General features: G+C 67.2%; 225 protein-coding genes and 1 pseudogene (2 of these 226 cut by a window edge). 120 read left to right on the top strand and 106 right to left on the bottom strand.

What is annotated here, in order from left to right; translation table 11 throughout:
- Positions 1-319, top strand: partial view of an amidohydrolase family protein gene (locus tag LPH33_RS22415; protein ID WP_229566147.1) — the final stretch only. The gene continues 560 nt to the left of window position 1, outside the view; the window shows 319 of its 879 coding nt (coding positions 561-879); its start codon lies off the left edge, out of view; it ends in the stop codon at positions 317-319.
- 16 nt (positions 320-335) lie between these two features.
- On the opposite strand, the gene LPH33_RS22410 is transcribed toward LPH33_RS22415, so the two are convergent.
- The gene (locus tag LPH33_RS22410; RefSeq protein ID WP_229566145.1) at positions 336-2,000 is read right to left on the bottom strand and encodes a class I adenylate-forming enzyme family protein; all 1,665 of its coding nucleotides are present in this window, start codon (positions 1,998-2,000) and stop codon (positions 336-338) included.
- A gap of 275 nt (positions 2,001-2,275) precedes the next feature.
- Here LPH33_RS22410 and LPH33_RS22405 point away from each other — a divergent pair, with 275 nt between their 5' ends.
- From LPH33_RS22405 to LPH33_RS22385, 5 genes are all read left to right on the top strand, one after another.
- On the top strand, positions 2,276-3,673 hold the full coding sequence (locus tag LPH33_RS22405) for an ABC transporter substrate-binding protein (RefSeq protein WP_172414989.1): 1,398 nt from the start codon (positions 2,276-2,278) through the stop codon (positions 3,671-3,673).
- Positions 3,674-3,738: 65 nt separating this feature from the next.
- Positions 3,739-6,009: an ABC transporter permease gene (locus tag LPH33_RS22400; RefSeq protein WP_229566144.1), complete on the top strand. Its 2,271-nt coding sequence runs from the start codon at positions 3,739-3,741 to the stop codon at positions 6,007-6,009.
- A complete protein-coding gene (locus tag LPH33_RS22395; protein ID WP_106201124.1) occupies positions 6,002-6,745 on the top strand; it encodes an ABC transporter ATP-binding protein in 744 nt (247 codons plus the stop codon). Before LPH33_RS22400 ends, LPH33_RS22395 begins: the two co-directional genes overlap by 8 nt.
- Positions 6,742-7,446: an ABC transporter ATP-binding protein gene (locus LPH33_RS22390; RefSeq protein ID WP_088898685.1), complete on the top strand. Its 705-nt coding sequence runs from the start codon at positions 6,742-6,744 to the stop codon at positions 7,444-7,446. Before LPH33_RS22395 ends, LPH33_RS22390 begins: the two co-directional genes overlap by 4 nt.
- Positions 7,443-7,808 carry a hypothetical protein gene (locus tag LPH33_RS22385; protein ID WP_081314308.1) on the top strand — a complete coding sequence of 122 codons (366 nt, stop codon included), beginning with the start codon at positions 7,443-7,445 and terminating at the stop codon, positions 7,806-7,808. Before LPH33_RS22390 ends, LPH33_RS22385 begins: the two co-directional genes overlap by 4 nt.
- Before the next feature lie 75 nt (positions 7,809-7,883).
- Here LPH33_RS22385 and LPH33_RS22380 read toward each other — a convergent pair whose 3' ends face one another.
- Positions 7,884-9,194 carry a bifunctional o-acetylhomoserine/o-acetylserine sulfhydrylase gene (locus LPH33_RS22380; RefSeq protein ID WP_229566143.1) on the bottom strand — a complete coding sequence of 437 codons (1,311 nt, stop codon included), beginning with the start codon at positions 9,192-9,194 and terminating at the stop codon, positions 7,884-7,886.
- Positions 9,195-9,571: 377 nt separating this feature from the next.
- On the opposite strand from LPH33_RS22380, the gene LPH33_RS22375 reads away from it, so the two are divergent.
- On the top strand, positions 9,572-10,411 hold the full coding sequence (locus LPH33_RS22375) for an IclR family transcriptional regulator (RefSeq protein ID WP_229566142.1): 840 nt from the start codon (positions 9,572-9,574) through the stop codon (positions 10,409-10,411).
- 107 nt (positions 10,412-10,518) lie between these two features.
- On the opposite strand, the gene LPH33_RS22370 is transcribed toward LPH33_RS22375, so the two are convergent.
- Both LPH33_RS22370 and LPH33_RS22365 read right to left on the bottom strand, forming a co-directional pair.
- Positions 10,519-11,451 (bottom strand): AurF N-oxygenase family protein, encoded by a 933-nt coding sequence (locus LPH33_RS22370; RefSeq protein WP_060650114.1) that lies wholly within the window; start codon positions 11,449-11,451, stop codon positions 10,519-10,521.
- Between the two features lie 119 nt (positions 11,452-11,570).
- Complete coding sequence (locus LPH33_RS22365; RefSeq protein WP_420714502.1) at positions 11,571-13,049, bottom strand: MFS transporter; 1,479 nt, start codon at positions 13,047-13,049, stop codon at positions 11,571-11,573.
- Positions 13,050-13,281: 232 nt separating this feature from the next.
- Between LPH33_RS22365 and LPH33_RS22360 the strand changes: the two genes are divergently transcribed.
- Complete coding sequence (locus LPH33_RS22360) at positions 13,282-13,875, top strand: TetR/AcrR family transcriptional regulator (protein ID WP_229568465.1); 594 nt, start codon at positions 13,282-13,284, stop codon at positions 13,873-13,875.
- Here LPH33_RS22360 and LPH33_RS22355 read toward each other — a convergent pair.
- Positions 13,872-14,963, bottom strand: coding sequence for an adenylate/guanylate cyclase domain-containing protein (locus LPH33_RS22355; protein ID WP_060650780.1), 1,092 nt, complete (start codon positions 14,961-14,963; stop codon positions 13,872-13,874). The two genes, LPH33_RS22360 and LPH33_RS22355, sit on opposite strands and share 4 nt — an antisense overlap.
- A 140-nt stretch (positions 14,964-15,103) precedes the next feature.
- On the opposite strand from LPH33_RS22355, the gene LPH33_RS22350 reads away from it, so the two are divergent.
- Complete coding sequence (locus LPH33_RS22350; RefSeq protein ID WP_229566140.1) at positions 15,104-15,955, top strand: DUF6319 family protein; 852 nt, start codon at positions 15,104-15,106, stop codon at positions 15,953-15,955.
- A gap of 48 nt (positions 15,956-16,003) precedes the next feature.
- On the top strand, positions 16,004-16,666 hold the full coding sequence (locus LPH33_RS22345; protein WP_060650115.1) for a hypothetical protein: 663 nt from the start codon (positions 16,004-16,006) through the stop codon (positions 16,664-16,666).
- Between the two features lie 34 nt (positions 16,667-16,700).
- Here the strand turns inward: LPH33_RS22345 and ilvD are convergent, their stop codons facing one another.
- A complete protein-coding gene (gene ilvD / locus LPH33_RS22340) occupies positions 16,701-18,398 on the bottom strand; it encodes a dihydroxy-acid dehydratase (RefSeq protein WP_060650116.1) in 1,698 nt (565 codons plus the stop codon).
- A complete protein-coding gene (locus LPH33_RS22335; protein ID WP_229566139.1) occupies positions 18,395-18,961 on the bottom strand; it encodes a TIGR03086 family metal-binding protein in 567 nt (188 codons plus the stop codon). Before LPH33_RS22335 ends, ilvD begins: the two co-directional genes overlap by 4 nt.
- 114 nt (positions 18,962-19,075) lie before the next feature.
- On the opposite strand from LPH33_RS22335, the gene LPH33_RS22330 reads away from it, so the two are divergent.
- From LPH33_RS22330 to LPH33_RS22315, 4 genes are all read left to right on the top strand, one after another.
- A complete protein-coding gene (locus tag LPH33_RS22330; RefSeq protein ID WP_229568462.1) occupies positions 19,076-20,080 on the top strand; it encodes an aldo/keto reductase in 1,005 nt (334 codons plus the stop codon).
- Positions 20,081-20,120: 40 nt separating this feature from the next.
- A complete protein-coding gene (locus tag LPH33_RS22325; RefSeq protein ID WP_229566138.1) occupies positions 20,121-21,404 on the top strand; it encodes an MFS transporter in 1,284 nt (427 codons plus the stop codon).
- A 79-nt stretch (positions 21,405-21,483) separates the two neighbouring features.
- Positions 21,484-22,326 carry an enoyl-CoA hydratase-related protein gene (locus LPH33_RS22320; protein ID WP_229566137.1) on the top strand — a complete coding sequence of 281 codons (843 nt, stop codon included), beginning with the start codon at positions 21,484-21,486 and terminating at the stop codon, positions 22,324-22,326.
- Positions 22,327-22,436: 110 nt separating this feature from the next.
- On the top strand, positions 22,437-23,129 hold the full coding sequence (locus LPH33_RS22315) for a GTP pyrophosphokinase (protein ID WP_271038582.1): 693 nt from the start codon (positions 22,437-22,439) through the stop codon (positions 23,127-23,129).
- 85 nt (positions 23,130-23,214) lie between these two features.
- On the opposite strand, the gene LPH33_RS22310 is transcribed toward LPH33_RS22315, so the two are convergent.
- From LPH33_RS22310 to LPH33_RS22260, 11 genes are all read right to left on the bottom strand, one after another.
- Positions 23,215-24,144: a hypothetical protein gene (locus LPH33_RS22310; protein ID WP_229566136.1), complete on the bottom strand. Its 930-nt coding sequence runs from the start codon at positions 24,142-24,144 to the stop codon at positions 23,215-23,217.
- Entirely contained in the window at positions 24,141-24,668 is a 528-nt protein-coding gene (locus LPH33_RS22305) for an LpqN/LpqT family lipoprotein (protein WP_138844671.1), read from the bottom strand. The genes LPH33_RS22310 and LPH33_RS22305 overlap by 4 nt, the downstream gene beginning before the upstream one ends.
- Positions 24,665-25,636 carry a hypothetical protein gene (locus tag LPH33_RS22300; protein ID WP_138844669.1) on the bottom strand — a complete coding sequence of 324 codons (972 nt, stop codon included), beginning with the start codon at positions 25,634-25,636 and terminating at the stop codon, positions 24,665-24,667. The genes LPH33_RS22305 and LPH33_RS22300 overlap by 4 nt, the downstream gene beginning before the upstream one ends.
- A 3-nt stretch (positions 25,637-25,639) precedes the next feature.
- Positions 25,640-26,530: a hypothetical protein gene (locus LPH33_RS22295; protein WP_229566134.1), complete on the bottom strand. Its 891-nt coding sequence runs from the start codon at positions 26,528-26,530 to the stop codon at positions 25,640-25,642.
- Positions 26,531-26,592: 62 nt separating this feature from the next.
- Positions 26,593-27,414, bottom strand: a complete 822-nt coding sequence (istB, locus tag LPH33_RS22290) for an IS21-like element helper ATPase IstB (RefSeq protein ID WP_068158116.1) — start codon at positions 27,412-27,414, stop codon at positions 26,593-26,595.
- Positions 27,411-28,766, bottom strand: coding sequence for a Mu transposase domain-containing protein (locus LPH33_RS22285; RefSeq protein WP_068158111.1), 1,356 nt, complete (start codon positions 28,764-28,766; stop codon positions 27,411-27,413). Before LPH33_RS22285 ends, istB begins: the two co-directional genes overlap by 4 nt.
- Before the next feature lie 235 nt (positions 28,767-29,001).
- The gene (locus tag LPH33_RS22280; protein WP_229566133.1) at positions 29,002-29,301 is read right to left on the bottom strand and encodes a hypothetical protein; all 300 of its coding nucleotides are present in this window, start codon (positions 29,299-29,301) and stop codon (positions 29,002-29,004) included.
- 267 nt (positions 29,302-29,568) lie between these two features.
- Positions 29,569-30,417: a 3-hydroxybutyryl-CoA dehydrogenase gene (locus tag LPH33_RS22275; RefSeq protein WP_229568458.1), complete on the bottom strand. Its 849-nt coding sequence runs from the start codon at positions 30,415-30,417 to the stop codon at positions 29,569-29,571.
- A gap of 59 nt (positions 30,418-30,476) precedes the next feature.
- The gene (locus LPH33_RS22270) at positions 30,477-31,634 is read right to left on the bottom strand and encodes an acyl-CoA dehydrogenase (RefSeq protein ID WP_006553691.1); all 1,158 of its coding nucleotides are present in this window, start codon (positions 31,632-31,634) and stop codon (positions 30,477-30,479) included.
- A 123-nt stretch (positions 31,635-31,757) separates the two neighbouring features.
- On the bottom strand, positions 31,758-32,504 hold the full coding sequence (locus LPH33_RS22265) for a TetR family transcriptional regulator (RefSeq protein WP_229566131.1): 747 nt from the start codon (positions 32,502-32,504) through the stop codon (positions 31,758-31,760).
- Positions 32,505-32,540: 36 nt separating this feature from the next.
- Entirely contained in the window at positions 32,541-34,121 is a 1,581-nt protein-coding gene (locus LPH33_RS22260; protein ID WP_229568456.1) for an acyl--CoA ligase family protein, read from the bottom strand.
- A 196-nt stretch (positions 34,122-34,317) separates the two neighbouring features.
- On the opposite strand from LPH33_RS22260, the gene LPH33_RS22255 reads away from it, so the two are divergent.
- On the top strand, positions 34,318-35,178 hold the full coding sequence (locus LPH33_RS22255; RefSeq protein WP_059384693.1) for a LuxR C-terminal-related transcriptional regulator: 861 nt from the start codon (positions 34,318-34,320) through the stop codon (positions 35,176-35,178).
- Here LPH33_RS22255 and LPH33_RS22250 read toward each other — a convergent pair whose 3' ends face one another.
- Both LPH33_RS22250 and lppU read right to left on the bottom strand, forming a co-directional pair.
- Positions 35,179-35,958 carry a 3'-5' exonuclease gene (locus LPH33_RS22250; protein WP_229566130.1) on the bottom strand — a complete coding sequence of 260 codons (780 nt, stop codon included), beginning with the start codon at positions 35,956-35,958 and terminating at the stop codon, positions 35,179-35,181. It abuts the gene before it with no gap.
- Positions 35,959-36,065: 107 nt separating this feature from the next.
- Positions 36,066-36,650, bottom strand: a complete 585-nt coding sequence (gene lppU / locus LPH33_RS22245; protein ID WP_041803464.1) for an LppU family putative lipoprotein — start codon at positions 36,648-36,650, stop codon at positions 36,066-36,068.
- A gap of 58 nt (positions 36,651-36,708) precedes the next feature.
- Here lppU and LPH33_RS22240 point away from each other — a divergent pair, with 58 nt between their 5' ends.
- From LPH33_RS22240 to LPH33_RS22205, 8 genes are all read left to right on the top strand, one after another.
- Positions 36,709-37,773 (top strand): ATP-dependent DNA ligase, encoded by a 1,065-nt coding sequence (locus LPH33_RS22240; protein ID WP_229566128.1) that lies wholly within the window; start codon positions 36,709-36,711, stop codon positions 37,771-37,773.
- Between the two features lies 1 nt (position 37,774).
- Positions 37,775-38,827 (top strand): DNA polymerase domain-containing protein, encoded by a 1,053-nt coding sequence (locus tag LPH33_RS22235; protein ID WP_039585290.1) that lies wholly within the window; start codon positions 37,775-37,777, stop codon positions 38,825-38,827.
- Between the two features lie 117 nt (positions 38,828-38,944).
- On the top strand, positions 38,945-39,496 hold the full coding sequence (locus LPH33_RS22230) for a DUF6764 family protein (RefSeq protein WP_006553684.1): 552 nt from the start codon (positions 38,945-38,947) through the stop codon (positions 39,494-39,496).
- 106 nt (positions 39,497-39,602) lie between these two features.
- Positions 39,603-40,862, top strand: coding sequence for a serine hydrolase domain-containing protein (locus LPH33_RS22225; protein WP_229566127.1), 1,260 nt, complete (start codon positions 39,603-39,605; stop codon positions 40,860-40,862).
- 92 nt (positions 40,863-40,954) lie between these two features.
- Positions 40,955-41,179 carry a dodecin gene (locus LPH33_RS22220; RefSeq protein ID WP_006553682.1) on the top strand — a complete coding sequence of 75 codons (225 nt, stop codon included), beginning with the start codon at positions 40,955-40,957 and terminating at the stop codon, positions 41,177-41,179.
- A gap of 125 nt (positions 41,180-41,304) precedes the next feature.
- Positions 41,305-42,981: an FAD-dependent oxidoreductase gene (locus LPH33_RS22215; protein WP_071935822.1), complete on the top strand. Its 1,677-nt coding sequence runs from the start codon at positions 41,305-41,307 to the stop codon at positions 42,979-42,981.
- A gap of 347 nt (positions 42,982-43,328) precedes the next feature.
- On the top strand, positions 43,329-43,628 hold the full coding sequence (locus LPH33_RS22210; protein WP_229566125.1) for a hypothetical protein: 300 nt from the start codon (positions 43,329-43,331) through the stop codon (positions 43,626-43,628).
- Positions 43,629-43,676: 48 nt separating this feature from the next.
- Positions 43,677-44,645 (top strand): MsnO8 family LLM class oxidoreductase, encoded by a 969-nt coding sequence (locus LPH33_RS22205; RefSeq protein WP_229566124.1) that lies wholly within the window; start codon positions 43,677-43,679, stop codon positions 44,643-44,645.
- A 26-nt stretch (positions 44,646-44,671) separates the two neighbouring features.
- On the opposite strand, the gene LPH33_RS22200 is transcribed toward LPH33_RS22205, so the two are convergent.
- Together LPH33_RS22200 and LPH33_RS22195 are read right to left on the bottom strand one after the other, a co-directional pair.
- Positions 44,672-45,109 carry a PaaI family thioesterase gene (locus tag LPH33_RS22200; RefSeq protein ID WP_094979989.1) on the bottom strand — a complete coding sequence of 146 codons (438 nt, stop codon included), beginning with the start codon at positions 45,107-45,109 and terminating at the stop codon, positions 44,672-44,674.
- A gap of 57 nt (positions 45,110-45,166) precedes the next feature.
- Positions 45,167-46,504, bottom strand: coding sequence for a wax ester/triacylglycerol synthase domain-containing protein (locus tag LPH33_RS22195; protein ID WP_229566122.1), 1,338 nt, complete (start codon positions 46,502-46,504; stop codon positions 45,167-45,169).
- A gap of 140 nt (positions 46,505-46,644) precedes the next feature.
- On the opposite strand from LPH33_RS22195, the gene LPH33_RS22190 reads away from it, so the two are divergent.
- The 6 genes from LPH33_RS22190 to LPH33_RS22165 all read left to right on the top strand — a co-directional run bounded on the left by LPH33_RS22190 (position 46,645) and on the right by LPH33_RS22165 (position 52,836).
- On the top strand, positions 46,645-47,274 hold the full coding sequence (locus LPH33_RS22190; RefSeq protein WP_019290804.1) for a hypothetical protein: 630 nt from the start codon (positions 46,645-46,647) through the stop codon (positions 47,272-47,274).
- Positions 47,275-47,485: 211 nt separating this feature from the next.
- Positions 47,486-48,427 carry a L,D-transpeptidase gene (locus LPH33_RS22185; protein ID WP_229566121.1) on the top strand — a complete coding sequence of 314 codons (942 nt, stop codon included), beginning with the start codon at positions 47,486-47,488 and terminating at the stop codon, positions 48,425-48,427.
- A gap of 115 nt (positions 48,428-48,542) precedes the next feature.
- Positions 48,543-49,469 (top strand): carbohydrate ABC transporter permease, encoded by a 927-nt coding sequence (locus LPH33_RS22180; protein WP_193902679.1) that lies wholly within the window; start codon positions 48,543-48,545, stop codon positions 49,467-49,469.
- Complete coding sequence (locus LPH33_RS22175) at positions 49,466-50,359, top strand: carbohydrate ABC transporter permease (protein WP_006553672.1); 894 nt, start codon at positions 49,466-49,468, stop codon at positions 50,357-50,359. Before LPH33_RS22180 ends, LPH33_RS22175 begins: the two co-directional genes overlap by 4 nt.
- An 18-nt stretch (positions 50,360-50,377) precedes the next feature.
- On the top strand, positions 50,378-51,712 hold the full coding sequence (locus tag LPH33_RS22170) for an ABC transporter substrate-binding protein (RefSeq protein ID WP_269065936.1): 1,335 nt from the start codon (positions 50,378-50,380) through the stop codon (positions 51,710-51,712).
- Between the two features lie 11 nt (positions 51,713-51,723).
- A complete protein-coding gene (locus LPH33_RS22165; protein ID WP_024102124.1) occupies positions 51,724-52,836 on the top strand; it encodes an ABC transporter ATP-binding protein in 1,113 nt (370 codons plus the stop codon).
- Here the strand turns inward: LPH33_RS22165 and LPH33_RS22160 are convergent.
- Genes LPH33_RS22160 through LPH33_RS22150 form a run of 3 tightly spaced genes read right to left on the bottom strand, consistent with a single transcriptional unit; the run spans position 52,802 to position 54,427 of the window.
- Entirely contained in the window at positions 52,802-53,290 is a 489-nt protein-coding gene (locus LPH33_RS22160) for an SRPBCC family protein (protein ID WP_024102123.1), read from the bottom strand. The two genes, LPH33_RS22165 and LPH33_RS22160, sit on opposite strands and share 35 nt — an antisense overlap.
- Before the next feature lie 3 nt (positions 53,291-53,293).
- Positions 53,294-53,635 carry an ArsR/SmtB family transcription factor gene (locus tag LPH33_RS22155; RefSeq protein WP_229566120.1) on the bottom strand — a complete coding sequence of 114 codons (342 nt, stop codon included), beginning with the start codon at positions 53,633-53,635 and terminating at the stop codon, positions 53,294-53,296.
- Positions 53,636-53,665: 30 nt separating this feature from the next.
- Complete coding sequence (locus LPH33_RS22150; protein ID WP_064060819.1) at positions 53,666-54,427, bottom strand: DeoR/GlpR family DNA-binding transcription regulator; 762 nt, start codon at positions 54,425-54,427, stop codon at positions 53,666-53,668.
- 206 nt (positions 54,428-54,633) lie between these two features.
- Between LPH33_RS22150 and fgd the strand changes: the two genes are divergently transcribed.
- Genes fgd through LPH33_RS22135 form a run of 3 tightly spaced genes read left to right on the top strand, consistent with a single transcriptional unit; the run spans position 54,634 to position 57,614 of the window.
- The gene (gene fgd, locus LPH33_RS22145) at positions 54,634-55,638 is read left to right on the top strand and encodes a glucose-6-phosphate dehydrogenase (coenzyme-F420) (protein WP_065995763.1); all 1,005 of its coding nucleotides are present in this window, start codon (positions 54,634-54,636) and stop codon (positions 55,636-55,638) included.
- 20 nt (positions 55,639-55,658) lie between these two features.
- Positions 55,659-57,311 (top strand): glucose-6-phosphate isomerase, encoded by a 1,653-nt coding sequence (pgi, locus tag LPH33_RS22140; protein WP_229566119.1) that lies wholly within the window; start codon positions 55,659-55,661, stop codon positions 57,309-57,311.
- Between the two features lie 3 nt (positions 57,312-57,314).
- A complete protein-coding gene (locus tag LPH33_RS22135; protein WP_229566118.1) occupies positions 57,315-57,614 on the top strand; it encodes a WhiB family transcriptional regulator in 300 nt (99 codons plus the stop codon).
- A gap of 13 nt (positions 57,615-57,627) precedes the next feature.
- Here LPH33_RS22135 and LPH33_RS22130 read toward each other — a convergent pair whose 3' ends face one another.
- The gene (locus LPH33_RS22130) at positions 57,628-59,031 is read right to left on the bottom strand and encodes a PLP-dependent aminotransferase family protein (RefSeq protein WP_229566117.1); all 1,404 of its coding nucleotides are present in this window, start codon (positions 59,029-59,031) and stop codon (positions 57,628-57,630) included.
- A gap of 37 nt (positions 59,032-59,068) precedes the next feature.
- Here LPH33_RS22130 and LPH33_RS22125 point away from each other — a divergent pair, with 37 nt between their 5' ends.
- Positions 59,069-59,950, top strand: coding sequence for a DMT family transporter (locus LPH33_RS22125; protein ID WP_229566116.1), 882 nt, complete (start codon positions 59,069-59,071; stop codon positions 59,948-59,950).
- Positions 59,951-59,953: 3 nt separating this feature from the next.
- On the opposite strand, the gene LPH33_RS22120 is transcribed toward LPH33_RS22125, so the two are convergent.
- Positions 59,954-60,787: an SDR family oxidoreductase gene (locus tag LPH33_RS22120; protein ID WP_229566115.1), complete on the bottom strand. Its 834-nt coding sequence runs from the start codon at positions 60,785-60,787 to the stop codon at positions 59,954-59,956.
- Between the two features lie 86 nt (positions 60,788-60,873).
- On the opposite strand from LPH33_RS22120, the gene LPH33_RS22115 reads away from it, so the two are divergent.
- From LPH33_RS22115 to LPH33_RS22095, 5 genes are all read left to right on the top strand, one after another.
- Positions 60,874-62,451, top strand: a complete 1,578-nt coding sequence (locus LPH33_RS22115; protein WP_229566114.1) for a methylmalonyl-CoA mutase family protein — start codon at positions 60,874-60,876, stop codon at positions 62,449-62,451.
- On the top strand, positions 62,451-62,852 hold the full coding sequence (locus LPH33_RS22110; protein ID WP_213933437.1) for a cobalamin B12-binding domain-containing protein: 402 nt from the start codon (positions 62,451-62,453) through the stop codon (positions 62,850-62,852). The genes LPH33_RS22115 and LPH33_RS22110 overlap by 1 nt, the downstream gene beginning before the upstream one ends.
- A gap of 41 nt (positions 62,853-62,893) precedes the next feature.
- Complete coding sequence (locus tag LPH33_RS22105) at positions 62,894-63,850, top strand: LLM class F420-dependent oxidoreductase (RefSeq protein ID WP_229566113.1); 957 nt, start codon at positions 62,894-62,896, stop codon at positions 63,848-63,850.
- Positions 63,847-64,908, top strand: coding sequence for a CaiB/BaiF CoA transferase family protein (locus tag LPH33_RS22100; protein WP_229566111.1), 1,062 nt, complete (start codon positions 63,847-63,849; stop codon positions 64,906-64,908). Before LPH33_RS22105 ends, LPH33_RS22100 begins: the two co-directional genes overlap by 4 nt.
- A gap of 83 nt (positions 64,909-64,991) precedes the next feature.
- Entirely contained in the window at positions 64,992-66,410 is a 1,419-nt protein-coding gene (locus tag LPH33_RS22095; protein WP_229566110.1) for a DUF4038 domain-containing protein, read from the top strand.
- Positions 66,411-66,558: 148 nt separating this feature from the next.
- Here the strand turns inward: LPH33_RS22095 and LPH33_RS22090 are convergent, their stop codons facing one another.
- A complete protein-coding gene (locus tag LPH33_RS22090; protein ID WP_060650189.1) occupies positions 66,559-67,578 on the bottom strand; it encodes a ferredoxin--NADP reductase in 1,020 nt (339 codons plus the stop codon).
- A gap of 105 nt (positions 67,579-67,683) precedes the next feature.
- Here LPH33_RS22090 and LPH33_RS22085 point away from each other — a divergent pair, with 105 nt between their 5' ends.
- The 5 genes from LPH33_RS22085 to LPH33_RS22065 are packed head-to-tail and all read left to right on the top strand — an operon-like array spanning position 67,684 to position 72,753.
- Positions 67,684-69,093, top strand: coding sequence for a class I adenylate-forming enzyme family protein (locus tag LPH33_RS22085; RefSeq protein ID WP_229566107.1), 1,410 nt, complete (start codon positions 67,684-67,686; stop codon positions 69,091-69,093).
- Positions 69,071-69,976 carry an acyl-CoA dehydrogenase family protein gene (locus LPH33_RS22080; protein WP_229566104.1) on the top strand — a complete coding sequence of 302 codons (906 nt, stop codon included), beginning with the start codon at positions 69,071-69,073 and terminating at the stop codon, positions 69,974-69,976. The genes LPH33_RS22085 and LPH33_RS22080 overlap by 23 nt, the downstream gene beginning before the upstream one ends.
- Entirely contained in the window at positions 69,963-71,051 is a 1,089-nt protein-coding gene (locus tag LPH33_RS22075; protein WP_229566102.1) for an acyl-CoA dehydrogenase family protein, read from the top strand. Before LPH33_RS22080 ends, LPH33_RS22075 begins: the two co-directional genes overlap by 14 nt.
- Before the next feature lies 1 nt (position 71,052).
- Positions 71,053-71,820 (top strand): enoyl-CoA hydratase/isomerase family protein, encoded by a 768-nt coding sequence (locus LPH33_RS22070; protein WP_229566100.1) that lies wholly within the window; start codon positions 71,053-71,055, stop codon positions 71,818-71,820.
- 42 nt (positions 71,821-71,862) lie between these two features.
- Positions 71,863-72,753 (top strand): alpha/beta hydrolase, encoded by an 891-nt coding sequence (locus tag LPH33_RS22065; protein WP_420714461.1) that lies wholly within the window; start codon positions 71,863-71,865, stop codon positions 72,751-72,753.
- 47 nt (positions 72,754-72,800) lie between these two features.
- Here LPH33_RS22065 and LPH33_RS22060 read toward each other — a convergent pair whose 3' ends face one another.
- Complete coding sequence (locus tag LPH33_RS22060) at positions 72,801-73,127, bottom strand: DUF4286 family protein (RefSeq protein WP_229566098.1); 327 nt, start codon at positions 73,125-73,127, stop codon at positions 72,801-72,803.
- A 62-nt stretch (positions 73,128-73,189) separates the two neighbouring features.
- Here LPH33_RS22060 and LPH33_RS22055 point away from each other — a divergent pair, with 62 nt between their 5' ends.
- Positions 73,190-73,363: a hypothetical protein gene (locus LPH33_RS22055; protein ID WP_229566096.1), complete on the top strand. Its 174-nt coding sequence runs from the start codon at positions 73,190-73,192 to the stop codon at positions 73,361-73,363.
- Between the two features lie 73 nt (positions 73,364-73,436).
- Here LPH33_RS22055 and LPH33_RS22050 read toward each other — a convergent pair whose 3' ends face one another.
- Positions 73,437-74,189 carry an SDR family NAD(P)-dependent oxidoreductase gene (locus LPH33_RS22050; protein ID WP_229566095.1) on the bottom strand — a complete coding sequence of 251 codons (753 nt, stop codon included), beginning with the start codon at positions 74,187-74,189 and terminating at the stop codon, positions 73,437-73,439.
- Positions 74,186-74,953, bottom strand: a complete 768-nt coding sequence (locus LPH33_RS22045) for an SDR family oxidoreductase (protein WP_229566093.1) — start codon at positions 74,951-74,953, stop codon at positions 74,186-74,188. The genes LPH33_RS22050 and LPH33_RS22045 overlap by 4 nt, the downstream gene beginning before the upstream one ends.
- A 64-nt stretch (positions 74,954-75,017) precedes the next feature.
- On the opposite strand from LPH33_RS22045, the gene LPH33_RS22040 reads away from it, so the two are divergent.
- The 3 genes from LPH33_RS22040 to meaB are packed head-to-tail and all read left to right on the top strand — an operon-like array spanning position 75,018 to position 78,484.
- Entirely contained in the window at positions 75,018-76,457 is a 1,440-nt protein-coding gene (locus tag LPH33_RS22040) for a class I adenylate-forming enzyme family protein (RefSeq protein ID WP_229566091.1), read from the top strand.
- On the top strand, positions 76,450-77,589 hold the full coding sequence (locus LPH33_RS22035; RefSeq protein ID WP_229566088.1) for a thiolase family protein: 1,140 nt from the start codon (positions 76,450-76,452) through the stop codon (positions 77,587-77,589). Before LPH33_RS22040 ends, LPH33_RS22035 begins: the two co-directional genes overlap by 8 nt.
- Before the next feature lie 13 nt (positions 77,590-77,602).
- Positions 77,603-78,484 (top strand): methylmalonyl Co-A mutase-associated GTPase MeaB, encoded by an 882-nt coding sequence (meaB, locus tag LPH33_RS22030; RefSeq protein WP_229566085.1) that lies wholly within the window; start codon positions 77,603-77,605, stop codon positions 78,482-78,484.
- A 77-nt stretch (positions 78,485-78,561) separates the two neighbouring features.
- On the opposite strand, the gene LPH33_RS22025 is transcribed toward meaB, so the two are convergent.
- Genes LPH33_RS22025 through LPH33_RS22015 form a run of 3 tightly spaced genes read right to left on the bottom strand, consistent with a single transcriptional unit; the run spans position 78,562 to position 81,193 of the window.
- Positions 78,562-79,641, bottom strand: a complete 1,080-nt coding sequence (locus LPH33_RS22025) for a dihydrodipicolinate reductase (protein ID WP_229566083.1) — start codon at positions 79,639-79,641, stop codon at positions 78,562-78,564.
- Positions 79,642-79,680: 39 nt separating this feature from the next.
- On the bottom strand, positions 79,681-80,496 hold the full coding sequence (locus tag LPH33_RS22020) for an acyl-CoA thioesterase (protein ID WP_229566080.1): 816 nt from the start codon (positions 80,494-80,496) through the stop codon (positions 79,681-79,683).
- A 46-nt stretch (positions 80,497-80,542) separates the two neighbouring features.
- Positions 80,543-81,193, bottom strand: a complete 651-nt coding sequence (locus LPH33_RS22015; protein WP_213933459.1) for a TetR/AcrR family transcriptional regulator — start codon at positions 81,191-81,193, stop codon at positions 80,543-80,545.
- A 180-nt stretch (positions 81,194-81,373) separates the two neighbouring features.
- Between LPH33_RS22015 and LPH33_RS22010 the strand changes: the two genes are divergently transcribed.
- The 3 genes from LPH33_RS22010 to LPH33_RS22000 are packed head-to-tail and all read left to right on the top strand — an operon-like array spanning position 81,374 to position 84,315.
- The gene (locus LPH33_RS22010) at positions 81,374-82,372 is read left to right on the top strand and encodes an acyl-CoA dehydrogenase family protein (protein ID WP_229566078.1); all 999 of its coding nucleotides are present in this window, start codon (positions 81,374-81,376) and stop codon (positions 82,370-82,372) included.
- A complete protein-coding gene (locus LPH33_RS22005) occupies positions 82,356-83,531 on the top strand; it encodes an acyl-CoA dehydrogenase family protein (protein ID WP_229566075.1) in 1,176 nt (391 codons plus the stop codon). The genes LPH33_RS22010 and LPH33_RS22005 overlap by 17 nt, the downstream gene beginning before the upstream one ends.
- Positions 83,524-84,315 (top strand): enoyl-CoA hydratase, encoded by a 792-nt coding sequence (locus tag LPH33_RS22000; protein WP_229566073.1) that lies wholly within the window; start codon positions 83,524-83,526, stop codon positions 84,313-84,315. The genes LPH33_RS22005 and LPH33_RS22000 overlap by 8 nt, the downstream gene beginning before the upstream one ends.
- A 35-nt stretch (positions 84,316-84,350) precedes the next feature.
- Here LPH33_RS22000 and LPH33_RS21995 read toward each other — a convergent pair whose 3' ends face one another.
- The 3 genes from LPH33_RS21995 to LPH33_RS21985 all read right to left on the bottom strand — a co-directional run bounded on the left by LPH33_RS21995 (position 84,351) and on the right by LPH33_RS21985 (position 86,770).
- A complete protein-coding gene (locus tag LPH33_RS21995; protein WP_071936289.1) occupies positions 84,351-85,397 on the bottom strand; it encodes a DDE-type integrase/transposase/recombinase in 1,047 nt (348 codons plus the stop codon).
- Complete coding sequence (locus tag LPH33_RS21990) at positions 85,370-85,825, bottom strand: hypothetical protein (RefSeq protein ID WP_071936290.1); 456 nt, start codon at positions 85,823-85,825, stop codon at positions 85,370-85,372. The genes LPH33_RS21995 and LPH33_RS21990 overlap by 28 nt, the downstream gene beginning before the upstream one ends.
- Before the next feature lie 177 nt (positions 85,826-86,002).
- Positions 86,003-86,770, bottom strand: a complete 768-nt coding sequence (locus LPH33_RS21985) for an SDR family NAD(P)-dependent oxidoreductase (RefSeq protein ID WP_229566070.1) — start codon at positions 86,768-86,770, stop codon at positions 86,003-86,005.
- Positions 86,771-86,856: 86 nt separating this feature from the next.
- On the opposite strand from LPH33_RS21985, the gene LPH33_RS21980 reads away from it, so the two are divergent.
- Both LPH33_RS21980 and LPH33_RS21975 read left to right on the top strand, forming a co-directional pair.
- A complete protein-coding gene (locus LPH33_RS21980; protein ID WP_060650207.1) occupies positions 86,857-87,297 on the top strand; it encodes a nuclear transport factor 2 family protein in 441 nt (146 codons plus the stop codon).
- Positions 87,298-87,329: 32 nt separating this feature from the next.
- Complete coding sequence (locus LPH33_RS21975) at positions 87,330-88,796, top strand: aminotransferase class I/II-fold pyridoxal phosphate-dependent enzyme (RefSeq protein WP_229566069.1); 1,467 nt, start codon at positions 87,330-87,332, stop codon at positions 88,794-88,796.
- A gap of 19 nt (positions 88,797-88,815) precedes the next feature.
- Here LPH33_RS21975 and LPH33_RS21970 read toward each other — a convergent pair whose 3' ends face one another.
- From LPH33_RS21970 to LPH33_RS21930, 9 genes are all read right to left on the bottom strand, one after another.
- Complete coding sequence (locus LPH33_RS21970; RefSeq protein ID WP_420714460.1) at positions 88,816-89,622, bottom strand: acyl-CoA dehydrogenase family protein; 807 nt, start codon at positions 89,620-89,622, stop codon at positions 88,816-88,818.
- Entirely contained in the window at positions 89,619-90,707 is a 1,089-nt protein-coding gene (locus LPH33_RS21965; RefSeq protein ID WP_229566067.1) for an acyl-CoA dehydrogenase family protein, read from the bottom strand. The genes LPH33_RS21970 and LPH33_RS21965 overlap by 4 nt, the downstream gene beginning before the upstream one ends.
- Positions 90,704-91,129, bottom strand: a complete 426-nt coding sequence (locus LPH33_RS21960; protein WP_145690836.1) for a nuclear transport factor 2 family protein — start codon at positions 91,127-91,129, stop codon at positions 90,704-90,706. Before LPH33_RS21960 ends, LPH33_RS21965 begins: the two co-directional genes overlap by 4 nt.
- On the bottom strand, positions 91,116-92,327 hold the full coding sequence (locus tag LPH33_RS21955) for a metal-dependent hydrolase family protein (RefSeq protein WP_060650212.1): 1,212 nt from the start codon (positions 92,325-92,327) through the stop codon (positions 91,116-91,118). The genes LPH33_RS21960 and LPH33_RS21955 overlap by 14 nt, the downstream gene beginning before the upstream one ends.
- Before the next feature lie 177 nt (positions 92,328-92,504).
- Entirely contained in the window at positions 92,505-92,693 is a 189-nt protein-coding gene (locus LPH33_RS21950; protein ID WP_229566066.1) for a ferredoxin, read from the bottom strand.
- A complete protein-coding gene (locus LPH33_RS21945) occupies positions 92,690-93,982 on the bottom strand; it encodes a cytochrome P450 (RefSeq protein WP_229566064.1) in 1,293 nt (430 codons plus the stop codon). The genes LPH33_RS21950 and LPH33_RS21945 overlap by 4 nt, the downstream gene beginning before the upstream one ends.
- Before the next feature lie 292 nt (positions 93,983-94,274).
- Positions 94,275-94,601, bottom strand: a complete 327-nt coding sequence (locus LPH33_RS21940; RefSeq protein ID WP_229566063.1) for a hypothetical protein — start codon at positions 94,599-94,601, stop codon at positions 94,275-94,277.
- Entirely contained in the window at positions 94,598-95,866 is a 1,269-nt protein-coding gene (locus LPH33_RS21935) for an aromatic ring-hydroxylating oxygenase subunit alpha (protein WP_229566061.1), read from the bottom strand. The genes LPH33_RS21940 and LPH33_RS21935 overlap by 4 nt, the downstream gene beginning before the upstream one ends.
- A 4-nt stretch (positions 95,867-95,870) precedes the next feature.
- The gene (locus tag LPH33_RS21930; protein WP_060650215.1) at positions 95,871-96,407 is read right to left on the bottom strand and encodes a carboxymuconolactone decarboxylase family protein; all 537 of its coding nucleotides are present in this window, start codon (positions 96,405-96,407) and stop codon (positions 95,871-95,873) included.
- Positions 96,408-96,703: 296 nt separating this feature from the next.
- Between LPH33_RS21930 and LPH33_RS21925 the strand changes: the two genes are divergently transcribed.
- The 8 genes from LPH33_RS21925 (at position 96,704) to LPH33_RS21890 (ending at position 103,470) form a co-directional block, all read left to right on the top strand.
- The gene (locus tag LPH33_RS21925) at positions 96,704-97,015 is read left to right on the top strand and encodes a hypothetical protein (RefSeq protein ID WP_059384038.1); all 312 of its coding nucleotides are present in this window, start codon (positions 96,704-96,706) and stop codon (positions 97,013-97,015) included.
- Between the two features lie 79 nt (positions 97,016-97,094).
- Entirely contained in the window at positions 97,095-98,261 is a 1,167-nt protein-coding gene (locus LPH33_RS21920) for an acyl-CoA dehydrogenase family protein (protein ID WP_060650802.1), read from the top strand.
- Complete coding sequence (locus LPH33_RS21915) at positions 98,261-99,028, top strand: SDR family NAD(P)-dependent oxidoreductase (RefSeq protein WP_229566060.1); 768 nt, start codon at positions 98,261-98,263, stop codon at positions 99,026-99,028. Before LPH33_RS21920 ends, LPH33_RS21915 begins: the two co-directional genes overlap by 1 nt.
- Positions 99,028-100,293 carry a CaiB/BaiF CoA transferase family protein gene (locus tag LPH33_RS21910; protein WP_229566057.1) on the top strand — a complete coding sequence of 422 codons (1,266 nt, stop codon included), beginning with the start codon at positions 99,028-99,030 and terminating at the stop codon, positions 100,291-100,293. Before LPH33_RS21915 ends, LPH33_RS21910 begins: the two co-directional genes overlap by 1 nt.
- Complete coding sequence (locus LPH33_RS21905; protein WP_229566056.1) at positions 100,290-101,126, top strand: enoyl-CoA hydratase/isomerase family protein; 837 nt, start codon at positions 100,290-100,292, stop codon at positions 101,124-101,126. The genes LPH33_RS21910 and LPH33_RS21905 overlap by 4 nt, the downstream gene beginning before the upstream one ends.
- Complete coding sequence (locus tag LPH33_RS21900) at positions 101,119-102,261, top strand: thiolase family protein (RefSeq protein WP_229566053.1); 1,143 nt, start codon at positions 101,119-101,121, stop codon at positions 102,259-102,261. The genes LPH33_RS21905 and LPH33_RS21900 overlap by 8 nt, the downstream gene beginning before the upstream one ends.
- Before the next feature lie 100 nt (positions 102,262-102,361).
- Entirely contained in the window at positions 102,362-102,964 is a 603-nt protein-coding gene (locus LPH33_RS21895; protein WP_229566051.1) for a TetR/AcrR family transcriptional regulator, read from the top strand.
- 92 nt (positions 102,965-103,056) lie between these two features.
- The gene (locus LPH33_RS21890; protein ID WP_324256222.1) at positions 103,057-103,470 is read left to right on the top strand and encodes a hypothetical protein; all 414 of its coding nucleotides are present in this window, start codon (positions 103,057-103,059) and stop codon (positions 103,468-103,470) included.
- Positions 103,471-103,626: 156 nt separating this feature from the next.
- Here LPH33_RS21890 and LPH33_RS21885 read toward each other — a convergent pair whose 3' ends face one another.
- The 4 genes from LPH33_RS21885 to LPH33_RS21870 all read right to left on the bottom strand — a co-directional run bounded on the left by LPH33_RS21885 (position 103,627) and on the right by LPH33_RS21870 (position 107,733).
- On the bottom strand, positions 103,627-104,547 hold the full coding sequence (locus LPH33_RS21885) for an NADPH:quinone oxidoreductase family protein (RefSeq protein WP_229566049.1): 921 nt from the start codon (positions 104,545-104,547) through the stop codon (positions 103,627-103,629).
- Between the two features lie 74 nt (positions 104,548-104,621).
- The gene (locus LPH33_RS21880) at positions 104,622-105,401 is read right to left on the bottom strand and encodes an enoyl-CoA hydratase-related protein (protein ID WP_229566047.1); all 780 of its coding nucleotides are present in this window, start codon (positions 105,399-105,401) and stop codon (positions 104,622-104,624) included.
- 11 nt (positions 105,402-105,412) lie between these two features.
- Positions 105,413-106,405, bottom strand: a complete 993-nt coding sequence (locus LPH33_RS21875) for a phosphotransferase family protein (RefSeq protein WP_229568448.1) — start codon at positions 106,403-106,405, stop codon at positions 105,413-105,415.
- A 26-nt stretch (positions 106,406-106,431) separates the two neighbouring features.
- On the bottom strand, positions 106,432-107,733 hold the full coding sequence (locus LPH33_RS21870) for an acyl-CoA dehydrogenase family protein (protein ID WP_229566045.1): 1,302 nt from the start codon (positions 107,731-107,733) through the stop codon (positions 106,432-106,434).
- A 103-nt stretch (positions 107,734-107,836) separates the two neighbouring features.
- Here LPH33_RS21870 and LPH33_RS21865 point away from each other — a divergent pair, with 103 nt between their 5' ends.
- Together LPH33_RS21865 and LPH33_RS21860 are read left to right on the top strand one after the other, a co-directional pair.
- Positions 107,837-108,280, top strand: a complete 444-nt coding sequence (locus LPH33_RS21865; protein ID WP_060650224.1) for a VOC family protein — start codon at positions 107,837-107,839, stop codon at positions 108,278-108,280.
- Positions 108,281-108,302: 22 nt separating this feature from the next.
- Positions 108,303-109,145 carry an SDR family oxidoreductase gene (locus LPH33_RS21860; RefSeq protein ID WP_229566042.1) on the top strand — a complete coding sequence of 281 codons (843 nt, stop codon included), beginning with the start codon at positions 108,303-108,305 and terminating at the stop codon, positions 109,143-109,145.
- Here LPH33_RS21860 and LPH33_RS21855 read toward each other — a convergent pair.
- Complete coding sequence (locus LPH33_RS21855; RefSeq protein WP_229566040.1) at positions 109,131-109,784, bottom strand: TetR/AcrR family transcriptional regulator; 654 nt, start codon at positions 109,782-109,784, stop codon at positions 109,131-109,133. The genes LPH33_RS21860 and LPH33_RS21855 overlap by 15 nt on opposite strands.
- A gap of 132 nt (positions 109,785-109,916) precedes the next feature.
- Between LPH33_RS21855 and LPH33_RS21850 the strand changes: the two genes are divergently transcribed.
- Genes LPH33_RS21850 through LPH33_RS21825 form a run of 6 tightly spaced genes read left to right on the top strand, consistent with a single transcriptional unit; the run spans position 109,917 to position 116,516 of the window.
- Complete coding sequence (locus tag LPH33_RS21850; RefSeq protein WP_229566038.1) at positions 109,917-111,215, top strand: hypothetical protein; 1,299 nt, start codon at positions 109,917-109,919, stop codon at positions 111,213-111,215.
- Between the two features lie 3 nt (positions 111,216-111,218).
- Complete coding sequence (locus tag LPH33_RS21845; RefSeq protein WP_229566037.1) at positions 111,219-112,622, top strand: acyl-CoA reductase; 1,404 nt, start codon at positions 111,219-111,221, stop codon at positions 112,620-112,622.
- Positions 112,615-113,664, top strand: coding sequence for an aldo/keto reductase (locus LPH33_RS21840; RefSeq protein ID WP_229566035.1), 1,050 nt, complete (start codon positions 112,615-112,617; stop codon positions 113,662-113,664). Before LPH33_RS21845 ends, LPH33_RS21840 begins: the two co-directional genes overlap by 8 nt.
- Before the next feature lie 32 nt (positions 113,665-113,696).
- Positions 113,697-115,130: an aldehyde dehydrogenase family protein gene (locus LPH33_RS21835; protein ID WP_229566033.1), complete on the top strand. Its 1,434-nt coding sequence runs from the start codon at positions 113,697-113,699 to the stop codon at positions 115,128-115,130.
- A gap of 10 nt (positions 115,131-115,140) precedes the next feature.
- The gene (locus LPH33_RS21830) at positions 115,141-115,596 is read left to right on the top strand and encodes a carboxymuconolactone decarboxylase family protein (protein WP_060650806.1); all 456 of its coding nucleotides are present in this window, start codon (positions 115,141-115,143) and stop codon (positions 115,594-115,596) included.
- On the top strand, positions 115,593-116,516 hold the full coding sequence (locus LPH33_RS21825; protein ID WP_229566031.1) for an NAD(P)-dependent oxidoreductase: 924 nt from the start codon (positions 115,593-115,595) through the stop codon (positions 116,514-116,516). The genes LPH33_RS21830 and LPH33_RS21825 overlap by 4 nt, the downstream gene beginning before the upstream one ends.
- A gap of 80 nt (positions 116,517-116,596) precedes the next feature.
- Here the strand turns inward: LPH33_RS21825 and LPH33_RS21820 are convergent, their stop codons facing one another.
- The 10 genes from LPH33_RS21820 to LPH33_RS21775 form a co-directional block, all read right to left on the bottom strand.
- Positions 116,597-117,358, bottom strand: a complete 762-nt coding sequence (locus tag LPH33_RS21820; RefSeq protein ID WP_229566030.1) for an SDR family NAD(P)-dependent oxidoreductase — start codon at positions 117,356-117,358, stop codon at positions 116,597-116,599.
- A gap of 181 nt (positions 117,359-117,539) precedes the next feature.
- Positions 117,540-118,337, bottom strand: coding sequence for an NAD(P)-dependent oxidoreductase (locus LPH33_RS21815; RefSeq protein WP_229566029.1), 798 nt, complete (start codon positions 118,335-118,337; stop codon positions 117,540-117,542).
- Positions 118,334-119,152: an NAD(P)-dependent oxidoreductase gene (locus LPH33_RS21810; protein WP_229568446.1), complete on the bottom strand. Its 819-nt coding sequence runs from the start codon at positions 119,150-119,152 to the stop codon at positions 118,334-118,336. The genes LPH33_RS21815 and LPH33_RS21810 overlap by 4 nt, the downstream gene beginning before the upstream one ends.
- Positions 119,153-119,180: 28 nt before the next feature.
- Positions 119,181-120,110, bottom strand: coding sequence for an alpha/beta hydrolase (locus LPH33_RS21805; RefSeq protein ID WP_229566027.1), 930 nt, complete (start codon positions 120,108-120,110; stop codon positions 119,181-119,183).
- Positions 120,107-121,792, bottom strand: a complete 1,686-nt coding sequence (locus tag LPH33_RS21800; RefSeq protein ID WP_229568443.1) for a thiolase C-terminal domain-containing protein — start codon at positions 121,790-121,792, stop codon at positions 120,107-120,109. The genes LPH33_RS21805 and LPH33_RS21800 overlap by 4 nt, the downstream gene beginning before the upstream one ends.
- A 57-nt stretch (positions 121,793-121,849) precedes the next feature.
- Complete coding sequence (locus LPH33_RS21795; RefSeq protein ID WP_229566026.1) at positions 121,850-123,196, bottom strand: cytochrome P450; 1,347 nt, start codon at positions 123,194-123,196, stop codon at positions 121,850-121,852.
- Between the two features lie 47 nt (positions 123,197-123,243).
- Positions 123,244-123,435, bottom strand: coding sequence for a ferredoxin (locus LPH33_RS21790; protein WP_229566024.1), 192 nt, complete (start codon positions 123,433-123,435; stop codon positions 123,244-123,246).
- Positions 123,436-123,520: 85 nt separating this feature from the next.
- Positions 123,521-124,381, bottom strand: coding sequence for a mycofactocin-coupled SDR family oxidoreductase (locus LPH33_RS21785; protein ID WP_060650238.1), 861 nt, complete (start codon positions 124,379-124,381; stop codon positions 123,521-123,523).
- A 40-nt stretch (positions 124,382-124,421) separates the two neighbouring features.
- On the bottom strand, positions 124,422-125,126 hold the full coding sequence (locus tag LPH33_RS21780; RefSeq protein ID WP_060650239.1) for an SDR family NAD(P)-dependent oxidoreductase: 705 nt from the start codon (positions 125,124-125,126) through the stop codon (positions 124,422-124,424).
- A complete protein-coding gene (locus LPH33_RS21775; RefSeq protein WP_229566021.1) occupies positions 125,123-125,932 on the bottom strand; it encodes a TauD/TfdA dioxygenase family protein in 810 nt (269 codons plus the stop codon). Before LPH33_RS21775 ends, LPH33_RS21780 begins: the two co-directional genes overlap by 4 nt.
- A gap of 181 nt (positions 125,933-126,113) precedes the next feature.
- Here LPH33_RS21775 and LPH33_RS21770 point away from each other — a divergent pair, with 181 nt between their 5' ends.
- The 12 genes from LPH33_RS21770 (at position 126,114) to LPH33_RS21715 (ending at position 141,129) form a co-directional block, all read left to right on the top strand.
- Complete coding sequence (locus tag LPH33_RS21770) at positions 126,114-127,640, top strand: aldehyde dehydrogenase family protein (RefSeq protein WP_420714459.1); 1,527 nt, start codon at positions 126,114-126,116, stop codon at positions 127,638-127,640.
- Positions 127,637-128,842: a CaiB/BaiF CoA transferase family protein gene (locus LPH33_RS21765; RefSeq protein ID WP_229566016.1), complete on the top strand. Its 1,206-nt coding sequence runs from the start codon at positions 127,637-127,639 to the stop codon at positions 128,840-128,842. Before LPH33_RS21770 ends, LPH33_RS21765 begins: the two co-directional genes overlap by 4 nt.
- A 31-nt stretch (positions 128,843-128,873) precedes the next feature.
- Positions 128,874-130,067: an OB-fold domain-containing protein gene (locus tag LPH33_RS21760; RefSeq protein ID WP_060650243.1), complete on the top strand. Its 1,194-nt coding sequence runs from the start codon at positions 128,874-128,876 to the stop codon at positions 130,065-130,067.
- The gene (locus tag LPH33_RS21755; protein WP_229566014.1) at positions 130,064-131,221 is read left to right on the top strand and encodes a thiolase family protein; all 1,158 of its coding nucleotides are present in this window, start codon (positions 130,064-130,066) and stop codon (positions 131,219-131,221) included. The genes LPH33_RS21760 and LPH33_RS21755 overlap by 4 nt, the downstream gene beginning before the upstream one ends.
- 300 nt (positions 131,222-131,521) lie before the next feature.
- Positions 131,522-132,475, top strand: a complete 954-nt coding sequence (locus LPH33_RS21750; RefSeq protein WP_060650245.1) for an ABC transporter permease — start codon at positions 131,522-131,524, stop codon at positions 132,473-132,475.
- A complete protein-coding gene (locus tag LPH33_RS21745) occupies positions 132,472-133,374 on the top strand; it encodes an ABC transporter permease (RefSeq protein ID WP_060650246.1) in 903 nt (300 codons plus the stop codon). The genes LPH33_RS21750 and LPH33_RS21745 overlap by 4 nt, the downstream gene beginning before the upstream one ends.
- Before the next feature lie 48 nt (positions 133,375-133,422).
- Positions 133,423-135,003 carry an ABC transporter substrate-binding protein gene (locus LPH33_RS21740; protein WP_229566012.1) on the top strand — a complete coding sequence of 527 codons (1,581 nt, stop codon included), beginning with the start codon at positions 133,423-133,425 and terminating at the stop codon, positions 135,001-135,003.
- 112 nt (positions 135,004-135,115) lie between these two features.
- On the top strand, positions 135,116-136,054 hold the full coding sequence (locus LPH33_RS21735) for an ABC transporter ATP-binding protein (protein ID WP_229566009.1): 939 nt from the start codon (positions 135,116-135,118) through the stop codon (positions 136,052-136,054).
- Entirely contained in the window at positions 136,044-137,081 is a 1,038-nt protein-coding gene (locus LPH33_RS21730) for an ABC transporter ATP-binding protein (RefSeq protein WP_229566008.1), read from the top strand. Before LPH33_RS21735 ends, LPH33_RS21730 begins: the two co-directional genes overlap by 11 nt.
- 19 nt (positions 137,082-137,100) lie before the next feature.
- Positions 137,101-137,937, top strand: coding sequence for an SDR family NAD(P)-dependent oxidoreductase (locus tag LPH33_RS21725; RefSeq protein ID WP_229566005.1), 837 nt, complete (start codon positions 137,101-137,103; stop codon positions 137,935-137,937).
- A 78-nt stretch (positions 137,938-138,015) separates the two neighbouring features.
- On the top strand, positions 138,016-139,587 hold the full coding sequence (locus LPH33_RS21720) for an ABC transporter substrate-binding protein (RefSeq protein ID WP_229566002.1): 1,572 nt from the start codon (positions 138,016-138,018) through the stop codon (positions 139,585-139,587).
- A 102-nt stretch (positions 139,588-139,689) separates the two neighbouring features.
- Positions 139,690-141,129: an MFS transporter gene (locus LPH33_RS21715; protein ID WP_267499176.1), complete on the top strand. Its 1,440-nt coding sequence runs from the start codon at positions 139,690-139,692 to the stop codon at positions 141,127-141,129.
- Positions 141,130-141,158: 29 nt separating this feature from the next.
- Here LPH33_RS21715 and LPH33_RS21710 read toward each other — a convergent pair whose 3' ends face one another.
- From LPH33_RS21710 to LPH33_RS21690, 5 genes are all read right to left on the bottom strand, one after another.
- A complete protein-coding gene (locus tag LPH33_RS21710) occupies positions 141,159-142,445 on the bottom strand; it encodes an MFS transporter (protein ID WP_229568437.1) in 1,287 nt (428 codons plus the stop codon).
- 176 nt (positions 142,446-142,621) lie between these two features.
- Complete coding sequence (locus tag LPH33_RS21705) at positions 142,622-142,915, bottom strand: DUF3263 domain-containing protein (RefSeq protein WP_229566000.1); 294 nt, start codon at positions 142,913-142,915, stop codon at positions 142,622-142,624.
- Positions 142,916-142,944: 29 nt separating this feature from the next.
- Positions 142,945-144,378: a FadD3 family acyl-CoA ligase gene (locus LPH33_RS21700; RefSeq protein ID WP_229565997.1), complete on the bottom strand. Its 1,434-nt coding sequence runs from the start codon at positions 144,376-144,378 to the stop codon at positions 142,945-142,947.
- Positions 144,375-145,556 (bottom strand): amidohydrolase family protein, encoded by a 1,182-nt coding sequence (locus LPH33_RS21695; protein ID WP_229565994.1) that lies wholly within the window; start codon positions 145,554-145,556, stop codon positions 144,375-144,377. The genes LPH33_RS21700 and LPH33_RS21695 overlap by 4 nt, the downstream gene beginning before the upstream one ends.
- Before the next feature lie 35 nt (positions 145,557-145,591).
- Positions 145,592-147,133: an AMP-binding protein gene (locus LPH33_RS21690; RefSeq protein WP_229565992.1), complete on the bottom strand. Its 1,542-nt coding sequence runs from the start codon at positions 147,131-147,133 to the stop codon at positions 145,592-145,594.
- A gap of 135 nt (positions 147,134-147,268) precedes the next feature.
- Here LPH33_RS21690 and LPH33_RS21685 point away from each other — a divergent pair, with 135 nt between their 5' ends.
- The 3 genes from LPH33_RS21685 to LPH33_RS21675 all read left to right on the top strand — a co-directional run bounded on the left by LPH33_RS21685 (position 147,269) and on the right by LPH33_RS21675 (position 150,648).
- Entirely contained in the window at positions 147,269-148,006 is a 738-nt protein-coding gene (locus tag LPH33_RS21685; RefSeq protein ID WP_229565989.1) for an enoyl-CoA hydratase/isomerase family protein, read from the top strand.
- A 224-nt stretch (positions 148,007-148,230) separates the two neighbouring features.
- The gene (locus LPH33_RS21680) at positions 148,231-149,565 is read left to right on the top strand and encodes a cytochrome P450 (RefSeq protein ID WP_229565986.1); all 1,335 of its coding nucleotides are present in this window, start codon (positions 148,231-148,233) and stop codon (positions 149,563-149,565) included.
- 360 nt (positions 149,566-149,925) lie between these two features.
- Positions 149,926-150,648, top strand: coding sequence for a M23 family metallopeptidase (locus tag LPH33_RS21675; protein ID WP_229568435.1), 723 nt, complete (start codon positions 149,926-149,928; stop codon positions 150,646-150,648).
- Positions 150,649-150,747: 99 nt separating this feature from the next.
- Here the strand turns inward: LPH33_RS21675 and LPH33_RS21670 are convergent, their stop codons facing one another.
- Positions 150,748-152,718 carry a M13 family metallopeptidase gene (locus tag LPH33_RS21670; RefSeq protein WP_229565984.1) on the bottom strand — a complete coding sequence of 657 codons (1,971 nt, stop codon included), beginning with the start codon at positions 152,716-152,718 and terminating at the stop codon, positions 150,748-150,750.
- 113 nt (positions 152,719-152,831) lie between these two features.
- Here LPH33_RS21670 and LPH33_RS21665 point away from each other — a divergent pair, with 113 nt between their 5' ends.
- Positions 152,832-154,037: a serine hydrolase domain-containing protein gene (locus LPH33_RS21665; RefSeq protein WP_019290817.1), complete on the top strand. Its 1,206-nt coding sequence runs from the start codon at positions 152,832-152,834 to the stop codon at positions 154,035-154,037.
- On the opposite strand, the gene LPH33_RS21660 is transcribed toward LPH33_RS21665, so the two are convergent.
- The 5 genes from LPH33_RS21660 to LPH33_RS21640 form a co-directional block, all read right to left on the bottom strand.
- Positions 154,038-154,187, bottom strand: a complete 150-nt coding sequence (locus LPH33_RS21660; RefSeq protein WP_229565982.1) for a hypothetical protein — start codon at positions 154,185-154,187, stop codon at positions 154,038-154,040. It abuts the gene before it with no gap.
- Positions 154,188-154,278: 91 nt separating this feature from the next.
- Positions 154,279-155,202 (bottom strand): PaaI family thioesterase, encoded by a 924-nt coding sequence (locus LPH33_RS21655; RefSeq protein WP_064852267.1) that lies wholly within the window; start codon positions 155,200-155,202, stop codon positions 154,279-154,281.
- Positions 155,203-155,327: 125 nt separating this feature from the next.
- Positions 155,328-155,939 (bottom strand): DUF1707 SHOCT-like domain-containing protein, encoded by a 612-nt coding sequence (locus tag LPH33_RS21650; protein WP_006553741.1) that lies wholly within the window; start codon positions 155,937-155,939, stop codon positions 155,328-155,330.
- Positions 155,940-156,017: 78 nt separating this feature from the next.
- Positions 156,018-156,674: a response regulator gene (locus LPH33_RS21645; RefSeq protein ID WP_138844635.1), complete on the bottom strand. Its 657-nt coding sequence runs from the start codon at positions 156,672-156,674 to the stop codon at positions 156,018-156,020.
- Positions 156,671-157,837, bottom strand: a complete 1,167-nt coding sequence (locus LPH33_RS21640) for a sensor histidine kinase (RefSeq protein WP_229565980.1) — start codon at positions 157,835-157,837, stop codon at positions 156,671-156,673. Before LPH33_RS21640 ends, LPH33_RS21645 begins: the two co-directional genes overlap by 4 nt.
- Before the next feature lie 151 nt (positions 157,838-157,988).
- Here LPH33_RS21640 and LPH33_RS21635 point away from each other — a divergent pair, with 151 nt between their 5' ends.
- Both LPH33_RS21635 and LPH33_RS21630 read left to right on the top strand, forming a co-directional pair.
- Entirely contained in the window at positions 157,989-158,522 is a 534-nt protein-coding gene (locus tag LPH33_RS21635; RefSeq protein ID WP_071935801.1) for a hypothetical protein, read from the top strand.
- 117 nt (positions 158,523-158,639) lie between these two features.
- A complete protein-coding gene (locus tag LPH33_RS21630; RefSeq protein ID WP_229565978.1) occupies positions 158,640-159,110 on the top strand; it encodes a VOC family protein in 471 nt (156 codons plus the stop codon).
- A gap of 9 nt (positions 159,111-159,119) precedes the next feature.
- Here LPH33_RS21630 and LPH33_RS21625 read toward each other — a convergent pair whose 3' ends face one another.
- Positions 159,120-160,139 carry a sigma-70 family RNA polymerase sigma factor gene (locus LPH33_RS21625; protein WP_138844629.1) on the bottom strand — a complete coding sequence of 340 codons (1,020 nt, stop codon included), beginning with the start codon at positions 160,137-160,139 and terminating at the stop codon, positions 159,120-159,122.
- Positions 160,140-160,326: 187 nt separating this feature from the next.
- On the opposite strand from LPH33_RS21625, the gene LPH33_RS21620 reads away from it, so the two are divergent.
- From LPH33_RS21620 to LPH33_RS21590, 7 genes are all read left to right on the top strand, one after another.
- The gene (locus LPH33_RS21620; protein WP_229568431.1) at positions 160,327-161,763 is read left to right on the top strand and encodes an ABC1 kinase family protein; all 1,437 of its coding nucleotides are present in this window, start codon (positions 160,327-160,329) and stop codon (positions 161,761-161,763) included.
- A 113-nt stretch (positions 161,764-161,876) separates the two neighbouring features.
- Positions 161,877-162,686, top strand: a complete 810-nt coding sequence (locus tag LPH33_RS21615; protein ID WP_229565976.1) for a crotonase/enoyl-CoA hydratase family protein — start codon at positions 161,877-161,879, stop codon at positions 162,684-162,686.
- 33 nt (positions 162,687-162,719) lie between these two features.
- Positions 162,720-163,877 (top strand): acyl-CoA dehydrogenase family protein, encoded by a 1,158-nt coding sequence (locus tag LPH33_RS21610; RefSeq protein ID WP_229565974.1) that lies wholly within the window; start codon positions 162,720-162,722, stop codon positions 163,875-163,877.
- Between the two features lie 2 nt (positions 163,878-163,879).
- Complete coding sequence (locus tag LPH33_RS21605; protein ID WP_229565972.1) at positions 163,880-165,448, top strand: acyl-CoA synthetase; 1,569 nt, start codon at positions 163,880-163,882, stop codon at positions 165,446-165,448.
- Complete coding sequence (locus LPH33_RS21600; protein ID WP_229565970.1) at positions 165,445-166,053, top strand: TetR/AcrR family transcriptional regulator; 609 nt, start codon at positions 165,445-165,447, stop codon at positions 166,051-166,053. Before LPH33_RS21605 ends, LPH33_RS21600 begins: the two co-directional genes overlap by 4 nt.
- On the top strand, positions 166,050-167,195 hold the full coding sequence (locus LPH33_RS21595) for an acyl-CoA dehydrogenase family protein (RefSeq protein WP_229565968.1): 1,146 nt from the start codon (positions 166,050-166,052) through the stop codon (positions 167,193-167,195). Before LPH33_RS21600 ends, LPH33_RS21595 begins: the two co-directional genes overlap by 4 nt.
- Positions 167,192-168,232: an acyl-CoA dehydrogenase family protein gene (locus LPH33_RS21590; protein WP_229565966.1), complete on the top strand. Its 1,041-nt coding sequence runs from the start codon at positions 167,192-167,194 to the stop codon at positions 168,230-168,232. Before LPH33_RS21595 ends, LPH33_RS21590 begins: the two co-directional genes overlap by 4 nt.
- 113 nt (positions 168,233-168,345) lie before the next feature.
- Here the strand turns inward: LPH33_RS21590 and LPH33_RS21585 are convergent, their stop codons facing one another.
- On the bottom strand, positions 168,346-170,958 hold the full coding sequence (locus LPH33_RS21585) for an AMP-binding protein (RefSeq protein WP_420714458.1): 2,613 nt from the start codon (positions 170,956-170,958) through the stop codon (positions 168,346-168,348).
- A gap of 222 nt (positions 170,959-171,180) precedes the next feature.
- The gene (locus LPH33_RS21580) at positions 171,181-171,603 is read right to left on the bottom strand and encodes an STAS domain-containing protein (protein WP_064256113.1); all 423 of its coding nucleotides are present in this window, start codon (positions 171,601-171,603) and stop codon (positions 171,181-171,183) included.
- A 293-nt stretch (positions 171,604-171,896) separates the two neighbouring features.
- Between LPH33_RS21580 and LPH33_RS21575 the strand changes: the two genes are divergently transcribed.
- Positions 171,897-173,123 (top strand): EAL domain-containing protein, encoded by a 1,227-nt coding sequence (locus tag LPH33_RS21575; RefSeq protein ID WP_229565964.1) that lies wholly within the window; start codon positions 171,897-171,899, stop codon positions 173,121-173,123.
- A 16-nt stretch (positions 173,124-173,139) separates the two neighbouring features.
- Here the strand turns inward: LPH33_RS21575 and LPH33_RS21570 are convergent, their stop codons facing one another.
- The 3 genes from LPH33_RS21570 to LPH33_RS21560 all read right to left on the bottom strand — a co-directional run bounded on the left by LPH33_RS21570 (position 173,140) and on the right by LPH33_RS21560 (position 175,975).
- Positions 173,140-174,150 carry a DICT sensory domain-containing protein gene (locus LPH33_RS21570; RefSeq protein WP_229565962.1) on the bottom strand — a complete coding sequence of 337 codons (1,011 nt, stop codon included), beginning with the start codon at positions 174,148-174,150 and terminating at the stop codon, positions 173,140-173,142.
- 134 nt (positions 174,151-174,284) lie between these two features.
- Positions 174,285-175,061: a CoA-transferase subunit beta gene (locus LPH33_RS21565; RefSeq protein WP_229565960.1), complete on the bottom strand. Its 777-nt coding sequence runs from the start codon at positions 175,059-175,061 to the stop codon at positions 174,285-174,287.
- On the bottom strand, positions 175,058-175,975 hold the full coding sequence (locus tag LPH33_RS21560; RefSeq protein WP_006553722.1) for a CoA transferase subunit A: 918 nt from the start codon (positions 175,973-175,975) through the stop codon (positions 175,058-175,060). Before LPH33_RS21560 ends, LPH33_RS21565 begins: the two co-directional genes overlap by 4 nt.
- Before the next feature lie 72 nt (positions 175,976-176,047).
- On the opposite strand from LPH33_RS21560, the gene LPH33_RS21555 reads away from it, so the two are divergent.
- The gene (locus tag LPH33_RS21555) at positions 176,048-176,944 is read left to right on the top strand and encodes a LysR family transcriptional regulator (protein WP_229565958.1); all 897 of its coding nucleotides are present in this window, start codon (positions 176,048-176,050) and stop codon (positions 176,942-176,944) included.
- 52 nt (positions 176,945-176,996) lie between these two features.
- Here the strand turns inward: LPH33_RS21555 and LPH33_RS21550 are convergent, their stop codons facing one another.
- On the bottom strand, positions 176,997-178,412 hold the full coding sequence (locus LPH33_RS21550) for an MFS transporter (RefSeq protein ID WP_229565955.1): 1,416 nt from the start codon (positions 178,410-178,412) through the stop codon (positions 176,997-176,999).
- A gap of 205 nt (positions 178,413-178,617) precedes the next feature.
- Between LPH33_RS21550 and LPH33_RS21545 the strand changes: the two genes are divergently transcribed.
- Together LPH33_RS21545 and LPH33_RS21540 are read left to right on the top strand one after the other, a co-directional pair.
- Positions 178,618-179,838 carry a CaiB/BaiF CoA transferase family protein gene (locus tag LPH33_RS21545; protein WP_019290835.1) on the top strand — a complete coding sequence of 407 codons (1,221 nt, stop codon included), beginning with the start codon at positions 178,618-178,620 and terminating at the stop codon, positions 179,836-179,838.
- 176 nt (positions 179,839-180,014) lie between these two features.
- Complete coding sequence (locus tag LPH33_RS21540; protein WP_420714457.1) at positions 180,015-180,329, top strand: WhiB family transcriptional regulator; 315 nt, start codon at positions 180,015-180,017, stop codon at positions 180,327-180,329.
- A 2-nt stretch (positions 180,330-180,331) separates the two neighbouring features.
- Here LPH33_RS21540 and LPH33_RS21535 read toward each other — a convergent pair whose 3' ends face one another.
- Positions 180,332-181,024: an SDR family NAD(P)-dependent oxidoreductase gene (locus tag LPH33_RS21535; protein ID WP_016692368.1), complete on the bottom strand. Its 693-nt coding sequence runs from the start codon at positions 181,022-181,024 to the stop codon at positions 180,332-180,334.
- A 216-nt stretch (positions 181,025-181,240) separates the two neighbouring features.
- Here LPH33_RS21535 and LPH33_RS21530 point away from each other — a divergent pair, with 216 nt between their 5' ends.
- The 5 genes from LPH33_RS21530 to LPH33_RS21510 all read left to right on the top strand — a co-directional run bounded on the left by LPH33_RS21530 (position 181,241) and on the right by LPH33_RS21510 (position 186,588).
- The gene (locus LPH33_RS21530) at positions 181,241-181,954 is read left to right on the top strand and encodes a dienelactone hydrolase family protein (RefSeq protein ID WP_229565952.1); all 714 of its coding nucleotides are present in this window, start codon (positions 181,241-181,243) and stop codon (positions 181,952-181,954) included.
- A 53-nt stretch (positions 181,955-182,007) separates the two neighbouring features.
- Positions 182,008-183,942 (top strand): 2-oxoacid:acceptor oxidoreductase subunit alpha, encoded by a 1,935-nt coding sequence (locus LPH33_RS21525; RefSeq protein WP_229568428.1) that lies wholly within the window; start codon positions 182,008-182,010, stop codon positions 183,940-183,942.
- A complete protein-coding gene (locus LPH33_RS21520) occupies positions 183,939-185,009 on the top strand; it encodes a 2-oxoacid:ferredoxin oxidoreductase subunit beta (RefSeq protein ID WP_229565949.1) in 1,071 nt (356 codons plus the stop codon). The genes LPH33_RS21525 and LPH33_RS21520 overlap by 4 nt, the downstream gene beginning before the upstream one ends.
- 104 nt (positions 185,010-185,113) lie before the next feature.
- The gene (locus LPH33_RS21515; protein WP_071936290.1) at positions 185,114-185,569 is read left to right on the top strand and encodes a hypothetical protein; all 456 of its coding nucleotides are present in this window, start codon (positions 185,114-185,116) and stop codon (positions 185,567-185,569) included.
- The gene (locus LPH33_RS21510; RefSeq protein ID WP_071936289.1) at positions 185,542-186,588 is read left to right on the top strand and encodes a DDE-type integrase/transposase/recombinase; all 1,047 of its coding nucleotides are present in this window, start codon (positions 185,542-185,544) and stop codon (positions 186,586-186,588) included. Before LPH33_RS21515 ends, LPH33_RS21510 begins: the two co-directional genes overlap by 28 nt.
- Here the strand turns inward: LPH33_RS21510 and LPH33_RS21505 are convergent.
- The 6 genes from LPH33_RS21505 to LPH33_RS21480 form a co-directional block, all read right to left on the bottom strand.
- Positions 186,576-187,019 (bottom strand): hotdog fold domain-containing protein, encoded by a 444-nt coding sequence (locus LPH33_RS21505; protein ID WP_229565947.1) that lies wholly within the window; start codon positions 187,017-187,019, stop codon positions 186,576-186,578. The two genes, LPH33_RS21510 and LPH33_RS21505, sit on opposite strands and share 13 nt — an antisense overlap.
- A 26-nt stretch (positions 187,020-187,045) precedes the next feature.
- On the bottom strand, positions 187,046-187,675 hold the full coding sequence (locus LPH33_RS21500; RefSeq protein WP_229565944.1) for a helix-turn-helix domain-containing protein: 630 nt from the start codon (positions 187,673-187,675) through the stop codon (positions 187,046-187,048).
- A gap of 92 nt (positions 187,676-187,767) precedes the next feature.
- Positions 187,768-188,814 carry a DDE-type integrase/transposase/recombinase gene (locus tag LPH33_RS21495; protein ID WP_071936289.1) on the bottom strand — a complete coding sequence of 349 codons (1,047 nt, stop codon included), beginning with the start codon at positions 188,812-188,814 and terminating at the stop codon, positions 187,768-187,770.
- Positions 188,787-189,242, bottom strand: a complete 456-nt coding sequence (locus LPH33_RS21490) for a hypothetical protein (protein ID WP_071936290.1) — start codon at positions 189,240-189,242, stop codon at positions 188,787-188,789. The genes LPH33_RS21495 and LPH33_RS21490 overlap by 28 nt, the downstream gene beginning before the upstream one ends.
- Positions 189,243-189,338: 96 nt before the next feature.
- Positions 189,339-190,733 carry an amidohydrolase family protein gene (locus LPH33_RS21485; protein WP_229565942.1) on the bottom strand — a complete coding sequence of 465 codons (1,395 nt, stop codon included), beginning with the start codon at positions 190,731-190,733 and terminating at the stop codon, positions 189,339-189,341.
- Positions 190,730-191,953 carry a CoA transferase gene (locus LPH33_RS21480; protein ID WP_229565939.1) on the bottom strand — a complete coding sequence of 408 codons (1,224 nt, stop codon included), beginning with the start codon at positions 191,951-191,953 and terminating at the stop codon, positions 190,730-190,732. The genes LPH33_RS21485 and LPH33_RS21480 overlap by 4 nt, the downstream gene beginning before the upstream one ends.
- 58 nt (positions 191,954-192,011) lie before the next feature.
- Between LPH33_RS21480 and LPH33_RS21475 the strand changes: the two genes are divergently transcribed.
- Both LPH33_RS21475 and LPH33_RS21470 read left to right on the top strand, forming a co-directional pair.
- Positions 192,012-193,061, top strand: coding sequence for an enoyl-CoA hydratase/isomerase family protein (locus tag LPH33_RS21475; RefSeq protein ID WP_229565936.1), 1,050 nt, complete (start codon positions 192,012-192,014; stop codon positions 193,059-193,061).
- Between the two features lie 43 nt (positions 193,062-193,104).
- A complete protein-coding gene (locus LPH33_RS21470; RefSeq protein ID WP_060650299.1) occupies positions 193,105-193,518 on the top strand; it encodes a hypothetical protein in 414 nt (137 codons plus the stop codon).
- A 69-nt stretch (positions 193,519-193,587) separates the two neighbouring features.
- Here the strand turns inward: LPH33_RS21470 and LPH33_RS21465 are convergent, their stop codons facing one another.
- Positions 193,588-194,631 (bottom strand): MaoC family dehydratase, encoded by a 1,044-nt coding sequence (locus tag LPH33_RS21465; RefSeq protein ID WP_229565933.1) that lies wholly within the window; start codon positions 194,629-194,631, stop codon positions 193,588-193,590.
- A 5-nt stretch (positions 194,632-194,636) separates the two neighbouring features.
- Complete coding sequence (locus tag LPH33_RS21460) at positions 194,637-195,512, bottom strand: HpcH/HpaI aldolase/citrate lyase family protein (RefSeq protein ID WP_229565931.1); 876 nt, start codon at positions 195,510-195,512, stop codon at positions 194,637-194,639.
- Positions 195,513-195,724: 212 nt separating this feature from the next.
- Here LPH33_RS21460 and LPH33_RS21455 point away from each other — a divergent pair, with 212 nt between their 5' ends.
- From LPH33_RS21455 to LPH33_RS21445, 3 genes are read left to right on the top strand one after another with little or no spacing between them, the layout of a single operon-like run.
- Complete coding sequence (locus LPH33_RS21455; RefSeq protein WP_071935787.1) at positions 195,725-196,876, top strand: acyl-CoA dehydrogenase family protein; 1,152 nt, start codon at positions 195,725-195,727, stop codon at positions 196,874-196,876.
- A gap of 26 nt (positions 196,877-196,902) precedes the next feature.
- Positions 196,903-197,649: a GntR family transcriptional regulator gene (locus tag LPH33_RS21450; RefSeq protein ID WP_229565929.1), complete on the top strand. Its 747-nt coding sequence runs from the start codon at positions 196,903-196,905 to the stop codon at positions 197,647-197,649.
- A 28-nt stretch (positions 197,650-197,677) separates the two neighbouring features.
- Positions 197,678-198,130 (top strand): MaoC family dehydratase, encoded by a 453-nt coding sequence (locus tag LPH33_RS21445; protein ID WP_006553710.1) that lies wholly within the window; start codon positions 197,678-197,680, stop codon positions 198,128-198,130.
- Between the two features lie 3 nt (positions 198,131-198,133).
- Here the strand turns inward: LPH33_RS21445 and LPH33_RS21440 are convergent, their stop codons facing one another.
- The 4 genes from LPH33_RS21440 to LPH33_RS21425 form a co-directional block, all read right to left on the bottom strand.
- Positions 198,134-199,255, bottom strand: a complete 1,122-nt coding sequence (locus LPH33_RS21440; protein ID WP_228044697.1) for a PQQ-dependent sugar dehydrogenase — start codon at positions 199,253-199,255, stop codon at positions 198,134-198,136.
- 56 nt (positions 199,256-199,311) lie between these two features.
- Positions 199,312-199,749 (bottom strand): MaoC/PaaZ C-terminal domain-containing protein, encoded by a 438-nt coding sequence (locus LPH33_RS21435; RefSeq protein WP_229565927.1) that lies wholly within the window; start codon positions 199,747-199,749, stop codon positions 199,312-199,314.
- Positions 199,746-200,192, bottom strand: coding sequence for an FAS1-like dehydratase domain-containing protein (locus LPH33_RS21430; protein ID WP_019290845.1), 447 nt, complete (start codon positions 200,190-200,192; stop codon positions 199,746-199,748). The genes LPH33_RS21435 and LPH33_RS21430 overlap by 4 nt, the downstream gene beginning before the upstream one ends.
- Positions 200,193-200,285: 93 nt before the next feature.
- Positions 200,286-201,347, bottom strand: coding sequence for an alanine racemase (locus LPH33_RS21425; protein ID WP_229565925.1), 1,062 nt, complete (start codon positions 201,345-201,347; stop codon positions 200,286-200,288).
- 14 nt (positions 201,348-201,361) lie between these two features.
- On the opposite strand from LPH33_RS21425, the pseudogene LPH33_RS21420 reads away from it, so the two are divergent.
- The 4 genes and pseudogenes from LPH33_RS21420 to LPH33_RS21405 form a co-directional block, all read left to right on the top strand.
- A pseudogene (locus LPH33_RS21420) lies at positions 201,362-201,616 on the top strand (hypothetical protein); the annotation flags it as partial.
- Positions 201,613-202,254, top strand: coding sequence for a TetR/AcrR family transcriptional regulator (locus LPH33_RS21415; protein ID WP_229565923.1), 642 nt, complete (start codon positions 201,613-201,615; stop codon positions 202,252-202,254). The pseudogene LPH33_RS21420 and the gene LPH33_RS21415, both read left to right, overlap by 4 nt.
- Positions 202,244-203,116, top strand: a complete 873-nt coding sequence (locus LPH33_RS21410) for an alpha/beta fold hydrolase (protein WP_019290848.1) — start codon at positions 202,244-202,246, stop codon at positions 203,114-203,116. Before LPH33_RS21415 ends, LPH33_RS21410 begins: the two co-directional genes overlap by 11 nt.
- Before the next feature lie 4 nt (positions 203,117-203,120).
- Positions 203,121-203,594: a nitroreductase family deazaflavin-dependent oxidoreductase gene (locus tag LPH33_RS21405; protein WP_229565921.1), complete on the top strand. Its 474-nt coding sequence runs from the start codon at positions 203,121-203,123 to the stop codon at positions 203,592-203,594.
- A 7-nt stretch (positions 203,595-203,601) separates the two neighbouring features.
- On the opposite strand, the gene LPH33_RS21400 is transcribed toward LPH33_RS21405, so the two are convergent.
- The 6 genes from LPH33_RS21400 to LPH33_RS27010 all read right to left on the bottom strand — a co-directional run bounded on the left by LPH33_RS21400 (position 203,602) and on the right by LPH33_RS27010 (position 208,042).
- Positions 203,602-204,372: an ABC transporter permease gene (locus LPH33_RS21400; protein WP_420714501.1), complete on the bottom strand. Its 771-nt coding sequence runs from the start codon at positions 204,370-204,372 to the stop codon at positions 203,602-203,604.
- Between the two features lie 47 nt (positions 204,373-204,419).
- Complete coding sequence (locus LPH33_RS21395; protein WP_071935783.1) at positions 204,420-205,592, bottom strand: ABC transporter substrate-binding protein; 1,173 nt, start codon at positions 205,590-205,592, stop codon at positions 204,420-204,422.
- Positions 205,589-206,329, bottom strand: coding sequence for an ABC transporter ATP-binding protein (locus LPH33_RS21390; RefSeq protein ID WP_229565917.1), 741 nt, complete (start codon positions 206,327-206,329; stop codon positions 205,589-205,591). Before LPH33_RS21390 ends, LPH33_RS21395 begins: the two co-directional genes overlap by 4 nt.
- Positions 206,305-207,354 carry an acyl-CoA dehydrogenase family protein gene (locus LPH33_RS21385; RefSeq protein WP_229565915.1) on the bottom strand — a complete coding sequence of 350 codons (1,050 nt, stop codon included), beginning with the start codon at positions 207,352-207,354 and terminating at the stop codon, positions 206,305-206,307. The genes LPH33_RS21390 and LPH33_RS21385 overlap by 25 nt, the downstream gene beginning before the upstream one ends.
- 7 nt (positions 207,355-207,361) lie before the next feature.
- Positions 207,362-207,877 carry a DUF4242 domain-containing protein gene (locus LPH33_RS21380; RefSeq protein ID WP_016694511.1) on the bottom strand — a complete coding sequence of 172 codons (516 nt, stop codon included), beginning with the start codon at positions 207,875-207,877 and terminating at the stop codon, positions 207,362-207,364.
- Positions 207,878-207,991: 114 nt separating this feature from the next.
- Positions 207,992-208,042 carry a hypothetical protein gene (locus LPH33_RS27010; RefSeq protein ID WP_367880875.1) on the bottom strand — a complete coding sequence of 17 codons (51 nt, stop codon included), beginning with the start codon at positions 208,040-208,042 and terminating at the stop codon, positions 207,992-207,994.
- A 96-nt stretch (positions 208,043-208,138) separates the two neighbouring features.
- Between LPH33_RS27010 and LPH33_RS21375 the strand changes: the two genes are divergently transcribed.
- Positions 208,139-208,771, top strand: coding sequence for a TetR/AcrR family transcriptional regulator (locus tag LPH33_RS21375; RefSeq protein ID WP_229565913.1), 633 nt, complete (start codon positions 208,139-208,141; stop codon positions 208,769-208,771).
- Between the two features lie 26 nt (positions 208,772-208,797).
- Here the strand turns inward: LPH33_RS21375 and LPH33_RS21370 are convergent, their stop codons facing one another.
- Positions 208,798-209,916, bottom strand: coding sequence for an energy-coupling factor ABC transporter permease (locus LPH33_RS21370; protein WP_229565911.1), 1,119 nt, complete (start codon positions 209,914-209,916; stop codon positions 208,798-208,800).
- Between the two features lie 134 nt (positions 209,917-210,050).
- Between LPH33_RS21370 and LPH33_RS21365 the strand changes: the two genes are divergently transcribed.
- From LPH33_RS21365 to LPH33_RS21355, 3 genes are all read left to right on the top strand, one after another.
- Positions 210,051-211,277 (top strand): acyl-CoA dehydrogenase family protein, encoded by a 1,227-nt coding sequence (locus tag LPH33_RS21365; protein WP_229565909.1) that lies wholly within the window; start codon positions 210,051-210,053, stop codon positions 211,275-211,277.
- 199 nt (positions 211,278-211,476) lie between these two features.
- On the top strand, positions 211,477-212,280 hold the full coding sequence (locus LPH33_RS21360) for an IS5 family transposase (RefSeq protein ID WP_145690968.1): 804 nt from the start codon (positions 211,477-211,479) through the stop codon (positions 212,278-212,280).
- 270 nt (positions 212,281-212,550) lie between these two features.
- Entirely contained in the window at positions 212,551-213,141 is a 591-nt protein-coding gene (locus LPH33_RS21355) for a TetR family transcriptional regulator (RefSeq protein ID WP_372462406.1), read from the top strand.
- A 16-nt stretch (positions 213,142-213,157) separates the two neighbouring features.
- Here the strand turns inward: LPH33_RS21355 and LPH33_RS21350 are convergent, their stop codons facing one another.
- Positions 213,158-213,970, bottom strand: a complete 813-nt coding sequence (locus LPH33_RS21350; protein WP_229565905.1) for an alpha/beta fold hydrolase — start codon at positions 213,968-213,970, stop codon at positions 213,158-213,160.
- Positions 213,971-213,992: 22 nt separating this feature from the next.
- Positions 213,993-215,528 carry an ABC-F family ATP-binding cassette domain-containing protein gene (locus tag LPH33_RS21345; RefSeq protein ID WP_229565903.1) on the bottom strand — a complete coding sequence of 512 codons (1,536 nt, stop codon included), beginning with the start codon at positions 215,526-215,528 and terminating at the stop codon, positions 213,993-213,995.
- Positions 215,529-215,721: 193 nt separating this feature from the next.
- Here LPH33_RS21345 and LPH33_RS21340 point away from each other — a divergent pair, with 193 nt between their 5' ends.
- The 3 genes from LPH33_RS21340 (at position 215,722) to LPH33_RS21330 (ending at position 220,121) form a co-directional block, all read left to right on the top strand.
- On the top strand, positions 215,722-217,491 hold the full coding sequence (locus tag LPH33_RS21340; RefSeq protein ID WP_229565901.1) for a penicillin-binding transpeptidase domain-containing protein: 1,770 nt from the start codon (positions 215,722-215,724) through the stop codon (positions 217,489-217,491).
- 78 nt (positions 217,492-217,569) lie between these two features.
- Positions 217,570-219,249 (top strand): NTF2-like N-terminal transpeptidase domain-containing protein, encoded by a 1,680-nt coding sequence (locus LPH33_RS21335; RefSeq protein WP_229565899.1) that lies wholly within the window; start codon positions 217,570-217,572, stop codon positions 219,247-219,249.
- A gap of 134 nt (positions 219,250-219,383) precedes the next feature.
- A complete protein-coding gene (locus tag LPH33_RS21330) occupies positions 219,384-220,121 on the top strand; it encodes a sulfite exporter TauE/SafE family protein (RefSeq protein WP_229565897.1) in 738 nt (245 codons plus the stop codon).
- Between the two features lie 21 nt (positions 220,122-220,142).
- Here LPH33_RS21330 and LPH33_RS21325 read toward each other — a convergent pair whose 3' ends face one another.
- The 5 genes from LPH33_RS21325 to LPH33_RS21305 form a co-directional block, all read right to left on the bottom strand.
- A complete protein-coding gene (locus LPH33_RS21325) occupies positions 220,143-221,615 on the bottom strand; it encodes a peptide MFS transporter (RefSeq protein WP_229565895.1) in 1,473 nt (490 codons plus the stop codon).
- A gap of 129 nt (positions 221,616-221,744) precedes the next feature.
- The gene (locus LPH33_RS21320) at positions 221,745-222,125 is read right to left on the bottom strand and encodes a DUF3054 domain-containing protein (protein WP_006552707.1); all 381 of its coding nucleotides are present in this window, start codon (positions 222,123-222,125) and stop codon (positions 221,745-221,747) included.
- Between the two features lie 134 nt (positions 222,126-222,259).
- The gene (locus LPH33_RS21315; RefSeq protein WP_229565893.1) at positions 222,260-222,814 is read right to left on the bottom strand and encodes a YceI family protein; all 555 of its coding nucleotides are present in this window, start codon (positions 222,812-222,814) and stop codon (positions 222,260-222,262) included.
- An 89-nt stretch (positions 222,815-222,903) separates the two neighbouring features.
- Positions 222,904-224,025, bottom strand: coding sequence for a lysylphosphatidylglycerol synthase transmembrane domain-containing protein (locus tag LPH33_RS21310; RefSeq protein WP_229565891.1), 1,122 nt, complete (start codon positions 224,023-224,025; stop codon positions 222,904-222,906).
- Positions 224,026-224,109: 84 nt separating this feature from the next.
- Positions 224,110-225,609, bottom strand: coding sequence for an adenylate/guanylate cyclase domain-containing protein (locus tag LPH33_RS21305; RefSeq protein ID WP_039585012.1), 1,500 nt, complete (start codon positions 225,607-225,609; stop codon positions 224,110-224,112).
- 174 nt (positions 225,610-225,783) lie between these two features.
- On the opposite strand from LPH33_RS21305, the gene macS reads away from it, so the two are divergent.
- Both macS and LPH33_RS21295 read left to right on the top strand, forming a co-directional pair.
- The gene (macS, locus tag LPH33_RS21300) at positions 225,784-226,986 is read left to right on the top strand and encodes a MacS family sensor histidine kinase (protein ID WP_229565889.1); all 1,203 of its coding nucleotides are present in this window, start codon (positions 225,784-225,786) and stop codon (positions 226,984-226,986) included.
- On the top strand, positions 226,986-227,167 hold the 5' end (the start) of the coding sequence (locus LPH33_RS21295) for a response regulator (protein ID WP_006552702.1). It continues 445 nt past the right edge of the window; only the first 182 of its 627 coding nucleotides appear in the window; the start codon lies at positions 226,986-226,988; the stop codon falls past the right edge of the window. Before macS ends, LPH33_RS21295 begins: the two co-directional genes overlap by 1 nt.

Genomic DNA, 227,167 nt, shown 5'->3' with positions numbered 1-227,167 from the left:
GCTGACGGTGATCGTCGCGCACATGGGTCTGCCCGAGTACCGCGAGTTCCTCGACCTCGCGGAACAGTACGAGCGGGTGTATCTCGACACGACGATGGCGTTCACCGATTTCGTCGAGGAGGACACACCCTTCCCGAGGGATCAGCTGCCGCGTCTCGACGCGCTGCGTCGGAAGATCCTGCTCGGCACGGATTTTCCGAACATTCCGTACGACTATCTGCACCAGCTCGAGGTGCTCGAACGCGTCGCGCCCGACAGCGAGTGGATCCGCGCGGTGTGCCGCGAGAATGCCACGTCGCTGTTCGGGCTGGACGGGTGACCGGTGTGCTCGCCGATCAGACGGTGATCGAGCGTCGGATGATCTTGCCGGTCGCGTTGCGGGGGAGTAGATCCCGCGTGATCCGCCAAACTGTGGGCACCTTGTAGTAGGCCAGTCGCTCGGCGCAGAAGGCTCGCAACTCGTCCTCGGTGATCGCGCTGCCGGGTCGCAGCACGACGACGGCCGCGACCTCCTGCCCCAGATCCTCGTGGTCCACGCCGATCACGGCGCTCTCGACGACGTCGGGGTGCTCGTCGAGGCGCTGTTCGATCTCCGTGGGATAGACGTTCTCGCCGCCGCGCAGGATGAGATCGGATCGCCGGCCCGCGAGCCGCAGGCGGCCGTTCTCGAGCGTTCCGTAGTCGCCGGTACGTAGCCATCCGTCCGAGGTGACAGCCGCGTCCGTCGCAGCCGGGTCCTCCCAGTACCCGAGCATCACATAGGGACTGCGGACGCAGATCTCGCCCTCGGTGCCGTCGGGAACCCGCTCACCGAACGGGTCGCGGATCTCCATGCTCACCGTGATGATGGGGGAGCCGAGCGTGCCCGGGAACGCCTCGATCTCCGGGGCCGTCGCCATGGCGATCGCAGTGCTGCACTCGGTCAGTCCGTAGCTGTCCACCAGGGCCTGCTGCGCAAAGGGGAACTTCGCCTGCAGACGCTTCTTGAACTCAAGGGAGGACGGTGCCGAGGCCAGCGCGAACGCGGTGAGCGAGCTGAGGTCGTACTTGTCGGTGTTCTCGTGCTCGAGCATGCGCGACGCCATCGTCGGCACCGCGCCCCAGTTGGTGACCCTCTCACGCTCGATGAGCGCGAAGACCTTGTCGACGTCGAACCCGCCTTCCGTCAGAACGGCGGCGCTTCCCGTCGCGAGGCGTGGCACCGCCAGGTTGTGCAGGCTTGCGATGTGGAACAACGGCGAGGACAGGAGGTACCGGTTGTCGTTGGGCACCGAGTCGTCGTAGGAGCGCCGCTGCATCGCGGCCACCAGAGCATCGGAGTACCGGTGGTAGTCGACGACGGCGAGCACGTTGCGGTGGGAGTGCAACGCCCCCTTGGGACGTCCACTGGTGCCGCTCGTGAACAGGATGACCGCGGGATCGTCCTCCTCCACGTCGGCCGACGGCAGTTCGGTGCCGGACGCGGCGGCCACGATCCGAGGCACGTCGTGTTCGGTGGTGAGCAGTTCGAAGCCGGAGACCTCTGCTCCGGCCAGCAGATCGGCGCGCTTGGCGTCGGCGACGATCACCTTGGGTCGCACCATGTTCACGCCGTAGGCGATTTCGGACGGCGTCCACCAGGAGTTCAGCCCCACGGCGATTGCGCCCAGGCATTGGGCGGCCCAGAAGGTGATGATCCATTCGGGTGAGTTGGCCGCAAGGATCGCGACCCGGTCGCCCTTCTCCACGCCGTGCTCGTCGCGCAGGGCGGTCGCCAGGGCAGCTACAGCGTCGGCGTGCTCGGTGAACGACAGGCGGCGATCGGCCGTCACGAGGTAGTCGCGGTCGCCCCATTTCCGGGACGCGGCGACGAGGTCGCCGATGCGCCGGTCGCGGTTGCGCATGACCTGCATCCGGTTTCCGCGCACGTCCTCTTCGACGATTTCGAAGCGGCCACCGGGGCCGGTGAGCTGGGAAACGACCTGCTGAAGCATCTGCTGCAGATCGGCTTGTGCTGTCAAGGATTCGCCTTTCTCGGCCCGCACGTTCGTCATCGCGCAGCGCGTACACGGAAGGATCGGAGAACTGTTGCTGGTGACGTGGAGCATCCCACCCTAAACCCTGTGTCGACTGTCACAAATCGGTCCCGGTGAGTGGGAGTGGCGCAGGTCTCACTCGGCCGGGTGGCTACCTTCGCGACACCCGGCCCACCGTCCGGCGCCCCCCGGATCGCGCTTCGGCCCGGACCGAGACCAAGGAGTCCATCGTCGTGAAACTCAGTGCTGCCTCGAAATCGATGGCGGGTCTGTTCGCCATCGTAGTGGCGACGTCCGCTTGTGCGTCGGATCGCGGCGCCGACTCGTCGGCGGGCGCCCTCGCTCCGGCGGCAGCCGCCGGAACTGGAGCGTCCCTGTCGGTCGAGGAGTCGTTCGGAACCCTTTCGTCTCCATGCGGGCCGGGCGAAGCGGCAGGAAGTACCGACCAAGGAGTGTCCGATTCCGAGATCCGGATCGGTTACGGCGACGACCGGGGCTATTCGAAGAGCCCCGGACTCAACAAGGAGATCGGTGACGCCGTCTCCGCCATGATCGATTGGTGCAACGCCCAGGGTGGCATCAACGGCCGCACGATCGTCGGTACCCACTACGACGCTGCGATGACGCAGGCCAACGCCGTCATGCAGAATGCATGTGCGAGCGAGTTCATGATGGTCGGTCACGGCTTCGCCATGGACCAGACCTCGGAGCAGACCCGGGTCGCGTGCAACCTCGCCGCTGTCCCCGCCTTCACCGTGTCCCCCGACGCGGCCAACGGCCCGATGACCTACCAGGGCGTCCCGTTCCCGGTCGACTATGCGAACGGTTCGCAGTGGTTCCAGATCGCCGAGATGTACCCGGACCTGCTCGGCGAGTTCGACGTCATCGACAGCACGATGCCCACGATCATCTCGGCCAGCACCAAGATCCGGTCCGTCGCCGAGGCAGCCGGTTTCACGCTGAAGAACTGCGGTGTCACGCTCAACTACGAGGGCGAGTCGAGTTACGCGCCCTTCGCCGAGAAGTTCAAGCAGTGCGGCGTCAAGGGCCTGTGGACCTCCCGTTCTCCGGTGCCGGCCGAATTCAACTTCGTGAAGGCGCTCGACCAGGCCGGCATCGACCCGATCCTGCTCGGTGAGGCCACCTGGTACGGCAATGCCGCTCAGGCATGGAACGGTGAGAACGGTCTGCTCGACAACCTCCACGCCGGCATGACCTTCCAGATGATCGAGAACGCCGATGCTGTGCCGGCCGTGAAGAAGTACGTCGAGCTCGTCACCGAGCAGGACGGCAAGACCGCGCTGCTCGGCATGCAGGCCACTTCTTCGTTCCTGTTGTGGGCTACCGCTGCGGACGCCTGCGGATCGGACCTGTCCCGGCAGTGCGTCATCGACGAATTGTCCAGGATCCACGAGTGGGACGGCGGTGGTCTGCACGCGGTCACCGACCCCGGGAACAACATGCCCGCGACCTGCGGGCTCGTCGTGAAACTCGAAGGCGCCGAATACACCCAGGCGTTCCCCGCGGAGGCGGGCACCTTCGAGTGCGACGACCGCTATCGCGTCGCGACCGATCCGAGTACGTGGGGCACCGAACTCGGACCCGACCGCATCGCGACGAAATATCTGAACCCCAACGTCATCAGACCGACCGTCTGATCCGAGCGCCCGGTGCCGGCGAGGCGTGACACGCGCTCGCCGGCACCCCGACCAGAGGTACTCGTATGGACACCTTTCTGACCTTCACGATCGTGGGGTTGGTGCTCGGATCGGTTTACGCGATCGCTGCATCGGGCCTCGTTCTCACCTACAACACGTCCGGCATCTTCAACTTCGCGCACGGCGCGCAGGCGATGCTCGGTGCGTTCGCCTACTGGCAACTGCGTTACGGCTGGGGCCTGCCCACGCCCATCGCGCTGCTTCTCGTGCTGGGCGTCCTCGGCCCGATGATGGGCCTGCTGCTCTACGTCGTGATCATGCGCGGGATGCGTGACACCGCCGAGGTCACCAAGATCGTCGTCACGGTGTCGATCCTGCTCGGCATGGTCTCGGTGTCGCACTGGTTCTGGCATCCCGAGACTGCACGCACCATGACGATGTTCTTCGGCGACCAGGCGAGGATCGAGCTCTTCGGTGTCACCATCCGCTACCACGAACTGATCTGCCTCGCCGCCGCGGTACTCATCGCCGTCGGACTACGAATCATGTTCGTGCGCACCCGCGTCGGAGTGGCGATGCGAGGTGTGGTCGACGATCCCGATCTGCTGCGCCTGAACGGGCACGACCCCGACCGGCTCGCCGCACTGTCCTGGATGATGGGCTCGACTCTCGCGGTCCTGGCGGGTGTTCTCGTGACACCGATCAACGGTGGCACCCTCGAAGCGAACATGCTGACCTTGCTCGTCATCGACGCGTTCGCGGCGGCGATGTTCGGCCGGCTGCGCAGCATTCCGCGTACCTTCGCCGGTGCGCTGTTCCTCGGCCTGGCAGCCACATACGTGCTCGCCTACTTCCCGACCGCGTGGACGTGGACGTCGAATCTGCGGGTGTCCCTGCCGATGATCGCGCTGTTCGTGGTTCTCGTCGTACTGCCGCAGGATCGGTTGCGCGGTGCCGTCACCCGTACCCGGGAGCGCTACCACGTGCCGTCGGTGCGCAAGGCGATCGCCTGGGCGGTCGCGCTCGTCGTCATCGTCTATGCCATCCGCCTGCTCATGGTGACGTCGGCGGTCACGACCCTCACGATCGGCATGACCTTCGCGATCATCGCGTTGTCGCTGACCCTGCTGACCGGATACGCGGGCGAGATGAACCTCGCGCCGGTATCCTTCGGTGCCATCGCGACGATCGTGGCGTTCCACTTCGGTATCTCCGGGAGCGGACTGGCCGCCCACCTGAACCTGTGGGGCGTGGCGCTCGGCGTCGCCGTCACGGCCGTGATCGGCGGGCTCATCGCGCTGCCGGCCCTGCGGTTGCGCGGCCTCTATCTCGCCCTGGCCACGATGGCGTTCGGTGTGTTCCTGTCGAACATGGTGCTGCGCGACACCACCCAGCACGAGCTGTTCGGCATCAGGTTCTCGCTGTTCACCGACGGCAACATCGCGATCCCGCCCTTGAAAGTCGGCCCACTCGACCTGCGGAACGAGACGACCTTCCTCATGACGGTGACCGTGATCTTCGCCGTTCTCGGCGTGGGCATCATCGCCCTGCGCAACAGCGGCTACGGCCGCCGGCTCGCCGCGATGAAGGACAGCCCCGCCGCGGCGGCGATGCTCGGCCAGAGCCTGGTGCGTCTCAAGCTCGGCGTCTTCACCCTGTCGGCGGGCATCGCCGGCCTGGGCGGACTGTTCATGTCGAGCGCGATGGGCTCGGTGTCGAACGAAAGCTTCTCGATCATGGTGAGCCTGTCGCTGCTGATGCTCACCGTCGTGGCCGGTATCGGTTACGTCTCGGGTGCACTGTTCGGTGGCCTGCTGTCAGGTGTCGGTTTCGCCGTCATCATGGTGTCGTTCTCGAACCTCGCAGCGGGACAACCGGAACTGGCCGGCATGTGGACATTCCTCGGGCACGTCGCCGCGGTGAGTCCGGCCTTGATCGGTATCGGGGTTGCGGCCAACCCGAGCGGCAGCGTCCATCAGATGGTCGAGGGCTACCGACGGCTGAAGAACGCGAAACCGGTGCTCGCCGGGGGAGCCGTGGTGGTCCTCGTGTCGTACCTGCTCGCGCTCGTCGGCGTGCTCGACAATTGGTGGTTCGCATCGATCACCATCGCCACGGTGTTCATGCTCCCGGTCATGGGGCAGTGGCTGATGCCCGAAGCGGTGCTCGGAGCGGAGGAAGCACAACGTCGCGCGCCGCTGGTTCCCGAGCGGGTCGGAATCGACGAGCCCTACACCGAGCAGGCGCGGGACGAGATCGATCGCGAGCTCGGCATCGACGAACTTCTGGCCGCACGTGCCACCGGATCGGAGAAGGAACTGATTCCTCATGGTTGAGGCACCCATTCTGGAAACGCGCGGTATCACAGTCCGATTCGGCGGTCACGTCGCGGTCAAGGACGTGAGCATCGGAATCGAACCGGGAACGGTGACGGGCCTGATCGGACCCAACGGGGCCGGGAAGACGACGCTGTTCAACACGATCACCGGCCTGCAACGGCCGACGGCCGGCACGGTCTTCCTCGACGGTCGTGACATCACCTCACTGCCGCCCTACAAACGGGCCCGCAGGGGCATGGCCCGCACGTTCCAGCGTCTCGAATTGTTCGTGTCGCTGTCCGTGCGCGACAACCTCCGAGTGGCGGGAGACATCCACAACGCCAACGAGCACAACAAGATCGACGTGGACGAGGAGGTCGACAGGCTCCTCGAACTGACCGGACTGGCCGACATCGCGAGCACCGACGTCTCCGACGTACCCACCGGACGTGCCCGCGTCGTGGAGGTCGCCCGCGCGTTGATGACCTCTCCGCGCGTGCTGCTGCTCGACGAGCCCGCGTCCGGGCAGACCGAGCAGGAAACCGAGGCCTTCGCCGCGCTGCTCGGCGACCTGGCGAAGGACGGCCTCGCGATCTGCCTCGTCGAACACGACATTCCGCTCGTGATGAAGATCTGCTCGCGGATCCACGTGCTCGACTACGGTGCGGTGCTGGCAAGCGGTGTTCCGGACGAGATCAAGAACGATCCGGCAGTGATCAACGCCTACATCGGCACCGAGGAGGAAGCGGTATGAGCGTCGAACCGTTGCTCGAACTGTCGGGTGTCCGGGCCGGATACGGCGCGATCGAGGTGCTGCGCAGCGTGGACCTCGTACTCGAACCGGGCGCGGTGGTCGCCCTGCTCGGGCCGAACGGCGGAGGTAAGACGACGACCCTGCGCGTGTGCTCGGGGATCCACCCGATCTCGTCGGGTGAGTTCCGGTTGGCCGGCCGGGTCGTCAACGGTGTGTCCGCAGCGGAACTCGCGCGTCTGGGGGTGTGCTCGATTCCCGAGGGGCGCGGCATCTTCCCCAACCTCACCGTGCGAGAGAACCTGTGGATCGGAACCGGCACCGGTGTTTCGCTCGCAGACCTCGAAGAGGTGGCGTACACGCGATTCCCGGTTCTCGGTGAGCGCCGGTCGCAGCTGGCCGGTTCGATGTCCGGCGGCGAACAGCAGATGCTTGCGCTGTCGCGGGCACTCGGTACCCATCCCACGGTGCTCCTGCTCGACGAACTGTCGATGGGCCTGGCACCGCGCATCGTCTCCCAGATCTACGAGATCGTCGGCGAGCTCGCCGCCGAGGGTGTGTCGATCCTCGTAGCCGAACAGTTCGCGCGAGCGGTGCTCCCGATCGCCACCAGCGCCGCGCTGATGTTGCAGGGCCGGGTGGTGCGCACCGGCGATCCGGCGGAGATCGAAGAAGAACTTTCCACCACCTATCTAGGAGGATGACCATGACCGCACTCGCCGACGAGCGACGTGAACAGTTCAAGAAGGACGTGGCAGCGCTGGGTCTCGACGCCCCCCGTCCGGATTCGGGAGGAAAGACCCGCATCGTCGGCCTGGCCCTGATGGTGATCGGCGCCGTCGCGGTCTTCGTCGTCTACATTGCATCGCTGACCCTCTCCGATACCCGTGACCTGCTGTCCTACCAGTTGCTCGCTCTCGGCTTCGTGGCTGTCACTCTGATCGGTGTGGCGGTCTATCTCGCCGCCGCGGTCACTCGTGTCCTGCGTCTGTGGCTGGTCAGGCAGTTGCTCGAGAGCAGCACGCAGGCCGAGCGGATCGAGCAGGCGCTCGCACGCAACGACTGATCGCACATACGCCGAACGCGGCGACGGCCCATCCCGAAAGGGGGTGGGCCGTCGCGTCTTTCGAATCCTTCGGGGTCAGCTACCCGCAGCCTCGAGTCCTGTGGTGATGTCGGCGAGGATGTCGTCGATGTTCTCGATGCCCACGGCGAGCCGCACGAGACCCGGGGTGACACCCGCGGCGATCTGCTCCTCACCGGTGAGCTGCGAGTGGGTCGTCGACGCGGGGTGGATGACCAGCGAGCGGACGTCGCCGATGTTCGCGACGTGGCTGTGCAGGGTCAGCGCGTTGACGAAGCGCTTGCCGGCGTCGATGCCGCCGGAGAGCTCGAACACCACGATCGCACCGGCGCCGCGCGGGGTGAGCTGCTGGGCGCGGTCGTACCACGGTGAGGACTTCAGGCCGGCGTAGGCGACGGAGGTGACCTCCGGGCGTCCCTCGAGGAACTCGGCGACCTTCTGGGCGTTCTCCACGTGCCGCTCGATGCGCAAGCTCAGAGTCTCGAGACCCTGCGAGATGAGGAAGGCGTTGAACGGGGAGACCGCTGCGCCCATGTCGCGCAGCAGCTGCACGCGTGCCTTGAGTGCGTAGGCCGGAGCGCCGAGGTCGGCGAAGACGACACCGTGGTAGCTCGGGTCGGGGGTCGTGAAACCGGCGTGGCGGCCCTGCGTCCAGTCGAACGTGCCGCCGTCGACGATGACACCGGCGATGGCCGTGCCGTGGCCGCCGAGGTACTTGGTGGCCGAGTGCACGACGATGTCGGCACCGTGCTCGAGCGGGCGGAGCAGGTAGGGGGTGGCGACCGTGTTGTCGACGATCAGCGGCAGCCCGTTCTCGTGGGCCACACCCGAGATGCCGGGCAGGTCGAGGATGTGGTTCTTCGGGTTGGCGATCGTCTCGCCGAAGAACGCGCGGGTGTTGTCGCGGACGGCCTCGCGCCACTGGTCGAGGTTGTCGGGATCCTCGACGAAGGTGACCTCGATGCCGAGCTTGGGCAGCGTGTAGTGGAACAGGTTGTAGGTGCCGCCGTAGAGATACGGACTCGACACGATGTGGTCGCCGGCCTGCGCCAGGTTGAGGATCGAGAAGGTCTCGGCGGCCTGGCCGGACGCGAGCAGGAGGGCGGCGACGCCGCCTTCGAGGGCGGCGATGCGCTGCTCGACCGCGTCCTGCGTCGGGTTCATGATGCGGGTGTAGATGTTGCCCGGCTCGGCGAGACCGAACAGCGCTGCGGCGTGATCGGTGCTGTCGAAGGTGTAGCTGGTGGTCTGGTAGATGGGCAGTGCCCGGGCCTTCGTGTCGCCGCCGGCGGGCTGGCCCACGTGGATCTGCTTGGTCTCGAAGCTCCAGTTCGCGCTGGGATCGGTGGCTTCAGGGGTGTCGCTCATGGCTCTGCTCCGGATTCGGGATGTGTTCTGATCGTCGACGTGCTGACCTTCGGGCCCCACACACGACATCACCGTACGACGGTGTGGAGGGGGCAGGAACGGGTGCGGCGGTCAGCGGGCCCGGCACCCGCGGATACACGAAATTTGGGCACGACGGTGCGGCGACCGGCTCGCGCGCTCGTACGTCTTGCTCACGGTCCCGACAATAACCTGTCCGCACGATTCCGACCAGACTCATAGGAATTTACTCTCGCCGGGAAACTGACTCCGGAGTACCTACAGTCTGTGTGTACCCCTTCCGGTGTGACCGCTGTTACTGCTAACGTTCTGGAACAGATTCCAGTTTCGTGAGGCGCGCAGGGTCGTGGCCAGGACTTATGGAGGTGCAGTTGACCGCCGTCGACTCCGCGCTCGAGCCCGTGGGAACCTCGTCGAAACGAGAACTTCCACCATCGATGGTCGATCGGATGACCCTCATCTTGGAGGCCTTCGACAGCCGCGGCGCACTCACTCTCGAAGAGGTCACCTGTCGCTCCGGGTTGCCCCGCTCGACCGTCCACCGCATCCTCGACCACCTCGTGCGTCGCGACTGGATCGAGCACGCATCCTTCGGCTACTGCCTCGGCCCGCGTGCCCTCGGCCTCGGTGGCAGCGACACGGGCCACCGCCGCATCCGGGAGGCCGCAGCACCGCATCTCCACGACCTGGCGATGCAGACCGGCGCCGTCGTCCACTTGACGGTCCTCGAGGGCAACGAGGTGCTCTACCTCGACAAGGTCGGTGGGCAGCTCGCGTCGAGCGTGCCGTCGCGGGTCGGCGGGCGGTTCCCCGCCTACGCCACCGCGGCCGGCAAGTCGATCCTCGCGTGGCTCGAGCCCGAACGCATCGACGCGCTGTACGGCAAGCAGCTCGTGCCGTGCACCGAGCGCACCATCCGCGATCACGTCGCACTGCACCAGGAGCTCAACCGCATCCGCAAGCGTCGTGGCGTCGCGTTCGAACGTGAGGAGGCCGCGCGGGGCATCGGATGCGTGGGTGTCGCGCTCCGTGGCGTCGATGGTCCGGTTGCCGCCTTGTCGCTGGCGGCGGACGCGCGTTCGACCCGCCTGGAGTGGGTGGCGCCGATCGTCGCCGATACCGCTCGGAAGATCACGCGCACGATGTTCCCGGAGCAGGAGCGCGACGACAGCCTGCAGGCCACCGAGAAGGTGGGCTGACGCCCTTCGGCTTTCGCCACGAACGGCTGTGCGCAGTTCTCGTTCGAAATCCTTCGAGGAGATCGACGAGAACTGCGCACAGTTCGTTATGGGCCCCTGAGGCCGTGTCAGAGCAGGTGGACCTTCTTGTAGAGGATCTTCGACGGTCCGCCGATGAGGCCGACGTTGTCGAGGAAGGTCATCAGCTTCGCGCCGGACTTGCGCACACGATCGTGATAGTGCTTGTTGCCCTTCGCCTCTCGCAGAGCGCGCTCGCGGTCGAGGCCCGCGTTGGCGTAGACGTCGGGGTGGATCATGCTCTTGACGACGAAGAACACCACGAGCGCGGTGTTGAAGCGCTCGATCGCCAGGCGTGCGCGGCTCGCACCGGCGAGTCGGCGTGCGACCTCCTCGCGGGCGAAGCGGATGTGTCGGGCCTCCTCGAGGACGTGGATCTTCGACACCGCGCGCGTGACGGGCTGGACCCGCTCGTCGCGCATGAAGTCGCGCTGCATCATGTCGAGGATCTCCTCGGCCGCCATCACTGCCGCATAGGCGTTGGCGCCCTTGAAGAACCGGCCCCACAGGCGGCCGAGCTGATGGATGTAGCGGGGCGGCCCGTAGCCCGGCATGTTCAGTCGCTCGCCGGCGCGCGCGAACATTACCGAGTGGCGGCACTCGTCGGCGACCTCGGTGAGGGCGAACTGGACGTGCCGAGAATGCTTGTCGCGGTCGTAGACGTCGCGCAGGAGCATCTGCATGAGCAGGATCTCGAACCACAGGCCGACGCTCGAGACGCTCGCGGCCTCGTGCTTGGTGAGCTCGATGCGCTGTTCGTCGGTGAGTTCGTCCCACAGCGCGGTGCCGTAGAGCGTGCTCCATTCGGGGGTCATACCGAACTTGTCGTCGGGGACGGGGGCCTCCCAGTCCACTTCGACGACCGGGTCGTACGACTTGCGTGCGGACGAGGCGAGCAGTCGTCCGGCGGTTTCCTCGCGATCGGACAGTGCGACGCCGGGGATGAAGCCCTTGCTGGTCTCGCGGGTGAGCGATGCGGTCATGTCTCCACCTTTTTAGTGTGACGACTGGTAACTGTTATCCAGGTTAGCGTGATCACGCGCACAGCACAATGCCCGCGACCTGCGTCGCGGGCATCGGGAAGGGGAGAGGGCGGGAGTGGCTACGAGCGCCGGGGTGCCCAGAAGGCGGAGATCGCCGCTCCGACCAGCAGGATCGCGGCGACCGCCCATGATGCCTGTTGTAAGCCGTCGAGGAAGGCGTTCTGTGCGAGTTCGGCGAGTTGCTCGCCCTGCGGACCCGCCTGCTCGGCGACCTGTATCGCGGCGGCGAGCGAATCCTGCACGGCAGACCGGGCCGGCTCGGGGATCATCGGCGCCACAGGGTCGATGCCGTGCCCGTAGGCCGCGGCGAGGACGCTGCCCGTGATCGCGACACCGATCGCCGCACCGATCTCGCGGGTCGCGTCGTTGACCGCGGACGCCACGCCCAACTGGTCTTCGGGAGTGTTGGTGACGATCGCGTGGGTCGCGGGAGCCGTACAGATACCGACGCCGACACCCGCGATGCTCAGCGCGAATGCAACCTCGACGTAGGTGGAATCGGCGTCGAGCAGTCCCATGAGGATCAGTGCGACACCGATGAGCGCCAGGCCGGCGCTGAGCAGGATGCGGATGCCCACCCGCGTCAACAGTGCGGGCACGGCGAGCGACAGACCCATGACGACGAGGAAGATCGGCGTCAGTGCCAGGGAGGCCCGCAGCGGCGAGTAGCCCAGCACGAGTTGCAGGTACTGCACGATGAGGAAGAACAGACCGAAGCCGGCGAGATATTGGAACGACAACCCGGCCGCGCCCACGCCGAACGCGCGTTGGCGGAACAACCGCACGTCCAGCAGCGGCGCCTTCGACCGGAGTTCGACGAGCACGAATCCGGCTGCCGCTGCCAGGCCCGCGATCATCGATCCGAGCGTCACCACGTCCGCCCATCCGCGATGTGGACCCTCCATCACGCCGAGCACGAACAGGCCCACGGCGAGGACGACGAGGATGCCGCCCCCGAAGTCGAACGGCAACGGCTGCGTCGAACGCGACGACGCGATGGTGAACGAAAGGACGGCCAGCAGGATCGCGATGGCGGCGGAACCGCCGAAGATCACCCGCCACGACGCGTATTCGAGCACCAATCCCGACAGGATCATGCCGAGCACGGCACCCGATCCGGCCACACCCGCCCAGATGCCGATGACACGTGCCCGATGAGCCTCGGCGAAACCCGCGGTGATCAGCGACAACGTCGAGGGCATGACCAGCGCCGCGCCGACACCCGCGACTGCGCGCGCCCCGATGATCCACCACGGTGCATCGGCGACCAGCGGCAACAGCGACCCGGCGGCGAAGGCGATCAGGCCGACGATCATGACGCCGCGGCGACCGAGCCGATCACCCAGAGCACCGGCCGGGAGGAGCAACGCTGCCAGTGTCAGCGTGTAACCGTCGACGATCCACGTCAGCTGGGACTGCGTCGCGCCGGTGTCGACCGCGATGTCGGGCAGGGCCGTGTTGAGTGAGGCCATCGCGGCGATGACCACGGCGACGGCCGAGCACGCGACGGCGAGCAGCCGGATCTGGGCTCGCGTCATGCGAGGAGGTGCGGTGGTGGTCGCGATGCTGTCGGACACGGGAGCCTTCCGGACGGAGGGTAATGCCGGGACCAGAAACGAGACTGCCGGTATCGTAGCTGAACCGTCGGTCTCACAACATGCTTCTCTCACAGCGACTACAACTGGAAGCGTGAGCGTCGAACCCGAAGCAGAACCCCGCCGCGACGTCGAGACCCGGCCCGCCTCACCGCGCGACGAGGATCCGCGCCGCGTGCGCTCGCGCGCCCGACTGCTCGACGCGGCCACCACCCTCCTCGCGACCGGTGGTGCCGACGCTGTGACGATCGATGCGGTCACCGCCTCGGCGGGCGTCGCGCGGGCCACCCTCTACCGGCACTTCGCGAACGGAACCGAACTGGTCGCCGCGGCCTTCGCGCGGCTTCTCCCGTCGGCACCCCCGGTCCCGGAGGACGGCGATCTCCGCAGCCGCCTCGTCGAACTGCTCGCCGCACAGGCACGCATCATCGAGGAGGCGCCCATCCCGTTGACGGCGATGTGCTGGATGGGACTCGGGCCGGGCCTCGGCGAACTCCCGAAGGAACCGGGGCGCAGCGAGCGGCCCGAACTGCAGTCGCTGCGCGAGATCCTCGTCGACCGCTACCGGTCGTCGTTCGATCGTGTGCTCGCCACCTCGGAGGCCCGCCGCGAACTCGGCGACTTCGACTACGACCTGGCGCTGGTCCAGCTGCTCGGGCCGATCGTCTTCAACCGCCTCGCGACGCTCGCACCGATCGACCGACGCGCGTGCGAGCACATCGTCGACGATTTCATCGCTGCGCGCAGGGCGCGCCGGCCGGATCGTTAGAGACCCATGTCCTCGTCGCCCAGACCGTCCGCGCCCACGACGGTCTTCTCCTCCCGCGGGCGACGCAGGACGTACAGGCGCGAATGCTGGAAGTCCCGCAGCCGCAGCGTGCGCACGGTCTGGAAGCGGAACTCCTCGCAGTCGGCCAGCGCGTCGGCGAGGTTCTCGTCGACGAGGATCGTGCCCGGCCGCGCCGCGCCCGTGAGGCGGGCCGCGATGTTGACGACCGAACCGAACAGATCGCCGAAACGCGGCAACGCCTGACCCCACGCCAATCCGATCCGCAGGTCCGGATAGTCCTTCTGGGACCCGAACGAATCCTGCAGTTCGAGGGCGATGCGCGCGGCGTCGATCGGACGTTCGGCCGCGAACATCACCTCGTCGCCGACGGTCTTGATCACCCAGCCGTTGTGCCGGGCAATGACGTCGGAGACCTCCGATTCGAAGTAGTCGAGCAGTTCGCTCAACGCCGCCGCGTCGATCTGCCGGGTCAGCCGTGTGTAGCCGACCATGTCGGCGAAGCCGACGACCAGTTCGTGGAGCTCCCCGGAATCCTGCGGGCGCGCGGCGGCCCGGGCGGTCGTGGCCACCAGGTGCCGACGCCACATGTGGCTCTGCAGGCTCACCGCGAGCTCGGTCGTGCGATCGACGATGTGGTCGATCAGCGCGCGGATCTCCTCTTCCTGCGGAGGAGTTTCCGCTTCCTCGTAGGCGGAGGCCAGTTGCGTGAAGACGTGGGTGTTGAGCAGATTCAGCTGCCACTCGGTCAGCCGCGACATCGACTGTCCGATCGACCGGGCCGCGGGCACCTCGAGACGTTCGTCGATCGCGCCGCTCGCGATGATGGCCGCTGTCGCGCGCAGGGCTTCGACGTCGCCGTCCGTGAACATCACGACGTCCGGATCGGGATCGACGGTCAGACCGAGGGCCTGCCAGAGTCGACGCACACGCGCAGGTTCGAGTCCGCACAATCCGGCCACCTCGTTCAGGGTGTAGCGAAGAGGACCGCCGAGCAGCGCGCTCTCCAGCTGTGACTGGATCACGGACAGCACGTCGGTTCCTGATGGTGCCGGATCGGACGGGGTCACGCCTCCATCCTTACCGTGCCCGCGGTTCATGCGCGCGGCAGGTCGTGTCGAACACGTGTGCAGGCGTGTCGTACGGATGTGCGACAGTGACCGTCATCGAAGCACTGCCGACCCTTCGGCGAACCGAGAAAGGACGTCGCATGCCGCCCCGCAGACGCGCGGATCACCTGACGGAGGAACAACTCGGAGAGCTCGATGCCGCTCTCGCCGAGGGGCGCCGCGCGACCGTCTACCTCGTCGAGGGCATTCCGAGTCTCGGCATCGACCCCGGGACGTCGGCGCGGGTGGTGTCGATCAGCGGCAGCACCGTGATGGTGCGGCCGAAAGGCGTAGACGACGAGTTGCCGTTCGAGACCGACGAACTGCGCGCCACCCGCGAGCCGGCCGGAACCAAGCGCGCACCGGCGAAGGCCGCGCGCAGCTCCGGCGGTGCGAAGCCTGCTCCGGCGAAGGCGACCCCCGCGAAGGCTGCACCTGTGCAACCCGCGACCCCGCGGGCTGCCGTCTCCAAGCCCGCTACCTCGAAGCCCGCTACCCCGAAGCCTGCTACCCAGAACTCCGAGAGCCCAGCGGCCGCTGCGGTTCCCCGCGCCCAGGAGAAGAAGCCCGTGACCCAGACGACCTCCGCCTCGTCCGACGCTCCCGCCTCCCGGCCGCCGGCACCGGCCAAGCCGAAGGCTCCGGCCCGCAAGGCGAAGAAGGCGCCGTCGATCACCATCACCGTCACGATCGACCCGGAGAACGAGTGGACGGTGGGGGTCGCGCACGGCACCCGCAAGGTCGGCAAGCCTGCGCCGGTCGCCCCTGACGCCGTCGAACGCGCGGTCAAGGAACTCGGCGATCCCACGGCCACCGAGGCCGTCCAGTCGGTGATCGAGGAGGCCCGTCGCGCGGCCGAAGAGCGGGTCGCGCAGCTCAGCCGCGAACTCGAGGAGGCCCGTCAAGCTCTGGAAAGCTTGGGCGCAACCCGGAAATCCGGCGGAAACCTCTAGTACGCTCAGCCCGACGGCTGCCGGACGGCGCAGCGCAGGAGGGCCCCCATGTTCAGAAAACTGGTTGTTGCAATCGCGAGCGCTGTCGCGCTGGTCGGAGCAGGTTCCGGGGTGGCCGTCGCGGCGCCTCCGGTCACCCTCGGTGGCGGTTCGGGAATCACGCTCGGAGACAACGGGCAGGACATCTTCGACTGCACACTCACCACGATCGGCAACGACGCCGCCGGTCGCCTGGTGGGTCTCACCGCCGCGCACTGCGGCTCTCCCGGCATGACGGTGAAGGCCGAATACGACCTCGCCGCCGGCTCGGTGGGTCGCATCGTGTCGACCAACGAGCGGCTCGACTACGCCGTCATCGAGTTCGACCGGAGCAAGGTGGTTCCGGTCAACCGTGTCGGCGACGTGACGATCACGGGACTCGGCGCTCCCGCGGGCTTCCCGAACATCGCCTGCAAGGAAGGCCGCACCACGGGCAACACCTGCGGAATCGTCTGGGGCGACGTGTTCGGCTCGCAGGAGACGTGGACCCAGGTCTGCGTCGTCGAAGGCGACTCGGGTGCGCCGCTCGTAGTGGGCACGACGCTCGTCGCAATGGTCAATGCCTATCTGCTCGCGGCATGTATCGGTCCCGAGGTCGGAACGAACATCGACGTGATCATGGCCGACATCAACGGTCGGGGCGGGCCGGGCGCAGGTTTCCGTCCGATCTAGCAGCACCCCCGGAGCGCGAGGGTTCACCCGACCCTCATCCGCACACCGCACCGTTCGATGCGGAACCGACGAGCTTCGTGTACTTCGCCAGTACACCCCGGGTGTAGCGCGGCGGCAGTGGCTCCCAGCCCTGCCGCCGCGTTTCCATGTCCTTCTCGTCGACCAGCACGTCGAGCAGGCCGTTCGAGACGTCGAGACGGATGCGGTCGCCGTCGCGGACGAACGCGATGGGACCGCCGTCGACGGCCTCCGGGGCGACGTGCCCGACACACAACCCGGTGGTGCCACCGGAGAACCGTCCGTCGGTGAGCAGCAGGACGTCCTTGCCGAGACCGGCGCCCTTGATCGCGCCCGTGATCGCGAGCATCTCGCGCATGCCCGGACCACCCTTGGGACCCTCGTAGCGGATGACCACCACGTCGCCGGCGGTGATGGTGCCGTCCTCGAGCGCATCCATCGCGGCCCGTTCGCGTTCGAAGACCCTCGCGGTTCCCTCGAAGACCGACTCGTCGAAGCCCGCGGACTTCACCACCGCTCCGCCGGGCGCGAGACTGCCGCGGAGGATCGTGATGCCGCCGGTGGGATGGATGGGGTCGCTCAGGGCGCGCAGCACCTTGCCGTCGGGGTCCGGGGGAGCGATGCCGGAGAGGTTCTCCGCGACGGTCCTGCCGGTGACGGTGAGGCAGTCGCCGTGCAGCAGACCTGCGTCGAGCAGCGCCTTCATGATGACCGGGACGCCGCCGATGTGGTCGACGTCCTTCATCACGTGCCGGCCGAACGGTTTGACGTCGGCGAGATGCGGCACCCGCGCGCCCACCCGGACGAAGTCGTCGAGGCTCAGATCCACCTGCGCCTCGTGCGCGATCGCGAGCAGGTGGAGCACGGCGTTCGTGGACCCGCCGAACGCCATGACCACCGCGATGGCGTTCTCGAATGCTTCCTTGGTGAGGATGTCGGACGCGGTGATGCCGCGCTTCAGCATCTCGACCACCGCCTGCCCGCTGCGCCGCGCGAAACCGTCGCGGCGACGATCCGTCGCGGGCGGCGACGCGCTCCCCGGCAGCGACATGCCGAGCGCTTCGGCCGAGGCGGCCATCGTGTTGGCGGTGTACATGCCGCCGCAGGCACCCTCGCCGGGGCAGATGGCGCGTTCGATCGCGTCGAGGTCGGTCTCGGACATCAGGCCCCGCGCGCACGCCCCGACCGCTTCGAAGGCGTCGATGATCGTCACGTCGCGTTCGGTGCCATCGGACAGTTTCGCGATGCCCGGCAGGATCGACCCGGCATACAGGAAGACGGCGGCGAGATCGAGGCGGGCCGCGGCCATGAGCATCCCGGGCAGGGACTTGTCGCATCCCGCGAGCAGCACCGACCCGTCGAGCCGCTCGGCCTGCATCACCGTCTCGACGCTGTCGGCGATGACCTCCCGGGACACCAGGGAGAAGTGCATGCCCTCGTGTCCCATCGAGATCCCGTCGGACACGGAGATGGTGCCGAACTCGAGCGGATAACCGCCGGCGGCGTGCACGCCCTCCTTCACCGAGCGCGCGAGTCGTTCGAGCGGGAGGTTGCAGGGCGTGATCTCGTTCCACGACGACGCCACGCCGATCTGCGGCTTGCCCCAGTCGTCGTCACCCATGCCCACCGCGCGGAGCATGCCGCGCGAAGCGGCCTTCTCCATGCCGTCGGTGACGTCGCGGCTGCGGGGCTTGATGTCGGGTCGGTCCGTCATGACGCCTTCCTGGGGTCGCGGCCGGTGAGCGCGATGAGTCGGTCCTGTGGGGACGCGTCGTCGGGGACCGTGACGGGATCGGCGAACAGACCGCTCGAGGCGAGCATGTCCTTCTGCGGTTCGATGTCGGCGAGCACGGCGTCGACGAGTTCGGCATCGAGGGTCTCGTCGGCACCGATGGCCCGGGCGAGATCCCAGGTGTGCACGGTGATGTCCGCGATCTGCTGCTTCATGTAGTCGAGGCACGGGACGGTGCCGTAGGACAGGTGGACCTCCTGAGCCGGTGACGCCATCGCCCACGCAGCGGTCGCCTGCGCGGCGAAGCGGGCCCATTCGGCGGCGAGGTCGTCCCCGATCGGTTCGAGTGCGGCCTTCGCGTCGTCGAGGGAACGGCCGGAGAGCAGCGGCTGGATCCAGCGCTGCTCGTCGACCATGTGCCACACCAGGTCGGTGACGTCCCACTCCGTGTCCGGGGTGGGAGCGTGCCAGTCGCGGATCTGCGCGACACGGTCGTCGAACTCGCGACGTGCGGTTCGTTGCAGGGAGAGCCAGTCGGTCGCCATGGATCTCAGCCTAGGGCGCGGGCTGCTCGGATCACGGCGATTTCAACTCCTGCGATCATGCGCGGGATGCGGGACGATCGGGAGTCGCACCATGTCGTCGTCGAGGAGAAGTACATGCCTGTCCCCACCGTCCAGCTCGCGCCCGGTCTCGTCGTCAGCGCCCAGGGTTATGGCGCGATGTCCGTCGCCCCCGCTTACGGCGAGGTGAATCTCGACGAGGCGCTCGCAACCCTGCACCACGCCGTGGATCTGGGCATCACCTTCATCGACACCGCCGACGTCTACGGCGACGGCACGAGCGAGAAGGTGGTCGGCAAGCTGCTCGCCGAACGGCGGGACGAGGTGCAGCTGGCGACGAAGTTCGGTCTCGTCGGCGCGGTCGGCGGCAAGGGCACCGCCAACCGACGCATCAACGGCCGCCCCGAATATGCGAAGCAGGCCCTCGACGAGTCGCTCGCGCGTCTCGGCGTCGACCACGTCGACCTGTACTACCTGCACCGCGTCGATCCGGAGGTGCCGGTCGAAGAGACGGTCGGTGCCCTCGCCGAACTCGTGCAGGCCGGCAAGGTGCGGCACATCGGACTGTCGGAGGCCACGGGCGACGAATTGCGTCGCGCGCACGCCGTCCACCCGATCGCGGCGATCCAGTCGGAGTGGAGCATCGTCTCGCGCGACGTCGAACGGCATGTGGTGCCTGCCGCTGCCGAACTCGGTATCGGCTTCGTGCCCTACTCGCCGGTGAGCCGTGGGCTGCTCACCGACGCCTTCGATCCCGACCAGGTGGCCGAGAACGATCTGCGCACGCGCTTCCCGCGCTTCGGCGCCGACGCCCTGCCGACCAACCTCGCGGTGCGCGAGGAGGTGCGGGCGGTCGCGAAGGAAGCGGACGCGACGATCGCGCAGGTCGCCCTGGCATGGCTGGACGCGAAGGGTCGCGAGTTCGGCTTGCCGTCGGTGTCGATCCCCGGCACCCGCTACGCGAGTCGCGTCACCGAGAACGCCGGAGCGCTCGACGTGACGCTCACCGGCGAGCAGGTCGCGCGGCTGGATCGTCTCGCCGGCAAGGTCGCCGGTCCGCGTGCGGCCGACCCGACGTGGGTGTCGCTCGGTCGTGAATAATTAGCACCGTTAACAGACCGACGCGTATCGTCCTTGTGACATGAGGGCATGGCTGGTCTGGGGTATCGGAGTCTTCGCCTACATCGTCGCCGTCCTCCATCGGACGGCGTTCGGTGTCTCCGGACTCGCTGCCACCGAACGCTTCGAGATCTCACCGTCGGTGCTGTCCGGCTTCGTCGTCCTCCAGCTCATCGTCTACGCGGGGATGCAGATCCCGGCCGGTGTGCTGCTCGACCGGTTCGGCTCGCGCCGGATGATCGCGACCGGCGCCGTGATCCTCGCCGTCGGTCAGGCGATCCTCGCCGTCACCGAGTCGCTGCCGGTCGCGTATCTGGCGCGTGTGCTGGTCGGTGTCGGTGACGCCCTGACGTTCATCTCGGTGCTGCGGCTCGTGCCGGTGTGGTTCGCGCCGCGCCGCGTGCCCGTCGTCTCACAGCTGACGGGCATCTTCGGTCAGCTCGGTCAGGTGCTGTCGGCGGTGCCGTTCGTCCTGCTACTCACCGGCACGGGCTGGACGGCCGCCTACGGCAGCGCCGCGGCGCTCGGTCTGTTCGCGTGTGTGCTGGTGTTCGCGATCGTGCGCGATACCCCGCCCGGTGAGGTGCGGGAGGCCACCGCGTCGGGGCTGCGGGATGTGATCGGCGGCCTCGGCACGGTGTGGCGGCGTCCCGGCACCAAACTCGGCTTCTTCACCCACATGGGCACGCAGTTCTCGGTGACCACCTTCGCGCTGATGTGGGGTGTGCCGTATCTGGTCTCCGCGCAGGGACTGTCGCCCGCCGCGGCCGGATCGATGCTGACCGTCTCGGTGGTCACGGCCATCTCCGCCGGGCCGATCCTGGGCGTGCTGTCGGGACGTTTCCCGACCAGGCGTTCATGGCTCGTGCTCATGATCATCCTGGCCAGCGCCCTGGCGTGGTCCGTGGTGCTCGCCCTACCCGGGCCCGCACCGGTGTGGCTGCTCGTGGTGCTCGTCGTCGCCATCTCGGTGGGTGGTCCGGGGTCGATGATCGGCTTCGACTACGCCCGCACCTTCAATCCCGGGAGTGCCCTCGGCACGGCCAACGGTATCGTCAACATCGGTGGCTTCCTCGCGACGCTGCTGGTCGTGCAGACGATGGGCATCGTGCTCGACCGGCTCGGCGGCTATACCTTCGACGCCTTCCGCGTCGCGTGGTTGGCGCAGTACCCGATCTGGGTGATCGCGCTCATCGGGGTGCTCGTGACCCGAGGGCGCGCCCGCCGCGAGGCCGGCATCGAAGCGCGCTCGCTCCGGGCCGTCGTGGTCGACCGGCTCGGTCGCGGCAAGCGTGAGTCCCGCTGAGACCCGAAGTGCTATTTAACGATCGCTAGAAGTTCTATCATCGGGCGCTGAACGACCGACAGCGAACCGAGGAGACGACGTGACAGAGACCGGTACCGAAAACGATGTGTTGCTCGAGCGCCACGGCGCGGTCGCGGTCATCCGGCTGAACCGTCCCGATCGCCTCAACGCGTTCACCGACGACATGGGCGAACGGCTCATCTCCCTGTTCGACGAGACCGATGCCGACGACGACGTGCGGGCGGTCGTGCTCACCGGCACGGGCCGCGGGTTCTGCGCCGGCGCCGACCTCGCAGCCGGCGGCGACACCTTCGTCCTCGACGAGGACCCCGAAACCGGCGGAACACCGCCCGACCTCGGTGGTCGCGTCACGCTCCGCATCTTCCGGTCGCTCAAGCCGGTGATCGCCGCGATCAACGGCCCGGCCGCGGGTGTCGGCGTCACAATGACCCTCCCCGCGGACATCCGCATCGCCGCCGACACCGCCAAGTTCGGGTTCGTCTTCACCCGCCGCGGCCTGGTCCCGGAAGCCTGCTCCACCTGGTTCCTGCCCCGCGCCGTCGGCATCTCGACCGCTGTCGAATGGACCGTCGGCGGTCGCATGGTGCCGGTCGCGGAAGCACACGAACGCGGTCTCCTCCGCGAGGTCGTGCCCGCCGACCGCGTGCTGGAACGTGCCCTCGAGATCGCGGAGGAACTCGTCGCCGGCACCGCGCCCGTCTCCGTCGCTCTGACCCGGCAGTTGATGTGGCGGATGCTCGGTGCACCCGACCCGGAGGTCGCGCATCGGGCCGAGTCGATCGGCATCCACGTCCGGGGAACCTCCGGCGACGTCCGCGAGGGCGTGGAGTCGTTCCTCGAGAAGCGCGACCCGAAGTTCCCCGATCGGATCTCGGACGGTCTGCCCGACCTGTTCGAGTGAGCCGGGCGGTGTAACCGCAGTTCGGTATAACTGCAGGTCGAGGAGGTGGGAACCGCCCGTCGTCGTCGAACTGGCAGACTCGATCCCGGAAGTTATCGAGGAGGAATCGAGTGAAGACGACGGTGGGCGAACCCGAACCGGGACTACCGACACCGGACGACGTGCAGGCACCGCTGGTCGCAGTGGAGCATCTCGCGCAGGATCTGCGACGCGCACTCATGGTGTACAAGTTCGGCATCGACGAGATGATGACGAAGATCAACATCCTGCGCGAGGAGTTCACCTACGCCCGCGAGTACAACCCGATCGAGCACGTGAAGTCGCGGTTGAAGAGCCCCGAGTCGATCCTCGCCAAGGCGGAACGGAAGGGTGCGCCCGCCTCGCTCGACGGCATCCGCGAGGCTGTGCGCGACATCGCCGGCATCCGCATCACGTGCAGCTTCACGTCGGACGTCTACCGGATCATCGACATGATCACGAGCCAGCTCGACGTGACGGTCGTCGAAATCGAGGACTACATCGCGCGCCCGAAGCCCAACGGGTACAGCAGCGTGCACGTCATCATTCAGATTCCGGTGTACATGTCCGACCGGGTCGAGCGCGTCTACGTCGAACTGCAGATCCGCACCGTCGCGATGGACTTCTGGGCGAGCCTGGAGCACAAGATCTACTACAAGCACGACCGCGAGGTTCCGGACGAACTGCGCGAGGAACTCCGCCTCGCCGCGGAGACGGCACGCGATCTGGACCTGCGGATGGAAGCGCTGCACCGCCGCGTGCACGGCCCGACCAACGGAAACTGACCGAGGTACGCAACGTGGGGTGAAGGCTCGCAACACGACCAGTCGCCAGCGGTGTTGCGAACCCACCATCTACGTTGCGTACCCATCACCATTCCCACTGTTGACGCGGAATCTTCCGCGCGATGCGTAAGCGTTCCCGCACCGGGAGAGGACGAAGAAGTTCTGGGGCCTCGGGTGTCGTGACGAGATGGCGATCGTCGGGGCACCGATGGAGACGGTCGACGAGCCCGAGCAGCGTGTTGGGTTCGCTCACGAGAACGTACGGCGGCACGGTAAACGAATCCGGCTTGTCGTGCGCCACGCGAGGCGGAGTCGGTTCGTAGCCGGGTACGTGGAGACGGATGAGTGGATTGTGCGTAGACGCCCCGCGGCCCGAGACGGTGTAGACATCGGCAGCCACTTCCTGGATCTCGTCCCATCGAACGAACACGTCCGAAACGCCACGCCGCACGAGCCATGTCGTGCGGCGGCGAATACCGTCGGCATGGAGACGGGTGGATCCTCGGGGGTGGATCAAGAAGGGGAGGGCGCCCATCACCACGGTTGCACATGTCGTCCATGCGATGAACGAGCCGGAGTAGGGGAGCTCGTGTCTCCCAAGAAGCATCGCTCCGTCCGGTCGGTTCGACGCACGAATCATGAAAGCACCCGACACTGTGATGCAGGAGAGCACAACGGACAGCTGAACGGGAAGTATCCTCACGTAAGGAATCTCGATGCCGGGGCCGTGAACGTCGTCTCGGCACTGCCGGATCCTCGGATGCAAACCGAATCGGTGGAAGCCGGCCCGCTCGAACATTCCCGCCGCAACGATTGTCATCATTACGGTCAGGGAAAGCGCCAGGGCAGTCGCTCCGAGATCGTCCGCTCGCCAGTCGTCCACTGTCCAGAACAGTGCGACGAGGCCGAATCCAGTGCAGAACACACCGGCACAGAACGAAGCCGGACGGAAACGTTGTGGCCAAGCAGGTGCTGAATCTTTCCCGAAAGAGGGAATTTCGATGAACTCGCTCACCGGATTCTCAGTCCCTCATGGATCGCATGCAGATGAGCGATAAGGGACTCGGCGCTGTCGGAGCGTGCGGTTGCCGTCAATTGCGTCAGGTAGCGGTCGTACTCGTGGTCGATCACGAGATATCGCGTCACGGCGGTGTACTCGACGTCGTCCACTCGGTAGCAACCTCGGACGATCACGGATCGATGTCCGTGGAAGTCGAATGTGTCGCGGAATGTTTCCTTCCATTCGGGCAGTCCATGAGCTTCACGTCCCGCGACCTCCAACAGTTCGTCCGTCGGCCGCCACTTCGCCAGTGCTCCATGGAGAAGAACGGCGTTGGGTGCCCAATCATCCACGGCGTGCTCGGGAACTACGAGAACCGTATGTGCGTGCGGAAAGACATCGCGGGGGAGTGTGATCCAGCCTTCCGGCGCCTGGAGTTCCGGTTGCGGGTGCCGCAGATCGTCCGGGTCGCAGGGGCTCAGTCCGACTTCGTGTGTTGCGAGGTAGCCGGAGAGCGTCGCCTGAATCGAAGCGTTCACCGAGACGCCTTCCGGCGGCGTGCTGCGCGGAACCGTTCACGCAGCGGTGGGGGACGAAGAAGATCTTCGGAATCGGGCCTTTCAACTTCGGGGCGCTTCTCTGGATTCTCTTTCATGCCCTGTAGTAGTCGTACGAGAGTGTTGGGCTCCGCGGCCAAGGCATGCGCCAGCACCGCAATCCTGTCGTCCGAGTCGTGAGGGGTTCGTTGGCCTTCAGGGATCGGACGTGCGGTCCGTAAACCAATCGAGGGGTGCCGACCCAGGTCGGCATTCATCTCGGCATCGACACTTGTGATGTCCACCCACGGAAGGAAGATCCGAAACTCTTTGTCGCTGAAGAATATTCTCCTACGCGTATGCCGTTCGATTCCTTCCCGGAAGATCCTCACCGCAAACTCGATCCGGATGGCAAGCAGTATCGATGACAGGAGGAGCGCAACGGCGGCGAGAACTGCGACCAGGAGCGCGTTTCGAGGAGTGTCCCGTCCCTCGGGAAGGAGCGATGTATTTCCGGCAATGAACCAGAGAGTCGAGGCGGCAACTCCGTATACAGCTCCCCCCAGCAGAACGATCATCACCGGAGCGGTGAGACCACGGCGCATCGGAACGATGATTCCGTCCCCGTGTCGTGGATCGTGTATCCGATGAATTCGCGAGGACCGTCGAACGTGGCGGAAACCTGATTCACGCAGTGCCGTAACCGACAACAGTGCCATCATCGACAGGCCACCTACGTAGCCTGTGACTTCCAGTGCGTGATGGGCTTTTCCGGCTCGGAGGGCGAGAGGAATCATGACCATTGCCGACAATGCGAGTGCGACCGCCATCAGAAAGATCACCGGTCGGAAAGCTTGTGGCCAGTAGGGGCGCTGGTCGTTGCGAGGGTACGTCCCGAAGCTTGGGGGCTCGATTTTCGAACTCATCTCATGTGTCTCCGCACTGGTTGCGCTGATGGAGGGTTTCGTCATGTGTCAGTCCCAGAGCGCTTGGAAGCCCTTCGACGAAATGTAAGTGGTCAATCCACCCGCCAGTGCGCCTACGGCGAGTCCCACTGCCGTGCCTATACCCGGAGCGATCATCGTTCCGAGGGCGGCGCCCCCTTTTGCTCCTGCCCAAGCTGCTACGCCTCCCAAGGCCGAAGCTGTGGATTCCGTGACGATCGCCTTGGTGGGATCCATGCCCGACTCGATGTCGTTGACGATGGCGGGCACCGTACCGAGAGCGATAGCGGCAGGGTTCATTCCTCGGCTGATGTTCCGGGCCAGATCGTCACCGGATGAGATGGCGGCTTCTTTCAGACCTTCCTTGGTGGTGTCGGCCACGATTCCGATGGTCGAAGCGGCAGTCGTCGCCGCCCAGTCAGGCCACCAGGAGAACTCACCGTCCTCCGTCTGCACGACCTTCCCCGGCACCGCGGCATCCCTGGCTGCTTCGAGCACCGCAACGGCAGCGGTGATTCGATCGGCAGTTTCCGTCGCGGCTCGCGACGCCTGTTCGAGAGCGCCGGTGACCGCGTGGGTCAGTTCCGCTGCTTCGTGTTCGAGACGTGCACGGGCCTCGGCAACGGCTTCGGCCGGCAGCATCGCCGAGAGGATGCGGATCTGGTCGGAAGGGTCGACGGTGCCGTCGTCGTGCACGGTGAACCCGGACTGTTCGGCACCGGCCACCACCGACAGGAGGTGCAGGCGGGCGTCTTCGACGAGCCACGCGCCGGTGCGGTACGCCTCCGCGACCTGCAGTAGCGCTTCGGCGATGGCGCTGCCCAGCGAGCGTTCGCGGACCACTCGCGTGGCGGCGGCACGTGCGGCGTCGCCGGACCATCGCTCGGCGAGGACATCCTGCTCGGTGAGCAGACCTTTCATGTGATGAGGCTCAGCGAAGGTGCTCGCTCGTGCTCGTCGAAAGTGCCCACTCGTGGGCGGGTTCACTGTAGCGGTTGCCGGGTGCCGGTGGTGGCTTGACGGAGCTTTTCCGACCGGGCGTGGTGATCACGCAGCCGGTAGGAATCCCCGTCGAGGTTGAGTACCACCGATCGGTGCAGAAGCCGGTCGAGCATCGCGGCGGCGACGGTCGTATCGCCGAGGACCTCACCCCACTCTCCGACACCCCGGTTGGTGGTGATGATGATCGAGGTCTTCAGATAGCGTTGCGCGACAACCTGAAACAGTGCGGAGGCGGCCTCGCCGGGCAGGGGTAGGTAGCCGAGTTCGTCGATCACCAGCAGCGTCGGGCCGGCGTAGAACCGCATCGTCGTCGCCCACCGGCCTTCGATCGCAGCGCGATGGCAGCGGGCGGCCAGATCGGCGGCGGTGGTGAAGTAGGTGCGATAACCGGCATGCGCGGCCGCCCGCGCCAAGCCCACCGACAGGTGGGTCTTTCCGACCCCCGGCGGCCCGATGAGCAGGACGTTCGTCGCGGTTTCGAGGAACCGGCAGGTGCCCAACTCGGCGATCAATGCCCGATCGAGGCCGGGGGCGGCGTCGAAGTCGAAGTCCTCGAGACAGGCCGGGGTGGGCAGGCACGCGAACCGCAACCGCCCGGCGAGGCGGCGGGCTTCGGTGGCGTCGACCTCGATCGACAGCAGCTGTTCGAGCGCTGCGGTCATCGACAGACCGTCCTTCTGGGCTCGGTCGAGCACCGACGGCAGCGCTTCGGCAGCGTCGTGCAACTTGAGCGTCGCCAAGTGTCCTCGCAGACGCTGATAAAGACTTGCCGAGGTCGCGGTGGTGTCGGGGGTGGTGGTCATACGAGGGTGTTCCTTCCGCGGGCTGCGCGCTCGTAGGCGGCCAGGTCGACCACCGTCGATCGCGGTGTCGTCGACGGTGGGTGGCGGTCCGTGGTGTTGGTGCGCAATGCTGCTGCCGCAGTGAGCGCCTCGGGTCCGGGTGGGATGCGTTCTTTGCGGCGGTGCGGTCGGCCTCCGGCCGCGGCACCGGCCATCGCGGCCTGTTCAAGGGCGTGAACGTGGCCGTGATCGCGCACCACGGCGCCGGCCCCGTCCGGCGCCAACCGGTGGCGGGCGACGGTGATCTGCGAGGCGGTGACGATGTCGATCACCTCGTCGCCGAGCTGCCGGGTGACGGTGACCTGCGCTGCGGCCAGTTCCGGGGGCACCGAGTAGCGGTTGCCGCGGTAGGCCACCAACGCCTGCCTCGAGACGGTGCGCGGTTCGCTGAGCACCACCGGATACGGACTGCTCGGCATCGACGTCAACGGTTCCCGGTCGGCGACGGTGCGCACCGGGGCCTTGCCGTCGGCGGTGGCCCGCATCCGGGCATCGGCGCGTCGACTACAGAATTTGTCCACGCTCGCCTGGGCCTGCTCGACGGTGAGCTCGTCCGCCACGGTGCGCCACCATCGCTGGGCCGCAGTGTGATTGGACTTCTCGACGACACCCTTGCGATTGCCGGACCGCGGTGGGCAGATCGCCACCAACACGCCGTAATACTTGGCGACCCCGGCGAAGGAGGCAGTGACTTTTCCGCTGTCGGGGTAACAGACCGTCGACATTCGATCGAATCGCCAGGTGTGGGTCAGGCCGCCGAGTTTTCGGCAGATCCGGTCGAGGCCGTCGATCAGATGCGGCTGGGTCATGGCCGGGGCGAGCACCCCGCGCCACCGACCCGAATGCGCGAGCGATCCGACCAGCAGATATGCGGTCTTGCCCCAGCCCCACGAGGCGGGTGGGTTCGGCAGCTCGACCCAGTCCCACTGGGTTTCCGCCCCCGCCGGATGGTCGATGACCGCGTTGGGGCGGTCGGTCGCGCACGCGCAGGCTTGGCAGACGGGCCGGAGCTTGCGTTGCCGGATCTGGCGGGTCAGCGTCTGATACGAGGCGGTGTAGCCGAGGTCTTCGAGTTCGTCGCACAAGGTCCGTGCCCACAGATGCGGATCCTCGGTCAGACGAGCGGTGACGTAGTCGACGAACGGTTCGAACGGATCCTCACCAGCGGGTTTACGGATGCCGGGGGTGGTGGTGCCGTTCAGATAGTTGCGGATCGTGCGCCGGTTTCGGCCGGTGTGCCGGGCGATCGCCGAGATCGTCCAGCCTCGTTTGTGCAGTGCGTGGATCTCCACGTCTTCCTCCCATGTCAACATGAGAAAGCGGTCTCCTTCGGGGTGCTGGTGCGTGGTCAGAGACCACCAGCATCGAAGGAGACCCGCCCTCATCGGCGGAGCCACACGGGTGAGCACTTTCGGTGAGCAGGTCTGAGCAGGATCAAAGAGCGCCATCACATGCGGTCGTCGAGTTTGTCGACGAGCACGTCGAGGTGGTCGGCAGTGACTCGCAGAGCGTCGGGATTCCAGGACCGGACCGCAGCGACTCCCGGTCTCATTCGTGCGGATCCATTGCCGAGAGTGCAGCCACGAAGTCCGTCTCGGCGACGACGTAGTCGTTCTTGGCGCCGTCGGTGATGTCGACGACCTCGCGCAGGCGACTGCACACGTTGTTCAGTGCCTGATCGGTGGCGGTGAATGCTCGTGCACAGACGGCCGCGAATTCTGTTCCGGGAAGCGCTGGTTGCGACACGGCATACGGTTCGCCGACGTCCCAGTCGTCGATCGCGTCGGCGGTGTCCGCCACGAAGGCTGCGAATGTGCGCAGCGCTTCAGGATCTACGTGCAACGTCACGACTGCCCCCCGACAGAATCCCCCGATACGTCCGGGTCGGGACGATAGCAGAAGGCGCCCTCACGGAGCCGGAGCGGACCGTCGGGCGACTTCGAGCCGAGCATCGGTCGTACACGAGGTATGCAACACGTGATGAAGGTTCGCAACGCCGGCAGTTACCGGCCGTGTTGCGAACCCGGAACTGTTGTTGCGTACCTCCCGGCTGTTCCGGATACGCAGACGCCCCCGCCGTTCCGAGAAGGAACGGCAGGGGCGTCCGAGTGAGGCCTACTTGTAGCTGTAAAAACCCTCGCCGGTCTTGCGACCCAGGCGACCCGCGTCGACCATGCGACGCAGCAGCGCCGGGGGAGCGTAATGCGGCTCGGCGAACTCGTCGTACAACGACTGCGCGGCGTTGAGGGTGATGTCGAGGCCGACGGTGTCGATGAGGGTCAGCGGACCCATCGGGTAGCCGCAGCCACCCTTCATCGCGGCGTCGATGTCTTCCTTCGTCGCGTATCCCGACTCGAGCATGCGCACTGCCGAGCACAGGTACGGGATGAGCAGGGCGTTGACGATGAAGCCTGCACGGTCGCCCGCGCGCACGGCCGTCTTGCCGAGGGTGTTCTTCGCGTAGTCGAACACCGTGTCGGCGGTGGCCTCGTCGGTGGTGAGCGCCGAGATGATCTCGACGAGGGGCATCACCGGCACCGGGTTGAAGAAGTGCACGCCCACGACCTTGCCCGGCCGCTGCGTCGCCTGCGCCATCTTGATGACGGGGATCGACGACGTGTTGGTGGCGAGGATGCCTTCGGGCTTCACGATCTTGTCGAGCTCGGAGAAGATCTCCACCTTGAGCGACTCGATCTCGGGTGCGGCCTCGACGACGAGGTCGCGGTCGGCGAACTCGTTCAGATCGAGGGTGACGCGGATCCGTCCGAGGATCTCGTCGGCGTCCTCCTGCGTGATCTTGCCGGACTTGACGCCGCGTCCGATCGACTTCTCGAGACGCTCGCGCGCCGCGGCGGCGAACTCCTCGGTGGTCTCCTTGACGAGGACGTCGCTACCGGCCTTGGCGCACACCTCGGCGATACCGGCACCCATGGTGCCGCCGCCGATCACGCCTACCTTTTCCACTGCCACTGCGGTAACTCCTGATCGCTGTGATGTTCCGGGGGTAACCTACGCGACCGGTGTCAGCGCAGCAGAGCGCGCGACATGACGACGCGCTGGATCTGGTTGGTGCCCTCGTAGATCTGCGTGATCTTGGCGTCGCGCATCATGCGCTCGACCGGGAAGTCGGTGGTGTAGCCGGCGCCACCGAACAGCTGCACGGCGTCGGTGGTGACCTCCATGGCGACGTCCGACGCGAAGCACTTCGCGGCGGCCGAGATGAAGCCGAGGTTGGGCTCGCCGCGCTCGGCGCGAGCAGCGGAGGTGTAGACCATCAGGCGTGCGGCTTCGACCTTCATTGCCATGTCGGCGAGCATGAACTGCACACCCTGGTTGTCGGAGATCGGGCGGCCGAACTGCTTGCGATCCTTGACGTAGGCGGTCGCCGCGTCGAGGGCGCCCTGGGCGAGGCCGACGGCCTGCGCGCCGATGGTGGGGCGGGTGTGGTCGAGGGTCGCGAGAGCGGTCTTGAAGCCGGTGCCCGGCTCGCCGACGATGCGGTCGCCGGGGATGCGGCAGTTCTCGAAGTACAGCTCGGCGGTGGGGGAGCCCTTGATGCCGAGCTTCTTCTCCTTCGGTCCGACGACGAAGCCCTCGTCGTCCTTGTGGACCATGAAGGAGGAGATGCCGTTGGCGCCCTTCTCGGGGTCGGTGACGGCCATGACGGTGTACCAGGTGGACTTACCACCGTTGGTGATCCAGCACTTGGAGCCGTTGAGGATCCAGTCGTCGCCGTCGGCCTTGGCGCGGGTGCGCATGGAGGCGGCGTCGGAGCCGGCCTCGCGCTCGGACAGCGCGTAGGAGGCCATCGCACCGTTGACGATGTCGGGGAGGACCTTGGCCTTGAGTTCGTCGGAGCCGCGGAGGATCAGGCCCATGGTGCCGAGCTTGTTGACGGCGGGGATCAGCGAGGAGGAGCCACATACTCGGGCGACCTCTTCGATGACGATGCAGGCGGCGATCGAGTCGGCGCCCTGGCCTTCGAACTGCTCGGGCACGTGGATGGCGTTGAAGCCCGACTTGTTGAGGGCGTCGAGGGCCTCCTGCGGGAAGCGGGAGTTCTCGTCGACGTCCTTGGCGTAGGGCGCGATCTCCTTCTCGGCGAGCGCGCGGATGGCCTCGCGCAGAGCGTCGTGCTCTTCGGAGAGCTTGAACAGGTCGAAGTCGGGATTGAGGGCCATGACGGCGGACTCCTAACGGCACGCGGTGCCAGATTTGCGAGCGTAGCTCCCTCGAGCATAGCGAGGCGAGGGTTCGCGACGTGACGGAATGAGTCGATTGTAACCACGGCACTCAGTGCCAGGTCAACGGTGCTGACGTGCACCTTCGAGCTGGAGCCGAACCTGCTCGGCGATCTCGGCCGGTGTCAGATGAGCCGGGTAGGTCACGACCGCGACCGCCGGCGGGGCCGGTGCGGCCTTCCCGTTCGTCGCGCCTTCGGGCGCCGGAACCACCCCGTACGTGCGGCGGAGCTCGAGCAGCTCCTGTTCGAGGCGTTCGGCGGTGGCGGTCTCGTCGCCGCGGATCATCGCGCGCAGCACGAAGTTGTGCGTGGCGGTCATCGCCGCCGCGAAGCTGACGGTGCGCACCGGCTTCTCCGTCGGGACGGCGGCGCGCAGGAAGTCGGTGAACAACCGCTCGTAGCGGTAGGTGGTGACGAGTTCGCGCTCCCGCAGCGCCGGCACCCGCTGCACCACCCGATACCGCCACACCGCCAGCTCGCGCCGGTCACGGAAGTGACCGAACACGAGCTTGGCCCCGTCGCAGGCCGCCGCCCACGGATCGTCGAAATCCTGTGAGAGGTACTCGGCGACCTGCTCGAGCAGGGACTCGTGATCGGCGAAGATCACGTCCTCCTTCGACCGGAACTGCCGGAAGAAGGTCCGCCGCGACACCCCGGCGGCCGCGGCGATCTGCTCGACGGTGGTCGACTCGTAGCCGAACTCCGAGAACAGGCGGATCGCCTGCGTGACGACATGCACCCGGAACTGGGCGGGATCGGGTCCCGTCGAGTCGAGGCGACGGGTGCTGTTACCGGTACCGGATGTCATGGCGTCGAGTATCCAATGCAGTCGTGAGGGGTCGGCTCACCCCTCGGCGGCTTCGGCCGATCGCAGCTCGAACTTCAGGATCTTGCCCGTGGAGGTGCGGGGCAGCTCCAGCGGGAAGACGATGTCGCGTGGCACCTTGTATCCGGCGAGCAGTGTGCGGGTGTAGTCGATGATCTCCTCGGCCGTGACCGATTCGTCCTTCTTCAGGATCACGAACGCCTTGGGACGCTCACCCCACTTCTCGTCCGGAACGCCGACGACCGCGACGTCGAGCACCGCGGGGTGGCTGACGATCGCCTGCTCGACCTCCACGGTCGAGATGTTCTCGCCGCCGGAGATGATGATGTCCTTCGCGCGGTCCTTGAGCTGGATGTATCCGTCCGGGTACATCACGCCGAGGTCGCCGGTGTGGAACCAGCCGCCGCGGAACGCCTCCTCGGTCGCGTCCGGGTCCTTGTAGTAGCCGAGCATGACGTTGTTGCCGCGCAGCACGATCTCGCCCATGGTCTCGCCGTCGGCGGGCACGTCGTTCATGTCCTCGTCGACGACCCGCGCGGTCTCGGCCTGCAACATGCCGACGCCCTGACGGGAGAGCAGCGCGGCACGTTCGTCGGCGGGCTTGTCGTCCCAGCTGTCCTGGTACTCGCAGATCGTGTACGGGCCGTACACCTCGGTGAGTCCGTAGACGTGCACGACCGTGATGCCGATCTGCTCGAGCTGGGCGATCACCGTCGGCGACGGCGGCGCACCGGCCGTGGTGATCCGCAACGGACGGTCGAGGGGATGGGCCTGCTCGGCGTTCGCGATGGTCGAGCACACCGCGGGCGCACCGCACAGATTGGTGACGCCGAGGTTGTCGATGGCATCCCAGATCGCGTCGGCCCGCACCGCCCGCAGGCAGATGTGGGTGCCCGCCGCAGCGGTCACCGCCCACGGCGTGCACCAGCCGTTGCAGTGGAACATCGGCAGCGTCCACAGATACTTGCTCTGCCCGTCGAAGCTGTTGTGGAAGGTCTCGCCCAGCGAGTTCAGGTACGCGCCCCGGTGGGTGTACATCACGCCCTTGGGCTTGCCGGTCGTGCCCGAGGTGTAGTTGAGGGTGATGACGCCGAGCTCGTCGTCGACGCTCCACGGCAGCGGTGTCGCATCGAGCGAGTCGGCCTGCGCGAGGAACTCGTCGTACCGGGCGGTGGCCACCCCGGCGGGTACCTCGGGAGCCGGCGCGGTGGAGTCGGGGACCTCGATGATCTCGGTGACGCCGGGAACGTTGTCGCGGACGTTCGCGACCGATCCGAGCAATTCGGAGTCGACGAACAGCAGCTTCGTCTCGGAGTGGTCGAGGATGTACTCGAGTTCCGGCCCGGCCAGTCGCGAGTTCAGCGCGACGAGCACACCGCCCGCGAGCGGAACCGCGAAATGCGCAATGAGCATCTCGGGCACGTTCGGGGTCAGGTACGCGATCTTGTCGCCCGGCTCGATACGGCTGCGCAGCACGCGCGCGAGCCGCTGCGTCTCGTCGGCGAACTCGGCGTAGGTGTACGTGCGGTCGCCGTGGATGATCGCGGTGCGATCCGGGAACACCGCCGCGGACCGTTCGAGGAAGCGCAGCGGGCTCATCTGGCTGTAGTTCGCGGCTCCGGTCGAGCCGGGACGGACGGGGGCGATGGACACGGATACCTCCGGGGGTGGCCTACTCGGATTCCGGCGTCTTCTGTGATCGTCGCAACACCGGACGATGTGCAGGTTACGAATCGTGGAACTGGCCCCTCTACCCTCGAAAGTGGGTGTTCGGAGGGAAGAGCAGGAGCAATCGATGGATGTCGCTGTGCCGGGTGTGCTGCGTCCCGACGATCTCGACACCCTCCGCGCCACGCTGCGCGACCTCAAGGCGACGACGGAACTGCCAGTGCTCTTCGGTGGCGCGGTGCAGGGCTCGGACGTCGTCCTGTCCGGATTCGTCGGAACGCGCGGTCGTGTCCTGCGCAATCTGGTGATCGCCGCCGAACGCGGACTCGGCGGGCGGGTGGTCGTCGAACAACGTCCCGGCGCGGTCGCCGACTACTTCACCTCCCCGCACATCACCCACCACTACGACCGGCAGGTCGCCGGTGAGGGAATCGAGTCGTTGCTCGCCGTGCCGGTCGTGGTGCGCGGACGCACCCGGGCGGCGATCTACGGCGGGCTGAGGGTCAATCGGCCCATCGGCGACGTCGTGGCGGAGAAGGTCGTGCGGTCGGCCGCGGAGCTCGCGCGGGAGATCGAGATCCGCGACGAGGTGGACCGTCGCGTGTCGCTGATCGGGAACACGCGGGCCGCGCACGGCACCACCGTGCCTGCCGCCGTTTCCGAAGCGCTGACGGAAAGCCTCGTTGCGCTGCGGGCGATCGCGGCGCGGACCGATGATCCGTCGATCAGGGAACAGGTACGGACGGTCGAGGAGACCTTGGCCCGGGCGCGCGACGGCGCATCGCAACCGCGGACGCATCTGACCGCGCGCGAGCACGACGTGCTGAGCCATGTGGCGCTGGGTTGCCGCAACGCGGAGATCGCCGACCGGTTGTCGCTGAGCGTAGAGACGGTGAAGACCTATCTGCGCAACGCCATGGACAAGCTCGACGCGCGCAGCCGGCACGAAGCCGTGGTCGAAGCGCGCCGGCAGGGTCTGCTTCCCTGATCAACCCCGGCGCAGTCGCCGGAAGAACTCGCGGATCGCGCGCAGCGCGCGTCGGAACCTCGTCTCGATCACGGGACGTTCGAGGACGTCGGTGCCCACCGGCGTGGGGAGCCGGACGGGCCAGCTGTCGTCGACGTCGACGACCTCGCGACCCAGCCCGCGCAGGTACTCGGCGAAGCTGCGTTGCCGCTCGGCGTGCCAGGCGGCCTGATCGGCCATGATGTCGAGTTCGGCGAGCTCGGGGAATCTCGCCACGAGGGCGCGGGTCAGGTGGCCGGCGGCGAGTGCGTCGGCCTCGGCCTCGTGCGGATTCGGCAGCGACACCCCGTACGCCTCGCACACCGCCTGCAGTGTGCGCCTGCCGGGACGGCTGCGGTCCATCTCCCGGTCGATGACGTACGGGTCGACGACCGTGCCGATGTCGAGCCCCGTAAGGCCGAGCCGGCGTCCTTCGGCGTCGAGAACCGTCAGGTCGTAGCTGGCGTTGAACGCGACGACGATGTGGCCGCGCGCCCACGCGTCGCTCACGGCCTGCCGGATCTGCTTGTATCCCTCGAGATAGTCGAGTCCTTCGGCGCGGGCGTGGGCGGTGGTGATGCCGTGGATCGCGGTGGTCTCCTCGGGTATCGCGATACCCGGGTCGAGCAGCCACGAGCGTGTGCCGATGCGGTCGCCGTCGAAGGTCGCGACGCATGCCGTGACGATGCGGGCGTTGCGGGGATCCCGGTCGGTGGTCTCGAGATCGAACGCGCAGATCGGTCTGTCCGGCCAGTGCGTCATGTTCCGTCCTCGCGTCCGTCGGATGATGATCTGTCGAACGCATTGTTGCGGGAGGCACCGACATGCTCCGTCGCGGCCGCGACGGGCATCCGCAGAAGGAGAGAACCTCAGATGGTGTCGGTGCAGACCACGAAGTTGCGTTCCCGGTACACGAACCCACCCTCGGACGTCGAGCAGGCGTTCACGTCGGAGGTGTCGAGCAGGATCTCGGTGACCTCCTCGCCCTGGACCGCGGGCTCACCGCAGTCGATGCGCTGCGGATCCTCGCCGCCGAGGTCGATGCAGTCGCCCACCACCCAGTCGATGTCGAGACACAACGCGCCGACCTCGATGCCGCCGAAGGACTCGTAGTAGGTCTGGTCGATGTCGCCGGGGCACATGGCACTGGCATCGACGACGTCGACGACCTTGTAATTCGAGCTCGGGCTGCCGCACACCGCGTAGTCGATGGTCGCGTCGTCGACCGTGCCACCGAGCGCGACGCATTCGCCGGCTGCGACGTCGACGCTCAATTCGGTCGACGACGACGCCGACGGGGTCGTGGTGGGTAGGGAGAAGGACGGCGCCGTGGACGTGTCCAGGGCGTTCGCGGCGGGCACGGCCTGCCCTTCGACCTGGGTCGCGCATCCTCCAAGCACCCCTGCTGCCGCCAACGCCACCGCGGCACCGGCCGCCCCTCGGAGAATGTTCATGGTCGAAGAGCCTACGGAAGTGCTGCCGGTACCCGTACAGGGTGGAACGATGTGCCGCATGGACCTGCCTGTGGTGCCGCCGATCGCCCCGATGCTCGCCAAGGTCTCCTCCACCGTCCCCTCCCAGCCCGAAGACGGTCCCGACGAGTGGTCCTACGAACCCAAATGGGACGGTTTCCGGGCGATCGTCTTCCGCGACGGTGACGAGGTGGTTCTCGGCTCGCGCGGAGGCAAGGACCTCGTGCGCTACTTCCCGGAACTCGCCGACGCCGCGCGCGCCGAACTGCCCCGCAGGTGCGTGGTCGACGGGGAGATCGTCGTCCCGCGCGAACACGACGGCCGCACCCGACTCGACTGGCAGGCGCTGTCCGAGCGGATCCATCCGGCCGCCAGCCGGGTCACGATGCTCGCCGAGCAGACACCGGCCGTGTTCGTCGGTTTCGATCTGCTCGCTCTCGGCGACGAGAATCTCATGGAGACCCCGTTCGCGGAGCGGCGCGCGCGGCTGCGGTCCGAGATCGGCGGGGGTAAGAGCTGTCATGTCACGGTGGCCACGACCGACACCGATACCGCCCGCCGCTGGTTCGAGGAGTTCGAAGGGGCCGGCCTCGACGGCGTGATCGCCAAGCGACTCGACGGGCTCTATGTGCCCGACAAGCGGGAGATGCTCAAGCTCAAACATGCCCGCACCGCCGACTGCGTCCTCATGGGCTACCGCATGCACAAGAGCGTCGAGGGCATCGGGTCGTTGCTGCTCGGGCTCTATCACGACGGCGAACTTGCGATGGTCGGCGGAGCCTCGGCGTTCACGCGGGAGCGGCGCGAGGAACTGCTCGCCGAACTGCAACCGCTGCGACTCGGGGACGACGTCGTCGAGCAGGGCGAACCGACGCGGTGGCGTTCGGCGGTGGACCGCAGCTGGGTGCCGTTGCGTCCCGAACGTGTCGTGGAGGTCGCGTACGACCAGATGCAAGGTGTGTCGGGAGCGGGGATGCGGTTCCGGCACGCAGCGAAGTTCCTGCGGTGGCGTCCCGACCGTGACCCCGAGAGCTGCACGTTCGACCAGCTCGAGGTGCCGGTGCGCTACGACCTGTCGGATGTGCTCGACCGGACGGAGGACTGACATGGCCACGAAGCGTTCGCCCGCGGAGGAGTTGGACGTCGACGGCACGCCCGTGCGGTTGTCGAACCCCGACAAGATCTACTTCCCGCAGCTCGGCGCCGCAGGTGGCACGAAGCGGCACCTCGTGGAGTACTACCGCAGGGTCGCCACCGAGTTCGACGCACCGATCCTGACGGCTCTGCGCGATCGGCCGACGCATCTGCAGCGCTTTCCCGACGGCATCGAGGGGGAGGAGATCTATCAGAAGCGGGCACCGGTCAAGCGACCCGACCACGTGGCGACCTGCGAGATCACGTTCCCGTCGGGGCGTACCGCCGATGCGCTGCGTGTGTGTTCGGCCGCCGACGTGGTGTGGGCGGCCAATCTCGGGTGCGTGACCTTCCATCCGTGGCCGGTGCGCTGCGGCGACACCGACCGTCCCGACGAATTGCGCATCGACCTCGACCCGCAACCGGGAACCGATTTCGGCGACGCGCGGGCCGTGGCGCTGGAGGTCGTGCGCCCGCTTCTCGACGAACTGGGACTCGCCGGATATCCCAAGACGTCCGGTGGGCGGGGACTCCACATTTATCTGCGGATCGTGCCCGAATGGGATTTCGTCGGAGTCCGTCGTGCGGGGATCGCGCTCATGCGTGAGATCGAGCGGCGCAGCGACGGGCGGGCGACGACGGCGTGGTGGAAGGAGGAGCGCGGAGAGCGGCTCTTCCTCGACTACAACCAGAACGCGCGCGACAAGACGATCGCCTCGGCCTACTCGGTCCGTCGCACCCCGATCGCGACCGTCTCGACTCCGCTGACCTGGGACGAGCTGGTCGACGCCGAACCTGACGACTTCACGATCGCCACGGTGCCGGATCTGCTGGCGAAGCGCGGCGATCCGATGGCGGATCTCGATGCGCATGCGCACTCGCTGGACGTTCTGCTCGAGATGGCCGAACGGGACGAGGCGAACGGTATCGGCGACCTGCCGTATCCGCCGAATCACCCGAAGATGCCGGGGGAGCCGAAGCGCGTCCAACCGTCCCGCGACACCGACCGGGCAAAGGACACGTGAACCGGAACGTTCGGGGAATCGCGTCCCTGTCGTGACCTCGAGTATGAGTCCTCCCGAGGTGCGAGTCCATAAACTGTCCGAGAGAACAGTCACTCGAGGTTCGGAAGGGTCGATGTCGTGATTCGTTCGTGGGCGTCCGGTCGGGTTCTCGGCGTCGGGGCAGTATTCGCTGCCGCCATCGGGGTCGGTTTCCTCATTCCTCAGACCGCGTCCGCGGCCACGACGTGCACGGCACCGCCGGGTGCCCCGGCCGAGATCGTGCAGATCGACGGGGGCGAAGCGTGTGGTGCGTCCACCGACGGCACCGCCGAGGCGTGGAGCTATGCCGAGCGGGGCGTGGGATTCGCCGATGCCCGCAGTGCCGCACAGGTGGTGGCCGCCGGATTCGACGGCGGTGTCGGCGCCGGGGAAAGCACGTCGGGACGGCTGTTCGCGATCGGCGTGGGGGAGGAGGCCCTGGCGCTCGGTGTGCTCGAAAGTCCGGGCACGGCGGTCGTCGCCGCGGGTCCGCAGTCGCAGGCCTATGTGGGCGACGCCGACGATCCGGTGTTGTGCGAGGGCACGGCGGCGGCCGCGTTCGAACTCGAGGCCGCACGCGGGTGTGTCGTGCTGGGCGACTTCCGGTACTTCACTCCTGGCGCGCAGACGCCGCCGTCGCCCCTGCCGTAGATTCGGCGCGTCTCGCCGGGATCCTCGACAGACAGACTGTACGTAAACCCTTCCTTTACGTTCCGTGTCGTCGTAGCCTGTCGCACATGCCGATGGAGGTGTCGCGATGACGACCGGAGCAGTCTTCGAACCTGCCGGGGCGACAGCGTCGTTCGCACCGGTGCACGTCCCGGGGCGGATCGACGCCCGGCCGGGCCCGGCGGCGCCGACCGAGATGGTCGTCGATCCGCGATTCCTGCGGCTGGCCGACGCGTTCTTCTCGCTGTACAAGCGGCCCCGGGACGGCGGCGGCGCACTCACCGCCTATCTCCACGGTGAGAAGGTCCTCGACATCTGGTCCGGCTGGTCGGCCCCCGACAAGCGGTGGAGCCGCGACACCATGGCGTTGTCGTTCTCGACCGGCAAGGGCGTGGCGTCGACCGTCGTGCACCGTCTGGCCGAGCGCGGAGTGATCGACTACTTCGCGCCCGTTGCGCAGTACTGGCCGGAGTTCGCCGCGAACGGCAAAGATGACATCACCGTCGCGGACGTCATGACCCACCGATCCGGCCTGCACCGGGTGCGCGGTCTGGTTCCGGGGACGCGCGGGATCCTCGACTACGAGACGACCGTCGCGGCGCTCGAGCAGGCGGCACCGGATCGACGGCGGCGACGCGGCTCGGGCTACCACGCCGTCACCTACGGATGGCTCGTCGCCGAACTCGTGCAGCGAGTGACCGGTCTGCCCTTCGTGGAGGTCGTGGAGCAGGAGATCGCCCGGCCCCTCGGCGATCCCGATTTCTGGTACCGCGTGCCTCACGACGAACGGGGCCGTATCGCGAAGCTCTTCCCGCGGCTCGCCCCGGTCGGCCTGCACTGGGGTGCGAGCGCCGCGGTCCTGTCGCGACTCGAACCGACCCGCGGTCTCGCCGAGGCCGCGATGCCCGACGGCTTCGACAGGCTCGTCGGCGACCCGGCCGTGCACGACTCGGTGATGCCGGGCTGGAACGGTGTGTTCACCGCCCGCTCGCTCGCGCGTATGTACGGGGCGATAGCCGCCGGCGGGACGATCGACGGCGTGAAGTTCCTCGACGCCACCACGATCGACGAGATGTCGCGCGTGCGGGTGCGCAGCCGGGACTACGTGCTCGGTGTGCCGATGGCGTGGCGGCTCGGCTACCACCAGCCCATCTTCGCGAGCATCCAGCGTCCGCGCGGTGCGCTCGGGCACTACGGAGTGGGTGGCTCGGGGGCGTACGCCGATCTCGACACCGGTCTGTCGCTCGCCTTCGTCACCAACCGGCTCGGTGCCGGCGCGATCCCGCTCGGGGACCTGCGTCTGGCGCGGCTGGGCGAACTCGCCCGGTCGCTCGCGCGTCGTGACTGAATCTTTCTGTCATTTTCGTGGTTCCGGGGACGGGGGTCCCTCGAGGGCGGGACGATCCGAATCGGAGCATCGTCGATTCGAGGAGTTCAGCCATGAGCCATGTCTACCGGGTGATCGAGGTCGTCGGATCGTCGACGACGGGAGTCGACGACGCGATCGCGAAAGCGGTGGCGCGAGCAGCGGAGACCACGCGGCATCTCGAGTGGTTCGAGACGGTCAACATCCGGGGCCACATCGACGACGGCCGGGTGGCCCACACGCAGGTCACTCTCAAGATCGGTTTCCGCATCGAATCGAGCGCCGAAACGGACATCTGAGGCACCTCGACAGCCGGAAATTCGATGATATGGTTATGAGAACGTGGTTCTCGACCGAAACTGGAACGTGTACTAGTCTGAGGCCCGTTCGTTGTCCGGAATCGGCACTGTAGGCAGGTACAACTGTGGCTTATGTAATCACCCAGGCGTGCTGCAACGACGCCTCGTGTGTCGAGGTCTGCCCGGTCAACTGCATCCACCCGACACCCGACGAAGCACCCTTCGCGACCACGGAGATGCTCTACATCGATCCCGACACGTGCATCGACTGCGGGGCCTGTGTCGACGAGTGCCCGGTGGATGCGATCGCCGCCGACAACGAACTCACGCCGGCGCAGGAGCCGTATCTCGAGATCAACGCCGAGTACTACCGTCGCTACCCGATCGGACCGGACTGGCCCGAGCTGCGCACGCGCCGCAAGCTGCCCGCCGAGCTGGGCACGCTGCGGGTGGCGATCGTCGGCTCGGGTCCTGCGGCGTGCTATGCCGCGATGGATCTGGTGACGCACTCGGCGGTGCAGGTCGACATCTTCGACCGCCTGCCCACCCCCTACGGGCTCGTGCGTGCCGGTGTGGCCCCCGATCATCAGAGCACCAAGGGAGTCGGCGACCTCTTCCGCAGCGCCATCGGCCACAAGAACACCCAGTGCTATTTCAACGTCGAGGTCGGCACCCACATCACCCACGAGGAACTGCTCGCGCACCATCACGCCGTGATCTACGCCGTCGGTGCCGCAGGCGACCGCACGCTGGGCATCCCGGGAGAGGACCTCGTGGGCAGCCGCGCCGCGACCGAGTTCGTCGCCTGGTACAACGGACACCCTGATTTCGCCGACCACACCTTCGATCTGTCGGCCGAACGCGCGGTGATCATCGGCAACGGCAACGTCGCCCTGGACGTCGCGCGAGCCCTGGTGATGGACCCCGACGAGCTCGCGCGCACCGACATCGCCGAGCACGCGCTCGAGGCGCTGCGGAAGTCGAACATCCGCGAGGTCGTGGTCGTGGGCCGGCGCGGCCCGGCGCAGGCCGCCTACACCAACCCGGAGCTGCTCGCGCTCGGCTCGCTGCCCGGTGTCGATGTGGTCGTCGACCCGGTCGAGGTCGAACTCGACCCGGTCAGCCGCGCGCTGATCGACGATCCGGAGGTCGAACCCCGCCTGACGCTCAAGGTGCGGCAGGTCGAGGGCTTCGCGCAGCGCACTCCCACCGAGGGCAACAAGCGGATCGTGCTGCGCTATCTCGCCTCGCCGGTGGAGATCTCCGGCGACGGTGTTGTCGAATCGATCACCCTCGAGCGCAACGAACTGGTCGAGGTCGACGGCCGTCTCGAGGCCCGCCCGACCGGACAGACCGAAATCCTCGAGGCGGGATTGGTGCTGCGTTCGATCGGTTACCGCGGCACCGCGCCGGCCGGTCTGCCCTTCGACGAGCGGCGCGGGGTCATCCCGAACGAGGGCGGCCGGGTGATCGACGCCGAGGCCGGAGCACCGGTGCCCGGTGTCTACACCGCCGGTTGGATCAAGCGTGGTCCCAGCGGCGTGATCGGCACCAACAAGCAGTGCTCTGCCGAAACGGTCGAGAAGATCCTCGACGATTTCGTCGAGGGCAAGCTGCCCGAGCCGGTCGCCGATCGGGAGAAGTTGGCGGCGCTCGTCGCCGAGCGGCGTCCGGAGCACATCGATTACCGGGGCTGGCTGCAGATCGACAAGCAGGAGAAGGCCCGCGGATCGGCGGCGGGACGCTCGCGCCTGAAGTTCGTCTCGATCGAGGAGATGCTCGCAGCGTCGCGGATCGAGTAATCCCGTCCGGTGGCGCGAACCCGGACCCATGGCTCAGCACTCCCACCCGGCGGTCGCTGCGTCGGGCCGATGGATCGATACCGACGGGATCCGCTACCCGTCCGGCGACACCCACGCATGGACTTGGCGGAGCTGGGTGAACACGGAGTCGTCCCGTGTCGTCGCTGCACGGCGGCCACCCGCAACGACCGGCCGCGGTGGACCCGGAAGAACCCGCGGCCGTGAGCAGTTCGACCCTGCCGCGTGGGGTGGCATTGTCCAGTACGTCGGCACCTCCCATTCGGCACCGAAACGAAATCGGACATAATTGGCTTTATGTTTCGGCAGGAAATGACATGAGGACTCCGATGGGTGATCACGTATCGGATCTGTGTCTGTCCTGCGGTCGTGCCGGTTGCACCCAGCTCCACCACCGGTCCCTGACAGGGGCGATCGGCACCGGGCGCGTACTCGCCGAGATGGCGATCCGAGCGGGTGATGCCCGCGACCAGGTCGTCGCGGTCGGAGACGCGATCGCCGATCTCCTACTGTACCTCGCCGATGCACACGGTGTCGCCGCGGCGCAGAAGGCCTCGGAGCACGGGCAACTCCACTTCCACGGGGACTGGATCGCAGCCGGACGCGTTTGGGGTCCCGAAGATCCCTGACCTGCAGGGAAGATCCGGGACGGTCGCGGTGTTGAGACGACCGTGCAGGTGGCGTTGTCGTTGCTGGACCGCTCCCGGACCCGGGAGGGGCAGCCGGACGCTGCCGCATTGCAGCAGACCCTGCGTCGCGCCGAACTCGCCGAGGCGGCCGGCTACCACCGCTTCTGGGTGGCCGAGCACCACGCCGTCCCAGGCATCGCGTCGGGAGCTCCACCGCTGCTCATCGGCATGATCGCGGAGCGGACGAGCCGGATCCGGGTGGGATCCGGCGGCGTCATGCTGCCCAACCATCAACCGATCGTCGTCGCCGAACAGTTCGCGATGCTCGAAGCGATGCACCCGGGACGGATCGATCTGGGTGTCGGTCGTTCCCTCGGATTCACTGCGCCTGTGCGCGATGCGCTGCGGACCCACAAGGCCGACGCGGACGACTTCGCCGCCGACATCGAGGAACTGCGCGGTTATCTGCACGGCACCGCCGAAGTGACGGTGCGTCCTCGACTGTCCGAGCCGCCTCCGATCTTCGTCCTCGGCACCGGGCAGGGTATGCGGCTGGCGGCGCGTCTGGGCCTGCCCGTCGTCGTCGCCGGACCGCTTCTGCGGCAGGGATCGGAACCGTTCGACCGTTATCGCGCCGACTTCCGCCCGGCCACACCCGGCGCTGAGCCCTATGTTGTCGTCGGCCTGGACATCCTCATCGCCGACACCGAAGCCGAGGCTCGGGAGCTGCAGCTTCCGGAGGCCTGGGCGATGGCCGTCTCACGCGAAGAGGGGGCGTTCCCGCCGCTGTCCCCGATCGAGGAGATCCGCCGGCAGCCGATGACCGAGCGGCGCCGCCGCATCGTCGACGAGACCGCGAAGGGTTCGCTGGCCGGCACCGAGGATCAGGTGGCCGAAGGGCTCGAGAAACTGCTCGCCTCCACCGGGGCGAACGAGGTGCTCAGCTCCGCATCCACTTTCGACACCGACGCCCTGTACGACTCCGATGCGCGACTGGCGAGGATCTTCGGTCTCTGAACGGAGGGTGGAACAGATTGTCCCGCTCAACGATTCAGATCGATCAGGCGAGCACTGCCCTGCGCCGCCGCACACATCTTCTCCGTCCCGTCCTCGGTGACGGCGTAGATCTCGCAACGACACAGTGCCTGCCTGCGACTGGTGCTGACGATCGTGGCGACCGCGCGTAGGAGTGCGCCCCCGGCGGGCCGCAGGTAGTCGAGGCTCATGCCGGTCGTCACGATCGACGGCCCGAGGGCCGTGCCTGCGGCGAACGTGAGCGCATTGTCGGCCGCGTAGGCCAGAACACCTCCGTGCGCGAAGCCGAACTGCTGGAGCAGTTCCTCCCTGAGCGGTATTTCCAGGACTGCCCGGCCGCGCTCGTACTCGGTCAGACGGGCTCCGATCAGGACGCTGAACGGTTGCGATGCCAACACCTTCCGGGCATCGGCGAGGGTACGGATCTCGGCGATCTCCTCCGACATGCACATCAAGGTACTCCGCTCCTCGGTTCCCGACCGCCACATCGGAGCGGCCGGCAGTCACTGTGCGGAGGCGACGATCGAGCGGAACTGTTCGCGCAGGGCCTCCGTGAGGTCACGGTGTTCGGGGACGAGATCGGGGTCGACGACGACCGCCACGGTCAGCGTGCCGGCATAGGACAGGGCCGCGAAAGCGACCGCGACGTTGCCCGTGGTGACGATCATCGGCACCATCGACGCGACAGGCACTCCGGCAACGGTGAGCGTCGACGACGGTCCCGACAGGTCGGACAGGAACGAGTTGACCCGGCGCTGCCGGTCCACGAACCGGCGGAACGCCCTGACGGCCGCAAGGGCGCGGAAGACCGGACCCAGTAGTTCGGCAGACAGGCCCCGCACGTTCGCCTTCTGCAGTCGGGTCGTGCGGGAGACGGATACCGACCGGTGCTCCGGGGTCCCGTCCAGCGGTACCCGGACGGGCATGACGCCGACGCGATTGCCCAGTTGCCCACCCGTGGCAGCGGTGCGGGCGGAGACCGGCACCGAGATCATCAGCTCGGACGGGAACTCGCCGCGCTTGTGCAGGATGGTGGCGAGGGCGCCCCCGACGGCGACCAGCAGCACATCGTTGATCGTTGCGTCCCACTGCCGTCCCGCCCGACGGAGCGTGTCCAGATCCACCTCGACGGTCCTGAGCGCCAGACGAGACCCGATGGGCGCGTTCAACGAACACCGCGGGGCACGTCCGCCGGCGCCCCTCCCGAGTTCTGTCCATGCTGCAGGAAGACGTGCGACGGCTCGCGGTGCCCGGCGGAGCGCCCGCAAGTGACCGATTACATTGTCGTAGAACAACTCTCGTCTGGTTGGTTGCGTTGAAGCGCGCTGTTCGGGCATGGGCGGTGTGCTGTCCGTGCCGTCGACGAGATGCGCCAGGATCGACAGACCACCGATCCCGTCGGCCAGGACGTGGTGCAGCACCATCACCAACGCCGTGTGCCCGTTCGGGTCCGCGATGTCGGTGACGAGCAGCGCGCGCCACAACGGCTGCGATCGGGGCAGCGGCCGGGTAAGGGCGTCCGCGGCGAGCGTCAGTGCGGCGTCCCTGTCGCGGGGACCGGGGCACCGCACCTGGGAGAAGTGGGCATCGATGTCGAAGTGGGCGTCGTCGAGCCAGTAGGGACGCCCGAGTCCGAAGGCCGGCTCGATCAGGCATTGCCGCAGGCGTCGAATCCGGACGAGGCGTTCGGCGAGCACGGTCATCAGTGTCGTGGGGTGCGTCAGGTTCTCACCGGCGAAGAAGATCGCAGCACCGACATTCATGGGTACCCGTCCCACGTCCGAGACGAGTTCGATCAGGTCTCCGGGACCGATGCGGTCGATGCCGTTCGAGGCCGCCACCCTTCGAGGATGACAGACGCACGCTGTCCGTCTATTGCCTACGGCCGAGTAGGGGAGCAGTGTGAACACGGGTGGTTTCGGGTGGGGGGTCGCGCCGAAACGACCGGCGACGCCGCGTCGGCGCCGCCCTGAGGAGAGGGGTGCCGATCGTGTTTGCACGCTCCACCACAATTCATGCGCATCCGTCGTACATCGACGCCGGGATCAAGCACGTACGCGACATCGTGATGCCTGCCCTGGCGGACATGAACGGTTGCCTGGGGCTGTCCCTGCTGATCGACCGCGGCTCGGGCCGATGCATCGCCACCAGCTCCTGGCGGGACGAGGACGTGTTGCGCTCCAGCGAAGGCATGGCCCGCATGCTCCGGGACGAGGCGGCCCGGATGTTCCATGCCACCACGGACGTGGCCAACTGGGAGATCGCCGTCATGCACCGCGATCACCACTCGACCCGTGGGTCCTGCTGCAGTGTCACCTGGGTCGACATCGATCCCGCGCAGGTGGATCGCGGTGTGGACATGTGGAAGATGGCCGCGCTGCCGCGGATGGAGGAACTCGAGGGTTTCTGCAGCGCCAGCCTGATGCTCGACCGTGCCGGTGGTCGCGGGGTGACCTCGTTGACGTTCGACAGTGCCGAGGCGATGGACCGCACCAGAGCACATGTCGACGACATCCGCTCCGAGGTGACTCGGGCAGCAGGCGCCAGGGTGCTCGATACCGGTGAGTTCGAGCTCGTCATCGCCCACCTCGACGTCCCGGAAACGGTGTGACCGCGGGTCTGCGGCGCGGGTGATATCCGTTCACCCGCGCCGTGGCCGTCCGCATTCGTAATAGACCACTCGGTCCTTTGACCTGGGAAAACGCCGAGACCGTGCGCATTCGAATTGCCCGTCCGTAACCGTCCTGTGTCTAATGAACGGGTACGAGCACGCCGCGCAGGGGAAGTAAGGCGCGGCGCACCGCTGAACGATGGGTTGTGGAATGTTCGAAAAGCGAGCTTTGTCGAACGGTCGCCGCACGGGCCGCCGATCTGCGCGGATCGGTGCTGCACTCGTGGGCGCAGCCGCCGTGGCACTGGCCACCGCCGGTCCTGCGGGCGCGGCACCGCTGTGGCCCGGTGGGCCCGAGGTGCCGAGTGTCCAAGAGCTGATCGAAGGGCTCACGCCGCCCGGGGTGACGCCGCCGCAGCTTCCGCCCCAGCTCGCTCCCGAGCCGGCCGCCCCGTTCTCCGCTCCGTCCGTCAACCCGTCGAACGGGGAGACGGTGGGTGTCGCGCAGCCGATCATCGTCCGCTTCAACGAGGCCGTCGGAGATCGTGCAGCCGCCGAACGCGCCATCCGCATCACCACGCAGCCGCCCGTCGACGGGCACTTCTACTGGGCGTCGAACACGCAGGTCCGCTGGAAGCCGTTCGAGTTCTGGCCTGCGAACACCGCGGTGACCGTGAAGGCCGGCGACACTCAGTCGTCGTTCACCATCGGTGACGCTCTGGTGACGGTCGCCGACAACAACACCAAGACCATCACCGTCACCCGTAACGGCGAGGTCGTCCGCACCATGCCGACGTCCTTCGGCAAGCCCGGCCACGACACCCCGAACGGCACGTACATCGTCGGTGAGAAGTACCGCGACATGTACATGGACTCGTCGACCTACGGGGTTCCCGTCGACAGCCCCGAGGGATATCGCACCTACGTCGAGTACGCGACGCGGATGTCAAACAGCGGCATCTTCCTCCACGCCGCACCGTGGTCGGTCGGCGCGCAGGGCAACACCAACGTCAGCCACGGTTGCCTCAACGTGAGCACCGAGGACGGCAAGTGGTTCTACGAGAACGCCAAGAAGGGCGATCCGGTGATCGTGCAGAACACGGCCGGTGGAACCCTCAACGGCTGGGACGGTCTCGGCGACTGGAATCTCTGACACCGACGCACATCTCCGACGCCCCCTGCTTCCGGTTCGTAACGTTCGTCCGGAATAGCAGGGGGCGTCGCCCTTTCGTAACCCATGGTTCGTTCTGTCGGCACACACTGCTCCGGTGTCACCGAGTCCGGAACGAACCCTGCCGCAACACGAACGCGGCCTCCGCCACCGCCCGTGGCGCGATTACGCGCTCTTCGCGGCATTGGTCGGGCCCAATCTCGCGCTGTTGATCCTGTTCACCTACCGGCCTCTCGCCGACAACATCCGGCTCTCCTTCTTCGAGTGGAACATCGCGAGCCCGAACTCGACCTTCGTCGGACTCGCCAACTACCGAGAATGGTTCACGCGTCCCGACAGTTGGGAGATCGTCGGCAACACCATCGTGTTCACCGTGGCGACCGTTGCCGGTTCGATGGCACTGGGACTCGGGCTCGCACTGCTTCTGGACCGTAGGCTCCACGGACGCAATCTCGTCCGGTCGGCGCTGTTCGCACCGTTCGTCATCTCCGGTGCAGCCGTCGGAATCGCCTTCCAGTTCGTCTTCGATCCGAACTTCGGTCTGGTGCAGGACGTCCTGACCCGGGTGGGACTTCCGACGCCGGACTTCTACCAGGACCCCAACTGGGCGTTGGTGATGGTGACCCTGACGTACATGTGGAAGAACCTCGGCTACACCTTCGTCATCTATCTCGCTGCACTGCAGGGACTCCGGCCCGAGTTGAGCGAAGCCGCCGCCATCGATGGTGCCTCCCGGGGGACGACCTTCCGGCGCGTCGTCCTTCCGCAATTGCGGCCCACCACCTACTTCCTGTCGATCACCGTGCTGCTCAATTCGTTCCAGGTCTTCGACATCATCAACGTCATGACTCGTGGGGGTCCGTTGGGGACCGGCACGACCACGATGGTCTACCAGATCTACGACGAGTCGTTCCGCAACTTCCGTGCCGGCTACGGCGCCACCGTTGCCACCATCATGTTCCTGGTACTGCTCGCGGTGACCGTTTACCAGGTGCGCATCATGGACCGAGGAGGTCACTCGTGACCGCTGTCGCGGAGAAGTCTGTCGTGCACCTGGTCGCACCCGCGGACGAAACGCGTTCGCACCGAAGACGAGAGCGCGCCGTCACGGCTTTGGCCTATGTCGCCATGGTGCTCGTGCTGCTGGTGGTGGCTCTGCCCTTGTACTGGATTGTCGTGACATCGTTCAAGGAGCGGCCCGACATCTACACGCTGCCGGTGACCTGGTGGCCGAGCGTCTTCCATCCGCAGAACTACACGGAGGCAACCGAATCTGTGCCGTTCGGGTTGTTCCTGCGCAACTCGATCGTCATCACGACGATACTGGCGACGGTGAAGTTCGTCCTCGGAGTGTTCAGTGCGTTCGGTCTCGTGTTCCTGCGGTTCCCCGGCAAGAACATCGTCTTCCTCGGCATCATCGCCGCGCTGATGGTGCCGAACCAGATCACCGTCATCTCCAATTATGCGCTCGTCGCGGACTGGGGTTGGCGCAACACCTTCCAGGGCATCATCGTGCCGTTGGCAGGCGTGGCCTTCGGAACGTTCCTCATGCGCAACCATTTCCTGTCCATTCCGGCCGAGATCATCGAAGCCGCACGGATGGACGGAGCGGGCCCGTTCCGGCTGCTGTGGCGCGTGGTCCTCCCCGTATCCGGCCCGACCATGGTCGCGTTCGCGCTCATCACCGTCGTGAACGAGTGGAACGAGTATCTATGGCCGTTCCTGATGGCCGACGACGCATCCGTTGCGCCGTTACCGATCGGGCTGACACAACTCCAGAACAACGACGGTGTCACGAACTGGGGTCCGGTCATGGCCGGCACCGTGCTCGCGATGCTGCCGATTCTCGTGATTTTCCTTGTGCTGCAAAAGCACATGATCAAGGGCCTCACCTCCGGTGCGGTCAAGGGCTGAATCCTCAGGGAGCTGGGAATGGACATCAGGAACATCGACAGGCGTCGTTTCCTCGGGCTGACCGGTCTCGTGGCTGCGAGCGCTGCGCTGACCGCATGTGCAGGGACGGGCGGTGGCTCGTCCCAGACTTCGGGAACGGGATCGGCATCCGGCGATGCATCGCGGATCAGCTTCTGGTCCAACCACCCCGGCAAATCCCAGGACGTGGAGAAGGAGCTGATCCGGCGGTTCCAGGACGCGAACCCGGGCATCACGGTCGATCTCATCGACGGTGGCAAGAACTACGAGGAGGTCTCACAGAAGTTCAACGCCGCGCTCTCCGGCGGCGACCTGCCCGACGTGGTCGTGCTGTCGGACGTGTGGTGGTTCAACTATGCGATCACCGGTGCGATCACCCCGCTCGACGATCTGTTCCGCGAGGTGGGAGTGGACACCGGCGACTACGTCGATTCCCTGCTCGCGGACTATCTCTACGAGGGGAGTCACTTCGCTCTTCCGTACGCGCGGTCGACTCCGCTGTTCTACTACAACAAGCAGGTGTGGCAGCAGGCCGGACTTCCCGATCGCGGACCCGACACCTGGGAGGAGTTCGACGAGTGGGGTCCCCGCATCCAGGGGGTGGTCGGCGACGGCAGGCTCGCGCACGGCTGGGGCAACGCCAAGGATTACCTCGGATGGACCTTCGAGGGCCCGATCTGGACCTTCGGTGGTGCCTATTCCGACGGATGGGACCTGAAGTTCACCGACGAGAAGACGATTGCGGCAGGTGAATTCCTGAAGCGCATGATCCACGACAAGAAGTACGCCGCGGTGACGACCGATATCGCGAACGACTTCTCCGCCGGTCTCATCGCCTCCACGATCGCGTCCACGGGAGACCTGTCGGGTATCACGCAGAACGCGTCCTTCGAATTCGGGACGGCCTTCCTGCCGGCTCCCGAAGGCGTCGCGGGATGCCCCACCGGTGGTGCGGGTCTGGCGATTCCGTCCGGCATCTCCGACGAACGCAAGCGCAATGCCCTGAAGTTCGTCGAGTTCGTCACCAACGGCGACAACACCGCGTACTTCTCACAGAACATCGGTTACATGCCGGTCCGGAAGTCCGCGGTGGACAACCCCGCCATGAAGGAGTACCTCGAGGACAACCCCAACGCACGGACCGCGGTCGACCAGCTGGCCGTCACGCGCTCCCAGGACTACGCCCGGGTGTTCGTCCCCGGTGGCGATCAGATCATCGGGACCGGCCTGGAACGGATCGCACTGCAGAACGCCGACGTCGCAACGACCTTCGCCGACGTGCAGCAGCAGCTGCAGGCGGTCGTCGACAGGCAGATCACCCCCAACCTGAAGTAGAAGGAACACCATTGGCTGCCATCGCCTTCCGCAACGTCACCCATCGGTATCCCGGTGCCGATCGTCCTGCCGTGGACCGACTGGACCTCGACATCGAGGACGGGGAATTCCTCGTCCTCGTCGGGCCCTCGGGATGCGGCAAGTCGACGAGCCTGCGCATGCTCGCCGGTCTCGAGGCGGTCGACTCCGGGCGCGTGGAGATCGGTGGTCGTGACGTCACAGGACTGCCACCGAAGGCCCGTGACGTCGCGATGGTTTTCCAGAACTATGCGCTCTACCCGAACATGACCGTGGCGGAGAACATGGCCTTCGCTCTGCAGAACGCGGGGATGAAGAAGGACGAGCGCACGGCCCGAGTGCTCGAAGCCGCCCGGATGCTCGAACTGGAATCACTGCTGGACCGCAAGCCCGGAAAGCTGTCGGGTGGTCAGCGTCAGCGTGTCGCGATGGGGCGCGCGATCGTCCGTCACCCGGCAGTGTTCTGCATGGACGAGCCGCTTTCGAATCTCGATGCGAAACTGCGGGTCAGCACCCGCGCGCAGATCGCCGAGTTGCAGCGTTCGCTCGGCACCACCACCGTGTACGTGACCCACGACCAGATCGAGGCGATGACGATGGGAGATCGTGTCGCCGTCCTGGAGAACGGCCGCCTTCAGCAGGTCGCGTCGCCTCGGAAGTTGTACGACGAGCCGGTGAACACCTTCGTCGCCGGGTTCGTGGGGTCGCCGGGGATGAACCTCGTCGAGGCAGCTGTACACGACGGGTACGCCGAACTCGGAGCGCTGCGAATCCGCGTTCCGCGTTCGGTGGATTCCGATCGCGTGGTGATCGGGGTCCGTCCGGAATCGTGGACGACCGTGGGGGCGTGGCGATCCGACTCCTGGTCGCTACGGACGGTCCTGGTCGAGGAACTCGGTGCCGAGTCGTTCGTGTACGCGGTGCCGAAGGACACCGTGGACGGAGATGCCGACAGGATCGTCGTCCGGTGGGATCGGCATGTGCCCGTCTCGTCGGGTTCCGAGATCCACGTGATCCCGAAACCCGACGAGGTGTACTTCTTCTCCGCACGGACCGGGGTTCGGCTCGGTGCTACTGCTCCGCTACCAATGCGTCGATCTGGTTGATGGCGGACGAGGCGCCCTCGACCACGCCCATGTCCAGAACCTGCTGGAGCGCTTCGGCGCTCTCGTAGGTGCTGACATAGGTTGCGCGCGTGCCGCCCTCGAACTCCTCGAAACTGTAGACGCACCGTGAGACGGGTAGTTCCGGCTTCGGGGTGAAGTCCGGCTCCGCGAAGCCGTCCAGGAACGAGAAGCCCGTCGGTTCGTCGACGGTCGTGATATCCCAGTAGCCGGCGTACTTCTCACCATCGGGGCCGGTCATGAAGTAGGTGGTACGGGTGCCGGGCTTCAGATTGTGGTCGACCACCGTCGCGGGGAAGGTCGGGGGTCCCCAGATCTTCTCCAGCTGACGGGGATCGGCGTAGACCTGCCAGATGCGGGACACCGGGGCGGCGAACTCCGCGGTGATGGTCAGGGTCGGCTGGTCGGAGTCGTGCCGGACGTCGGTTACAGGCATTTCTCAGCCTTCCTCGGAGGATTCGGATGCGATGAGTTCGTCGATGCGCGCGATGCGACCGCGCCAGAGCTGCTCCATCTCGGTGAGCATGGACGCCACCGACCGCACTGCCGCCACGTCACCACTGGCCAACTGCTTGCGACCGCTGCGTCGCTTCACGAGCAGACCGGCCTTCTCCAGCACGGCGACGTGTTTCTGTACTGCGGCGAAGGACATGTCGTAGTTCGCTGCGAGAGCGGACACCGAGTGCTCCCCGGCCAGGACGCGTCGCATGATGTCTCGTCGGGTCCGGTCGGAGAGCGCGTGGAACAGGGCATCGGCCCGGTCCTCGTCGCCTCCGCTCACATTCCAAATGTACAACCGAATGATTGTATGTCAAGAGTTCGAAGCGATCACGAGTCGGTCGCCGTAGGCTGCCCGCTTCTCCTCGTCGAGGCCGCCGTCGGTGACGATGCACGAGACCTCGTCGAGGCTCGCGACCCGGGCGAGCGCGCGCTCTCCGAACTTCGAACGATCCGCCACGACGATCGTCTTCTCGGCCGACCGGATCATCGCCCGCTTGATCGGGATCTCCAGCGTGTTGGTGTTGGTGATGCCGGCAGTGGGGTGCACGGCGTCGGCACCGAGGAACGCCCAGTCGGCCGAGTAGTCCGAGAGGAACTGCACGGCATGGTCGCCGACCAGGGTGTAGACCGAGCCGAGGAGCTCGCCTCCGGACACGAGAAGCCGGACATCGGGAAATGCCGCAACGTATTTCGCGATACGCAGGTCATTGGTGAGGACCGTCAGTGACGCCTTGTGTCGCAGTGCGACCGCTACCTCGTAGGTTGTGGATCCACTGTCGAGCACCACGCTGTCGCCGTCGGACACCATGGCGGCCGCTACCGCCGCGATCGCCACCTTCTCCTCACGGCGTACGTCCTTCTTGAGGGCGTACGGCACCTCGAGGCCCGCGCCCTCGACCGCTCGGGCGCCCCCGTGCGTGCGCTCGACCTTCCCTTCGCGGGCGAGCGAATCGAGGTCGCGACGGATCGTGGACGCGTCGACACCGAGATCGGCCGAGAGGGTCTTCGCATCGACATATCCGTCGGCGAGGATTCGGTGGAAGATTTCACGTCGCCGTGCGGTCGCTGACACGATTGCTCCTAGAGCTCTGGGCACTCGAATTTCTGGGTACTCGGACGTCGTGGTCGGGGGTCGGTGCACGACCATAACGCACGGGCGACACACCTTTGCGTGGATATTGACACTGTCTGCGCTCAGTGTGCATGATTTCGTGCAGGATTTGCGCGATAGTGCGTGATCGTTTCGCTGGCACCACGTTGTTCGGAGGTTGCACGGTAATGCTGAAGTTGGGATACAAGGCGTCGGCGGAGCAGTTCGGGCCGCGCGAGTTGGTGGAGTTGGGTGTGTTGGCCGAGGCGCACGGGATGGATTCGGCGACGGTGTCGGATCATTTCCAGCCGTGGCGGCACAACGGTGGGCATGCGCCGTTCTCGTTGGCGTGGATGACCGCCGTGGGGGAGCGCACCGAAAGGTTGCAGCTGGGCACGAGTGTGCTCACGCCGACGTTCCGGTACAACCCGGCGGTGATCGCGCAGGCCTTCGCGACGATGGGGTGTCTGTATCCGGGACGGATCTTCCTCGGGGTCGGCACCGGTGAAGCACTCAACGAGATCGCCACCGGCTACGCCGGCCAGTGGCCGGAGTTCAAGGAACGCTTCGCCCGGCTGCGCGAATCGGTGCGGTTGATGCGTGAGCTGTGGCGCGGAGACCGGGTCGATTTCGAGGGCGAGTACTACACCACCAAGGGCGCGTCGATCTACGACGTGCCCGAAGGCGGCATCCCGGTCTACGTCGCCGCCGGCGGCCCGGTGGTTGCTCGCTATGCCGGACGCGCGGGGGACGGGTTCATCTGCACCTCGGGTAAGGGCATGGAGCTCTACACCGACAAGCTGTTGCCGGCCGTCGCCGAGGGGGCGGAGAAGGCGGAGCGGGATGTCGCGCAGATCGACAGAATGATCGAGATCAAGATCTCGTACGACACCGATCCGGACAAGGCGCTGGAGAACACCCGGTTCTGGGCACCGCTGTCGCTCACGCCGGAGCAGAAGCATTCGATCGATGATCCGATGGAGATGGAGGCGGCGGCGGATGCGTTGCCGATCGAGCAGGTCGCCAAGCGGTGGATCGTGGCGTCGGATCCGGACGAGGCGGTCGAGCAGGTCAGGGCGTATGTCGATGCGGGGTTGAATCATCTGGTGTTCCATGCGCCGGGTCATGATCAGAAGCGGTTCCTGGAGTTGTTCGAGCGCGACCTCGCCCCGCGCCTGCGCGCACTGGCGTGACGAAAGACGTTGGCAGAAACATGGATACGGAAACACAGGATGTGACGACCACGGAGGCCTGGCGAGCCCTCGATGCCCATCGCGACGAGATCGCCGCGGTGTCCCTGCGGGAGCTGTTCGCGATCGAACCGCAGCGCGCGCAGGCGTTGACCTCGCACGCCGGGGATCTGGTGGTCGACTTCAGCAAACAACGTCTCACCGGTCGCACTCTCGAACTGCTCCTCCAGCTGGCGGAGCAGACGGGTGTGGCCGCGGCTCGGGAGGCGATGCTCTCGGGTGAGCACATCAACGTCACCGAGGATCGGGCGGTGCTGCACACCGCCCTGCGCCTGCCACGCGATGCGCAGTTGATCGTCGACGGGGTCGATGTCGTCGCCGATGTCCATGCCGTGCTCGACCGGATGGGCGAGTTCACCGACCGCCTCCGCAGCGGCGACTGGCGCGGCGCCACCGGGCAGCAGATCACCACGGTGGTCAACATCGGCATCGGCGGCTCCGATCTCGGCCCGGCGATGGTCACCCGCGCACTGCGGCGCTTCCACGACGGGCCGGCGACGCGGTTCGTCTCCAACGTCGACCCCGCCGATCTGACCGCGGCACTGGCCGACCTGGACCCGGCGACGACCGTGTTCATCGTCGCGTCGAAGACGTTTTCCACCCTCGAAACCCTCTCCAACGCCACCGCCGCCCGCCGCTGGCTCGTCGACGCCCTCGGTGAAGACGCCGTGGCGAAGCATTTCGTCGCGGTGTCGACGCACACCGAGCGGGTGGTCGAGTTCGGTATCGACCCGGCGAACATGTTCGAGTTCTGGGACTGGGTCGGCGGACGCTATTCGGTCGGCTCGGCGATCGGGCTGGCGGTGATGTGCGCCATCGGACGCGAGCGGTTCGCCGAGTTCCTCGCCGGCATGCACACCATCGACACCCACTTCGCCACCACCGCCCCGGCCCGGAACGCACCGTTGCTGGCGGGGGTGATCGGGGTGTGGAATGCGAGCATCCTCGGTTATCGGTCGCGCGCGGTGGTGCCCTATGCGCAGGATCTGGCGCGGCTGCCGGCCTATCTGCAGCAGCTGACCATGGAATCGAACGGCAAATCCGTGCGCGCCGACGGCACACCGGTGGCGTGTCCGACCGGGGAGGTGTTCTGGGGTGAGCCCGGTACCAACGGTCAGCACGCCTTCTTCCAGCTGTTGCACCAGGGCACCGAGATCGTCCCCGTCGACTTCCTCGGCCTGGCCCGTAGCGGCGACGACCTACCGGCCCGCGACGGGCAAACCTCGATGCAGGTGTTGTTGCTGGCGAACATGTTCGCCCAGGCCAAAGTGTTGGCCTTCGGGCGTGATGCCGACGAGGTCCGCGCCGACGGCGTCGACGAGGCGTTGGTGGCGCACAAGGTGATGCCCGGGGATCGGCCGTCGACGACGATCCTCGCCCCGGAACTGACCCCGTCGGTGGTCGGGCAGATCATCGCCTTCTACGAACATCAGACCTTCGTCCAAGGCGTCGTGTGGGGGATCGACTCGTTCGACCAGTGGGGCGTCGAACTCGGCAAGACCCAGGCCACCGCCCTGCAGACGGTGCTCGCCGGCGACGAGATCCCCGAGACCGGCGACGCGTCCACCGACCACCTGATCGAGGTCTACCGCACCCTGCGCGATGGAGGGAGATAGGACATGCCCGCGCTGAAGTTGCTCTATCTGCCGCCTCCCGTTACCGAGGAATGGGATTGGCAGATGGACGCGGCTTGTCGCGACTCAGACGGATCGTTGTTCTTCCACCCGGACAACGAGCGGGGCGACGCGAGGGAGAACCGGATGGCCTCGGCCAAGAAGGTCTGCGCTCGTTGTCCGGTGCGGGAGAAGTGCCTGCAGTACGCCCTCGATTCCGGTGAACGCTACGGGATCTGGGGTGGGCTCACAGAGGACGAACGCACCCGGGTGAGGAAGGCCCGCCGGCGCCGCACGAGCCGGTGACGTCCGCTCGCCCTCACCCGCCGGAGACAACTTTTCCGATGACCCGCGCGGCCTCCCGGAAGGCCGCCGGATTCGGTCCTGCGTAGTTGAGCCGGAGGTACTGACCGGTGGGCTCCGCCGGGAACCACTCGTCACCTGCCGCGACGAGCACCCCGGCGGCCTCGCACTCGTGCGCGACGGCCTCGGCGTCGACGTCGTCCGGGAGCCTGCCCCACAGGTTGAGCCCACCGGACGGTAGCCCGTCGACAGCCACATCCGGTGCGAGCTCACGAAGTTCGCTCACGAGAAGGTTGCGGCGCGATTCGAGCTCGCGCCGCACCGCCCGCAGATGGGTCTGCCATGCCGGCTGGGTGACGACGTCGAGCGCGACCGTCTGGAGAACGCCGCTCACATAGACGGATTCGGCCTGCACGTCGGCGAGGATGCGTTCGCGAGCCGGTCCACGCGCGACGATCGCCGCGACCCGCACCGACGGCGCGACACTCTTGGTCAGGGAGCGGACATAGACGACGTGGCCCGAATCGTCGCGGGCGAACAGCGGAACGGACGGGGCCGAGATCCCGAAGTCGTGGGCCCAGTCGTCCTCGATGACGAACGCTCCCGCATCGCGCACGACGTCGAGGACCCGCTCACCGGTCGGCGACGACCATTGCGCCCCGGTGGGATTCGCGAAGTTCGGTTGTGCGTAGAAGGCGCGGGCCCGGGTCCGATCGAAGGCGCGGGCCAGTTCGTCGGGATCGGGCCCGTTGGGTCCGCTGGAAACCGGTACGAGCTGCACGCCGGCCTTCGTGGCCGCGAGGATTGCACCCCAATAGGTCGGTGACTCCACGATGAGGGGATTACCGGCGCCGACGAGTGCGCGGAAGATCGACCCGAGCCCGCTCTGACTGCCAGGGGTGATGATCACGTCGCCCGCGGACGGCGGGGCTGTGCGCGCGTTCGTCGCTTCCGACAGCTCCGCGGCGAACCACTCCTGCAGTTCGGGAAGTCCTGCAGCAGGTGTCCGTCCTACAGCGGCGTCGCTGCGGGCTGCGCGTGAATATGCTCCGCGGACAAGGCGTTCGGGAAGCAGCGTGCGGTCGGGATAGCCCGAGTGGAGTGAGACCACATCGTTGGACACGGTGCGCAGGGCGGCGGAGGCGCGAGGCAACGAGGGAGCCGTTCCGAGCGCTTCCGTCTGCCAGCTGTGATCGATCGTGTTCGACGTGCGGATCCGGCGGACGAAGGTTCCCACACCGGTGCGACTCTCCACGAGACCCCGGGTCTGGAGTGTCTTCAATGCTTTCTGCACCGTGACGGGGCTGACGCCGTACTGCGCGACGAGCGATCTCGTCGACGGCAACCGGGCGCCGGGTGCTGCGGTGGCGATCCACCGGGTCAGTTCCGCCACGAGCTGGGAACTGCTACTGTTCGACATGAGATTGAAGAGTAGCGCTATCGTGTCGGCCGGGCCAGTGCTATCGCCCGATCCTCGCGGGCTCGCCTGGGGTCTGCTCGGCGTCGCAGGCTTCTCCCTGACCGTGCCGCTCACCCGCATCGCCGTCGAAAGTGGAGCGATGTCACCGCTGTTCGTCGCCGCCGGCCGCGCGGTCGTCGCGGCGGTTCTCGCCGCTCTGGCACTCGCGTTCACGGGGCAACGACTCCCGAACACGCATCAGTGGCGCAGGATCGCCGTCGTCACGGGTGGGGTGGTGATCGGATTTCCCACGCTCACCTCGTACGCCCTGACCACGGCACCGGCGAACCACAGCGCGATCGTCATCGCGATCCTTCCGGCCGCGACCGCGGTGGTCGCGGTGTTGCGGGCCCATGAACGGCCGCCGATCCCGTTCTGGGTTGCGGCGGGTGCGGGGACAGTCGCCGTCATGGCCTTCGCGGGCCTGCGTGGCGGAGGTTTCGCGGGATTCGGCCGAGCCGATCTGCTGTTGCTCGGCGCGGTGGTCGCCGCGGCCCTCGGCTATGCGGAGGGCGGACTGCTGGCGCGGGAGATCGGTGCGTGGCAGACGATCTCGTGGGCGCTGGTACTGGGGTCGCCGCTGATGGTGACACTCACCCTGGTCTCGCTCGCCGACGGAGTGCCGCAGGGTGGGGTGACGCACTGGGCATCGTTCGCCTATCTCGGCATCGTCAGTATGTTCCTGGGGTTCTTCGCGTGGTACCGAGGTCTGGCGATCGGGCCGATGGCGCGGGTGGGGCAGGTGCAACTGACCCAGCCGATCATGACGGTCGGCTGGGCCGCCTGGCTGCTGGGAGAGCCGTTGACCTGGGCGGTGGTGGCGGGCGGTGCCGTCGTCGTGCTGTGTGCCGGCACCGCCGTCCGCGTCCGTCGGAACTGAACGTCAGTCCTTGTCGAGGAAGAAATCCCAGCGCGGGTTGTCGCCGCCACCGTACCGCGACAGGTCCGTCACCCCGGCCTCGGCAAGGACGTCGGCGTCGACGAAGCACTGTCCGGTGGTCGTCTTCGCCGGTCGCGAGAGGATCTCGACGGCGGCGTCGGCCATGATCTCCGGGCTGCGGGAGGCGGCGATCAGCGCTTCGCCGTCGGGGGTGTTGGCCACGGCGGAGGTCGCGATGTAGGTTTCGGGCCACAGGCAGTTCGCCGCGACGCCGGCGTCGTCGTATTCGGCCGCGAACCCCAGAGTGAGCAGCGACATTCCGTACTTCGACAGCGTGTACGAAGGGTGTACGCCGAGCCAGTACGGGTTCATGTTGACCGGCGGGGCGATGGTGAGGATGTGCGGGTTGGACGACTCCCGCAGGTGCGGCAGCGCCGCCTTGGAGAGCAGGAACGTTCCGCGGCAGTTGATCTCCTGCATCAGGTCGTACTTCTTCACCGAGAGGGATTCGGTGGGTTCGGTGGCGATGGCGCTGGCGTTGTTGACGCAGATGTCCACACCGCCGAACCGCTCGACCGCCGTGTCGACGGCTCGCTGAACGTCGTCCTCCTTCCGGACGTCGCCCACCACCGCGACGGCCTTGCCGCCGGCGGCCTCGATGTCGGCGACGGCGGTGTGCACCGTTCCCTTCAATTTCGGGTGGGGCTCGGCGGTCTTGGCCAGGAGTACCACGTTCGCGCCCCGGCGGGCAGCGGCGACCGCGATGGCCAGTCCAATACCGCGGCTCGCGCCGGAGATGACCATGGTGCGGTCGCTGAGGGCATTCTGGCTCGACATCGTTCTCCCTGGTCGACTTCGGGTATTCAGCTCTGTTCTCGCCAATGATATTGGCATTCTCTTTTTCTGCAAGTAATGTATCCGGTGTGAACGACTTCGCAGAAACCTCGTCGGGTATCCCGCTCGAGCCTGTCTACGGGCCGGGCGACCGTGCTACCGAACCGCCGGCGCCGGGAAGCTTCCCCTTCACGCGCGGGAACTTCTCCAACGGCTATCGGGGCCGGTTGTGGACGTTTCGTCAGTACTCCGGGTTCGGTACTGCGGAGGAGTCCAACCGCCGCTATCGCTACCTGCTCGACCAAGGCGGCACCGGACTGTCGGTCGCGCTCGATCTGCCGACCCAGTGCGGCTACGACTCCGACGACCCCGAGGTCGGCGAGGAGGTGGGCCGCGTCGGCGTCGCCGTCGACACGCTCGCCGATGCCGAGGTGCTGTTCGACGGCATCCCGCTCGACAAGATCAGTACGAGCTTCACCATCAACGGCACCGCCGCGATCCTGCTGGCGTTCTACGTCGCCGCCGCGGAGAAGAAGGGGGTACCGCGCGAGAAGCTCACCGGTACCATCCAGAACGACATCCTCAAGGAGTACGCCTCCCGCGGCACGTGGATCTGGCCGCCCGAGCCGTCGCTCCGCCTCATCGCCGACACCATCGAGTTCTGTGCCGCGGAAGTGCCGCGCTTCAACGCGATCTCGGTGGCCGGAGCCCACTTCCGCGACGCCGGCGCGAACGCGGTGCAGGAGATGGCGTTCACCCTCGCCGACGGTGTCACCTACTGCGACACCGTGGTCGAACGCGGACGGATGACCATCGATCAGTTCGCCCCGCAGATCTCGTTCTTCTTCTACACCCACGGTGACTTCTTCGAGGAGATCGCCAAATACCGTGCCGGACGACGTCGTTGGGCGACGATCGTGCGCGAACGCTACGGCGCCACCACCGACAAGGCGTCGATGTTCCGCTTCGGGTGTGTCGCAGGTGGGGCGTCGCTGTATGCGCCGCAGGCACAGAACAATCTCGTGCGCGTCGCCTACGAGTCTATGGCGTCGGTGCTCGGCGGCGTGCAGTCGATGTTCACCGCGGCCTGGGACGAACCGTTCGCCCTGCCCAGTGAGGAATCGGCGACCCTCGCGCTGCGCACGCAGCAGATCCTCGCGTACGAGACCGGTGTGACCCGCGTCGCCGACCCCCTCGGCGGGTCGTACTTCGTCGAGGCGCTCACCGATGCGACCGAGGAGCGCATCGTCGAGATCATGGCTGATCTCGAAGAGCACGGCGGTATGGTCCGCGCGATCGAGGACGGCTACCTGCAGGGCCTCATCGCCGACGAGGCCTACAAGATCCACCAGGAGATCGAGAACGGCGACCGGCCGGTGGTCGGTGTGAACAAGTTCGTCTCCGACGAACCCCAGCCCGAGATCTCCACCTACGAACTCGACGCCGAAGGCCGCGAGATGCAGCTGAAGCGACTCGCGAAGGTCAAGGCCGAACGCGACCCCGACGCGGTGCGCACCACACTCGCGGCCCTGTCCCGCGCAGCGGAAGGAACCGACAATCTCATGCATTCCCTGATCGATTGCGCCAACGCGTATTGCACCGTCGGAGAGATGGTCTCCACGCTGAAGAACGTGTGGGGCGAGTTCCAGCAGCCGGTGGTGTTCTGATGACCGCCCGCATTCTCGTCGCCAAGCCCGGACTCGACGGACACGACCGCGGGGCGAAGATCGTCGCGCGTGCGTTGCGCGACGCGGGCTTCGAGGTCGTCTACACCGGAATCCGCCAGAAGGTCGAGGACATCGTCTCGATCGCCGTGCAGGAGGACGTGGCGGTGGTCGGTCTGAGCATCCTGTCGGGTGCGCACATCGCACTCACCACCAAGGTCGTCGAGGGCCTGCGCGCTGCCGACGCCGGCGACATCGATGTCATCGTCGGCGGAACGATCCCCCAGGGCGACGTGCCGAAACTACTCGATGCGGGTGCCGCGGCGGTGTTCCCCACGAGCACACCGCTGGACGTGCTGGTCAGCGAGATCCGCAAGTTGACCGGGACGCCGGACGCGTCCTGACCCGCATCACACATCATCGAGCTCGGGAACCTGGAGGAATCGTGCGTATCGGAGTGATGGTCGGCCCGGAACAGGGTGATACCAACCGCAAGGTCGACCGCATGCTGAAGGACGTCGAGTGGGCAGAATCGGCCGACCTCGACACCGTGTGGGTCCCGCAGATCCCCACCGACTTCGACGCATTGACGGCTGTCGCCCTGATGGGGACGAGAACGTCCCGTATCGAGATCGGTACGGCCGTCGTGCCTCTGCAGGCGCAGCATCCGGTCCACCTGGTGCGGCAGTCGCTGTCGACGCATGCCGCGCTCGGCGGCCGCCTCGCCCTCGGCGTCGGCCCGTCGCACCACTGGATCGTGCAGGACATGCTCGGCCTGCCCTACGACAAGCCCGCGAAGTACACGCGCGACTATCTCGAGGTGCTGAACGCCGCGCGCGACCTGCCGGGTTCGATCGACGTCGAGAACGACACCTTCACGGTCCACAACCCCCTCGACATCGCGCCTGTTGCGCCCATGCCGGTCCTCGTTGCGGCGCTCGGTCCGGTCATGCTGAAGATCGCCGGCGAACTTGCCGACGGCACCGTGCTGTGGATGGCCGACGAACGCGCCATCGCCGAACACATCGCCCCGCGCATCACCAAGGCCGCGGAGGAGGCGGGTAAGCCCAAGCCGCGGATCGTAGCCGGTGTGCCGGTCTGCCTGTGCGCACCCACGGAGGTCGACGTCGCCCGCGAGCGCGCCAATCGCATTCTCGCCGAGGCGGAGATCTCGCCCAACTACCAGCGGCTCCTCGAACACGGGCAGGCGAAGGACATCGGCGACATGGCGATCGTCGGCGACGAGGACGCGATCCTCGCCGGTTTCCGCCGCTACGAGGAGGCCGGCGTCACCGACCTGTCGATGCGACTGCTGCCGATCGGCAACACCCGCGACGAGCTGGTCGCGTCGAAGTACCGCACCCGCGAGGTCGTCGCCGAACTCGTGAAGGAACTGCGGTGACGGCAGGTCCGCTCGCGGGGATCAGAATCCTCGAGGTCGGCCACATCCTCGCGGGCCCGTACGCGACGATGCTGCTGGCCGATCTCGGGGCCGAGGTGACGAAGATCGAGCCACCCACCGGGGATCTTTCCCGCCAGGTGAGCGACGCCTACTTCGCGAGCCTCAACCGGGGCAAGCGCAGCATCTGCCTCGACCTGACGACCGACGACGGCATGCGCCGCCTCGGCGAACTCGCTACCGAATCCCATGCGCTACTGGTCAATCTCAAGCCGTCGGCCATCCGGAAGTTCGGCCTGACCTACGACGCGCTGCGCAGATGGAACGAGAAGATCGTCTGCGTCGCGATCACGGGATACGGGCTCGACGGCGGCGACGATCCAGCCTTCGACTACGTCGTCCAGGCCCAGACCGGTGTCGCGTCGCTGACCGGCGACCCCGACGGACCACCGATGCTGCCCGGTTACTCGGCAGCCGACAACTCCACGGGCATGACCGCCGCGCTCGGTCTGCTCGCGCAGATCGTGTCCGGTCGCGGGGGCCAGGTCGACGTGTCGTTGCGCGACGTCATGCTGTCGCAGCTCAACTACCGCGCCTCGGCATATCTGAACGAGGGCACCGAGCCGCGACGCATGCCGAACGGGGCACACTCGTACTACGTTCCCGCCCAGCTGTTCCCGACCGCCGAGGGCACGCTCGCGCTGTTCGTCACGCACGACGGGTTCTGGCGGATCTTCGCGGCCGAGGCCGGGATCGACGGGTTCCCGATCATGGCCGAACGCGCACAACGGCGCGACGAGGTACTCACCGTGGTCACCGAGGCGCTCTCGCGCGACACCGCTGCCGGCTGGGAGGCCCGTCTCCGCCCCCTCGGGGTGCCGGCGGCCGCGGTCCGTTCGCTGCCCGACGCTCTCGATGCGACTCCCGAGATGGTCGTCACCGCCGGTGATTTCCGCCTGGTGGGCAGCCCGATCCGGGTGCTCGGGTACGAACCGCAGTACGGACCGCCCCCGAAGCTGGGTGAGCACACCGATGCAACGGTGACCGTGGGACCTGCTTGATCCCTCGGCGGGTTCACTGAACGCACTCGCAACCGACGTCCCCTCCGTAGCCTGGACGTACCACGGGCGCGGTAGGGGTGGCGATGAAACGAGCAGTCCTGGCGATGGTGTTGCTCCTGGTCGCGGCCTGTTCCGATGCCGGAGACCAGGAGGAGCCGACGAACGTCCCGGCGGTGGATGCGGAATGCGACGCCGCCGACCATCGCTTCGTCTCGTCCGTCAGCGCCGACGGTCGCCATTTCGAGGATCAGTACGGCGATCCCGTCCTCGTCCGCGGCGACTCGCCGTGGTCGGGGATGGCCGACTGGTCGCCCGAGCAGACCGAGCTGTACTTCACCGACCGTGAGAGCAACGGGTTCAACGCGTCGATCATGTCGGCGATCGTCGTGCCGGTGAACGGCGGGCCGAGCTACGAAGGCGCCACCTTCGACGGCATCGAACCGTTCGTCGACGGCGACATCACGCAGTGGAACGAGGCGTACTGGTCGCGCGTCGACGATTACCTCCGGATCGCGTGCCGCCACGGGAACACGGTGTTCCTGTATCCCATGGACGGATGGAATCTCACCCACGTCTTCGCGTCGACCACGCCGGAACAGGCCTTCGAATACGGGCGGCGGTTCGCTCAGCGGTACGCGGAGTTCCCGAACATCGTCTGGATGACCGGTGGCGACTACTCGCCGGAGGCCGAGGATCTCGCGGCCGGTGCCGAGTCCGACCTCGTGCTGCGCGCGATGCTCGACGGGATTCGAGATGCCGGCTCCGGCGCACCGTTCACGATCCAGCTGGGCTGGGACAAGCTGCTCTCGACGGATCATCCGTTCTGGGAACCGATCGTGGACTGGAACTTCGTCTACACCTACGCGCCGACCTATCAGGCGGTCCTGCAGGCCTACGAGCGTGCCGACGGAACCCGCGACCCGCGACCCGCACTGTTCTCGGAGGGCAACTACGAAGGCGAGAACAACCAGGAGGACACGGCGCCGACCACCGACGAGACACTCCGACGTCAGGCGTTGTGGGCACTGACCTCCGGTTCGCCCGGCGAGTTCCGGGGTTCCGACGACTGGGAGTTCCCGGACGGGTGGGAGTCCCGACTGGACACCTCGGCCGTCGCGCAACTGCGAGCGATACGCGAGCTATGGCAATCGTGGCCGTGGTGGGAGCTCGTGCCGGACATCGACGAACCTCTCGTCGTCGCAGGTCGCGGCACCCCGTGGACGAGCGACGAGATGATCGACGTCCTCGACGACGAGTACGTCACCGCCGCCCGGACACCCGACGGTTCACTCGCCGTCGTCTATGTCCCGACGCAGCGCACGATCCGGCTCGATCCTGCCCTGGTGCCGGAGTCGGCGACCCTCGAGTGGATCGACCCCGCCGACGCGACCGGACCTCGGCAGCCGGCCACTCCCGACGAGAACGGCGACATCTCCACACCTGGGCCGAACGCGGGCGGAGACGAGGACTGGCTTCTCGTGATCACCGGCCGACAGGCGTGAGAGCGCGGAAACCGGCACGTGGTCGACGTCGACGACGTGCTCACCGCCTTACAACGGAACCCGCGCGGGCTTCCTGCGCGGCCGACCTACCGATGAAAATCCGGTTGTTTCGACCGCGTATGACGCCGTCGAAACAACCGAATCGGGATCAGACGTACTTGACCTTGATGTCCTCGCTGTCGGGCACGCCCTGGCAGGTGAGGATGTAGCCGTCGGCGATCTCCTCCTCGGACAGTGCGTCGTTGACACGCATCGTCGCGCTGCCGTGGGTGACCTTGGCGATGCAGGTCGCGCAGTTGCCCGCCTCGCACGAGAACGGCGGCGCCAGGCCCGCGCGACGCGCGCTCTCGAGCAGTGTCTCACCGGCGTGCCGGGGCACGGACACGCGCTGGTTGCCGAGCCGGATCGAGACGGTGCCCGTCACCTCGCCGCTCGGGGCGGACTCCGCCTCCTGGGCGTCCTCGGCCTTGATGGGTTCGGCTGCGCTGCCGAACCGTTCGCTGTAGATGTTGCCGGGGCCGGGGAGCGCGGCCTCGACCATGTCCATGAACGCTTCCGGTCCGCACAGGTAGCTGTCGGCGCCGCCGTCCGATCCGACGAAGGCGCGCACGGCGTCGGGAGTGAGCAGTCCGCTCTCGTCGTCGAAGTGCCGCACCACCTCGAGGCGACCCGCGTACCGGTCGACGAGTTCATCGGTGAGGCTCGCGAAGATCGCGGACGCGCGGTCGCGGTCGGCGATCAGCAGGCGCACCGGCCGGTCGGTCGTCGCGAGTGCGCTCTTGGCGAGCGACAGGATCGGCGTGATGCCGCTTCCGCCGGCGAAGCCGAGCACCGGACCGGCTGCGTCGCGAAGAAGGAAAGTGCCTGCGGGTCGGGTGATCTCGACCTCGTCGCCTTCTGCGATGTTGTCGTGCAGCCAGTTCGAGACGGCTCCGCCGGTCACCCGCTTGACGGTGGTCATCATCTCGGTGTCGGTCTCGGGTGCGCTCGACATCGAGTACGAGCGGTACAGATCGGTGCCGTCGACGTTCACCTTGAAGGTGCAGAACTGCCCCGATCTGTAGGTGAAGGGGCCGTCGAGGGGGGCGAGCACGTAGGTGCGGGCGTCGTCGGTCTCCTTCACGATCCGGGTCACGGTCGCGCGTTGAAACAAAGGTGGTCTCGCCATGGACCGTCTCCTCCTGGTATCAATGTTCTGCAAGAACGAGAGTACTATTCTCATTCAGGAGAGCAAGACCTCTCGACCGGTATTGCTGCGACGCGAGAGAGCACCATGACAGAGCCCACCGTGTTGGCCTTCGAAGACCGCGAGTACACCCTCGCGGAACTCGAGGCGCTCACCTGCGGACTCGCTCGTGTCCTGGCCGATCGCGGCGTCGGCCCCGGCGACCGCGTGGCACTCATGTCGTCGAACCGGCCCGAATTCGTCGTGGCCTACCGAGCCATCGACAGACTCGGCGCCGTCGTCGTCCTGCTGAGTCCGGCCTGGAAAAGCGGCGAGGTCGAGCATGCCCTCCGGCTCACCGAACCGGCCTTCGCCGTCGGCGACAACCCCGTCCTCGCCGCCGCGATGCCGATGCTCGACCTCGACGACCCGATCGAACCCGATCACGGCAACTTCGCCGCAGCCCCCGTGGACCCCGACGCCGATGCACTGCTCGTCTTCAGTTCCGGTACGACGGGCCTGCCGAAGGCCGTACGGCACACCCGCTCCTCGTTCGCCGCGGCCGTGGCGCACTGGCGTCAGGTCCTGGGGCTGACCGCTGACGACCGGCTTCAGATCGTCACCCCGCCCTCGCACATCCTCGGCCTGCTCAACATCGCCACCGTGCTCGACGTCGGTGCATGGATGCGGCTGCACCGGCGATTCGACCTCGACGCGATGCTGAAATCCATCGAGCGCGACCGGATCACCGTCGAGATGGCCGTCGCACCGATCGCCCTCGCGATCGCCTCGCACCCGGACCTCGAATCGTTCGACCTGTCGTCGCTGCGCTACATCATGTGGGGCGCCACACCCGTCACCGCGAGTGTCGCGGAGACCGTCACCCAGCGCACCGGCGTGACGTGGCTGCCGGCCTACGGAGCCAGCGAGGTCCCTGTCATCACCTGCAATCCGGTGGGCGACGCCAGACTCGACAGCGTCGGCGTACCTGCGCCCGGCGTCGAACTGCGGATCGTCGAACTCGGGACCGGCCGGGAGGTCCCGGCCGGCGAGACCGGTGAGATCCAGGTGCGGTCGGCCTCGGCCATGGCCGGATACCTGCCCGACGACGCGACCGCCGGGGCGTTCTGCGACGGCTGGTACCGCACCGGCGACGTCGGGTGGGTCGACGCCGACGACCGGTTGCGGATCACCGACCGCGCCAAGGACATGATCAAGGTCAACGGATTCCAGGTCGCCCCCGCCGAGGTCGAAGCGGTGCTGCACGGCCACCCCGACATCGCCGACTGCGCCGTCTTCGGAACGAAGGACGGTGCGGCCGGCGAGACGGTCGTCGCAGCGATCGCCACCACGGCGACACTCGATCCCGACGACATCTCCAGCTATGTGGCCGAACGACTCGCGTCGTACAAGCGACCGGGACGCGTGATCTTCGTGCCCGACATTCCCCGCCTGCCGTCCGGCAAGGTCTTGCGCCGACAACTCGAGGAGCGCCATGGACGTACGTCTGACCATTGAACAACAGCAGTTGCGCGACGCCGCCGCCAAACTGGCCGACGATCTGGGTGCCCGCTCGGTGTCGGATCTGGACGACGCGGCCCGTCGCGCACGGCTGGAGAAGACCGTCGCGTCGACCGGTTGGCGCTCCCTGCGCTCCGACGGTGCAGCGGGAGTCGAGGTCGCCCTCGTCGCAGAGGAGTTCGGACGAGGGCTCGTCGACGTCCCGTTCTTCGGGCCGGTGCTCGCCGACGACCTGCACCGGCACTTCTCCGACGACCAGCCGACGCGCGCCATTGCCGTCGGTGCGGACGCCTTCGACGCGCACGGCCTCGATCGTGTCCTCGTCCTCCGAGACCGGACGGTGTCGACCGCAGCCGTCGGTGAACCCGCCCCCGGTGCGGACCTGACCCGTTCGTTCGCGACGTTCGCCGAACCGGACGAGACGCTCGGTGAACTCTCCTCCGAGAACGCCGACCGCGCATATGCTCTCGCGCTCATCGTCACGTGCGCCGACCTCGTCGGTGTGTCGCGGGGCGCGCAGGCAGTGGCCGTCGACTACGCGAAGATCCGTGAGCAGTACGGAAACACGATCGGGTCGTACCAGGCGGTCGCGCACATGCTGGCCGAGAGCGAAGCCCTCATCGAAGGCTCGATCAGCGTGCTCCGGCACGCCGCCTGGGCCGTCGACGAGCTGACGCCCGAGGAAGCGATCCGTGCCGCGCGCATCGCCAAGATCTACACCGCGCGCGCCGCGCGCACCGTCTGCGAGACCGCCGTTCAGGTGCACGGCGGGATCGGCAACACCTGGGAGTGCATCGAGCACGTGTACCTGCGGCGGGCCCTGACGTCCACCGAACTGTTCCCCGTGAGCCTGGAGGAGATCGACCTTGGACTTTCGTGACTCGCCGGAAGAAGCCGCATTCCGCGCCCGGCTGCGGACCTGGCTCGCCGATCAGGCCGGAAAGTTCCCCACCTCGGGTGACGAGTACTGGGCTCGGCAGGGCGAATGGCATCAGGCGATCTACAGCGCAGGATTTTTCGGTCTGTCGTGGCCGAAGAAGTACGGCGGGCAGGATCTTCCGCCCGTCTACGACGTGATTCTCGACGAGGAACTCGCCGTCGCGGGGTGTCCGCCGCGGCCGAGCCTGGGTTATCTCGTGGTGGGTCTCGGTCATCACGCGAGCGATGAACTGTGCGAACGGTTCCTGCCCGGCATGATCGACGGCACCGAACGGTGGTGTCAGGGATTCAGCGAGCCCGGCGCCGGTTCCGACCTCGCGTCGCTCACCACCACCGCGACCCGCGACGGCGACGAGTACGTCATCCACGGCCACAAGGTCTGGACGAGCTATTCCGATGTCGCCGACTGGTGCCTGCTGCTCGCCCGCACCGAACCGGATGCGCCGCGGCACCGCGGCATCTCGGCGTTCATCGTCTCGATGCACCAGGACGGCATCGAACAGCGCCCGCTGAAGATGATCAGTGGCGTCACCAAGGAATTCGGCCAGGTGCTGTTCGACGGTGCCCGCGTGCCGGCGAGCCGCAGGGTCGGGGCTCCCGGAGAGGGATGGCGGGTCGCGATGACCGTCGTCGGCCACGAGCGTGAACCGTCCACCCTCGGATTCGCCGCGCGCTACGGCAAGCTCGTGCGTCAGCTCGCCAAGCAGGTCGACGGTCCGCCCCCGCAGGATCTGGCCTGGGCGGCGGTGCAGTCGGAGATGCTGCGCCTGCACGTGCGGAGGCGACTGTCCGAGCAGCTCGACGGTGTCTCGCACGGCTCCGAGGGGTCGCTCGACAAGCTGCTCATGACTTGGGTCGACCAGTCGGTCGGACACGCGGCACTGGCGGTCGCGGGCAGCCGCGACGAGGAACTCCTCGGCTCGTACATGTACAGCCGCGCCCAGTCCGTCATGGGCGGCACGTCGCAGATCCAGAAGAACATCATCGCTTCGCGCATCCTCGGATTGGGGGTCTGACATGTACGGCATGCCCGACGAGATCGAGGTCCGTGCCGAGGGGCCGCTGCGGATCGTCACGCTCAACCGGCCGGCGAAATACAACGCGGTCAACGATCCGCTGCACGCGGGATTGGCCCGGTTGTGGCCGCAGCTGAGTGCCGACCGTGAGGTCCGCGCCGTGGTGCTCACCGGTGCGGGCAAGGCGTTCTCCGCCGGCGGGGATCTCGACTATCTCGCCGAACTGGGGCAGGACGCCGAACTGCGGGCGAAGACCATCGCCGACGGACGCGAGATCGTCCTGGGCATGGCGCGCTGCCGCGTGCCGGTGGTCGCCGCGGTCAACGGCCCGGCGGTGGGACTCGGTTGCAGCCTGGTCGCCCTCAGCGATGTCGTCTACATGGGGGAGGGCACCTATCTCGCCGATCCTCACGTGCAGGTCGGGCTGGTCGCGGCCGACGGCGGTCCGCTGACCTGGCCGCTGCAGATCAGCCTGTTGCACGCGAAGGAGTTCGCCTTCTTCGGGGAGCGGATCCCCGCCCAGCGGGCTCGCGAACTCGGCTTGGCGAACCATGTCGTCGCCGACCCGCTCGCCGAGGCACTCGCGTGCGCCAAGCGCCTGGTGGAACAACCGCAGAAGGCCGTGGAGGCCACCAAGCGGCTGCTGAACATCCACCTCGAACGGGCGGTGCTCGCGAGCCTCGACTACGCGATGAGCGCCGAGGAGATGACCTTCCAGAGCGACGACTTCCGTGCGAACATCGCGAGGATGACCGCAGGAAAGTCGTGATCGGAGGCGCGGTGTGATCGGAGAGGCCGTGTAATCGGACGGTTGCGTTCGCTGTCGAGCTTCCATCCCGATCTGCGGGCGGTGGCGCTGCTCGCTCCACGTCGTGCGGTGACCCCGCGATCGTTGCCGGTGATGCGCATGCTCACCCGCGCGATCCGGGGCACCGACCCGGATGTGTACGTCTTCGAACCGGGCGTGTCGGTCCGCTGGTTCGGCGCTCCGTCCCACGCAGACGCCGAACCAGGTGCGGCCATGTTGTGGATCCACGGCGGCGGGTACGTCTTCGGTCGGGCCGCGCAGGACGACGCGCTGTGCCGGCGGTTCGCCGACCGCCTCGGTATCGCCGTGGCCTCGATCGACTACCGATTGGCACCCGAACATCCCTATCCGACTCCGCTCGAGGACTGCCTGCGCGCCTACGAGTGGTTGCGGAGCCGGCCGGAGGTCGATCCGGCGCGTATCGCGATCGGAGGTGCGAGCGCCGGGGCGGGTCTGGCTGCGGCACTGGCACTTCTGCTCCGGGACAGGGAACTGCCGGCACCGGCCTTCCAACTACTGGCCTATCCGATGCTGGACGACCGCACCGGCACCGGCCCCGCGCACACCCGGATGTGGGATGCGTTCAGCAACCGGTTCGGCTGGACGAGTTACCTGGGTTCGGCCGATCCGGAGGTCGCGGCGCCGGCGCGTCGTACCGATCTGTCGGGCCTGCCCCCGGCCTGGATCGGGGTGGGCACGCACGATCTGTTCCTCGACGAGGACCGCGCGTACGCGGAACGGCTACAGGCGGCGGGTGTCCCGTGTGCTCTGCACATCGTCGACGGAGCCTTCCACGGCTTCGATTCGGTGGCGTCGCGCACGGGGGTCGCGCGTGGATTCTTCGGCGAACAATGCGCCGCCCTGGAAGATGCGCTCTCCCTGAAACGTTCGTAGGGCCGCTACCGGATCCCGGCAGCGGCCCTACGACTTCCGTGCTCCGTTCACGAACGGGGCTTGGCGTACTCCGACTTCACTTCCATGATCCGCATCTTCGGGATCGGGCCGTAGCTGAGCGAGTCCGACATGTTCAGCTGCTTTGCTGCCGCCGCGGCGTGGACGTTGGCCTTGGCCGCCGCGGGATCACCCTCGAGTTCGTACAGGGTGACCGATGGGCCACCGTCCGCGTCGGCGGGGGACAGTCGCGTGGCGCCGACGAACCCGTCGAGGGCCACCACTTCGGGGATGTGCACCTCGTCGTACCACCTGTTGAACTCTTCCAGCCGCTCGGGATGCGACGGGTACGACTCGACGAGCAGGTAGTGCTTCATTCGCGGTCCTGTCTGTGAGAAGGGTTGGTGTCCTGGAGTTGACGCTCCTCGGCAGGACGCTCGTGGGTTCCCTCGGTGGGACCGTCGAGGACATCGAGGAGGTGTACGACCTGTTCGTGAAACGGGAGATCGAACCCGCATACACCGAGATCGGCTTCGAGGAGATCGGTGCCGGGCTGGAACGCCTCCGGCGCAACGAGGTGACCGGACGGCTCGTCGCGCGCTTCGGCCGCTGAGCCGTCGGGTCGGGTTCGCGCACTCGGAAACACGAAGGGAGGCCCGGCGCCGGGCCTCCCTTCGTACGGGACCTCATCCCCTCTCGGGCACGAGGCTCTCCGAACGTTGCACGGTGCCGGATATCCCGTTCGCATCCTGCTGCGCGAGCAGCACCGCGGCGGCGCCCATCGTCTCCGGCGGTTCCACCATCTCGGGCGGGATCTCGCGTCCGCCGCCGCCGGCGGTCCACCCCTCGGTAAGGACGACGCGGGACGGCGCGAGGCAGTTGACCGCGATGTTGTCGTTCCGCAGGTCTGCTGCGAGCCCCACGTAGAGTCGTTCCACCGCGGCCTTGGACACCCAGTAGGCGTTCGAACCGCGATCCGTCATCGTCACGCCACTGGTGGTCACCGCGATCAGCGACCCGCCGCCGCGCTCGCGCAGGTGCGGGATCGCCGCCTTCGTCACCGTGAAGACGCCGGTGAGATTGACGTCGAGGCACAACTGCCAGCGTTTCACCGGTGTCGTCTCGATCGGCCCCATCCACAGCACCCCGGCGTTCGCGACCAGGATGTCGAGCCCACCGAACTCGGCGACCGTCGCGGCGATTGCGGCGTCGACGGACTGTTCGTCGGTGACGTCGCACGGCACCGGGACGGCCCGTCCTCCGGCGTCGGTGATCCGCTTCGCGACCGAGCCGATGGTGCCGGGCAACTTGCCCTCCTGCTCGGAGCGTGCCGCGACCGCCACCGAGGCGCCCGCCTCGGCGAGAGCGACGGCGATCGCCGCGCCGATGCCGCGACTGGCACCGGCGACGAACGCGACCTTCCCTGCGAGCGGGCTCACTTCGGCGGGAACCTCAGTGCACCGTCGAGGCGGATGACCTCGCCGTTGAGGTAGTCGTTCTCGACGATGGACGCAACGAGCGTCGCGTACTCGGCGGGACGACCCATGCGCTTGGGATGCGGGATCTGCGGGCCCCAGTACGCCTCGAGTTGGTCGCCGGCCTTGCCGTAGGCCGGGGTGAGGATCGTGCCCGGGGCGATCGTGTTGACGCGGATGCCGAGCGGCGACAGGTCGCGTGCGGCGACCAACGTCATACCGATGACGCCGCCCTTCGCGGCCGCGTAGGGGAGCTGCCCGATCTGGCCTTCGTAGCCGGCGATGGACGCGGTGTTCACGATGACGCCGCGGGAGCCTTCGTCGTCGAAGGGGTCCTGCTTGGCGATGGCGGCGGCGGCCAGGCGCATGACGTTGAACGACCATGTCAGGTACGACTCGATGGTCTTGGTGAAGTTCTCGAGCGGCATGGCGCTGCCGTCCTTGCCGACGAGGCGTCCGCCGCCGGCCGGACCGCCGTGGCAGTCGACGGAGATGCGCAGCGGCGCGAGCGAGTCCGCTTCCGCGATGGCGGCCGAGACGGATTCCTCGCTGCCGGCGTCGGTGCGCACGTATCGCACACCGAGTTCCTGCTCGAGTTCCTTGCCCTTCTCATCGTTGACGTCGGCGACGACGACCTTCGCGCCCGCCTCGTGGAGACGCCGGACTGTGGCCTGCCCGAGGCCACCCGTGCCGCCGACGACGATCGCGGAGCTTCCTGCTACCTGCATGCTGCCTCCTTCGGGATCCGAGCTCTTGAAAGTAAAGCTCTCTGTCTGTGAGAATAATGTTCTCATGAACCTAAGCATGATTCTAGAAATGGCCGCAAGCACCGGCGAGCGAGCAGTTGCGACCGTCGGGAACCGGACCCTCACCGCTGCCGGTCTCGACGCTCTCGCACGTCGTGCCGCCGCGCAGTTCCGGAATCATCCGGCGGTGCTCTACCTGGGGTCCAACCACCTCGCGTATCCGGTGGCACTGTTCGGTTCGGCACTGGCGGGGGTTCCCTTCGTGCCGCTCAACTACCGCCTCGGCGAGCAGCAACTCGGCGCGTTGAAGGCCAAGCACCCCGGTGCGCTCGTGCTCGAGCAGGACGACCTCGACGCCCTCGTCGACGACTCCTACGCCACAGTCGATCCCGAGCCGCCACTCGAACCGCAGTGGGACGGCGACACGGTCGCTGCGATCATCTACACCAGCGGCACCACCTCGGATCCGAAGCCCGCGATCCTGCGGCACCGGCACCTGCTCGCCTACGTGCTCAACACGATGGAGTTCGGTTCGGCTGCCGAGACCGACGCGTCGCTCGTCTCGGTCCCGCCGTACCACATCGCCGGCCTGACCAACCTGCTGTCGAACTTCTACACCGGTCGCCGGGTGGTGTACCTGCCGGCCTTCGACCCGCAGGTCTGGCTCGAGACGGTCCGACGCGAGCGCGTCACCCACGCGATGCTCGTCCCGACCATGCTCGCCCGCATCGTCACCGCCCTCGGCGACGACACGGCCGACACCCCGACGCTGGCGAGTCTCGCCTACGGCGGGTCGCGCACACCGCGCCCGGTCCTCGAACACGCGCTGCGCGCCTTCCCCGACACCGGCTTCGTCAACGCCTACGGTCTCACCGAAACCGCTTCGTCCGTCGCCGTCCTCGGCCCCGACGACCATCGCACCGCCTTCGACTCCACCGATCCGGCCGTCCGCGACCGCCTCGGTTCGGTGGGTCGCCCGCTGCCCGGGATCGAGATCGAGATTCGTTCCGAGAAGGGCGAACCCGTCCCGGCCGGCGAGACCGGCCTGATCTTCGTCCGCGGCGAACAGATCTCGGGCGAATACGGCAACCGCAGCGTCCTCGATGCCGAGGGATGGTTCTCCACTCGTGATCTCGGCCGGCTCGACGCCGACGGATATCTGTACGTCGAGGGCCGCTCCGACGACACGATCATCCGCGGCGGCGAGAACATCGCCCCCGCCGAGATCGAGGACGTCCTGCTCTCCCATCCGGGCATCGTCGAGGCCGCCGTCATCGGTGTGTCCGATGCCGAGTGGGGACAGCGCATCGTCGCCGTCCTCGTCGGCGACGGTGATCCGGACGAGATCCGCCGGTGGGTCAAGGAACGCCTACGTTCCTCGAAGACCCCCGACAACATCGTCTTCCGGGACGAACTCCCCAAGACCGAGACCGGAAAGCTCTTGCGTCGCACCCTTCTCGCCGAACTGGAGGCCACCCATGCCTGATGCCGTGATCGTTTCCGCCCTGCGCACCCCGATCGGCACCGCCGTCAAGGGCACGCTGCGCGACACCGATGCCTTCGCCCTCGCGGAGCACATCGTCTCCGCGACCGCCGAGGACCTCGACCCGAGCCTCATCGACGACGTGATCCTCGGTGAGGGCCTGTACGGCGGCGGTGTGATCGCCCGGCACGCGGCCCTCACCGCCGGCCTGACCCACGTGCCCGGTCTCGCGCAGAACCGGCACTGCGCGGCGAGCCTGTCGACCGTGCAGTCCGCTGCCGCGAGCATCCGATCGGGCATGGACCGCATCGTGATCGCGGGTGGCGTGAACTCCGCCTCCACCTCGCCGCGGTCGCTCATCCGGAAGGGTGAGGAGTGGGTGCCGTGGATGTCGCCCAGCCACCCCGACAGCCCCGAGGCCCCCAACCGCGACATGTCCATCACCGTCGGCTGGAATGCCGCGGTGAAGGCCGGTGTCAGCCGCGAGGAGATGGACGCGTGGGCGCTGCGGTCGCACCAGGTCGCGATCCGGGCCATCGACGAGGGCCGCTTCAAGGAGGAGATCGTCCCGATCGACACCCCGCACGGCCTGTTCGACACCGACGAGCATCCGCGCCGGGAGACGAGGCTCGAGAAGCTCGCGTCCCTGAAGGTGCTGCATCCGGAAATCGAGGGCTTCAGCATCACCGCCGGTAATGCCTGCGGCGGCAACGACGCTGCGGCCGCACTGGCCATCGCCAGCAGTGATCTCGGTCTGCCCGCGCTCGGCAGGGTCCTGTCGTGGGCATCGGTGGGCGTCGACCCGGCCATCACCGGACTCGCTCCCGTCGAGGCGATCCCGAAGGCGCTCCGCCGTGCCGGACTCACCTTCTGCGATGTCGACCTGTTCGAGATCAACGAGGCGTTCGCCGCGCAGTGCGTCGCGTGCATCAAGCTGCTCGAGATCGACCCCGAGAAGGTCAACGTCAACGGCAGCGGCTGCTCCCTCGGCCATCCGGTCGCCGCGACCGGCGCCCGCATGCTCGTCACCCTCACCCACGAACTGCGCCGCCGCGGCGGTGGCATCGGTGTCGCGTCGATGTGCGCCGGTGGTGGCATGGGCTCGGCCGTCGTGATCGAGGTGCCGGCACCGTGAACCGGGATACGCCGTGAACATCGGTGAACTGATCGACGCGGCACGCGGGGGCTCCCCGCGTGCCGCGGGTCGATTGCTGACTCTCGTCGAGGGGCCGCGCCGGAACGAGGTGCTCGCGCTGCTCGAACCTGCCCGCGCGCGGGTCGTCGGATTCACCGGCCCGCCCGGCGCCGGCAAGTCCACTACCGTCGGGGCGCTCACCACTGCCTACCGCGAACGGGGTCTGCGGGTCGCGGTGCTGGCCGTCGACCCGTCGTCCCCCTACAGCGGCGGCGCACTGCTCGGCGACCGCATCCGCATGGCCGCGCACGTCGGCGACTCGGGTGTGTTCGTCCGGTCAGTGGCCTCCCGCGGACATCTCGGCGGACTCGCGGCCGCCGTCCCCGCGTCGATCCGATTGCTGGCAGCCTTGGGTTACGACGTGATCCTGCTCGAATCCGTCGGTGTGGGGCAGTCGGAGATCGAGATCGCCTCGGTCGCCGAACCCACCGTCGTCATCCTCAATCCCGGTGGGGGAGACGCCGTCCAGGCCGCCAAGGCCGGACTGCTCGAGGTCGCCGACCTCATCGTCGTCAACAAGGCCGACCGCGAGGGCGCCGATCAGACCGTGCGCGATCTCCGTGGAGACGTGAAGGTCCCGATCCTCAAGCTCGTCGCGGCGACCGGCCAGGGCGTCGACGACCTCGTCGACGCGATCGAGGCGCATCAACGGGCCGACACGGCCGAGCGTCGCGCTGCGAGGGCCCGCAGCCAGATCCTGTCCCTGGCACACACCCTCCTGCGCAACCACCCGGAGTTGGAGGTGCTTGCAGAGGCAGTCGCGGAGGGTCGCGACGATCCGTATTCGGCGGCCGCGCGCCTCGTCGAGGGTGTGGGCGTATCCGCGCAGTCGTGATGTTCGCGCGGTGAAACGGGGTTCGCTACCGCTGTAACCGGCGCCTATCCCGTTTCACCGCGTCAACGTTCGTCGTCTCAGGCCAGAACCGGGACGACGAGCGGGAGTTCGACGGTCGTCCGGATCCCAGGCTGCGCCGCGCACACCGCCGCGATCGAGTTCACCGCACGATTGGCGGTGTACGACGGCGAGATCTCGCTCATTCGCTCGAGCGGACTGGGGAAACGCATGTCGATGTCGAGGGGTGCGTCGCCGTCGACGGTGATGTGCCATCCGGTGGCGTGCAGATCCCAGTCGGTATCGAGTTGATCGGTGCAGTACCAGGTGGGCCGGAACCGCATCAGTTCCCGGCCGTCGCGGATACCGGAGACCGTGATGCGTTGCGCGGCCACAGTTCCTGCTTCGATCGTGCCGGCGGCGATGGTGACCGTGGACCGTGCCGTGGCGAGTTCGCCCGTGGTGCGGATGGTGTCGAGGGTCAGGCCGAGTGCGTCGGCGAGGGCAGCCAGCGACGGTCCGAAGTTCGATTCCACGTGGGCGAGCCGGACGTCCGCGAACTCGCTGGCATCACCGCCGAATCCCATGACGTCGAACAGGATTCCGGGCGAGTTCCGCTGGGAGAGATCGGCGTACTCGTCGATCGTGAGATGGTCCAGTCTCCGCTGGATGGATGTGAGTACGAGCGGAACGGCCTCGGTGACGAAACCGGGGCTGCTGCCGGTGCTGTGGATCGACGTACCGCCGAGTGCGCACGCGGCCTCCACGGCCTCGCGCACCACCGGATCCATACCCGTCGGGCGGTGGAACTCTCCACGGGTGGTGACGATGTTTGTGCCGGAGGCGAGGATTCGGCACACTTCGTCGAGGTCGAACAGCAGCGGCATGTACAGCACGCAGTCGGCCCCGAGATCGATGATCTCGTCGGCGTCGTTCGTGGCGCGCACACCGACCGGGTCGCGTCCGCACAACTCGCCCGCGTCGCGACCGGCTTTGTCGTCGCTGTGCACGTACACGCCGACGAGTTCGACGGAGGGATGGTCGATCACCGCGCGCAGCGCGCGGGTGCCGATCGTTCCGGTCGCCCACTGCACCACGCGCAGAGGGCGCGGTGACGGAGTCTCGACGACGGCATTGTCGGGGGCGGACTGTCGTTGCATGGCACCTCGATCTCGATCGGTGTTCGTGGGGAAGGACCGTCAGGGCAGGCGCAACAGGGCTTCCTGAGCGAAAGAGGCTACGAGAGAGCCTTTTTCGGTGAGCAGGTCGCCGCGGCCGAAGCACCGTCCGTGGGCGACGAGGGGACTGTGCTGACGCAGCAGCAACCAGTCGTCGCTGCGGAACGGGCGGTGGAACCACAGATTGTGCGAGGTGACCGCGGACGTGAAGGTCGTTCCGTTGCCGGTGTGGTCGAAGCCGTCGACGGCAAGAAGTGCGGTACCGATGAGGTTGAGGTCGGTGGCGTAGGCAGCGAGTGCCGGCGCGTACGCCTCGTCGACCTCGGAGGTGCGCATCCACATCTCGAACTCGGGTGCGGAGACTCCGCGATCCTCGAGGTCGGTCGTCGCGCGGGTCTCCCACGGGATCAACGAGAACGGGGCGCGCGTGCTCTCGTCGAACACCTGGGGTACGGACGGCACGGTCTGCACCTCGGGGCCGTCCTCGACGACGTGCATGGACACCGATGCCGTGGCGAGGACGCCCTTCGACTGGCGCGCGACCGCCGTCAACGTGGCGAAGGTCCGGCCCTCGTGCAGGCGGGTGATCTCGTAGCGGACGGGCTCGTCGGCGCGTCCTTCACGGGCGAAGACGGTGTGCAGGGATTTGATGCTCTTCTCGGGGCAGGTCAGCTCGGCGGCACGCACGAACTGACCGAGCAGCTGGCCCCCGAAGAGCCGGTGGTATTCGAGGTGCTGATTGCTGCCCTCGAATACCACCGACTCGGGGTGCTCCTCGTCCGGAGGGGACGAGCGCAGATCGAGACAGGCGAGGAGGTCGTTCCACAACTCGGTCACGAACCGAGTGTAAGTGAACTACTCCGATTTGAGAATGGGGTTCTCTCTATGAGGCGGCGAATCCCTGCGAGCAGAAGTTCCAGACCTCGTCGGACGTGATGGGGCGGTTCGTGTTGTCGTCCCCTCCGCTGGACTGAGCGATGAACATCACGGTCTGCATCGTCATGGCAGCCATCCGCTTCGGGTTCAATCCCTCGCGCAGGCTGCCTTCGGCATCGACCTTCTCCATCAGTTCCGTGAACAGCGCGAGCATGGGCGCGTGCGCGACCTTCACCTCTGCGGGGTGGGTGAGCAGCAGCTGGGGAGCGAAGTCGGTGAACAGCGGTCGCTGGGCCGTGGGATCGGGCCGGGACGACTCGAACAGCAACTCCACCGCGACGCGCAGCTGATCGAGAGGAGCCTTCTCGCCGGCGGCAGCGGCGCGGATCTGGTCGGCGGAGCGGCTCAGGGCGTCCTCGAAGAGGGCGAGTAGCAACTCGTGCTTACCGTCGAACTGCAGGTAGAAGCTGCGAAGCGACTGCTTGGAGCGGTCGACGACCTCCTGGACGGTGAAGTCGGTGCTGCCCTTTTCCGTGATGATCGCCTGCGCGGCGTCGAGGAAGCGCTGGACGCGCTGCTCGGCGCGCAGTTTGGCGGTCCGGATGGAGCGCTCGACTGCGCGTTGCTTCCAGGCTGGTTCTTCGCTGGGGCCCGTCACTGCCGGAATCGCCCTGTGTCGCGTGGGGTGGACATAGGAGCACTGTACCGGAGGGTAGGGACGCATTGCGGGACTGTCCTTCCATTTCCCGCACCGATTCGAGACTATTACTATCTTGAAAAGAGAATGTTATTCTCATCGAGTACCCCAGGCTCAGCGCCAGGAAGGAGGCAAGTCGGAATGCTTTTCGAGTTCGACTCCGATCAGCAGTTGTGGCAGAAGACCGTCCGGGAAGTGACGGCGAAGGAATGCCCGTCGACACTCGTCCGCACCGTCGTCGACAACGGAGCCGATCCGGCACCGTTGTGGAAGACCTATGTGGGCCTGGGCTGGACGGAACTCGTCGAGTCCGAGGCTGCGGTGGAGCTCGCGATCGTCCTGGAGGAACTCGGCCGGGCAACCGACCCCACCCCTTTCCTCGCCACCACCACACAGTTCGCCCCGCTCGTCGCCGGCCGGACCCGACCCGATCGTGCGGGCGCAGCCGTGTACGAGGGCATCTCCGCTGTGCGTGACGCCGACGGCTGGCTGCTCCGCGGCACAGCGCACCGGGTGCTCGACGGCGACCGCGCCGACGACATCGCCGTCGTCACCGAGGCCGGTGTGTTCACCGTTCGGGCCGATCAGGTGTCGGCCCACCGCACGTCCGCCTTCGACCCGGTCCTGCACCTGGCCGACATCGTCTTCGACGACGTGCGGGTCGATGCGGACCCGGACACCGACATCGATGTGGAGAAGGCGCGGCACGTCGCTCTTGCCGGTCTCGCCGTCACCATGGTCGGCGCCTGCCGCCGCATCGTGGATCTCGCGCTCGACCACGTGCGCAACCGGCAGCAGTTCGGTGTGCCGATCGGATCGTTCCAGGCCGTCAAACATCGCGCCGCCGACATGCATGTCGCCGTCGAACGCGCCCGCGCACTCGCGTATTTCGCAGCACTGACGATCGCAGAGGACGACCCGCGCCGTCGCCTCGCCGCCTCCATGGCCAAAGCCGCTGCAGGAGAATGCCAGTCGACGGTCTTCCGTAGCGGTCTGCAGTTGTTCGGCGCTATGGGCTTCACCTGGGAGAACGACCTGCAATTCGCGCTCAAGCGTGCCCGGGCGGGGGAGCACATGCTCGGCTCCGCCGCGGACCACCGCGCACTGATCGCCGAGGAGTACCGTGCAACTCTCGTTTGATTCCGACGTCGAAGAGTTCCGCGCCGAGTTCGTGGCCTTCCTCGACGAGCATCTGCCCGATCCGTCCGAGGCCACCGTCCGCGCCCGATCGAGCGCCGACGTCCCCGAATGGGCACGCCGTTGGCAGCGGGTCCAGTTCGACCATGGTTGGCTGTTGCCCGGCAATCCGCCCGAATTCGGCGGCCGCAACGCGACGATCCTCCAGCAGTACGTCCACCTCGAGGAACTGTCGAAGCGGCGGATCTACCACAGCTTCAACCCGCAGGGCCTCGGCATCATCGCAGCCTCGCTGCTGTCCTTCGGCACGGAGGAGCAGAAGCAGCGCTGGGCGGTGCCCATACTCCGTGCAGAGATCACCGCAGCCCTCGGAATGAGCGAGCCCGGCGCGGGATCCGACCTCGCCTCCTTGCGGACCCGGGCGGTCCTCGACGGCGACCACTTCGTCGTCAACGGTCAGAAGGTGTGGACTTCTGGCGCCCACGACGCCGATGTACTGCTGACCTTCGTCCGCACCGATCCGGATGCACCGAAGCACAAGGGGATCAGTGTCCTGCTCATCCCCACCGACCTGCCCGGCGTCGTTCGCAGGCCGTTCCCGTCGGTCGCCGACGGCGACGACCGCGATTTCAACGAGGTGTTCTTCACCGACGTTCGTGTGCCCGCCGGGAACCTCATCGGCGAGTTGAACGGCGGCTGGTCGGTCGCGAACGGTTCGCTCGGGCACGAACGCACCCTGCTGTGGCTCAGTTTCGCCGACAGGCTGCAGGATCTCGTCGAGGACTTCCAACCCCGCACGGTGCTCGACCGTGACCGCTACGCCACCCTCGTGATGGATCACCAGGCACTGAAGCTGCTCGGTTCGGCCGCGCTCGTCCGCGAATCTCGCGGAGCGCAGGATGTCCCGGCTCTGTCGGTGCTCAAGCTCCTCGGTTCCGAAGCGGTCCAGTCCGCCGCCGAACACGCCCTCGACGCGGCCGGGCCGGACGGTCTCGTCCATCCCGCGTCGACGTCGGCATACGTGCCGTGGAATCTCGACAACTTCTCGTCGAGCTGGTTCGAGAGGTTCGTGCGGAGCTTCGCCGGCACCATCGCGGGTGGCACGTCGGAGATCCAGCGCAACATCATCGCCGAACGCGTGCTGGGGCTGCCCCGTGGCTGAAAGCTACATCCTCTACGACGTCGCCGACCGGATCGCGACGATCACGCTGAACCGTCCCGAGGTGGCCAACGCCCAGAATGGTTCTCTGCTCGACGAACTCGACGCCGCGTGGACCAGGGCGGGCGACGATCCGGAGGTCTCCGTGATCGTGCTCCGCGCCGAGGGCAAGCACTTCTCGGCCGGGCACGACCTCCGCAGCGGGGAGCCGGTTCCCGACAAGATCACCCTCGAGATGATCTACCGCAACGAGTCCCGCCGCTATCTCGAGTATTCGCTGAGGTGGCGCAATATCCCGAAGCCGTCCATCGCCGCGGTGCAGGGCAGGTGCATCTCCGGTGGACTCCTGCTGTGCTGGCCGTGCGATCTCATCGTCGCGGCCGACGACGCATCGTTCTCCGACCCCGTGGTCCTCATGGGCATCGGTGGGGTCGAATACCACGGTCACACCTGGGAACTCGGACCGCGTAAGGCCAAGGAGATCCTCTTCACCGGCCGGCCGGTCACTGCGGAGGAGGCCGAGAAGACGGGCATGGTGAACCGTGTCGTGCCGCGCGCCGATCTCGACACCGAAGTACGCACGCTCGCAGAGCAGATCGCGAAGATGCATCCCTTCGGACTGCGGCAGGCCAAGCGGGCCGTCAACCAGACCCTCGACGTGCAGGGTTTCTACGCCGCGATCCAGTCGGTCTTCGACATCCACCAGACGGGCCACGGCAACGCCCTCAGCGACAGCGGGTGGCCGGTCCTGATGAATCTCGACGAGATGAAGGACAACATCCGCTAGCGCACGGGGCATTCGCTACCGCTTTCCGGTAGTTGTCAACCTGTCTGAGACAGGTGGTGGATGTTGATCCCTGTAGACCCGGGCAGTTCCGGCGCACGAGGCGCACGCCGGAACCGCTCGGGAAACTCCGCTGCATACTCATCGAGCATCTGCTGACGCAACCGCCGAACCGCAACAGCAGAACCGTCGAACACCGACGCCGGAGTATGCCGACCGAGCCCACTGTGCCGATGCTCGGTGGCATACCGATGCAGAAAACCCGCGGTCCACTCCCTGGCATGATCGATCGAATCGAACACCGGCGGGCAGGTCAGGTCGTACTTGACGGTCTTGAACAACGACTCCGAAAACGGATTGTCGTCACTGACCCGAGGACGGGAAAACGACGCGATCACCCCCCGCTCCTCGAGCAGATCGAGCAACACCGTCGACCGCATCGACGCCCCGTTGTCCGCATGCAACACTGACGGGCACCCGTGCTCGGCGATCGCCTCGGTGAACAACTTCACCGCACGCTCGCCGCTCTCATGGAACTCGATGCACCACGCGACCGGATACCGCGAGAACACATCGATCACCAGATACAACAGGTACCGGTCCTTCTTCCCGGGCCCCTTCAACTCGGTGATGTCCCACGACCACAGATCCCCGACCGCCCCGGCCCCGACCACCGGCCGGGCCCGGACAGGGCCGCCGCCCCCGCCGCCGCGGCGGCCACGCCGGTCCCCGACCAAGCTCGCCGCGCCGGCGACCCGATAGAACGTCCGCTCACTGCACGCCAGAACCCCTGCATCGAATGCACGCCAATAAACCTGAGCCACAGACAAATCCGCGTACTCGCCGGAGCACAGCACATCGCAGATCGTGTCACGTTCGCTCTCGCTGAGCGCGGCCGGCTGCCGACGCTTCGCCTGCGGCAGCGGGTCCCCGGCCGGCCGGTAATGCGTGTAGCCGCGACTGTGCCGGTAGTAACTGGCCCGAGGCAGTCCGAGCAGGGTGCAGGCCCGGGTCACCGGCATCGCCGCGTCCTGGTGCAATGTGGTGACCGTGGCGGTCAGGACAGCCTGTACCCCTCGAGCCATTGTTCGTACTCGGCCACGCTCATCAGCGCCGGTGGGATCGCAGGTGTCTCCGGCGCCGAGCTCTTGGTCACGTGCTCCAAGAGCTCGAATGCTTTTCCCAGGATCTGCTGGGCAGCTTCGGCCTGCTCGACCTTCTGACGCAGTTGCTGGTTTTCCTTGCGCAGCTGTGCCAGCTCCGCGCGCTCACGACTGTCCATGCGTCTACCCGGTTTCTCTGCGGCTGCCCTCATCGATGCGGTCCATTCTCCGCGGTCCCGGGCGGCGATCCAACGGTGGACCGTTCCGTAGGCGAGGTTGTTTTCACGCAGCAGTTTGGCACGGCTGCCGCGTTCGATGGCCGCGTCCCATTGCCGGAGGAACTCCGAGCGGTAGGCCATCGAGAACGAACGCATGCCTGTCGGTGTTCGGCCGACTTCGACGTCGATCATGATGCTTCCGTTTCCCCGCGTCCGTCCCTGAATGTGTCTCACGACCATCCTGGCAACCAACGTTTCACCATTCGCCGCGGCAATTGTTGTAGCGCATGGCGATTCCGGTAGCCGATGGACAACGCAGTTACGTGTGGGGCCGCCTCCGAATCCCGGAGGCGGCCCCACACGCGTGTCTCAGACCTTGCGGGTGACGCCACCGTCGACGCGGATGATCGCGCCGGTGGTGAAACTCGACGCATCGCTCGCCAGATGGAGGGCGAGAGGCGCGACCTCCTCGGGCCGGCCCATGCGACGCAACGGCACGAAGGATGCCTCCTCGCCTTCCGGCGGAGCCCATGCCTTCGACAGGTCGGTGCGGAACGGACCCGGAAGGATCGAATTGACACGCACTTTCGGTGCGTAAGCCTCTGCCAACCCCACCGTGAGGGCGTTCAGACCGGCCTTCGCGCACGCGTAGGGGAGTTCGCGCACACTCGCCGTGAGCGACCCGGCGGTGCCGATGTTGACGATCGACCCGCCGTCGTGCTCCGCCATGTACGTGCCGGCGCGGACCGCGAGCCGGAACGGGCCCTTGAGGTTCACGCCGAAGGTCTTGTCGTACAGCTCTTCGGTGATGGATCCGAGATCCTGGTAGAGCGGCGACATTCCGGCATTGTTGACGAGGATGTCGAGGCGCCCGAAATGGTCGAGGGTCGTGTCGACGAGCGTGTCGCAGTCGTCCCACTGCCCGACATGGCAGGCGATGGGGAGCGCCTTGCTGCCGGTCGATGCCTCGATCTCCTTCGCGGCGAGTTCGCACGCGTCGAGCTTGCGGGAGGCGACGACGACGTCGGCGCCGTGTTCGGCGAGGATCTGGGCGATGGCGCGGCCGATGCCACGCGAACCACCTGTTACGGCAGCGGTTTTCCCGCTCAGATCGTGAAGAGAGTCAAGTTGTCTCATATACGGATCATGCCTCAGAACAAGGGTCTTGGAAAGGTGATTCTCTTCTGGAAGAATGAAATTCCGGACGAAGTCGAAGGAGCCTCATGACGCCCGACGAGCTGTGCGACAAGTACGCCATCACCGAACTCCTCTACCGCTATGCGACGGCGGTGGACACCAAGGACTGGAAGAAGATGGAATCGGTTTTCACCGAGGACGCCCATCTCGACTACAGCTCCGTGGGATACTCGCCCGGACCGAGGGACGAAGTGCTCGCGCAGCTGCAGAAGGCGCTGTCGTACCTGCCCATGTCGCAGCACTTCGTCACCAACGTCGAGGTCGACCTCGACGGCGACCGTGCGACGGTACGGGCGATGTTCTACAACCCGATGCAACTCCCCGGTGTCGACGGCCTGACCTATTGCGGGGGCAACTATCACCACGAGGTCGTGCGGACGTCGGAGGGGTGGAAGAGTTGTCGCCTCGTCGAGGAGAGCCTGTGGTTCTCCAACCACCCCGACCCGGCGAAGAACGGGTCCCACTGATTGCCGATCGCAGGTCCGGGTAACCGACCGGCATGGACCAGTCGGAAGCTCCGTTGCTCGACGCTCTCGAGCAGTACCACCGGCTCGATCGCTACGGCTTCTCTCCGCCGAGACACCGGCAGGGCCGTGGCGTCGACGAACGTGTCGTGAAGGTGCTCGGACGAGATCCGTTTCGCGCGGATGTCCTCGCTTCGGGCGGCCTCGACGACCGGCTCTCGCGCAACGGATATCTGAGCAGAGCCGAAGAACTCATGGCCGAGGCGGTCGGAGCCGAGCAGGCCTTCTTCTCGACCTGCGGAAGTTCGCTGTCGGTCAAGGCCGCAATGATGGCCGTCGCCGGCAACGAGCCCGGTGGTCTACTGCTCGGCCGCGATTCGCACAAGTCGATCGTCGCCGGACTGATCTTCAGCGGCGTCACCCCGCGCTGGATCACACCGCAGTGGGACGAGGAGATGCACTTCTCCCATCCACCGTCGCCACAACAGGTTCGCGAAATGTGGGACGAGTACCCCGACGCGTCCGGGGCGCTGATCGTCAGCCCCAGCCCGTACGGGACGTGCGCCGACATCGCGGGCATCGCGGACGTCTGCCACGAACGCGGAAAGCCGCTCATCGTCGACGAGGCATGGGGCGCGCACCTGCCCTTCCACGACGACCTGCCGACCTGGGCGATGGATGCCGGAGCCGATGTCTGCGTGGTGAGTGTGCACAAGATGGGTGCCGGTTTCGAGCAGGGCTCGGTGTACCACGTGCAGGGAGACCTGGTCGACGCCGCGCACCTCTCGGCCTGCGCCGACCTGCTCATGACCACCAGCCCCAACGTGTTGATCTACTCGGCGATCGACGGATGGCGGCGGCAGATGGTCGAGCACGGCACCGAATCGCTCGGCAGGGCGCTCCACCTGGCCCTGACCACACGCGAACGCATCGAGAGGATCGACGGGATCTCCGTCCTCGACGACCGGCTGCTCGGCGACGAGGCCTCGCATGACCTCGACCGCCTCCAGGTGCTCATGGACCTCGACGAACTCGGCGTCTCGGGTTATCAGTGCGCCGACTGGCTTCGGGAGAACTGTCGTCTCGACGTCGGTATGACCGACCACCGCAGGATCCTTGCCACGATGTCCATGTCCGACGACGAGGAGACCGCCGATCGGCTCGTCGAATCGCTCGAGGCGTTGTCCCGGGCGGCGGAGTCCTTCGACCCGCCGCCCCGGATCGACCTGCCGACTCCGGACGAACTGCAGCTCGAATCGGTGATGTCTCCGCGGGATACCTTCTTCGGCAGGACCGAGATGGTCTCCGCCGACCGCGCCGTCGGCCGCATCGCGGCGGAACAGCTCACGCCGTACCCGCCGGGTATCCCGGCTGTCGTACCGGGTGAGCGGCTCGACCGCGCGGTCGTCGACTACCTCCACAGCGGCGTGGGCGCTGGCATGAACGTGCCCGACGCGACCGACAGTGCCCTCGACGAGTTCCGGGTGGTCGTCGAGGGCTGACGTCGGACCGGACCAGGCGTCAGAGGTGGACCAGGCGCGGAGCCGAGCCCTCGGACCGGATGATCGCGCCGGCCTCGCGGGTCAGTTCGCGTGAACTGCCGAGCAGGCCGTCGAGCACCAGCGCGCGCTTGATATGCCGATGCAGGTCGTGCTCGGCGGTGAAACCGATCCCGCCGAGGACCTGCTGGCAGTGCCGTGCAGCGATGATCGCCGCGCGACCCGCGGCAGCCTTCGCCAGCAGGGAACCGAGTTCGTCGTTGGCAGCGTGCAGGGTGGCCTCCGCGCCCTCGACGGCGACGTACGTCTCGGCGAGCCGGTGCCGCACCGCCTGGAACCCGGCGATCGGCTTGCCGAACTGGATGCGGTCGAGAGCGTGCGTGCGGGCCAGCGCGAGCATCGCCCGGCTCGTTCCGACCAGCCACCATCCGAGCGCACGACGCGCCGCCGCGACCGGCACCGGATCGCCGGATCCGACCGTCGCGATCGGCAGCTCCGCGTCGAGGGCCGTGGTGTCCCGGTTCTCGCGCGCCCATTCGATCCACCGTCCACCGGTGTAGGGGAGCGGGACGACCCCACCGGCCTCACGACCCGCGTCGACGAGCACGACGTCGTTGATCACCGGGGCGTGCGCGCCGGTCTCGCCGAGCAGCCGGAACACCATGGGGATCGTGTCGTCGGGCATCTCGGTGAGCATGTCGTGCCAACCCAGATCGACCAGGGCAGCGTCGAGCGCTGCGCCGGTCGTACTCTCCATGGTCCTGCGCAGTGCGTCCTCGAGCAGGCCGAGGTCCGAATCCGGCGCCGGTGCAGTGCTGTAGGTCGTCACTCCGCCCCCAGATCGAGAAGTCGGCGCGCGACGATGTTGCGTTGGATCTCGGCGGTGCCGCCGTAGATCGTCGCCGCACGGGAATACAGGAATTCGGTCCGCCATTCGGTGTCGGACAGTTCGAGCACGCCGGGAAGCAGATCCCGTGCGGTGTCGAACAACTGCTGTTCGGCGGTCGCGAGGAGGATCTTGTCGACGGAGGTCTCGGGGCCGAGTGACGCGCCCGACGCGAGTCGCTGCTGGGTGGCGAGCGACCGGCACCGCACGGTGTGCAGCGCCAGGTAGGCCGCGCCGAGTTCGTCGTCGGCCGCCGAATCGGTCTCGTCCACAAGGCGATCCAACCGGGTGAACAGGTAAGCGATGCGATGCCAGAAGCACGTCGACCGCTCGTGCGGTAGCAGGTCCATCGCGAGCTTCCAGCCGTCGCCGGGATTGCCCAGCATGCGGTCGGCCGGCACGACGACGTCGTCGAAGTACACCTCGGCGAACTCGTCGACGCCGTGCATCGTGCGCAGCGGCCGGACGGTGATGCCCGGGGTGTCCATATCGACGAAGAAGGCGGTGATGCCCTTGTGCCCCGGCGCGGTACGGGTGAGCAGCACGCAGCGGGAGGCGAACTGGGCGAGCGACGTCCAGACCTTCTGCCCGTTGATCACCCATTCGTCGCCGCGTTGCTCGGCCCGGGTGGACAGCGACGCGAGGTCGCTGCCCGAGCCGGGCTCCGAGAAGCCCTGGCACCACTGTTCCTCACCGCGGAGCAGTTTCGGCACCATCTCCGCGGCGAGTTCGGGTCGCGCGTAGGAGATCATGGTGGGCGCGAGCACCTCGATCATCGAGTAGATGCCCGGCTCGGCGAGGTCGCGGGTCGCGACCTCCTCGCCGAGCACGGCACGCAGGACGGCCTCGCCACCGAGTCCGCCGACCTCCTCGGGCCAGCCGTAGCGCATCCAGCCCGCGTCGTAGAGTTTCCGCCGCACGCGGGCGAGTTGTTCGACCTGCGCGTCGAACGAGTGATCCGGTCCGGGGGTCAGATCGTTCTCGTCGAGCCAGGTGCGGACGGCGGTCCTGAACTCGGTGACGTTCATGCCGGTTCGAAGGCGTGAGGGATGCCGGAGTCGTGGGTTCCGCTGCGGCGGATGAAGGTCATCGCGCGGGTGCGCAGACGCCATCCGTCGGCCGTGCGGACGTAGGTGTCGTTGTAGTAGCCGATGCGCATGTCGTGCGTGGAATGCTCGACGAAGCACAGCGGTTGGGTGCCGGTCGCGGTGTCGCCGTCGATGTCGATGAGGGCGGTGCCCGTCATGAACAGGCCCTTCGGTGCGGCCGCGACGAGCTCGGGGAACCGATCGAGGGGGAACGCGTCGCCGAAGGCACTGTAGGTGCCGTCGGGCGTGAATACCGAGACGACGCCTTCGACGTCGTTCTTCGTCATGTTCACCGCGTAACGGGCGAGCAGCTGGTTGATCTCGACGAGGTCGTCGGTGAGTGAACGGTCAGTTGTGGACATAGACCTTTCCGCCTTTCATCACGAACCGCACGTTCTGGGTGACGGTGATGTCTTCGGTGGGATCGCCGGGGACGGCGATGATGTCGGCGAGCAGACCCTCGGCGAGGCGACCGCGGTCGTCGACGCCGATGAGTTCTGCCGCATTGATCGTGGCGGCCTGGATCACCGCGAGGGGAGGGATCCCGCGGTCGACGAGGGCGACGATCTCGTCGGCGTTCTTTCCGTGCGGGATGGCCGGTGCGTCGGTGCCGACGGCGATCTTCACGCCGGCCTTATACGCGGCGAGCACCGAGGTACGTGCCTTGGGGAACATCTCGGCGGCTTTGGCCTGCAGTTCCGGCGGCGCGTGGGAGGTGTCCATCGCATCGGCGAGGCGGGTGGTGGGCACGAGCCATGTTCCGCGCTCGACCATGAGGTCGATGGTGTCGTCGTCGATGAGGAATCCGTGTTCGATGCAGTCGATTCCGGCTTCGATCGCGTGGCGCACGGCTTCGGCGCCGTGGGTGTGGGAGGCGACCTTCATGCCGCGACGGTGGGCCTCGTCGACGATCGCCCGCAGTTCCTCATCCGAGTAGTGCTGGGCGCCTGCGGATCCGGTCATCGACATGACGCCGCCGGACACGCACACCTTGATGAGCTGGGCGCCGTGCTTGATCTGGTAGCGCACAGCCTTGCGGACCTCGTCCACGCCGTTGGCGATGCCTTCCTCGATCGTCAGGTCGAGGATTCCGGGCGCGAATGCCGCGAACATCGTGGGGTCGAGATGGCCACCGGTGGGGGTGATGGCGTGGCCGGCAGGGACGACGCGCGGGCCGTCCACCCAGCCCTTGTCGATGGCATTTCCGAGGGCCACGTCGAGCAGGTATCCGCCGGTCTTGACGAACAGTCCGAGATTGCGGACGGTGGTGAATCCGGCGCGCAGGGTGCGGCGGGCGTTGCCGACGGCACGCAGCATGCGTAGGGGCGGGTCGTCCTGGACCGTCGAGTAGACGGGCTTCTCGCCTCGTCCGCCCATGAGGAGGTTGACCTCCATGTCCATCAGGCCGGGCATGAGGATCAGGTCGCCGAGGTCGATGACGTCCCCTTCCGGGGTTCCGCCCACTCCGACGATGCGGTCGCCGTCGACGCGGATGATTCCCGGACGGACGATCTCGCCCGTGTCGACGTCGAGCAGTCCGGCTGCCTTCAGGGTCAGCATCGCTCGTCCTTTCATCGGAGAGCGACACATCGTGAGAATGGCACTCTCTATCTTGATTATGAGGTTTTCACACAACCCCGGACGGCGTCAATCGACCTACGATGGGAGAAACGAAAAAGGGCGTCGGCCCGGACCTTTCGGTCCGGACCGACGCCGATGTACAGCTTCGATCTGGGCTCAGTCGAGCCGGATCGCCCTTTCGGGGCAACCCGCTGCGGCCTCCCGTACGGATTCCTCGTGCTCGGCCGGGACCTCGGACACGAGCGTGACGGCGTACCCGCCGTCGCTCAGGTCGAAGACCTCCGGGCAGGTGGTGAGGCAGACTCCGTGTCCGCGACAGGCGTCGTCGTCGACGAAGACCTTCACTTCGACTCACCTTCCACCGGCGCGTACTCGAGGTGCAGCGCGAGCAGGCCGCGCAGGATGAAGGTCGGCAGGTAAACGAACTTCCGGTCGTCCTCGGGGCCGTGCACCTTCTCGGAGATCCGGATCTCGCTGGTGCGCTCGACCAGGCGCTGGATGCCTACGCGCCCTTCCGTGCGGGCGAGCGGGGCGCCGGGGCACGAGTGCACACCGCGACCGAACGCGATGTGGGTGCGGGCGTTGCGGCGGTCGATGTCGAAGTCGTTCGGATCGGAGAACTGACGCGGGTCGCGGTTGGCGGCACCGTTGACCAGCATCATGATGGTGCCGGCCGAGACGTCGACCCCGCCGATGGTGGTGGGGGTCTTCGCAAGCCGGAAGTCGCCCTTGATAGGGCTCTCGAAACGCAGCGTCTCCTCGATGAAGTTCGGGATGCGATCGGGCTCGCTGCGCAGGGTCTTCTGGAGTTCGGGCTGCTCGGCGATGATCCGCAGCGCGGAGCTCAGCAGACGCACGGTGGTTTCCTGGCCGGCGGAGAACACGTTCGCGGCGATGCGCAGGACGTCGTCGACGGGCGGCAGGGTGCCGTCTGGGAAGGTCGCGGTGGCGAGGCCCGTCAGGACGTCGTCGGTGGGGTTCTCGCGGCGGTCCTCGATGTACTGGCCGAACTTCTTGTACAGGAACTCGAGCGGGTTGAGCTTCAGTGCCTCACCCTCGGTGCTGCCGAGCGAGAAGCCCTTCTCCACCTGGATGTTCAGGCCCTCGATGAACTCCTGGTGGTCGCTTTCCGGCACGCCCAGCAGGTCGGCGATGACGAGCATCGCGAACGGAGCGGCGAAGCCGGTGATGTAGTCGCCCTCGCCCCGGGCGAGCAGGTCGTCGAGGAGCCGGTCGGCGATGCGCTCGATGAAGGCTTCGTTCTCCTTGAGACGCTTGGGGGTGATGAGCCGCATCAGCAGGCCGCGATGGTCGGTGTGCTGCGGGGGATCCATGGTGGGGAGCTGGTCGTTCATCGGCAGCGAGGGACGGTGCTCCTCGATGAAGTCGGTGATGTCGTCGCTCTCGGGGCAGGCCGGAAGGCCGGAGAACGGGCCGGTCACCGAGATGCACGACGAGAAGGTCTGCTCGTCGCTCAGGACCTGGATCGCCTCTTCGTAGCCGGTGACCATCATGACGTTGTGGTGGGGCTCGCGCCTGACCGGGCATCCCTCGCGCAGGGCGTCGTAATAGGGGTACGGGTCCTCGACGAGATCCGGATCGGTGAAGAAGTTCTTCGTCTCGATGTCGGTCATGGTTCCTCCCGGGGCAGGCGGTGGGCTGGTGCGGAGTCCGGCCTCGTCCCGCGCTCGAAGCCGTGTCTCGCCCGCACATCCAACCATGGGTCGGAAAGTCCGGCACTGGGGGATCTTTCGTGCATATCGGACTTGTGATCGATCACGTGACGACAAGCGGCCAACAATGTTCGATCTTGAAATACGGACGGCGTGGAACCGAAGAAACGACAACGCGCCCGTACTCGAACCCCGGAGGGTTCGGGTACGGGCGCGAGGTGTGCTCATCGCCGGAGTGTCCCGACGGGTGGCATCACACCACCGGTTCCTTGGTGATGGTGACCCAGGCGGCGCCGCTGTCCGGCACGCGGGGCTGCTTCCAGACCTCGATGGGGAACGAGACCATCACGAGCGACTGCATCAGGTGCATGAGCGCGCGGGCATCGTCGTCGAGGTCGTCAAGATCGAACTTGTCGAGGTAGGTGATGGCGTCCTCGAGCCGGCCGAAGGCGGCGTCGTAGAACTGCTGCATCTCGGGCATGCTCGATGCCAGTCGCTTGGCGTAGCGCTCGGGCTCGGTGGCCAGAGCCCAGTCGGCGTACGGTTCGAGGTCGGCGAATTCGGTGGGCAGAGTCGTCACTTCTGGTACTCCTTGACGTAATCGGCGACGGTCTTGTGGAGGTGGCGCAGGAGGATTTCCTGGTCGTTGAGCGGGAAATCGGTCACTGCGCGGGTGCCGATCATGGTCTGGGTCGCTTCGAGGGTGTTCGCGTCCTGGAGCGCGTACTCCTTGAAGGTCACCGCGGCGAGTTCCTGCGCGAGGCGATCGCGAGCGTTCTTCGGCGGGACGAAGTACAGGCTCGTCTCGAAGATGTGCTTGTCGACGGCGGTGGGCCAGTAGGTGTAGGTGAGGTACCAGCCCGGCTTCCAGATGAGCAGCGTCATGTTCGGGAAGAACTCGAAGCTGTCCTGGCCCCAGCTGTGGAACTTGGTGGGGTTGACCGCGGGCGGCAGCTGATCATCGGCCAGGCCCTCGATGTCCGGGACGTCCCACGGGCCGAACAGACCCGAGCGCAGGACGCGCTCGATGGGCTTGACCATGTTGAGGTCCTTGGGCGGGGCCATGCCGCCCCACGAGGAGATCATCGAGTGCGGCGACTTGATGTCGTAGTGCAGCGCCTCGTAGCCGTAGCCGGCGAGCTTCTCGGCCTCGTCCTTGACGGCCTGCTTCATGTGCAGGATCGGTGCGTGGTAGAACTCGGCGAAGGCGTCGATGAACAGCTTCCAGTTCGCGTTGATCTCCGAGCGGTAGCTGTAGACCTCGGTCATCTTGTCGAAGGGGTAGCCTTCGAGGCCCTTGGCGAAGTCGCCGAGGTAGTCGACGAGCGGAGCCGCGTCGTCGTCGAGGTTGATGTAGATGAACCCTTCCCACGTCTCGCAGCGCACCGCCTTGAGTCCGAAGTCCTTCTTGTCGAGATCGAAGAACTCGCCCTCCTGCTGCACGAAGGTCAGATCGCCCTCGAGGCTGTAGCGCCAGGCGTGGTACTTGCAGGTGAACTGCTTGCAGCTACCGGCGGTCTCCTCGTTGGGGAAGTCGTTCCACACCAACTTGTTTCCGCGGTGGCGGCACACGTTGTGGAACGCGCGGATGACGCCGTCGTTGCCCTTGACGATGACCAGCGAGGTGCCGGGCCCGGCCGACGGGATCTCCTTGGTGAAGTAGCTGCCGACGCGGGGCAGTTGCTCGACGCGACCCATGTAGAGCCAGGTGCGCTTGAAGATCGCCTCGCGCTCCGCCTCGAAGAAGGCGGGATCGATGGAGTCGGTGTAGTCGACGGGTGCGGTGCCGAGTTCGGGATAATGCTCGGTCCAGCTTCCCTCGGCCGGCTTGGTGAAGTGGGGCAAGGTTCTACCTTTCGTCTTCGAACTCGATACCGAAGGTGTTGTAGGCCATGGCCATCAGGCTGTAGCCACCCACGGTGAAGATGAGGTCCATCAGTTGTTTGGTGGTGAGATGCTCCGAGAGCGCTGTCCAGGTCTCCTCGGACAGACGCGAGGTCTCGGTCAACTCCCGAACGGAGTCGAGCAGGCGCTGTTCGAACGGATCCTCGGCCGACCCGTCGAGGGCCGCGGCGATCTCGTCCGGCGTGAGGCCGGCCTCGGTGCGCGCGATCTCGATGTGGTGCTCCCGCTCGTACGAGCAGTCGTGCAGTGCGGCGACACGCAGGATCACGAGTTCACGCAGCCTGGCCGGGAGTGTGGATCGGAACAGAAGATGCACGCTGAAGCCGAGAAAGGCCTTGGTCAACTCCGGATGGTGGACGAGCGTCGCCATCGCGGTGCCGGCCTGCTCCGGATTCCTCATGTGCCGGGGCATAAGACCTTTCAGTGCTGCGTCGACGTCCTCGTCCCAGAGTTCCGCCGGCAGCGGGGATAGCAGTGCCACATCAACCTCCTCCCTGTTCGAGAGAATTACATTCTCATTTCTGATCGATAGATTTCCACGTCCGCGCGGGATAGTCAACGTTCCACGAGAAATGTCCCGTTTCCGCTGGTGGGAAGCTCGCGCGCGGAGTGGTTGTCGCTCTACGCCTCGGTTGGAGGCGTGAGATCTACGTGTCTCTTCCCCTTGGGGGCGGCGCGTGGCGAAGGTTGATTCTCCTCAAAAGAGAGGATAGTTTTCATCGCACGAGCCGCCCGGGGTCGCGCTCGCCCGTCGAGCGATCGAAAGAGAGGTACGTCGTGACCACACCCGCACCACTTCGTCCAGGAGTGCAGCTCGCCGCCGCCGAAGGTTCCACGAGGGTCGTCGTCGTCCGCGCCCCTGCGGAGAACGCACAGGAACTCACATGCGGTGGCGCCCCGATGATTCCGGCTCCTCCGGGCCGGCCCGAACCGTCGGCCGGCGACGCCGTCACCGTTCTCGGCAAGCGCTACGTCGATGCGGACGACACGGTCGAGGTGCTGTGCACCTCCTCGGGGCCCGGGGAACTCGGCTACGGCGGTATCCCCATGACTCTCAAGGCCGCGAAGCCGCTTCCCGCCTCCGACTGACCGACACGAAAGGGACCACCATGAACCTCGACGACGTGCAGCCCCGCCCGCAGGGCCGGAGGTGCCGACGATGAGCGGAATGAGTTTCGAACTCAGCGAGGATCAGGAGCTCATCCGCAAGTCGGTAGCCGAACTGACGAAGAGGTTCGACGACCAGTACTGGATGGAGAAGGACCTCGCCCACGAGTTCCCGGCAGAGTTCTACAAGGCCATGGCCGACGGTGGCTGGCTCGGTATCACCATGCCCGAGGAGTACGGCGGGCACGGATACGGCATCACCGAGGCCACCCTGTTGCTCGAGGAGGTCGCGCGTTCGGGCGGCGGCATGAACGCCGCGAGCTCGATCCACCTCAACATCTTTGGCATGCAGCCGGTCGTCAAGCACGGTTCCGACGAGCTCAAGGCCCGCACGCTGCCCCGCATCGTCAGCGGCGACCTGCACGTCTGCTTCGGTGTCACCGAGCCCGGAGCAGGCCTCGACACCTCGCGGATCACCACCTTCGCCCGGCGGGACGGCGACCACTACGTCGTCAACGGCCGCAAGGTGTGGATCTCGAAGGCGCAGGAATCCGAGAAGATCCTGCTGCTGACCCGCACCCAGCGGTACGACGAGGTGCAGAAGAAGACCGACGGCATGACGTTGTTCCTCACCGATCTCGACCGCAGCCGCGTCGACATCCGGCCCATCCGCAAGATGGGGCGCAACGCCGTCACGTCGAACGAGCTGTTCATCGACGACCTGCGGGTGCCGGTGGAGGACCGCGTGGGTGAGGAGGGGAAGGGTTTCGAGTACCTGCTCGACGGCCTCAACCCCGAACGCATGCTCATCGCCGCCGAGGCCCTCGGCATCGGCCGCGTGGCGCTCGACAAGGCGGTCAAGTACGGCAACGAACGCGAGGTCTTCGGCCGCCCGATCGGCATGAACCAGGGAATCCAGTTCCCCCTCGCCGATTCGCTCGCCCATCTCGATGCCGCCGAACTCGTCCTGCGCAAGGCGACCTGGCTCTACGACAACGGCAAGCCGTGCGGACGGGAAGCCAACACCGCCAAATACCTCTGTGCCGACGCGGGATTCACCGCTGCCGACCGTGCGCTGCAGACGCACGGCGGCATGGGCTACTCGGAGGAGTACAACGTCTCGCGGTACTTCCGCGAAGCGCGCGTCATGCGCATTGCACCGATCAGCCAGGAGATGATCCTGAATTTCCTGAGCTCACACACTCTGGGACTGCCGAGGAGCTACTGATGGCCGTGAACAACTCTCTCTTCGATCTCACCGGGCGATCGGCCGTGGTGACCGGCGCGGCCGGCGGTATCGGCTCGGCCGTCGCCGAAGCCCTCGCGGCCGCCGGTGCGGCCGTGCTCGTCACCGATGTGAACGGCGACGCCGCAGCCGCCGTCGCCGAACGGATCTCGGTGAACGGCGGTAAGGCTGACAGCGCCGCGCTCGACGTCCGCGACCGGGATGCGGCCGACGCCGCGATGGCGCGTGCCGCCGGCCTGACCGAGGGTGTGCTCCACATCCTCGTCAACAACGCCGGTGTCACCGATCCGGCGATGTTCTCCGACACCACCGTCGACTCGTTCCAGCGCATCCACGACATCCACGTGCTCGGCGCCTTCAACTGCTCGCAGGCGGCACTGCCCTTCCTCGCCACCGACGGCAAGGGACGCATCATCAACGTGACCTCCTCGGCGGGCATCACCGGCACACTCGGGCAGGTGAACTACTCTGCGGCCAAGGCGGGGATTATCGGCATCACCAAGTCGCTCGCCCGCGAGCTGGCCCGCAAGAACATCCTCGTCAACGCGCTGGCCCCGCTCGCGGCGACTCCCATGACGGAGACGATCCGCACCGACGAGAAGTTCGCCGCGAACATGCTCAATCGTATTCCGCTGCGCCGCTGGGCATCCCCGGAGGAGGTCGCCGGAGCGTTCGTCTTCCTCGCCACCGACGCGGCATCGTTCGTCACCGGGCAGATCCTGCCGGTCGACGGCGGCATGGTGATGTGATGACCGAGACGGTGACAACAGGTTCTGTGGGCTCGGACGGCCCGCTCGCGGGCGTCACCGTCGTCACCCTCGAGCAGGCCGTGTCGGCACCGATGTGCACGCGGACGCTCGCCGATTTCGGTGCGCGGGTCATCAAGATCGAGAACCCCCGCGGTGGTGACTTCGCGCGCGACTACGACGACGTCGTCGGTGGCATGGCAGCGCATTTCGTGTGGGCCAACCGCGGCAAGGAATCGGTGACACTCGACCTGAAGTCGGACGACGGGATCGCGGTGTTGCACCGGATCCTCGCTCGCTCCGACGTCCTGGTGTCGAATCTGGCGCCGGGCGCGACCGCGCGACTCGGACTGTCGCCCGACCGCCTCGAGGAACGCTATCCCGAACTGATCTCGGTCGAGATCGACGGCTACGGTCCCGGCGGTCCGCTCTCGCACAAACGCGCCTACGACCTTCTGATCCAGGCGGAATCGGGGGCCTGTGCGGTCACCGGCCATCCCGACATGCCGGCGAAACCCGGGCCGCCCGTCGCGGACATCACCACCGGCCTGTACTCGGCCGTGTCGATCCTCGCCCTGCTGTGCGGCAAGGAGCGGCACCGGGGCCGTGGCGGAAGCCTGTCGAAGGTGTCCGTGAGTCTGTTCGACACGATGACCGAGCTCATGGGATATCCGCTGACCTACACACGCTATTCCGGGGTGAACCAACAACCGCTGGGCATGTCGTCGCCAGCCGTCTCGCCCTACGGGTCGTACCGCACCGCGGACGAGCAGGTGGTTGTGCTCGGCACCACCAACGACCGGGAATGGCAGCGACTCGCACGGGAGATCATCGAACGCGACGACCTCGCCGACGACGAGCGCTTCCGCTCCAACGCCGGTCGCTGCGAACACCGCGCCGTGCTCGACGAGGCGATCGCGCAGTGGTGCGCCCGCCATACCCTCACCCACATCCAGAAGATCGCCGACGAGGCCGGTATCGGCAATTCGCGGTACAACCTGCCCAGCGACGTGATCGCACATCCGCAACTGCAGGCTCGCGACCGCTGGCGGGAAGTCGCAACTCCCAACGGACCGATCGAGGCACTGCTTCCCCCGCCGGTCGTCGCGGGGTTCGAACTGCCCATGGGTGCGGTACCGGGGCTCGGCGAGCACACCGACGCGGTGCTGCAGGACTTCGGGATCACCCGCGACGAGATCGCGCGGCTGCGTGAATCCGGCGCGATCGGCCCTGCATACCGCGCACCCGGTACGGAGGCGACCGGATGAGCGCCGACACCCTCCTCGTCGACGACCGCGACGGGGTCCGGACCCTCACGTTGAACCGGCCGCATCGCAAGAACGCGATCGACGGTCCGCTGTGGCAGGCGCTGCACGACGTGCTCGTCGACACCGCCGACGACCCGGGCGTGCGAGTCCTCGTCGTCACCGGCGCGGCCGGTGCGTTCTGCTCGGGCGCCGATATCGCGAACCCCGGTGTCGCGCACCCGTTGCGCAAGCTGCGGAAGCTCACGGATGTCGCGTTGCTGCTCCACGAACTGCCCGTCCCCACCGTCGCGAAGGTCGACGGCGTGGCCTACGGCGCCGGCTGGAACCTGGCGCTGGGATGCGACCTGGTGGTCGCGACACCTCGCTCGACCTTCTCGCAGATCTTCGCGAAAAGGGGACTGTCACCCGATCTCGGCGGTACGTGGTTGCTGCCGAGGCTCATCGGTCTGCAGCAGGCGAAACGACTGGCGTTGCTGGCCGAGGCCATCGACGCCGACGAGGCGCACCGACTCGGTCTGGTGACCTGGGTGGAATCCGAAGAGGATATCGACGCGTTCGTCGGTGATCTCTGTGCTCGGCTGTCGGCCGGGCCACCCGTCGCCCTGGCACAGACCAAGGCATTGCTCAACGAAGCCGTCGACCGCGGCCTGCGGGATGCCCTCGCCGGTGAGGCGCGTGCTCAAGCGGTCAACTTCGGAACCGTCGATGCCCCCGAGGCGTTCCGGGCCTTCGCGGAGAAACGCGAGGCCCACTTCACCGGCAGGTGGGCACTGAATCCGGAACCACAGACTCCGGAACCACAGACTACGAGTGGAGAAGAAGTACATGCGTGAAGCAGTCATCGTCGAGGCCGTCCGCACCCCGGTCGGCAAGCGCAACGGGGGATTGGCGGGCGAGCATCCGGCGGATCTGTCGGCGCACGTCCTGCAGGCGCTCGCCGAGCGCGCGGGGATCGATCCGGCGGTCGTCGACGACGTCGTGTGGGGCTGTGTGTCGCAGGTGGGAGACCAGTCGAGCAACATCGGCCGGTACTCGGTTCTCGCGGCCGGCTGGCCCGAGTCGATCCCGGGCACCACGATCAACCGTGCATGCGGATCGAGCCAGCAGGCGCTCGACTTCGCCGCGCAGGCGGTGATGTCCGGTCAGCAGGATGTCGTCGTTGCCGGTGGCGTCGAGGTGATGAGCCGTGTGCCGCTGGGTTCGGCGCGCGCGTCGGGGCAGCCGTACGGACCGAAGGCGCTGGCCCGCTACGAGGGGTTCTCGTTCAACCAGGGCATCTCGGCCGAGAAGATCGCCCGGAAGTGGGGCTTCTCCCGTACCCGTCTCGACGAGTTCTCGGTGCTCTCACACGAGCGGGCCGCCGCCGCGCTGGACCGCGGTGCGTTCGACGCGCAGATCGTTCCGGTGCCGACCGAGGCCGGCCCGGTGTCGGTGGACGAAGGGGTGCGGCGGGGATCGACCGTCGAGAAATTGGCCGGACTGAAGCCGGCCTTCGCTGAGGACGGTGTCATCCACGCCGGTAATTCGTCGCAGATCTCCGACGGCGCGGCGGCGCTGTTGGTCACCACGCCGGAGAAGGCCCGTGAGCTCGGGCTCACCCCGCTGGTCCGGTACCGGGCGGGTGTGGTCGCCGGTGCCGACCCCGTACTCATGCTGACCGGACCCATCCCCGCGACGGAGAAGGCTCTGGCGAAGGCCGGTGCCACATTGGGAGACATCGGGGTCTTCGAGGTGAACGAGGCATTCGCGTCGGTGCCGCTGGCGTGGCTGGCCGAGACGGGCGCCGATCCTGAGAAGATGAATCCGCTCGGCGGGGCGATCGCGCTCGGTCATCCGCTCGGTGGTTCGGGTGCGGTGTTGATGACCCGGATGATCCATCACATGCGTGACCAGGGCCTTCGCTTCGGCCTTCAGACGATGTGCGAGGGCGGGGGCACTGCCAATGCGACCGTCGTCGAACTGATGTAATCCAGAAGGAAATGTATATGTGATGAGACCCTTGTCACACTCGGGAAAATGACCTAATGTGCGTTCAGTAGGTTGTTCTTCTTCAACGAAGTGAGGGCTTTTGTCCCAGCGTGCATACGACACTCTCCTTGCCAGAGGTGAGGATCGCAGGGAGCTGATTCTCAGCGTTGCCCAGCGGTTTCTGGCACGGAATGGGTGGCGGAACACGAGCCTCGCCCAGATCGCCCGGGAAGCAGGATTGTCCCCGGCAGGGTTGTTGCATCACTTCGAGTCGAAGGACCAGTTGTTGCACGCGGTGCTCGACGCCCGCGACAACGACGACAACGCTCGTGTGGATCGGACGGGAGATCTCGTCGCTCAGCTCAGGAAACTCCCGAAGCGTTTCGAGGAGTCGCCCGAACTGGTCGGAATGTATGCGGTGCTTCTCATCGAGAACCTGGAACCGGATGCTCCTCTACACGATCGCCTACTCGGGCGGTATCAAGCAGCTCTCGACGCGGTCGAAGCCGGCATCCGGCGTGGACAACACGCCGGGCGATACCGAACGGATGTGGACCCAGCCGTCAAAGCGGTGGAGATCGTCGCTTTCCTGAATGGAATGGAAACCTCATGGCTGCTCGATCGTTCGCTCCCACTGACCGTAATCTTCGAGGGCTACATACAGTCGCTCGAGCAACAGCTCATGCCCGCCGCCACATCCTGAGAAGAAGGGTCGCGCTCGTCGCTCCTCGTGTAGCGGACGCCGTTCGTTATACCGGCGGATGGCTGTACGACCAGGTTGCCGCAGGATGGGAAGTGGTGGTCGTCGTTCCGCAGAGCTCCGATCTGCGTCCGTTCGAGATCCTCGGTGCTACCAAGGCGGTCGACCTCGAGTCGGCCCTGAGTTCCGCGACCTACGGTCCGATGCCCGACACCGTCGCCATCGCCGCCGATCTCTACACGTCCGACGAGCGGATCCGCAGCGGTGTCCTCGAGGCGCTGTCGGAGAACCCCACCACGATCGCGTTGTGGGGCGAGAACGTTCCCTCCGAACTCGACTCGCGCATCGTGCCGCTGCAGCACCGTCTGAGCCGCGCGGCCCAGGTCTTCAAGTCGCATGCGCTCGCCGCTGCCGCGGCACCGGCGACCGCGATCGCTGCCACCGAATCGTTCCTCACCGGAGGTGCCGACGCGCTCCGTATGCGCGGAAACCTCGTCTCCATGGCCTGAGTACCACGACGACTGTGGCCCGGCCTCCTTGCTCGGAGGCCGGGCCACAGTCGTCGTGCCGGAAGAGAATTATTGCGCTGGTCGATCCTTGCGCGCCGAACCGGGGTTCGCCCGGCGTGTAGAGCACGCAAGGATCGGTTCATCGCGCGAGGACGATCAGCGGGACATGTCGATGACGACCTTCCCGACCGCTCGTCCGTCGGCGACGTGACGAAGCGCCCGCGCGGCGTCCTCCAGCGGATAGTCCGCGCCGATGTGCGGAACCGCCGTGCCCGAGACGAGCAGGTCCACGAGTTCGGCCTCGTTCCGCCGGTACTCCTCCGGGTCGAGATCCTGGAACTGGAAACCCATGATCCGGATGCCCTTGACCAGAACGAGATTCAAAGGGATCCGGGGGATCGATCCGGACGCATAGCCGATGGTGACGAAACGTCCACCGCGGGCCAGCGACCGGAGTGCCGGCTCCGAGAGTTCACCACCCACCGGATCGACGACGACGTCGGCTCCCTCCGGCAGCGCGTCCTTCAGAGCCGAACGCAGGTCGCTCGTCCGGTGATCGATCGTGTGCGCGGCACCGTAGGACGACGCGACCGCGAGTTTGTCGGCCGAGGAGGCGACGGCGGTGACCGAAGCCCCCAGCGCCACACCGAGTTGCACGGTCGCCAGGCCGACGCCCCCGCCGGCTCCGAGGACGACGAGCCGTTCTCCCGGCTGCAGCCGCGCCACCGACCGGAGCGTGTGATAGGCCGTCCGGTGCGCCACCCCGAAGGATGCGGCGGTGCGGTCGTCGATCCCGTCCGGGGTCTTCTTCAGGGCCTTCGTGGGAGCGACAACCTCGTCGGCGAACGCTCCGACCAACCCGGTGCCGGTGACGCGATCGCCCACCGAGATCCCGTCCGCGTCGTCCGCGACCTCGACGACGGTGCCCGCGTACTCGCTGCCCGGGACGAAGGGCGGCGGCACGCTGATCTGGTACCTGTTCGCCACGAGGAGGACGTCGGGGAAGTTCACCGCAGCCGCCCCCACGCGCACCCGGACGTGACCGGTCGCGAGCGGAGGCGACGGCCGCGACTCCATACGAAGGGATTCGGGCTCCCCGTATTCGGTGCAGACAACGGCACGAACGGTGCTCGTCGGCTCTGTCGGGGCGATCACTGTCCCTGCCAGACCGGTGCCCGCTTCTCCATGAACGCGGTGGCACCTTCCTTGGCGTCGTTGCTGGTGAAGACGATCGACTGCCAATGGGAGAGTCGCTCGCCGGCGCGCTCGGGATCGGCCTGTGCGAGCCGGACGAGTTCTTTCACCGCGGACAGGCCGAGCGGCGCGTTCGCCGCGATCCGCCGGGCGTAGTCGAGTGCGGTGTCCAGGACCTGATCGGGCGCCACCACGGCATTGATCAGTCCGAGTTCGTAGCCGCGCTGCGCCGGGATCGGATCCCCTGTCAAGGTCAGTTCGAGTGCCGCCCCGACGGGGATGCGGGTGCCGATGGCGGTGCCGCCCCCGGCGGGAAAGAGACCCCGCTTCACCTCGGGCAGGCCGAACTTCGCCTCGGAGGACGCCACGATGATGTCGGCGCCGAGAAGGAGTTCGAGTCCGCCGCCCACGGCACTGCCGTTGGCGGCGCCGATGACCGGAACTGAGAGTTCCCCTTTGGACAGCCGCGCGTATCCGGCGGCCTCGTCGGAGTCCGTGCCGATGTCCTCGCCTTCCGCGAACGCACGCAAGTCCATGCCGGCACAGAATGCCCGGTCGCCCGTGCCGGTGAGCACGATCGCCCGGATCTCCGGATCCGTCTCGGCCCGGAGAGCTGCGGCACCGATGCCTCGGATCACGGCGCCGTTGAGGGCATTGCGCGCTTCGGGCCGATCGATGCGGAGGACGAGCACCGGTCCGTGCCGTTCCTCCACCAGCCCTTCCACGACAGTCGTCATCGCAAATCCCCTCAGCCCTTGTAGTCCGTCGACTCGGCGAGGTCGGCCGCCGACTTCATGAGATTGGTGATGACCGGTCCGTAGGACTGCAGTTTGGGATCGTCCCCGGCCCGCTGGAAGCCCTGTTCGAGGACGATCGCAAGCTTCCACTTGGCGAGGATCAGGTAGTAGTCGATGTCGTCGACCTGGCGACCGGAGACCTCGGCATAGTGCGCGAGCATCTGCGAGCGGCCCGGCATCCCGGTCAGATCGACGTAGCTCACCGCGCTGTCCTCGTTCGCACTCGTGTCCTCGGGCCAGTTCATGAGCATCCAGCCGAGATCGAGCTTCGGGTCGCCGACGGTGCCCATCTCCCAGTCGACGAGTGCCGCGAGCTTCGCAGGGGCACCGTGCTCGAACATCACGTTGGCGAACTGGTAGTCGCCGTGCATCAGACCCGGGATGTAGTCGAGCGGGCGGTGGGTCTCGAGCCATGTGGTGGCGACGTCCATGCCGTCGATCTCGCGGGCCTTGATCCGTTCGAAGAAGCGGATCCACCGGCTCACCTGCCGGTCGTGGAAGCCGTCGGGACGTCCGAGATCCTGCAGGCCCTGTGCCTTCCAGTCCACCTTCGACAGCAGGGCGATGCCCTCGGCGAGCTGGTAGGCCAGGCCGGCGCGAGCGTCGAGGTCGGTGTCGAACGGCGCGGGCCAGGTGCCGCGGTGGTCCATCGGCGACCATCCGTCGACGTGACCCATGAGGTAGAAGGAGCGGCCGAGGACGGACGTGTCCTCACATGCGGCAACGGCTTTCGTGTGTGGGACGTCGGTTCCGGCCAGTCCCTGGATGATCCGCCACTCGCGCATGATCCCGCTGTCGCGGTCGGCCGGCGCACCGGCCGGAGGGATGCGGATGACGGACGTGAAGTCGTCGCGCGTGAGCTTGTAGATCTCGTTCTGTGTACCGCCGGAGAGATACTTCGCGTCGAGCGGCGCGCCCTTGCCGGGCAGGCCTTGCTCGTCCATCCATTCGGCGAGACGCTCGGTGTCGATCACAGGTTCCCCACTTCGAGTTCGATGTAGTCGGCGTACTTCTTCCGGGCTTCTTCCTGCTTCTTCGGGATCCACTCCGAGGGCCACATGTCGTCAACCGGGCTGTAGTCGCGGAGGACCTGCTTGGCGACGGTGGTCTTGTGGACCTCGGTCGGCCCGTCGGCCAGACCCATCACCGCGGCCCCGTGGATCATCTTGAAGAACGGCATCTCGTTGGTGACGCCGAGCGCACCGTGCACCTGCATGGCGCGCCACGCGATGTCGTGGAGCACGGTGGGCATGATGATCTTCGCCGTCGCGATGTCCTTGCGGACCTTCTTGTAGTCGTTGTACTTGTCGATCTTCCACGCGGTGTTGAGCACGAACAGGCGGAACTGTGCGAGCTGTGCGTAGGAATCGGCGATGTAACCCTGCACGGCCTGCTTGTCGGAGAGGCGGCTGCCGGCCGTCTCGCGGCTGAGGGCGCGCTCGCACATCATGTCCAGGGCCTTCTGGGCGAGGCCGATGGTCCGCATCGCATGATGGATGCGACCACCCCCGAGTCGCACCTGCGCGGCGGCGAATGCCTGACCCTCCTCGCCGAGGAGCGCGTCGGCGGGCACACGCACGTTGTCGTAGTGGATCAGGGCGTGGGTGCCCTCGTTCATCGGTTCGCCGTAGAGGCCGACGTTGCGCACGATGTTCACGCCCGGTGTGTCGGTGGGGACGAGGAACATCGACGTGCCCTTGTACACGGGGACGTCGGGATCCGTCACGACCATGACGATGAGGAATTCGGCGGTGCGCGCGTTGGAGGAGAAGAACTTCCACCCGTTGATGACCCAGTGGTCGCCGTCCTTGACCGCACGGCAACGGAACTGGGCGGGATCGGCACCACCCTGGGGTTCGGTCATCGAGTACGAGGAGAACACCTCGCCGTCGAGCAAGGGCTGCAGGTAGCGTTCCTTCTGCTCGGGGGTGCCGAAATGGGCGATGATCTCGGCGTTGCCGGTATCGGGTGCCTGACAACCGAACACGATCGGTGCCCACGACGAGCGCCCGAGGATCTCGTTGAGCAGTGCCAGCTTCAGCTGTCCGTATCCCTGGCCGCCGAGTTCGGGGCCGAGATGGGTGGCCCATAGGCCCTCCGCACGAACCTTCTCCTTGAGCGGGTCGATGGCCTTGCGGCGGAGTCCGTCGAGTGGGACGAACTGTTCGTGTTCCCAAACGAGGTCGAGAGGCTCGACCTCCTCGCGCACGAACGCATCGGCCCAGTCCAGCTTCTTCTGGTACTCGGGCTCGGTTTCGAAGTCCCAGGCCATTGCGCCTCCCTTCCATCGGTGAGAATATCTATCTTGATATCAAGAATCCTATTCTTACACGACCGAAGAGCAATTGGAACACGTACATCCGAAAGGCGCAGACATGAAGGCCGAAGACCTCTTCCACCTCGGGATCGTCACCGACGACCCGCGCGCCGCCCGGGACGAACTCTCGGCGCTACTCGGCTACCAGTGGGGACCGCAGGTGGGCGGAGCCGTCGACGTAACGCTGCCGGACGGCGACCGGAGCGTCGATCTGCAGTGCTCCTATTCGGTCACCGAACCGCGGATCGAGATCGTCTCGGCCGTGCCCGACACACCCCTGTGGGCCGCGACCTCCGGCGTCCACCACCTCGGGTACTGGTCGGACGACGTCGAGTCGGACTGCCGTCTTCTCGAGAAGGAGGGATTCGTCGTCGAGGCCGCCCGCGCGCTGCCGGACGGCGGTATGTTCTTCGCATTCGCCCGCAGCCGACGGGGCGTGCTCGTCGAACTCGTCACCCGCACCGCCGAATCCGGACTGTCGCGGTGCTGGGCGGCGTCCTGATACTCCGAGAGGACTGCATGTCATGACCACGGTGGGGATCGCGACCGGAGCCGGTCGCGGAATGGGATACGCGTGCGCGCAACGCATGATCGGCACGGTCGACACCTTGCTGCTCGTCGACCTGGACGCCGACACCGTCGGTGCCACCGCCGACGAATTGAACGGTGATCGGACACGGGTCGAACCGTTCGTCCTCGACGTCACCGACGTCGACGGGCTCGAGCGACTGGCTGCGCGCGTGACGGAACTCGGGTCCCTGCGATCGGTCGCACACGCGGCGGGCATCTCGCCGACCATGGCCGACTGGCGACGGATCTTCGCCGTCGACCTGGTCGGGACCGCACGACTCGCCCGGGCGCTTCGTCCACTCGCGACCGCGGGCACCGCGTCGGTCTACTTCGCCTCGATGGCACCGAACATCGGACGGATGCAGCCGTCACCGGAAGAGATCTCCGTGCTCGCGGATCCGCTCGCCGAGGGCTTCCTCGACCGTCTCCGGGAGGTCGTGGGGGAGTCGATCGAACATCCCGGCGTCGCCTATGCGTGGGCGAAATACGGTGTGCAGCAGTTCGCACGCGACGAAGCCGTGCGGCTCGGGGCGGTCGGTGCCCGCGCATGCTCTGTGTCGCCGGGCATCATCGACACTCCTCAGGGCCGGCAGGAGGCGGACCACAACGAGTCGATGGGCGAGATGGTGCGGGCGACGCCGCTCGGCCGCACGGGCCGTGCCGAGGAACTCGCCGCCGTCGTCGCATTCCTGTTGTCCGACGAGGCGAGTTTCGTCAACGGCACCGACGTGCTCGTCGACGGCGGGGTGGTCGCCTCGCTCGCCTCCGGGACGGATCGCGCGTCAGTTCGGACGTAGGCCGCGCAGGAACAGGTCCACGACGGCCCGCACGTGGGCGTCGACGTCCTCGGCCCCGCGCACGATCCCGAACGAGGCCAGACGGGCTGGGCCACCCGACGCCATGGCCAGGAACAACTCGGCGAGCGTGTCGGGGTCGTCGGCGACGATGCTTCCCGTCGCGGCGTGCCGGCGGAGCAGATCCGCGACCTGTTTCCTGCGCGGCCAGTAACCGGGGCCGAGGGCCTTCCGGGCGATGTCCGGATAGCGCGAGGCGTAGGCGATGGCGACCTGCTGGAGCTTGATCATCGACGGGTCCAGGGCGCGCCGGACGGCGGCCTCCGCGATGGCGGTCAGTGAGTCCCCGAGATCGTCGTAGTCGGGGATCTCCTGTTCGGGTACGGGCCAGTCGGTGCGCTGCATGGCCCAGCCGAGGACGTACCGGAAGACGTCCTCCTTGGTCGGGAAACGCGCGTAGAGCGACGGTTTCGTGGTGCCGGCCGCCGCGGCGATGGCGTTCATCGTCGTGCCTTCGTAGCCGTTCTCGAGGAACAGCCGGAGGGCGGACTCGCGTACCGCGTCGTCGAGCCGGCTCGCTTCCTCCCTGGTGGGGCGTCCACCACGGCGTCGTGTGTCCTGCTCGCTGCGGGTCGGGGTCATGAGGGAAGTGTGCCAAATCGTTTCGGGTCTGGACGCAAAACTTTCCCCACCGGTATGGTTACAGCAATTCTTTATCTATACCTCCCAGTCAAGTTATCGACGTTCCGCATCCAGAGGGCCGGAGGACACCAGATGACAGAAACAACCCTGCAGAAAGACGTCGTCGCGACGCTGAACGCGTACTTCCAGCAACGACGCGACCGGGTCCCCGTACTCGCACAGCGCGCCGCCGACCAGGGCATCGAGGAGATCCGCTCACGCGAGGACATGATCCCTCTGCTCTTTCCCCACACCACCTACAAGAGCTATCCCGACATGCTCATCGCCAAGGGCCGGTGGGAGCAGATGAACCGCTGGCTCGGTTCCCTGTCGAGCCGCCCGGTCGACGACGTCGACGTCTCGGGGGTCGCCGACGTCGACGACTGGATCGCCGCCCTCGAGAAGGCCGGCCACATGGTGTCGAGCTCGAGCGGGACCAGCGGCAAGGGCTCCTTCCTCAACAAGTCCCAGCGTGATCTCGAGGTCAACAAGCAGAATCTGCTCGACTGCTTCACCGCGCTCGGATTACCGCCGGAGAAACGCTGGCACGTCATCCCGGTCGGTCCCGAGACCGGCCAGACCCAGCACAACGGTGTCCGCGACCTGATCATCCGCGAGTTCTCCCGCCCGGACGCCCTTCCGCTGTTCGAGGGGGCGCCCGCCGAGGGCTTCCACCGTTACATGGCCAAGTTGTCGGCCATGCGCCGTGCGATGGCCGACGGCACCGCCGCCCCCGACGACATCGCACGCTTCGAGGTCGAAGCCGCCGAGCGCGCCGCCCAGCAGGATCGGCGACTGCACCACTTCGCCGACCAGATCATCGCGCACAAGTCCGAGGACATCCTCTTCAGTTCCCAGTTCCCGCAACTGTTCCGGCTCTGCGAGATCCTGCGGGAGAAGGGCATCCGCGACGGCGACATCACCGGCAGCAACGCGCTCACCAGCGGCGGCGGACTGAAAGGCACGAACCTTCCCGCCGACTACCAGGAACAGATCTACCGGCTCCTCAACATCGTGCCGGAGCGTTTCCTGCACTACTACTCGATGCAGGAACTCAACAACCGCATGTTCAAGTGCCCCGAGGAGGGCCGCTACCACGTGCCGGACGAGATCGTGCTGTTCGTCCTCACCAAGGACGGAAGCGCCCTCGCCGAACCGGAGGGCACCATCGTCGAAGGACGCGCGGCCTTCGTCGACACCACCGTCGACGGCCGGTGGGGCGGAACGATCTCCGGCGACCGGATCACCGTCGACCTCGGAACGTGCCCGTGCGGCCGGCCCGGCGAGACCGTGCTGCCGAACATCGTCCGCTACTCCGACCTCGGCGACGACGACAAGATCACCTGTGCCGGAACGATGGACGCCTACGTCCGCGGACTCTCGGGAGAGTGAGCCATGACCACCACCGCACCGACCCGTACCCGCATCAAGGTCCCGCACTTCGTCCGCGGCGAGATCGTCTGGGGTGAGGACAGCGAATACCTCTCCCGCGACTTCGGCGTCCCCTTCGTCACCCCGAAACTCGAGTACAACGGTCTGTTCGCGCCGCGCTCGGAGGTCGGGCCGGCATTCGACGTGCCGATCTCCGAGATCATCGACTTCCTCGTCGAGACCGCGCAGTACCTGACCCTGGAGAAGAACGAATACCTCCAGGAATCCCTCGAGATGACCGTCCAGGTGAGCGCCCTGCCGCGCCGCATCATCGAGAACACCTTCGCCCGGCCGGGGCAGTTCCTCACCCGGCAGGCCCTCGAATACCGGCTCGAGCGCACCTTCGGTGGCCTCGACGTGCTCGACGGCTGGGCCGAGCGCACGGATCCGAACGGCAACGTGAGCCGGGTCCGCGCCTTCCCGCCGCGCCTGGTCCACATGATGGCCGGGAACTCGCCGAGTGCGGCGATGACCACCATCGCCGATGCCGCACTCACCAAGGGCGTCAACCTGTTCAAGATGCCCTCGGCCGACCCGTTCACCACCGTCGCGGTGCTGCGCACCATGGCCGACATCGCCCCCGGCCATCCGGTGCTCCGGTCGATGTCCGCCGTGTACTGGCGCGGCGGCGACGAGAAGGTCGAGAACATCCTCTACCGCTCCCAGTACTTCGACAAGCTCGTCGCATGGGGTGGCGGCTCGGCGATCGAGAACGCCGCCCGCTATGCCGGACCGGGTTTCCAGTTGATCTCCTTCGACCCCAAGGTGTCGATGTCGGTCGTCGGCCGCGAGGCCTTCGAATCCGACGAGACCCTGCGTGAGGTCGCCGAACTGGCCGCCCTCGACGCGACCATCTTCAACCAGGACGCGTGCCTCGCAGCGCGGCACATCTGCGTCGAGGGTGACGACGAGCAGATCGACCGGTTCTGCGCACTACTGCACGAACGACTCGGCGTGGACCGGGACTTCGCCGAGGCCATCGGACCGAAGCCCGACGCCGAGATCCGCGACGCCGTCGAGGGAATGCGTTTCCTCGAACCGGATTACAAGGTGTGGGGCAAGCCCGACGGCAGCGGTCTGGTGGTGCGTTCACCGGAGATGGTCGACTTCCATCCGACCAACAAGACCGTCAACGTCCTCCCGATCTCGACGCTGGACGAGGCCGCCTCCTACGCCACCGTGGCCACCCAGACCGTCGGCGTCTACCCGTTCCACCGCAAGGCGGAGATCCGCGACCGGCTCGCCACCGCGGGCGTGCAGCGCATCGTTCGTCTGGGCAGCGCGTTGAAGGGCAGCATGGGTGGCCCGCACGACGGCATGTATCCGCTGCACCGCTTCGTCAACTGGGTGGTGGACGACGATGCCTGAGCCTTATGACGGCACCATGGCCCAGCGCGTGCTCGGATCGTCGGGCATCCGGGTGAGCGAACTGTGTCTCGGTGCGATGACCTTCGGCACCGGATGGGGTTTCGGCGCCGACGAGGAGACCTCCCGCCGTGTGTACGACGACTACCGCGCCGCGGGCGGCAACTTCGTCGACACCGCGAACAATTACACCAACGGGGCGAGCGAAGAGATCCTCGGCCGGTTCATCGCCTCCGAGCGCGACGAGGTGGTGGTGAGCACGAAATACACCCTGCCCACCGACCCTCGTGACGTGAACTCCGGTGGCAGCAACCGCAAGAGCCTGCGCCGCAGCGTCGAGACCAGTCTGCGCCGGCTCGGTACCGACCATCTCGACGTACTGTGGGTCCACGCGTGGGACCGGTGCACGCCCGCCGAGGAAACGCTGCGCGCGCTCGACGATCTGGTGCGGTCGGGCAAGGTGCTGTCCATCGGCGTCTCGAACACGCCCGCATGGGTGATCGCGCGTTCGGACGCCATCGCGGAGCTCCGGGGGTGGACGTCCTTCTGCGCCCTGCAACTCGAGTACTCGCTGCTCGCTCGCACCCCGGAGCGTGAACTCCTGCCGATGGCCGACGGTCTCGGCCTCTCGGTGTGCGCGTGGAGCCCCCTGGCGCGAGGCGCACTCGCTCGCGACCACACCGACGAGGCCATGGCGCGCTTCCTCGGGAAGATGCGCAACGTCCTCGACGTCACGAAGGAGATCGCCGACGAACTCGGTACCTCCAGCGCACAGGTTGCGCTGGCATGGGTGCGGCACCGCGGACTGATGATCTCGGTCGGCGCCCGCACGTCCGACCAGTTGCGCGACAACCTGGGAGCACTCACGTTGCAGCTCGATCCCGCACAGATCACACGTCTCGACGAGGTGTCTGCGGTCTCGATGGGGTACCCGCACGATTTCCTTCACCAGCGACGTGAGATGTTCGATCCGGAAGCGTTGCCGCCGATGGGTTCTCCCCACACACCCGAGACGGTGGAACCGGCTGCAGCTCACTCGTCCTGAGAACCATCGGACTCTTCGCGGAAGGCGACATCATGGACAGACTCGACCATTGGATCGACGGCAAGTCCGTAGCACCGAGCAGCGGCGACTATCTCGATGCCACCGACCCCGCGACCGGTCGTACGGTGCGGCACGTCGCGAGGGGTACCGCAGCGGACGTCGATGCAGCGGTGCGTGCGGCGGTTGCCGCCGGACCGGCATGGTTGCGGATCCCCGCGCTCGCGCGCGGACGGATGCTCGTCGACCTGGCCCGGGCGATGCGCGAGGACGCAGACAACCTGGCGGCCCTCGAGACGAGCGAGACGGGTAAACCGTCGAAGGTCGCCCTCGCCGAAGTGGAGAACTCGGCCACGTACTTCGAGTTCTACGGCGGTCTCGTGGGCATGCCCGCGGGGGAGACTCTCGACGTCGCCCCGGACCAGCACGTCTACACCGTCCGTGAGCCGTTCGGCGTCATCGGTGTGGTCACTCCCTGGCACCTTCCGCTCAATCAGTCGGCGCGCGCCTGCGCACCGGCGTTGGCTGCGGGAAACACGGTGGTTCTCAAACCGTCCGAGTACACTTCGGCGTCGAGCGTGCGTCTCGCGCAACTCGCGAGCGACGTCGGATTCCCGCCCGGCACGTTCGGCGTCGTCCTCGGCACCGGCGGGGAGGCCGGTGCCGCACTCGTCCACCGTCCGGAGATCGCCAAGGTGGCGTTCACCGGTTCGGTTCCCACCGGCCGGGTCATCGGCGGTATTGCTGCCGAGCGGATCGTGCCGCTCACTCTCGAACTCGGTGGGAAGTCGGCGAACATCGTCTTCGCCGACGCCGACCTCGACGCCGCGGTCGCCGGCGCTGTCCAGGCCTTCACCTCGAACGCCGGGCAGGTGTGTTCGGCCGGGACACGACTGCTCGTGCAGCGGGAGGTGCACGACGAATTGGTGCGCCGACTCGTCGAGAAGGTCGAGGCGATCCGGGTGGGTACCGACATGGGACCGATCATCACTCGCAGCCAGTTCGAGAAGGTGCAGGGGTACTTCGAGATCGCCGAGTCCGAAGGTGTGCGCGTCGAAACCGGTGGGCGGGTCTCTGCGATCGCAGAACGGACAGGGGGATTCTTCGTCGATCCCACCGTCTATACCGGGGTGGACAACGCGATGCGGATCGCCCGGGAGGAGATTTTCGGTCCGGTCCTCGTCGTGATCCCGTTCGACACCACCGACGGCGCCGTGGAGATCGCGAACGACTCCGACTACGGACTCGTCGCCGGAGTGTGGACGAGGGACGTCTCCCGAGCCTTGACGGTGAGCGGACGGATACGCGCCGGGCAGGTCTTCGTCAACACCTGGTCCACGGCCTCGGTGCAGACCCCGTTCGGGGGTTGGAAGAACAGCGGTTACGGCCGGGAGAAGGGCGTCGAGGCGCTGCATCACTACGGTCAGGTCAAATGCGTGACCGTCAAACTCGATTCGTCGCGGATGTGAAAGGGCAATGATGACAACACAGGTCGGGCTCGACGATACCGTGCGTGCGGCGCACCGGACGGTCCTCGACTCGGGGCTCGCGGTGCGCCGCGAGGTCCTCGGGGACGAATACGTCGACGCCGCGCTGTCGCGCAATGCCGGCACCGACGGTGAGGGACTGCAGGAGTACGTCAGCGAATTCGTCTGGGGTGGCGTGTGGACCCGGGACGGTCTCGAACGCCGCGACCGGTCGCTCGTGACCATCTCGCTCCTGATCGCCCTCGGACAGCACAACGAACTCGCCACCCATGTGCGGACAGGAATACGGAACGGATTGTCGCGCAGGGAGATCTCCGAGACGGTCGTTCACGCGACGGCGTATGTCGGATGCCCCGCGGGCATCGCGGCGATGCGCGTCGTGCAGCAGGTCCTCGTCGACGAACTCGGTCCTCTGCAGGACGATGAGACGGCGGAGGCGGGCGCATGAGCGATTCGAGTGCGCCGGTGACCCTCAGGACCGTAGGTCATATCGGCCTCGGCGCTATGGGACGTCCCATAGCCCGGAACTTCGTCCGCGGTGGCCGGAGCCTGATCGTGCGCGACGCCGATCCTGCCGCCCAGCAGCAGTTCGTCGACGAGCACCCCACCGCGGTCGGTGCCCGCGGCTCCGAGGACTTCGCCGACTGTGACGTGGTCGTCCTGGTGCTGCCCACGAGCGACATCGTCGACTCGGTCGTGTTGTCCGAGGACGGTCTGCTGCACCATCTGCGGCCGGGTTCGGTCATCGTCGACATGGGATCGAGTGTGCCGACCCGTACGCAACGTCTCGCCGAGATCGCCGAGGAGAAGGGCGTGCGCGTCGTCGACGCCCCCGTGAGCGGCGGTGTCGCGCGCGCCGAACAGGGCACCCTCGCTGTGATGGCCGGCGGTGACGCCGCCGTGGTCGACGGGGTGACGCCGCTGCTGCAGGAGACTGGCAGCGAGATCATTCGCGTCGGACCCGTCGGATCGGGTCATGCCGCCAAGGCGCTGAACAATCTCCTCGCGGCGAACAACGTGCTCGTCGCGGCGGAAGCCCTGCTGGTGGGGAAGAAGTTCGGCATCGACCCGGCGACCCTGCTCTCGGTCTTCAATGCCGGCAGCGGCCGCAATCAGGCCACCGAGACGAAGTACGAGAAGTTCGTGCTCTCACGCACGTTCGATTCCGGTTTCGCGGCGGCGCTGATGCGTAAGGACGTCGGGATCGCACTCGACCTCGCCCACGACCAGGGGATCAGTCCCGTGCTCGGGGAAGCGATCGGGCAGGTGTGGAACGCCGCCGTCGAGGCACTGGAGCCGGGTGTGGACCAGATGGCGGTGGTGCGCCATCTCGAGCAGGTCCACGGGGTCTCGCTGGACGGCACGTAGAGCGCCGACATGCGAGACGTGCGGACAGATACACCTTTGCTGAAGGCGGGTATCTGTCCGCACGTGCCGCGGATCTCCGATTACCGCAGCACGGTGCCACCGTCCACGTTGACCACCTGGCCGTTGATCCACGAGCCGTCGTCGGACATCAGGTAGGCGACCATGCTCGAGATGTCCGCGGCCTCACCGAGTCGGGTGCTGCGCGTGCGCGCGAGCATGCCGGCCAGCAGTTCCGGTGCCGCTCCGTTCCGGATCTCGTCGGTGAGGATCAGTCCCGGGGCCACCGCGTTGGCCCGGATACCCTCCCGGCCCCATCGTGACGCGACGTGCCGTGCGAGCGCATTGATGCCCGCCTTCGTCGCCGAATAGGCCGGACGTTGCGGGTCGCCGGTGAACGAGGCGATGGATGAGGTGTAGACGATCGCGCCGCCACCGCGCTCGAGCAGCTTCGGGACACTGTGGCGGGTGACGAGCATGTGGCCGCGCAGATTCACAGCGACCGTGCGGTCCCAGATCTCAAGGTCGATGTCGACGACGTCGGTGTCCTTCGTGACGGCCCCCATGTCGCCGGCATTGATGTGGACGGCGTCGAGCCCGCCGTACATTTCGACCGCCTGCGCGACGAGCGCCCGCACGGAGTCGTCGTCCGAGATGTCGAACTCGACCGCGACGGCAGTGCCGCCGGTCTCCGTGATGGACGCGGCGGTGCTCTGTGCCCCGGCGTGGTTGAGGTCGCCGACGACCACCCGGGCACCCTCGCGGGCGAGGCGGCGGGCGGAATCGGCGCCGAGACCCGTTGCGGCACCGGCTACCAGCACGATCTTGTCCTTCAGACCTTCCATGGAATGCCCTTTCGCTTCGACGAGATGCCCCGGGTGAGCGTTTGCGTATCCCGGGGGACGGAAACTCGGTGTACACCAGGCGCATCTGTCCGCACCGGTGGGCAAACGCGGGATACAACGGTGCGGACGGCGTCCCGCGCAGTGGAGCAGGACCACCACCCGGGACGCCTCGCCGGACCGCCTACCGGGTATGTGCGTCGATGGCCGTGTCGAGGACCCCGAGGTCTCCTCCGAGCTCCGACACGGCGGCCCGCACCACCGCCACGTCCTTGGTCAAGAATTCGCCCACGGCACTGCGAAATTCCGACACCGATCCACGCATAGCGATGTTCCCCATGACCTTGCACGACGAACTGCCGTGGGGGAGGGCGGAGAACAGCGCCGCCTCGTCGACCCCGAGCTGCCGGCCGAGTTCCGCAGCTTCGGCGAGCAACCCGATCTCGGCCGCGAAGAGGGCGTTGTTGACCAGCTTCACCTTCTGCCCGCTGCCGGGTGCGCCGACGTGCAGGACGGGATCGCCGTAGCTCTTCAGCACGGGCGTCACGGCAGCGACGGCCGCGTCCGCTCCGCCGAGGAACAGCGTCAATGCACCGGCCGCGATGTCGTGCGGGCCACCGCTCACGGCGGCGTCGATCACCGCGACCTCGAACGGCTCGGCCGCGGAGGCCAGGGTCTCCACGGTGCGCGGGCTGATCGTGGTGTGGACCACGAGGGTCGAACCCTTCGGCATACGCCCCAGCACGCCGTCGTCGAGGCACACCCGGCGTACCTGCTCGTCGGTGAACACGCAGACGACGACCAGCTCGGCGTCGGTGCCGATACCGGTGATGTCGCCGACCGCGGTTGCGCCGGTGTTCTCCAAGGCCGCCCGGGCGTCGTCGTGCCGCGCGAGCACGTGCACCTCGTGCCCGTCGGCGACCAGACGCTCGACCATCGGCAGCCCCATACGTCCGGCGCCGACGAAGTGCACGCGACTCATCGCGGGTGTCCCATCTTCTCGAGGCTCGCATCGGCGGTGGTGAAGGTGATGCCCTCCGTGGCTCCGGCCGCTGCGGCCAGACCGGCCACGAGGCTCACGTCCTTCTTCAGCAACTCACCGGCGTGGCCGCCGATCCGATCGAGACTGCCACCGGCGGACACCACGCGTCCGAGCGCGAAGCTGTTCGCGGTGCCGTGGGAGACCACCTCACCGAGGCGGGCGGGATCGACGCCGAGTTCCGCGCCGAGCGCCAGAGTGTTCTCGGCGAGAGCCAGATTCGCGGTGAACAGCAGGTTGTTGAGGAGCTTGGTGACCAGGCCTGCTCCGAGATCACCGAGGTGCACCACCGGATTCCCGTAGGTGGAGAACACCGGGCGGCACCGTTCCACGGCGTCGCTCTCGCCGCCGACCATCACGAGCAGTGTCCCGGCCGCTGCGCCCATTCCGCCGCCACTGACAGGAGCGTCGACGAGCGAGACGCCACGTTCGTGTGCGGCGGCCGCGAGCTCCCGGCAGGTGTCGGGATGGATCGTGCTGTGCACCGCGATGACACCGCCCTCGTTCATTCCCTCGAGGATGCCGTTCTCGCCGGTGATCACCTGCCGTACATCGTCGTCGTTCACCACGCACAGGCATACGAGGTCGCTGGCCGCGGCGAGCTCGGCGGGCGACTGCGCGTACTTCGCGGGGGTGTCGGCGTAGGGGGCGAGCGATTCCGGGCGGCGGGCCCAGAGCGTCAGCTCGTATCCCGATTCGACGATCCGGCGGGCCATCGGCCCACCCTGGCTTCCGAGTCCGATGAATCCGACACGTATCACAGTGCCTCCGATCGGAGTGGGTGGGTCATGGCCGGGGAACCTCCTGGAGTGCGATGCAGTCGTCGACGAATCCGAACACCGTTCGGTGATAGGCCGGGCCGGCGTAACCGATGCTGAGGTTGTGCCCGCCGCCGGGATGCAGGTGGACTGTCACGCTCGGTGCCGCGGTGAACATCGCGGCGACGTCCTCGAGTGCCTGCGCGTCGTTGCGCCAGACCTTCTCGTGTTCGGCGGCGGTGAAGTGCACGGGCACTCGGACCTGTGCGGCGAGGGCGGGGAAGTCGACGGTCGGCCAGCCGGCTGTGACATCGGCCTCGTAATCCGGTGTGCGAGCTGCGATCACGGCGCCGCCGACGATGTCGGGTGGGTACAGTTCGGCCGGTGTCCACAGCAGTTCGCCGACGCCGCGTGCGTTCGCATACCGCTCCCGGGTGCCGAGGATGCCGGCGGCGAGGGCGTGGTGCTCGCGCCCGGTGCCGGACAGTTCGACGCCCAGGATCTCCTCACGCCGGTTCTCGACGGCCATGCGCATCGTGAGTTCGCTGCCGACCGAATGGCCCCACAGGAACAGGCCTGCACCGCGAGGTGATGTGCCGAGCAGGGCGTCGACCGTGCGGTAGGCGAGATCGACACGCACATCGGGAGCACTCAGCTCCTCACGGTGGGGTCGCGACGAACCGTATCCGGGACGATCCGGGGCGATCACGGTGAATCCGTGTGCGACGGCCTCCCGCATCATCGACAGTTCGGGATGACCGGGACAGTCCCAGTAGGCCGCGCGGGCGGCACCGCCGTGCAGTGCCACGATCACGGCGCGTGGCTCGGGTGCCTCGGCGACCAGCGCCGACATCGGGATGCCCTCGACATCGACGACGCGGGCTACGGGTGAGACGTCTCCCGCGCCGCCGATGTGAGCCTCCTCGATCGGTGAGGACTGTGCGCGGACGGTGCTCATGTGTCGCTCCGCAGCAGCATCGCACTGCCGGGAGTGAGCCCGCCGCTGCTGACCACGGCTACGCGGGCGTCGCGCACCTGGCGATCTCCTGCGGTGCCGCGCAGCTGGGTGACCGCTTCGTGGACGAGGCCCATGCCGTGGGTGCGTCCGTGCGAGAGCTGGCCGCCGTGGGTGTTGAGGGGGAGGATGCCGTCGCGGGCGATGTTCTTCCCGCCGTCGAGGAAGTCCTTCGCCTCGCCGATCCCGCAGAAGCCGAGCGCCTCGATCCACGACAGGGCGTTGAAGGTGAAGCCGTCGTAGAGCTGGGCGACGTCGACGTCGTCGGGTCGCAGCGACGTGCGGGTCCACAGGTGCGCGGCCGGTCCGAGGACCTGCGGTTCATGGGTGAGCGTGCTCTGATCCCACTCGATGCGTTCGACGATCTGGGTGCCGACGGCCTCCACACGGACGGCCGGTCCGGGCAGGTCCTTCACGGTGTCCGCAGCGGAGACGATGACGGCGACTGCGCCGTCGCACGGCACGTCGCAGTCGTACAGGCCGAACGGCGTGGTGACCGGTCGCGCCGACAGGTAGTCGTCCATCGTCAGTGGGTCGCGGTAGATCGCGCCGGGATTGAGGGCGGCGTTCGCGCGCTGGTTCAGCGCGATCCAGCCGAGCGTCTCGCGGGTGGTGCCGTAGCGGTGGAAGTGCCGCTGGGCGTTCTGAGCGAGGGTGTGGGCGGCGGAGATACCGCCGAAGGGCACCATCCAACTGGGGGTGCGTCCGCCGGGCGGCGTGATCTGCCCGGCCTTGACGAGTTCGTTGTAGGTCGACTCCCACAGGGTGCGGTAGCACAGCACGTGCCGGGCGAGACCGCTCGCGACGGCGAGCATCGCGGCGATCACCGATCCGCTGGGTCCGGGGGTCTCGATGCCGCCGTTGAACCAGGTGGGACGCAGACCGAGAGCGGATTCGACGGCGGCAACACCGCCTTCGCCGAAACCGATGATCGGGCCGGCGCCGGGATAGGTCGACAGGCCGTCGATGTCGTCCATCGTCAAGCCGGCGTCGGCGACGGCGCGTTCGCACGCCTGCACGGTGAGAGAGACGGGATCGACCATGAGACGGCGCCCGATGTCGGACATGCCGATACCGGTGATGGCGACCTTGTCCTCGAACTTGTCGGGGCTCGCGGGCGGGCGGATGTGGAGGCGGATCTGCTCGGGTTCGATCTCGTCCACGGGCAGCGGAGCAGGTGCGCCCTGTTCCGCTGTCGGACGGAAGAGCGGCAGCCAGACGTCGCCGTCCCGATGGAAGACGACCTCCATGCGCATGCCGAGTTCGAGTTGCTCGGCATCGCATTCGACCGCATTGGTGGTCAACCGCACCCGGGAATCCTCCTCGAGTGCGACCTGCGCGATGACGAACGGGGGAGGAAGGCCGGGTAGACCGAAACGGTGGTTGACGGTGAACCCGATGAGCGTCGCGTAGCCGGAGGCGACGCGCACACCCATCTGCTTCTCCCGGCAGTACCGGCAGACCGGTTGCGGCGGATGGATGAGAGCCGAGCACGACTCGCATTCCTGGATCCGCAACCGGCCGTCCTCGCCGGAGGTCCAGAAGAACTTGTTCTGCAGGGTCAGTTGGGGGAGGGGGCGTCCGGACCCCTTTGCCGGGGCATCGCCCGTCTCCCGTTCGACCACTGTCGTCTCAGCCACCGATACCGGCCTTCCTCACTCCTGGTGCACGTTCGAGCGGTGTTACTTGGCGGCGGTGATGGGTGCCGCGAGTTCCTGCTCGTCGATCTGGACCTGCAACTTCTCCAACGTCTCGTCGAGGCCGGCGCCGAGGCGCTTGCCGGGCGTGAACGTCGCCGGGAGGTGCCGCATGCCCTGGATGACGCCGATGGAGTCGTAGTGCACCGTCGTCTCCGGATCGCACGTGTAGTCGGGCATCCGGTCGAGAACGGCGAGCAGCATCCGCTTGAACACCGTGCGTGCCAGGTTCGACCCGATGCATCGGTGGACACCCAGTCCGAAACTGAAGTGGCGGTTGCCCTTCCGCTCGAGATCGATCGAGTTGGGGTCGTCGAACAGCTGGGGATCGCGGTTGGCCATCGCCCACGACAGCCACAGACGCTCGCCCTCCTTGAACTGCGTGCCCTTGAACTCGCAGTCGGCGGAGAACGTGCGACCGTCGCCTGGCGACGGGGTGAAGTACCGCAGGAACTCCTCGGTGGCGCTGTCGAGCAGGCTGTCGCGTTCGTTGCTGAGACGCTCGCGCTCGTCGGGGTTCTGGCTGAGCCATTCGAGGGCGTGGGAGGTCAGTGCCGTGGTGGTGTCGAAGCCACCACCGATCAGGAGGCTCAGGATGCCGAGAAGCTCCATGTCGTCGGGCTTCTCGCCGAGCACCTCGACGTCGGCGATGGCGTTGATCAGACCGGGGCGAGGGTTTTCGCGGATCTCGAACAGGTTCGTGATCAGGTCGATACCCATATTGCGGTGCAGTTCACCGACACGGGCGATGTCGGGCGAGTCCGGCGGCGTGTAGATTGCGGCATGGACCGGCTCGCAGTACACCTCCCACTTCTTGATGGGCACACCGAGCATGGCCAGGGTGATGACGGCCGGCACGATGTTCGCGAGATCGTCGACGAAATCGATCCGTCCGCTCTCGATCTTCTCGTCGAGGCTTGCGCGCACGACCTCGTCGATGATCGGGATCCACTTCTTGATCGCCGCCGGGGAGAGGTAGGGGTTGAGCAGGGCGCGAAATTCCCGGTGCTCGGGGTCGTCCATCTCCAGGATTCCGCCGCGCACGCCGGAAGCGCGCTCGGCCGTCGGAATCATGATGCCCTTGTAGCCTTTTCGGACACCCTTGATGTCGTGGTCGTTGGAGACGTTCGGCGAACGGACGAGGTTGAACACCTCGTCGCTGCCCGCGGCGACCCAGTGGCCGCCGTGGGTGTCCGACCAGGCCATCGGGCATTTCGACTGCATCTCTTCCGTGATCGGAAGGAAGTTGTCGCGGTAGTCGGGTGCGTGCCGGTCGAACTGGTAGACCGGAGTGCGGTGGGATGTGTCGGCAACGACGTCGTCGACGCTCATGACTGTCCTCTCTGACGCTTCGATCGGGGCTGTCGAAACGTTGGTGGTCAGGAGATCTCGATGGCCTGCTCAGGGCAGGACCGGGCTGCTTCGTGCACGTTCTCCTCGAGATGCGCGGGCACGTCCTCCACGATTGCGGTGGCGTGGCCGTCGATGTCGCTCAGTTCGAATACTTCGGGTGCGGCCATGGCACACAGGGTGTGGCCCTGGCAGCGTTCGGGGTCGACTCTGACCTTCACGGTGTTCCTCCCGGTCGATGATGTGTACTGGTCCGGTCCGGCAACGTCCTGTCGTGTACGGGGGCTGCCCGTTACGATCGAACGGTCAGATGTGGTAGTCGTACCACTTGAGGTAGCCGCCGCCGTCGACGCGCATCTGCATGCCGGTCACGTAGCGCGATTCGTCGGACGCGAGGAAGAGCACCATGTTGCTCGAATCCTCGGGCTCGATGTACGGGATCGGCATGGCCTGCTGTACACCGAAGGCGGGCTCCGCGTCCTCGCGCCTGGGATGCTCGAGGTCGGGGCGGAAGGAGCGGTACATCGGTTCGCTCTGCAGCATGTCGGTGTTGCAGTTGGTGGGGTGCAGAACGTTCGCGCGGATCATGCGCGGCGCGAGATGGGTCGCGAGCGTGTCGATGAACTGGGACAGTGCCCGCTTGGAGAACACGTAGGCGACGCCACCGAGATCCTTGCCGGGCTGGTCGACCTTCGACACGTCCATCAGTGCCGCGGTGGAACCGGTGGCGATGATGGAGGCGCCTGCCTTCAGGTGCGGTAGGGCGGCGTGGACGGCGTTCATCGTGCCCACGAGGTTGGTGTTGACGACGTCGGTCCAGGCCTGGGTCTGGGGCTCGCCCTTCATGCCGGCGACACCGGCCTGTGCGACGACGACGTCGAGCCTGCCGAACTCGGCGACACCCCGCGCCACAGCGTCGTCCATCTGGGCTGCGTCGCGGACGTCGGCCTGGATCGCGACGATCCGGCGGCCTTCCTTCTCGACGAGCCGGACGGTTTCCTCGAGGTCCTCCGGCGTGGCCATGGAGTACCCCATCGAGTCGATGTCCGTGCAGATGTCGACAGCGATGATGTCGGCACCCTCGGACGCGAGCTTGACCGCGTGGCTGCGGCCCTGGCCGCGCGCCGCGCCGGTGACGAACGCGACCTTGCCTTCGACACGTCCCACTGGTTTGTCCTTTCGATCGGGTTTCGGCGGGGAGGGTGGATCAGGTGTTGCGTCCGCCGTTGACCCCGAGGATCTGGCCGGTGATGTATCCGGCCTCCTCGGAGATCAGGAAGGAGCAGGCGGCGGCGATGTCCTCGGGTTGTCCGACTCGGCGGACGGGTGTGCGCTGGATGTGTTCGTCGATGGTGCCGCCGAGCAGACCCTTCTCGGCGGAGCGGTGCAGCATGGGGGTCTCGACGAAGCCGGGAGGTACGGCGTTGACGGTGATGCCGGACGGACCGTATTCCAATGCAAGTGATTTGGTGAGTCCGTTGACGCCGGCCTTGGACGAGACGTAGGCGGTCATGAACTGCTGACCCGACTGCGCGCTCGACGACGAGATATTGACGATGCGTCCCCAGCCGGCCTCGAGCATGTCGGGCAGGGCGGCCTGCACGCAGTGGAAGACGCCGCCGAGGTTGACGTCGACGACCTTCTGCCAGGTCGCGTAGTCGATGTTGTGGAAGCGCTTGTAGAGCTCGAGTCCCGCGCCGTTGACGAGAATCGTGACGGGGCCGAGCTGTTCGCGGATACGGGCGAAGGCGTCGTCGACCTGTGCGCGGTCGGAGACGTCGACCTTGTACTCGAGCTCCTCACCGGAGGGGTTGAGATCGAGCACCGCGACCTGGTGGCCGTCCTTGCGCAGGCGTTCGGCGATCGCCTTGCCGATTCCGGAGCTTCCGCCCGTGACGACCGCTGTCTTCACTGCCACGGTTCGTCACCGACGATCGTGGTGCGGCGCATGAGGCGCTCGGACGACGGGTCGTAGGGCAGTGCCCGGTGCAGCATGCCGGTGTTGTCCCAGACGACGAGGTCGCCGACCTGCCATTCGTGCGAATAGCAGAAGCGTTCCTGCGTGGTCCATGCGAGCAGCTCGTCGAGGAGTTCGCGGCTCTCCTCGGGGCGCATGCCGACGATGTGATCGGCCGTGGCGCCGATGACGAGGGAGCGTCGTCCGTCGCGGCGCTCCCAGACGAGGGAGGACTCGCGGGGTGGCAGCGCACGCCAGCGTGCGACCTGCTCCTCGGTGGGGTCGGGGTAGACCAGACGCTGGGCGGCCTCGAAGCTGTGCACGACGCGCAGGCCTTCGTACCGCTTCTTCTCGTGGTCGGGAAGATTCTCGTAGGCGGCGTAGGTACTGGCGAATTCCGTTCCGCCGACGACCATTGCGACATGGCGGGCGGTGAGGGTGGTGGCCTTCGCCGGCACCTCGTTGGTGGTGTCGTCGATGTGCCAGTGGAACGTGCCCTTGAGGTATTCGGCCGACGGCGTCTTGGCGGGGTCGAGCGAGACGGTGAAGATCTCCTGCCCCGGTGCCGGCATGACCACCGTGCCGAGCTTGCGGCTGAAGGCGAGCTGGGCCTCGTCGTCGAGGTTGACACCTCGAACGAGAAGTACGCCACGCCATTTGAGTGCTTCGAGCAGCTGGGCGACCACACGCTCGTCGTCGAGGCTGTCCAGACCGGTGACTTCCACACCGAGTGACGGGCTGAGGGCTGTAGTGCTGATCACAAGAATCTCCCTTCCGGTTGCGAGAACCATACTCTCGCGCGATTGCGGGCCGCAAGACCCGGAGAATTCGCCCATGTAGGCCGTCATCAAGTGGTGGGGATCACTTCCGGGGCTATCCTGCCGGACTGCTCCTTGCTAAAGTTCTCGAAAGTCGAACAGATTAATTCTCTGATCTGAGAATGTGATTTCCACACGATGCGGAGGAGATGGGATGTCAGTGCAGGAGAACGGAGCAACCGCGGTGGCCGACGCCGCGACCACCGAAGTGGCGAAGCGGCTGCTGATCGACGGGAAGCTCACCACCACCGAGCGCACCTTCGCTTCCTACAATCCGGCGACCGGTGAACTGGTGGGTTACGCCCCCGACGCGGGTGTCGAGGAGGCGGAAGCCGCCATCCGCGCAGCGCGACGCGCATTCGACACGACCACCTGGTCCACCGACGTCGAATTCCGGATCAAGTGCCTCGACCAGCTCTACAAGGCCCTGCGCGACAACGTCGAGGAACTGCGCGAGCTGACGATCGCCGAGGTCGGCGCCCCGCGCATCCTCACCCACGGCAACCAGGTCGACGCGCCGCTCGAGATCGTGAAGTACTACGCCGACCTGCTGCGGAACACCGAGTTCACGGAGGACCTCGGCGACGTCGAGTTCCGCGGACAGCCGCACCACCGCTGGGTGGAGAAGGAGGCGGCCGGCGTCGTCGCCGCGATCGTCGCGTACAACTATCCGACCCAGCTGGCCATGGCGAAACTGCCGGCCGCGCTCGCCGCGGGCTGCACGGTAGTGCTCAAGGGCGCACCCGACACCCCGCTCGTCACCCAGGCGCTCGCCGAGATCATCGCCGAGCACACCGACATCCCGGCCGGTGTCGTCAACATCATCTCGTCGTCGCAGGTCGCGCCCGGCGAGCTCATGACCACCCACCCGGACGTCGACGTCGTCACCTTCACCGGCTCGACCCCCGTGGGCAAGAAGATCATGGCCGCGGCCGCGGATTCGCTCAAGAAGGTCTTCCTCGAACTCGGCGGCAAGTCGGCGCTCATCGTCCTCGAGGACGCCGACTTCGCGACCGCCGCGCAGTTCGCCGCCTTCAGCATCTGCTCGCACGCCGGCCAGGGCTGTGCTCTGACCACGCGTCTGCTCGTCCCCCGCGACAAGCACGACGAGATCGTCGCGCAGGTCGCCGGGATGATGCAGCACGTGCCCTACGGCGATCCGTCGAACCCGAAGATCTACATGGGCCCGGTCATCAGCGAGAAGCAGCGCGAGAAGATCCACGGCATGGTCGAGCGCGCCGTGGCCGACGGCGCCACCCTCGTCACCGGTGGCGAGAAGGTCGATCCGGGCTGGTTCTACAAGCCCACCCTGCTCGCGAACGTCGACCCCGACAGCGAGATCGCGCAGGAGGAGGTCTTCGGACCGGTCCTCGCCGTCATCCCGTTCGACGACGACGACGATGCCGTGCGGATCGCCAACAACTCCAAGTACGGCCTGTCGGGCGGCGTGCTCACCGCCGACGAGGAGCGCGGCATCGCGATCGGCCGCCGCATCCGAACCGGCACCTTCTCCGTCAACGGCGGCAACTACTTCAGCCCCGACGTCCCGTTCGGCGGCTACAAGCAGTCCGGCATCGGCCGTGAGATGGGCAGGGCCGGACTCGAGGAGTTCCAGCAGCTCAAGGCGTTCTCGAAGGCGGTGACCTCGTGAAGCCACTCGAAGGCGTCCGCGTCGTCGAGGTCGCGATGTACGGTTTCGTTCCCTCCGCGGGCGCGGTGCTCGCGGAGTGGGGCGCCGACGTCGTCAAGATCGAACACGCGGTGACGGGCGACCCGCAGCGCGGTCTGCGGCAGACGGGAACCCTTCGCGTCGAAGGTGATCCGAACCCCAACGTCGAGCACGCCAACCGCGGCAAGCGCAGCCTCGGCCTGGACATCTCGATCCCCGAGGGCCGAGAGGTGCTGCTCGAGCTCGTGCGCACCGCCGACGTCTTCCTCACCAGCGTCCTGCCCAAGGTGCGGACCAAGCTGCAGATCGACGTCGACGACATCCGCGCGGTCAACCCGAAGATCGTCTACGCCCGGGGGAGTGCGCTCGGCCCGCGCGGTGTCGAGTCCGGCAAGGGCGGATACGACATGACGGCCTTCTGGGCGCGCGCCGGTGTCGCCGCGACGCTCACCCCGCCCGGCATCGAGGGGATGATCGCGCCTCCCGGACCCGCCTTCGGCGACACGATCTCCGGCACGAACCTCGCCGGCGGTATCGCGGCGGCGTTGTTCAAGCGTGAACGCACGGGCGAACCCTCGGTGGTCGACGTCTCGCTGCTGAGCAGCGGGGTGTGGGCGATGGGCCACACCATCGCACTGTCCGCGCATCTCGGGCAGCACATGGAAGCGCCGAAGGCCGGTGGCCACGGCGCCCCGACGAACCCGCTCTCTGGTGTCTACGGCACCGCGGACGGACGCTACATCTCGTTCGTGATGCTGCAACCGGCGAGGTTCTGGGCAGATGTGTGCACGCACATCGACCGCCCCGACCTCATCGACGATCCACGTTTCGCGGACGCACAGTCGATCGCCACGAACACCGTCGAGGCCGTCGAGATCCTGCGCGAGGTCATCGGCAGCCGTCCGCTCGCGGAATGGGTCCAGCGGTTCGGCACGCTCGCCGGGCCGTGGGCACCCGTCCAGGACTCGCTGCAGGTCGTGAGCGACCCGCAGGTCCGCGACAACGAATATCTGGTCAAGGCAGGGGAACTCGAACTCGTCGCCAATCCGGTGCAGTTCGACGTGACGCCGCCGCAGACCGGACCGGCACCCGAGTTCGCCGCCCAGACCGAGGAGATCCTGCAGGAGCTCGGTCTGGACTGGGAGCGCATCATCGAGCTCAAGACAGCGGGCGCAGTCACCTAGTAGGGGGCTGCACCCGGTTCAGGGAGGGCCAATGCCTTACATAGCATCGATCGGAACGTACCTGCCGTGCTGGGGTACTCCCGACGCCAGGATCGCCGGTGACGACGAGGACGCCGTCACCCTCGCCGTCGAGGCGGGCCGCGCCGCGCTCGAAGCGGGCGGATCCGTCGAGTACGTCGTTCTCGTCAGTCGGGATCTGCCGCTGACCGAGAGCAGCAACGCCGCGGTTCTGCTCGCCGGGCTCGGGCTCGATCCCGAGTTGGAGGTGATCGAACGGCTCGGGGGTGCGCCGGCGACGCTGGACGCCCTCGGCTCGGCGCGACCGCGAACACTGGTCATCGGTGTCGACCTGAACTCGGCCGGTGCGGCGGCGGCCCTCACCTCCGATCACGGGTTGCAGGTGCGCACCGCCGCACGCGTGTCGCGAAGCCTACCCGTGCGTACGCGGAACGCCTCCGGCGACATCCACGACTACGGGGACCCGAGACTGCTCCGGAAGCGGGGATATCTCGCCTCGCTCGCGACGGCCTGGGTGGACACCCCGGCCGTCGTGGCGGGGGTCTCGGCGCAGCACGCGGCCTCGCTCGCGGCCACGCAGACCGCGGATCTGCCCACGACGGGCGCGAGTTCGGCGCTCTTCGCCCTGGCCGCGATGGCGGAGGCCGGTCTCACCGGACCTCTCGTCGGAGTCGAACAGGCCAGCCTGTCGGGACTGACCGTCGCTGAGGGGACGGCCGAGGTCCGTCGCCGGGAGAGACCGGCGCGGCCCGTGCTCGATTCGGCGCAGACTCTGCCCGGCGAGATCCCGATCTCGCTGGCGGCCTACGAGCGGGCCTTCGAAGCCAAGGTGCGATGGGAGGGCGGACGTTTCCTCGACAACGACCAGGTCGACTTCCCGCCGCGCTACCGGGTCGACGAGGACGGCTCGCTCGACACCGAGTACACCTTCGTCGAACTACCGCGCACCGGGACGGTCTACACCGAGGTCACCGTGCACGTGCCGGTGCCGGGACTGCGCACCCCGTACTCGCTCGTCGTCGTCGACCTCGACGGTGTCGGAGTGCGTGCGCTGGTGCGGGTCACCGGCACCGTCGCCGGCAGCGTCGACATCGGTGACCGGGGACGGCTGGTGCTCCGACGCATCGCGGTGCGCTCGGGTGTCCCCGACTACGGGTACGCCTTCGAACCCGATTCGGATCCCGTGGACGAGGAGGAAGCGGCATGAGAAAGGTCGCGATCGTCGGCGCAGGAATGACACCCTTCGCCGAACATTTCGCTCTGGGCATCCGGGACCTGCTTCCGATGGCCTTCGCGGAATGCGCGGCGAGCGTCGACAAGGGCGTGCGGAAGTCGGACATCGACGCGGCGTGGTTCGGATCGATGGGGACGACGGACGGTTTCCCGTCCGGGATCCTCGCCGACACCCTCGGTCTGCACGACGTTCCGGTGACTCGGGTCGAGAACTCCTGCGCGACCGGACACGACGCGATCCGCAACGCCGTCTACGGCATCGCATCGGGGGCGTGCGACGTCGCACTCGTGATGGGTGCCGACAAACTCCGGGAGACGGCCTCGAAGGGCATGCTCTGGGAATGGGAATCCATGACGCGCGACATGGCGTGGGATTTCCCGCTCGGCCTCGCGCAGGCGGGTTTCGCGTTGCACATGCGCCGCTATCTGTACGAGTCGCCGGCCACCCGTGAACACATGGCGATGGTCGCGGTGAAGAACCACCGTAACGCTCGGAACAATCCCAAGGCATGCCGCCGATTCGAGTTGTCGGTGGAGGAGGTACTCGCTGCCGATACCGTGGTGACCCCTTTCGGGGTCTACGACTGCGCACCGCAGAGCGACGGTGCGGCCGCCCTGATCCTGGTGGCGGACGACGTCGTCGACCGCCACACCGACAGGCCAGTGTGGATCCGCGGCACCGGTCTGGGTTTCGACGCCGTGATGCACCAGCACAAGCGCGATCTCACCTCATTCGCGGCGACCCGGCGCGCGGCGAAACAGGCGTTCGGCACCGCGGGCCTGTCGCCGGGGGACATCGACGTCGCCGAGATCCACGACTACTTCACCGGAATCGAGATCATCAGCTACGAGGATCTCGGATTCGCCGAACGCTTCGAGGGTTTCAAGTTGCTCGAGGGGGGAGTCACCGAGGTCGGTGGGGCGCTGCCGGTCAATCCCAGCGGCGGTCTGAACACGAAGGGGCATCCGCCGGGCGCGACCGGTGTCGCGCAGTGCGTGGAGTTGTTCGAGCAGCTCCGCGGACAGGCGGTCAATCAGGTCGACGGAGCGCGAACAGGTCTCGCGCACAATGTCGGAGGGCCGACGGCCGTTGCCGCCGTGACGATCCTGGAGGGCCCCGGGGACTGATCCGTAACTCCCCCCCGGCATCACTGTTCGGCGAGGACCCGTGCACCCGTCCGGTGCACGGGTCCTCGCCGTGCATACGAGCCGGCCCGACACACCTTTCCGTCTCATATCTCGAATATCTTGCAGCACTGCAAGATTGCCGTTCTGAATAATTGGAAACTCCATTCGTCTTTTCTGTAATCCATATTGCCGCGGCCACGGACAGGCTCTAATGTGTGGGGCATCACAGGTAGTGCACTCTGCTCGTGTTCTGCGTCGCCGTGATCCACGGCCTCGGTAGTACGACGAAAGTTGAGTCGGATGTTTCTCACAGTTTCGAAAAAGGTGGGCCGCAGCCTGCTGGTGGTCCTGCTGGTGACCATCGCGGTCGTCGGCCTGCTCGGTCTCGCGCCCGGCTCCGTGGCCCAGGTCATCCTGGGGGAGAACGCAACTCCCCAGGCGGTCGCCGAACTGAACGCCAAGCTCGGCCTCGACGCGCCCTTCTGGAGCCAGTACTTCGGGTGGTTGTCCGACGCGGTCCGGGGCGATCTCGGAACCTCGCCGCTGACGGGTCAATCCGTGAGCGAGGCCATCGCCGAACGGCTGCCGGTCACGCTCCAGCTCGCCGCGATGGGGCTGCTGATCGCACTGATGGTCGCACTCGTCATGGGTGTGATCTCCGCGTCCCGCCCGGGTAGCGCCGTCGACCGCGGCATGAACGCCCTGTCGGCCGTCTTCCTCTCGGTGCCCGCCTTCATCGCCGGCCCCGTCCTGATCTACTTCCTCGCGATCAAGCTCCAGATCTTCCCGGTGATGGGCTGGTCCCGGATCGGCGAAGGTCTCGGCGACAACTTGCGCAGCGCGATGCTCCCGGCGCTCGCCATCGCTCTCACCGAGATCGCGGCCTTCCACCGCCTGCTCCGTACCGACCTCATCGGCACACTCCGTGAGGATTTCATCGCCGCGGCACGGGCCAAGGGGATGCCCTCCTGGTACGTGATGTTCCGGCACGCACTGCGGCCCTCGTCGTTCTCCCTCATCACCGTCGCCGGTATCAACCTCGGCCGTCTCATCGGTGGCACGGTGATCGTCGAGACCCTGTTCGGCCTCCCGGGTCTGGGTCAGCTCGTCGCCTCCTCGATCACCTCCCGCGACGTGATCATGGTGCAAGGCGTCGTGGTCTTCATCGCCGTCGTCTACGTGGGCATCAACACCCTCGTCGACCTCAGCTACCAAGTCATCGACCCGCGGGTCAGGAAGGTGGTCGGAGCATGACGCAGGTTGCGCTCGAGAAGAAGGACGACGCACAGCGGGTCGAGTCGGCCACCCAGGATCTGCCGAAGGTACCCGCCGCCAAGAAGACCCGCTCGGTGCTGGTCTACCTGTCGATCGTGTGGCTGGTGCTCGTCATCGGTGCCGCGATCTTCGCAAGCGTGCTTCCGCTGGCGCCGTACAGCGTTCCGGTCGGGCCACCGCGGACGCCCCCGAACCTCGACTCCCTCGACACTCTCCTGGGAACCGACACCCTCGGCAGGTCGATCCTGTCCCGCGTCGTCTACGGTGCCCAGGTCTCCCTCGTCATCGGCGCCGTTGCCGGTCTCGTCGGCTTCCTGATCGGATCGTTCTTCGGCATGATCGCCGGCTACTTCGGCAAGCGCGTCGACGCCGTGATCTCGCTGCTGGCCGACGCGATGCTCGCCTTCCCGCCGCTGATCCTGCTCCTGGCCCTCGCCTCGATCCTCACCCCGAGCGTGCGGACCATCCTCTTCGGTCTCGGCCTGCTGGCGATCCCGTCGTTCATCCGCCTGTCGCGAGCAAACACCCTTGCCTGGTCGTCGCGTGAATTCGTCAGGGCCGCGAAGAACATGGGTGCCGGCAGCGGGCGAATCCTGTTCCGGGAGATCATGCCCAACGTCCTCGCGCCCCTCGCGTCGTACATGCCCATCGTGATCGCGGCGCTCATCGTCGCGGAGGGATCGTTGAGCTTCCTCGGCCTGGGCATCCCGCCGCCGCAGCCCAGCTGGGGCGGAATGATCAACGACGGCAAGGACGCCATCGCCACGTCGCCGCACCTGGTGTTCGTACCGGCACTCGTCATCTTCTTCACGGTGTTCGCCCTCAATCAGGTCGGCGATCACCTCCGCACCAAGTACGACCGCACCCTGCACGACTGAAAGCTCCAGAAGCGCTCGTACTCAGAACTTCCCGATGAAAGGTCGACAATGATCCGACGTAGAAGAATGTTCGCGGCGGTCGCCGTGGCCTGTTCCGCCGTACTGGTCCTCGGGGCCTGTGGATCGGGCGGTTCCGACACCGCCTCGGCCCAGGACGCCGCGGCGGTCGGCGATCCCGTGGCCGGTGGTGCCGCGACCGTCCTCCAGTCCGGTGAACCGCGCTCTCTCGATCCGGCCGCGCTGTCGAACACGTGGGCCCATCAGCCGGTGCTGGGCAACGCTCTCTACGGCGAGCTGATGATCACGGACAACGACACCTTCGACGTCGAATACCGCATGGCGACGGACTTCTCGACCGAGGACAACGGGAAGACGTTCACACTCGCGCTGCGACCGGATCTGAAGTTCAGCGACGGCACACCGCTCGACGCCGCTGCGGTGAAGTTCAACTGGGACCGTCTGAAGGATCCCGCGCTCGCCTCGACGACGATCCGTCAGGCCGTCCAGATCGAGTCCACCGAAGTCATCGACCCGGCCACCCTGCGCGTGACGATGGTCGAGCCCAACCCGCAGTTCGCTCAGGCCATCGTGGCCGGTGCACTGAACTGGATCGCATCCCCGGCCGCGCTCGAGCAGGGGCAGCAGGCGTTCGACGAGAACCCGATCGGCGCAGGACCGTTCACACTCGTCAGTTGGACCCGTCAGGATTCGGTCGAACTCGAGAAGAACGAGTCCTACTGGGACGCGCCGAAGCCCTACCTCGACCGCCTCACGATCCGGACGGTCGCCGATTACAACCAGCGGATCAACGCCGCATCGACCGGCGCAGCCGACCTGTCGTCGGAGTCGAGCTGGACCAGCCTCAATCGTGCCGAGGCGGCCGGCCTGGCCACCCAGGCGACGGAGACCGGCGGTGGGCAGTTCGTCGCGATGAACTTCCGCAGGGCTCCCTTCGACGACGAGCGCGCACGCCGCGCCGTGTCGCTCGCGGTCGACCTCGACGCGCTGAACACCGTGGTCTACAACGGTGAGGGCGAGGTACCCCACACGCTGTTCCCGGAGAGCTCGCCGTACTACTCCGACATCAAGCTCTCGGAGACGAATGCCGAGGAAGCTCAGAAGCTGTTCGACGAACTCGCAGCCGAAGGCAAGCCCGTCTCGTTCACCTACCTGTCGTACCCCACCACCGAGAGCCGCTCGCTCGGTGAGGCGATCCAGGCTCAGCTGGCCGCTTTCGACAACGTGGACATGAAGGTCGAGGTTCTCGACTTCCCGACGCTCACGGCACGGAACGGCGCGCGTGACTTCGACATGGTCATCTCGTCGTCGATCACGCAGGACCCCGACTTCCCGCTGTCGATCGCGTTCGACTCCACGTCCACCGGCAACTTCACCGGTGTCAACGATCCCGAGCTCGACGCAGCTCTCGAGCGCGGCCGGTTCGGCGCGACCGTCGAGGAACGGAAGGAAGCGTACGACGTCGTCCAGCAGCGCCTCGCCGATCAGGTGGTGGGTCTGTGGTACGTCCGGGCCACCCCCTCGGTCGCCTACTCGAAGGATCTGCAGGGCGTGCAGCTCTATACCCTCGGATCGCCGATCCCGGCCGAGTTCTGGCTCAGCAACAACTAGCCGATACAGCCGACAAGACGGAAGGGGCCGGCTCGCCGTGACCACTCAGCCGATTCTCGAAGTGAGAAATCTCCGTGCCTACATCGGCACGCCGCGAGGCACCGTCCGCGCAGTGGACGACGTGTCGCTCGATCTGGACTCCGGACAGGCGCTGGGAATCGTCGGCGAGTCGGGCTCCGGAAAGTCGGTGATGGCCCGGGCCATCATGGGGCTCATGCCGCCCCGCTCGGGCCGATCCGGATCGGTGACCTTCCAGGGCCGCGACCTGCTGGCCCTGACCAAGAAGGAGAAGCGCGAGATCTGGGGCAAGCAGATCGCGATGGTCTTCCAGGATCCGGGCCGGTCGCTCAACCCGGTCGTCCGGGTCGAGCGACAGCTCACCGAGGGGATGCGCAAGCACCTCGGCGTCAGCAGGTCCGAGGCACACACACGGGCGCTGAAGCTCCTCGAGGAGGTGGGCGTCCCCGACCCGGAACGGCGCCTCCGCAATTATCCCCACGAGATGTCCGGTGGCATGCGCCAGCGCGTGATGATCGCGATCGCGCTGGCGTGCGAACCGGATCTGCTCATCGCCGACGAGCCGACGACGGCCCTGGACGTGACGATCCAGCGTCAGATCCTCGACCTGCTGCGGCGCGTCCAGCGCGACCGGGGCATGTCGATGATGCTCATCAGTCACGACCTCGCGGTGGTCGCGGGTCGCACCGACCGGGTGTCGGTGATGTACGCCGGACGGCTCGCGGAGATCGGTTCCACCCGTGAGGTGTTCGAGCAGCCGATGCACCGCTACACCCACGCACTGCTCGGGGCGACCCCCACGATCGACCACGTGCGGCACGCGCCGTTGCGGGTGATCAGTGGGTCGCTGCCCGATCCGACGTCGCCACCGGACGGTTGCCGGTTCGCGCCGCGTTGCAACCACGCGTCGGACGAATGCCACACCACACCGCCCCCGCTCGAGTCGGTGGGCGTCGATCATTACGTCGCATGTCTGAGCCCGGTGACCGTTCCGGTCGGGGCCGTTTCCGGAGGTGAATCCCATGGCCGGTAGTGGTGCCACTCATCTGCGCGGCGACGAGGCCCTGCTCAGCGTGCAGGACCTGGTCGTCGAGTACCCCACCGACAACGGCACGGTGCAGGCGGTCTCGAAGATCAGCTTCGACATCCTGCCCGGCGAAACCCTCGGCATCGTCGGCGAATCAGGGTGCGGCAAGTCGACCACCGGTCGTGCGGTGCTGCGCCTGGACCGAATCACCTCCGGCCGTATCCGGTTCGGTGACGAGTGGATCGAGGAGGCGAGCGAGAATCGCATGCGCTCCCTCCGGCGCGACATGCAGATGATCTTCCAGGACCCGGTCGCCTCGCTCAATCCGCGCCGATCGGTCGCCGACATCGTCGTCGAGGGCCTGACGGTCGCGAAAACACCTGCGAAGGAACGGGCGACGACATCGGTGTCGGTCCTCGAACAGGTCGGTCTGCCCGGCGAGCGATTCGCCGGCATGCTGCCCCGCCAGCTCTCGGGTGGACAGGCGCAGCGCGTCGCCATCGCGCGAGCGCTCGCCCTGAATCCCCGGTTGCTCATCTGCGACGAACCGGTCTCGGCGCTCGACGTGTCGGTGCAGGCGCAGATCCTCAACCTGATCGAGGAACTCAAGGCGGAGTTCGATCTCACCGTCGTGTTCATCGCCCACGATCTCGGTGTGGTGCGCACGGTGAGCGACAAGGTCATGGTCATGTACCTGGGCAAGGTCTGCGAATTCGGTGACTCCATCGAGATGTACGACGACCCGGCGCATCCCTACACCCGTGCGCTGCTCGATTCGGTGCCGCTGACCGATCCGGAGAAGGGATTCGCCGGACCACCCCTGGCCGGCGACGTGCCGTCGCCGCTCGCGCCTCCCACGGGCTGCCTGTTCCGCACCCGCTGCCCGATGGCCCAGGACCGTTGTGCCGAAGAGGAACCCGAGATGCGTGAGGTCCGTCCGGGCCAGTACGCGGCCTGCCATTTCCCGCTCCCGTCCGTGGCCGGACGCGATCTTCCCGAACTCGCCGCCGTCGGTGCGGGTACGGACGCCTGACGGACGGAAGGATCATTCGATGACCGATTCTGCAGAGTTCGCCGATCGATACGGCCCGTGGGCGCTGATCCTCGGGGCATCGGAGGGGGTGGGCGCAGAGTTCGCGCGGACGTTCGCTGCACGCGGGCTGAACGTCGTCCTGCTCTCCCGCCGGCCCGAGGCACTCGAGGAGGTCGCCACCGAGATCCGTTCGTGCGGCGACGCGGAGACGAGGATCCTGGCGGTCGACCTGTCCGCTCCCGACGCAATGGACGTCATCACGGAGGGCACGGCCGATCTCGAGATCGGCACCGTCGTGTACTGCGCGGGCGCAGATCCGAATTTCCAGCCCTTCCTTGATAATCCGGTCGAGACCGCCGTCGGACTCGTCCAGCGCAACTGCATCACGAACATGCGTGTGTGCCATCACTTCGCACACGGCATGGTCGAACGGGGAAAGGGAGCGCTGATCCTCATGTCGTCCGCCGCCGGTCTGCGCGGTGGGGCGAACATGGTGGCCTACGGTGCCTCCAAGGCGTTCGACATGGTGATGGCCGAAGGTTTGTGGTCCGAGCTGAAGCCTCACGGCATCGACGTCCTGTCCCTCGTGGTGGGCCGCACCGACACCCCGGCACTGCGTCGACTCCTCTTCGCCCGCGGCGCGATCGACAGCCTCGACGCCGACGTTCCCGGCCTCGCGACGCCCGCGTCCGTCGTCGCCGAGGCGCTCGACAATCTGGCCGACGGGCCGACCCATCTCGTCGGGGAACAACTGCAACAGGCGTGGCGGGACATGGCATCCATGACACGCAGTGAAGCGGTCCGGGAAGCCGCCGCCCGCCAGGCCTCCTTCGCCGCGACCGCACGTTCCTCCTGATCTTCCTTTCTCGGCCCTGCAGTACCTCTGTGCTGCAGGGCCGGTCCGTATCCGGGTTCGGCGTTCGAAAGGTGACGTATGTTCGGAAAGAGACATCTCGTCAGGGGATTCGCGGCGGCCTGCGCCGGCGTTCTCCTGCTGTCCGGTTGCGGCAGTGGCGACACCGCAGACGCGAATGAGACCACCGCGGCGGGTGATCCCGTCGCGGGCGGTGAACTCGTCGCACTCCAGCTGAGCGAGCCCCGCACCCTCGACCCGGGAGGGCTGTCCAATACCTGGGCCCACCACCCGATCGTGGGCAACGCGTTGTACGGGACGTTGATGACCAACGACCCGACGACGCTCGAAGTCGAGTACGGACTCGCCACGGGGTTCACGACCGACGACGGAGGTCGCACCTTCACCCTCACGTTGCGACCGGACGTGACCTTCACCGACGGAACACCTTTCGACGCGGCTACGGTCGAGTTCAACTGGAGGCGCATCGCCGACCCGGCGACCGGCTCGAGCGGCATCCGGCAGGCCGCGCAGATCACCGGTTACGAGGTGGTCGATTCCGGAACCCTGAAGATCACACTCGCCGAACCCAATCCGCACTTCGCGCAGGGCGTGATCGCCAACGCGCTCAACTGGATCGCCTCTCCCACCGCGCTGCAGAAGGGACAGGCCGAGTTCGACGCGAATCCCGTCGGCGCCGGACCGTTCACGTTGGTGAACTGGACCCGTCAGGCCAAGATGACCTTCGAGAAGAACCCGGACTACTGGGACGCCCCGAAGCCGTATCTCGATCGGCTGGTCGTGCGCGGTGTCTCGGACGGGCCCCAGCGGATCAACGCTGTCACGACCGGGGCCGCGGACCTCTCGTTGGAGGCGAACTGGTCGAATCTCGCCAAGGCGGACGCCGCCGGACTGCAGACCGTGGTGACCGAGGTCGGTGGCGGTCAGACCCTCGCCCTGAACCTTCGGCGCGCACCCTTCGACGACGAACGTGCACGACGTGCGGTGGCTCTCGCGCTCGATCTCGACGGTCTCAACAGCGTGGTCTACAACGGCGACGGTGTCGTGCCGACGTCGCTGTTCGCCGAGAGTTCACCGCTCTACACGGACGTGGAGTGGCCGACGGCGAACGCCGAGGAAGCCCAGAAGTTGTTCGACGAACTCGCGGCCGAGGGCAAGCCGGTCTCCTTCACCTTCCTGTCGTACCCGACGACCGACACGCGGACCACGGGCGAGACCATCCAGGCACAGCTGAGCGCCTTCGACAATGTCGACGTGCAGGTCGAGGTGCTCGACTACGCGCAGGCCACGGCCCGATCGAACACCCGCGACTTCGACATGATGGTGTCCTCCGCCGCCGTGCAGGATCCCGACTACACACTGTGGACGGCATTCCACAGCAGGTCGCCGGGCAACTTCACCGGTGTTGCGGATCCCGAACTCGACGCGGCACTCGATCGGGGTCGTCTCTCGGAGTCGACGGACGAACGCAAGGACGTCTACGCGGAGGCCGAGCAGCGGATCGTCGAGCTCACTCCGGCAATCTTCTACATCGCCGCAGCGCCCTCGCTGATGGCCTCACCCGACGTGCAGGGCATCGAGATGTACACCCTCGGATCGCTTCGCCCCGAGGAGATCTGGATCGAGGACTGATGTCGGTTCGGTTCCCGGGGCGCGACTCCGGGGCCGAACCCGATGCCGATACAGAGGGCAACGGCGCGCGCGGCGTGAACGATCGAACGAGGAGATGCCGGGGTGGACGGAACATCGACGACGGGTTTCGCCGGTCGCACGATCTGGGTACTGGTGTTCGCCGGCATCGTCACCACGGTGATGTCGACCCTCGTCATCCCGCTGCTCGGTGAACTGCCCGCACTGCTCGGGACCAGCCCGTCCAATGCGTCCTGGGTGGTCACGGTGACCCTGCTCGCGGGTGCCGTCGCGACACCCGTGACGGGCCGCTTGGGCGACATGTACGGCGTGCGCCGGATGCTGCTGGTGTGCACGATCCCGCTCATCGTCGGGTCGTTCCTGTGCGCCCTGTCGTCATCCCTGGCACCCATGCTCGTCGGCCGTGCCCTCCAGGGCGCGGGCTTCGGGATCGTGCCCCTCGGCATCAGTGCGCTGCGTTCCCTCGTGCCTCCGGCGCGTCTCGGCTCGGCCATCGCCCTGATGAGTTCGTCCCTGGGGATCGGGGGAGCACTCGGCCTGCCGCTCGCAGCAGCCGTCGTCCAGTACACGAACTGGCGGATGCTGTTCTGGGGAGCAGGTCTCGCCGGTGTGCTCGTCGCGGTTCTCATCGCCTGGCTGGTGCGGGACACCCCGGTGCCGGCGGACGTGGGCCGATTCGACCTCGTCGGCACCCTCGGGCTCTCGGTCGCGCTGGTCGCCGGGTTGCTGGCGATATCCAAAGGCGGCGACTGGGGCTGGACCGATGCGACGATCCCGATCCTGTTCGCGGTCTCGATCGTCGCGTTCGTGGTGTGGGGCCGGTGGGAACTGAGGGCTCCGGCACCACTCGTCGATCTTCGGGTCTCGAAGGGGAACCGGGTTCTCGTCACCAACATCGTCGCGACCCTGATCGGTTTCTCGATGTACTTCCAGGCGCTGCTGGTTCCCCAGATCCTGATGCTGCCCACGGAGACGGGATACGGACTGGGACAGTCGATGGTGGCCATGGGTTTGTGGTGCGCACCGGCCGGTCTGCTGATGATGGCGATCTCCCCGCTGGGGGCACGGCTGACGACCCTGCGTGGCCCCCGCGCGACCCTGTTCGCGGGCTGCCTGATGATCGCCGCGGCCTATGCCTCCACGGGACTCCTCATGAGGTCGCCGTGGGGACTCATGGTGCTCACCTGCTGCGTCGCGGCCGGAATCGGGCTGGCATACGGGGCCATCCCCACCTTGATCATGGGAGCGGTTCCGCCGACGCAGATCTCGTCCGCCAACAGCGTCAACACCCTGCTTCGTTCGGTCGGAGGCACCGCGTCGGCCGCGGTCGCGGGGGTCGTGCTGGCGCAGACGACCGTCGCCTTCCGTGGAACATCGATCCCGTCCGAAGGAGGACTCCTCACCGGCATGCTGATCGGGGCGGCGTCCGCACTGCTGGCCGCCGCCGTGACCCTGGCCATCCGACGTGTCCGGCCCGAGGACCCGACCGCTACGGAACCTGTGACAACCGCCTCCCGGCCGTGACCCGGACCCGATCGGGAGGCGGGAGAGCGTCAGTGATGGGAGAGAGCGGTGGGATGTGCTTCGTTGTCGATACCCGGGATGCCGCGTCCGCGCAGCGATGCACCCGCGGTCTCCGCCACGAAGTAGAGGGCGAAGAGGCCGACCGCGCACGCGCCCATCATGTAGAAGGCCGGCATGAGATCGTTGCCGGTCCGCTCGACGAGCCATTCGTTGATCGCGGGAGCCGTACCACCGAAGATCGAGGTGGACACGTTGTACGAGATCGCGAACCCGGCGAACCGGACCTGAGTGGGGAACATCGCGGGGAAGGTCGCCGAGATGGTCGACAGCTGCATCACGTACAGCAGACCGAGCACGGTGAAGCCCAGGATGGCCCAGCCGAAGCCCACCGACATCAACATGTACATCGGCACGGCGAGAACGAACAGACCTGCCAGCGACGCCGCCCAGAGGGGCTTGCGCCCGATCCGGTCCGACAACGCCCCGGAGAACGGGATGACCGCCATCATCGCGAGCTGACCGATCAACACCAGGATCAGCGCCGAGGTGGTCGTCAGACCGATCCGATCCTCGAGATAGGTCGGCATGTAGCTCAGCAACGTGTAGTTGCAGACGTTCAGCGCGATGACCAGACCCATCATCTTGATGATCGGCCGCCAGTACCGGGTGATCAGGTCCTTGAACTCGGCGCCGACGCTGGCCTCCTCCTGGTGCGCCTCCTCGAGTTCCTTGAAGACCGGTGTCTCGTCGAGTTTCGAACGGAGGTAGAGGCCCACCAGTGCGAGCGGGCCGGCGACGAAGAACGGAAGTCGCCAGCCCCAGGTCGCCATGAAGGCGTCGGTGGACAGCAGATCGATCATCAGGACGAGGAACGCACCGACGGAGAAACCGCCCAGCGTGCCGAACTCGAGGAAGCTGCCGTAGAAGCCACGCTTGCGGTCGGGGGAGTACTCGGCCATGAAGGTCGCTGCGCCACCGTACTCACCGCCGGTGGAGAAGCCCTGGATCATGCGCAACAGCACGAGCAGCAGGGGCGCCCAGAACCCGATCGATTCGTACGAGGGGACCGCGCCGAGCAGCACCGTCGAACCACCCATCAGCAGGATGGTGAGCGCCAGGATCTGACGACGACCCAGCCGGTCGCCGAGCGGACCCCACACGAAACCGCCCAGCGGCCGCATGATGAAGGAGACCGCGAAGACACCCAGCGTGAGCAGTGTCGCGGATTCGAGATCGCCGGGGAAGAACGAATCGGCGATGTAGGTGGCCGTGTAGGCGTAGACGCCGTAGTCGAACCATTCGGTGAAATTACCCATGGCCGACGCGCCGATGGCGCGCCGTACTGTCTCCGGCTGCTCTTCGTGAGCTTCCGGTGTTGGGTCGACGGAACCGTTCTCCACGATTGCCCCCTCCGATCGAGCTCGGTGCCTCGGCGGATACCCGAGTCGAAGGAGGACGAAACCGATTCCCGTGAAGTTCCTCGAAGCCGTGGTCAGGCGGACAATCTGCTGAGGGGATGCGCCGACGAGGCGTACCGTGCCCGATCACGCCGGCCCGCCGCGGCGGCGATGTCGACGGTGTCGAGCCGCTCGTCGCAGATGCGCACGAGTTGCTCGAGGACGGGCGGTTCCAACTGGTTCCACCGGTGCTTGGTCAGCAGGCCGCGGAGGCGGTGGAAGTAGTTCTCGGGGGTGATCCCGAAGGTGACCCAGATGTCCTCGTCGGGCCCACCGTTCCAGTGTCGCCACTTCACGGCGAAAGCGATCATCGCAGCTTCGTCCGACATGCCGGAACTCCTGTCTGATGGGGGATGTGTCAACGGAGTAGTTCTTTGACGACCTTGCCGGTCGCGTTGAGGGGGAGCGCGTCGATGTACTCGACGACACGCGGAACCTTGAATCCCGCCATGCGTGCGCGGCTCCACGCGATCAGGTCCTCGGCGGGGACGGGATCGGACGAGACGACGAACGCCTTGCCTACCTGGCCGAGCCGGTCGTCGGGAATCCCGATTACGGCCACCTGGTCGACGGCCGGGTGTTCGAGCAGGAATCCTTCGATCTCGGCGGGATAGGCGTTGAAGCCGCCGACGACGAACATGTCCTTCTTGCGGCCGATGATCCGGAGGTGACCGTCTGCGTCGATCTCGCCGAGATCGCCCGTGTGGAGCCATCCTTCGGAGTCGACGGCCGCCGCGGTGGCCTCCGGATCGTCGAGATAGCCCTGCATCACGTTGTATCCGCGGATGAGCACCTCGCTGTCATCGGCGATGCTCACTTCCACACCGTCGCAGGGCTTTCCGACGGTCGTGGCGATCTGTTCGAAGGTGTCGCCGCGGCGGGAGGCCGTCGCGGTGCCGGTCTCGCTCAGACCGTATCCCGTCATGATCGTCTCGAAGGGCAGTTCGCTCCGGATCCGCCGGATCAGATCGACAGGGATGTCGGCCGATCCGGTCACGGCCGCGCGCAGCGACGACAGGTCGTGGGTCCGGTCCTGCTGCGCTGCGAGGAGCGAGTGATAGAGCGTGGGTGGTCCGGGCAGCATGGTCACATGTTCCCGCTCGATCAGGTCGAGGACGGTGTCCGTCTCGAAGACCGGGACGGGAATCATCTTGGCGCCGCAGATGAACGACGCGACGAGGCCGGCCTTGTAGCCGAACATGTGGAAGAACGGGTTGACGAGCAGATAGCGGTCGCCGCGTCGCAGATCGGCCAGATCACACCACTCGGAGAACATCCGAAGGGTCTGCAGGTGGTTCATCATCACGCCCTTGGGGCGCCCGGTGGTGCCCGAGGTGTACATGATGTCCGCGATGTCCTCACCGGCCACCTCGCGGACGAAAGGCCTTCCGCTGTCGAGGAAACCGGATGCGATGTCGATCCGGTGGACACCGGCCGGCACCGCGTACTCCTGGTCGAGGAAGCCGTCCTGCACGAGGGTCAGCTTCGCGCCGCTGCGCCGGATGATGTCGCCCGCCTCGTCCTCGCGGTACCGGGTGTTCACCGGAACGAGCACGCCACCCGCGGTGAGCAGGCCGAAGGCCGCGACGATCCACGCGGCGGAGTTGGGGGCCCAGATCGCCACCCGATCACCCTTGCCGACACCTGCGTCGGCGAATGCCCCGGCGGCGCGGCGGATTCGATCGGTGAGATCGGTGAAGGAGATCCGGAGGTCCCCGTCGACGACCGCTTCGGCATCACCGAAGCGGTCGCCGGCGCTGAGGACCATCTCGGGGATGGTCCGCCAGCTCATACCTTCAGGAGCCTCGCGAGGTTGCCGCCCATGACCAGCTTCTGGTCCTCGAAGGGCAGGTGCTGGATGTGCTGGATGTAGGTGGTCGGCTCGGCCAGGCCCTCGGGGTGCGGGTAGTCGGAACCGAACAGCACGCGCTCGGCGCCGATGAGGGCGGTGAGCTTGCTGAAGTCCTCTTCCCAGAAGGGGCTGACGTGGATGCTGTTCTTGACCGCCTCGACCGGGTCCTTCATACCGAAGCCCTCGGGGGCCTTCTTGAAGGTGTCGGCGAGGTTCTGCAGCAGACCGGGCAGCCAGCTCGCGCCGTTCTCGATCACCGCGATCCGCAGCTCCGGGAAGCGGAGGAGTGCACCGTGGCAGACCCACGACGCGACCGCGTCCTGGATCGGACGCCACTCGTTGACCATGTGGAAGGTGTTGGTGACGAACGGCAGCATCTCCTTGTCGGCGCCGTCCCACTCCGCCGTGTGGCGGGCATAGCCGCTGTCGGACGAGTGCTGGGTCACGAGCACGTCGAGTTCGACGACACGCTTCCAGAAGGGATCGAACTCCGGCAGGGCGAACGAACGCGGTCCGCGGTAGCCGGGAACCGGAGCCGGGCGCACGAGGATCGCCTTCGCGCCGCGTTCGACGCACCACTCGAGTTCCTCGATGGCCTTGTCGACGATCGGCAGGCTGATCACCGGCACGGTGAAGATGCGGTCCTTGTAGTTGAAGGACCACGTCTCGTACAGCCACTGGTTGAGCGAGTGCACGACGGCGTGGATCAGCTCCGGATCGTCACGCATGCGCTCCTCGACGAGACTGGCGAGGGTGGGGAACATGAGCGTGCGCTCGATGCGGAGTTCGTCCATGAGCTCGAGACGGGCCGCCGGCTCGCGGAAGGCCGGGATCGACTCCATGGACTTGCCGAAGATCTCCCGACGGCTCTTGCCCTCGGGGTTGCCGTTCTTGAAGTAGTCCTCCATGGCGCCCGGTCGGGCGACGACCTCGAAGGTCGGGTTGGGGATGTAATCGCTGATCTGACCGCGGATCGCGATCTTCGTGCGGCCGTCGACCTGCACGTACTTGATCACGTCCTTGTACTTCTCCGGAAGGAATTTCGTCAGCGCCTCCTCGGTCTCGTACAGATGGTTGTCCGCATCGAACAGTTGGTACGGCAAATCGTTCGCGGTCATCAAATCCTCCTTCTCCTGTTACGAGAATACTATTCTCATGTGTGCGCAGCCGCAATATCCTGGCGAACCCGGAACTTCTGGATCTTCCCGCTCGCGGTGCGCGGGAAGTCGTCTACGCGATGCAGTTCCTCGGGCCACTTCTGCTTGGCGATGCCCGCCTGCCCGAAATGTGTACGGATGTCCTCGAGCGTCGGCATCTCGTGCCCGGGCCGCAGGCGCAGCACGGCGGCGGCATGTTCTCCGAGGCGCTCATCCGGTGCCGACACGACGGCGGCCTCGGCGACCGAGGGCAGGGTCAGGAGCACCTCCTCGACCTCGAGCGCGCTGATGTTCTCCCCACCGCGGATGATGAAGTCGGCCTTGCGGTCGGTGATCGTCACGAAGCCGTCCTCGTCGACGATCGCGACGTCTCCGGTGTGATACCAGCCGTCCTCGTCGAACGCGCGGGCCGTGAGTTCCGGGTTCGTGTATCCCATGCACAGATCCGGTCCACGGCTGAGGATCTCGCCGTCGTCGGCGATGCGGATCTCCACTCCGGGACACGCGTTGCCGTCGGTGAACAGGCGCTTGTCCACCGGGTCGGTGACGAGTGAGCTCGTGATCGACGGGTGCTCGGTGCTGCCGTAGGCGCGGAACACGGTGATGCCGAGATCGTCGAGACGGCGGGTGACGGCGGCGGGCACGGTCGACCCGCCCAGGCCGGCGTACTTCATGTACTGCAGGTGCCGGTCCGGATCGAAGTTCGGGTGGTCGAGCAGGCTGGTAATGAAATGAGTTGCGCCACCGCCGATCACGAGTCCGTCGCTCTCCATCAGTTCGATCGCGCGGGCCGGATCCCAGACATCGAGCAGGTTGATGGGGGTGTGGTCGAGAATCGGGATGAGGAAGGCGTTGACCATGCCGATGAAGTGACCCACCGGCGCCCCGGTGAGCTGCGACCCGCGGTCGTCGGGATACCGCTCGGAAAGCTGCCTCGTCTCGAAACCGAGCGTGCGGTGCGTATGGATCACGCCCTTCGGGTCGCTCGTGGTACCGGACGTGAACGCCAGCAGCGCGGGCTGCGAGGGGTCGACGGGAAGCACACCCTCGAAGGGTTCGTCGTCGAGCAGGTCGTCGAAGTCGCGTCCCACGACACCGACGACGGGGACGTCGGCGCACAGTTCGGGCCGGTACTCGGTGTATCCGAACTTCTCGGCACACACGAACACTTTGGGAGCGGACTCGCGCAGGATGTACCCGAGTTCCTTGGGGCCGTAGAAGTGGACGATCGGCACGACGGTCGCGCCCAGGAAGGACGAGGCCCAGAAGACCGCCGCGGCCTCCATCCAGTTGGGGAGCTGGAAGGCCACCACGTCGCCGGGGCCGACCCCGCGGCGGTGCAGGCCGGCCGCGAGGCGCCGCGCAACCTGTTCGACCTCGCTCACGGTGCCCGACCACGGTCGGATGGTCGAGTGGATGCGGAACTCGGTGTCGGGTGCGGCCTTCAGGCCGCGCGCCAGCATGTCGCCGATCGTCTCGCGAGTCCACCACCCTTCGCTCTCGTAGCGTTCGACCAGTTCGGAGGGGATCTGCCGCATCTGAAAGCTCCAGTGTCCGGGGTGGCGTCACGCCGCCGTTCGTCGCGGCGCGACCGGTGCAGACCGGCCTCGGCCGGTTGTGGAGATGGTATTCTCCGAAAAGTAGAATTCCAATATCAGTTCGGAGAGCAGACCATGGTGGAGCTGGAGCTCGACGACGGACTCGCCGTCGTCACCATCGATCGCCCGCACGCGCGCAACGCCATCGCCCCCGAGACGATGGACCAGCTCGAGAAGGTGCTCGACGAGGCCGAGCAGGCGCAGGCGCGTGCCCTGGTGATCCGTGGTGGGGGCGACCGCGCCTTCGTCTCCGGCGGCGACCTGAAGGAACTCGCCAAGCTCCGCACCCACGGGCAGGCCGCCGACATGGCCCGGCAGATGCGCACCGTGTGCGACCGGATCGCGGCCTTCCCGGCTCCCGTCGTCGCTGCGCTCAACGGTCACGCACTCGGCGGGGGTGCCGAGGTGGCCGTCGCCGCCGACATCCGTATCGCCGCGGACGACATCAAGATCGGCTTCAACCAGGTGTCGCTGGCGATCATGCCTGCCTGGGGCGGAGCCGAACGGCTGGCCTCGCTGGTCGGACGCGGGCGTGCCCTCATGCTCGCCGGGACCGGCGACATCCTGCGAGCCGAGGAGGCCGAACGCATCGGCCTCGTCGACAAGGTGATCCCGCGGGAGACCTTCGACGAGGGGTGGCGCACTCTCGGCCGCGCCCTCGCCAACCCGTCGTCCGCGTCGATCAAGCGCGTCGTGGACGGTGCGAGCCCGGAGGAGGCGGTCGATGCGTTCGCGCGGTTGTGGATCGCCGATGCCCACTGGGAAGCGGCCGACAGGGTGCTCTCACGCGGCAGGCAGGCGCGCGGAAAATAGGGCACAGGGAAACCAGGACGGGTAGTTGTCACTGCAGCGCCGAACGTTTGCGCGCCCTGAAGACAGTTGCATGCCGTCCGGAGGCGTGCTTTTGTCCGCGGACCGTGCACGCCTGCTCGTCCCAGGGTTGCGGTGATCTCCCCCTGCGGGTCCGGACGGACGTTTGGATGTGCTCCCGACGGGAAGCCTTCATAGGTCCTGTCCCCCCGACGCCGGGAGCATCTGTGCCTGCATCGACCGCGACCGTTTCACCCACCGACGCCGTTCGGCTCCTTGGCCAGGTGGCCGTGCCGTTCGTGGCGGTGGGACCGATCGCTCGTCGGCGTTGGGCGATGAAGCTGCTCGAGAAGAACCAATCCGATGCCGGCGTGGTCCGCCTGGTCGCCGATCTACGGAAGCGGCACGGTGACGGACCGGTGGTCGTGCCGATCCCCGGCCGCACCCTCGCGATCGTCCTGACGCCCGAGGATGTGGACCGGATCCTGCGCACCGACACGGCATCGTTCACTGCGGCCAACAAGGAGAAGGTGGCCGCACTCAGCCCGTTCCAGCCCAACGGTGTGCTCATCTCCCGAGGGAACATCCGCGCCCAGCGACGCGCGTTCAACGAGTCGGTCCTCGAACCGGAACACGCCCTGCACCGTCTCGCGGCCGAATGGGTTCCCGTGATCGAGCAGGAGGCGCAGGATCTGCTCGACCATGCCAGGTCGCGCGGTGAACTCGACGCTCCCGATTTCGTGAAGACCTGGTGGCGCCTCGTTCGGCGACTCGCGTTCGGCGACGCCGCCCGCGACGACGAGAGCATCACCGACCAGTTGTGGACGCTGCGCTCGAACGGGAACTGGTCGTTCGCGCATCCGCTCCGGCACCGCCTGCGCGATCGGTTCACCCAGAACCTGCACCGTCATGTCACGGCGGCTCCGTCCCAGAGCCTGGCCGGGGTGGTCCGGGACCTCGCAGCGCCGGCGTCCGTCGACCCGATCGGGCAGATGCCGCACTGGTTGTTCGCGTTCGACGCCGCAGGCATGGTCAGCGCCCGAACCCTGGCGGTGTTGTCGACCCATTCCGAGCAGCGTCTGCGCGTCGAGTCGGAATTGTCGGGAACCGAAGCCGGGACACCGCAGGTCTACGAGTCCCTGCGGGCCTGCGTGCTGGACACGACCCGGCTGTGGCCGACTACTCCGGTGATCCTCCGGGACTCCGTGGAAGAGACCACGTGGAGCGACGGTGCGGGTGGTACCTCCACGATTCCCGCCGGTACGGGCTTCGTGATCCTGTCCTCGGCCTTCCACCGCTCCGACGACCTGCCGTTCGCCGACACCTTCGAACCCGAGATCTGGCTCGACGGCCGCGCCGAGCGCTATCCCGCGCTCGTGCCGTTCAGCGCCGGACCGACGGTGTGCCCCGGGCGCAGCATCGTGCTGTTCGCGGCGAGCACCTTCCTTGCGACTCTGCTCCGGTCCGCCGAGTTCACCGTGGTGTCGGATATGAAGCCGGATCCGGCGCGTCCGCTGCCCGCGACGTTCGACAATTTCGGTCTGCGTTTCGCGGTGCGGTAGGACCCTCTCGGCTGGGGCCGCAATACCGCCTCGATACCCCCTCGGAGATCGTTTCCCCGTTATCCGAAGGCGTGACGTCACTCACGGTTCACCCCGGTTTTGCGACCAACGCGTGAGGTCGATGGTGTCGATGTGAATCGAGTAGGGCAAATCGGGCGCTTTTTGTCCGATACCGGTCGGTTTGGAGTCAAGGCGACACGCTGAGGTCGTCAAAGGTCGAAGTACTCTGTGATGGAATCGTGACCCTTTCGTTACCGATGGCCTGTCCCAGAGGAAACTGCTGTGATCCGAAATCCTGAATCCACCCACACCCGAGAAGCCACCGATCTGCGACGGCGCGCAACCCGCGCCGGCAGGTGGATTGCAGTCGCGGTCCTCGCGAGCGCCGTCACCGTCGGCGGAACGACGGTCGCGAACGCCGCAGGCGACCGGGTCCGCGTCGAGTCCGCCACCGCATGGACGGGCGCCGGGGAGAACCTCTCGACCGCACCGCAGGTGCTGAAGGTCGCCGGTGTCGACGCATCCCACTACACCGAGAAGCTGAACCGCGCCGCCGAGAGGGAAGCACAGCGTGTCGTCGAGGCGATCGCTGCCCAGGAGGCAGCACAGCGTGCCGAGGCCGAGCGGATCGCCCGCGAGGCCGCCGAGCAGGCCGCTCGTGAGCAGGCCGCGCGTCGCCCCGCGCTCGCCTTCCCCGCTGCAGGAACGCTGACCTCGGGCTACGGTCCGCGCTGGGGGACCAACCACAACGGTATCGACGTCGCCAACTCGATCGGCACGCCCATCCTCTCCGTCACCGACGGCGTCGTGATCGAATCCGGTCCGGCCTCGGGCTTCGGCCTGTGGGTGCGCATCGCGCAGGACGACGGCACGACCGGTGTCTACGGCCACATCGATCAGTCCCTCGTCTCGGTCGGCCAGCACGTCCGCGCCGGTGAGCAGATCGCCACAATGGGCAACCGCGGCCAGTCCACCGGCCCGCACCTGCACTACGAGGTGTGGCAGCCGGGCGGCGCCAAGGTCGACCCCATCCCGTGGTTCCACGCGCGCGGCGTTCCGGTGCCGAGCTCGCACCTCGGCTGATCCGGTAGGCGACAGCCCGAGAACGGCCCCCGAAACGAACGCCCCCGAAACGACCACTGCCCCGACGCTGTCCGCGTCGGGGCAGAGTCGTGCGTGGAGTTACCAGATGCGCACGCGCTCCGAAGGATCGAGATACAGCCTGTCGCCCTCGGTGACGCCGAACGCCTCGTAGAAAGCGTCGATGTTGCGGATCACGCCGTTGCAGCGGAACTCCGGCGGCGAGTGCGGGTCGACGGCGAGGCGTCGTGACGCCTCTTCGTCGCGAACCTTCGTACGCCACACCTGCGCCCATCCGAAGAACACGCGCTGCAGGCCGGTCAGGCCGTCGATGACCGGCGCGGGCTTGCCGTCGAGCGCGATCTCGTAGGCCTTCAACGCGATCGACAGGCCACCGAGATCACCGATGTTCTCGCCGATCGTGAAGCTGCCGTTGACACGCTGTCCGGGAAGGGCCTTCGGCTCGAACTCGTCGTACTGCGCGATGAGGGCCGCGGTGCGCTTACCGAACTCCTCGCGGTCCGAATCGGTCCACCAGTTCTCCAGATTGCCGTCGCCGTCGTACTTCGCGCCCTGATCGTCGAATCCGTGGCCGATCTCGTGCCCGATGACCGCGCCGATACCGCCGTAGTTCGCGGCGTCGTCGGCATGCAGGTCGAAGAACGGGGGCTGGAGAATCGCGGCGGGGAAGACGATCTCGTTCATCCCCGGGTTGTAGTAGGCGTTGACCGTCTGCGGGGTCATGAACCACTCGCCGCGATCGACCGGACCACCGAGCTTGCCGAGATCGCGGTCGTATTCCGCGGCGTACCCGCTGCGGTAGTTGCCCACCACGTCGTCCGGGGTGATCGTCACAGCGGAGTAGTCGCGCCAGGTGTCGGGATAGCCGACCTTGGGGGTGAACTTCTCGAGCTTGCGCAGCGCGGCCTCGCGTGTGGCCGGGCTCATCCATTCGAGGTCGGTGATGGACTGCCGGTACGCCTCGGTGAGATTGTCGACGAGCACCTGCATGCGCGTCTTCGCCTCGGCGGGGAAGTGCCGTTCGACGTAGAGCTTGCCGACGGCCTCGCCGAGCAGGTCCTGCACGAGCGACACACCGCGCTTCCAGCGGTCGCGGATCTCCTGCGTACCGGTGAGCGTGCGGCCGTAGAACGCGAAGTTCTCGTCGACGAACGCCTCGGACAGGTACGGAGCCCGCGCGCGCAGCACCCGCCACACCGCCCAGGCCTTCCAGTCGTCGAGGTCCTCGTCGGCCCACAACGTCGCGAACGTCTCGAGGAAGCTCGGCTGACGAACGACGATCTCGGCCCACTGTTCGGTGGTCGCGCCGGTCGCGGTGATCCATCCCGTCCAGTCGAACTGCGGAAGATCGGTGCGCAGCGAGTCGAGGGTGAGCAGGTTGTAACTCAGGTCGGCGTCGCGACGCTTGACGACGTCCCAGTGCCCAGCGGCCAGCCTCGTCTCGAGCGCGACCACCTTCGCCGCGTCGTAGGGCAGGTCGGCGAGGGCGAACATCCGGCCGATGTGGGCGGTGTACCGGTCACGGATCTCGGCGTAGCGGTCCTCGCGGTAGTACGACTCGTCGGGCAGCCCGAGCCCGCCCTGCGAAACGTGCATCAGGTACCGCTCGGAGTTCTTCGAATCGGTGTCGACGTAGTGCGCGAGCGCACCCGTCACGCCGGCGCGCTGCAACCCGCCCAGTACTGCCGCGAGCGCGGCGCGGTCGGCAGCGCCGGAGACCGCCCGGAGTTCCCCGCGGATCGGATCGAGACCGGCTGCCTCGATCGTCGCGGTGTCCATGAACGAGGTGTACAGGTCGCCGATCTTCTGGGCGTCGGTGCCCGGCTCGGCGCCGGACGCCGCGGCCTCTTCGATGATGGTCCGCACGTCGACCTCGGCCTTGTCGGCGAGCGTGCGGAAGGCTCCGTCGAGCGCGCGGTCGGCGGGGATCTCGTGTTCGGCGAGCCATCGGCCGTTCACGTGTTCGAAGAGGTCGTCCTGGGGGCGGACCCGTTCGTCGACGTGTCCGAGATCGATGCCGGAGCGAATCTCCGAGTTCTGCGCGAGGGTCATGCTCCCCATCCTTACACCGGAAGGGCAGGTCGTGCAGTCACCCTGCGGACCGGACCGCCGCGGAAGTGGGAGAACACCCTCGGGAGCGTTTACATACTCCTACCATCGCCCTCATGACCGAAGGTTCCACGACGGAGCCGCCCGTGGCGACCCCGTCCACACAGATGCTGGTCGATCCGCGCTTCATGCCTGTCGCGGATCTGTTCTTCCGGATGTTCTACAAGCCGAGTCAGGGCGGCGGCGCTCTCGCCTGCTATCTCCACGGCGAACCCGTCCTCGACATCTGGGCGGGCTGGGCCGCACGCGACAAGCGGTGGACCCGCGACACCGTGGTGCTGTCGTTCTCCACCGGCAAGGGGGTGGCCAGCACGGTGGTGCACCGCCTCGCCGAGCGTGGCCTGCTCGACTACGACGCAGCCGTGGCCGAGTACTGGCCGGAGTTCGCCGCGGCCGGCAAAGAGACGATCACCCTGCGACAGCTCATGTCGCATCGCGCCGGACTGCACAGGTCCCGCGGTCTCGTGCCCGGCAGGGAAGGACTGCTCGATTCCGAGGCGGTGGCCGCCGCGCTCGCCGCCTCCCCACCCGATCCACGACGTTTCCACGGGCCGGGTTATCACGCTGTCACCTACGGCAACCTCGTCGCCGAGATCGCATCGCGCGTGACCGGGGTGTCCTTCCAGGAACTCGTGCGCACCGAGATCGCCGAGCCGCTCGGCACGGACGAGTTCTGGTACCACGTGCCCGAGGACCAACGGCACCGCATCGCCCGGGTGTTCCCCAAGGTCAACTTCCTGCCGGCACCGTGGACGACGGCGTCGGCGGTGCTGTCGCACGCGCCGGGCGTGCGGGGTCTCGCCGAGGCAGGCATGGCGGAGGGCTTCGACGAGTTGATGCGCAGTCCGTCCGCGCACGACGCCGTCATGCCGGGATGGAACGGTGTGTTCACCGCTCGGGCCCTGGCCCGCATGTACGCGGCGATCGCGAACGGCGGAGCGATCGACGGTGCCCGCCTGTTGAAGGAGGACACCGTCGGCCAGTTGCTCGAAGTGCAAACCCGGCGACGCGACTACGTCCTCGGCATCCGACCCAACTGGCGGCTGGGTTACCACCCCGGATGGGTCGCCCTGAGGCAGCAGCCGCTGCGGTCGGTCGGCCACTACGGCTTCGGCGGCTCGGGAGCGTTCGCCGACCCGGAGACCGGACTGTCGGTCGCGTTCGTCACCAACCGCATGGGCAACACCTTCACCACGATCTCCGACGGCCGGTTCCCGAGGCTCGGCGCCGCGGCGGTGACGGCCGCGCGCAGAGCAGCGTGATCAGACGTCGACACCCACGTTGATCGCGGCGAGGACCCGGTCACCCTCACGTGCGGTGACCGTCGTCCCCGTCGGGTCGTGGATCGAGTCGGTGTCGTTGCGAGTGTCGCGGCCGCTGTGCTCGGTGTGGGCTCGACCGTCCTCGTTCATGATCTCTCCTCCGTGCGTCCTCGTTCCGACCATCGTGCGTCCGGACGCTCGAGGCACGGTGCGAGAAAGCTGGGAGATTCCTGCGAATCCGTTACGCGCGGTGCAGCAGCTGGACGTTGGCGTGTGCGCGCACGTAGACGGTGCCGTCGGCGGCGCACAGCGTCGTCTCGAAGGACGCGAGTCGCCGTCCGGCCCGCACCGCTTCGGATCGCAGTTCGATGACCGGCCCGGGGACGGCGGGCGAGCGGAGGTAGTCGAGGCCGATCTCCAGCACGCGATAGTTCTGATCGATGCCGGTCAGTGTCTGTGCGGCCAGGCCGGTGACGGCCTCCGCCATCGACACGAGCACACCGCCCTGCACCGAACCGATCACGTTGGCCATCCACTCGCGCGGCGACAGCCGGGCCTGCACGACGCCGCGCTCGGCGGCTGTCACCTCGAGTCCGAGCAGCCCGGCGAGCGGTCCGCGCGGAAGAGTCCCGGTGGAGATGCCCGTGACGATGTCGAGGCCGGGCAGTTCGGCCAGGATCGCCACATCGGACCACGGTTCCGGCTCGTCCCGCTCCGGCACGGCCTCCGACGCCTCGGCGCCGAGTTCCATCGGCGTGCGCCCGACGACGATGGAGCGGCCGACCAGGTGCGCGACGAGAGCACCCTGCTCGTCGCGCACGTCGGTGCCCGACACGGCGGTGGACTCGTCGAAGAACAGGCTGCTGCCGTGACCGACGAGGGCCCCCGAGGCGGGGAAGGGGTGGGCGAGCGTCGCCGTCACGTGCGACAGCACGCTCTGCGGTCGCTCACCGGTCTCCGCGAATCGCGCGATACCGGCGGGTGCGCCCGCGGCGACGTCGGTGAAGACGCCGATGGAGGCGAGCGTGGTCTGCCCGCGGTGGTCGAACAGGTGCGATCCGACGGACTGGGTGACCGAGACCGACGCGTCGTCGGCGACCTCGATGCCGACGCCCATGAAACGACCCGGACGATCGACGGTGAACTGTGCGGTCTCGATTGCCATTCCTTGCTTCTACCAGGAACAGCGCAATAAAGAGCAATCGGGGAGTGGTTCGTCCCGGTCCGCGATCACCGGTCGCCCCCGCTCTGCGGTCACCCCTCGGCTCAGCTCCGTGACTGTCGGTCGCTTCAGCTCCGTGGCGTCTCCGGACCGCGGCGACCCTCGAGTTCCCGGATCCGCTTCGACGCCTCCTCGAGCCGCTTCTTCCGTTCGGCGGCCTCCGACTTCTTGAGTTCTTCGTAGACCTTCTCGTCGTCGTCGCTGTACTTCAGGATCAACCGCGGAACGCTGAGCGTGACGATCAGCGACGGCCACACGATCCACGCGTAGCTCCAGTCGAGAGCGATCTGCAGGACGAGGAAGGTCACGAGCGTGACGCCGATGATGATCCAGTCCAGCGTCTCGACCATGCTGCCCCGTTCGCGGAGCGAGGCCAGTTCGTCCTCCGGGGACTGGGGTGCCGTCGCAGAGGAGCTGTCGTGGCTGACCGCCGGCGCGGAGGAGTCGTGGGTCATCCGGATGTGACCGTCGACCTGTTCGAGGGGAACACCGCCGGGTAGCCCCCGGAAGGAGGGGAGCAACGCCGAAAACGTTCGCGCCGAAGATATCTCTCCGGATCGTTCGTAGAACTCGGCGCTGTCGAGCCGGCCCGCGGCGTAGTGTTCGCCGAGTGCGTTCAACGCGTGCATGCGTTCGGCGTCGCTGAGCAGCAGGTCGTCGTGATCGGAAGTGCCGGTCATTGTTTTCCCGCGCTTTCGGAGTCGGTTGTCGAATCCTGGTGCATCCCCGATCCTAGAGCCGATGATCGGGCCCCGATCCTAGAGCCGATGGTCGGGCATGTCCCGGGCGAGGATGGCCGCCTGGATCCGCGATTGCAGCCCGAGTTTGTGGAGCACCCGGGCGACGTGTGTCTTCGCTGTGTTCTCACCGATGCCGAGGCGGGTGGCGATCTGGCGGTTGGACAATCCCTCGCCCAGGCACGCGAAGACCTCCTGTTCGCGTGCGGTGAGGGCGTCGATATCCGGACCGTCCGGAACATCCTCCCGCCGAGTCGATTTCGAGACGAACGCGTCGATGACGGTTCGCGTGATCTGCGGTGAGAGCACGGACTCCCCGGAGTGCACCGCCCGGATCGCGTCGAGCATGGCATCCGCGGAGGCGGTCTTGAGGAGGTATCCGGCCGCTCCGGCCCGAAGACTCTCGAAGACGTACTCGTCGATCTCGAAACTCGTCAGCACCAGCACCCGGGCACTCGTCTCCTCGGTGATGGTGCGGGTCGCGGCGATCCCGTCGACGTGCGGCATGCGGATGTCCATGAGGACGACATCCGGGGCGAGGGCGCGCGTCTGCGACACCGCGACGGCACCGTCGGCGGCTTCGCCCACCACCTCGATGTCCTCGCTCGTGTGGAGCAGGAGCCGCAGGCCCGCGCGGATGGCGCTGTGGTCGTCGGCGAGCAACACCCTGATCGTCACGTCGTACTCCTGTTCGCGATCGGCAGTTGCACGTATGTCCTCCATTCGTTCCCGTCGCGACCGGAGCGGGCGTGCCCGCCCACCGCGGCGGCGCGTTCGGCGATGTTGCGCAGGCCGTGCCCGGCGCCGCGGGCCGGTGACGGGTCCGGGGTGTCCGGGTCGCCGATCGGGTTCACCACCTCGATCCCGAGGCGGCCGTCGGCGTCGTCGAAACGAAGGGTCACCGGCCGTCCGGGTGCATGCTTGACCGCGTTCGTCAGGGTCTCCTGGACGATGCGGTAGGCCGTGAGATCGACCTCCGCGTCGAGGTCTGCGGGTGGACGACCGTCGATCCGGACGGAGGTGCCGGCGGCGCGTGCGGAGGCGGTGAGCGGTTCGAGGTCGGCGAGGCGACCCGCGGTGGTGATCTCGTCGGTGTCGTCGCTGCGCAACAGACGCACCATCGACTGCATCTCCTGCAGGGCGGCCACGCTGCCGGAGCGCACGGACTCGAGCACGGTCAGCGCTCGGTCGGGATCGGAATCGCGGAGGCGGAGCGCGGCCTCGCTCTGGATCGCGATCGACGACAGGTGCCCGGCCACCACGTCGTGCAGGTCGCGGGCCAGACGCTGCCGCTCGGTGGTGATGGCGGCGCGACGGTCCAGTTCCGCGACCCGCGAGAGAGCCTCGGCGCGTGCCCGTTCGATCTCGGCGGCGTCCCGATGTGTGCGGACGGATCGGGCCCACCAGATCGGGACGACGATCACGAGCGCGGCGATCGACACGGCCCATACGGCGATGCGCAGTTCTCCGAAGTACACACCGAGCGCGACGGCGCCGACGACGATCGGGACCAACGGGGCGCGTTCGAGGAAGCGACTGGTCCGCGCCGAGCCGAAGAGCGTTGCGGTGTACAGCAGGTCGCCGTATGCGATCCAGACCGGCAGCGAAGGGCCGACGACGAGGTCGACCAGTACCGGAACCGTGCCCAGCAGGAGTGCGAGAAGCGGTCGTGTGCGACGCATCGTCATCGGTGCACACACGCACGCGAGCAGAACCAGCCACACCCACAGCGGCTGCGGCGGCCGGTCCTCGACGAGCACACCGAGATCCAGCGCGTACAACAGCGCGCCACCCGCAAAGTACGCGAGGGCGACGAGCAGGGAGTTGTAGCGCGGGTTCACGAATCCCACTCGAATCTCGGATTCACGGTTGTCCACGGCAACGATTCGACCACAACCGGGGGAGGATCAGGGTCGGCGTCACCCGAAGTGATGAGGCATCTGCCGCCCATCGGGCGACGCGCGCGGGGGATGTGCGCGCGATTCTGAGGTCATGTTCAGCCACATCGCCGCTTTCATCGTGGGGTGCGAGATCGCGTTCTGGGTCGTGCTCGCGGCCGGGCTCATGTTCCGGTATCTGCTCCGGCTCCGAAGGACGGGCACGGTGCTGCTCGCCCTGATCCCGCTGATCGACGTCGTCCTGCTCGCGGCCGTCGCCGTGGATCTGCACAACGGCGCGGAGGTCGGCTGGGTCCACCGTGTGGCCGGCATCTATCTCGGTGTGAGCGTCGCCTTCGGGCCGAGCGTCGTCCGGTGGGCCGACCGGCGGTTCGCCTACCACTTCGCGGGTGGTGCGAAACCGGAACGCGCTCCGAAGGAAGGCCCGGAGGCCTTCCGCAAGGAATGTGCGGACTTCGGGCGATGGCTGCTCGCGGCCGGGATCAGCGCAGCCGCCGTGCTCGGGCTCGGGTCGACCGTCGCGAACGGCGAACAGGCCTCGGCGCTGTACGGAATCTTCCCCACCCTCGCCACGATCACGGTGATCTGGCTGATCACGGGCCCGGTCTGGGTGCTCGGTAAACAGTGACGACCACACCGCGGCGAGAAATCTCGGGGTGCGCGATGAGTTCTCGCGGGGCGGCCGGTCTGTATCCGTGACACCCACACCGCGCCCGCGCAGGACGGGCCGAACGCAGGAGAAACCATGTCGCGCATGCTGTTCGTCAACCTCGCCGTAGAGAACGTCGCCGCCTCCCGTGCATTCTTCGACACGCTCGGATTCACCTTCAACGACATGTTCTGCGACGAGAACACCGCGTGCCTGGAGATCAACGAGCAGACCTACGTGATGTTGCTCGAGAAGCCGCGATTCCGCGACTTCATCAACGACGACATCTGCGACACCACGAAGGCGCGTGAGGCGCTGATGTGCGTCTCGGCCGACAGTCGCGACGCCGTCGACGCGCTCGTCGACGGCGCGATCGCGGCCGGCGGCAGCGAATGGGTGACGACCGGCGCGCAGAAGGCGCAGGAGGAGATGGGGGACTTCGCCCACCAGCGGGCCTTCCGCGACCTCGACGGCCACGTCTGGGAGGTCATGTGGATGGACATGTCGGCTGCGGCGCAGGCCTGGACTCCGGAGGACGCCGAGGAGAACGTCACCGCAGAAGCCTGACCGCGACCGTCAGCGGGCTGCCGGGTCCTCCGGCAGTCCGAATCGCGCGAACAACGCCGTGGTGTCGTCGGAGAAGAAGACGGTGGCGTGCGCGACCCTACCGTCGACGATGTCGAGCACCTGCAGTTGGAAAGGGTGGTGGCGGTCGTCCTCCCCTCGCATGTACAGCCCGAATGCCGGCTGGCCGTTGGCCACGGTGGGAAGCAGCACCTGGTCGCCGGGGCCCTTCGCGGGGCACTTGTGCTTGATGAGGGTGACGATCGCGTCGGGGCCCTGGTACCAGCCCTCGAAGGGCGGCATCTCCCAGACGGCGTCCTGGGTGAGCATCTCGACGAGCGAATCGATGTCGTACTTCTCGAAGCCGTCGACCCAGCGCTGCAGCAACGCCTTGGTCTCGGCGCTGTCGGGTTCGGCGAGGTCGTCGTCGCGGACCTGGGCGTCCTTCAACTGCGCACGTGCCCGCTGCAGAAGGCTGTTGACCGCCGCCGTCGACGTGTCGAGCGCGGCTGCGACCTCGGTGGCGCGCCACTGCAGGACCTCGCGGAGCAGCAGGACCGCGCGCTGGCGGGCGGACAGGTGTTGCAGAGCAGCGACGAAGGCGAGGCGGACGGAATCGCGGGAGGCAGCGATGGTGGCGGGATCCGACGGATCGTCGGTGGCGTACCCCACGGGGAACGGCTCGAGCCACGGCACCTCGGGGCGGGTGACCAGATCGTCGGTGGGATCGGAGCTGGGCGCGCCGAGCCCGGTGGGCAACGGCCGGCGACTGCGGCCTTCGAGCGCCGTCAGGCACACGTTGGTGGCGATCCGGTGCAGCCACGTGCGCAGTGAGGAGCGGCCGCCGAAGTTCTCGTAACCGCGCCAGGCGCGCAGGTAGGTCTCCTGGACCAGGTCTTCCGCATCGTGCAGCGACCCGCTCATGCGATAACAGTGGGCGAGCAATTCGCGACGGAACGGCTCGGCGAGTTCCATGAAATCGGTCGACGTCGATGTCGAACCGGCAGATTCTTCGAGCAGTTGTTCGGTCATGAGCGCGATACCCCCGGCTGGTCGGACCCGAATCCGCTACCCGTCAGAGAGTAGTCGGGGGCACCGACAGAAGACAGATGATCGCCGGGTCTCGATCGGGGGGGCCGGATACAGGTACCGTGCACGAAGTCGCGCCGAGGTGAGCGCGTGGTGGACGGAGTGGGGACAGGTCGTGCACGAGTACACGCTGTGCGAAGGCGTATCCGGAGCGCGGGGTCACAGCAGGCCCGAGCGCAACGGGCCCGTCGGCCCCTTCGCAGACGTCCTTCCACCCGGGGCACTGGACGTCGAGCGGCCTCCGCTCGACCGGTTCGGGCCGGCCGAGCTCGGACGGGCCGTGGTCGTCGCCGCCGTCCTGATCGCCTTCGTGGTGTGGGCGGTGTTGCGGTGGACCGTCCGGCCCCGGCAGCACAGCGTCGTCGAAGCGGCCGCGCACGGCACCGTCGACGCCTTCGAACATCTCGGGCCGACCTTCGTGAAGCTGGGCCAGCTCATCGCGTCGTCACCCGGACTGTTCCCCGCGGCCCTCGCCGACGCGTGCCTGCGCATGCTCGACGACGTGCCGACCTTCCCTTCCGAGCAGGCCCGCGCGGTGATCGAGGAGGATCTCGGACACCGCATCGACGAGATGTTCGAGTCGTTCGACGATGTGCCGCTCGCCGCGGCGTCTGTGGCCCAGGTGCACGGGTGCGTGCTGCGCGACGGCCGACGGGCCGTGGTGAAGGTGCAGCGACCGGGGATCGCGCACCGCATGCTCGTCGATCTGCGCGCCGCCTACATGGGCGCGAAGCTGCTGCAACTCTTCGAGTTCTTCCGTATCGCGAACACTCCGGGGATCATCCGCGATCTCTACAACGCGACGATGACCGAGCTCAACGCGGCGGTCGAAGCGGATCGTCAGGATCGTTTCCGCCGCAACATCTCCGCGTTCGGCGACAACGCCTACGTCACGGTGCCCGAGGTGTACTGGCAGTGGTGCGGTCCGCGGGTGATCTGCATGGAGCGTCTGCAGGGCAAGCCCGTCGACCGGGTGGTGCCGGGCCAGGACGATCTCGACACCTCCCTGCTCGTGCGCCGCGGAGTGAAGGTGTGGATGGAGGCGGTGCTCTGTCACGGCCCGTTCCACGGCGACGTGCACGCGGGCAATCTCTGGCTGCTCGACGACGGACGTGTCGCGCTGCTCGACTTCGGCATCGTCGGCGAACTGCCCGAGAAGTGGCGCGCGCTGCTGCGGGCGTTGTTCCGCGCGGCCCTGCTCGACGGGGACTTCACGGCGGTCGCGCAGAGTGTGCGGGCGCTCGGTGTCGCCGCCGATCTCGACGTCGACGACGCGGCGGTCGGCCGGCAGGTTGCCGAGATCTTCGGTCCGCTGCTCGGTCAGGACGTGGGGGAGTTGCGGCTCAGCGAACTGATCGGTGCGCTCGTCTCGCTCGGCCGCAAGTGGAACACGTCGACGCCCGAGGAACTCGTGTTGTTCGGGAAGCAGCTCGGATATTTCGAGCGCTACGCGACCGCGCTGGCGCCGGGCTGGGTGCTCGGCCGCGATCCCTTCGTCTTCCGGAACATCTTCCCGGACGAGGTAGCCATAAGAATCGCCGAATCGAACGTGAGCCTGCCCGACTGAGCCACGAGCCCGTTCGGTCTTTACAGGATCCGACCGGCCCCGTAATTTGAACGATCGTTCGACCAAATTATGGTGCGAGCCACACACTGGCTACCGGAAGGACCGCGACCGCAATGGCAACTTCGCAGGACGTCGTACTGAGCACGCGCGACGGAAACGTCGTGACCTGGACGATCAACCTTCCGGAGGCGCGCAACCCGATCTCGGGTGACGACGTCATCGATCGCCTCGTCGAGCTCGCCGAGGAGGCAAACCGCGACATCGACACCCGCGTCGTCATTCTCACCGGCGCCGGATCGGCCTTCTCCGCCGGCGGCAACGTCAAGGACATGGACGAACGTCGCGGCATGTTCGGCGGCAGCCCCCACGCCCTGCGCGAGGGCTACCGTTACGGCATCCAGCGCCTGCCCCGCGCCATCTACCACTGCGAGGTCCCGATCATCGCCGCGGTCAACGGACCGGCCGTAGGCGCCGGCTGCGACCTCGCGATGATGTGCGACATGCGGATCGCCTCGACGAAGGCGTTCTTCGCGGAGAGCTTCGTCAAGCTCGGCATCATCCCCGGCGACGGCGGCGCCTGGCTGCTTCCGCGCGCGGTCGGTGCGGCGCGCGCCGCCGAGATGGCCTTCACCGGCGACCGCGTCGACGCCGCGACGGCCCTCGACTGGGGCATGGTCTCGCAGGTCGTCGACCCTGAGCAGCTCCTCGACGCTGCGAACGCGCTTGCCGCGCGTGTCGCCGTCAACCCCCCGAACGCACTGCGCATGACGAAGAAGCTGTTGCGCGAGGGCCAGCGCGTCGATCTCGACACGTTGCTCGAATTGTCGGCCTCCCTCCAGGCCCTCTCGCACCACAGCGAGGACCACCGCGAAGCCCTCTCGGCGTTCCTCGAACGACGCACCGGCGACTTCACCGGCAACTGACCTCCCCATCCCCCCGACTCCAGAGGACAAGCCATGCAGCGGACGATCTTCACCGAAGAACACGAGCAGTTCCGGAAGATGGTGCGCGACTTCATCGAACGTGAGGTCGTGCCGCATCGCGAGGAATGGGACGAGATGGGTCGCCCGCCCCGCGAATTCTTCCGTCGGCTGGGCGAACTCGGCATCCTGGGGATACAGGTCCCCGAGGAGTTCGGCGGAGGCGGCGAGTCCAGCTTCAAGTTCAACACGATCGTCTTCGAAGAGGTTGCCCGCGCAGGAGTCTCCTTCGGTTCCTACACGGTGCACGCCTGCCTGATCCTCCCGTACCTGCTCGAATACGCCACCGAGGAGCAGAAGCAGCGCTGGCTGCCCGGCTTTGCCGACGGCTCGATCATGACGGCGATCGCGATGACCGAACCGGGCACCGGATCCGACCTGGCGAACATCGCCACCTCGGCGAAGCTGTCCGAGGACGGCAAGCACTACATCATCAACGGTGCGAAGACGTTCATCACCGGCGGCGTCACCGCCGACCTCATCCTGACGGTGTGCCGCACCAGTCCGTTCGATCCCGAGAACCGCCGCGGCGGACTGTCGATCATCGCGGTGCCCACCGACAGCGAGGGTTTCGCGGTGGGCCGCAAGCTCGACAAGATCGGCCTGCACCAGCAGGACACCGCCGAACTGTCGTACACCGATGTGAAGGTGCCGGTCGAGAACCTCCTCGGCGAGGAGGGCGCGGGCTTCGGGTACCTCACCCACAACCTGCCCCAGGAGCGTCTGAGCATCGCCCTGAACCAGGTCGGCTTCGCCGAGGCCGCCATCGCGCACGCGATCGCATACACCAAGGAGCGCAAGGTGTTCGGCAAGCCGGTCGCGTCGTTCCAGAACACGAAGTTCGTGCTCGCCGAGTGCTCGGCCGAGACGCAGGCCGCGCGTGTCTACGTCGACCACTGCCTCGAGCTGCTCGACCGCAAGGAACTGACGGTCGCGGATGCGGCCCGCGCGAAGCTGTTCTGCACCGAGGTCTCCGGCCGTGTCATCGACAAGTGCCTGCAGCTGCACGGCGGCTACGGCTACATCACCGAGTACCCCATCGCCCGGTTGTACGCCGACACCCGCGTGACCCGGATCTACGGTGGCACCAGCGAAGTCATGAAGACGATCATCTCCAAGGATCTGGGGCTGTAGGCATGTACCCGGGCCGTCACGCCGCTGTCGCCCCGGACCGGCCCGCGGTGCACGAGGCCGCGACCGGTCGGACGCTCACCTATCGGGAACTCGAGGACGCGTCCGTCCGGTTCGCGCACTGGTTGCGCGCACACGACGTCGGGAAGGGCGACCACATCGCGGTCGTCACCGTCAACGACGCCACGGCGTTCGAACTGTACTGGGGTGCAGTGAGGTCGGGGGTGTACGTCACCTTCGTCAACACGCACCTCGCTCCGGTCGAGGCCGCGTACATCGTCGACGACTGCGACGCGAAGGTGCTCGTGGTCTCGTCACCCCTCGCCGACCTCGCCGAGGCGATCGTGCAGCTCACCCCGAAGGTGGCGCACCGCGTCGCATTCGGGGGAGTCGTGCCCGGACACATGGTGTACGAGGAGGAGGTGGCGGGTCTTCCGATCACTCCGATGGCGGACGAGCCTCGCGGCAGCGACATGCTGTACTCCTCGGGCACGACCGGCCGCCCCAAGGGCATCAAGCCGGCTCTCTCCGGGGCTCAGGTCGGTGACGAGACCGGTCCTCCTCTCCTGAAACAAGTGCGCCGGTTCGGTTTCGACGAGAACACCGTGTACCTGTCTCCGGCGCCGATCTACCACGCCGCGCCCTTGCGGTACGGCGTGTCGACGCAGGCGCTCGGCGGCACGGTCGTGCTCATGGACCGGTTCGATCCCGAGCGCAGCCTCGGGTGCATCGAGCGCTACCGCGTGACCCACAGCCAATGGGTGCCCACGCATTTCGTGCGCCTGCTGAAACTGCCGCGCGAGGTCCGGGAGCGCTACGATCTGTCGTCGATGCGGTGTGCGCTGCATTCGGCCGCGCCGTGCCCGGTCGAAGTCAAGCAGGAACTCATGCGGTGGTGGGGCGAGATCGTCTACGAGTACTACTCGGCGACCGAGGCGATCGGTAACACCCTCGTCACGCCGCAGGAGTGGCTCGACAAGCCCGGCACGGTCGGGAAGACCGGCGGCCCGGGCACTCTCGGCCTTGCGCGGATCTGCGACGAGCGGGGAAATCGGTTGCCTGCCGGGCAGACCGGAACCGTCTACTTCGAGCGGGACGACTTCTCGTTCGAGTACCACAAGGATCCGGAGAAGACGGCGTCCACCCGGCATCCCTTCGAGGGGAACTGGTTCACCACCGGCGACATCGGATATCTCGACGAGGACGACTATCTGTTCCTCACCGGGCGCGACAAGTTCACGATCATCTCTGGTGGGGTGAACATCTATCCGCAGGAAATCGAGAACGTCCTCGCGTTGCACCCATCGATCGCCGACGTCGCGGTGGTCGGTGTGCCGGATGTGGACCGCGGTGAACGTGTCGAAGCGTTCGTGCAGCTCGTCCCTGAGGTGGACGGATCCGACGAGCTCGAGGACGACATCATCGAGTTCTGCCGAGAACACCTCTCGCGTTTCAAGTGCCCCCGGCACGTGCGGTTCGTCGACGAACTTCCGCGCACGCCGACGGGCAAGATGGTCAAGGGTCGGCTCGGTGAGCTGATCGCGCAGTACGCCGATTCGGGAGCGTTGTCGTGAGAGTGCTGTCGCCGAAACAGCGCATCTTCATCGAGGCGGGCCGGAAGGAGTTCGTGCGCAACGGATACGGCTCGTCGTCGATCCGGACGATCGCGCAGGAGGCAGGCGTGAGCCTGTCCGCGCTGTACTACCACTACAAGAACAAACAGGATCTGCTGCTGGCGATCCTGCTCGACGGCGTCGACACCTATGACGCGGTCTGCGACGCCGAACTCGCCCGCGTCGACGACCATCCGGTCGAGCAGATCCGCGCGTTCGTCAAGGGAAACGTCATTTTCCGCACGCAGTTCCCAGAGCAGGGGCGGATGATCGCCACCGAGGTGCGCAACCTCGAACCCGAGGGTGCGCGCCTGTACGAGGAGCGCCGGCGTGCCGGCCGGCAGCGAATCCGCGACATCATCGATCGCGGTGTGGCGCAAGGTGTCTTCACCACGAAGTATCCCGACGATTGCCGCCGATCGATTCTGGCGATGGTCTCTGCGATCGCCAACTGGTACGACCCTGCCGGACCGGACGCCCCGGACGAGATCGCGGAACGCTACGCGGACCTGTCGCTGGCGCTTTTGTGTCCCACCGTCACCGGTGGAGAAGGAGATTCACGATGAGTGCACGACTCGTGCCGAGGGCGGGCACCCCCGACCCGGCACTGACCGAACTCCGTGCCGAGGTACGGGCGTTCCTGAAGGAACAGATCGAGGCGGGCGTGTTCACCCCGGGCATCGACACCTGGCTGACGCGATGGAACCCCGATTTCACGCGTGCGCTCGCCGCTCGCGGCTGGGTCGGCATGACGATCCCCGTCGAGTACGGCGGACACGGACGAACCTTCATGGAGCGCTTCGTCGTCACCGAGGAGTTGCTCGCAGTGGGCGCTCCGGTCGCCGCTCAGTGGGTCGCCGACCGTCAGGCCGCACCGTCGCTGCTGAAGTACGGCACCGAGGAACAGAAGCAGCGGTTCCTGCCGGGCATCGCGGCCGGTGAGATCTGCTGGGCCATCGGCATGTCCGAGCCGGACTCCGGATCCGACCTCGCCAGTGTGAAGACCAAGGCGACCCGGGTCGACGGTGGGTGGCGGATCTCCGGCACCAAGTTGTGGACGTCGGGAGCGCACCATGCCGACGCCTTCTTCGGCCTCGCCCGCTCCGCCCCGCTCGATCCGGCGCACCGCCACGACGGGCTGAGCCAGTTCATCGTCCTGCTCGACTCCCCGGGTGTGACGATCCGCCCGATCCTGTCGATGTCCGGCGACCACCACTTCAACGAGGTGCTGCTCGACGACGTCTTCGTCCCGGACGACCTGGTGCTCGGGCAGATCGGTGCCGGCTGGGAACAGGTGACGAGCGAACTCGGTTACGAGCGCAGCGGTCCCGAGCGTTTCCTGTCGACCTTCGGGGTGCTCGAGTCCCTCGTGCACGGTGTCGTCGACGGCAGCGTCGAACCGGACACCCGTATCGGAGCGACCATCGGACGCATCGCGGGAATGCATCGTATGTCCACGGCGGTCTCCGAAGCCCTCGAGCGTGGCGAGAACGCCGAGCTCGCGGCGTCGGTGGTGAAGGTGCTCGGCACGAAGACCGAGGGTGATCTCGCCGATCTCGCCGACGAGATCGCGGGATACACCGCGGCCGACGCACATCTGGCCGAGCTCGTCCGGGCAGGAGTCATGCAACGACCGGGCTTCACACTGCGCGGCGGCACGAGCGAGATCCTCCGCGGGGTCATCGCACGAGGATTGGGGATGAGATGAGCGGGCAGGACGCACTGCAGTCGACGGAACTGCGCGATTTCGCACAGATGTTGTCCGAGGTGTTCACCTCGGGTGACGACCACCGCATCGGTGAGGTTGTGGAACTCGATCGTGCCCTGTGGAGCACCCTCACCGAGCTCGGCCTCGATCGGCTCACGGGTTCGGAGGAGAGCGGCGGAAGCGGCGCGGGATGGCTCGAGGCCGCCCTGCTGCTCGAGGCCGCCGGCAGCGCTGCTGCTGCCGTGCCGGTGGCCGAGAACGATCTGCTCGCGGGCTGGCTCCTCGAGCAGGCGGGCCTCGATGCGGCGCCGGCGGTGCGTACCGCCGCGGTGCTCGACGCCGACGGCCGCGCACGCCACGTGCCGTGGGCCCGGTTCGCGGACTCGATCGTCGTGTTGTGGGAGTCACCGCAGGGATGGCAGGTCGCCGAGGTCGCTCGCGGCGATGTCGAGATCGTCGAGGCCGTGAACCTGGCGGCGGAGCCCCGCGATCACATGTGCGTCGACCTGTCGGCACTGTCCGGGCGCGACATTCCGGCGGGCACCGCCGACGAGTTCCGCCACCGGGGCGCGCTCGTCCGTGCGCTGGCCACCGCGGGTGCGATGGATCGGGTTCTCGAGCTCGTCGTCGATCACACCACTGCCCGCGTGCAGTTCGGTCGTCCGCTGGCCAAGTTCCAGGCGGTGCAGGCGCTCGTCGCCGACATCGCCACCGAGGCCTCGCTCGTGCACGCCGCCGCGGATGGTGCGGTCGATGCCGTTCTCGCCGGTGGTTTCGGTGACGCGTCGACCCGCTTCGCGATCGCGGCGGCCGCGTCGTGTGCCGGACATGCGGCGTCGGTCGTCGCCCGAAACGCGCATCAGGCACTCGGCGCGATCGGCTTCACGATGGAACACGAGCTGCATCGGCACGCCAACCGGATCCTGTCGTGGCGCAGCGAATTCGGCACGGTCGCGTCGTGGGATTCCGAACTGCTCGCCGCGGCCGGTGAAGCCGGGGACGTGTGGGCGTTGATCACGGGTGGCCCGTCACGCTGACGAGCACGAGACATGTCGGTGCATGCTTCAACGCGGTCTTGTCGATGTCGTTCACAGGGGCGAGGACTGCACACCACGCGTCCCGGGATCTTCGAACCAGTAGCAGTGACAGTTCACGCCACCGGGGATCTCCCCGGCATCTCCGCAGCGTGGGACGGGGGCGAACCACTGCTGGTACCGGCCGGATTCGGATCGGATTTCGCCCGCGCAGCACCGACCCGTCGACGCAGAGCAAGGGTGACCGTCACGGCTTGCCAGAAGAGAATGCCGACCAGAATCGACAGGGCGAACGCCAACCAGGGATGGTCCTCTCGCAGCGGCAGATACACCTGGAAGTGCGTCAGGTAGATGTAGAGCGACGCGCTCGCCAGCACCCCTGCGATCCGGCTCAGCACAGGTGGGCAGGGAACGGACTCGAGCCACACCAGCAGGCCCAGCCCACCGATGACGAGAAGTTCTCGCTGGAGATCACCCGAGAAGTATCCGGGCACCGTGGCTGCGATCACCACCGTGACGATCATTCGGTGCCACACGGTCGTCGACGTAGCGGCAGCCCAGCCCAGGGCGAACAACCAGAAGACCATCGACGCGCTCAGAATCAGATTGTTGCCGTCCCCGAGCTCGATCACGCGGTAGCGGGGGAGCAGACCCACACCCACCAAGGCCATCGCGAACCAGAACGAGTGCCTGCGCTCAACACGGTCGATGAGCGGGATGGACAACACCGCGATGACTACGAGCAGGATGTACACGATCGCTTCGATGAACCAGTACCGCCATTCGGGCGTCCACCCGTCGGGGCCGAGAATGCCGTTGAGCAACAACGCACTGGTCACGAGATAGTCCCCGGTCAGTGCGATCACGACGCCGAGCCACACCATGCTGGGTACGGCAATTCGGGCGACGCTGCCCAGGACATGTCGCACCCGTTCGGTACGGGGAGTGGCGAGATGAAAGCGTGCGAAGTTGTATCCGGCGACCCCCAGCAGCACATGCGCGCCGCCGAGAACCCCGAACAACCGGATGTGCGAACCGACGATCAGCACGATCGCAACAGCGCGGAGCAGCACGTTGGTCTCGACCGCCCGCCACCATCGTCGCCGGGGCGTAGGCACGAAATCCTTGATTGCGGTGGTGTGCCAGTTCTGGGGTAGATAGCCGAGCATGCGCTCGAGCCGCAGAGACATCTGCACATAGGACAGCGAGTCGCCGCCCAGGCTCACGAACGAGCTGTCGTCGGTGACCTGCCCACTGTGCAGCACCTCGGCATACAGGGTCCGCAGGGCGGCCGTGTCCACGACGGTGCTCTCTACCTCGGGTGAATCGGGCGTCGCGTGGTGCACGAGCTCGGCCACTGCCCGAAGGTCGGGTTTGCCCGTGCCGGTCCGCGGAAGCTCGTCGACGAGACACACCCGCACGGCCGCGACGGGAAGACCACAGGCCTGTGCGCTCGCGGACCGGATCGCCTCGAGATCGCTCGCGCCCGCGACCGCCACGATCATGTCGTCCGTCCCGCCGACACAGCATGCCGTCAGTCCCTGTTCGGCGAGGGTCGACTCGACCTGCTGCAGGTCGATCCGTAGCCCGAAGATCTTGACGAAACGGCTGCGTCGGCCCACCACCTCGTACACGCCGCCGTCGATCTGCCGCGCGAGGTCGCCGGTCCGCAGTTCACCCTCGAGGACGTCCCCGAGACCCAGATCCTCGGGCGTGTGCGCGTAGCCGAGCATCACGTTCGGCCCCGTGTAGATCAGTTCACCGGTGCCGTCCGGAGCGTCCGGTATCGGCTCGAGCCGGAAGGATCCACCGGGAACAGCTCGTCCGATCGACTGCGGATAGTCGGAGGCGAGTTCCGGAGGCAGGTACGCCATCCGTGCGGTCGCCTCCGTCTGCCCGTACATGACGAAGAAATCCCAGCCCCGCTCACGGCCCGACTGCGTATAGGCGCGGACCCGATCCGGTGAGAGTCGACCGCCGGCCTGGGTGATGTAGCGCAGGTCGGGTAGGTCCAGTTCGTCGAATCCGAACCGATCGAGCAGATCGAACGTGTAGGGCACGCCGGCGAAGCTGGTGCCGCGGTGGTCTCGGAACAGCTCCCAGAACGCCGGGTCGGTCACCGAGCGGCTCGTGAGGATCACTGCGGCTCCGCGCAGTAGGTGGCTGTGGATGACAGAGAGCCCGTAGCAGTAATGCATCGGCAGCGTCGTCACTGCCCGGTCGGTACTACGGATGTCGAGGTACTCCGCGATCGACTCTGCATTGGACTGCACGTTGCGATGGGACAGGCGGACGAGTTTCGGGGAGCCCGTCGAGCCGGAGGTGCTCAGCAGCAGCGCCAGGTCGGGGTGCAGTACATGCGCAGAACCGTCACCCCGTTCCTCGATCGTCACGGTCCCGTCGATACTGCGCACCACCACGTCGGGTCGGTATGCGGCGATCAGGCCTTCGAAGGCTGCGGGGTGGTCGCCCGGCGCCAGCAGAACCGGATGTCCGGCGAGTAGGGCTGCAAGGTAGACGACAAGAACATCGATCTCGTTGGCACCTGCGATCAACACCAGTCGGCGGGTGTTTCCCAGCCGGGCAGTTGCCCGATGGACTCGGTCGGCCAGGTCGCTGTAGGTGACGGTTTCCTGCTGGGTGATCAAGGCTGGGGCGTCACCGAAGTCTTCCAGATGGAGGACGAAACGCACGCGAGGATGTTCCTTGCGGAAGAACGGGCTGAGCACCGATAGAGTGTAAGGGCTGCCAAACCTGACAACCGAGGGCTTGAATTGGCCTTTACCACCACCTTCTGGGGTTCGCCCCCCCACACACATGTCGCCGCGGTCGTGGGTGGATCCGATGCTGCAGTCGTGTCCGAGGTGCTGCGACGCGCGCACGTGGCGGGCGCACTGCTACAGCAGTCGGTTGCACGCCGGCCGGACGCCGTCACGCGCCCCTTGCTGTGATCAGGCAGCGGGTGCTGTGCCCGCGTCGCAGGGTGCGGCATCGGCTGTGACGTCGAGGCCGGGAGCGAGGATGTCGAGCAGCATGCGCACCTGGCGTGTGGGTGCGACGACGTGGAAACGGCCGGGCCGGATGTGAACGGCATCGGCGAGCATCGAGGCGACCTCGGAGTACATGAAGGTCACCTCGGACAGATCGACGACGACGTGGTCGCCCGAGTGTGCGAGGTCGCCGAGAGTGGAGGCGAACTCCGCTCGGGCGGTCATGTCGAGATCGCCCTTCGCCCGCAGGACGCTGCAGCGACGGGAGGGCGAGTGGACGTCGAGACGGTAGCGCGGTGCTCGGGCGACCGTCTCTGCACCGACTCGTGAGAGTGCGCCGGTGTGGGTGACGATCCTGCGGGTGGTGCTCGTACGTGTGCTCATTGCGGTCTCCTGTCGGCGTGGATTTCGTGCCGTCCGGTGCGGGCTGGATCACGAGCAGACGGTCGGCCTGCTGGGGTCGTGGTGAGAACGTCGGGGTCCGGTGAGAACTCGCCTCGGGCTTGCACAGAGCCTGTCCGACGGATGTCGCTTCGCCACCACCCGTTCCATAACGGAACGATAACGAAACATCACGGTTCTGTAACGTAGGCGTTCGGAGCTGCGAAAATATCCTATGTTCCTGGCTCCGTCGGCCCGAGCGGACGATCGGTGGCCGGAGATGGGATGCTGGATCCATGAGCGCTGTTCCTGCCGACGCTGCCGCCGACGCGGAGGCCGCGTTCGGCGGCCTCGTCGTGGAGACGGAGCTCGCCCCCATCCATCGGCTCGGCAGCGGTGCGCTGTCCGCCGTCGAACTGCAACTGCGTGGTCCGGAAGGATCATCGTTGCACGATGCGACCGCTCTGAGCGAGGCCGCCCGGGCGATGCATCAGAAGTCGGAACTGGACCGGATCAAGTGGCGCAGGGCCGGACGGCAAGCCGAGTCGGCGGTTCCGCATTTGGTGACCGTCGATCTCGATTCGCTCGACGAACTCGGCGCGCTCGGGGATCGAGGGGGCCCGACCACGGTCGCTCTCATCACCGAGCAGGCGCTGATCGCCGCCCCTGCCAGGACGCTGCGCACCATTGCGGCGGCGCGCACCGCCGGCATGCTCGTCGCGGTGGACGGTGTGGGAGCGCGTGCTCAGGCCCTCGCGCTGCTGCCGCTCGTCGAACCGGATGTGATCATCACGTCGCCGGCCCTGATCGCGCGTGCGGCCGACGCCTCGACGGCGAGGATTGCCCACGCCGTCGCCGCGTACATCGAATCCAGCAGCGCGGTCGTCATCGCGCAGGGCGTCGATTCGGAACTGCATCGCCGCCGCGCTCTGGGATTGGCCGCCGAATACGGAATGGGCGCGCTGTATCCGACAGTCGGATCGACCGGGGATGCCGCGCAAGCGGATTCGGATGTCGGACCGATATCGCTGCGTCCGCGACGGGCCGTTCCCGGCGGCCCCGAACTCACTCCCTTCGCTCTGGCGTCCGAAGGACGCAGACGCACAAGTAGTTTCAAGCGACTTCTGGTGTCGATGAGCAAGCTGCTCGAGACCAACGCGGTGGGAGCGGGACCGGAGACGATCGTGCTCGGCACCTTCCAGCGCGCCGAGCACTTCACCCCGACCTCCCGGGTTCGATGGGCGCAGCTCGCCGAGCAGGTCGCCTACACCGGGGTCTACGGCGTCGGAATCGATCCCTACGTCGACTCCGCGGTACACCACGCGCCGTTGGACCCGAACGATCCGATCGTCGACGAATGGAACGTCGTCGTCCTCGGTCCGCACTTCGCGTGCGTACTCGCCGCGCTCGACATGCACACCGACGCAGCGGATCTCGACCGCGAGTTCCGCTACGTGCTGTCCTACGACCGCGGCACCGTGATCCGGTGCGCCCACAGCATCCTGGCGCGTTTCGAGGGGTGACCCGAGGGAGAGCGGCTCAGGACGAGGGTGGGACCTCCAAGGGGACCGGTCGGGGACGGGACAGGGTCACGCGCGCCGCGCGGGCGACGGCCTCCCGGTCGTAGGAGACGACGTACTCGAACTCCCGCTCGCCGCCGGCCGTTCGACGGTGCAGGTCGAGGGCAGAGAGCGCGCACGCGAACGACTCTCCCAGGAGGATGACGTTCCACTCGTCGACGAGGGGATCGTGCGGCTCGATCGGGACGAGGTCCGGGCCCGAGGTGCTCGTGCCGAACCCGACCGCGAAGACCGCGACGTGCGCGAGGGTGTCGGCCATCGACAGCCATCGTCTGCGTGCGGCCCCGGTGAAGTGGTCGTGGTGCTGGAAGGTGCCGAGGGCGATCGTGTCGGGTCCGGCCTCCCCGGCTCGCGCCTCGAGGTCGGCGCTCATGGACACGAGCAGACCCTTGCCGCTCCGCACGCGTTCCCGACCGGCAGACAGGATGCGGAAGGGCGCGGCGGTCGCGTCGTCGAGCGGCGCACTCCAGGTGGGTTCACGGAACAACCCGCCGCGCGGCGACGAAGGGCCGGCTTCACCCTCCGCAACGTGTAGTGCTGTACCGCAACCGAAATCGATACCGTGGGCGAGGGCCGTCTCGCGATGAAGGTCGGAGTCGACGCCCTCGGCGAGAACGACGGAGTTCGTGCGCTCGCAGTGGGCCCGCAACGACAGCAGGGTAGTGGCGGCCCGCAGGTCGGATGCGACGAGCGCCTCGGCCGGTACGACGACCACCTCCGGCTCGACCAGAGCCAGGACGACCGTGGCGCGGGACGCCGATTCCGCGATGCGTACCGCCACGGCGAATCCGCGCTCGCGCACAGCGGCGATCCGGTGCAGGACCGTCGGGGGATCGGCGAACACCTCGTGCTCGTCGACCAGTGCGACGGCATCGCGTCCGGCCACCGGCCTGTGCGCGAGGTCGGTCAACGGCATCACAGCCGCGACGACCGTGCCGTCCACGAGGTCGTGGATCGTGCTCGCGTGCATGACGTGCCGCCTTCCCGCATCACGCGGCGGTCCGTCCGCCGAGCATCACGCCGGACGCGCGCAGGCTCGCAGGATCCGGGGCGTCGTCCGTTGCGGACATCCTGCCAGCCGCCACGTCGTTCACGTCGACGGGATCACCGCAGATACAGGCGGACCTTGTCGATCTCGTTGCGCAGCAGGTCGATCTCCTCGGCGGTGGGATCCTCGGTCAGCGTCAGCTCGTCGGAAATCTTCAGATCCCAGCCGGTCGCGGCGCGGACCTGGTCGACGGTGACACCGCGGTGGATGCTGGTCAGTTCGAGTTCGTCGAAGAGATCCTGCCGCGACAGCACGCCCAGGCTGGTGAACACCTTCGTCACCCCGCGGCCGCGGGGCATGATGCCGACGCCGGCCTCACGGGCGCGCACCGGGCTCGGGGTCGTGCAGAAGTCCAGTTCGGCGGGGAAGGCACTCGGATCGTGGCGTCGCATGATCACGAACACCTCGCCGGCGTTGGGCATGATCTCGACGGCTCCGCCGCCGCCGGGCAGGCGCACGGTGGGCTTGTCCCAGTCGCCGATGATGCTGGTGTTGAGGCTGCCGTCGCGGTCGATCTGCGCCGCCCCGAGGAAGCCGACGTCGACGTTGCCGCCTTGGAGCACGTACCCGAACAGCGACGCCATGGACACCACGGATTCGGCGCCGGAGACCACGACGGAGTCGGCGATGCCCTCGGCCATCGCCTCGGGGTGCGCACCACAGACCCCGGATTCGTAGATCAGCTCGACGTCGGGGTTCGACGTGCGGGCGGCGAGGTCGACGGCGAGGGTGGGCAGACCCACCCCGGCGAAGACCCGGGCCTTGCCGGCCAGGGCCCGCGCGGCGACGGAGACGATCAGTTCGGTGGTGGAGAAGGTTTCGGTGGTGGTCACTTTCGGCTCCCGTAGTCGACGGTCCCGGAGGGGCGCGGCGCGACCTCGAGGTCGGCCCAGTACTCTTCGCCCAGTTTCTCGAGGTATTCGGCGTGATCGGCGGTGGTGAGGACCCATTCCTTCAACCAGGTGCGCAGTTGCTGGGGGTCCTTGCTGATCGCGGTCCATCGGCGGTAGAACGCGCAGTCGCGGTCGTAGTAGCCCTGCGCGTAGGAGGGGTGCGCTCCGCGCGGGCTCAGCACCACCGCGTCCACCGCGTGCGAGGGGACGAGGGTGCGGCTGGGATCGGAGCGGATCACGTCGTCGTCGACGATCTCTTCGACCACCACGATGGCCTTCTTCGCAGCGTAGACCGCTTCCTGCTGCACACCGGCGATGCCCCAGATCTGGACGTTGCCGGAGCGGTCGGCGCGCTGCGCGTGGATGATCGTCACGTCCGGGTTCAGCGGAGGCACGACGTAGACGCTGCCGCCGCTGAAGGGATCCTCGACGAGCCGGATGTTCGGGTTGATCTTCGGCAGGTCGCTGCCGGCATACGAGCGCAGCGGGAAGAAGGGCAGCCCGGCCGCGCCGGCCTGGTAGCGGCAGACCATGCCGTAGTGGCTGTACTCCTCGACCTCGAGTGCGACGGGGTCGTGGCTCTCGATGCGCCGGCGGATCTCGTACAGCGACCCGGCCGAGCCGCTGGCGAAAAACGAGGCGACGAGCTTCGACACGCAGTCGGCGGCGATGAGCTGATCGGAGATGATGTCGGGGGTCATGCGGCACAACGTCAGGTCGCGCCTGCCCTGCCGGATGATCTCGTGCGCCGCGGCGAACGGGATGAGGTGCGAGAAACCCTCGAGGGCAACGGTCATGCCGTCCTCGACATAGGTGGCGATCGCCTCGCGCAGGGTCATGAGTTTGTCCGGCATACCCGGTCGTCCTCCGTGTGGTCGGTAATTCGGTGTCGGATATCAGGCGCCCGCAGGCGCAATAATCGACGGGTGGAAATCCAGCAGGTGAAGGCGTTCCTGGCGGTGGCGGAGGAACTGCATTTCGGTCGCGCGGCGCAACGGCTGCACATGGCCCAGCCGCCGCTCAGCCGCACGATCCGCAGGCTCGAGAAAGAACTCGGAGCCGAACTCTTCGAACGCAACACCCGCAGCGTGCGGTTGACGGAGAGCGGTCGCGCGCTCGTGGAGCCGGCCCGGAACATCCTCGACGCCTGCCGGCTCGCCGAGATGGCGGTGACCGCCGCGGGGTCGGGTCAGACCGGCAGGGTCCGTATCGGTTTCGCCGGTTCGTCCTCGCACTATCTCGTGGGCCGGTGGGCAAAGCTCGTGCGGCGCACTCATCCCGGTATCGAATTCGTGCTCGACAGTTCGGCGTACGCGAGCGAGGCGCTCAACAAGCTGGCCGCGGGCAAGCTCGACATCGGCATCGTGCGCCTGTTGTTCTTCCCACCGGGGATCGCGTCGCGCGTCGTGGCCCGAGAGAACCTCGTCGTGGCGCTGCCCAAGGAGCACCCGCTCGCCGACCGTGAGCAGGTCCGGCTCGAGGACCTCGCGCACGAGGCGTGGGTGATGCTGCCCACCGAACCCGGATCGATGCTGCGCGAGCTGTTGCTCCGTATCGCCCACGACGTCGGATTCACGCCCAGAATCGTTCAGAGCGCCCCGGATTCGCTGTCGCTGATCGCCCTGGTCTCGGCCGGGGTGGGATGTTCGATGACGGTCTCGTCGGTCGCAGCGAACGTCATCAACCCCGAGGTCGTGTTCGTTCCTCTCGCAGATCATCCCGAGCCGCTCGACGTGCGGCTCGTGTGGCGGGAGGACGACGACAGTGCCGCGCTGCGGGAGGTTCTCCGCCTCTCCGAGGAAGCGCTGCCGACTCCGGAGTGACCGGGGCCGGCCGGCGACTGCGCCGGCCGGCCCCGAGTGCGAGCGATCTGTCCTATGCATGGACGCGATCTCGTGGGGTGTCGTCGGTTCCCGGAGTACGGCGGTCGTGCTCGGCCGCCTCCGACTGCTCGAGGGCGAGTTCGTCGGCGTCGGACTTCTCGGCGACCGAGGGTGCCTTCGGGTCGTATCCGGTGCGCTCGAGCAGTGCCAGGGTGCACACGAGGGAAACCGCTGCGTAGCAGGCCGCCGCGATGGCCACGCCGGTGACGTCACCGGACGAGTTGAGCAGGTACTGGGCGAGAACCGGGGTGCCACCACCGACGATCAGCGAGCACAGCTGGTAGGCGAGCGACAGGCCCGAGTACCGGATGTTTGCCGGGAAGGCGCGGGCCAGGATGCCGGCGATCGCGCCGTAGAACATCGAGTGCGGAATCGTCGCGAGGCACATACCGATCACGGCGACCGCGAAGGTCTCGGTGCGGATCGCGAAGAACATCGCCGGCATGAGGAACAGCTCCGGGACGATCATCAGGAGCATGGCCCTGCGCATGTCGATTTTCGACACCAGCACGGCACCGAACGGCTGCACGATGAACTGCACGACGAGGGCGATGGCGATGATCGCGAGGAAGGTGCCGCGCTCGTAACCGAGTTCGCTCGTCGCCCACGACAGCGCGAAGGTGTTCTTGAAATAGGTCACCTGGGCGAGGGGCAGTGCACCGGCGCCGAGCAGGACCAGGACCCAGTGCTTGCGCAGCACTTCCTTGATCGGGAGCTTGACGGTCTTCTTGCGTGCCAGAACGGCTTTCATCGCGTCCGATTCCTCGAGCTCGAGGCGGATCACCATGCCTATGGCGACCAGCACGCCCGACAGCAGGAACGGGATGCGCCAGCCCCACATCATGAACTGCGGGGTGGGCAGCGCTGCGAGGAAGAAGAAGGCCATCGTCGACAGCAGGTTGCCGGCGGGCGAACCCTGCTGCGCGAACGCCGAATACAGGATTCCCTTGCCCTTCGGGGCGTTCTCGCTGGCGATGAGGACGGCGCCGCCCCATTCGCCGCCGACCGCGACGCCCTGCACGATGCGCAGGAAGACCAGCAGGACCGGCGCCCACATTCCGATCTGCGCGTAGGTGGGGAGCAAACCGATGCCCACCGTCGCAATGCCCATCATGACGAGCGTGATGACGAGGGTGTTCTTGCGTCCGAGGCGGTCTCCGAGATGGCCGAAGATGACGCCACCGAGTGGGCGGGCGAGGAAGCCGGCCCAGAGGGTGACGAACGCGAGGAGGGTCGCGACACCGCTCGAGAGTTCGTCCGAGAAGAAGACCTGGCCGAACACCAGCGCGGCGGCCGTGCCGTAGATGTAGAAGTCGTACCACTCGATGGTGGTGCCGATGAAGGAGGCGATACCGGCCTTGCGGGCCTTCCTCGCGATCTCCTGATCGGTGGGTGTGGACGAACTCATGCGCCCTCCGTCTGCTACGCCCCCGGACGAGGCGGGTGGAATGTGGTCTGCGTCTCAACAGAGAGTGGCAGGGCTCGGATTTCCAGTCCAATACCCAATAGGACCCGAATCGATACCGCAGAGGTATTACTGGGGAGTCCGTGTTCGTCCTGGTAGACATGCAGCGACGCCGGATGGGGGAACCGCGAACGCGAAAGGACATCAGGTGACGAGCGACCGAACCGATCGGACCGAGGTGGAGGTTTCTGCCGGCCTGCCGCTGGAGGGCATCACTGTGGTGAGCCTCGAACAGGCGGTCGCCGCGCCCCTCGCGACGCGCCATCTCGCAGACCTCGGAGCCCGTGTCGTCAAGGTCGAACGCGTCGGCGACGGCGACTTCGCGCGCGCCTACGACGGTGCCGTGCACGGCCTGGCCGCACACTTCGTCTGGCTCAACCGCGGCAAGGAATCGTTCGCGGTGGATCTCAAGGCTCCCGAGGGCATCGATGCGGTGAAGGCGCTGATCCGCGGTGCGGACGTCTTCTTGCAGAATCTCGCTCCCGGCGCGGTGGAGCGTCTCGGACTCGGTGCCGACGACCTGCGTGCCGACCACCCGGAACTGGTGGTGGTCAACATGTCCGGTTACGGCACCGACGGACCGATGCGCGACCGCAAGGCCTACGACATGCTCGTGCAGTCCGAGACCGGCCTGTGCTCGATCACCGGCACGCCCGAGACTGCGGTGAAGACGGGCATCCCCACCTCGGACATCGCCGCGGGCATGTATGCGCTCACCTCCATCCAGGCGGCGCTGTTGCGCCGGCACCGCACGGGTGTCGGCGCGACGATCGACGTGTCGATGTTCGACGCGACCGCCGAATGGCTCGGTTATCCGATGTACCTGCAGATGTATCAGGGGCGCCAGGTGCCGCGGATGGGTCTGTCGCACACGTCGATCGCGCCGTACGACAAATACCCCACCTCGGACGGCGAGATCCTCATCGGCGTGCAGAACGATCGGGGCTGGCGCACGCTCACCGATGTGCTCGGCATGCCCGAACTGGGCGATGATCCGCGCTACGCCACCAATCTCGAGCGGGTGCGTCGCCGCGAGGACGTCGATGCGCTGGTCGGGCAGGCCACCAAGCAATTCACCAGTGCGGAGCTCGACGGCAAGCTCGCCGACGCCGGTGTGCCGGCCGCGCAGCTGCGGGATCTGCGCGGGCTCATCGAGCACCCCCAGCTCTCGACGCGCGATCGCTGGCGTGAGGTGCAGACCGAGGCGGGGACGGTGCGTGGCATCCTGCCGCCGATGAACTTCCGCGACGTCGAACTGCCGATGGGCGCGGTGCCGGGGCTCGGTCAGCACACCGACACGGTGCTCGCCGCCCTCGGGCTCACCGACGAGCAGATCGCGGGCCTGAAGAAGGCCGGCATCGTCGGCTGATCCGCCCCGCTGGTCCGCTCGGCCTCGCCCGCTCGCCAAATGTGCGGCCATAGCTTCCGGTGCTTATAGGTATCCGAAGCGACTGCCATCGTCGATTCTGATGGATCCGCGCTGCTCAAGGATTGACGATCTCCGCCGGGTACCGAAAAATGGCCGTACAAACACTCGTTCGACGAGTGCGGGTCCGCGATGACCCGATGGGCAAGGAGGCGGCGATGTACGGATCCGGCGACCGTGACTGGGTGGTCGCGGCGCGGTGCCGCGGGGTGGACGCGTCGATGTTCTTCCCTCAGCCCGAGGACGGCCGCGGTGCGGTGCTCCGGGCCGAGCGGCAGGCGAAGGAGGTCTGTCGCTCCTGTCCGGTGATCGACGCGTGCCGAGTGCACGCCGTGCGCACCGGAGAGACGCACGGCGTGTGGGGCGGCATGAACTACGCCGAACGGCGAGCGTTCGAACGTGCGACCAGACTCGGCCGCCTCCAGTCGGTCTGAGTTCAGCCGACGTTGGTGACGGGGATCAGGCCGCCGGTGATGGAGGCGCCCGCATCGGAGATCAGGAACTCGATGACCTTCGCGATGTCGGCCGGCTTCGACCAGCGACTCGTGTCGGCGTCGGGCATCGCGGCGCGGTTGGCCGGGGTATCGATGACGACGGGCAGCAGCGCGTTGACGCGGATGTGGTCGTCGCGGTACTCGAGCGCCATCGTCTCGACGAGCGCCGAGACCGCAGCCTTGGAGGCGATGTAGGACGCGCCGCCGGGGAAGGGGTTGAGCGTCGCGGCGGTGGAGATGCAGACGATCGATCCACCGCCGCGGCGGATCAGGTGGGGCAGTGCGGCCTGGCTGACGGAATAGGCGGTGCGCAGGTTGAGGTCGAGCTGGGAGTCGAGCACCTCGATCGGAGTCTCGTGTACCCGTGGCCCCGACGTGAAACCGCCGACGAGGTTGACGACGCCGAACAGGGGAGCGTCGGGATCGTCGCACGCCAAGTTCAGGGCGTCCTCGAGCTGCTGCTCGTCGGAGAGGTCGGCCTGCACGAGCTGGAGATTCGGATGCGTACCCACGCGCTCGAGCTCGTCGCGGACCAGCCACGGCACCACGACCCGCCATCCGGTGTCGAGGAGATGTTTCGTCACGGCGCTGCCGAGGCCGCCGGTGCCACCACTGACCAATACGGTGCGAGCCATCTGCCTGTATCCCTTTCGAGCGTGCCGTCTGCCGTGCTCCGACCACCCGCCGGTGCATGAGAGGAACGATACCGCAAAAAGGAAATGATGTTCTCATTTTTTTCGGTGAGTGGGATGAGCGGTGCGTGAACTGCGCCGACGGGCGCATCCGCTGCCCGGGAGACGACTTCGTACGAAGATCATGACGAACAATCGACGCAAGTGGAAGGACGGTCGATGACCGACATCGAGGCAGAATTCGTTCACATCGCAGGCCTGCGCGTCTATCTGGCCAGGCCGCTCGGCGGTGCCACCGGAGGAATGCTGCTGCTACCCATGATCACCGGCATCGACGCCCAGGTCCGCGAGTACGCGCACGACATCGCCGGAACCGGAGTGACCGCACTCGTATGGGATCCGTGGCACGGACCGAGCGCCGACGACACCTCGCGCGACGAGCTCATGGAGTTGATGGGCGGCCTCGACGACGAGAAGAGCCTCGCGGAGATGGCAATCCTGCTCGACCACGCCTTCGGCGAACTCCGGCTCGAGAAGATCGGCGTCATCGGGTGGTGCCTCGGCGGTCGTCTCGCCCTCATCCTCGGCGCCCGCGACATGCGGGTCGCGAACGTGGTGGCCTATCACCCGTCGATCGCGGTGCCGCCTGCCCCGAACCACACGCTCGACGCCGTCGACCACGCAGGTCGCGTCGCTGCGCCCGTCATGGTGCTGCACGCCGGGGCCGACACGATCATGAGCGCCGAGACCTTCGGGGACCTGCAGGCCAGGCTGCAACAGCGGGAGACCGGCGCGACCCTCACCCACGTCTACCCCGGCGCCGAACACGGTTTCTCCTCCCGCAACCGGCACGGCAATCCCGTCAATGCCGAGGCCTACGCCGTGTCCTGGCCTCAGGCGCTGAGCTTCATCGGGGACACCGTCCGCTCCTGATCGGGAGAAAATTTTCGGGAGAAACGGTTGCACATGCGCGCGTGAGGGCCACGATGGAGCGCATGGCGTCGAGCGCGAAACTCGAACAGGTCGTCATCCGCATCGCCGGCGACTCCGGCGACGGCATGCAACTCGCCGGTGACAGGTTCACCGCCGAGGCGGCGGCCTTCGGCAACGACCTTGCCACACAACCCAACTTCCCCGCCGAGATCCGCGCACCTCAGGGCACTCTTCCCGGGGTCTCGAGCTTCCAGATCCAGATCGCCGACCACGACATCCTCACCGCCGGCGACCGGCCCGACGTGCTGGTCGCGATGAACCCGGCGGCCTTCAAGGCCAACGTCGGCGACCTGCCCCGAGGCGGCACCGTCATCGTGAACAGCGACGAGTTCACCAAACGGAACCTGAGCAAGGCGGGCTACGACGCCGATCCGCTCGGCACCGACGCGGTGGAGCACCTGACCGTCCACGCCCTGCCGATGAGCACGCTCACCGCCGGAGCCGTCGAACCCGCCGGCGTCGGCAAGAAGGATGCGCAGCGCTCGAAGAACATGTTCGCGCTCGGTCTCCTGTCGTGGATGTACGGGCGGCCGATCGCGCCGGTCGAGACGTTCCTCGAGCGCAAGTTCGCGTCGAAGCCCGACATCGCGCACGCGAACGTCCTCGCCCTGCGCGCCGGCTGGAACTACGGGGAGACCACCGAGACGTTCGCCACGACCTACGAGGTGGCCCGCGCGTCGCTGGCACCCGGCACGTACCGGCAGATCACCGGCAACACCGCCCTCGCCTACGGTCTCGTCGCGGCGGGTCGCGCGGCGGGGATGGACGTCTTCCTCGGCACCTACCCGATCACGCCGGCCTCCGACATCCTCCACGAACTGAGCAGACTCGGACGCTTCGGAGTGCACACCTTCCAGGCCGAGGACGAGATCGCGGGTATCGGCGCCGCGATCGGCGCGTCCTACGGTGGCGCGCTCGGGGTCACGAGCACGTCGGGTCCGGGAATCGCCCTGCAATCCGAGGCCATCGGTCTGGCGGTGATGACCGAACTGCCGCTGATCGTCGTCGACGTCCAGCGCGGCGGACCGTCCACGGGCCTTCCGACGAAGACCGAACAGGCCGACCTGATGCAGGCGATGTTCGGCCGCAACGGCGAATCACCCGTCGCGATCGTCGCACCGCAGTCGCCCGCCGATTGCTTCGACACGGCACTCGAAGCCGCGCGCATCGCCATCACCTACCGCACCCCGGTCATGCTGTTGTCCGACGGTGCGATCGCCAACGGATCCGAACCGTGGCGGATCCCCGACGTCGACGACCTGCCCCGCATCGATCCGCGCTTCGCCGGGTCGCCGGGCGACGACGATCCCGGCTACCTGCCCTACGCCCGCCATGCCGACACCCTCGCCCGCGACTGGGCGATACCCGGAACCGCGGGTCGCGAGCATCGGATCGGCGGGCTCGAGAAGGCCGACGGCACCGGCGACATCTCGTACCACCACACCAACCACGAGCTGATGACCCGACTGCGGGTCGCGCGGGTGGCCGGCATCGACGTCCCGGATCTCGACGTCGACGACCCCACCGGCGACGCCGAGGTGCTGGTGCTCGGCTGGGGGTCGTCGTACGGGCCGATCGGTGAAGCCGTGCGCCGCGCCCGGCGAGCGGGGCATGTCGTCGCCCGCGCGCACCTCCGGCACCTGGCGCCGATGCCGAAGAATCTCGGCGACGTGCTCGGCCGCTACCGGCGCGTGCTGGTCCCCGAGATGAACCTCGGTCAGCTGTCGTTCCTGCTGCGGTCGCGGTTCGATGCCGACATCCAGCCGGTGACGAAGGTATCCGGCATGGCGTTCCGCGCCGACGAACTCCACGACGCCATCGAGGCCGAGTTCGCTGGAACACTCGCCGACACCGAACGATCCCGGACACCGGCCGCAGTCGCCTCCTCGACGAAACTCGACCCCACAGCAGAGAGGGCACGAGCATGACCGGACTCCTCGGCCACGATCTCGGACTCCGCCCGCACATCGACGCACTCGACGGTGTGCCCCGGACGGACGACCCGCAGAAGGCGAAGGACTTCACGTCCGACCAGGAAGTGCGGTGGTGTCCGGGCTGCGGCGACTACGTCATCCTCGCGACGGTCCGCAGCCTGCTGCCCGAATTGGGCGTCCGGCGTGAGAATCTCTTGTTCGTGTCCGGCATCGGATGCTCGTCGCGGTTCCCCTACTATCTCGACACCTACGGTGTGCACTCGATCCACGGACGCGCGCCGACGCTCGCGACCGGACTCGCGGTCACACGTCCGGATCTGTCGGTGTGGGTCGTCACCGGTGACGGCGACGCCCTGTCGATCGGCGGCAACCATCTCGTCCACGCCCTGCGACGCAACGTGAACATGCGGATCCTGTTGTTCAACAACCGGATCTACGGTCTTACCAAGGGACAGTATTCGCCGACCTCGGAAGTCGGTAAGGTCACCAAGTCGTCGCCCGCGGGCTCGGTCGACGCTCCGTTCAACACCCTGTCGCTCGCGCTCGGTGCCGAAGCGTCCTTCGTCGCACGTGCTCTCGACTCCGATCGCGCCGGGCTGACGGAGGTCCTGCGCGCGGCGGCGCACCATCGCGGTGCGGCCTTCGTCGAGATCCTGCAGGACTGCCCGATCTTCAACGACGGATCGTTCGACGTGCTGCGCAAGGACGAAGCGCCGTCGCACCTGATCCCGCTGCGGCACGGTGAACCGATCATCTTCGGAGTCGACGACGAGCTGTGCGTCGTCCGAAAAGGTTTCGGTCTGCGGGTGGCGCAGCGCTCCGAGGTGGATGCCGCCGACATCGTCGTGCACGACGCGCACACCGACGACCCCGAGTACGCGTACGCACTGTCGCGCCTGTCGGATCAGGATCTTCGCTACGTCGTCACGGGAATCGTCCGGCAGGTCGTGCGGACGACCTACGACGATGCCGCCCGTGCGCAGGTGCGGGCCGCGCAGGAATCCGGTACCGCCGACCTGCAGCAGTTGCTGCGGGGCGACAACACGTGGACCGTGCCCTGAGGCCTGTATCCGCTACCGTCCTGGTCATCCGCTACGGCAATTCGTTGGTTGCCAGGATGGTCGTGAGACACATTCAGGGACGGACGCGGGGAAACGGAAGCATCATGATCGACGTCGAAGTCGGCCGAACACCGACAGGCATGCGTTCGTTCTCGATGGCCTACCGCTCGGAGTTCCTCCGGCAATGGGACGCGGCCATCGAACGCGGCAGCCGTGCCAAACTGCTGCGTGAAAACAACCTCGCCTACGGAACGGTCCACCGTTGGATCGCCGCCCGGGACCGCGGAGAATGGACCGCATCGATGAGGGCAGCCGCAGAGAAACCGGGTAGACGCATGGACAGTCGTGAGCGCGCGGAGCTGGCACAGCTGCGCAAGGAAAACCAGCAACTGCGTCAGAAGGTCGAGCAGGCCGAAGCTGCCCAGCAGATCCTGGGAAAAGCATTCGAGCTCTTGGAGCACGTGACCAAGAGCTCGGCGCCGGAGACACCTGCGATCCCACCGGCGCTGATGAGCGTGGCCGAGTACGAACAATGGCTCGAGGGGTACAGGCTGTCCTGACCGCCACGGTCACCACATTGCACCAGGACGCGGCGATGCCGGTGACCCGGGCCTGCACCCTGCTCGGACTGCCTCGGGCCAGTTACTACCGGCACAGTCGCGGCTACACGCATTACCGGCCGGCCGGGGACCCGCTGCCGCAGGCGAAGCGTCGGCAGCCGGCCGCGCTCAGCGAGAGCGAACGTGACACGATCTGCGATGTGCTGTGCTCCGGCGAGTACGCGGATTTGTCTGTGGCTCAGGTTTATTGGCGTGCATTCGATGCAGGGGTTCTGGCGTGCAGTGAGCGGACGTTCTATCGGGTCGCCGGCGCGGCGAGCTTGGTCGGGGACCGGCGTGGCCGCCGCGGCGGCGGGGGCGGCGGCCCTGTCCGGGCCCGGCCGGTGGTCGGGGCCGGGGCGGTCGGGGATCTGTGGTCGTGGGACATCACCGAGTTGAAGGGGCCCGGGAAGAAGGACCGGTACCTGTTGTATCTGGTGATCGATGTGTTCTCGCGGTATCCGGTCGCGTGGTGCATCGAGTTCCATGAGAGCGGCGAGCGTGCGGTGAAGTTGTTCACCGAGGCGATCGCCGAGCACGGGTGCCCGTCAGTGTTGCATGCGGACAACGGGGCGTCGATGCGGTCGACGGTGTTGCTCGATCTGCTCGAGGAGCGGGGGGTGATCGCGTCGTTTTCCCGTCCTCGGGTCAGTGACGACAATCCGTTTTCGGAGTCGTTGTTCAAGACCGTCAAGTACGACCTGACCTGCCCGCCGGTGTTCGATTCGATCGATCATGCCAGGGAGTGGACCGCGGGTTTTCTGCATCGGTATGCCACCGAGCATCGGCACAGTGGGCTCGGTCGGCATACTCCGGCGTCGGTGTTCGACGGTTCTGCTGTTGCGGTTCGGCGGTTGCGTCAGCAGATGCTCGATGAGTATGCAGCGGAGTTTCCCGAGCGGTTCCGGCGTGCGCCTCGTGCGCCGGAACTGCCCGGGTCTACAGGGATCAACATCCACCACCTGTCTCAGACAGGTTGACAACTACCGAAGACCTTGCCGTCGGCATCCGAGACATCCACGGGGACGACGAGTTCGGTGGGCTCGTCGGGGAAGTCCGGGACGTCGTCGAGCCGGGCGACGGCGGTGACGGCGGTAGTCGCCTTCGACTTGTACTCCACGGTCATCCCGACGGGGATCCAGCGGTGGGTGGCGGGGACGGTGGCGTCGGTCATCATGCCGCCGGCGATCTCGGCCATGTTGCACGACGCGATCGCGTGATAGGTGCCGAGGTGGTTGTGCACGCTGCGCCGATTCGGTGCGGTGACCCGGCACAGGCCCGGCCGCAGTTCGTGGATGAGGGGATGGATGCTGCGGAAGTAGGGCGCCTTGAAACACACTGCCTGGGTGAACAGCCAGTTTCCGAACGGCACGCGCTGCAGTCTGTTCCAGATGTCGAGGTTGGTCGTCATGACGGATGTCCTTGTCGGTCGGGTGATCAGCGTGGTGCCGGATCGGGTGGGGTGAGGGCGAGAACGGCTCGGACGGCCGCGGCGAGGCGGTCGCGCACGGCGGGAGTGGGGTCCCGTCGTCCCCGCAGGAGCAGGGCGGCGGGGAGCTCGACGACGCAGTCGCGGATCACCGCCACCGCTTCGCGATCGGCGCGGTCCCATACGCCGCGGGTGAGTCGAACGAACAGGGTCGTGAGTGCGTCGTCGAGGGCGTTCAATTGTGTGGCGACGTCGTTCGGGACGTCGCCGGAACCGAGGACGTCCGCGCGACGTACGGCGAGGAGGAAGTGTCCGGAGACGGGGTAGCGGATCGAATACTCGGCGGGCGCATCCGCAGCGGCGACGACGGCCTCGACTGCGTTCTGCGGCGCCGACCCGGTTGTGAGTGCGCGGTCGACGACGTCTCGTTGCAGATCGAGGAAGCGCCGGGCCGCACGCAGCCAGACGTGCCCCATCAGTCCTGCTCGCGACCCGAAGGCGTGGTAGATCGCGCCGTTGGACACCGACGTCGCCTCGGAGAGTGCCCGGACGGTGACGGCTGTGGGGCCGGACTCCACCGCGAGTGCTTCGGCTGCATCCATCAGTCGGTCCAGGTCGTGGGTGCGTGTGCGCGCCATGATCGAGACAATAACAGAGCGCTCGCTCTGGAATAACGAGACAGGTGGATCTGCTACCGCCCTGGTCATCCGCTACGGCAATTCGGTAGTTGTCAACCTGTCTGAGACAGGTGGTGGATGTTGATCCCTGTAGACCCGGGCAGTTCCGGCGCACGAGGCGCACGCCGGAACCGCTCGGGAAACTCCGCTGCATACTCATCGAGCATCTGCTGACGCAACCGCCGAACCGCAACAGCAGAACCGTCGAACACCGACGCCGGAGTATGCCGACCGAGCCCACTGTGCCGATGCTCGGTGGCATACCGATGCAGAAAACCCGCGGTCCACTCCCTGGCATGATCGATCGAATCGAACACCGGCGGGCAGGTCAGGTCGTACTTGACGGTCTTGAACAACGACTCCGAAAACGGATTGTCGTCACTGACCCGAGGACGGGAAAACGACGCGATCACCCCCCGCTCCTCGAGCAGATCGAGCAACACCGTCGACCGCATCGACGCCCCGTTGTCCGCATGCAACACTGACGGGCACCCGTGCTCGGCGATCGCCTCGGTGAACAACTTCACCGCACGCTCGCCGCTCTCATGGAACTCGATGCACCACGCGACCGGATACCGCGAGAACACATCGATCACCAGATACAACAGGTACCGGTCCTTCTTCCCGGGCCCCTTCAACTCGGTGATGTCCCACGACCACAGATCCCCGACCGCCCCGGCCCCGACCACCGGCCGGGCCCGGACAGGGCCGCCGCCCCCGCCGCCGCGGCGGCCACGCCGGTCCCCGACCAAGCTCGCCGCGCCGGCGACCCGATAGAACGTCCGCTCACTGCACGCCAGAACCCCTGCATCGAATGCACGCCAATAAACCTGAGCCACAGACAAATCCGCGTACTCGCCGGAGCACAGCACATCGCAGATCGTGTCACGTTCGCTCTCGCTGAGCGCGGCCGGCTGCCGACGCTTCGCCTGCGGCAGCGGGTCCCCGGCCGGCCGGTAATGCGTGTAGCCGCGACTGTGCCGGTAGTAACTGGCCCGAGGCAGTCCGAGCAGGGTGCAGGCCCGGGTCACCGGCATCGCCGCGTCCTGGTGCAATGTGGTGACCGTGGCGGTCAGGACAGCCTGTACCCCTCGAGCCATTGTTCGTACTCGGCCACGCTCATCAGCGCCGGTGGGATCGCAGGTGTCTCCGGCGCCGAGCTCTTGGTCACGTGCTCCAAGAGCTCGAATGCTTTTCCCAGGATCTGCTGGGCAGCTTCGGCCTGCTCGACCTTCTGACGCAGTTGCTGGTTTTCCTTGCGCAGCTGTGCCAGCTCCGCGCGCTCACGACTGTCCATGCGTCTACCCGGTTTCTCTGCGGCTGCCCTCATCGATGCGGTCCATTCTCCGCGGTCCCGGGCGGCGATCCAACGGTGGACCGTTCCGTAGGCGAGGTTGTTTTCACGCAGCAGTTTGGCACGGCTGCCGCGTTCGATGGCCGCGTCCCATTGCCGGAGGAACTCCGAGCGGTAGGCCATCGAGAACGAACGCATGCCTGTCGGTGTTCGGCCGACTTCGACGTCGATCATGATGCTTCCGTTTCCCCGCGTCCGTCCCTGAATGTGTCTCACGACCATCCTGGCAACCAACGAATTGTTGTAGTGGATGACCGACGTTGTAGCGGGTCAGGCGTGGTGGACGACGCGACCGGCGATGACGGTCGCGCGGACCATCTCTGCGGTGGGTGCTGCGAGGACGTCGACCAGGGGGCGGGCGAGCAGGACGAGGTCGGCCGCCGCGCCGACCCGCACGCGACGGGCAGCACCACTGGGATCGTCGAGCGGCGCCAGATACCGGGCCAGTGCCGTCGCAGCGGGAATGCGTTCGTCCGCCCCGACGACCTCACCGGTCGGGCACATGCGAGAGACCGCGGCGGAGATCACCGCCCACGGGTCGGCGGGGCCGTAAGGGGCATCGCTGGACAGCGCGACCGGCACGTCGCCGTCGATGAGGCTTCGGCAGCGATAGAGGTCGGGCAGGTCGACGGCGGGCACGTCGCGGAGATAGGCGTCGCCGCGGTCGGCGAGGAAGCCGGGCTGGGTGACGACCTGCAGGCCCAGGCGCCGCAGGTCGTCGATCGACTCGACCGGGATGAGGGCGCCGTGCTCGATGCGGTCGCCGGGGACGGTGCCCACCTCGGTGAGGACGGCGAGCAGGATCGCGAACGCTTCGCGGCTGACGCAGTGCACCGCCACCGCGCGACCCGCATCGTGGGTGCGGTGGATCGTCGCCGCGAGGTCGTCGAGGTCGGGCAGCCCGGAGTCGGCGAGCACGATCTTGTACGGACCTGCGGCGAACGTCTCGGATCCGGCGAAATCGAGTGGTGCACCGAGAAGTCGGATGTGTTGCGGGATTGATCCGTCGACGTGGGAAGCGCGGAGGTGTTCGAGGGTCGACGGGGTGAGGTCGGGTGTCGCGTCGGTGAGGCCGGTGATGCCGTAGGACGCCAGTTCGGCGCCCACATCTGCGAGCGACGGTGGGCCGGTATCGGGTAGCCGGTCGCGGAGCCATGTGTCGGCGCGCCACACCCGCCCCGTCGGCCGTCCCTTCTCGTCGCGTTCTACGCCGGGGTGATCGGCCGTTCCGAGGCTCGTGAGTGCGGCGGCGGTGGAGTTCAGGAACCACACTGCGCCGCTTCGATGTTGGATGCGCACGGGACGCTCGGCGTGCAGTGCGTCGAGAGAATTCAGATCCAACAGACCCGCAACATCTTCCGAGTACCCGACACCCCGGATCCATCCGCCGCCGGCCGCGGTTGCGAGTGCGCGGGCGAGGTCGTCGGCAGTGCGGACAGCAGGAGGACCGCAGCGGACCGACGCGCGGTCGGCCGTGAGGGCGTGCAGGTGGATGTGATGGTCGTGCAGGCCCGGAAGCAGTGCGCCTCCACGACCGTCGATGACGTCCGCAGACACGGGCACCGGCACGTCCGTCCCGAGTGCTGTGACGACTCCGTCGCGGATGAGGACATCGATTCCACCGACGCCGTCGACCTCGAGGTCGCGTACAACGAGGACGCTCACGGCCGGATGCCCAGATCGGCGAGTACTCGCTGGGTATCGCGCCCGGATTCGGCGACCTCACCGGAGATTTCACGCTTCTGCGGTTCGGCGACCGCAACGACATCGTCCGCTGTCTGCAGCACCCACTGCTCGCCGTCGCGGATGGCGGGTTGCGAGATGGTCGTGGGTTCGTCGAGAGTCGCCGCGACGACAGCGGACATCGAGATGTCCCAGAGCTTTCCGCGTCCGTCGGGTGGTGTCGACATGGCCAGAGCTGCGGCGGTGAGACCCGTGAGGGGATCGGCGATCGCATCGCCGACGAAGGCGGGACCCTCCGCGTCGTACGCGATCAATCCGGCGGAGGCGGCGATGTCGTCGCCGAAACCCACTCGGTGCGAATCCCGTCCGTGTGCGGTGATCGAGACCCACGTGGTGCCGTCGTCCACGGCCTTCGCAGCATCGAGTCCGAAACCGGCGAGCGCCCGCGGTCGCGACGCCTCGACCACGATGTCGGCCGCTGCCACCAGGTCCGCGAGTTCGCGTCGCTGTGTGGCATCGTTCGGGTCGAGCACGACGGATTCGTGCCCGCCGTGCAGGAGTCGGTAGAAGTCGGCATTGCCGCGACGCGCACCGTCCGGCCGCGACGGCGTCTCGACCTTGACGACGCGCGCACCGGCAAGACCGAGCAGGTGCGCACACAGCGGGCCGGCCCACAACGCACTGAAGTCGACGACGAGCAACCCGTCGACCGCGCGGGGTTCCACCGGCGTCAGGGGAGCGGCCACACCGTGGACGACCGGGCCCGCCGCGATCCCGAGCAGTTCGGCTCGCTCGGCGAGCTCCGCCCCGGTGCGTTCGACGAGCCAGTCAGCGACAGCGGGCCACGGATCGTCGAGGATCTCCGCGCTGATCAGGGCGCCGAGCAGGAGCGGGTCATCGGGACGCGCGCACGAGACCGACGCCCAGCCGTCGATCGTCGGCAATAGGCGACACGCACCTCCGGCGGAGACCGCTCCGCCGCGACGATGACCGGTGAACGCTGCGCGTTCGGACAACAGACGCGCGCCGTCGACATCGACGACCCCACCGGAGGCGGTGGCGATCCACGCGGAGCGTTCGCGGGCGACGGTGGCGGCGCGGCCAGGAGGGAGCAGTGGGGGACCGTCGACTCTGCCGGTCAGAGAGGCAATTCCGCTGTGGGCCCAGTCGCGTGCCGGGTCTGCGGCGAGGTCGGTGGCCACGACCGTGATGTTACATTTCGTGCCGGATGGGGCCTGGCGGAGTACAAGGACGGACCACATGGATACGGCACGAGCGATGCTTGTCTCTGCTGCGGACCTGACGAACGGCGTGGCGGGAGAGCCCCTTCTCGGTGAGGGCGGTGCCGTGTCCCGGCCGATGGTCGTCGTCGACCTCGACGCAGGCGTTCCCCTGATCGAACGTGCCGTCGAACAGGCCGCACTGGCCGATCGGATCCTCGTCGGCCGCGCGACCCGCAAGATCCCCGCCGAGGTTCGTCCGTTGATCGACGCGCTCGACCTCACCTACGCGCCGGTCGCGCAATCCCGTGGCGTGGTGGAGACACCGGACCCGGATGCGAGCATCGCCGCCTTTGCCGAGGCGGTCGCCGCGAACCCGCAGGCCGCGCTGGTGGCACGGCAGGTCGTGCGGGCGTCGGAGACGCTCGCGGTGCCGGAAGCGATCGACGTGGAGTCGCTCGCCTACTCGACGCTGCAGGGCGGGCCAGAGTTCGCCGCGTGGCTCGCCGGACGCGGCCCGCGTCCCCTGCCGCCGCCCTCGGACGAACCGGTGCTGATCGCGCGCGACGGCGACCTCTTGCACATCACGCTCAACCGGTCCGAGCGCCGCAACGCCTACGGAACGGTGCTGCGCGACGCCCTGGTCGACGCATTGCGACTCGCGACCCTCGACGACAGCATCGAACGGGTGGTGCTCGACGGGGCGGGATCGTCGTTCTGCGCCGGCGGTGATCTCGACGAGTTCGGTCGCACGCCCGACATCACGCTCGCGCACTTCGTCCGCACACGCGGGGGAGCGGGGCGTCTCGTCGCGCAGCTCGCCGGTCGCATCGAGGTGCGCCTGCATGGTCACTGCATCGGTGCAGGGATCGAGATCCCGGCCTTCGCGGGCCGGGTGGTCGCGACTCCCGACACGGTCTTCCGCCTCCCGGAGGTCTCGATGGGTCTCATCCCCGGGGCAGGTGGGACGGTCAGCATCCCCAGGAGGATCGGCCGGTGGCGGTCGCTGCACCTGTTCGTCACGGCTGCGCCCCTCGACGTCTCCCGCGCGCTCGACTGGGGATTGGTGGACGAGATCCGCGATGTGTGAACAAACTGTTGACAACAACTTGTTCACGCGTCATCCTGGGATCATGTCCGAGGAAGGTTTCACTCCACCCGATCCGAGTCGCGAACGCGCCCATCGTGAGTACGCGGGGCTGTTCCGGATCGCCGAACGGCACGGCAGCACTCCCGAACAACGGGCCAGGCAGTCGCACCCCGAGATGCTCGACCCGCTCGGCGCCATCCGTCTCGTCGCGGCACTGGCGGGCGGCGTGCACAGTCCCGGCCCCGACGAACCCGAGGTCGACGACGCCGACGTCATCGCCGCGCTCGGCCTCGTCCCGAAGGCGCGCGCCGAGATGGACCAACTCGAGGCGCTGATCCTCCGCATCGCGCGGGAGCGCGGGATGACCTGGCAGGAGATCGCTTTCGGCCTCGGTCTGGGAAGCACCCAGGCGGCCCGGCAGCGCTACGAGCGCCTCGTCAAACGAGTCGATGCATAACGACGAAACCGACATTGTTCGCGATTTCCCAAACGATTTCGCGCACAACGTCGGTTTCGGCAGGGGCTGTCAGGCCATGAGTGCGGTGAACCGCCAATCCAGCACGGGCGCCGGCTCGGCACCGCCGCGGTTGCCATTCGCGGCACCGCCGCGGTTGCCATTCGCGGCATCGCCGCGGTGCGCGTAGACGACCGACCGCAGGTTCAGCACGCCACCGCCCTCGGCGAGGGGCTCGGCGGATTCGACGTGCAGGTCGCTGGTGAGGGTGTCGCCCTCCTGCACCGGACCGGTGTGGTCGCACGCCTTCCAACCCAGCACCGTCACGAGATTCGGCAGCGCGCGCGTCGCCTGTGAGAAGGCCAGGCCGATGGTGTGGCCGCCGTACACGAGACGACCCGACGCGCCGACCCGCTCGTCGTGGTGCGTCGCCGCGATGTTGAGGCTCAGGCGCGCGAGTTCCGGTGCGCTCGAGACGACATCGCCGCTGGACTGCAGCACGGCACCGGCGAGGGACTTGTCGAAGTGCTCGCCCGGCACCTTCGACCGGTAGACATCCAGATCCCAGTCGGCGGGCGCGGACCACTGCGGTTCGTCCTGCGGTCCGATGGCCGAGAGGTCGTCGGAGTGCACGACGCGGTCGGGGTCGGGGTTCTCGCTCAGTGGCAGCATCGCGCAGCGGTAGAAGTCGAGGACGGTGTTGCCGTCCTGGTCGACGGTGTTCATGCGCAGCGCCGCGAGTCCGGTGGGCCTGCGTCCGGGCTTCGCCGAATTCTCCTTCAGTCCCACGACTTCGGTGGTGGTGTAGAGGGTGTCGCCGATGTGCGGGAAGCGGCGGAAACGCAGGCCGCGGTAGAAGAGGTTGGCCTTGACGTGGTGCGTGACGAGCGTGGACTGCCCTATCGCGATGTCGGTGACGAAACCGGCGTGCGCGACCGGCCCACCCGCGACGGCGGCCGAGAGGTGCTTGTCGAGCGGAAGGCGCAGGCGGTCACCGAGAATGCTCTGGTGCGCGGCGGCGAGGCCGTCGGTGAGCGTCACGGCGGGGGCGGTGTCGAAGACCTGGCCGACGGTCAGTTCGTCGAAATAGGGTCCGCCGACGTACGAGGTGGTCATGGCTTTCAGGCTCCGATCTTCGACAGGGTGCGGCGGGCGGCGACGGCGACGGCCTCGTCGAGCATTTGCCCGTCGAGCTGGGCGGCTCCGGCGCCGCGGTTCTCGGCTTCCTCGAGCGCGTCGAGAACCTTGCGGGCGGCGTCGACCTGATCGTCGGTGGGGGTGAAGGCCGCTGCGGCAGAGGTGATCTGCGCGGGGTGGATGACCCACTTGCCGTCGAATCCGAGATCGGACACCCACTGCACCGAGTGACGGAAGGCGTCGTCGTCGGCGATGCCGAGGAACGGGCCGTCGATCGCCTGGACACCCGCAGCGCGGGCGGCGTGCAGCACGCGGTCCTGCACGTAGAGCCAGTGCTCGGGCGCGGCGGTGCGGGCGCGGCCCAGGGAGGCGCCGAGGTCGGCGTAGCCGATGATCACGCCGGCAACCCGGGGCCCGGCGACGATCTCGTCGATGCGCTGCACGCCGGCGGGGGTCTCGATGAGGGCCTGCACCGGGACGGTCGAATCGCCGAGGATGCGGTCGGCCTCGACGAGGTCGTCGGCGCTCTCGACCTTGGGGATCACGATCGAGGCGAGGGCGTCGCCGAGTGCGGCGCACGTGCGCAGGTCGTCCTCGAACCAGGGGGTGCCGCGTCCGTTGATGCGCACGGAGACGGTGCGTGCGGCGCCGTGTTCGCGGACCAGGGGGGCCACGAGTTCGCGGGCGGCGTCCTTCTGGGCGGCGGTGACGGCGTCCTCGAGGTCGAGGACGACCTCGTCGGCGGCGGAGGCGAGGGCCTTAGCGGCTTTGCGTTCGTCGGAGCCGGGGGCGACGAGAACGGCGCGCCGGCGGAGGTGTTGCTCGGAAGACACGGGGACCTCGGGGAGTTCGGTCGGCAATGATGGCGCTAAATGTACGGCCATTGTTGGCGGTATGCCACCCCACGGAGAGGTGTGCTCATAGGAAGGTGCAGTCGTTCGTATCGTCGAAGACTCTGCAATCACGCCTTCGAATGACGGTCTTTGCGTTGACAACGTCCGAACTCGGTCCACAAAATGGCCGTACAAAGTTTGCCGGGTCCGTGTGGCCCGTCCCCAACGAAGGATGCCCCGTGACCTACCTGAACGACGAAGAGACTTTTCTGGTCGAGACCGTCCGCGACTTCATCGATCGGGAGGTCAAGCCGTCGGTGCAGGAGGTCGAGCACGCCAACGAGTACCCCGAGAAGTGGATCGAGCAGATGAAGCAGATCGGCATCTACGGGCTCGCCGTGCCCGAGGAGTACGGCGGCTCGCCGGTGTCGATGCCCTGCTACGTCCAGGTCACCGAGGAACTCGCCCGCGGATGGATGTCGCTGTCGGGTGCGATGGGCGGGCACACCGTCGTCGCCAAGCTGCTGACCCTGTTCGGCACCGAGGAGCAGAAGAGCAAGTATCTGCCCAAGCTCGCCACCGGTGAGATCCGGGCGACGATGGCGCTGACCGAGCCCGGCGGCGGCTCCGACCTGCAAGCGATGACGACGACCGCCAAGCGTGACGGCGACGAGCTGGTCATCAACGGTGCCAAGACGTGGATCACCAACGCGCGTCGCTCGGGGCTGATCGCGCTGCTGTGCAAGACCGACCCCACCGCGCAGCCGCGCCACAAGGGCATCTCCGTCGTGCTCGTCGAGCACGGCCCGGGCCTGACCGTCTCACGCGACCTGCCCAAGCTGGGTTACAAGGGCGTCGAGTCGTGCGAGCTGAGCTTCGACAACTACCGCATCTCCGTCGACGCGATCCTCGGCGGCGAGCCCGGCAAGGGCTTCGCCCACATGATGAAGGGCCTCGAGACCGGCCGTCTGCAGGTCGCCTCCCGCGCCCTCGGTGTCGCGACCGCTGCACTCGAGGATTCCCTCGCCTACGCGCAGCAGCGCGAGAGCTTCGGTCAGCCGATCTGGAAGCACCAGTCCATCGGCAACTACCTGGCGGAGATGGCCACCAAGCTCACCGCGGCCCGGCAGCTGGCGCGCTACGCGGCGGAGAAGTACGACAGCGGCGAGCGCTGCGACATGGAAGCAGGCATGGCCAAGCTGTACTGCTCGGAGATCGCGATGGAGATCGCCCTGAACGCGGTGCGCATCCACGGCGGCTACGGCTACTCCACCGAGTACGACGTCGAGCGCTACTTCCGCGACGCGCCGCTGATGATCGTCGGCGAGGGCACCAACGAGATCCAGCGCAACGTCATCGCGAGCCAGCTCGTAGCACGCGGCGGACTGTGACGACCGGCCGCTAGGATCGGTCCGTCATGGACTACAAGGTGCGGGAAACGGAACCGGCCTACGCGCAACTCGCGCGCCAGCTCCGGGAGGCCGTCGAGGCGGGACGGTACAGCGACGGCACGCGCCTGCCCACCGAGGCCGAACTCGCCGAGGAACACGGCGTGAGCCGGCAGACGGTGCGTCGCGCCTTCCAGGATCTCGTGGCCGACGGCATCGTCTACCGCGTTCCCGGCCGCGGCACCTTCGCGAACGAGTCGGGCCGGCGCTACCGGCCCCAGCTCGGCTCGATCGAGGATCTGCTCGCTCTGTCGGCCGACACGGTCATGCAGATCGTCTCGCCGTTGCGGCGCGGGGTCGACATCGATGCGGCGAGCCGGCTCCGCCTCGACACCGACGTGCTGTACACCGCGGTCTTCAAGCGTCTGCACGACGGAATCCCGTTCGTCCTCACCACCGTTCATCTGCCCGAGCACGTCGCGGCACACGTGCTCGATTCGCCCGAGCTGCAAGCGGGCGCGTCGAGTCGGAACACGATGATCGGCCTGCTCGAACCCCATCTCGACAGTCCCATCGTCGAAGCCGCACAGTCCATCACGGTCGCGCTCGCCACCGAACAGGTGGCGACCGAACTGAATTGTGAAGTAGGACATCCCTTGCTGCGCGTCGACCGGTTGTACTCGAACGACGATGGCGTGCCCACCGAGTTGTCGGTGAGTTACTTTCTGCCCGAGCACTACACCTATCGCGTCACCCTCAGGCGAGCCGGTCTCTGACCGTCGCCGCACATCGACAGGAGCAACAATGCGGGTTCTCAACGGAATCGACGAGGTCGAGAAGGCCGTCGGCGAGCACCTCGGCTACAGCGATTGGCTCGAGATCGACCAGAAGCGCATCGACCTGTTCGCCGAGGCCACCGGTGATCACCAGTGGATCCACGTCGACCCCGAGCGTGCGAAGGACGGCCCGTACGGCAAGACCATCGCCCACGGTTACCTGACCCTGTCGCTGCTGCCGGTGCTCGGCACCCAGATCTTCTCCCTCGAGGGCCTGAAGATGAAGGTCAACTACGGCAGCAACAAGGTTCGCTATCCCGCGCCGGTCCCCGTCGGCTCGCGGATCCGTGCCGGCGCCGAGTTCACATCGCTCGAGCGCACCGCCAAGGGTGCGAACCTCGTCGTCGGATACACCATCGAGATCGAGGGTGGAGAGCGCCCGGCGCTGGTCGCCGAGACGGTGGTCGTTCTCGTCCCCTGATCGTCAGGAGATCTCGATCCGGAGGATGCGGTCGTCGTCGTCGGCCGGGCTGCCGCGACCGTCCCGATTGGACGTCGTCAGCCACAGTGAGCCGTCCGGCGCGGCGACGACGGTCCGCAATCGTCCGTACTCGCCGACGAAGAAGTCGGTCGCGGTGACTGCGGTGTCCTGCACATCAGTATCCGGGATATCGATGCGCCAGAGGCGTTCTCCGCGCAGGCCTGCCATCCACAGGCTGCCGTCGAACCATGCCAGGCCCGACGGCGACGCCTGCGAGACCGGCCAGGTGAGGACCGGATCGACGAATTCGCCGGAGCCCCCGGCCCCTTCGGTCACGGGCCAGCCGTAGTTCGCACCGGCCGTCACGAGATTCAGCTCGTCGACGTCGTTCTGCCCGAACTCAGACGCCCACAACCGTCCCCGGCCGTCGAATGCGAGTCCCTGCACGTTGCGGTGACCGAGCGAGTACACCGGCGACGCCGGATCTGGGTTGTCGGGCGCGGGTTCGCCGTCGCCGGTGATGCGAAGAATCTTGCCGCCGAGTGATTCCGGATCCTGGGCGAGTTCGCGCTCGCCCGCCTCGCCGGTCGCGACGTACAGCATCCCGTCGGGACCGAAGATCATCCGCCCGCCGTCGTGGATCCGTCCGGCCGGGATACCGTCGAGGATCACCTCCGGTTCGGCGAGCGTGGTGCCGTCGAAAACGGCTCGGAGTACCCGGTTGTCGCTGCCGGTTGTCACGTACAGGTACACGAAGCGGTCGGTGTCGAAGGTCGGCGACACCGCGATTCCCAGCAGTCCCGATTCGCCCTGCGCGAGGGTCTCTCCGACGCGACCGACCTCGCGGACCTCGCCGTCGGTGATCTCGACGATCCGGCCGGTGTTGCGCTCGTTCGCCAGTGCAGAACCACCGGGAAGAAAAGCAACTCCCCACGGAGTGTCGAGACCGGACGCGACGGTGCCGGTCACGCGCGGAGTACCCGTCCCGGGCGTCGAGGGCTCGGTGACGGTACGGCTCACCCGGGCGGTGCCCTCGTCGACGGACGGACTCGACGGGGACGCACATGCCCCGAGGTACACGGCTGTTGCTGCGGCGGCCAAGCCGGCGAGAAGTGTCCGCGACATGGGTCGATCCTCTCTTACCGAGGTCCGTTCCGTCCGCGAATTCCCGGCGCTCGGAGTCAGGACGAGAACGCGAGCCGGACCTGGGTCTTGCCGAGCACCCGCCGGTCGTCGACGGATACGGTGATATCGATCCGTGCGGTGCGCTCCGCCTCGTCGAGGTGGCCGACCTTCGCAGACACCGACAGGACGGCACCGTGCATCGGGTCGACCACAACGGGTCGCGTGAACCGTGTCTCGTAGGAGACGACCACGGTGGGATTGCCGAGCCGTTCCGTGAGGGTCTGCAGGGCGAGGGCTGCGGTGAGCATTCCCTGGCAGAGCACGCCGGGGAGCCCTTCGCCGGCCGCGACGACGTCGTCGTAGTGGATCGGGTTGAAGTCGCCCGAGGCACCGGCGTAGCGGACCAGATCGCTGCGGGTCACCGTCAGTTCGGTCTTCGCGATGACCACACCGACCTCGAGTTCGTCGAATCGTAGTGCGGTGCCGAGTGTCATGCGTCGTCTCCTCGGTGAAGCAGTGTCGAAGTGACTACCGCGACCAGATCGTCCGTGTCGTCCCGGATCTCGCAGATCGTGGACAGGATGTGGTTGCCGGCGCGTTCGGTGACCTCCGTGATGGTGAGCGTCGCGGTCAAATCGTCGCCGGCCACGATCGGGCGCCGGTGCTCGACCTTCTCCGACCCGTGCACCACCCGGTGCAGCTCGAGACCGGTACCCGGCGTCTCCAGAAGCTGTGTCACCGACGGACTCTGGACGACGGTGGTGAAGGTCGTAGGAGCCACGACATCAGGGAAGCCGGCGGCCCGGGCTGCCTCCGGGTCGAGATGGATCGGATGCGTCGATCGGACGGCGCGGGCGAATTCCCGGATCTTCTCCCGGCCGACGAGATAGGACGTCGGCGGAAAGATGCGTCCGGCAAGGTCGGGGTTCAGCGGCATCAACGCAGCGTAGCGACGTGCGGGGAGGATCGGTGTCGTGTTCGTGACCTACACGCCGAATTCGAGGTGATCGTGTGGGGGACCGTCTCGGGATCACGTGTTGCACCCTCTTGCCGCGACCTTCCATCGCTCGACTACCGCGTCGCCGGAGACCGTGATCAACTCGTCCGCGAGGTTCACGGCATTGCACACGTGGTTGGGGATCACCCGCACCCTGTCGCCGAGTTGTGGGCGGGTCGATGCCTCCGGCCACTGCACCGTCGCGTGATGCTCCGACAGTGCGGTGATGCGCGCGTCCGGTTCCCCGAGGATGCGTCCGTACCCCGTGGCCCACGCGGCTCGATCGGCGCCGAGCGCCTTGGAACCGGCATCGAGCACGATCACCTCGTCGCGAGCGGAAACGACGGTCGCCAGGGCGGTCAGCGCGATGTCGGATTCGCTCACCGCGTCGAGTTCGAGTTGCTGCGCATCACCGAAGACGTACACGCCGGGACGCAACTCTGTTGCAACCGTGGGCACGTCGAGATGTGCTGTGGGGGAGGAACCCCCACTGATCACGGTCGGCTCGATCCCCGCTGCTCGTAGCGACGCCGCTGCTGCCGCCAGTGCGTCGGCTTCCTCCCGTGCTGCGCTGTCGGGCGCGTCGGGTGCGTACGAGTGGCCGGGGAAGGTGAAGACGCCGCGCACGTCGAGGCCCGCCTCGCGGGCCGCCGACGCCACGGTTCCGGCCTGTTCGGGCAACACGCCGGTGCGGTGGTGCCCGCTGTCGATCTCGACGAGCACCCCGATCGCGGTGCCGGCGTGCTCGACGAATTGCCGGGCTCCGGTCGCGGAATCGATCCCGACCGTCAGGCGCACCCGGTCGGTCAACGCGCGCAGCCGTGCACCGCGGGCAGCGTCGACCCACAGCGGGTACGCGACGAACAGGTCGTCGAAACCCTCGTCGGCGAAGACTTCGGCTTCGGAGACGGTCGCGACCGTCAGGCCCCGGGCTCCCGCACGGAGCTGGCGTCGTCCGATCTCGGAGCACTTGTGCGTCTTCGCGTGGGGTCGCAGCGACAGGCCTCGTGAGGCGGCGGACTGCGCCATCCGCGCGATGTTGCGGTCGAGGATGTCGCGGTCGACGAGCAGTGCCGGGGTGGTGTCGAGGTCCATGGCCGAACCGTAGACCTGCCGGACTGAACGCTGACGTCGATGCCTATCACGAGTCGCCGCTCGAGGAGTTCGGCGGAATCCGCCGCATGGTCAACCGCAACGACCGCGCGGTGACGGCGACGGCGGTCGCCGGCCGGGTGGTCTTCCGCGACGGCGAGTTCGTGCCCGGTTACGGACATACCGTCGGCACCGGCCGGTTCCTGCGCGCCGGGGTGGAGGAGCGCGGACCCGCGCCGATGCGCATCTCGGCGGGTGAGCCCGTCGCGTGAGTGCATCCGTAGTACGCCGTACCCAGCAGGAGCGCAGGGAGGAGACGATCGGCCGCATCCTCGACGCGACCATCACTGCCCTCGCCGAGCTCGGCTATACCGCGACCACGATCGGTGAGGTGTGCCGGCGCTCGGGGGTGTCGTCGGGTGGGGTGTTCCGGCACTTCCCCACGCGACTCGACCTGATGATCGCGGCGGCCGACGCCGTCCGGGAACGCCAGTTCGCGAACTTCGAAGCGGGTCTCGCGGCGCTCGGTGACGAGCACGCGGACATCTCCGAGTCGCTGCGGGTGTGCCTCGAACTGCTGCGCACCGCCTGCCGGGCCCCGATGAACGCAGCCTGGTACGAACTGCTCGGCGCGGCGCGCACCGACCCGGCGTTGCGGGAGCATCTAACGCCGATGGCCGAGCGCTACCACGCCCAGATCGTCGATCTCGGCAGGTCGCTGCCTGTCGCGGCACGGTTCCCGGCCGACGTCTTCGACACCCTCCTGCTGTCGCTCGTGCACATGTTCGACGGCGAAGCGCTGGCGTCGACGGTGCATCCGCAGCCGGAACTCGAGGTGCGACGGATCGAACTGATGGCCCGGATGTCGGCGCTCGTCACATCTGACATAAGTTCGAATAATGAGCAATAGTGGTTCTGCTCCTCAGTGGTTCGTCGACGCCCTGGCCACACCCGTCGAGACCGGGAAGGTCGAGGCAGCCGGTGCGACCATCGCCTACCGGGCGTGGGGCGAATCCGGTCTGCCGGGCATCGTGCTGGTCCACGGCGGCATGGCGCATTCGGGGTGGTGGGACCACATCGGCCCGCAGCTTGCCGCCGGACGTCGTGTCGTCGCGCTCGACCTGAGCGGTCACGGCGACAGCGACCACCGCGAGCACTACACCCTGGAAGCGTGGTCCGCGGAGGTCGTCGCTGCGGCCCGCGCCGGCGGTATCAGCGGTCCACCGGTCCTCATCGGTCACAGCATGGGCGGGATCGTCTCGTTCGCCGCCTCACATCTCCACGGCGACGAACTCGCCGGTGTGGTGATCATCGATTCGCCGATCCGCGACATGACGCCCGAGGAACTCGAGATGCGCGCGAAGGCCGTCGCGAACGCCGGACCGCCGAAGGTGTACGCCGCGGCGGAGGACGCCGTCGCCCGATTCCGCCTCGTGCCGCCGCAGGACGACGCCGAACCCTACGTGCTCGAGCACATCGCCCGCGGATCGCTGAAGCAGGTCGACGGCGGCTGGTCGTGGAAATTCGACAATCTCCGCATGGGACGTGAGGGGCGCCGTAGCCTCGAGGCGATGAGTCCGGGATGCGCCGTCGCCTACTTCCGCTGCGAACGCGGCATCATCGACGACGCGCTCTACGGGCGGATGGTCGACAATCTGGGTCCTGATGCGTTGTTGATCGATCTTCCGGCCTCGGGCCACCATCCGATGATCGATCAGCCGCTGGCCGTCGTCGCCGCAGCCCGGACGCTGCTGGCAGCCTGGGGGAGATGACCGCATGAATCCGCTCCGACCGGTCGCCGTCCGTATCGGAGCGTTGCCGTGGTTGCCGCGGTATTCACAGCCGATCATCGCGGTGGACAAGACCATCCAACGGGCCACGCGCGGCAAGGTCACCTTGCTCGCGATCGCGGGACTGCCCTCGCTCGTGCTCACCGTGAAGGGCCGCAAGAGCGGGGTGCCGCGGTCCACACCGCTGCTGTGTGTGCCGCACGACGGGGGATGGCTCGTGGTGGGGTCGAACTGGGGACACCCGAAAGCCCCGTCCTGGGCGATCAACCTGCGCGCGGCCGACCAGGCGCAGGTGCTGTACGACGGGCACGAGCACGTGGTGTCGGTGCGGATCGCGGGGGGCGACGAACGCGCGCGGCTGTGGCAGGTGCTGCTGCAGACGTGGCCGAACTACGCGCTGTACGCGAAGCGCACCGACCGGGTGCTCCCCGTCTTCGTACTGACGTCGCTCGAGTCCTGATCGCAGGTCAGAGCGGGCGGTCGGCTTCCTCGACGCTCACCGGCCTCCGCCGTTCGCGCAGCAGGTGCCGCGCCGCCCAGTCGAGCCAGAACCCGAGGAAACCGATCACGACGATCACGGCCATGACCTGGTCGTAGGCGAGCTGGTCGCGGGCGTTGAGGATCTGGTAGCCGAGACCGGACCGCACGCCGAGCATCTCGGCGGGGACGAGCACGACCCACGCGATACCGAGACCGACCCGCAGACCGGTCTGCACCTGCGCGCGGATGGCCGGCAGGACGACGGTGGTGAGCAGTTCGAGTCGCGTCGCACCGAACGAGCGGGCCACCATCAGATAGCCCTGGTCGACGCCGTGCACACCGGCCGCCGTGTTGATGACGATCGGCCAGATCGCGGCGGCGGCGATGAGGAAGAAGACGGGCTGGTGGCCGATGCCGAACAACGCCACGGCGATCGGCGCCCACGACAGCGGCGAGATCATCCGCAGGAACTGCATGATGGGCATCGTCGCGCGCTCGACCAACGGGTTGAGTCCGATCAGCAACCCGAGCGGGATGCCGAGCGTCGCGGCGATCAGCAGACCCACCAGCAACCGCCACAGGCTCGCGAGCGTGTCGGGCAGCAGGACGCCGCGTGCGAACAGGTCGACGATCGCCGGGAAGACGTACTGCGGGGCGAAGTCCCGCACGAGCGAATCCGGCGCGACGAGCACCGTCGTCACCAGCCACCACAAGGCGATCGCGATGACGATGGCGACGGCCTGGGGGACGAGGGGCAGCTGCCGGACGGTGCGGGCCGTCTCCGGCGCCGTGCCGGTCGGGGCGCTCACGAAGGATCGACCTCCTCTGTGCGGGTGAGATCGGCGGGAAGGCCGAAGGCATCGGTGCCGTCGACGCGGGTGAGGGATGTGCGGACGAAGCGGTCGTCGACGAGGTCGTCGTGCACCGTCGCAGGGTCGAGACGAGAGAGGAACCGCGTGTCGCCGTCGACGACGGTGTCGTGCATCGCCTCGATCAGTGCCGCGGTGAAGGTCGGGAAGGGGAACGGCTGGTACCCGATGCGTTGCGGCTGCCACTGCGGGTGCACCGTGCCGGCCTCGCGGTCGGGATAGGTGAGGGCCTTCGTGATCGCGGGCAACGGCTGCGGAAGGTATCCGGCGGACAACATCGCGGCCGCGGCCTGACGGTCGGCGCCGATCTGCAACTGGGCGGAGACCACCGAGTCGGTGAGGGACTGTACGGCGACGGGGTCGCGTTCGATCAGGTCCTCGTGCACGAGCAGGGCGCAGCACGCGTGGTCGCGCCACACATCACCGAGGAAACGGTGGATCCGCCCCACCCCGCGGACCTCCGCGGCGGCGTTGAACGGATCGGCGACGGTGAACGCGGCGATCGAGCCGTTCGCCAGGGCCGGGATCATGTCGGACGGACCCATCACGACGAGGCCCACGGTACGGGCGGACTTCGACGGCGCCTCCCGCACGACCGGTGTCAGTCCGTGCGCCCGCAACAGCTGTTGCAGAGCGATGTTGTGGATCGACCACCAGAACGGGATCGCCACCGTCTGACCTGCGAGATCGCTCAGGTCGGTGATGTGCGGGGCGACCGTCAGCGCCGAGCCGTTGGTGTGGTTCCAGCCGAGGATCCGCACGGAACTACCCAGGCTGTACCGCAACTGGACCGCCATGGGCATGAGCAGGTGCACGACGTCGACGCGCCGGCTGATGAAGGCCTCGGCGAGCGACGCCCAACTGCGGAAGAGCACCGGCTTCGCGGAATCGACGACGCCGGAGGGATACAGGCTCGACCCGTGCGCGACGAGCAGCGGCGCAGCGTCGGTGATCGGCAGGTAGCCGATGCGCAGTTGCCCCGTGCGATTGGCGCGGTCGGTGGTCGCGGTGCGCGCGAGGTCGATCGTGCCGGCGATACCCCCGGCTGCCGCGAGGCCGAGCGCACCGCGCATGAGGGTGCGACGGCTGAACAGGCCCGGATCGGTCATGTCGCGGACAGCGACGAATCGCGGTAGTGCGCCAGGATGGCCGGACGCAGCGCGTCGCGGTCGAGCGCAGACATGCCGCCGAGCGCCCATTCCTGCTGCACCACACCCGAACTCCCGAACAGTGCGATGCGGTCGGCGAGTTCGAGTGCCTCGTCGATGTCGTGGGTGACGAGGACCGTCGTGAAACCGAGATCGCGCGCGAGTTCGCCGAGCCACGACCGCAAATCGGAGCGGGTGGCCGGGTCGAGGGCGCTGAACGGTTCGTCGAGCAGCAGCAGTCGCGGACGCACCGCGACGGCGCGGATGACGGCGATGCGCTGGGCCTGACCACCGGACAGCTGGTCGGGGTAGTAGCCGGCGAGCGCGGAGAGGCCGAAACGCTCGAGGAGCGAATCGGCGTAGGCGGTGTCGAACCGCTCGCGGTGCGCGGCGAACCGTCCACCGAAGGCGATGTTCTCGCGCACGGTGAGCCACGGCATCAGGAAGGGCTGCTGGAAGACCATCCCGGTGTGCGGACGGTTGTCGCCCTCGGTGTCGGGCCAGTCGACGGAACCGCGATCGAGGTGATCGAGACCCGCGACGATCCGCAGCAGCGTCGACTTGCCGCTACCGCTGCTGCCGAGCACCACGAGGAACTCGCCGGTCGCGATATCCAGATCCACCCCCTGGAGAACCGGGCTACGGCGACCGGCGAAACCCTTGTATCCGTTCGCTATTCGTACTGCGACAGTTCCCACCGAAGCTGTCCTTCCGACGGCGATTGAATGGGCAGGAAGGCCGCCTCACGGAATCGGCGGTTGGTGGCGCTGGCCGTCGCGTATCCGGCACCGCCGCGCAGTGTCGCTTCGAGGCGGGTCGCGGCGACGGCGACGACCGAACCGTCGAGACGCAGGCGGATGAACTCCGCAGGAGCGATCGAGGTGGGATCGGTGGCGAAGCGGTACAGCCGTTCGCGCAGTGACTCGTACTGCGCCGAAAGCTCTTCGTACTCACCGGTGAACTGCTCGCCCAGTCCGTGCAGACGGCCGACGGCCTCAGTGAGCGATGCGCGTGCAATGCCGACGCAGAACGAGGTCTGCAGCATCATGAAGGTGGGCCGGATCGAACCGCAGAAGTTTGCGAGATCCTCGGTGAGGATGTGCGACTGCGGAATCCGCACACCGTCGAGCTTCAGCGAGGTCGACGACGTGGCGCCGAGCGCGAGCAGTTCGGGTGAATCCGCGATGGTGATGCCCTCGGCGTCGGCGCGGACGACGGCGACGAGGCGATCACCGTCGGCGGTGCGGGCCGGGAAGACGATCACCGAGTCGGGAAAGACGTTGGACGCCCAGTGGATCGGGCCGGTGACGGTGATGCCGTCGTCGGTTCGTTCGGCGACGAGGGGGAGCTCGCCGAGACCGGCAAGATGCTTGAGCGCCGCGGCCATGGCGGTGACGCCGATCGTGCGGCCGGACGCGAGGTCGTCCCGGTAACGATCGCGCAGGAACTGCGGTGCGCGATCGATGTATTCGAGCGCCATGCGCTGCGCCCACAGCGAGAAGCCGACGGTGAGCGATTCGGCGGCGACCTCGTCGATGACCGCGACCATCTCGGAGAGACACTCCCCGCTCAGCCCCTTGCGGAGCAGGCCGAGCTCGCCTGTACGGGCGATGTCGGTGCGGATGTCGGTTTCTCCGCGATCGAGAGCAGCTGCGCGATCGCGTACGAACTCTGCGATCGCCGCGCGCGGTTCCTCGCTCGTCCGGTCAATGGCCGCGGTCATCGGATGCTTATCCTTCGAGGGAGTGGAGACGGTCGATGGGCGTGCTGACGACCTCGCGGGCGCGCACGACGGCGGCCTCGTCGGGGGCGTTGTAGAAGCACAGGCACTTGTCCATGTCCTCGCGGACGTAGGTGCGCAGGAAGCTCACCTCGGGGACGTCGGCGTACTTCGGTGAATTCGCCTTCTTGCGCGCGAGGTAGGTCTCCATGTCGATGGTGTCGGGGATGTCCCACTCGACGAGGTAACCGGCCTCGGGGCGGGTGGCCTTGATCTGGTCGAGCTCGGCGCCGACCAGACGGACCTCGTTCGGGCCGACGATCTCGGCGACATCGAGGGAGGCCGACTCGAGCTGGGCGGGGCGGCAGGCGTCGAACTCGGCGATCGCGAAGACACGCGTGCCGCCAGTGGTGACCTGCGATTCGATCAGTTCGCCGCCGGCGGCGACGACAGCATCGTCGAAGGCCTTGATGGCAGCTTCGGCCTGGCCCTCGGTGGGGACGAGTTCGTAGAGATACAGCGACATGGGGTCACCTTCCGGGAAAGCGGGTTGGAACTGTGACCGGTCCGGGCACGGCGGGGCGCCGTTTCGTCTTCGGACGGGGCGACTACGGCATGCGGCGCACGCAGACGAGGCCGGTCAGAGAGAGGAGCGACAACACGCAGCAGTCGACACCCGCACGAGATCCACGTGCAGGCGGCGAGTCAGAAGGCTGTGTGTCACGTGCTCCACCGTACTGTGAATAGAACGGTCTGTCTATCGCGCCCTGTCCGTTACTCTGGGTACGTGCGTACGTTCGTCGAGAGTGAATCGATCGGCACTCCGAAGGGCACGGCCGGTCCGAAGGGGAGAGCCGAGCCGCCGTCCAAGCCCTCACCCTCCACACGTCTGCTCGACACCGCGAGCACGCTCTTCGCCGAGCACGGCATCCGCGCGGTGGGCATCGACCGCATCCTCGCCGAGGCCGGCGTCGCCCGCGCGAGCCTCTACTCGTCGTACGGGTCGAAGGATGCACTGGTGCTCGCCTATCTGGAGGATCTCGACCAGCGCGACCGGCAGCGGTGGCACGCCGCCGCCGAACCGCTCGACGATCCGATCGCGAAGATCCTCACCTTCTTCGATCTCGCGATGCAGTCGGCGCCGAAGAAGAACTTCCGGGGATGCCAGTACGCCAACGCCGCGACGGAATTCCCCCAGGAGCCTCTCGAACCGGTGCTCGCGCACCGGGAATGGCTGAGTTCGACGCTCGTCGACCTGCTGAATCTCGCCGGGGCGACCGAATCCGAGGTGGTGGCCGGGCGCGTGCAACTGATCTACGACGGTGCCTTGTCCGGCAGCAAGTTCGAGCACTCCGTCGAACCGATCCGGCTCGGCCGCGACATGGCTGCAGCGATCATCGAGACGCATCTCCCCCGCTGACCCGGGGTCCGCGTCGACCCGTGGACTCAGCCTGCCGAGTTGCTCCGCTGCTGTGTGCGGCGCTCCGTGGTCGCGGAGATTGCCGGCCGCGGCACGAGAGCGCGGAAACACACACTCGCCAACACGAAGGTGCCGAGCGTTCCCAGCACGGCGGCAATGCCCGTCGAACCGGGACGGTCGTCGATGGTGTAGTCGGCCAGTGCGCTGTCGGCGAGCCGATGTTCCTCGACGTCCCGTGCCATGCAGTCGCCTGTGAGATCCTCGGCGAGCGAGTCGATCTCGCAGCCGCGTGAGGTGGCTACCTCGAGAGCGCCGGGGGTGTCGACGGCGAGCGGCGCGAGGATCCCCGCGACGACGAGCGAGGTGAACGCCAGGCCGATGAACAGCGTCCCGCGAGCGCGCGGACGCGGAGGCGGGGGCGGCGAGGCGGTCGCGTCGAGAGGATTGACCGGAAGCCGGGTGAGATGGACGGATTCCGGGGAGATCCGCGCAACGGCGAGCACGACGGCGGCCGTCACCAGCCCTTCGACAACCCCGACCGGAACGTGGGTCGCATACAGGAATCCGATGTTCGACACCGGCACCGTGGAGGTGCCGCCGAGCGCGTATTCGACGACGAAGCCCGTCACGGCGGCGAGGACCGAGACGAACCCTGCGACGAACGAGACCAGGCCGAGCGTGACGAACGGTCGAACGCTGCGGTGTTCACACAGTGCGCGCAGTGCCGTGGCGGTGAGAAAACCGGCGGCGATGGCGACGAGCACCATGTTAGTGACATTGGCGCCTAACGCCGACAGGCCGCCGTCGGCGAAGACGAAGGCCTGCACCACCAGGACGACCGTCAGCGCGACCGCGCCCACGAACGGGCCGAGCAGGATCGCCGCGAGCGCGCCGCCCACGATGTGGCCGCTCACGTCCGGCAGCACCGGAACGTCGACCACCTGCAGGGCGAACAACAGGGCGCAGACCACCGCCGCAGTGGGCACCGACCTCTTGCTCAGGTCGCTGCGTGCGTACCAGGCGGCGATGCTGACCCCGATCACGGCGATGACGAAGAACCACGCGGACGCGCGGTCGGCGATCAGGCCGTCGCCCATGTGCAGGGCGAGGACGTCCGTGCCGGCGAACCCACTCGTATCGACCATCTCCGATGTCCCTCCCACCGACGGAGTGCTCTGCGGCGAAGGCTAGTACCGGCATCGGGGGAGGCGGAGCGTTTTCGAGAGCTCGGCGGGACGGGAGCCTGGGCAAAAAGTGAAACCCGTTCTATATTTGCGTCATGTACGAGTGGTCCGACACAGACCTCATGTTCCGCGATGCGCTTCGCGGTTTCATCGAGAAGGAAATCCGCCCGCACGTCGACAGTCTCGAATCGGGAGAACTGCCGCCGTACGACATCATCCGGAAGTTGTACGCGACTTTCGGCATCGACGAGATGGCCCGTGAGTCGCTCGAACGCGCCCTCGCGAAAGAGGAACGCGGAGAGAAGCCTTCGGGGTCGTCCGGTGGTACCGGCGGGTCGCCGGGGATGGCGGCGTTGCTCAATATCGAGATCGCCGGGGTGAGCCTCGGGCTCATCGCCTCGCTGGGCGTCAGCCTGGGCCTGACCGCGGGCACGATCCGCAGCCGCGGCACCCTCGCGCAGAAGAAGCGATGGCTGCCCGAGTTGGTGACCTTCGAGAAGGTCGGAGCGTGGGCGATCACCGAACCCGATTCGGGTTCGGACGCCTTCGGCGGGATGAAGACGACGGTGCGCCGCGAGGGGGAGGACTACGTCCTCAACGGCCAGAAGACCTTCATCACCAACGGTCCGTACGCCGACGTGATCATCGTGTACGCGAAGCCCGACGAGGGCGACTCCTCGGTGGATCGCCGCGACCGCAAGGTGCTCGCATTCGTGCTGGACAAGGGCATGGAAGGGCTCACCCAGAGCCCGCCCTTCAAGAAGATGGGCATGAACTCCTCGCCGACGGGCGAGCTGTTCTTCGACAACGTGCGCCTGACCCGCGACCGGCTGCTGGGTGAGACCGAGGACGGCGGTCGCAGCGACGGCAAGGACAGCGCGCGCGAATCCTTCGCCACCGAACGTATCGGCATCGCCTATCTGGCCCTGGGCATCATCGAGCAGTGTCTGAAGCTGTGCACCGAGTACGCGAAGTCGCGGAAGCTGTGGGGCAAGGAGATCGCACAGTTCCAGTTGATCCAGCTCAAGCTCGCCGAGATGGAGATCGCGCGGGTGAACGTCCGCAACATGGTCTTCAGCGCGATCGAACGCACGCAGGCGGGGAAGCCGGTGAGCCTGTCGGAGGCGTCGGCGATGAAGCTGTACTCGTCGCGAGCTGCGACCGAGGTGGCGATGGAGGCCGTGCAGCTGTTCGGAGGAAACGGATACATGGCCGAATATCGCGTCGAACAACTCGCGCGTGATGCGAAATCGTTGATGATCTACGCCGGTAGTAACGAAATTCAAGTAACACATATCGCGAAGGGATTGCTCGCACAGTAAGCCCTGAATACGACCGCTCGAAATTAGCAAAAAGGACAATTTTCGGAGGGGGGATGACAATTCCCCCACTGAGGTTTTCTCACCAGAGAGTCACCGACGACAGCAAAGACATCCGAACGGTGTGGCGTGAAAAGAGGACGTGGGGTCCTGCCTGGTAGGGATTGTTTCGAGCAAGAAGCAACCCGGAGCAGGACCCCACGTGATTACCTATCGTGCCACGCTCGACGTGCCCGAGCACACCCTGACCTTCGTCGCCCGTATCCTCGCTGCCCACCGCCGCAGGACCGATCGCCGGCCGTGGCAGCGGGCCGCGACCGTCTACGTCCAGGCTCTGATGGTGCTGCGGTGGTTCCGCGACGGCACCGACGTCGCCACCCTGGCGCGCGATGCCCGCATCTCGCAGGCCACCGCCTACCGGTATCTCCACGAAGGTATCGACGTGATCGCTGCGCACGCCCCGGACCTGCACGACGTGCTCGAACGTGGGATCGAGTCCGGCTGGGAGCATGTCTGCCTCGACGGCACCCTCATCGCCTCGACTCGCTGCCGGGAGCGTTCCGAGTCCGGGCACGACGTGTGGTACTCGGGTAAACATCGCCGCCATGGCGGCAACGTCCAGGTCCTGACCGATCCGACCGGCTACCCGATCTGGGTGTCCGAGGTTGCACCCGGTTCGGTGCACGACCTCACCGCTGCTCGTCGGGGCGGGATCCTCGGCGCCCTCTACCACGCTGCCGCCGGCGGGATGCCCACCCTCGCCGACAAGGGGTACACCGGTGCCGGGATCGGCGTCCACGTCCCGACGAAAGGCCGTGATCTCGATATCGGCACTCGTTGCCGCAACACGCTGCTGTCTGCGATGCGTGCTCCGGCCGAACGCGCGAACGCGCTGCTGAAGACCCGGTGGAAGGCGCTGCAGCGAATCAGTCTATGTCCGTGGAGGATCGGCTCGATCGCTGCTGCGGCTCTCGTTCTTCTTCACCTGCAAGCACCGGCCTGGTGAGAAAACCTCACTGTGTCGACTATTGTTCGCCATGAGAAAAGTTATGCCGGTCGCCGACGAGGGGAGCGACCGGTCCGGAGGGGAGTCCGAGCGGAAATCGGGGGAGCGATGTACGCGGAACGAAGGGACGGCGAAAGGCCGTCGGTCACGACGGACGGCAGGAGCGCTCGCGCAGAGCGCACCCGGCAGGCCGTCATAGAGGCTCATATCGCGCTGATCAGGGCGGGAGAGCTCAAACCCACAGGGGCGCAGATCGCCTCGCGGGCCGGGGTGTCCCTGCGATCGTTGTGGGGACACTTCGGCGACCTCGAGACATTGTTCGCCGTCACCGGCGCCGAGCTGATGCGGCGCCAGGTCGACGCCTACGAGCCGATCGATCCGTCGCTGCCGCTCGAGGAGCGGATCGACGCCTACTGCAGGCAGCGGGCGGAGATGCTCGAATACATCGCGCCGTTCGCACGGTCGTCCGAGATCCGCGTGCCGTTCTCGCGCGAGTTGCAGCGCAACCGCGTGCGTTATTTCGACCGGGCGCGATACGAGATAAGGGCGTTGTTCTCCGACCAGTTCGAGGGCGTCGACGGCACCGTCCGCACCCACATCGAGAACCTGCTGGGTGTGTCGACGACCTGGCCCACCTGGGTGTCGCTGCGGGACGTACTGCGTTTGCCGGTGCCCGAAGCCGTCGAGGTCATGAAGCGGTCGGTGTCGGCGCTGCTCGCGGAGGCATCCGGAGCCGGCCGGCAGCAGGCGGTGGCCCGTGTTGCGCAGGAGAAGGCCGCGGTCGCACCGCACCGGAGGGCGCAGCAGTCCCGGCCGGTGCCGGCGATGACACCGCGGGAACAGGTCGTCGTCCCGGCCTGAGCGCCCGGCCTGAGCATCAGAGCGTGTCGGTCGGTTTCCGACCGGCGCGTGCCGAGAGAAAGGTCTCGACCGCAGGCAGCGCGGCCGAGACCGTCTCGGCATGGTCCACCCCGCGCAGGATCGCGAGTCGCGCACCGGGGACGGTGCGCGACAACGCGCGGGTGTCCTCCACGCGCAGGCGATCGTCCGATCCGACGACGGCGAGCACGGGCACGTCGATGCCGGCGAGCATCTCGTCGTCGATCCCCGGTTCCCGATCCGACCGGCGGAAATAGGCGGCGAGAGCCTGCGCGTCGTTCTTCAGGAAGGCCGAGCGCGTCGCGGGATCGACCGGCGTGCGACGCCGCTCCTCCCAGGCACGGACGAAACCGTCCATGCCCTCGAGCTCGAGCACGTCGACGGTGCCGGGGAAGAACATCGCGTCCATCGATCCCGCCTGGGGGCGTGCGCTCCCGCCGAGCAGCGTCAGACTCGACAGTCTGTCCGGAGCGTCGACGGCGAGCGCGAGTCCCGCACGGGCGCCGAACGAATAGCCGACGTAGTGCACCCGGTCGACCCCGGCCGCATCCAGGACGGCCAGCAGGTCCCCGACGATCGCGTCCATCGCGTAGGCGTCCTCGTCGTGAGGGGTGTCGCTGCGGCCGTGCCCACGCAGGTCGGGCATGACCAGCCGGAAATCCCCGCTGAGCGCCTTCACGTAGCCGAAGGCCCGCCACACCGCCGACGACAGGGCACTGCCGTGGACCAGCAGCACGACCGGTGCCCCCTCGGGACCTGCCGTGGTGAACCGGATCCGGGTGCCGTCGGCGGGATTCGTCGCGTGGCTCATCCCAGCAGTATCGCCGAACGGCTCACCGCCCGAGCTCGACCGACCGATCCACCTCCACCTCCTCCAGGAATCGTTCGTCGTGCGAGACCACCACGAGCGCACCGTTGTAGGCACGCAGGGCCTGGGTCAGGTGCGCGAGACCGGCCAGGTCGAGGTTGTTGGTGGGCTCGTCCAGCAGCAACAACTGCGGAGCGGGATCGGCCGCGAGCACGATCGCGAGCGCGGCCCGCAGTCGTTCCCCACCCGACAGTGCCCCCACGGCGACCTCGGCGTGCCGGCCGCGGAACAGGAAGCGCGCCAGACGTGCCCGCACCTGCTGCGGAGTCAGGTGCGGCGCACGATCCTCGGCGTTCTCCGCGACCGAACGATCGTCGTCGAAGATGTCGAGCCGCTGCGGGAGGAACGCGAAGGGAACGTGGGGTTCCGCCTCGACGATGCGGTGCAGCAGGGTCGTCTTCCCCGACCCGTTGGGGCCGCGCAGCGCGATCCGTTCCGGCCCGACGATCTCGAGCGGTGCGTCCGCCACACGCCGGCCGGGTGGAACCGCGGTTCCGGGCAGGTCGATGCGGATCTCCGGATCGTCGCGCACGGCGTCCTTCGCGCGATCGAGGTTCTCCCGTGCAGTGGTCAGATCCTCCTCGTGCTCACGGCGGAATCGCCCGGCGGATTCCTGCGCCTGCCGTTTGCGCGCGCCCATGACGATCTTGGGTTCGCGCTTCTGCTCGTACATCTTCTGCCCGTAGCGTTGCCGCCGGGCGAGCGTGACGTGCGCCGCCGCCAATTCGCGTGCCTGGCGCCGCACGTCGCTACGGGCGTCCCGCACTGCGGCCCGTGCCGCCTCCTGCTCCTCCGCGACGATCCGTTCGTACTCGCCGAATCCGCCGCCGAACAGGCGCAGAGCCCCGTTGCGCAGTTCGGCGATCGAGTCCATGCGGTCGAGCAGTTCCCGGTCGTGCCCGGCGACGAGCACCGTGCCGGGGAACCGGTCGAGCGCATCCTGCAGGCGCGCACGTCCGTCGGCGTCGAGATTGTTCGTCGGCTCGTCGAGCAACAGCGCGTCCGGTTCGTCGAGCAGGCGTGCGGTGAAGGCGAGCAGCACCGTCTCCCCGCCGGAGAGCTGACCGACGGTGCGGTCGAAATCCCCGACGTCGTGCAGGATCCGGTCGAGGCCGACGCGATGCATGAGCGCAAGAGCGCGGTCCTCGATGTCCCACCGATCGGCTACGACCTCGAAGTCCCGATCGTCGAACGATCCTGATTCGATGCGGCGCAGGGACTTTCGGATATCTCCGATGCCGAGGACGGAATCGACCGGCACCGTCGGATCGAGGGTCACGTCCTGAGGGAGGTAGGCGACCCGTCCCCGCACCGTCGACGAACCGGAGGTCGGGCGGAGTTCACCCGCGATCAACCGGAGCAGGGTGGTCTTCCCACTTCCGTTGCGTCCCACCAGGCCGATCCGCCCCGCCGGGACGACGGCGTCGAGATCCTGCACGGCGATGGTGCCGTCCGGATGGGCGTAGGAGAGTGCGGACAGCGTGATACCGGATGAAGACATGATGGCTCCCGAAGGGTGAGGGTCGATTGCGCGAGTGCGCGGGGGACGGGACCTCTCACAGGAGCAACGGACTTCTCCGATCGACGGGTACGGGATGCGAACACCATGGTGAGCCCGCACCGTCCGGGATGCAACCGAATATTTCACCCCGACTCCTACCTGCGATAACAGGCACGGGCTCGAAAGTGCAGGCATGATCGGGACCGTGTGGATCCGACTGATCGGTATGGGAGTCGCGACAGCCACGGTGCTGTCGCTGTCGGCGTGTGCCCTCGGCCCCGATCAGCCCGAGACGATCGCGGAGGAGTTCGCTGCCGCTCTCGACGCCGGCGACGTCTCCGGAGCGGCAGCGCTGACCACCGATCCGGTGGCCGCGGAATCCGCGATCGATGTCCTCTTCGCCGGCCTCGGCCACGACGACCCGACCGTGAGTGTCGCGGGGACGGGCGACGGCGACACCTTCGCCCTCGACGTGACGTGGAACTTCGGGGAGGGCCGCGACTGGTCGTACCGCACCACCGGCAGCGCGACGGAGGACCCCGAGGCCGACGCGTGGCGGGTCCGCTGGGACCCCACGGTGCTGTCACCGGAACTGGCGGGCGGCGCGTCGCTGGAGTATCTGACCACCGTCGGCGCCCCGCCGACGATCTTCGACCGGGCCGGGCGGCCGCTCATGGGGGAGCAGGTCGTCACCGTCGTGAACCTGGATGCCACCGCCGATCCCGCCGCGGTCGCTCCCGTGCTGGCCACGGTCGTCCCGACGATCACGGCGGAGAGTCTCGCCGAGCAGGTCGCGGTGGCCGCCGGCGGCGCTGCGGGAGTGATCACGCTGCGTGAGGAGGACCTCGCACCGATCGAGGATCGCCTCGCCGCGCTGCCCGGCGTGACGCTCGTGCCGCAGACCCGTCTGCTCACCACCGAGCGCGACCTCGCCTCGCCCGTGTGGTCCGGCCTCGCCGAACTGTGGCAGGAGGGGCAGGACGCCTCGGCCGGCTGGGTGATCCGGCGGGTCGCGGCGGACGGCACGACGAGCCAGGTCGCCGGCGAATCCGGACCGGAGGCACCCGACCTGACCAGCACGATCGACCTCGACCTGCAGCGACGGGCCGAGGAGGTCCTCGCGGGTTTCGACACGCCCGCGGTGATCGTCGGGATCGAACCCTCGACGGGCGCGATCCGCACGATGGCCCAGAACGACGCGGCCGACGCCGAGGGGCCGATCGCCGCGACCGGCCTCTATCCGCCGGGGTCGACGTTCAAGGTGGTGACGACGGCGGCGGCGCTCGATGCCGGGCTCGCCGAACCCGACACCGTGCTGCCGTGCCCGGGCGTCGCCTCGGTCGGCTCACGAACGATCCCGAACGACGAGAACTTCGATCTCGGCCCCGTGCCGCTGCACACCGCGTTCGCGTTCTCGTGCAATACGACCATGGGGCAGCTCGCTCTGGACCTGCCGCCCGACGCCCTGCGCGCCACCGCGGAACGCTTCGGACTCGGCATCGATTACGTCACGCCCGGTCTCGTCACGGTCACGGGTAACGTGCCGGTCGCAGACACCGATGCTGCCCGCGTGGAGGCAGCGATCGGACAGGGTCGGGTGACGGCGTCGCCTTTCGGGATGGCGCTGGTCGCAGCCTCGGCGGCGAACGGCCGCACGCCGGTTCCGACGATCGTGGAGGGGCAGCCGGCGACCGCGGATCGGGAGGCCGAACCGATGCCCGAGAACGTGCTGACGGCACTGCGAGAGATGATGCGCGAGACTGTGATCGAGGGTACAGCCGGCACGTTGCGCGACATTCCCGATCTGACGGGGAAGACGGGGACGGCGGAGTACGGTGACAACGTCGGGGCGCACGGCTGGTTTATCGGATCACAGGATAATCTTGCCTTTGCGGTGTTCGTGTCGGGGGCGGACGGCTCCGCCCCTGCCGTCGAGGCGGCGGGTCGATGGCTGAGGGGGTAGGACGCGTGGCGCAATTGTGATGTGTTCGTGCACGACGCGTGCTGGTATCTCGTGTGACTGAAGTGAAGGTTGTTACATATGAGATTTCGTGATTGGCGGGGGAAGCGGGGGCGCATCGTCGCGCTGGCCGTGTGCCTCGTCGTGGCTGTCGTCGCTCTGACGACGGTTGTGTTCTCGGATTCTCGAAGCGAGGCGCAACGCCTCGTCGACGACTTCGTTGCCGCCCTCGACGATCGTGATGCGGGCGCAGCGGCGGCCCTGACCTCCTACCCGAACGCGGCGGAGGAAACGATCTCGCAGATGTACGACGGTCTGTCCGACGGCACCGTCGACTACGACGTCACCCAGCTGGTCGAACTCAACGACGACTCGGGATACTTCACGCTCTCCGCCGGCTGGAATTTCGGTGAGGGCAAGGACTGGTCGTATCAGGTCACCGGTTCGGTGCGGAAGCTCGCCGTCGGCTGGCGTGTGTCCTGGGACCCGGAGGTCGTCGTCCCCGACCTGTCCGGCGGACGCACCGTCCACCACGTGCGTACCGACGCCGCGCCGCCGAAGATCTTCGACCGCACGGGCCGCCTCCTCATGGAGGAACAGACCATCAACGCCGTGGTGCTCGACCCGGCGGCGATGCCCGACCCCGTCGACACCACCACTCGTCTCGCGGCGGTTCTCGAGCCGGTCGCACCCGTCATCACCGCCCAGCTGATGCAGGAGCGGATGGCGGAGAACCCCGGAAACCGGATCACCGCGGTCAAGCTCCGCGACCAGGACTACCAGTTCCTCGAGGGCGGCATCGTGTCGATCCCCGGGGTCGAGGTGCTCACGACACCCACCCTGATCAGCGCCGATCGGCGGATCTCCACGCCGCTGCTCGACTCGCTGCGCTCGGCCTGGCAGCTCGAACGCGACCGGACGGCAGGCTGGGCGGTCACCCTCGAAGATCCCGAGGAGGGCCCGATCCAGGTGGCGGGCTTCCAGGGCCCGCCGCCTCCGGACCTGCAGGCGACCGTCGACTCCCAGGTGCAGCTCGCCGCGAAGGAAGCGGTCGTCACCGCAGGTACCCCGGCCGCGGTGGTCGCCATCCAGCCCTCGACCGGTGGCATCCTCGCCGCCGACGTCAACAACTGGGCCATGGAACTCGGTCCCGTCATCACCCACGGTCTCTACTCGGCCGGCGGCGTTCTCGATCCGGTCCGGCTCGCAGCCGGCCTCGAGCGCGGCGTCGATCCGAACGACGTGGGATCCGATGACGTCGCCTCGACCGCCCGTCGCCTCGGCCTCGGCGTCGACTACGACGTGCCGGGCTTCGAGTTCGAGACCTCGCAGATCGGGCACAACCGCTCCGGAGTTGTCCAGTTCGCTGGATCGGATTCCGACGAGAACCTGATCACGCCGCTCGGCGCCGCGGTGCTGGCCGCCTCGGTCGCACGGGGCAGCGTCGCTGCCCCGACGATCGTGCAGGGCCAGGAGACGGTCGTCCACGACGCCCCCGAGGCGCTGCCGGGTTCTGTGATCGACGCCCTGCGCGGCATGATGATCGACAACGTGCAGAACGGTCCGGCGTCCTTCCTCCGCGGACACGCCGGTCTCGCGGGTATCGCCGCGGCGAGCGGTGAGGACCGCTGGTTCTTCGGCTACACCGGCGGCGACCTGGCCTTCGCGGTCTTCGTCGCCGATGCCGACGGCGGCGACCGCGCGATCAAGATGGCCGACACCTTCCTGCGCAAGCTTGGAGAACCCCTGCTCGGGGAGTGATCGGCCGGAGGCCGGTCCATGGTGCGCTGATCGGCCGGAGGCCGGTCCATGGTGCGCTGATCGGCCGGAGGCCGGTCCATGGTGCGCTGATCCGCCGGAGTCCGGTCCGCGGCGTACAGGTACGTTGAGCGACCGTGACCGTCCTCGACCTGGCACTGCTCGTGGTTGCCGGATTCTTCGCGGGTGTCGTCGGGTTCGTCACCGGCCTGGCGTCGATCGTCTCGTATCCGGCGTTGCTCGCCGTCGGCCTCCCGCCGGTCGCGGCGAACGTCACCAACACCGTCGCGATGGTCGGTGTGGGTGTCGGGGCGCTGACCAATTCGGCGCGGGAGGTCGTCGACACCGGCCCCCGCGTGTGGTGGTGGACGCTCTACGCCGCGCTCGGCGGCGTGGTCGGCGCGGCTGTCCTGCTCGTCGCGCCGCCCGACTCGTTCGAGGCGATCGTTCCGGGTTTCGTCGCGCTCGCCGCTCTCGCGCTGCTGCTCCAACCACGCATCCGCACCCTGGCCGGCGGTCGCGACCTGCCGGGGGTGTTCTCCGTGGCGGTCTTCGTCGTCGCGGTCTACGGCGGATACTTCGGTGCCGGCGCCGGCGTCGTCTTCTACGCGCTGGTGCTTATCTGCACGTCCGAGCAGATTTGGCGCGCGAGCATCCTCAAGAGCTACCTGCTCGGCGTCGCCAACCTGGTCGCGGCGATCGGGTTCGCAGTCTTCGGACCCGTGCACTGGGGTGCGGCGGCCGCCATGGCTGTCGGCGCGTTCGCGGGTGGCTACTGCGGTCCGCCGCTCGTGCGGCGCATACCCCCGAACCTGCTGCGCGTGGGTGTCGCGCTCGCAGGGTTCGGGTTGGCGGTATGGCTCGCTCTCCGCTGAGCAGCGTCCTGTGCAGTGGTGCTACTGCACGCCGTGCATGAGCTTCTTGATGTGCGGCGCGAAGAGCGCCAGCACGATGCCCACTGCGATCGACGCTCCGCCGATCCACAGGTAGTACGGCACCTCGTTGTTCTCGTCGTAGAACCCCGCGAGGGTGCCGGCCATGGCCGTGCCGCATGCGACGGACAGGTAGAACAACGCGACCATCTGCGTGTGGAAGTTCTTCGGCGCGAGCTTCGTCGACAGCGACAGTCCGACGGGGGACAGGAACAGCTCGGCGAAGGTGAACAGCAGCAGGATGAAGACCAGTCCGAGCAGCGGAGCGCTGTTGGGGCCGCCACCGGCCATGGGGATGAAGCACAGGAAGGCGATGCCCATGATGATCGTGCCTGCGGCGAACTTGATGGGCGACGAGGGCTGACGCGGTCCGAGTTTGGTCCACACGGCGGCGAAGACACCCGCGAACAGGATGATGAAGACCGGGTTGATCGACTGCACCCAGGACGGCGGGAACTCCCACCCGAACAGATTACGGTCCAGGCGTGTGTCGGCGTAGACGGCGACCATCGTGAACTGTTGCTGGAAGAGCGACCAGAACACCGCGCTCGCGATGAACATCGGGATGAACGACAGCACCCGGCTGCGCTCGACCGGCGTGATCTGCTTGCTCGACAGCATGAGGACGAAGTAGGTGATCGTCGCGATGATGGTCAGGGCGACGACGATGTCGGACATGTTGCTCGTCGTGACGAGGCCGATCAGCGCGGCGACCGCGATGAGGACCACAGCGACCAGACCGATCCCGGCGGCTTTCGTGCGCGTCTCGGCGGGAAGCGGATGGGGTGGCACCTTGCCGATGTCGCCGAGATGCTTGCGGTAGATCGTGTACTGCAGCAGGCCGAGGAACATGCCGACCGCGGCGAGACCGAAGCCCCAGTGGAAGCCGTAACGCGTCTGTAGGAAGCCGGTGAGCAGCGGGCCGACGAGCGCGCCGATGTTCACGCCCATGTAGAAGATGGAGAAACCGGCGTCGCGTCGCGGGTCCTGCTCGTCGTAGAGATCGCCGACGATCGACGTCGCCGTGGCCTTCAGACCACCGCTACCGAACGCGACCAGCACCAGGCCGATACCCACCCCGACGAAACCGGGCAGCACCGCGAGCGCGATGTGGCCGAACATGATGAGCACGGCGCTGTAGAACAGGGTCCGTTCGGAACCCAGCAGCCGGTCGGCGATCCACGCCCCGAGAATCGTCGACAGGTAGACCGTGCCGCCGTAGGCGCCGACGATGGAGGTCGCAGCCCCCTGGCTGATCCCCAGCCCGCCCTCGGATGCCGAGTAGTACAGGTAGTAGATCAGGATGCCCTGCATGCCGTAGAAGGAGAATCGCTCCCACATCTCGACACCGAACAGGTTGGCCAGGGGTAGTGGCTGACCGAAGAACCGATGGTCGGATCGCGACCCGGTCAGAGTAGGTGGTTCCAGCGTGGACATGATCTCCACTGTTCCACCGCACGGGGCGCGAGCGCGAAAAATTCGCGTATCCCGCGGTCGCAGATCACACTTCGCGTGCGAGTGCGAGAGCTGCGACCGGAGGGTCGGTACTGGTCGACCTCGGCGAGTTCAGTGAGCGTCGACCTTGCGGTGCTGGAGCAGTCCGACGACCACGCGCCAGCCCACCAGGAACAGGCCCAAGAAGATCGTCGCGACGATGATGAAGGCGGTTGCGGTGCCCTGACCGGTGACGGCCCGCAGCAGCATCCCCACGACGAGGGTGCTCACCCACACGAGCAGTCCGGTGGGAACGGCCGCGAAGGCGTCGAACTTGTCGCGGTAGAGCCACGCGGTGAAGAACCATCCGACGGTGAGGCCGCCGAGGAACGGCCACGCCGTTCCTGCGAGCCCCACGAGATCGAGCACTTCGTCGTGACTGGAACGACCGAGCACGGCGAATACGACGACGAGAACGACGTCGATCGCCAACGCCGGGATGTACTTCTTCACGGGTCCAGAGTAGCGGCGGCGCGGGGCGCGTCGGAATCTCCGGCGCGTGCTCTCGAGCACGATCCGGACCGGTAGAGCGGGTGGAACGCGGCAGCGCCCCTGCCGGAGCAGGGGCGCTGTCTGTGCGAGAGGGGTCAGGCCTGCAGGCCGGCCTCGATCTCGAGGGTGATGGTGATCTTGTCGCCGACGACGGCTCCGCCGCCTTCGAGCGGCATTTCGATGCTGATGCCGAAATCCTTGCGGTTGATGACGGTGGTGGCCTCGAAGCCGGCGACCGGGCCCTGGCCCATGCCGGGGTTGACGCCGTTGAACTCGAGCTTCAGGTCGACCGGGCGGGTGACGCCGTGGAGCGTGAAGTCGCCCGTGACGATGTAGTTATCACCGTCGGCACGCACGTCGGTCGAGGTGAAGGTGGCGACGGGGAACTGCTCGGCGTCGAAGAAGTCGGCGGAGCGGATGTGCGCGTCTCGGTCGGCGTTCTTGGTGTTGATCGACTTGACGTCGATCTCGGCGTTCACCGATGCGGTGCCGTCCTCGGCGACGGTGATGGCGCCGGAGAAGTTCTCGAAGGTGCCGCGAACCTTGCTGACGACGAGGTGCCGGACGGTGAAGCCCACGTTCGAGTGGACGGGATCGATGGCCCAGGTGCCGGGGGTCAGGCCGGGGAAGGTGGTGGTGGCGGTCGTCATGGTGGTCCTCCTCGATGGTCAAACTTTCAACTGCTTGCCGACAACCATGCCACCAAATAGTTGCATGCGCAACTACATCGTGAGGTGGATCACGCCGGCTCGGGATTCTCGACCGGACGACGCCGCCGCTCCAGGGCGCTGCGCTCGTGTTCTGCGCGCTCGGCGATCGGATCGATCTCGTCGGGTCCGTTGCCCCGGTACATCGCGGCGACGGTGGCCCAGCCCGCCAGGGCCACGAACGCGAAGCTCACCATCCGATACACGAAGACCGCTGCCAGCGACTGCGACGCGCTCAGCCCGGCAGCGGTGAGCGTCGCGATGAGGGTGCCGTCCACGAATCCGAGGCCGCCCGGTGCGAGCGGCACGCTGCCCACGGCCTTCGCCGCCGCGAACGCGATGAACAACCCCGCCACCGACGGAGAGCCGCCGACAGCCCAGCACGCCAGTCCGAGGCACGCGACATCGGCTGCACGGTGCACGGCCGACCACGCCACCGCGGCCACACCGTCGCGACGCGCGAGTTCGACGGACTCGAGCTGCGCGAGAGTGCGTTCGAAGACGTCGAAGCCGGTGTCCCTCGGCTTCCTCGTGATGCGGTTGACCCGACGGAGCACCCACGTGCCCGCCGCCTCGATCGACGTGGGGTTCTTCGCGACGTACCGTAGGCCGAAGATCAACGCGATCGCGCCCGCGAGCGACAACACGAGAGTGACGGGGCTGATCCGGCTGCCGACCGCGAACGCACCGACCATGCCCACCGACGCCAGGGTCACGGCCGCGATGACGCCGGAAACCGCGAGTTGCCACGAGGCGACCACGGGGGTCGCACCCCACTTGCGGGTCTGCTTGTAGGTGAAGGCCGTGGAGAAGACCGGACCTGCGGGTAGGGTCACCGCCATCGCCGTGCTGCCGTAGATCACCGACGCCGAACGCCAGTGCCCGACGCGCACCCCGCCGGCGCGGAGCAGTCGCTGCTGCACTCCCGCGAAGCCGCTGAGGGAGATCATCTGCGCCAGCACGGCCGCCGCGAACCAGCCCCAGTGCATCTCCGTGACCGCGCGCCACGAATCGCTCATCGTCGGCCACAGGTAGATCGCCTCGACCGTCAGCAGAGCCACGAGGGCGATCGCCGACACCCACTTGATCCACCGGAACGAGCCCCGACGCGGCGTGGCGTCGGGGCATGGAGGATCGTCGTGCGGCTGCGCCACGCTGTTCACCGTAACCGACCGTCGGGTCACGAAGAGGGCGCTGTGGCCGTTCCGCGTCGTTCGCGGGTGTCGCGGGACGGACCGTCACTCGTCCGTCGAAGTGTCCGTCCCGTTCGCTTCTCCGGGGGCTCCGGGATAGCGAACCGGCCATGCGAGATGGGTCATCCGCCGCCGGCCGCGAAGCTGCACCTCGTCGCCGAGTTCCCAGTGGCTGCGCTCCTCGTCGTCCGCGAAGTACAACGCGCTCGACGACGCGAGAACCCTACTCGGACGCAGTTTCGCCAGCTCGGTCAGGCGCGAGGCCTCGTTGACCGGGTCGCCGATCACCGTGTACTCGAAGCGCTCCGCCGCGCCGATGTTGCCGGCCACCGCGAGTCCCGCCGACACGCCGATCCCGACATCGAGTCCGGTGATCTCGTCCAGAGCGAAACGCAGTTCGCGGGCCGCCGCGAGCGCCGCCGTGGGGGCGTCCGGCCGGTCGAGGGGAGCGCCGAAGATCACCAATGCCGCGTCGCCCATGAACTTGTTGACGAAGCCGTGATGATGGTCGACCACCTCGACGACGACACGGAAGAACTCGTTGAGCAGTTCGACGACCTCGCTCGGCGGGCGCTCGGCGGCCGTCGCCGTCGAACCCACCATGTCGACGAACAGCACCGCGACGTAGCGCGTCTCACCACCGAGCTCGGTGCCGTACTGCAGGGCCCGGCGCGCGACGTCCTCACCGACGTGCTGACCGAACAACTCCCGCAGACGCCGGCGTTCGTCGGACTCGGCCATCATGCGGTTGAAGCCGACCTGTAGGCGTCCGATCTCACTGCCGTCGAACACCTCGACCTGCACTCCCGAGGCGCCGCGCTGCACGCGTTCGATCGCCCAGCGCAACTGCTTGATCGGGTCGGAGATCTGTGCCGACGTCAGCAGCGACAACACGAGCGCGAGACCGATCGACGTCACCGCGAGGGCGAGCACGGACAGGGCGAGCGCGTCGGCGTCGAAGTCGGTGTTGGCGCTCAACTGCGTCACGCACAGCAGCACGATCCCGGCGACCGGCATGAGCGTGCCCAGGCCCCAGGTCATGGCCAGGCGCGTGCCGACGCCGGGAGCCATCGTCCGGTCGAAGTTCCCCTCGCTCAGCGCCCGCGCGGCGACCGGCCGCAGGATGCGTTCACCGAGCATGTAGGTGAAACCGAAGGTGCTGGTCGCGGCCATCGCGACGGTGACCGAGACCGCCACCGCGAGCGACGGCATCTCCTCGGCGGTGAGGAAGACGAAGAGCACGCCGCCGAGCAGCCACAGACCGAGGTGCACGATCGCCTGTCGCAGCGGGGCGTGCAGGGCCGCCATCTGTTCGGCCCGGGTGGGCGGGCCGCCGCGGAGCTGCCACCGGACGACAGAGCGCAGCGTGATCGCTGCGGCGCCGAGGCTCACGATGCCGGCGAAGACCAGGTACACCGCGAAGACCGCGAAGTTGCGGACCCGATCCGCGATGATGGCGTCGGTCTCGGCGATGGGGATGCCGTACCGGACGAAGGCGAACACGAGCATCGCACCGAACAGGTTCGACGCGCCCATGGAGACCATGTAGAGCGGCCAACGACTCCGCAAGGTGGCGGCGACAGCTCGGTACGACCTCAGCACGACTTCAAATCAAACCACTGTGCGGACGGTCACAGGATGGGGCGGTCACTGTTGGAGGCGCGGAGTGGTTGGATTCACTCGCCCCACCTACTGTGACGAAAGGTGCGAAACGTACACATGAGGCCGCCTCCGACCGGTCCCGACGCGGATGCACCGCTGTGGCGGGCCGCCCAGGTCTTCCGGCTCGTGACCGTCGCATATGCGGTGGGATCGCAGTTCTCGACCGTCGTGAACTACACCCGTCCGGGCTTGTCGTGGTTCTTCACCGGGGTACTCGTGACGTGGTCGCTCGTCTCGGCGGTGTTGCTCTCCCGCGAGGCACGACTGCGCCGCACGGTCACCGTGGTGGACCAGATCCTCGCCGTCGCGTTGATGGCGGCGACCCGACTGGTCGCCGACCACGACTGGTACAGCAACCACCAGACCATGCCCACCACGCTGTGGGTCGCCAACGCCGTGCTGTCGGCCGCGATCCTCGGCGGTCCGCTCACGGGCATCGGCTCGGCGCTGCTGACGTCCGTCGTCAGCGCGGTGGTGCGCGACCAGATCAACCTCGACCTGTGGCGCGACGCGACGGCGCCGGTGCTCGTCGCGTGCGGTGTGGCAATGGGTTTCGCCACCACCACCGCGCGCAGTGCGCACCGGCAACTCGAGCAGGCCGTGCGCGTGGCAGCGGCCACCGAGGAACGGGACCGGCTCGCCCGGCAGGTGCACGACGGCGTGCTGCAGGTGCTCGCGCTCGTGCAGCGGCGCGGACTCGAGCTGGGCGGTGATGCGACGGAACTCGCCGAGTTGGCCCGCGAACAGGAGACCGCGTTGCGGCAGCTGATCTCCGAACAGGACACCGACGTCGACCGCGGCGGTGAGCATGCCGACCTCACCGCCCTCGTCCGGGCCAGGGCCGGGACCGGTGCGACGGTGTCCGCGCCCGGCGGCCCGATCATGATCCCGCGGGATCGAGCGGAGGAACTCGCGGCGCTCACGACAGCGGCGCTGTCGAACACGCAACTGCACGCCGGCGCCGGTGCCGCCGCCTACATCCTCCTCGAGGATCTCGGCGACGAGATCGTACTCAGCATCCGGGATGACGGCGTCGGGATCGAACCGGGCAGACTCGACGAAGCTCGCGAACAGGGACGCATGGGGGTGTCCAAGTCGATCGTCGGGCGAGCGGAATGGCTCGGCGGCGTCGCACTGCTCGACAGCGATGTAGGCGAAGGAACCGAATGGGAGATCCGGGTACCGAAGGGGAATGAGTGGCCGAGATCAGCGCGGAAACACACGAGAACAGCACAGAGGAACGCAGCACCGTCAGCGTGATGGTGGTCGACGACCACCCGATCTGGCGCAACGCCGTCGGACGTGACCTCGAGGAGGCCGGGTTCACCGTCGTCGCCGAGGCCGACGGTGTCGCGAGCGCCGCGCGCCGTGCCGCCGTCGTCCGCCCCGACGTCGTGCTCATGGACATGGCGATGCCCGACGGCACCGGCACCGAGGCGAC

It is taken from the genome of Rhodococcus sp. RDE2, from assembly GCF_020885655.1.
In the GTDB taxonomy this organism is placed as follows: domain Bacteria; phylum Actinomycetota; class Actinomycetes; order Mycobacteriales; family Mycobacteriaceae; genus Rhodococcus; species Rhodococcus pyridinivorans.
This window is presented reverse-complemented; position numbering and strand designations above follow the sequence as displayed.

What these genes read in the sequence shown, in the direction of transcription:
- LPH33_RS21900 (WP_229566053.1), top strand. Translation starts at nt 101,119, where the DNA reads ATGCGTGAAGCAGTCATCGTCGAGGCCGTCCGCACCCCGGTCGGCAAG.
- LPH33_RS22250 (WP_229566130.1), bottom strand. Translation starts at nt 35,958, where the DNA reads ATGACGCACTGGCCGGACAGACCGATCTGCGCGTTCGATCTCGAGACC.
- LPH33_RS21685 (WP_229565989.1), top strand. Translation starts at nt 147,269, where the DNA reads ATGGTGGAGCTGGAGCTCGACGACGGACTCGCCGTCGTCACCATCGAT.
- LPH33_RS22255 (WP_059384693.1), top strand. Translation starts at nt 34,318, where the DNA reads ATGGATGTCGCTGTGCCGGGTGTGCTGCGTCCCGACGATCTCGACACC.
- LPH33_RS22210 (WP_229566125.1), top strand. Translation starts at nt 43,329, where the DNA reads ATGGGTGATCACGTATCGGATCTGTGTCTGTCCTGCGGTCGTGCCGGT.
- LPH33_RS22270 (WP_006553691.1), bottom strand. Translation starts at nt 31,634, where the DNA reads ATGGCCCTCAATCCCGACTTCGACCTGTTCAAGCTCTCCGAAGAGCAC.
- LPH33_RS21825 (WP_229566031.1), top strand. Translation starts at nt 115,593, where the DNA reads ATGAGCGATTCGAGTGCGCCGGTGACCCTCAGGACCGTAGGTCATATC.
- LPH33_RS21410 (WP_019290848.1), top strand. Translation starts at nt 202,244, where the DNA reads ATGAGCAATAGTGGTTCTGCTCCTCAGTGGTTCGTCGACGCCCTGGCC.
- LPH33_RS21755 (WP_229566014.1), top strand. Translation starts at nt 130,064, where the DNA reads ATGAGAAAGGTCGCGATCGTCGGCGCAGGAATGACACCCTTCGCCGAA.
- LPH33_RS21575 (WP_229565964.1), top strand. Translation starts at nt 171,897, where the DNA reads ATGAGCGCTGTTCCTGCCGACGCTGCCGCCGACGCGGAGGCCGCGTTC.
- LPH33_RS21995 (WP_071936289.1), bottom strand. Translation starts at nt 85,397, where the DNA reads ATGGCTCGAGGGGTACAGGCTGTCCTGACCGCCACGGTCACCACATTG.
- LPH33_RS21760 (WP_060650243.1), top strand. Translation starts at nt 128,874, where the DNA reads ATGCCTTACATAGCATCGATCGGAACGTACCTGCCGTGCTGGGGTACT.
- LPH33_RS21605 (WP_229565972.1), top strand. Translation starts at nt 163,880, where the DNA reads ATGTACCCGGGCCGTCACGCCGCTGTCGCCCCGGACCGGCCCGCGGTG.
- LPH33_RS22025 (WP_229566083.1), bottom strand. Translation starts at nt 79,641, where the DNA reads ATGCAACGACAGTCCGCCCCCGACAATGCCGTCGTCGAGACTCCGTCA.
- LPH33_RS21865 (WP_060650224.1), top strand. Translation starts at nt 107,837, where the DNA reads ATGAAGGCCGAAGACCTCTTCCACCTCGGGATCGTCACCGACGACCCG.
- lppU (WP_041803464.1), bottom strand. Translation starts at nt 36,650, where the DNA reads ATGAACATTCTCCGAGGGGCGGCCGGTGCCGCGGTGGCGTTGGCGGCA.
- LPH33_RS21315 (WP_229565893.1), bottom strand. Translation starts at nt 222,814, where the DNA reads ATGACGACCGCCACCACCACCTTCCCCGGCCTGACCCCCGGCACCTGG.
- LPH33_RS21505 (WP_229565947.1), bottom strand. Translation starts at nt 187,019, where the DNA reads ATGACGACCAACCTCGACATCTGGAACAGACTGCAGCGCGTGCCGTTC.
- LPH33_RS21860 (WP_229566042.1), top strand. Translation starts at nt 108,303, where the DNA reads ATGACCACGGTGGGGATCGCGACCGGAGCCGGTCGCGGAATGGGATAC.
- LPH33_RS21725 (WP_229566005.1), top strand. Translation starts at nt 137,101, where the DNA reads ATGACCGATTCTGCAGAGTTCGCCGATCGATACGGCCCGTGGGCGCTG.
- LPH33_RS22345 (WP_060650115.1), top strand. Translation starts at nt 16,004, where the DNA reads ATGTTCAGAAAACTGGTTGTTGCAATCGCGAGCGCTGTCGCGCTGGTC.
- ilvD (WP_060650116.1), bottom strand. Translation starts at nt 18,398, where the DNA reads ATGACGGACCGACCCGACATCAAGCCCCGCAGCCGCGACGTCACCGAC.
- LPH33_RS22170 (WP_269065936.1), top strand. Translation starts at nt 50,378, where the DNA reads ATGGACATCAGGAACATCGACAGGCGTCGTTTCCTCGGGCTGACCGGT.
- LPH33_RS21520 (WP_229565949.1), top strand. Translation starts at nt 183,939, where the DNA reads ATGACCGGACTCCTCGGCCACGATCTCGGACTCCGCCCGCACATCGAC.
- LPH33_RS21840 (WP_229566035.1), top strand. Translation starts at nt 112,615, where the DNA reads ATGCCTGAGCCTTATGACGGCACCATGGCCCAGCGCGTGCTCGGATCG.
- LPH33_RS21335 (WP_229565899.1), top strand. Translation starts at nt 217,570, where the DNA reads ATGAGATTTCGTGATTGGCGGGGGAAGCGGGGGCGCATCGTCGCGCTG.
- LPH33_RS21965 (WP_229566067.1), bottom strand. Translation starts at nt 90,707, where the DNA reads ATGAACGTCACCGAGTTCAGGACCGCCGTCCGCACCTGGCTCGACGAG.
- LPH33_RS21870 (WP_229566045.1), bottom strand. Translation starts at nt 107,733, where the DNA reads ATGGCCTGGGACTTCGAAACCGAGCCCGAGTACCAGAAGAAGCTGGAC.
- LPH33_RS21960 (WP_145690836.1), bottom strand. Translation starts at nt 91,129, where the DNA reads ATGTCCACAACTGACCGTTCACTCACCGACGACCTCGTCGAGATCAAC.
- LPH33_RS22200 (WP_094979989.1), bottom strand. Translation starts at nt 45,109, where the DNA reads ATGTCGGAGGAGATCGCCGAGATCCGTACCCTCGCCGATGCCCGGAAG.
- LPH33_RS21405 (WP_229565921.1), top strand. Translation starts at nt 203,121, where the DNA reads ATGAATCCGCTCCGACCGGTCGCCGTCCGTATCGGAGCGTTGCCGTGG.
- LPH33_RS21615 (WP_229565976.1), top strand. Translation starts at nt 161,877, where the DNA reads ATGGCAACTTCGCAGGACGTCGTACTGAGCACGCGCGACGGAAACGTC.
- LPH33_RS22385 (WP_081314308.1), top strand. Translation starts at nt 7,443, where the DNA reads ATGACCATGACCGCACTCGCCGACGAGCGACGTGAACAGTTCAAGAAG.
- LPH33_RS21370 (WP_229565911.1), bottom strand. Translation starts at nt 209,916, where the DNA reads ATGGTCGATACGAGTGGGTTCGCCGGCACGGACGTCCTCGCCCTGCAC.
- LPH33_RS21350 (WP_229565905.1), bottom strand. Translation starts at nt 213,970, where the DNA reads ATGAGCCACGCGACGAATCCCGCCGACGGCACCCGGATCCGGTTCACC.
- LPH33_RS21535 (WP_016692368.1), bottom strand. Translation starts at nt 181,024, where the DNA reads ATGGCTCGCACCGTATTGGTCAGTGGTGGCACCGGCGGCCTCGGCAGC.
- LPH33_RS21955 (WP_060650212.1), bottom strand. Translation starts at nt 92,327, where the DNA reads ATGCTGACCCTGAAGGCAGCCGGACTGCTCGACGTCGACACGGGCGAG.
- LPH33_RS21910 (WP_229566057.1), top strand. Translation starts at nt 99,028, where the DNA reads ATGACCGAGACGGTGACAACAGGTTCTGTGGGCTCGGACGGCCCGCTC.
- fgd (WP_065995763.1), top strand. Translation starts at nt 54,634, where the DNA reads ATGCTGAAGTTGGGATACAAGGCGTCGGCGGAGCAGTTCGGGCCGCGC.
- LPH33_RS21720 (WP_229566002.1), top strand. Translation starts at nt 138,016, where the DNA reads ATGTTCGGAAAGAGACATCTCGTCAGGGGATTCGCGGCGGCCTGCGCC.
- LPH33_RS21795 (WP_229566026.1), bottom strand. Translation starts at nt 123,196, where the DNA reads ATGAGCGTCGACGACGTCGTTGCCGACACATCCCACCGCACTCCGGTC.
- LPH33_RS22285 (WP_068158111.1), bottom strand. Translation starts at nt 28,766, where the DNA reads ATGTTGACATGGGAGGAAGACGTGGAGATCCACGCACTGCACAAACGA.
- LPH33_RS21990 (WP_071936290.1), bottom strand. Translation starts at nt 85,825, where the DNA reads ATGATCGACGTCGAAGTCGGCCGAACACCGACAGGCATGCGTTCGTTC.
- LPH33_RS21805 (WP_229566027.1), bottom strand. Translation starts at nt 120,110, where the DNA reads ATGAGCACCGTCCGCGCACAGTCCTCACCGATCGAGGAGGCTCACATC.
- LPH33_RS22335 (WP_229566139.1), bottom strand. Translation starts at nt 18,961, where the DNA reads ATGGCGACCGACTGGCTCTCCCTGCAACGAACCGCACGTCGCGAGTTC.
- LPH33_RS22085 (WP_229566107.1), top strand. Translation starts at nt 67,684, where the DNA reads ATGACAGAGCCCACCGTGTTGGCCTTCGAAGACCGCGAGTACACCCTC.
- LPH33_RS21365 (WP_229565909.1), top strand. Translation starts at nt 210,051, where the DNA reads ATGTACGAGTGGTCCGACACAGACCTCATGTTCCGCGATGCGCTTCGC.
- LPH33_RS21490 (WP_071936290.1), bottom strand. Translation starts at nt 189,242, where the DNA reads ATGATCGACGTCGAAGTCGGCCGAACACCGACAGGCATGCGTTCGTTC.
- LPH33_RS21985 (WP_229566070.1), bottom strand. Translation starts at nt 86,770, where the DNA reads ATGAGACAACTTGACTCTCTTCACGATCTGAGCGGGAAAACCGCTGCC.
- LPH33_RS22160 (WP_024102123.1), bottom strand. Translation starts at nt 53,290, where the DNA reads ATGCCTGTAACCGACGTCCGGCACGACTCCGACCAGCCGACCCTGACC.
- LPH33_RS21340 (WP_229565901.1), top strand. Translation starts at nt 215,722, where the DNA reads ATGATCGGGACCGTGTGGATCCGACTGATCGGTATGGGAGTCGCGACA.
- LPH33_RS21730 (WP_229566008.1), top strand. Translation starts at nt 136,044, where the DNA reads ATGGCCGGTAGTGGTGCCACTCATCTGCGCGGCGACGAGGCCCTGCTC.
- LPH33_RS21495 (WP_071936289.1), bottom strand. Translation starts at nt 188,814, where the DNA reads ATGGCTCGAGGGGTACAGGCTGTCCTGACCGCCACGGTCACCACATTG.
- LPH33_RS21500 (WP_229565944.1), bottom strand. Translation starts at nt 187,675, where the DNA reads ATGGCGCGCACACGCACCCACGACCTGGACCGACTGATGGATGCAGCC.
- LPH33_RS22405 (WP_172414989.1), top strand. Translation starts at nt 2,276, where the DNA reads ATGGCGGGTCTGTTCGCCATCGTAGTGGCGACGTCCGCTTGTGCGTCG.
- LPH33_RS21625 (WP_138844629.1), bottom strand. Translation starts at nt 160,139, where the DNA reads ATGACCGAACAACTGCTCGAAGAATCTGCCGGTTCGACATCGACGTCG.
- LPH33_RS22265 (WP_229566131.1), bottom strand. Translation starts at nt 32,504, where the DNA reads ATGACATCCGGTACCGGTAACAGCACCCGTCGCCTCGACTCGACGGGA.
- LPH33_RS22185 (WP_229566121.1), top strand. Translation starts at nt 47,486, where the DNA reads ATGTTCGAAAAGCGAGCTTTGTCGAACGGTCGCCGCACGGGCCGCCGA.
- LPH33_RS21820 (WP_229566030.1), bottom strand. Translation starts at nt 117,358, where the DNA reads ATGGAAGGTCTGAAGGACAAGATCGTGCTGGTAGCCGGTGCCGCAACG.
- LPH33_RS22400 (WP_229566144.1), top strand. Translation starts at nt 3,739, where the DNA reads ATGGACACCTTTCTGACCTTCACGATCGTGGGGTTGGTGCTCGGATCG.
- LPH33_RS21885 (WP_229566049.1), bottom strand. Translation starts at nt 104,547, where the DNA reads ATGGAGTCGCGGCCGTCGCCTCCGCTCGCGACCGGTCACGTCCGGGTG.
- LPH33_RS21875 (WP_229568448.1), bottom strand. Translation starts at nt 106,405, where the DNA reads ATGGACGAGCAAGGCCTGCCCGGCAAGGGCGCGCCGCTCGACGCGAAG.
- LPH33_RS22365 (WP_420714502.1), bottom strand. Translation starts at nt 13,049, where the DNA reads ATGACGCGAGCCCAGATCCGGCTGCTCGCCGTCGCGTGCTCGGCCGTC.
- LPH33_RS21695 (WP_229565994.1), bottom strand. Translation starts at nt 145,556, where the DNA reads ATGACCGCGAACGATTTGCCGTACCAACTGTTCGATGCGGACAACCAT.
- LPH33_RS21610 (WP_229565974.1), top strand. Translation starts at nt 162,720, where the DNA reads ATGCAGCGGACGATCTTCACCGAAGAACACGAGCAGTTCCGGAAGATG.
- LPH33_RS22295 (WP_229566134.1), bottom strand. Translation starts at nt 26,530, where the DNA reads ATGAAAGGTCTGCTCACCGAGCAGGATGTCCTCGCCGAGCGATGGTCC.
- LPH33_RS21570 (WP_229565962.1), bottom strand. Translation starts at nt 174,150, where the DNA reads ATGCACGCGAGCACGATCCACGACCTCGTGGACGGCACGGTCGTCGCG.
- LPH33_RS21750 (WP_060650245.1), top strand. Translation starts at nt 131,522, where the DNA reads ATGTTTCTCACAGTTTCGAAAAAGGTGGGCCGCAGCCTGCTGGTGGTC.
- LPH33_RS21475 (WP_229565936.1), top strand. Translation starts at nt 192,012, where the DNA reads ATGGATACGGCACGAGCGATGCTTGTCTCTGCTGCGGACCTGACGAAC.
- LPH33_RS21710 (WP_229568437.1), bottom strand. Translation starts at nt 142,445, where the DNA reads ATGGGTAATTTCACCGAATGGTTCGACTACGGCGTCTACGCCTACACG.
- LPH33_RS21435 (WP_229565927.1), bottom strand. Translation starts at nt 199,749, where the DNA reads ATGACACTCGGCACCGCACTACGATTCGACGAACTCGAGGTCGGTGTG.
- macS (WP_229565889.1), top strand. Translation starts at nt 225,784, where the DNA reads ATGAGGCCGCCTCCGACCGGTCCCGACGCGGATGCACCGCTGTGGCGG.
- LPH33_RS22300 (WP_138844669.1), bottom strand. Translation starts at nt 25,636, where the DNA reads ATGACGAAACCCTCCATCAGCGCAACCAGTGCGGAGACACATGAGATG.
- LPH33_RS21595 (WP_229565968.1), top strand. Translation starts at nt 166,050, where the DNA reads ATGAGTGCACGACTCGTGCCGAGGGCGGGCACCCCCGACCCGGCACTG.
- LPH33_RS22240 (WP_229566128.1), top strand. Translation starts at nt 36,709, where the DNA reads ATGGACCTGCCTGTGGTGCCGCCGATCGCCCCGATGCTCGCCAAGGTC.
- LPH33_RS21445 (WP_006553710.1), top strand. Translation starts at nt 197,678, where the DNA reads ATGCGGGTTCTCAACGGAATCGACGAGGTCGAGAAGGCCGTCGGCGAG.
- LPH33_RS21525 (WP_229568428.1), top strand. Translation starts at nt 182,008, where the DNA reads ATGGAGCGCATGGCGTCGAGCGCGAAACTCGAACAGGTCGTCATCCGC.
- LPH33_RS21635 (WP_071935801.1), top strand. Translation starts at nt 157,989, where the DNA reads ATGTTCAGCCACATCGCCGCTTTCATCGTGGGGTGCGAGATCGCGTTC.
- LPH33_RS21700 (WP_229565997.1), bottom strand. Translation starts at nt 144,378, where the DNA reads ATGAGCTGGCGGACCATCCCCGAGATGGTCCTCAGCGCCGGCGACCGC.
- LPH33_RS21920 (WP_060650802.1), top strand. Translation starts at nt 97,095, where the DNA reads ATGAGTTTCGAACTCAGCGAGGATCAGGAGCTCATCCGCAAGTCGGTA.
- istB (WP_068158116.1), bottom strand. Translation starts at nt 27,414, where the DNA reads ATGACCACCACCCCCGACACCACCGCGACCTCGGCAAGTCTTTATCAG.
- LPH33_RS22375 (WP_229566142.1), top strand. Translation starts at nt 9,572, where the DNA reads ATGGAGGTGCAGTTGACCGCCGTCGACTCCGCGCTCGAGCCCGTGGGA.
- LPH33_RS21395 (WP_071935783.1), bottom strand. Translation starts at nt 205,592, where the DNA reads ATGACCGATCCGGGCCTGTTCAGCCGTCGCACCCTCATGCGCGGTGCG.
- LPH33_RS22235 (WP_039585290.1), top strand. Translation starts at nt 37,775, where the DNA reads ATGGCCACGAAGCGTTCGCCCGCGGAGGAGTTGGACGTCGACGGCACG.
- LPH33_RS22395 (WP_106201124.1), top strand. Translation starts at nt 6,002, where the DNA reads ATGGTTGAGGCACCCATTCTGGAAACGCGCGGTATCACAGTCCGATTC.
- LPH33_RS22225 (WP_229566127.1), top strand. Translation starts at nt 39,603, where the DNA reads ATGACGACCGGAGCAGTCTTCGAACCTGCCGGGGCGACAGCGTCGTTC.
- LPH33_RS22135 (WP_229566118.1), top strand. Translation starts at nt 57,315, where the DNA reads ATGCCCGCGCTGAAGTTGCTCTATCTGCCGCCTCCCGTTACCGAGGAA.
- LPH33_RS21305 (WP_039585012.1), bottom strand. Translation starts at nt 225,609, where the DNA reads ATGGTCTCCATGGGCGCGTCGAACCTGTTCGGTGCGATGCTCGTGTTC.
- LPH33_RS21815 (WP_229566029.1), bottom strand. Translation starts at nt 118,337, where the DNA reads ATGAGTCGCGTGCACTTCGTCGGCGCCGGACGTATGGGGCTGCCGATG.
- LPH33_RS21550 (WP_229565955.1), bottom strand. Translation starts at nt 178,412, where the DNA reads ATGAGTTCGTCCACACCCACCGATCAGGAGATCGCGAGGAAGGCCCGC.
- LPH33_RS22040 (WP_229566091.1), top strand. Translation starts at nt 75,018, where the DNA reads ATGAACCTAAGCATGATTCTAGAAATGGCCGCAAGCACCGGCGAGCGA.
- LPH33_RS21385 (WP_229565915.1), bottom strand. Translation starts at nt 207,354, where the DNA reads ATGACCGCGGCCATTGACCGGACGAGCGAGGAACCGCGCGCGGCGATC.
- LPH33_RS22010 (WP_229566078.1), top strand. Translation starts at nt 81,374, where the DNA reads ATGCTTTTCGAGTTCGACTCCGATCAGCAGTTGTGGCAGAAGACCGTC.
- LPH33_RS22095 (WP_229566110.1), top strand. Translation starts at nt 64,992, where the DNA reads ATGAAACGAGCAGTCCTGGCGATGGTGTTGCTCCTGGTCGCGGCCTGT.
- LPH33_RS21855 (WP_229566040.1), bottom strand. Translation starts at nt 109,784, where the DNA reads ATGACCCCGACCCGCAGCGAGCAGGACACACGACGCCGTGGTGGACGC.
- LPH33_RS21530 (WP_229565952.1), top strand. Translation starts at nt 181,241, where the DNA reads ATGACCGACATCGAGGCAGAATTCGTTCACATCGCAGGCCTGCGCGTC.
- LPH33_RS21345 (WP_229565903.1), bottom strand. Translation starts at nt 215,528, where the DNA reads ATGTCTTCATCCGGTATCACGCTGTCCGCACTCTCCTACGCCCATCCG.
- LPH33_RS21835 (WP_229566033.1), top strand. Translation starts at nt 113,697, where the DNA reads ATGGACAGACTCGACCATTGGATCGACGGCAAGTCCGTAGCACCGAGC.
- LPH33_RS21380 (WP_016694511.1), bottom strand. Translation starts at nt 207,877, where the DNA reads ATGTCGCTGTATCTCTACGAACTCGTCCCCACCGAGGGCCAGGCCGAA.
- LPH33_RS21515 (WP_071936290.1), top strand. Translation starts at nt 185,114, where the DNA reads ATGATCGACGTCGAAGTCGGCCGAACACCGACAGGCATGCGTTCGTTC.
- LPH33_RS22220 (WP_006553682.1), top strand. Translation starts at nt 40,955, where the DNA reads ATGAGCCATGTCTACCGGGTGATCGAGGTCGTCGGATCGTCGACGACG.
- LPH33_RS21560 (WP_006553722.1), bottom strand. Translation starts at nt 175,975, where the DNA reads ATGCCGGACAAACTCATGACCCTGCGCGAGGCGATCGCCACCTATGTC.
- LPH33_RS21745 (WP_060650246.1), top strand. Translation starts at nt 132,472, where the DNA reads ATGACGCAGGTTGCGCTCGAGAAGAAGGACGACGCACAGCGGGTCGAG.
- LPH33_RS22370 (WP_060650114.1), bottom strand. Translation starts at nt 11,451, where the DNA reads ATGACCGCATCGCTCACCCGCGAGACCAGCAAGGGCTTCATCCCCGGC.
- LPH33_RS22390 (WP_088898685.1), top strand. Translation starts at nt 6,742, where the DNA reads ATGAGCGTCGAACCGTTGCTCGAACTGTCGGGTGTCCGGGCCGGATAC.
- LPH33_RS21325 (WP_229565895.1), bottom strand. Translation starts at nt 221,615, where the DNA reads ATGTCCACGCTGGAACCACCTACTCTGACCGGGTCGCGATCCGACCAT.
- LPH33_RS21465 (WP_229565933.1), bottom strand. Translation starts at nt 194,631, where the DNA reads ATGACCACCTCGTACGTCGGCGGACCCTATTTCGACGAACTGACCGTC.
- LPH33_RS21905 (WP_229566056.1), top strand. Translation starts at nt 100,290, where the DNA reads ATGAGCGCCGACACCCTCCTCGTCGACGACCGCGACGGGGTCCGGACC.
- LPH33_RS21740 (WP_229566012.1), top strand. Translation starts at nt 133,423, where the DNA reads ATGATCCGACGTAGAAGAATGTTCGCGGCGGTCGCCGTGGCCTGTTCC.
- LPH33_RS22070 (WP_229566100.1), top strand. Translation starts at nt 71,053, where the DNA reads ATGTACGGCATGCCCGACGAGATCGAGGTCCGTGCCGAGGGGCCGCTG.
- LPH33_RS21425 (WP_229565925.1), bottom strand. Translation starts at nt 201,347, where the DNA reads ATGGACCTCGACACCACCCCGGCACTGCTCGTCGACCGCGACATCCTC.
- LPH33_RS21590 (WP_229565966.1), top strand. Translation starts at nt 167,192, where the DNA reads ATGAGCGGGCAGGACGCACTGCAGTCGACGGAACTGCGCGATTTCGCA.
- LPH33_RS22060 (WP_229566098.1), bottom strand. Translation starts at nt 73,127, where the DNA reads ATGAAGCACTACCTGCTCGTCGAGTCGTACCCGTCGCATCCCGAGCGG.
- LPH33_RS21580 (WP_064256113.1), bottom strand. Translation starts at nt 171,603, where the DNA reads ATGAGCACACGTACGAGCACCACCCGCAGGATCGTCACCCACACCGGC.
- LPH33_RS22045 (WP_229566093.1), bottom strand. Translation starts at nt 74,953, where the DNA reads ATGCAGGTAGCAGGAAGCTCCGCGATCGTCGTCGGCGGCACGGGTGGC.
- LPH33_RS21690 (WP_229565992.1), bottom strand. Translation starts at nt 147,133, where the DNA reads ATGCGGCAGATCCCCTCCGAACTGGTCGAACGCTACGAGAGCGAAGGG.
- LPH33_RS21440 (WP_228044697.1), bottom strand. Translation starts at nt 199,255, where the DNA reads ATGTCGCGGACACTTCTCGCCGGCTTGGCCGCCGCAGCAACAGCCGTG.
- LPH33_RS22090 (WP_060650189.1), bottom strand. Translation starts at nt 67,578, where the DNA reads ATGGCGAGACCACCTTTGTTTCAACGCGCGACCGTGACCCGGATCGTG.
- LPH33_RS21470 (WP_060650299.1), top strand. Translation starts at nt 193,105, where the DNA reads ATGTCCGAGGAAGGTTTCACTCCACCCGATCCGAGTCGCGAACGCGCC.
- LPH33_RS22330 (WP_229568462.1), top strand. Translation starts at nt 19,076, where the DNA reads ATGCCTGTCCCCACCGTCCAGCTCGCGCCCGGTCTCGTCGTCAGCGCC.
- LPH33_RS21845 (WP_229566037.1), top strand. Translation starts at nt 111,219, where the DNA reads ATGACCACCACCGCACCGACCCGTACCCGCATCAAGGTCCCGCACTTC.
- LPH33_RS22350 (WP_229566140.1), top strand. Translation starts at nt 15,104, where the DNA reads ATGCCGCCCCGCAGACGCGCGGATCACCTGACGGAGGAACAACTCGGA.
- LPH33_RS22130 (WP_229566117.1), bottom strand. Translation starts at nt 59,031, where the DNA reads ATGTCGAACAGTAGCAGTTCCCAGCTCGTGGCGGAACTGACCCGGTGG.
- LPH33_RS21975 (WP_229566069.1), top strand. Translation starts at nt 87,330, where the DNA reads ATGGACCAGTCGGAAGCTCCGTTGCTCGACGCTCTCGAGCAGTACCAC.
- LPH33_RS21650 (WP_006553741.1), bottom strand. Translation starts at nt 155,939, where the DNA reads ATGACCGGCACTTCCGATCACGACGACCTGCTGCTCAGCGACGCCGAA.
- LPH33_RS22380 (WP_229566143.1), bottom strand. Translation starts at nt 9,194, where the DNA reads ATGAGCGACACCCCTGAAGCCACCGATCCCAGCGCGAACTGGAGCTTC.
- LPH33_RS22325 (WP_229566138.1), top strand. Translation starts at nt 20,121, where the DNA reads ATGAGGGCATGGCTGGTCTGGGGTATCGGAGTCTTCGCCTACATCGTC.
- LPH33_RS21705 (WP_229566000.1), bottom strand. Translation starts at nt 142,915, where the DNA reads ATGTCGGACGAAGCTGCGATGATCGCTTTCGCCGTGAAGTGGCGACAC.
- LPH33_RS22260 (WP_229568456.1), bottom strand. Translation starts at nt 34,121, where the DNA reads ATGAGCCCGCTGCGCTTCCTCGAACGGTCCGCGGCGGTGTTCCCGGAT.
- LPH33_RS21915 (WP_229566060.1), top strand. Translation starts at nt 98,261, where the DNA reads ATGGCCGTGAACAACTCTCTCTTCGATCTCACCGGGCGATCGGCCGTG.
- LPH33_RS21655 (WP_064852267.1), bottom strand. Translation starts at nt 155,202, where the DNA reads ATGGCAATCGAGACCGCACAGTTCACCGTCGATCGTCCGGGTCGTTTC.
- LPH33_RS21660 (WP_229565982.1), bottom strand. Translation starts at nt 154,187, where the DNA reads ATGAACGAGGACGGTCGAGCCCACACCGAGCACAGCGGCCGCGACACT.
- LPH33_RS22080 (WP_229566104.1), top strand. Translation starts at nt 69,071, where the DNA reads ATGGACGTACGTCTGACCATTGAACAACAGCAGTTGCGCGACGCCGCC.
- LPH33_RS22120 (WP_229566115.1), bottom strand. Translation starts at nt 60,787, where the DNA reads ATGTCGAGCCAGAATGCCCTCAGCGACCGCACCATGGTCATCTCCGGC.
- LPH33_RS21665 (WP_019290817.1), top strand. Translation starts at nt 152,832, where the DNA reads ATGACCGAAGGTTCCACGACGGAGCCGCCCGTGGCGACCCCGTCCACA.
- LPH33_RS21450 (WP_229565929.1), top strand. Translation starts at nt 196,903, where the DNA reads ATGGACTACAAGGTGCGGGAAACGGAACCGGCCTACGCGCAACTCGCG.
- LPH33_RS21630 (WP_229565978.1), top strand. Translation starts at nt 158,640, where the DNA reads ATGTCGCGCATGCTGTTCGTCAACCTCGCCGTAGAGAACGTCGCCGCC.
- LPH33_RS21850 (WP_229566038.1), top strand. Translation starts at nt 109,917, where the DNA reads ATGACAGAAACAACCCTGCAGAAAGACGTCGTCGCGACGCTGAACGCG.
- LPH33_RS21945 (WP_229566064.1), bottom strand. Translation starts at nt 93,982, where the DNA reads ATGACCGACATCGAGACGAAGAACTTCTTCACCGATCCGGATCTCGTC.
- LPH33_RS21430 (WP_019290845.1), bottom strand. Translation starts at nt 200,192, where the DNA reads ATGCCGCTGAACCCCGACCTTGCCGGACGCATCTTTCCGCCGACGTCC.
- LPH33_RS21830 (WP_060650806.1), top strand. Translation starts at nt 115,141, where the DNA reads ATGACAACACAGGTCGGGCTCGACGATACCGTGCGTGCGGCGCACCGG.
- LPH33_RS21880 (WP_229566047.1), bottom strand. Translation starts at nt 105,401, where the DNA reads ATGACGACTGTCGTGGAAGGGCTGGTGGAGGAACGGCACGGACCGGTG.
- LPH33_RS21980 (WP_060650207.1), top strand. Translation starts at nt 86,857, where the DNA reads ATGACGCCCGACGAGCTGTGCGACAAGTACGCCATCACCGAACTCCTC.
- LPH33_RS22110 (WP_213933437.1), top strand. Translation starts at nt 62,451, where the DNA reads ATGACCGCCCGCATTCTCGTCGCCAAGCCCGGACTCGACGGACACGAC.
- LPH33_RS21510 (WP_071936289.1), top strand. Translation starts at nt 185,542, where the DNA reads ATGGCTCGAGGGGTACAGGCTGTCCTGACCGCCACGGTCACCACATTG.
- LPH33_RS22035 (WP_229566088.1), top strand. Translation starts at nt 76,450, where the DNA reads ATGCCTGATGCCGTGATCGTTTCCGCCCTGCGCACCCCGATCGGCACC.
- LPH33_RS21670 (WP_229565984.1), bottom strand. Translation starts at nt 152,718, where the DNA reads ATGACCCTCGCGCAGAACTCGGAGATTCGCTCCGGCATCGATCTCGGA.
- pgi (WP_229566119.1), top strand. Translation starts at nt 55,659, where the DNA reads ATGGATACGGAAACACAGGATGTGACGACCACGGAGGCCTGGCGAGCC.